Annotated in this window: 168 protein-coding genes and 12 pseudogenes (1 of these 180 cut by a window edge); 99 read left to right on the forward strand and 81 right to left on the reverse strand. The window is 55.6% G+C overall.

What is annotated here, in order from left to right; translation table 11 throughout:
• Positions 1 to 13 precede the first annotated feature (13 nt).
• From ACIPL2_RS08260 to ACIPL2_RS08330, 15 genes and pseudogenes are all read left to right on the forward strand, one after another.
• Positions 14 to 3,115, forward strand: a complete 3,102-nt coding sequence (locus ACIPL2_RS08260) for a C80 family cysteine peptidase (RefSeq protein WP_401354820.1) — start codon at positions 14 to 16, stop codon at positions 3,113 to 3,115.
• A gap of 595 nt (positions 3,116 to 3,710) precedes the next feature.
• Positions 3,711 to 3,821, forward strand: a pseudogene (locus tag ACIPL2_RS08265) (phage protein GemA/Gp16 family protein); the annotation flags it as partial.
• A 394-nt stretch (positions 3,822 to 4,215) separates the two neighbouring features.
• Entirely contained in the window at positions 4,216 to 6,570 is a 2,355-nt protein-coding gene (locus ACIPL2_RS08270) for a multiheme c-type cytochrome (RefSeq protein ID WP_401354822.1), read from the forward strand.
• 1,529 nt (positions 6,571 to 8,099) lie between these two features.
• Positions 8,100 to 10,016, forward strand: coding sequence for a hypothetical protein (locus ACIPL2_RS08275; protein WP_401354824.1), 1,917 nt, complete (start codon positions 8,100 to 8,102; stop codon positions 10,014 to 10,016).
• A gap of 1,346 nt (positions 10,017 to 11,362) precedes the next feature.
• On the forward strand, positions 11,363 to 11,656 hold the full coding sequence (locus tag ACIPL2_RS08280) for a hypothetical protein (protein ID WP_401354827.1): 294 nt from the start codon (positions 11,363 to 11,365) through the stop codon (positions 11,654 to 11,656).
• Positions 11,657 to 11,693: 37 nt separating this feature from the next.
• Complete coding sequence (locus ACIPL2_RS08285) at positions 11,694 to 12,743, forward strand: inverse autotransporter beta domain-containing protein (protein WP_401354829.1); 1,050 nt, start codon at positions 11,694 to 11,696, stop codon at positions 12,741 to 12,743.
• 276 nt (positions 12,744 to 13,019) lie between these two features.
• Positions 13,020 to 13,286, forward strand: coding sequence for an Ig-like domain-containing protein (locus tag ACIPL2_RS08290; RefSeq protein WP_401354832.1), 267 nt, complete (start codon positions 13,020 to 13,022; stop codon positions 13,284 to 13,286).
• Between the two features lie 51 nt (positions 13,287 to 13,337).
• Positions 13,338 to 14,171, forward strand: a complete 834-nt coding sequence (locus ACIPL2_RS08295; protein ID WP_401354834.1) for a hypothetical protein — start codon at positions 13,338 to 13,340, stop codon at positions 14,169 to 14,171.
• Between the two features lie 671 nt (positions 14,172 to 14,842).
• Positions 14,843 to 15,193 (forward strand): YgiW/YdeI family stress tolerance OB fold protein, encoded by a 351-nt coding sequence (locus tag ACIPL2_RS08300; RefSeq protein WP_401354836.1) that lies wholly within the window; start codon positions 14,843 to 14,845, stop codon positions 15,191 to 15,193.
• A gap of 29 nt (positions 15,194 to 15,222) precedes the next feature.
• Complete coding sequence (locus ACIPL2_RS08305; protein ID WP_401354838.1) at positions 15,223 to 15,441, forward strand: hypothetical protein; 219 nt, start codon at positions 15,223 to 15,225, stop codon at positions 15,439 to 15,441.
• Between the two features lie 358 nt (positions 15,442 to 15,799).
• A complete protein-coding gene (locus tag ACIPL2_RS08310; RefSeq protein ID WP_401354840.1) occupies positions 15,800 to 16,570 on the forward strand; it encodes a hypothetical protein in 771 nt (256 codons plus the stop codon).
• Between the two features lie 1,527 nt (positions 16,571 to 18,097).
• Entirely contained in the window at positions 18,098 to 18,757 is a 660-nt protein-coding gene (locus tag ACIPL2_RS08315) for a DUF1906 domain-containing protein (RefSeq protein WP_401354842.1), read from the forward strand.
• Between the two features lie 150 nt (positions 18,758 to 18,907).
• Positions 18,908 to 23,275, forward strand: a complete 4,368-nt coding sequence (locus ACIPL2_RS08320; RefSeq protein WP_401354844.1) for a hypothetical protein — start codon at positions 18,908 to 18,910, stop codon at positions 23,273 to 23,275.
• 1,089 nt (positions 23,276 to 24,364) lie between these two features.
• Entirely contained in the window at positions 24,365 to 30,403 is a 6,039-nt protein-coding gene (locus ACIPL2_RS08325) for an autotransporter domain-containing protein (protein ID WP_401354846.1), read from the forward strand.
• Positions 30,404 to 31,055: 652 nt separating this feature from the next.
• Positions 31,056 to 32,006, forward strand: a complete 951-nt coding sequence (locus ACIPL2_RS08330) for a hypothetical protein (protein WP_401354848.1) — start codon at positions 31,056 to 31,058, stop codon at positions 32,004 to 32,006.
• Here ACIPL2_RS08330 and ACIPL2_RS08335 read toward each other — a convergent pair.
• Positions 31,937 to 33,099 (reverse strand): IS3 family transposase gene (locus ACIPL2_RS08335; protein ID WP_401354850.1). Its coding sequence is split into 2 segments (ribosomal slippage): positions 31,937 to 32,844 and positions 32,844 to 33,099, totalling 1,164 coding nucleotides; the frame shifts between segments, so codons are not numbered across the junction. The two genes, ACIPL2_RS08330 and ACIPL2_RS08335, sit on opposite strands and share 70 nt — an antisense overlap.
• Positions 33,100 to 33,999: 900 nt before the next feature.
• On the opposite strand from ACIPL2_RS08335, the gene ACIPL2_RS08340 reads away from it, so the two are divergent.
• Positions 34,000 to 34,437, forward strand: coding sequence for a DUF3015 domain-containing protein (locus ACIPL2_RS08340; RefSeq protein WP_401355206.1), 438 nt, complete (start codon positions 34,000 to 34,002; stop codon positions 34,435 to 34,437).
• A gap of 130 nt (positions 34,438 to 34,567) precedes the next feature.
• Positions 34,568 to 36,345 (forward strand): annotated as a pseudogene (locus tag ACIPL2_RS08345) (DUF4105 domain-containing protein).
• Between the two features lie 413 nt (positions 36,346 to 36,758).
• On the opposite strand, the gene ACIPL2_RS08350 reads toward ACIPL2_RS08345, so the two are convergent.
• The 15 genes from ACIPL2_RS08350 to ACIPL2_RS08420 form a co-directional block, all read right to left on the reverse strand.
• Positions 36,759 to 37,889, reverse strand: a complete 1,131-nt coding sequence (locus ACIPL2_RS08350) for a hypothetical protein (RefSeq protein ID WP_401354852.1) — start codon at positions 37,887 to 37,889, stop codon at positions 36,759 to 36,761.
• 391 nt (positions 37,890 to 38,280) lie between these two features.
• Positions 38,281 to 38,859 (reverse strand): Pvc16 family protein, encoded by a 579-nt coding sequence (locus ACIPL2_RS08355; protein ID WP_401354854.1) that lies wholly within the window; start codon positions 38,857 to 38,859, stop codon positions 38,281 to 38,283.
• 14 nt (positions 38,860 to 38,873) lie between these two features.
• Complete coding sequence (locus ACIPL2_RS08360; RefSeq protein ID WP_401354856.1) at positions 38,874 to 40,979, reverse strand: ATP-binding protein; 2,106 nt, start codon at positions 40,977 to 40,979, stop codon at positions 38,874 to 38,876.
• A gap of 130 nt (positions 40,980 to 41,109) precedes the next feature.
• On the reverse strand, positions 41,110 to 42,624 hold the full coding sequence (locus ACIPL2_RS08365) for a contractile injection system tape measure protein (RefSeq protein WP_401354858.1): 1,515 nt from the start codon (positions 42,622 to 42,624) through the stop codon (positions 41,110 to 41,112).
• 128 nt (positions 42,625 to 42,752) lie between these two features.
• The gene (locus ACIPL2_RS08370) at positions 42,753 to 45,563 is read right to left on the reverse strand and encodes a hypothetical protein (RefSeq protein ID WP_401354860.1); all 2,811 of its coding nucleotides are present in this window, start codon (positions 45,561 to 45,563) and stop codon (positions 42,753 to 42,755) included.
• Positions 45,560 to 47,767 (reverse strand): hypothetical protein, encoded by a 2,208-nt coding sequence (locus ACIPL2_RS08375; protein WP_401354862.1) that lies wholly within the window; start codon positions 47,765 to 47,767, stop codon positions 45,560 to 45,562. Before ACIPL2_RS08375 ends, ACIPL2_RS08370 begins: the two co-directional genes overlap by 4 nt.
• 119 nt (positions 47,768 to 47,886) lie before the next feature.
• Complete coding sequence (locus ACIPL2_RS08380; RefSeq protein ID WP_401354863.1) at positions 47,887 to 48,315, reverse strand: hypothetical protein; 429 nt, start codon at positions 48,313 to 48,315, stop codon at positions 47,887 to 47,889.
• Positions 48,312 to 48,728, reverse strand: coding sequence for a GPW/gp25 family protein (locus ACIPL2_RS08385; protein ID WP_401354866.1), 417 nt, complete (start codon positions 48,726 to 48,728; stop codon positions 48,312 to 48,314). The genes ACIPL2_RS08380 and ACIPL2_RS08385 overlap by 4 nt, the downstream gene beginning before the upstream one ends.
• Before the next feature lie 29 nt (positions 48,729 to 48,757).
• On the reverse strand, positions 48,758 to 50,209 hold the full coding sequence (locus ACIPL2_RS08390) for a phage baseplate assembly protein V (RefSeq protein WP_401354868.1): 1,452 nt from the start codon (positions 50,207 to 50,209) through the stop codon (positions 48,758 to 48,760).
• 44 nt (positions 50,210 to 50,253) lie between these two features.
• Positions 50,254 to 50,967 carry a hypothetical protein gene (locus ACIPL2_RS08395; RefSeq protein WP_401354870.1) on the reverse strand — a complete coding sequence of 238 codons (714 nt, stop codon included), beginning with the start codon at positions 50,965 to 50,967 and terminating at the stop codon, positions 50,254 to 50,256.
• Positions 50,955 to 51,134: a DUF5908 family protein gene (locus ACIPL2_RS08400; protein WP_401354873.1), complete on the reverse strand. Its 180-nt coding sequence runs from the start codon at positions 51,132 to 51,134 to the stop codon at positions 50,955 to 50,957. Before ACIPL2_RS08400 ends, ACIPL2_RS08395 begins: the two co-directional genes overlap by 13 nt.
• Positions 51,131 to 51,592, reverse strand: coding sequence for a phage tail protein (locus ACIPL2_RS08405; protein WP_401354875.1), 462 nt, complete (start codon positions 51,590 to 51,592; stop codon positions 51,131 to 51,133). The genes ACIPL2_RS08400 and ACIPL2_RS08405 overlap by 4 nt, the downstream gene beginning before the upstream one ends.
• Before the next feature lie 19 nt (positions 51,593 to 51,611).
• Positions 51,612 to 52,796 carry a phage tail sheath family protein gene (locus tag ACIPL2_RS08410; RefSeq protein ID WP_401354878.1) on the reverse strand — a complete coding sequence of 395 codons (1,185 nt, stop codon included), beginning with the start codon at positions 52,794 to 52,796 and terminating at the stop codon, positions 51,612 to 51,614.
• Positions 52,797 to 52,862: 66 nt separating this feature from the next.
• On the reverse strand, positions 52,863 to 53,942 hold the full coding sequence (locus ACIPL2_RS08415; protein WP_401354881.1) for a phage tail sheath family protein: 1,080 nt from the start codon (positions 53,940 to 53,942) through the stop codon (positions 52,863 to 52,865).
• A gap of 48 nt (positions 53,943 to 53,990) precedes the next feature.
• Positions 53,991 to 54,440, reverse strand: coding sequence for a phage tail protein (locus ACIPL2_RS08420; RefSeq protein ID WP_401354884.1), 450 nt, complete (start codon positions 54,438 to 54,440; stop codon positions 53,991 to 53,993).
• Positions 54,441 to 55,802: 1,362 nt separating this feature from the next.
• On the opposite strand from ACIPL2_RS08420, the gene ACIPL2_RS08425 reads away from it, so the two are divergent.
• A complete protein-coding gene (locus tag ACIPL2_RS08425; RefSeq protein ID WP_401354886.1) occupies positions 55,803 to 56,780 on the forward strand; it encodes a hypothetical protein in 978 nt (325 codons plus the stop codon).
• 414 nt (positions 56,781 to 57,194) lie between these two features.
• Here the strand turns inward: ACIPL2_RS08425 and ACIPL2_RS08430 are convergent, their stop codons facing one another.
• The 7 genes from ACIPL2_RS08430 to ACIPL2_RS08460 all read right to left on the reverse strand — a co-directional run bounded on the left by ACIPL2_RS08430 (position 57,195) and on the right by ACIPL2_RS08460 (position 63,562).
• On the reverse strand, positions 57,195 to 58,139 hold the full coding sequence (locus tag ACIPL2_RS08430) for a spore coat protein U domain-containing protein (protein ID WP_401355208.1): 945 nt from the start codon (positions 58,137 to 58,139) through the stop codon (positions 57,195 to 57,197).
• 68 nt (positions 58,140 to 58,207) lie between these two features.
• Positions 58,208 to 60,565: a fimbria/pilus outer membrane usher protein gene (locus ACIPL2_RS08435; protein ID WP_401354889.1), complete on the reverse strand. Its 2,358-nt coding sequence runs from the start codon at positions 60,563 to 60,565 to the stop codon at positions 58,208 to 58,210.
• A gap of 41 nt (positions 60,566 to 60,606) precedes the next feature.
• Positions 60,607 to 61,386, reverse strand: coding sequence for a molecular chaperone (locus ACIPL2_RS08440; protein WP_401354891.1), 780 nt, complete (start codon positions 61,384 to 61,386; stop codon positions 60,607 to 60,609).
• 30 nt (positions 61,387 to 61,416) lie between these two features.
• Entirely contained in the window at positions 61,417 to 61,911 is a 495-nt protein-coding gene (locus tag ACIPL2_RS08445) for a spore coat U domain-containing protein (protein WP_401354893.1), read from the reverse strand.
• 3 nt (positions 61,912 to 61,914) lie between these two features.
• On the reverse strand, positions 61,915 to 62,451 hold the full coding sequence (locus ACIPL2_RS08450) for a spore coat U domain-containing protein (RefSeq protein ID WP_401354894.1): 537 nt from the start codon (positions 62,449 to 62,451) through the stop codon (positions 61,915 to 61,917).
• 20 nt (positions 62,452 to 62,471) lie between these two features.
• Complete coding sequence (locus ACIPL2_RS08455) at positions 62,472 to 62,981, reverse strand: spore coat U domain-containing protein (RefSeq protein WP_401354896.1); 510 nt, start codon at positions 62,979 to 62,981, stop codon at positions 62,472 to 62,474.
• An 80-nt stretch (positions 62,982 to 63,061) separates the two neighbouring features.
• Positions 63,062 to 63,562, reverse strand: a complete 501-nt coding sequence (locus ACIPL2_RS08460) for a spore coat U domain-containing protein (RefSeq protein ID WP_401355210.1) — start codon at positions 63,560 to 63,562, stop codon at positions 63,062 to 63,064.
• Positions 63,563 to 64,507: 945 nt separating this feature from the next.
• Between ACIPL2_RS08460 and ACIPL2_RS08465 the strand changes: the two genes are divergently transcribed.
• The 4 genes from ACIPL2_RS08465 to ACIPL2_RS08480 all read left to right on the forward strand — a co-directional run bounded on the left by ACIPL2_RS08465 (position 64,508) and on the right by ACIPL2_RS08480 (position 69,418).
• Complete coding sequence (locus tag ACIPL2_RS08465; protein WP_401354898.1) at positions 64,508 to 64,819, forward strand: (2Fe-2S)-binding protein; 312 nt, start codon at positions 64,508 to 64,510, stop codon at positions 64,817 to 64,819.
• Entirely contained in the window at positions 64,816 to 66,222 is a 1,407-nt protein-coding gene (gene hcnB, locus ACIPL2_RS08470; protein ID WP_401354900.1) for a cyanide-forming glycine dehydrogenase subunit HcnB, read from the forward strand. The genes ACIPL2_RS08465 and hcnB overlap by 4 nt, the downstream gene beginning before the upstream one ends.
• Positions 66,215 to 67,459 carry a cyanide-forming glycine dehydrogenase subunit HcnC gene (gene hcnC / locus ACIPL2_RS08475; RefSeq protein WP_401354903.1) on the forward strand — a complete coding sequence of 415 codons (1,245 nt, stop codon included), beginning with the start codon at positions 66,215 to 66,217 and terminating at the stop codon, positions 67,457 to 67,459. Before hcnB ends, hcnC begins: the two co-directional genes overlap by 8 nt.
• Positions 67,460 to 68,002: 543 nt before the next feature.
• Entirely contained in the window at positions 68,003 to 69,418 is a 1,416-nt protein-coding gene (locus tag ACIPL2_RS08480) for a TolC family outer membrane protein (protein ID WP_401354905.1), read from the forward strand.
• Between the two features lie 183 nt (positions 69,419 to 69,601).
• On the opposite strand, the pseudogene ACIPL2_RS08485 reads toward ACIPL2_RS08480, so the two are convergent.
• The 8 genes and pseudogenes from ACIPL2_RS08485 to ACIPL2_RS08520 form a co-directional block, all read right to left on the reverse strand.
• Positions 69,602 to 69,870: pseudogene (locus ACIPL2_RS08485) on the reverse strand (3-deoxy-D-manno-octulosonic acid transferase); the annotation flags it as partial.
• Positions 69,871 to 71,520: 1,650 nt separating this feature from the next.
• A complete protein-coding gene (locus tag ACIPL2_RS08490) occupies positions 71,521 to 71,829 on the reverse strand; it encodes a hypothetical protein (protein ID WP_401354907.1) in 309 nt (102 codons plus the stop codon).
• Positions 71,830 to 72,320: 491 nt separating this feature from the next.
• Positions 72,321 to 73,376: a hypothetical protein gene (locus tag ACIPL2_RS08495; RefSeq protein ID WP_401354910.1), complete on the reverse strand. Its 1,056-nt coding sequence runs from the start codon at positions 73,374 to 73,376 to the stop codon at positions 72,321 to 72,323.
• Positions 73,336 to 74,628, reverse strand: a complete 1,293-nt coding sequence (locus tag ACIPL2_RS08500) for a DEAD/DEAH box helicase (protein ID WP_401354912.1) — start codon at positions 74,626 to 74,628, stop codon at positions 73,336 to 73,338. The genes ACIPL2_RS08495 and ACIPL2_RS08500 overlap by 41 nt, the downstream gene beginning before the upstream one ends.
• 48 nt (positions 74,629 to 74,676) lie before the next feature.
• Positions 74,677 to 75,255, reverse strand: coding sequence for a DEAD/DEAH box helicase family protein (locus ACIPL2_RS08505; protein ID WP_401354915.1), 579 nt, complete (start codon positions 75,253 to 75,255; stop codon positions 74,677 to 74,679).
• Positions 75,256 to 75,759: 504 nt separating this feature from the next.
• Positions 75,760 to 76,560: a type VI secretion system ImpA family N-terminal domain-containing protein gene (locus ACIPL2_RS08510; protein ID WP_401355213.1), complete on the reverse strand. Its 801-nt coding sequence runs from the start codon at positions 76,558 to 76,560 to the stop codon at positions 75,760 to 75,762.
• Between the two features lie 85 nt (positions 76,561 to 76,645).
• The gene (locus ACIPL2_RS08515) at positions 76,646 to 76,978 is read right to left on the reverse strand and encodes a hypothetical protein (protein WP_401354917.1); all 333 of its coding nucleotides are present in this window, start codon (positions 76,976 to 76,978) and stop codon (positions 76,646 to 76,648) included.
• Between the two features lie 12 nt (positions 76,979 to 76,990).
• The gene (locus ACIPL2_RS08520) at positions 76,991 to 77,149 is read right to left on the reverse strand and encodes a hypothetical protein (protein WP_401354919.1); all 159 of its coding nucleotides are present in this window, start codon (positions 77,147 to 77,149) and stop codon (positions 76,991 to 76,993) included.
• A gap of 713 nt (positions 77,150 to 77,862) precedes the next feature.
• Here ACIPL2_RS08520 and ltrA point away from each other — a divergent pair.
• Together ltrA and ACIPL2_RS08530 are read left to right on the forward strand one after the other, a co-directional pair.
• Positions 77,863 to 79,283 (forward strand): annotated as a pseudogene (gene ltrA / locus ACIPL2_RS08525) (group II intron reverse transcriptase/maturase).
• A gap of 116 nt (positions 79,284 to 79,399) precedes the next feature.
• Positions 79,400 to 80,438 (forward strand): annotated as a pseudogene (locus ACIPL2_RS08530) (IS110 family transposase).
• Positions 80,439 to 80,798: 360 nt separating this feature from the next.
• Here ACIPL2_RS08530 and ACIPL2_RS08535 read toward each other — a convergent pair.
• On the reverse strand, positions 80,799 to 81,248 hold the full coding sequence (locus ACIPL2_RS08535) for a hypothetical protein (protein WP_401354921.1): 450 nt from the start codon (positions 81,246 to 81,248) through the stop codon (positions 80,799 to 80,801).
• A gap of 320 nt (positions 81,249 to 81,568) precedes the next feature.
• Here ACIPL2_RS08535 and ACIPL2_RS08540 point away from each other — a divergent pair, with 320 nt between their 5' ends.
• Positions 81,569 to 82,066 (forward strand): DUF1120 domain-containing protein, encoded by a 498-nt coding sequence (locus tag ACIPL2_RS08540; RefSeq protein ID WP_401354923.1) that lies wholly within the window; start codon positions 81,569 to 81,571, stop codon positions 82,064 to 82,066.
• 234 nt (positions 82,067 to 82,300) lie between these two features.
• Here the strand turns inward: ACIPL2_RS08540 and ACIPL2_RS08545 are convergent, their stop codons facing one another.
• The 5 genes and pseudogenes from ACIPL2_RS08545 to tnpA (ACIPL2_RS08565) all read right to left on the reverse strand — a co-directional run bounded on the left by ACIPL2_RS08545 (position 82,301) and on the right by tnpA (ACIPL2_RS08565) (position 86,173).
• Complete coding sequence (locus ACIPL2_RS08545) at positions 82,301 to 82,591, reverse strand: helix-turn-helix domain-containing protein (protein ID WP_401354926.1); 291 nt, start codon at positions 82,589 to 82,591, stop codon at positions 82,301 to 82,303.
• On the reverse strand, positions 82,591 to 82,905 hold the full coding sequence (locus ACIPL2_RS08550) for a hypothetical protein (RefSeq protein ID WP_401354929.1): 315 nt from the start codon (positions 82,903 to 82,905) through the stop codon (positions 82,591 to 82,593). Before ACIPL2_RS08550 ends, ACIPL2_RS08545 begins: the two co-directional genes overlap by 1 nt.
• 1,005 nt (positions 82,906 to 83,910) lie before the next feature.
• Positions 83,911 to 85,456 (reverse strand): annotated as a pseudogene (gene tnpC / locus ACIPL2_RS08555) (IS66 family transposase).
• A gap of 61 nt (positions 85,457 to 85,517) precedes the next feature.
• Positions 85,518 to 85,853, reverse strand: a complete 336-nt coding sequence (gene tnpB / locus ACIPL2_RS08560; protein ID WP_401354932.1) for an IS66 family insertion sequence element accessory protein TnpB — start codon at positions 85,851 to 85,853, stop codon at positions 85,518 to 85,520.
• Complete coding sequence (gene tnpA / locus ACIPL2_RS08565; RefSeq protein ID WP_401354935.1) at positions 85,850 to 86,173, reverse strand: IS66-like element accessory protein TnpA; 324 nt, start codon at positions 86,171 to 86,173, stop codon at positions 85,850 to 85,852. Before tnpA (ACIPL2_RS08565) ends, tnpB begins: the two co-directional genes overlap by 4 nt.
• Positions 86,174 to 86,272: 99 nt before the next feature.
• Here tnpA (ACIPL2_RS08565) and ACIPL2_RS08570 point away from each other — a divergent pair.
• A pseudogene (locus ACIPL2_RS08570) lies at positions 86,273 to 86,920 on the forward strand (IS3 family transposase); the annotation flags it as partial.
• Positions 86,921 to 86,992: 72 nt separating this feature from the next.
• Entirely contained in the window at positions 86,993 to 87,295 is a 303-nt protein-coding gene (gene tnpA, locus ACIPL2_RS08575) for an IS66-like element accessory protein TnpA (RefSeq protein ID WP_401354937.1), read from the forward strand.
• 573 nt (positions 87,296 to 87,868) lie between these two features.
• Here tnpA (ACIPL2_RS08575) and ACIPL2_RS08580 read toward each other — a convergent pair.
• Together ACIPL2_RS08580 and ACIPL2_RS08585 are read right to left on the reverse strand one after the other, a co-directional pair.
• A pseudogene (locus tag ACIPL2_RS08580) lies at positions 87,869 to 88,075 on the reverse strand (group II intron maturase-specific domain-containing protein); the annotation flags it as partial.
• A gap of 300 nt (positions 88,076 to 88,375) precedes the next feature.
• Positions 88,376 to 89,821 carry a RepB family plasmid replication initiator protein gene (locus ACIPL2_RS08585; protein ID WP_401354940.1) on the reverse strand — a complete coding sequence of 482 codons (1,446 nt, stop codon included), beginning with the start codon at positions 89,819 to 89,821 and terminating at the stop codon, positions 88,376 to 88,378.
• Positions 89,822 to 91,368: 1,547 nt separating this feature from the next.
• Here ACIPL2_RS08585 and ACIPL2_RS08590 point away from each other — a divergent pair.
• From ACIPL2_RS08590 to ACIPL2_RS08610, 5 genes and pseudogenes are all read left to right on the forward strand, one after another.
• A complete protein-coding gene (locus tag ACIPL2_RS08590; protein WP_401354943.1) occupies positions 91,369 to 91,710 on the forward strand; it encodes an IS3 family transposase in 342 nt (113 codons plus the stop codon).
• A 49-nt stretch (positions 91,711 to 91,759) separates the two neighbouring features.
• Entirely contained in the window at positions 91,760 to 91,987 is a 228-nt protein-coding gene (locus tag ACIPL2_RS08595) for a DDE-type integrase/transposase/recombinase (RefSeq protein WP_401355214.1), read from the forward strand.
• On the forward strand, positions 91,891 to 92,193 hold the full coding sequence (locus ACIPL2_RS08600) for an integrase core domain-containing protein (RefSeq protein ID WP_401354945.1): 303 nt from the start codon (positions 91,891 to 91,893) through the stop codon (positions 92,191 to 92,193). The genes ACIPL2_RS08595 and ACIPL2_RS08600 overlap by 97 nt, the downstream gene beginning before the upstream one ends.
• A gap of 295 nt (positions 92,194 to 92,488) precedes the next feature.
• A pseudogene (locus tag ACIPL2_RS08605) lies at positions 92,489 to 93,790 on the forward strand (IS4 family transposase).
• 2,220 nt (positions 93,791 to 96,010) lie between these two features.
• A complete protein-coding gene (locus tag ACIPL2_RS08610; protein ID WP_401354947.1) occupies positions 96,011 to 96,940 on the forward strand; it encodes a DUF4113 domain-containing protein in 930 nt (309 codons plus the stop codon).
• A gap of 149 nt (positions 96,941 to 97,089) precedes the next feature.
• On the opposite strand, the gene ACIPL2_RS08615 is transcribed toward ACIPL2_RS08610, so the two are convergent.
• Both ACIPL2_RS08615 and mobI read right to left on the reverse strand, forming a co-directional pair.
• Positions 97,090 to 97,344, reverse strand: a complete 255-nt coding sequence (locus ACIPL2_RS08615; protein ID WP_401354950.1) for a hypothetical protein — start codon at positions 97,342 to 97,344, stop codon at positions 97,090 to 97,092.
• A gap of 61 nt (positions 97,345 to 97,405) precedes the next feature.
• Positions 97,406 to 97,873 (reverse strand): conjugative transfer protein MobI(A/C), encoded by a 468-nt coding sequence (mobI, locus tag ACIPL2_RS08620; protein ID WP_050682272.1) that lies wholly within the window; start codon positions 97,871 to 97,873, stop codon positions 97,406 to 97,408.
• A gap of 585 nt (positions 97,874 to 98,458) precedes the next feature.
• Between mobI and ACIPL2_RS08625 the strand changes: the two genes are divergently transcribed.
• Together ACIPL2_RS08625 and ACIPL2_RS08630 are read left to right on the forward strand one after the other, a co-directional pair.
• Entirely contained in the window at positions 98,459 to 99,469 is a 1,011-nt protein-coding gene (locus ACIPL2_RS08625) for a hypothetical protein (RefSeq protein ID WP_401354953.1), read from the forward strand.
• Positions 99,470 to 99,479: 10 nt separating this feature from the next.
• A complete protein-coding gene (locus ACIPL2_RS08630; protein ID WP_401354955.1) occupies positions 99,480 to 99,980 on the forward strand; it encodes a hypothetical protein in 501 nt (166 codons plus the stop codon).
• Between the two features lie 34 nt (positions 99,981 to 100,014).
• On the opposite strand, the gene ACIPL2_RS08635 is transcribed toward ACIPL2_RS08630, so the two are convergent.
• The gene (locus ACIPL2_RS08635; RefSeq protein WP_050682275.1) at positions 100,015 to 100,710 is read right to left on the reverse strand and encodes a helix-turn-helix domain-containing protein; all 696 of its coding nucleotides are present in this window, start codon (positions 100,708 to 100,710) and stop codon (positions 100,015 to 100,017) included.
• Positions 100,711 to 101,158: 448 nt separating this feature from the next.
• Between ACIPL2_RS08635 and ACIPL2_RS08640 the strand changes: the two genes are divergently transcribed.
• From ACIPL2_RS08640 to trfA, 8 genes are all read left to right on the forward strand, one after another.
• Positions 101,159 to 101,716, forward strand: coding sequence for a transglycosylase SLT domain-containing protein (locus ACIPL2_RS08640; RefSeq protein ID WP_401354958.1), 558 nt, complete (start codon positions 101,159 to 101,161; stop codon positions 101,714 to 101,716).
• A gap of 2 nt (positions 101,717 to 101,718) precedes the next feature.
• Complete coding sequence (locus ACIPL2_RS08645) at positions 101,719 to 102,228, forward strand: hypothetical protein (RefSeq protein ID WP_401354960.1); 510 nt, start codon at positions 101,719 to 101,721, stop codon at positions 102,226 to 102,228.
• Positions 102,221 to 102,652, forward strand: a complete 432-nt coding sequence (locus tag ACIPL2_RS08650) for a hypothetical protein (RefSeq protein ID WP_401354963.1) — start codon at positions 102,221 to 102,223, stop codon at positions 102,650 to 102,652. Before ACIPL2_RS08645 ends, ACIPL2_RS08650 begins: the two co-directional genes overlap by 8 nt.
• A gap of 1 nt (position 102,653) precedes the next feature.
• Positions 102,654 to 103,427, forward strand: coding sequence for a FlhC family transcriptional regulator (locus ACIPL2_RS08655; protein ID WP_401354966.1), 774 nt, complete (start codon positions 102,654 to 102,656; stop codon positions 103,425 to 103,427).
• A gap of 1 nt (position 103,428) precedes the next feature.
• Complete coding sequence (locus ACIPL2_RS08660) at positions 103,429 to 104,664, forward strand: AAA family ATPase (protein WP_401354968.1); 1,236 nt, start codon at positions 103,429 to 103,431, stop codon at positions 104,662 to 104,664.
• A gap of 2,120 nt (positions 104,665 to 106,784) precedes the next feature.
• Entirely contained in the window at positions 106,785 to 107,591 is an 807-nt protein-coding gene (locus tag ACIPL2_RS08665; protein ID WP_401354970.1) for a ParA family protein, read from the forward strand.
• Positions 107,591 to 108,562 (forward strand): ParB/RepB/Spo0J family partition protein, encoded by a 972-nt coding sequence (locus ACIPL2_RS08670; RefSeq protein ID WP_401354972.1) that lies wholly within the window; start codon positions 107,591 to 107,593, stop codon positions 108,560 to 108,562. The genes ACIPL2_RS08665 and ACIPL2_RS08670 overlap by 1 nt, the downstream gene beginning before the upstream one ends.
• A gap of 11 nt (positions 108,563 to 108,573) precedes the next feature.
• Entirely contained in the window at positions 108,574 to 109,689 is a 1,116-nt protein-coding gene (gene trfA / locus ACIPL2_RS08675) for a plasmid replication initiator TrfA (RefSeq protein WP_401354975.1), read from the forward strand.
• A gap of 908 nt (positions 109,690 to 110,597) precedes the next feature.
• Here trfA and ACIPL2_RS08680 read toward each other — a convergent pair.
• Positions 110,598 to 111,083 carry a hypothetical protein gene (locus ACIPL2_RS08680; protein WP_401354977.1) on the reverse strand — a complete coding sequence of 162 codons (486 nt, stop codon included), beginning with the start codon at positions 111,081 to 111,083 and terminating at the stop codon, positions 110,598 to 110,600.
• Positions 111,076 to 112,002, reverse strand: coding sequence for a hypothetical protein (locus ACIPL2_RS08685; RefSeq protein ID WP_401354980.1), 927 nt, complete (start codon positions 112,000 to 112,002; stop codon positions 111,076 to 111,078). Before ACIPL2_RS08685 ends, ACIPL2_RS08680 begins: the two co-directional genes overlap by 8 nt.
• Before the next feature lie 854 nt (positions 112,003 to 112,856).
• Between ACIPL2_RS08685 and ACIPL2_RS08690 the strand changes: the two genes are divergently transcribed.
• The 27 genes from ACIPL2_RS08690 to ACIPL2_RS08820 all read left to right on the forward strand — a co-directional run bounded on the left by ACIPL2_RS08690 (position 112,857) and on the right by ACIPL2_RS08820 (position 149,092).
• Positions 112,857 to 113,831, forward strand: coding sequence for a replication terminus site-binding protein (locus tag ACIPL2_RS08690; RefSeq protein WP_401354983.1), 975 nt, complete (start codon positions 112,857 to 112,859; stop codon positions 113,829 to 113,831).
• Between the two features lie 59 nt (positions 113,832 to 113,890).
• The gene (locus tag ACIPL2_RS08695; RefSeq protein ID WP_401354986.1) at positions 113,891 to 114,643 is read left to right on the forward strand and encodes a hypothetical protein; all 753 of its coding nucleotides are present in this window, start codon (positions 113,891 to 113,893) and stop codon (positions 114,641 to 114,643) included.
• A gap of 432 nt (positions 114,644 to 115,075) precedes the next feature.
• On the forward strand, positions 115,076 to 115,384 hold the full coding sequence (locus tag ACIPL2_RS08700) for a hypothetical protein (protein ID WP_401354988.1): 309 nt from the start codon (positions 115,076 to 115,078) through the stop codon (positions 115,382 to 115,384).
• Positions 115,385 to 116,798: 1,414 nt separating this feature from the next.
• Positions 116,799 to 118,835: a Mu transposase C-terminal domain-containing protein gene (locus tag ACIPL2_RS08705; protein ID WP_401354991.1), complete on the forward strand. Its 2,037-nt coding sequence runs from the start codon at positions 116,799 to 116,801 to the stop codon at positions 118,833 to 118,835.
• Positions 118,832 to 119,557 carry an AAA family ATPase gene (locus tag ACIPL2_RS08710; protein WP_401354993.1) on the forward strand — a complete coding sequence of 242 codons (726 nt, stop codon included), beginning with the start codon at positions 118,832 to 118,834 and terminating at the stop codon, positions 119,555 to 119,557. The genes ACIPL2_RS08705 and ACIPL2_RS08710 overlap by 4 nt, the downstream gene beginning before the upstream one ends.
• Before the next feature lie 599 nt (positions 119,558 to 120,156).
• Positions 120,157 to 121,713, forward strand: a complete 1,557-nt coding sequence (gene tssA, locus ACIPL2_RS08715) for a type VI secretion system protein TssA (RefSeq protein WP_401354996.1) — start codon at positions 120,157 to 120,159, stop codon at positions 121,711 to 121,713.
• A gap of 32 nt (positions 121,714 to 121,745) precedes the next feature.
• Entirely contained in the window at positions 121,746 to 122,261 is a 516-nt protein-coding gene (gene tssB / locus ACIPL2_RS08720; protein WP_401354998.1) for a type VI secretion system contractile sheath small subunit, read from the forward strand.
• A gap of 26 nt (positions 122,262 to 122,287) precedes the next feature.
• On the forward strand, positions 122,288 to 123,793 hold the full coding sequence (gene tssC, locus ACIPL2_RS08725) for a type VI secretion system contractile sheath large subunit (protein ID WP_401355001.1): 1,506 nt from the start codon (positions 122,288 to 122,290) through the stop codon (positions 123,791 to 123,793).
• Positions 123,790 to 124,215: a type VI secretion system baseplate subunit TssE gene (gene tssE, locus ACIPL2_RS08730; RefSeq protein ID WP_401355003.1), complete on the forward strand. Its 426-nt coding sequence runs from the start codon at positions 123,790 to 123,792 to the stop codon at positions 124,213 to 124,215. The genes tssC and tssE overlap by 4 nt, the downstream gene beginning before the upstream one ends.
• Positions 124,205 to 125,992, forward strand: a complete 1,788-nt coding sequence (gene tssF / locus ACIPL2_RS08735; protein ID WP_401355005.1) for a type VI secretion system baseplate subunit TssF — start codon at positions 124,205 to 124,207, stop codon at positions 125,990 to 125,992. Before tssE ends, tssF begins: the two co-directional genes overlap by 11 nt.
• Complete coding sequence (tssG, locus tag ACIPL2_RS08740; protein ID WP_401355008.1) at positions 125,956 to 126,963, forward strand: type VI secretion system baseplate subunit TssG; 1,008 nt, start codon at positions 125,956 to 125,958, stop codon at positions 126,961 to 126,963. The genes tssF and tssG overlap by 37 nt, the downstream gene beginning before the upstream one ends.
• Positions 126,964 to 126,976: 13 nt before the next feature.
• Complete coding sequence (tssH, locus tag ACIPL2_RS08745) at positions 126,977 to 129,625, forward strand: type VI secretion system ATPase TssH (RefSeq protein ID WP_401355010.1); 2,649 nt, start codon at positions 126,977 to 126,979, stop codon at positions 129,623 to 129,625.
• A 124-nt stretch (positions 129,626 to 129,749) separates the two neighbouring features.
• Positions 129,750 to 129,890: a type VI secretion protein gene (locus tag ACIPL2_RS08750; RefSeq protein WP_401355013.1), complete on the forward strand. Its 141-nt coding sequence runs from the start codon at positions 129,750 to 129,752 to the stop codon at positions 129,888 to 129,890.
• 17 nt (positions 129,891 to 129,907) lie between these two features.
• Complete coding sequence (gene tagH / locus ACIPL2_RS08755; protein ID WP_401355015.1) at positions 129,908 to 131,101, forward strand: type VI secretion system-associated FHA domain protein TagH; 1,194 nt, start codon at positions 129,908 to 129,910, stop codon at positions 131,099 to 131,101.
• Positions 131,102 to 131,106: 5 nt separating this feature from the next.
• The gene (tssJ, locus tag ACIPL2_RS08760; protein WP_401355018.1) at positions 131,107 to 131,607 is read left to right on the forward strand and encodes a type VI secretion system lipoprotein TssJ; all 501 of its coding nucleotides are present in this window, start codon (positions 131,107 to 131,109) and stop codon (positions 131,605 to 131,607) included.
• A 2-nt stretch (positions 131,608 to 131,609) separates the two neighbouring features.
• Positions 131,610 to 132,941 (forward strand): type VI secretion system baseplate subunit TssK, encoded by a 1,332-nt coding sequence (gene tssK, locus ACIPL2_RS08765; protein WP_401355020.1) that lies wholly within the window; start codon positions 131,610 to 131,612, stop codon positions 132,939 to 132,941.
• A gap of 5 nt (positions 132,942 to 132,946) precedes the next feature.
• Positions 132,947 to 133,822, forward strand: coding sequence for a type IVB secretion system protein IcmH/DotU (icmH, locus tag ACIPL2_RS08770; protein WP_401355022.1), 876 nt, complete (start codon positions 132,947 to 132,949; stop codon positions 133,820 to 133,822).
• A 13-nt stretch (positions 133,823 to 133,835) separates the two neighbouring features.
• Positions 133,836 to 137,360, forward strand: coding sequence for a type VI secretion system membrane subunit TssM (tssM, locus tag ACIPL2_RS08775; RefSeq protein ID WP_401355025.1), 3,525 nt, complete (start codon positions 133,836 to 133,838; stop codon positions 137,358 to 137,360).
• Positions 137,360 to 138,088: a PP2C family protein-serine/threonine phosphatase gene (locus ACIPL2_RS08780; RefSeq protein ID WP_401355028.1), complete on the forward strand. Its 729-nt coding sequence runs from the start codon at positions 137,360 to 137,362 to the stop codon at positions 138,086 to 138,088. Before tssM ends, ACIPL2_RS08780 begins: the two co-directional genes overlap by 1 nt.
• On the forward strand, positions 138,085 to 139,119 hold the full coding sequence (locus ACIPL2_RS08785; RefSeq protein ID WP_401355030.1) for a serine/threonine-protein kinase: 1,035 nt from the start codon (positions 138,085 to 138,087) through the stop codon (positions 139,117 to 139,119). The genes ACIPL2_RS08780 and ACIPL2_RS08785 overlap by 4 nt, the downstream gene beginning before the upstream one ends.
• A gap of 301 nt (positions 139,120 to 139,420) precedes the next feature.
• On the forward strand, positions 139,421 to 139,933 hold the full coding sequence (locus ACIPL2_RS08790) for an Hcp family type VI secretion system effector (protein WP_401355032.1): 513 nt from the start codon (positions 139,421 to 139,423) through the stop codon (positions 139,931 to 139,933).
• A 140-nt stretch (positions 139,934 to 140,073) separates the two neighbouring features.
• Positions 140,074 to 142,017, forward strand: a complete 1,944-nt coding sequence (locus ACIPL2_RS08795; protein ID WP_401355034.1) for a type VI secretion system tip protein VgrG — start codon at positions 140,074 to 140,076, stop codon at positions 142,015 to 142,017.
• Between the two features lie 165 nt (positions 142,018 to 142,182).
• Positions 142,183 to 144,810: a chitinase gene (locus ACIPL2_RS08800; RefSeq protein ID WP_401355037.1), complete on the forward strand. Its 2,628-nt coding sequence runs from the start codon at positions 142,183 to 142,185 to the stop codon at positions 144,808 to 144,810.
• A 21-nt stretch (positions 144,811 to 144,831) separates the two neighbouring features.
• Positions 144,832 to 145,335 (forward strand): hypothetical protein, encoded by a 504-nt coding sequence (locus tag ACIPL2_RS08805; protein WP_401355040.1) that lies wholly within the window; start codon positions 144,832 to 144,834, stop codon positions 145,333 to 145,335.
• A gap of 972 nt (positions 145,336 to 146,307) precedes the next feature.
• Positions 146,308 to 146,607: a HigA family addiction module antitoxin gene (locus ACIPL2_RS08810; RefSeq protein WP_401355042.1), complete on the forward strand. Its 300-nt coding sequence runs from the start codon at positions 146,308 to 146,310 to the stop codon at positions 146,605 to 146,607.
• Positions 146,608 to 146,627: 20 nt separating this feature from the next.
• Entirely contained in the window at positions 146,628 to 148,349 is a 1,722-nt protein-coding gene (locus ACIPL2_RS08815) for an Eco57I restriction-modification methylase domain-containing protein (RefSeq protein WP_401355044.1), read from the forward strand.
• Between the two features lie 2 nt (positions 148,350 to 148,351).
• Entirely contained in the window at positions 148,352 to 149,092 is a 741-nt protein-coding gene (locus tag ACIPL2_RS08820; protein ID WP_401355046.1) for a PaeR7I family type II restriction endonuclease, read from the forward strand.
• A 418-nt stretch (positions 149,093 to 149,510) separates the two neighbouring features.
• Here ACIPL2_RS08820 and ACIPL2_RS08825 read toward each other — a convergent pair whose 3' ends face one another.
• The 17 genes from ACIPL2_RS08825 to ACIPL2_RS08905 all read right to left on the reverse strand — a co-directional run bounded on the left by ACIPL2_RS08825 (position 149,511) and on the right by ACIPL2_RS08905 (position 166,868).
• Complete coding sequence (locus ACIPL2_RS08825; protein ID WP_401355049.1) at positions 149,511 to 152,531, reverse strand: conjugal transfer protein TraG N-terminal domain-containing protein; 3,021 nt, start codon at positions 152,529 to 152,531, stop codon at positions 149,511 to 149,513.
• Positions 152,531 to 153,958: a conjugal transfer protein TraH gene (locus ACIPL2_RS08830; protein ID WP_401355052.1), complete on the reverse strand. Its 1,428-nt coding sequence runs from the start codon at positions 153,956 to 153,958 to the stop codon at positions 152,531 to 152,533. Before ACIPL2_RS08830 ends, ACIPL2_RS08825 begins: the two co-directional genes overlap by 1 nt.
• Positions 153,942 to 155,015, reverse strand: coding sequence for a conjugal transfer protein TraF (gene traF / locus ACIPL2_RS08835; protein ID WP_401355055.1), 1,074 nt, complete (start codon positions 155,013 to 155,015; stop codon positions 153,942 to 153,944). The genes ACIPL2_RS08830 and traF overlap by 17 nt, the downstream gene beginning before the upstream one ends.
• Before the next feature lies 1 nt (position 155,016).
• Positions 155,017 to 155,310 (reverse strand): hypothetical protein, encoded by a 294-nt coding sequence (locus ACIPL2_RS08840; RefSeq protein WP_401355058.1) that lies wholly within the window; start codon positions 155,308 to 155,310, stop codon positions 155,017 to 155,019.
• A 497-nt stretch (positions 155,311 to 155,807) separates the two neighbouring features.
• A complete protein-coding gene (locus tag ACIPL2_RS08845; RefSeq protein WP_401355060.1) occupies positions 155,808 to 156,800 on the reverse strand; it encodes a hypothetical protein in 993 nt (330 codons plus the stop codon).
• A 141-nt stretch (positions 156,801 to 156,941) separates the two neighbouring features.
• The gene (locus tag ACIPL2_RS08850; protein WP_401355063.1) at positions 156,942 to 157,346 is read right to left on the reverse strand and encodes a hypothetical protein; all 405 of its coding nucleotides are present in this window, start codon (positions 157,344 to 157,346) and stop codon (positions 156,942 to 156,944) included.
• A gap of 22 nt (positions 157,347 to 157,368) precedes the next feature.
• Complete coding sequence (locus tag ACIPL2_RS08855; RefSeq protein WP_401355065.1) at positions 157,369 to 158,094, reverse strand: hypothetical protein; 726 nt, start codon at positions 158,092 to 158,094, stop codon at positions 157,369 to 157,371.
• 115 nt (positions 158,095 to 158,209) lie between these two features.
• On the reverse strand, positions 158,210 to 158,506 hold the full coding sequence (locus tag ACIPL2_RS08860; protein WP_401355068.1) for a hypothetical protein: 297 nt from the start codon (positions 158,504 to 158,506) through the stop codon (positions 158,210 to 158,212).
• Complete coding sequence (locus ACIPL2_RS08865; protein WP_401355216.1) at positions 158,506 to 158,949, reverse strand: toprim domain-containing protein; 444 nt, start codon at positions 158,947 to 158,949, stop codon at positions 158,506 to 158,508. The genes ACIPL2_RS08860 and ACIPL2_RS08865 overlap by 1 nt, the downstream gene beginning before the upstream one ends.
• Entirely contained in the window at positions 158,837 to 159,595 is a 759-nt protein-coding gene (locus ACIPL2_RS08870) for a hypothetical protein (protein WP_401355228.1), read from the reverse strand. Before ACIPL2_RS08870 ends, ACIPL2_RS08865 begins: the two co-directional genes overlap by 113 nt.
• Entirely contained in the window at positions 159,592 to 160,140 is a 549-nt protein-coding gene (locus tag ACIPL2_RS08875) for an SIR2 family NAD-dependent protein deacylase (RefSeq protein ID WP_401355070.1), read from the reverse strand. Before ACIPL2_RS08875 ends, ACIPL2_RS08870 begins: the two co-directional genes overlap by 4 nt.
• Positions 160,141 to 160,927: 787 nt before the next feature.
• Positions 160,928 to 161,962, reverse strand: coding sequence for a ParB/RepB/Spo0J family partition protein (locus ACIPL2_RS08880; RefSeq protein WP_401355072.1), 1,035 nt, complete (start codon positions 161,960 to 161,962; stop codon positions 160,928 to 160,930).
• Complete coding sequence (locus tag ACIPL2_RS08885; RefSeq protein ID WP_401355074.1) at positions 161,959 to 163,080, reverse strand: ParA family protein; 1,122 nt, start codon at positions 163,078 to 163,080, stop codon at positions 161,959 to 161,961. The genes ACIPL2_RS08880 and ACIPL2_RS08885 overlap by 4 nt, the downstream gene beginning before the upstream one ends.
• Positions 163,081 to 163,247: 167 nt before the next feature.
• Positions 163,248 to 163,553 (reverse strand): hypothetical protein, encoded by a 306-nt coding sequence (locus ACIPL2_RS08890; protein WP_401355230.1) that lies wholly within the window; start codon positions 163,551 to 163,553, stop codon positions 163,248 to 163,250.
• Positions 163,453 to 163,818 (reverse strand): DUF3313 family protein, encoded by a 366-nt coding sequence (locus ACIPL2_RS08895; protein ID WP_401355077.1) that lies wholly within the window; start codon positions 163,816 to 163,818, stop codon positions 163,453 to 163,455. Before ACIPL2_RS08895 ends, ACIPL2_RS08890 begins: the two co-directional genes overlap by 101 nt.
• A 1,215-nt stretch (positions 163,819 to 165,033) precedes the next feature.
• Positions 165,034 to 166,182, reverse strand: coding sequence for a tyrosine-type recombinase/integrase (locus tag ACIPL2_RS08900; protein ID WP_401355080.1), 1,149 nt, complete (start codon positions 166,180 to 166,182; stop codon positions 165,034 to 165,036).
• Complete coding sequence (locus ACIPL2_RS08905) at positions 166,182 to 166,868, reverse strand: hypothetical protein (protein ID WP_401355083.1); 687 nt, start codon at positions 166,866 to 166,868, stop codon at positions 166,182 to 166,184. The genes ACIPL2_RS08900 and ACIPL2_RS08905 overlap by 1 nt, the downstream gene beginning before the upstream one ends.
• A gap of 248 nt (positions 166,869 to 167,116) precedes the next feature.
• On the opposite strand from ACIPL2_RS08905, the gene ACIPL2_RS08910 reads away from it, so the two are divergent.
• Complete coding sequence (locus ACIPL2_RS08910; protein WP_401355085.1) at positions 167,117 to 168,145, forward strand: DNA-binding protein; 1,029 nt, start codon at positions 167,117 to 167,119, stop codon at positions 168,143 to 168,145.
• 888 nt (positions 168,146 to 169,033) lie between these two features.
• Here ACIPL2_RS08910 and ACIPL2_RS08915 read toward each other — a convergent pair.
• The gene (locus ACIPL2_RS08915; RefSeq protein ID WP_401355087.1) at positions 169,034 to 169,387 is read right to left on the reverse strand and encodes a hypothetical protein; all 354 of its coding nucleotides are present in this window, start codon (positions 169,385 to 169,387) and stop codon (positions 169,034 to 169,036) included.
• Between the two features lie 1,215 nt (positions 169,388 to 170,602).
• Positions 170,603 to 171,250, reverse strand: coding sequence for a hypothetical protein (locus tag ACIPL2_RS08920; RefSeq protein WP_401355088.1), 648 nt, complete (start codon positions 171,248 to 171,250; stop codon positions 170,603 to 170,605).
• 476 nt (positions 171,251 to 171,726) lie between these two features.
• On the opposite strand from ACIPL2_RS08920, the gene ACIPL2_RS08925 reads away from it, so the two are divergent.
• The 6 genes from ACIPL2_RS08925 (at position 171,727) to ACIPL2_RS08950 (ending at position 181,733) form a co-directional block, all read left to right on the forward strand.
• Positions 171,727 to 172,932: a hypothetical protein gene (locus ACIPL2_RS08925; RefSeq protein ID WP_401355091.1), complete on the forward strand. Its 1,206-nt coding sequence runs from the start codon at positions 171,727 to 171,729 to the stop codon at positions 172,930 to 172,932.
• 683 nt (positions 172,933 to 173,615) lie between these two features.
• Positions 173,616 to 174,038, forward strand: coding sequence for a hypothetical protein (locus tag ACIPL2_RS08930; protein ID WP_401355093.1), 423 nt, complete (start codon positions 173,616 to 173,618; stop codon positions 174,036 to 174,038).
• Between the two features lie 1,004 nt (positions 174,039 to 175,042).
• Positions 175,043 to 175,357 (forward strand): YopT-type cysteine protease domain-containing protein, encoded by a 315-nt coding sequence (locus tag ACIPL2_RS08935; RefSeq protein ID WP_401355095.1) that lies wholly within the window; start codon positions 175,043 to 175,045, stop codon positions 175,355 to 175,357.
• A gap of 1,870 nt (positions 175,358 to 177,227) precedes the next feature.
• Positions 177,228 to 177,950, forward strand: coding sequence for a fimbria/pilus chaperone family protein (locus tag ACIPL2_RS08940; protein WP_401355098.1), 723 nt, complete (start codon positions 177,228 to 177,230; stop codon positions 177,948 to 177,950).
• A 48-nt stretch (positions 177,951 to 177,998) separates the two neighbouring features.
• Entirely contained in the window at positions 177,999 to 181,025 is a 3,027-nt protein-coding gene (locus ACIPL2_RS08945; RefSeq protein WP_401355100.1) for a fimbria/pilus outer membrane usher protein, read from the forward strand.
• 108 nt (positions 181,026 to 181,133) lie between these two features.
• Positions 181,134 to 181,733 (forward strand): hypothetical protein, encoded by a 600-nt coding sequence (locus tag ACIPL2_RS08950; protein ID WP_401355103.1) that lies wholly within the window; start codon positions 181,134 to 181,136, stop codon positions 181,731 to 181,733.
• Positions 181,734 to 182,222: 489 nt separating this feature from the next.
• Here ACIPL2_RS08950 and ACIPL2_RS08955 read toward each other — a convergent pair whose 3' ends face one another.
• Positions 182,223 to 182,471 carry a hypothetical protein gene (locus ACIPL2_RS08955; RefSeq protein ID WP_401355105.1) on the reverse strand — a complete coding sequence of 83 codons (249 nt, stop codon included), beginning with the start codon at positions 182,469 to 182,471 and terminating at the stop codon, positions 182,223 to 182,225.
• Here ACIPL2_RS08955 and ACIPL2_RS08960 point away from each other — a divergent pair.
• Positions 182,470 to 185,208: an inverse autotransporter beta domain-containing protein gene (locus ACIPL2_RS08960; RefSeq protein WP_401355108.1), complete on the forward strand. Its 2,739-nt coding sequence runs from the start codon at positions 182,470 to 182,472 to the stop codon at positions 185,206 to 185,208. The two genes, ACIPL2_RS08955 and ACIPL2_RS08960, sit on opposite strands and share 2 nt — an antisense overlap.
• Before the next feature lie 97 nt (positions 185,209 to 185,305).
• Complete coding sequence (locus ACIPL2_RS08965) at positions 185,306 to 186,328, forward strand: alkyl sulfatase dimerization domain-containing protein (protein WP_401355110.1); 1,023 nt, start codon at positions 185,306 to 185,308, stop codon at positions 186,326 to 186,328.
• Between the two features lie 335 nt (positions 186,329 to 186,663).
• On the opposite strand, the gene ACIPL2_RS08970 is transcribed toward ACIPL2_RS08965, so the two are convergent.
• Positions 186,664 to 186,846 carry a hypothetical protein gene (locus ACIPL2_RS08970; protein WP_401355112.1) on the reverse strand — a complete coding sequence of 61 codons (183 nt, stop codon included), beginning with the start codon at positions 186,844 to 186,846 and terminating at the stop codon, positions 186,664 to 186,666.
• Positions 186,847 to 187,289: 443 nt separating this feature from the next.
• Between ACIPL2_RS08970 and ACIPL2_RS08975 the strand changes: the two genes are divergently transcribed.
• The 3 genes from ACIPL2_RS08975 (at position 187,290) to ACIPL2_RS08985 (ending at position 190,812) form a co-directional block, all read left to right on the forward strand.
• The gene (locus ACIPL2_RS08975) at positions 187,290 to 189,239 is read left to right on the forward strand and encodes an LTA synthase family protein (RefSeq protein ID WP_401355115.1); all 1,950 of its coding nucleotides are present in this window, start codon (positions 187,290 to 187,292) and stop codon (positions 189,237 to 189,239) included.
• 200 nt (positions 189,240 to 189,439) lie between these two features.
• Positions 189,440 to 189,859, forward strand: coding sequence for a hypothetical protein (locus tag ACIPL2_RS08980; protein WP_401355118.1), 420 nt, complete (start codon positions 189,440 to 189,442; stop codon positions 189,857 to 189,859).
• A 548-nt stretch (positions 189,860 to 190,407) separates the two neighbouring features.
• Positions 190,408 to 190,812 (forward strand): hypothetical protein, encoded by a 405-nt coding sequence (locus ACIPL2_RS08985; RefSeq protein ID WP_401355121.1) that lies wholly within the window; start codon positions 190,408 to 190,410, stop codon positions 190,810 to 190,812.
• Between the two features lie 763 nt (positions 190,813 to 191,575).
• On the opposite strand, the gene ACIPL2_RS08990 is transcribed toward ACIPL2_RS08985, so the two are convergent.
• From ACIPL2_RS08990 to ACIPL2_RS09000, 3 genes are all read right to left on the reverse strand, one after another.
• Complete coding sequence (locus ACIPL2_RS08990) at positions 191,576 to 192,082, reverse strand: hypothetical protein (RefSeq protein WP_401355123.1); 507 nt, start codon at positions 192,080 to 192,082, stop codon at positions 191,576 to 191,578.
• 82 nt (positions 192,083 to 192,164) lie between these two features.
• Positions 192,165 to 192,980 (reverse strand): lipopolysaccharide biosynthesis protein, encoded by an 816-nt coding sequence (locus tag ACIPL2_RS08995; RefSeq protein WP_401355126.1) that lies wholly within the window; start codon positions 192,978 to 192,980, stop codon positions 192,165 to 192,167.
• A 1,302-nt stretch (positions 192,981 to 194,282) separates the two neighbouring features.
• On the reverse strand, positions 194,283 to 194,573 hold the full coding sequence (locus ACIPL2_RS09000) for a hypothetical protein (protein ID WP_401355129.1): 291 nt from the start codon (positions 194,571 to 194,573) through the stop codon (positions 194,283 to 194,285).
• Between the two features lie 424 nt (positions 194,574 to 194,997).
• Between ACIPL2_RS09000 and hdeA the strand changes: the two genes are divergently transcribed.
• Positions 194,998 to 195,306 (forward strand): acid-activated periplasmic chaperone HdeA, encoded by a 309-nt coding sequence (gene hdeA, locus ACIPL2_RS09005; RefSeq protein WP_401355132.1) that lies wholly within the window; start codon positions 194,998 to 195,000, stop codon positions 195,304 to 195,306.
• A gap of 599 nt (positions 195,307 to 195,905) precedes the next feature.
• Here hdeA and ACIPL2_RS09010 read toward each other — a convergent pair.
• The 4 genes from ACIPL2_RS09010 to ACIPL2_RS09025 form a co-directional block, all read right to left on the reverse strand.
• Complete coding sequence (locus tag ACIPL2_RS09010; protein ID WP_401355134.1) at positions 195,906 to 197,486, reverse strand: flavin-containing monooxygenase; 1,581 nt, start codon at positions 197,484 to 197,486, stop codon at positions 195,906 to 195,908.
• Positions 197,483 to 198,181, reverse strand: a complete 699-nt coding sequence (locus ACIPL2_RS09015) for a hypothetical protein (protein ID WP_401355137.1) — start codon at positions 198,179 to 198,181, stop codon at positions 197,483 to 197,485. The genes ACIPL2_RS09010 and ACIPL2_RS09015 overlap by 4 nt, the downstream gene beginning before the upstream one ends.
• A gap of 58 nt (positions 198,182 to 198,239) precedes the next feature.
• Positions 198,240 to 198,704, reverse strand: coding sequence for a hypothetical protein (locus tag ACIPL2_RS09020; RefSeq protein WP_401355140.1), 465 nt, complete (start codon positions 198,702 to 198,704; stop codon positions 198,240 to 198,242).
• A gap of 906 nt (positions 198,705 to 199,610) precedes the next feature.
• Entirely contained in the window at positions 199,611 to 200,303 is a 693-nt protein-coding gene (locus ACIPL2_RS09025; protein ID WP_401355143.1) for a DUF1120 domain-containing protein, read from the reverse strand.
• 766 nt (positions 200,304 to 201,069) lie between these two features.
• On the opposite strand from ACIPL2_RS09025, the gene ACIPL2_RS09030 reads away from it, so the two are divergent.
• Together ACIPL2_RS09030 and ACIPL2_RS09035 are read left to right on the forward strand one after the other, a co-directional pair.
• Positions 201,070 to 201,399, forward strand: a complete 330-nt coding sequence (locus ACIPL2_RS09030) for an addiction module antidote protein (protein WP_401355145.1) — start codon at positions 201,070 to 201,072, stop codon at positions 201,397 to 201,399.
• Between the two features lie 698 nt (positions 201,400 to 202,097).
• Positions 202,098 to 202,625, forward strand: coding sequence for a sn-glycerol-3-phosphate transporter (locus tag ACIPL2_RS09035; protein ID WP_401355147.1), 528 nt, complete (start codon positions 202,098 to 202,100; stop codon positions 202,623 to 202,625).
• Between the two features lie 223 nt (positions 202,626 to 202,848).
• Here the strand turns inward: ACIPL2_RS09035 and ACIPL2_RS09040 are convergent, their stop codons facing one another.
• Positions 202,849 to 203,253 (reverse strand): hypothetical protein, encoded by a 405-nt coding sequence (locus ACIPL2_RS09040; RefSeq protein WP_401355150.1) that lies wholly within the window; start codon positions 203,251 to 203,253, stop codon positions 202,849 to 202,851.
• Between the two features lie 349 nt (positions 203,254 to 203,602).
• Between ACIPL2_RS09040 and ACIPL2_RS09045 the strand changes: the two genes are divergently transcribed.
• Positions 203,603 to 204,298 carry a hypothetical protein gene (locus ACIPL2_RS09045; protein WP_401355152.1) on the forward strand — a complete coding sequence of 232 codons (696 nt, stop codon included), beginning with the start codon at positions 203,603 to 203,605 and terminating at the stop codon, positions 204,296 to 204,298.
• 3,529 nt (positions 204,299 to 207,827) lie between these two features.
• Here ACIPL2_RS09045 and ACIPL2_RS09050 read toward each other — a convergent pair.
• Positions 207,828 to 208,454 carry a DUF1120 domain-containing protein gene (locus tag ACIPL2_RS09050; RefSeq protein ID WP_401355155.1) on the reverse strand — a complete coding sequence of 209 codons (627 nt, stop codon included), beginning with the start codon at positions 208,452 to 208,454 and terminating at the stop codon, positions 207,828 to 207,830.
• Between the two features lie 820 nt (positions 208,455 to 209,274).
• Between ACIPL2_RS09050 and ACIPL2_RS09055 the strand changes: the two genes are divergently transcribed.
• Together ACIPL2_RS09055 and ACIPL2_RS09060 are read left to right on the forward strand one after the other, a co-directional pair.
• Positions 209,275 to 209,508 (forward strand): hypothetical protein, encoded by a 234-nt coding sequence (locus ACIPL2_RS09055; RefSeq protein ID WP_401355157.1) that lies wholly within the window; start codon positions 209,275 to 209,277, stop codon positions 209,506 to 209,508.
• A gap of 59 nt (positions 209,509 to 209,567) precedes the next feature.
• Positions 209,568 to 209,822 carry a hypothetical protein gene (locus tag ACIPL2_RS09060; RefSeq protein ID WP_401355159.1) on the forward strand — a complete coding sequence of 85 codons (255 nt, stop codon included), beginning with the start codon at positions 209,568 to 209,570 and terminating at the stop codon, positions 209,820 to 209,822.
• A gap of 384 nt (positions 209,823 to 210,206) precedes the next feature.
• Here the strand turns inward: ACIPL2_RS09060 and ACIPL2_RS09065 are convergent, their stop codons facing one another.
• Together ACIPL2_RS09065 and ACIPL2_RS09070 are read right to left on the reverse strand one after the other, a co-directional pair.
• Positions 210,207 to 210,557, reverse strand: coding sequence for a polymer-forming cytoskeletal protein (locus tag ACIPL2_RS09065; protein WP_401355162.1), 351 nt, complete (start codon positions 210,555 to 210,557; stop codon positions 210,207 to 210,209).
• Positions 210,554 to 211,474, reverse strand: coding sequence for a M23 family metallopeptidase (locus tag ACIPL2_RS09070; protein WP_401355164.1), 921 nt, complete (start codon positions 211,472 to 211,474; stop codon positions 210,554 to 210,556). The genes ACIPL2_RS09065 and ACIPL2_RS09070 overlap by 4 nt, the downstream gene beginning before the upstream one ends.
• An 861-nt stretch (positions 211,475 to 212,335) precedes the next feature.
• Here ACIPL2_RS09070 and ACIPL2_RS09075 point away from each other — a divergent pair.
• The 6 genes from ACIPL2_RS09075 to ACIPL2_RS09100 all read left to right on the forward strand — a co-directional run bounded on the left by ACIPL2_RS09075 (position 212,336) and on the right by ACIPL2_RS09100 (position 218,828).
• The gene (locus tag ACIPL2_RS09075) at positions 212,336 to 213,994 is read left to right on the forward strand and encodes an arylsulfatase (protein ID WP_401355167.1); all 1,659 of its coding nucleotides are present in this window, start codon (positions 212,336 to 212,338) and stop codon (positions 213,992 to 213,994) included.
• 100 nt (positions 213,995 to 214,094) lie between these two features.
• Entirely contained in the window at positions 214,095 to 214,769 is a 675-nt protein-coding gene (locus tag ACIPL2_RS09080; RefSeq protein WP_401355169.1) for a DUF3313 domain-containing protein, read from the forward strand.
• A 123-nt stretch (positions 214,770 to 214,892) separates the two neighbouring features.
• The gene (locus ACIPL2_RS09085) at positions 214,893 to 215,894 is read left to right on the forward strand and encodes an HAD family hydrolase (RefSeq protein WP_401355172.1); all 1,002 of its coding nucleotides are present in this window, start codon (positions 214,893 to 214,895) and stop codon (positions 215,892 to 215,894) included.
• A 144-nt stretch (positions 215,895 to 216,038) separates the two neighbouring features.
• Positions 216,039 to 216,824, forward strand: coding sequence for a transporter (locus tag ACIPL2_RS09090; RefSeq protein WP_401355218.1), 786 nt, complete (start codon positions 216,039 to 216,041; stop codon positions 216,822 to 216,824).
• A 45-nt stretch (positions 216,825 to 216,869) separates the two neighbouring features.
• The gene (locus tag ACIPL2_RS09095) at positions 216,870 to 218,144 is read left to right on the forward strand and encodes an OmpP1/FadL family transporter (RefSeq protein ID WP_401355175.1); all 1,275 of its coding nucleotides are present in this window, start codon (positions 216,870 to 216,872) and stop codon (positions 218,142 to 218,144) included.
• 228 nt (positions 218,145 to 218,372) lie between these two features.
• Entirely contained in the window at positions 218,373 to 218,828 is a 456-nt protein-coding gene (locus ACIPL2_RS09100) for a glycine zipper 2TM domain-containing protein (protein WP_401355220.1), read from the forward strand.
• A 624-nt stretch (positions 218,829 to 219,452) separates the two neighbouring features.
• Here the strand turns inward: ACIPL2_RS09100 and ACIPL2_RS09105 are convergent.
• Positions 219,453 to 219,737, reverse strand: a complete 285-nt coding sequence (locus ACIPL2_RS09105) for a hypothetical protein (RefSeq protein ID WP_401355178.1) — start codon at positions 219,735 to 219,737, stop codon at positions 219,453 to 219,455.
• Positions 219,737 to 220,138, reverse strand: coding sequence for a hypothetical protein (locus ACIPL2_RS09110; protein ID WP_401355181.1), 402 nt, complete (start codon positions 220,136 to 220,138; stop codon positions 219,737 to 219,739). Before ACIPL2_RS09110 ends, ACIPL2_RS09105 begins: the two co-directional genes overlap by 1 nt.
• Before the next feature lie 604 nt (positions 220,139 to 220,742).
• Here ACIPL2_RS09110 and ACIPL2_RS09115 point away from each other — a divergent pair.
• The 4 genes and pseudogenes from ACIPL2_RS09115 to ACIPL2_RS09130 all read left to right on the forward strand — a co-directional run.
• Positions 220,743 to 221,506 (forward strand): annotated as a pseudogene (locus ACIPL2_RS09115) (hypothetical protein).
• 28 nt (positions 221,507 to 221,534) lie between these two features.
• A complete protein-coding gene (locus tag ACIPL2_RS09120) occupies positions 221,535 to 221,972 on the forward strand; it encodes a hypothetical protein (protein WP_401355184.1) in 438 nt (145 codons plus the stop codon).
• Positions 221,973 to 222,066: 94 nt separating this feature from the next.
• On the forward strand, positions 222,067 to 222,732 hold the full coding sequence (locus tag ACIPL2_RS09125) for a response regulator transcription factor (protein ID WP_401355187.1): 666 nt from the start codon (positions 222,067 to 222,069) through the stop codon (positions 222,730 to 222,732).
• Positions 222,708 to 224,054 (forward strand): annotated as a pseudogene (locus ACIPL2_RS09130) (ATP-binding protein); the annotation flags it as partial. The gene ACIPL2_RS09125 and the pseudogene ACIPL2_RS09130, both read left to right, overlap by 25 nt.
• Before the next feature lie 20 nt (positions 224,055 to 224,074).
• Here ACIPL2_RS09130 and ACIPL2_RS09135 read toward each other — a convergent pair.
• Positions 224,075 to 224,996: pseudogene (locus ACIPL2_RS09135) on the reverse strand (FAD-binding oxidoreductase); the annotation flags it as partial.
• Positions 224,997 to 225,218: 222 nt separating this feature from the next.
• On the reverse strand, positions 225,219 to 226,193 hold the full coding sequence (locus ACIPL2_RS09140) for a tail fiber protein (protein WP_401355189.1): 975 nt from the start codon (positions 226,191 to 226,193) through the stop codon (positions 225,219 to 225,221).
• A gap of 840 nt (positions 226,194 to 227,033) precedes the next feature.
• On the opposite strand from ACIPL2_RS09140, the gene ACIPL2_RS09145 reads away from it, so the two are divergent.
• On the forward strand, positions 227,034 to 227,675 hold the full coding sequence (locus ACIPL2_RS09145; protein ID WP_401355191.1) for a DUF1120 domain-containing protein: 642 nt from the start codon (positions 227,034 to 227,036) through the stop codon (positions 227,673 to 227,675).
• 1,368 nt (positions 227,676 to 229,043) lie between these two features.
• On the opposite strand, the gene ACIPL2_RS09150 is transcribed toward ACIPL2_RS09145, so the two are convergent.
• Entirely contained in the window at positions 229,044 to 230,009 is a 966-nt protein-coding gene (locus ACIPL2_RS09150; protein ID WP_401355194.1) for a LysR family transcriptional regulator, read from the reverse strand.
• Positions 230,010 to 230,165: 156 nt separating this feature from the next.
• Here ACIPL2_RS09150 and ACIPL2_RS09155 point away from each other — a divergent pair, with 156 nt between their 5' ends.
• Positions 230,166 to 230,686: the start of an alkyl/aryl-sulfatase gene (locus ACIPL2_RS09155; protein WP_401355197.1), read on the forward strand. The gene runs 1,510 nt beyond the window's last position; the window shows 521 of its 2,031 coding nt (coding positions 1-521); its start codon is at positions 230,166 to 230,168; its stop codon lies beyond the right edge, outside the window.

Genomic DNA, 230,686 nt, shown 5'->3' on the forward strand with positions numbered 1-230,686 from the left:
TCTTAACACCGACATGGATAACCGTCTGGTGGTGACCCAGGACGAGAAGATCGCCGGCAACGACATCAAGCTGGGTATCCCGACCAAGATCCCGAGCAAGTCGGGTTCTGGCGCTAAACCACTCGCACAATCTTCGCCATTAGATCAGACCCAGTCGCCAGCCTTGCCGCCACCGCCCGTTCGGCCACCGGTTCCGCGTCGGGCTCCCACGGCAGCCTTGCCACCGATCGATAACACTGTCGTTGTGCCCAAGCCACCCACGGGGGGCGTCGTATCGGCGCCCAAAGCGCCTGGAACAATGGTTCCCGAAAAAGGTCCAGACTTACGGCCGCCGCAGTCCACACGCCCTCCTATTAATGAGGAGATAGCGGGTACGCCGCCAAAAACCATTACCTTAAAACCCAAGCCGCCAGCGGGGATCCCTGAGGAGGGCCTGGACAACCCGCCCGTCAGTAAACAGGCGTGGACAGTCGCGACGCGAGATGAATATAAACGGCCTACTTCGAGGACCAGCGCTGAACCTAGAGGTGGCGTTTTCACCGTCAACGAAGGATCGAAAGGGTCCACCACGGCTCCTGCCCCCGCGACGCCGGCGAGCGGTAATGACAAGACGGGCAAGTCGATCTACGACAGTCGTCAGGCGTCGGGCTCGGTCAGCCACGATGACTCAGCCGTCATCAACGAACCTGCGGCATCCGCAAGCGGACCAGGCGTCGGTAAAGCCCCTGTGGGCACGGAAGATGTGGTCATCGATTTCGACTCCAAGCCAGCGGCTGCTCCAACGGCCAAACATTTACCACCTCTGTTGGAAGAGGCGCCCCTTGTGGACAACAAGTACGACGCTCGCGTGATTGTAAAGCTGGAGTCGGACCCTGTGACGGACAAGGCAGTACAACGCCTATATGACAAGCATCCCGACAACAGCGTAATTGTCGAACGGAATGCTCAGGGTGAGCACTCATTATTTATCGCTGCTAGCGAGGGTGTTCCTGACTCACCCGTTTGGGACATGAGAACATGGACAAAACTACCTGTTAGTTCTGATGAGATACTCAAGCCATCACTACCTAAAGACAAAGGTCATGCGCTCAAGACGTCCCTGCCAGATGCCAAAGACGAACTAGAGTCGCGCGACCTTTACAAAGGGCCTGGCGACGTGGCAATAGAGGCCCCGAACAAATCTGGTTTAACGCAGGAAAATGGGACGCATCTGATAAAAAAATTCTCAGACTCTCCATTGAAAAGCTATTCCCCTTATCCAGAGGGAGTGACTAAACGAATCACCGACTTCAAATCAAACTCGACGAAACAACCAAAAAAATTACTTTATGTATATCAAGATGGAATAGGGAATGGTGGCGTAGAAAATGCCGACGTTGTTCGCAGTACAAAACGAATAATGATGATGGCTGACAAAGGTCACGACGTGTACTATGCCGGTGTAAAAAGCAATGAAGACATGATAAGCGCTTGGAACGACATCGGGATCAAGACACCATCGCTGGATGAAGTGATTTTTGATACTCATGGTGGTTTGAGTCCTTCGCAGAAATATACCCCGGCCATACAAATGTATCCAAAAAACCAATTTAATTTAACTTCTGTAGATTTGCTTGAAAACAAAACAGTGCCCACGGTTAAGTTTTACGGATGTTTTGGAGGCTTTAAGCACTGTGACAATTTTGCAACAAAAATGCTGACAAAGCTCCCAGGCGTAGATGAGGTTTTTGCATCTGATGGCGTTAGAATTGATAATCATCATGACTATCGATGGAGTAAGGTATATCCAAGCCATGCACTACTTAGTGAAACAAGTGAATTTCACAATATTAAAACGTGGACCAACGAAGGCAAATTGCGCTATAGCCGCACTCCGTCTGGCGATATTACGATTAACTCCGCTCATGACTTCACAGCCAAGCCAAAGTTGCGAGTTAACGCTCCTGAGCCCCTGCCGTCTGCGGGTAGCAAATACGATACGCGAGTCATCGTGAAGTTGGAGTCGGATCCGGTCACTGATCGGGCAGCACAACGTATTCATGATAAGCATCCGAGCAACAGTGTCATTATCGAGCGAAATGACCAAGGGCAACACATCGTAGTGGCCGGCGACCCCCAGCGCCTCGGAGGCACAACCAAAGTGGAACTGGTGGGGCATGGCGATACCGCTCCCTCCGGCGCCAAATCCCTAGGCGGGCTCGATGCGCACAAACTGGCCAACGAGGTCATGAAGGTCAGTGGAAAGGGAGGCCAAAATGCTGGCCTTGCGGTAGATGTGCGCAAGGTGACTGCGGTCGGTTGTGATACGGGAGTATGTACTGCAGATGGCCCGAGTTTAGTTGCTCGACTAGATGAATCAATCAAAGCGCTGGGAATTAAAACGGCTGGTCCAGTGAAAGGCTATAAAGGTCTGGTCGACGTAACGGAGGATGGTCACAAGAAACCTACGGATGAAGGTGGACTTGGGAAAACCCGGCTTGATGGGACAACTGCGCCGGTTAAAGAAGACATCTATGTCTACCTGGATAAGTTACCTACAACCGGCAGCGCCCCCAGTCCCATGTACGGTAATTTTTCAGGCTTGGTAAGAAAGCCTAGTTTATGGCATCCGAGCGCTGGCCCCGAAGAATTAAAGAAGCTAATGGGGGGCGGTGAATACAGCGGACGCCTCTTTTTGGTCGGGCATGGGCTTTCCGGGCGGGCTGTTATCGAATCTCCGATCGATGAGGATTATAAAATCGTGGGTGGCAAGGGGATGCTTAAAGTACTTGATGAGTCGATGCCCCCAGAATATGTCAAAAAGACCGAGTCGATTTATTGCTTGCAATGCAATTCGTCACTGAAAAAAAAGGGGCAGCCGAGCCTCATTGATAAAATCGCGGACCAACTGACCATTGAACCAGGTAATTGGGACGGGGTTAGCAATGTATATGGAAATAAATTCCTGACCCGCTATCAACCCTCCAGCTTGCTGCTCAATGCGCGAAAGCCGAATGGGGTATGGACGTCCAGGGGTGAAGTCAAAACGTTAGCCGAGTTAAGAGATGCCAAACTCTATGACCAGCGATCTCCGACTAAGCCCGCGGAGCCCACCCCACTGAATCCAGGCGTATAACCTAAACACAATAACTATTTATTTTTTCCGAAAGCCAGGTCTGCCTGGCTTTCGTTTAAATTACACAACCGCGTCATTGTCTCCATAACGCGTTCCTTTCAATCCGGTGGGTGCTTTCTACAGAAGGCGCTGAGCATTTGCCGGTCCGCGCCGTGCACCCTTTCCCATGCCCCCCTCTCCGCAGCGTGAGCGTCTGCCCAACAAGTCTATCTTAATGATCAGTGTCGGTCTGGAACCAGGATATCTACCTCGCAGATACCCCGTGCCGCGCGGATGGTCACAGGATGTAATTGGCCTTAAGTCACTCAACTCCCATGCGAGCCAGCCCTCCTCAAAATAACTTACACAGGCCGCACGGCGCAAAGCCCGTAACGAGTGATCGGGGCAACCACATTCAAGATGGTCAGGGGCGTTGGTACGGTGGCAGACATGGAATGGCCTTCGCCAGACAGGAGGTTTCGAAGAAAGCGCCGAAGCAGATCACTACATGGCCGCTTTGGCTCGCCGTGATACGCCCACCTGTCTGCAGGCCATCAACCCGAGCCCCCTTCCATGAGCCGTCTCGCCAACTCCACATCGCCAATCACCACTCGGCCTGGACGATGAGACCTACCGAGCCGTCCTCACCCGCGTCGCCGGCGAGCGCTCCGCCAAGGACCTATCACCGCGCCAGGTCGTCTCTGTCCTGGAAAAATTTGTCCGGTTAGCCTGAGTGCCAAAGATCGCGCCCAGGGTGTTCGCCGCTTAAGCATCATTCGTCATGAAGCCCTGGTTGACGTCGCCGGTAGAGAAGCCGCCATCATGCCCAAGCGCGGGCGAATGTTCAGTTATACATTCCCCGTTGTGATTCTGCATTGCAGACGGTGCGTGACTTTGAGTCAGCAAATTCAATAGAGTGACGTATGGCCACCCACCGTCTCGATCCAGCCAAAAATTATCAAAGCCTTAGAATTTATCCTGGGAATTCCTACACCGGATAGGCGTGTCATGATCAATAGGTGATTCGCTATCATATTTTTTGACAGTCGCCCGTTGTCCGACAAAGCTGGATCAAACGTGAACGAGCACCTGACGCCAACCATCCGGACTATGAATTCGCAATGCCAAAACATAAGAACAAGATGCCACTGCCGCCCGCTTCGCGCTCGACCTCGACCTCGATCAATCGCTATGTGTTTCCCGTCAGCGTTGGCGTGTTGCTCTTGGCTATCGCGGACATCGGCTGGTTTCTGTACAGCAGCAAACCTGCCAGCGCGACCTATGCGCCAAATACGCCGGTCACCGCGCCTATCAAACCGTCACAGGTAACGATAGCCCCGGCGACGATGGTCGATGAACAGAAATGCCAGGGCTGTCACAGCGAGCAAGTGAAAGACTGGCAAGGCTCGCATCACCAATTGGCGATGCAGGAAGCCAGCGCCGAAACGATGCTCGGTGATTTCACTAACGTCAGCGTCAAAGCCGAGAAAGAAACGATACGGTTTTTTCGCAGAAACGACGAGTTCTGGGTCAATACGCCCGGTCTTGATGGCAAAAACGCTGATTTCAAGGTGGCTTACACCTTCGGTATCGCGCCGTTGCAGCAATATCTGATTGAAGTCGGTAAAGGTCGCTTGCAAGCGCTGGGCGTCGCCTGGGATACCGAGAGGCACCGCTGGTTTCATCTGTATGCTGGCCAGGGAGTGAATTTCAAGAATCCGCTGCACTGGAGCAGACCGAACCAAAATGCCAATTTCATGTGCGTCGAGTGCCACACTACCGGTTACAAACGCAACTTTGATGCGCAAACAAATACTTTTACCAGCCATTGGAACCGCCTGGGTGTCGGCTGTCAGGCGTGCCATGGCCCCGCGTCCAATCACCTGGAATGGACGGCAAAAAAAGGCGACCTGAGGCATGCAGGTTTTGCCGTTGATCTCAGGGACAAAAACGCCACGGTCGAGATCGAGACGTGTGCTCGCTGTCACTCCCGTCGCGCACCACTGGGCGATGGCTTCACCGTCGGCAAACGGCTGATGGATGACTACCTACCCAGTGCCCTCACTCGGGAACTGTACGCGCTGGACGGCAAGATCAATGACGAAGTGTTCGAGCACGGCTCTTTTGCTCAGAGCAAAATGTTCGATAAGGGTGTGCGCTGTAGCAATTGCCACAATCCACACAGCAACGAACTCACGGTGCCTGCCAACGGAGTGTGTTTGCAATGCCACAACACCGCCGGCAAAACCGCGGTCGAAGGTGTCGATGGCAAAGGCCTGCAGGCGAAGCATTACGACGCCATTGAACACACCCGTCACGCAATGGGCCAGCCGGGTTCGCAATGCGTGGATTGCCACATGCCCGGAAAGTTCTACATGGGCAACGACTTCCGCCATGACCACAGCTTCAGCATTCCCAACCCTGAGCGAGCGAAAAGACTCGGCACTCCGGACGCCTGCCTGACCTGTCACCAGGATAAGGCAGGTGACAAAGTCACCGAGCAATTCAAGCTCTGGACCACAGCCACCACCCCTCAAGCGCCACGGTATGACGAAAGCCTGTGGCTGATCCGAAACGGACAGCCCGGCGCGGCACAAGCCTTGTACGAGCAACTGCAACGCAGCAACCTGCCGTCGATTCAGCGTGCCACCTTGCTGGCCGAATTAGCGCTGTACCCCAGCGAACAGGCATTGAAACTGGCGACGCGAGACCTATCCAACCCTGCGCCTCAGGTGCGTGAGAGCGCCGTCCGGGCGATCAGCGCGCTCCTGCCGCCACCGGAACGCGCTCCGCTGTTGGTGCCCTTGCTTAATGATCCGGTCAAGGTTGTGCGGATCGTTGCCGCCCGGGATCTGCTCAACGTCGCTCGCAATGGTCTGGGCAACGCTCAGGCTAACTGGGACGCCGCGATTGCCGAGTATGAAAGCGTGCAAAAAGACCTCGCCGAGCGCGCGGAAGCCAACCTCAACCTCGCCATGCTTTACCAGGCCAGCGGCCGCAGCGGCGAAGTCGAACCGCTGCTGCGCACGGCGCTCAAACATGACCCGGATTTCCACCCGGCCCTGGTGATGCTGGTGCAATGGTTGGAAGCGGGCGGACGGGGCCAGGAAGCTCAGATACTGCTCGCACAAAGTCTGAAAGAGCACCCGGAGGCCGCACTGTTGAAACATACCCAAGGCTTGTCGCTGGTGCGTGCGGGTAAAACGGCGCAGGCCATGCCGGCTCTGCGCAAAGCCGCGCAACTGGAACCCGAGAACGCCCAGTACGGCTACGTCCTTGCCGTGGCGCTCCACGACAGCGGCCAGGGCGAGGCAGCCTGTGTCGAATTGGAAAGGCTGTTGAAGGTGCAGCCCGCCAACCGCGATGCACGGCTGGCTTTGACTCAGTACCTCATCCAAGCCGGTCAGGAATCTAAGGCACAGGTGGTGCTGCAGGACTGGAAGAAAATGAACAAGGATGATCCGTCGCTGAAATGATCCGAAGCGCCAGGCCCTTGGCTCATTGGGGGATTACAAATTAAATTTTCGTTGCGCGTGGGTGTATTCGCTATCGCAAAGTCGCAGCAACCAATAGGCGACCGGTATGACCGACAATGCCCGCAAAGAGTTGAGTTGCAGCAGCATTGAGGACCATCACATCGATCATGAAGCTGATTAAACGGCTGACATGCCCACCACCAAGAAATGAGAATGGTGAAATGTCGGCGTTCAAAGTAGTTGTCGCCCGACGATCACTAAAGCGGAACAAAAACTGCGTGAAGAAGGCGTCAAACTCGGCGCAGCCGCATCATCGTAGTGTATGACCACGCCCAGTCAGCCGCAGCTTACATTAGCGCTCTTCTTTGAAGCCATGACATCGAAACGATTCAGTGGCGCAAGCTCAAAGGCATTGCCATCAACTACTGAAACGCAGTATGTGGTATGACCGTCTAATACACGGGCAGTGTCGTTTTATACCGAGATGAAAAATTCTCTGCGACAAGCCAATGGTACCCGCACTCCGAAAACCAAATATTATGCCATATGCGTAGTGAACAGTGTTTGTCGTATAGTGAGGCAGCGCTTTTGAAACGTCATATCGTCCGATAGCTACGCGCGAAGTGCACGGCCTGGGTAGAGCCATTGAAAGGGATGTCATGATAATGAAGACCAACCTTTGCTGCTCCGCAGTCACGTTCAGTCCACCCATGAAAATTCCATGGTGCGTGTATACTTATAAGAAATTTTTTTACTATAGCGAATACTTCTAAGTAATGTGCGGCGAACATGAAAATCTCCTCTAACCTAGTCTCACCAACAGGACAAATCATTAAACAATGATAGATTGGTAAAACTACTCGGTGCGAGCCAGCAATAAAAAATGAAACGACCACATTGCGAATGCGCGCGACCTCCTTCGTAGCACAATACATTGCTTATCCACTCAACTTAATTTTTTGCATAGATTGGAGTTGGCTATGATGCTCTTCGGCATTATCAGCGCCGCTCCATCGGGGTAACTGGTTTCCATTTCGACTCAGTGAGCTCTTTGGAAACGGCGCAGCAGACAGGCGGAGTCAACGCGGGCACAAGCGCCAGATCCATTGGGTATCCTCCAGGCGTAAGTATTTGGGGCGATCTGGAGGGCATCGAAAGTAATGCAAGCGCCGATAACGTGACCGTGATTGACTGCTGCAATGCCTGGTGCGTCGCGGTGTCCTCGGCCGGTTAATGTTCCGGGATGTATGTAGGAGCGAAGGCCGTTCTCTCGGACCAACAGCTGTACGACCCTTCCTTTCCAGCAGTATTGGAAGTCATGCAGCTCAGTTCCAGCAATACCTACGCGCGGTTATCAAATAATCCAGCCTTTCATAGCCAGTCAATGGCATCGGCATCGATGCTGATCTGGCTCAGACGGATAGCGAGGAAGGGCCGGCACAATGGTAGATACAGGCTGACAGATAACGAGCAAATCAATTCGCCAATTATCTTATTTACCACACACCCAAGAGCAAGGAGTTATTAGTATGGCCTATGAACCTACCCCATGCCTGCAAATTATTGGTCCACCGACCACCCTGACTGGATTAGCGATTTCAGTAACAGCCATCATCGGTAATAAATTAGTTGGGCTGTTGTTTGGTAACAACTGGATTCAAGAAAGTCCTGTTTCATTTTACTCGAATACGCCGCCTTCCGCTGCAGAGCTGAATGATGAGGTTTCTATTTTTTACCTGGGTACCGATGCTCAAGCTACAACGCCAGATATTCGTTACCTAACCTGCACCAATACAAGCAACGGACTCAGTTGGTCGGACGTTCAAATAATGACTGACTGCCAGTCGGTTACGGCGCCCAGCGCGGTTGCATTCAATGAGCAGATCTATGTTTTTTACCAAGGTCTCAACCTTGACGATATTGCGGAGTATAAGCCAGGGGGGCAACTCTATTACAGCTACCCTAACGCGGGGGCCTATTGGCAGGTTGGCGCAGACGGTCTTATGCAAGGAAATCCCAGCGCAGCTGTGCTCGATGGCGAAATCTATGTCTTGTATCAGACAGCATCGGGTTCCTTAGGTTTTGCGAATAGTTCATCAGTGCCCGGCGGGAGCTGGACTACGGGGATCTGGGCCAACATAATTACTGAATCATCACCCGGATCAGTAACCTTCACTGACTCATCCGGTAATGAGTGGCTCTACGTATTTTATCAAAACGATGGCAACTTCCTGAGCTATACCTCGTTGAGCTCCACAGGCGTAACCGCACCTGGCAAACCGATAGCGCCTGAAGGGCAATCGCTTCCGATGTCGTCGACACAGCCTTTTGCCGTGGTTGCCTACGGCAGTATGTACGTTTTCTACGAGCCTCCTATCGGCGGGCTTTGGTATACCAGTTCAACTGATGGAACCACTTGGAGCGTGCCCGTCGGCGTTGCTCCGACGTCGCTCTTTGGTTTTCCCGGCATCGCTACAGATGACAGTCAAATTTACTGCGCCATGAATTCTAATGGTGCCCTTTGGACTACTTCGTTGACTCCAGATAGCAGCGTGTTGGGTACATCAGGGCGAGGAATGACATCGGTGCCGAACATGAACTCTCCCTCTGACTTCCTCGGGATGTCGGCTAGCCCCGCCGCGTTGTATATCAATGATACGTTGATTAGCCTTTATTTGTCAGGGAACGACATGTTCGCCGTTTCGGGCAATGCCACGAATGGCTGGAACGGAAATGTTCTTGTGCTAAATGGCGGGGTCGCCTCGGGCTCCTCGCCGGGCGCTGTCGTGTTCAACGGGTTGCTTTATTGCTTCTATCAAGCCGCTGTAAATAATGAATTGTGGTATACAACTTCCGTGGATACAGGTACCACATGGTCGAATCCGATACAGGTTGACAATGTAGGGCTTTGGGCGGGGCCGTCAGCCGTGGCCAATGGCGAGATCTTGTATGTTTTCCATTCGTCTTCGAAAAACGACGGCGATCTATGGCTCTCAACCATGGACACCGCCGGAAGCTGGACTGCGGATACCAACGTCAGCAGCATCATGGCCCCCGATCAGACCTATACTTCGGATAACTCGCCCGCCGCCTTTGTTTTTGAGGATCAAATCTATGTTGCTTTGGTGCCAAAAAACAACGGCCAGATTGTCGTCGTCCCCTACCCCAACACTGACCCAGCGAGTTCTTATGCCGTGATAAACATTGGGCAAAATCCTGCGACCTCCGTTGGGGTGACTGTTTTCGCCGGAAGGATCTATATCTTCTACGGGGATGGTACCCACCTGTACTACGTGTCCTCTGCGGATCCATTGAACTCCGCCTCTTGGGGCAGCCCGGTGAATGTCTTCTTTCCATCGCCCCCGACCGTGGGGCCTTCGACCGTGCAGTCTATGAGCAACGATGCTTGGGGCTGCGGATTAACGGCCGCGGCAAACGGATTTTAGCGTGCCTGCCATGGTAATACTCTAACGACGGCACAATTGCGCCAAGCGAGACGTTGCGACAAACAGGCTTCGTCCTCAACTAGCCTACACAACCGCCAACTCAGGTTGGCGGTTGACAAACTTCAAGATGGGAAAACTGACATACACACGGACGTCTCTTCGGTTTGAAGATTGAAAACACCATTACTCATCGAAGCACTCAGTGCCAATATGTTAATCCTGAGTTCATGCGGGGTCGAAACTCAGACGAGCGTATAGCGGGTTGAGCGTTGCGCACCTACGCTTGCGGCTCCAGGCCTTGCGTGCACAACCATGCGATCACTGTATGACAGGATTGATCGCTGCATGACCCTATCTCGCCTGTTGCACTTACGTGAGGCGTCCCCTTTGCTGAAATTGCTCCCCCGCCGGGCCAGCCGCATGATCGGCCAACCGCGCGGCCAGCATGTTGAAGGCGATCAACTAACCAACCGACAGTTACCCTTCCATCACCAGGGCCCCCGGAGCCAGAGGGAGGGGACCGTTACCTGTTTCCGGGATGAGAACGGACAATTGCCTGGCACTTGATGCGACTACGGGCAAAGCTGCGAACGACCGCTGGCGGCACAGCGCGTAACAACAACCACTCGCACCTGCTGGCCGGTGATCACTCACCCTCAAATGCCAAACGCCTAATCCACAACAATGGCGCCCTATTGCAAGGCAAAGGGAGCACCTCCGCGTGATACCCTCACTAACGCTAAGGATGCCTGATCAAGGCCAACGATAAGTCGGGATCGAATGACCGTGCCTTAACCATCGATCGGGATCTGCTAACCCTTGGTCACGTCAAGATGGGTATCGGTCGGAGGTGGCGAGCGTTGAGTGTGCGGCCGAGCAAAGTCTTTTCTAAGACTTAAGAATGTTTTGGGTGTCCTGACCTAGGCCATTCACTGCAGAGGTGCTCAGTGCCAAATCGGTGCCAAAGACTCCGCCCCATCACGGTGGTTCTGCCGGCTAACCGCTGCGCGCGCGTCGCGGCGGGCGTCTTAGGCCTTTTCCTTGGCTGTCCTCGCCACTAAGCCGTGCCCTGAGGCCCCGCCCAGGCGCGCCTCAAATGCATTAATAATAATTTTTGATTGGTTTGAAAGTGCCTCCCTTCGCAAGCTCGCGGGCCATTTTCTCGGGTGCCTGTGACGCTGGCCGAAAGGCGCGATCAGTCGCTCGAGCACCGCTTGATAAAAAGAGGTCGTCCTTGAGCACGCGTTCCGAAGGGTCCCGTCACACCGCAAGCGAATCCAACGTTGGTCCCGTCCCCACTAAAACCGGCTTTGCGTGCCGGAACCAAAGCCAGTCGGTTGCGTCGGGTGACCGCTAGTCTGCTGCTGCCCTTATATGATTACGAAGTGCTGGCGGCCCCCTTCGTGATGGCCGCGCCAGCCGAGCAGGCCAGTCGCCTGACGCAGGAGCGGGTGTCGAGCTATCTGCTGTACACCCCGCAAGGCGGCGAGACCCTCGCCGAAGTCGCCCAACGTTTTGGCGTGCCAGAGGCGTCCTTGGCCGACCTGCAGGCGCGGGGCGCGAGCTATGGCTGGTCGGACCGGGTGTGGCTAGTGCCCAAGACCCTGAGCGGCGAGCGCTGCATTACCCGGGGTACGTGATCCGACAGCTCAAACCCGGGGAAAACCTGGCGTTTCGTTGGCCCTGCGCTACAACCGCTCGGAGCGTGAACTGGCGCGCTTCAACGGCCAGCTGATGAGCTCTGCCGCCGTCGCGCGATTGACCACCGGTGATCGCCTGGTGGCGCCTGCGCCGCTGGCCGGCGTCAGCGAGGCTGAAGACCCGGAGCTCGACACTCAGGTCGCGCAAACCTTGAGCGCCACGGCACAAAACCTCGACGCACAGTCCGGTAGAAGCACCGGCGACGCGCTGACGCAGATGGCCGCCAGTCGCGCAGGCAACGCCTTGTCGCAACAAGCCGAAGACCTGCTGGTACACTACGGGCGCGCCAAGATCGGGGTGAGCACCAACACCGAATCCCACGATGTCGACGTGGAGTTCGACTACCTGCACCCGCTGCTGGAACGCCCCGAAGACATCCTGTTCCTGCAGGTAGGTGGGCGCACCTTTGATTCGCGCAGCCTGGGCAACCTGGGCCTGGGGTATCGCCACCAGCTCAATGACAACCTGATGCTCGGCACCAACGCCTTCATCGACCAGGACCTGAGCCGTGATCATACCCGCGCTGGGGTCGGGCTTGAAGCCTGGACCAACGACGTGCGCCTGGCGGCCAACGCCTACGCGCCATTGAGTGACTGGAAACGCTCGGATGAACAGCAACTGAACAGCGACCCCGAGCACTTCGACCTGTACGAGCGGCCTGCCTCGGGCTGGGATGCGCGCGGTGAAATCCTGGTGCCGGGCGTGCCGCAACTGGCCGCCACCCTCAAGTACTTCCAGTGGTCCGGCGACGGCGTCGACGTGTTCGGCGGCGGCGAGCTGGAAAAAGACCCGAACGGTTATGCTGTGGGCCTGCGCTGGCAGTCGATCCCGCTGCTCGGCGTGAATGCCGAACACCAGCAGATCCAAGGCGGCGACAGCCAATGGCAGGTCGGTTTGAGCCTGAACTGGTGCTTCGACCTGAGCCTGTCGTCGCAACTGGACGCGCAACGCGCGATTGCCCTACAACCGCTGGCGTCGGAACGCAAGGACTTTGTCCAGCGTGAGTACAACGTGGTGCTCGACTAAAAGCAAAAGGCAAAACCGCAGACCCTGGCGTTCGCCTTTGGTGCCGCCGAACTGACGCTGCAAGCGCCCCCGCTCGGGGCGCCCAGCGCCTTGACCCGGCCAGCCCCCCCCTGCAAGGGGTCAGCCCCGGGGCGGTGGGGACCTACTGCCTGAGCAGCCCGGCCACCCGTTCGGTAGCGCCGTTCAGCATCGATGCCAACAGCGGCCTGATCACCGTACCCGCCGGGGGCCAGCACTCAGGCCCTGACGGTGACAGCCAGCTAAGCCCTCAATGGCGTGGCCCTGGCCAGTGCCTATTACGCCCTGCAGGTCAACGAAACGCTCGACGCCCAGGCACCCACCGCGCCCACGATGAGCGTCAGCGACCGCAACGCCAACAACCAGCCGGAAGCCTCCGGAACGACCGAAGCCGGTAACACGGTGTTGGTGACCTGGCCGGACAACAGCAGCAGCGTGGTGGCCGACGGCAGCGGGCAGTGGACCGTCGAGGCTTCCACCGTGCAGCCCAGCGGCCATGTGGTGGCAGTCAGCCAGGATGCTTAGGGTAACCGCAGTGCCCCGGACAGTGCGCCGTGGGCCAACGCCGATGCGCCGGTGGCCAGCAATGTGCAGATCAGCGGCGTGCCACAAGTGGGCCAGAGCCTGACCGGCAGTTATACCTACACCGATGGGCAGGACGATGCCGAAGGGGCCAGCCAGCTGCAATGGTTGCGTGACGGCGTGGCCATCGCCGGCGCCAACCAGACCACCTACACCCCGGTGGTCGCCGACGAGGGGCATCAGGTGAGTTTCGCCGTTACCCCGGTGGCGGCGACTGGCAGCGAAGCCGTCGGCATCCGGGTACCGTCCGCCGCGCAGAGCATTGCGCCACAGCCTGGCGACGCGCCCGTGACCGTAGCCCCGACCGGCACCAGCGAGATTCGGGTGGTGGGTCAGACCTTGAACGCCAGCTACCGCTACAGCGATGCCGACGGTGATCTGGAGGGTGCCAGCACGCAACAATGGACACGCAACGGCGTGCCCATCGCCGGCGCAACAAGTGAGACCTACAACCTGGTCGACAGCGACAATCACCAACCCCTGCAGTTCTCGGTGACCCCCGTGGCCCAGACCGGGACACCGAAAAGCGGCGCGCCTGCGACGTCAGCGGTGTTGCAGGTGGTGGGCAATACTGAGGGTTTCCTCACCCCGGACACCACGCTGCGTATCTGGACCGAAGCGGACAGTTTTTGTCGCAACCAAGGCCAGCGTTTGCCGACGGTGGCCGAGCTGCAGCAGCTTTATCTGACTGCAACCACGGCGCCCGCGATTGGCCAAAGCAATGGCAATGCGGGAAACTATGATTTATATAACGTGCATGGATGGCCGATAGCCATGGTTCCGTTTACGTGGTCCTCTGAGCAAGACGTGGCCGTAGATATGATTTGAGGTTTAGGGCAGGACGTACCAGCTGGCTATGATTTGGTGGCTACTACCTGTACTCAATGATCGTCGTTGTCGACGGCTAGGGCCGGCCCCGGGCGGTATGAACACGCTGTCTATATAAAGTGAAAGGTACTTCGAGCGATTCACCGTCAGGGTGAGTCGCCCTTTCAGCCGATCCGCGACGAGTCTGCAGACCGCAGGCTCGTCGATGTTGGGGCCTAATTCAATTCGTGTTCCTTATTCGTCAGCGTAGCTATGGCTCAATAGAAGTTCAGGCTCTCACTGAGCTGCCCTCTCCTTTCCCCAGATTGGCCCTCTAAGCTTTCCCGATTACAACTCGGAGCGTCGGACTAACTGTGGAAACCTTTTAGGAAACCATGGCTCTGGATACTTGCACGGTGCGCACTTTCTGGTGTACCCGCTTGCGCCAAAATAGACGCTGGGTCAACCGTGGGAGTGTGTAATTTGTATAGAGAACAATTCCTGATCCGCAGGGCGTATTGACAGAGTGGCATAAGATAGGCGAACCGCAATACGCGGCACAGTCGTGTTTGAGAATCAATCCCTTTAATTATTAAAAGGAGCGGATGTTAGAAACCGGGCGAGAAATTAAGTAATGGTTAATCTTCATCGACTATTGTCGCGCTTCAATTTTCTAATGTTGGATCTGGTTCATGAAACGCAGTTTGCTTGCCGCTCTGTCTATCACCGTTTTTTCTTCCACTGCTTTTGCCGCAGGTGGCTACACCGGCCCAAGCGCCACCGTACCCATTGTGACTACCGCAGCGGCGAACCAAGCGAGTGATGATACAAGGGTAGTCCTCGAGGGGACTATCGTGAAGCGCCTGAAAAAAGACCAGTTCGAATTCAAGGATTCTACCGGGACTATCACAGTAGAAATCAAGAAAAAGCTTTGGCCAGAAGTGGCGATTTCAGACGTTACAAAAGTTCGGCTGACCGGTGAAATCGATCGTGATTGGTTTGATCGAAAGGTTGACGTCAAACAGATTGAATTGACTAATTAATTTCTTCAGCCACTCTTAGAGCCGACAACATGAACAATCGTAATATTGCCTTTGTATCCCTGCTCATCCTTTTTGGTTGCAATGCCTACGCTTCTGACGGTGCAGAGCGCCTTCAACAACGAATGATGGATAATAATCAGGCCGTTATTGTCAGCCAGCAGAAAGTGGAGGACGAAAATAAAGCGTTGGCTGGCACTCAGTGCCAGGACGATTGCAACAGTACTACGACACTGTCTCGCAAGGGCTGACCGTTTGCCACCAATGGGCTGATGGGCTAGCCCATTGGTGGCATTTACAAAGTGACCGCAAGTATATCGTAGCAACAAGGTAGCCGAACGTTCCACCAGTAATAACCTTCTAGTGTAGCGCCTGGGATGCCCACCTTATGTCCGCTTAACTAGTGCCGACGCTGACAATTTCGATGGGTGCCTTCTGCTGCGCCAATCAACTCAATGTAACTTTACGACGATCGATGCCACAAAATACGTTTTGCTTAAGGAAACGGCGTGGTTGTGAGTTTTTCCAGTATTCACGACCTTAGGGGGCATTCTCAAATCGTCGTGACGCTATACAAGTAGGACGATTACGTAACCCCCGGTAATGAGAATGAATAAATTTCCACAGATAACGCTGATTTTCTGGATCATGAAAATCTGCGCCACGACATTAGGCGAAACGGCCGCAGACCTGCTGTCCATGACGCTGGATCTCGGTTACGCCATGAGTTCGCTGTTACTCATTTATCTGTTCCTGGCCTCCTTATTTGGTCAGATTTCCACTATTCAATATCACCCAGCGCTTTACTGGTTAATGATTCTCTCCACCAGTACGGCAGCCACCACCCTGTCGGATTTTATGGACCGCACGTTGGGCCTCGGTTACGCAATGGGCTCGGCGATTCTAATGGTCTTGCTGCTGGCGATCTTTTCAGCTTGGCACTTGAGTGAGAAATCACTTTCAGTAAGCCGCATAAACACGCTCAGGGGCGAACTTTTTTTTTGGTTTGCGATTTTGTTGTCCAACACGCTAGGCACCACCTTAGGGGACTTCCTGGCGGCCGATTCAGGGTTTGGTTTCATCGGGGGAGCGCTACTGACCGGCGCAGCAATTGCGCTTGTTATAGCGCTACATTACACGACCCGGCTGTCGTCAGTGATGTTGTTCTGGATCGCGTTCTTATTGACCCAGCCTTTTGGTGCCACGCTGGGCGATGTGTTGACGAAGTCGCATGAAAAAGGTGGTTTAGACTTCGGGGCGGTTGGCTCGTCGTTAATCCTGCTCGCGGTGCTACTGGTATTGGTTCTGGTTGCCACGGTACACAGCCGCAAGCCTACTAAACTTTACAGCGAACGACAGAGCTCTGAGAGGTTACGCTGATTTCAGACTCCAGGTCTCCTTCAGTTGCTGGGCTCGGAATCCACTTGTTTGCGGTGTCGTGGGTATCTGAGGCGCCGGAAAAGATGTCGTGTGCCGCTGTGACGTGTGGCGGTGTGCAATGTTTGCAGTTCCATCACGTCACCAAGAGTATGACGTCGCAATCCAATGAAGTCTGGATCCCAGTAACGACTGGCCTCTGGCCGTCACCGGTGGAAAATTAAGGGTTTCCTTACTTTTCCACCCACACCCACCGTTTAATCTATGAGGGCGGGGCAAAGGCCACGCGGCAGCACCCTGAACACTTCATCGTATCTCACGTTAATCACTCACTACGTTGTTGACTTCGCTCAGGGCGCGGCAGCGCCTTTGTAGTGCTTTGGCCAAAAAGGAAAATTTATGTCCACCCTTGCAATGCCTATCGGTGTAATCGTTCTGACGGCTTGGGGAATGTATAGCGCCGTTGCCCTATTTGATTTCATTAAACAAAAGTAGACTGACCAATCGTAATTTCAATCGCATCACCGGTCGCCTCTCTGCCCAGCGGCCCCACCCTGCAGCACACCTCCAGGCAACCTCCCCTACTTCGAGCATGGTCTGACGGAATAAACTTACGCGCTTTACGTCAGAAGCAACCTTAACGACATCCAGGATTGTTACGTACCCCATTGTGTACCAGCGGTTGTTGCCCACCAGTCAGGCACTCGATCGACGGTGTGCTTCGGTAGACAAGCACCAATACCGCGATAACCGAGTGCCCGCCGTGCGGCAACCGGGGTGCGCCCGCGAGAAAGGCTCGCTACCCCAGGAGCGCAATCGGCTGAGGCCTGTTTCGCGACTGACCAGGCGGCTAACAATCCGAGCTCTTCAGGGGGGCCCCTCCCCCGCTCCCTTGTTTGCCACGCTGTTTGCCCGCCTGCGCTACTACCCAAAAGGGTCTTCATTCCAAAGTCCACTGAATGACTAGTGTAAGCCCGGTGCATATCTGAATCACCGGCCTTCGCGGTGCTTAAGGGGGCGCGCGCGCCGACCAACAACGCTCCCTTTCTTGAGCCGCCAACCAGCGCTGGTTTCCGGCAACTCCGCGTTGAGTGAGTCAGCAAATGACAGGCAGCAAGGCGGTGGCAGGAGCGCTGATTCATGACGGCAGTCGATCCCACAAAACCGCGCGAAAGGTTATCTCCGCCCTCGTTAGAGCAGCCAAGGCGCAACTAAACAATATCCATCGCAGTGACAGGCCTATCCCCGCCCCTCCCCTTTTTTGAAGCGTCAGAAAATCGAAAAGACTGGGGCCTCTCAATATAACAAAAGGATTTATTAGATGCTTCCAAACGATATTAACGATTAGTGGCAACCACTATTAAAACCATCTAGGTTAGAGGTTGCAGGAAATTAACAATAAAACCAACGACGAATTGATTGCCTTGGGCGAATAAATAAAAACCGACAACAACACCCTAGATGTCGTCTATGAGTGCGTGTTTAATCTTACTTTTGGCGCGAATTTTATCCATTTACCGGAGTTTGCCAATGTCGCTTCATGGTTCCGTCCGCTCCGCCCCATCGGGTGCAAAGGGCTTCGATTCAGATACCGTACTTTCCTTACAAGTCGCTCAGCAATTCGCCAATCAGCGTTACGACTTTTGCATACGCTATTTATCGCTGGGCGCCGGTCAAGCCCCCGGCGATTTGTCGACGCAAGAAGCGAACAATATTCTCTCCACAGGGCTCGCGCTAATGCCGGTACAACATGTCCGAGCCTCAGGTTGGCAGCCCAACACCGCGTTGGGCCAGGAAGATGGCAGTCATGCCGTCATGAATACACAAGCCATTGGGTTTCCCGCCAAAGTCAATGTTTGGTGTGACTTGGAAGGTGTCAGCGGTGCCGCCACGGTGGATGACGTGGCGAATTACTGCAACGCCTGGTATAGCGCCGTGTCCTCGGCAGGTTATCTCCCCGGACTATACGTAGGAAGTGAGGCGGGGCTCACCAGCCAACAGCTGTATGACCTGTCGTTTCAGCACTATTGGCAATCGTGCAGCACTGTCCCTGTCGTGGCGGTACGAGGTTATCAAATGGTCCAGACTTTTGTGGCCGACCCCGTGAATGGGATCGGCATCGACGATGATCTTACCCAAACCGATAGTGAAGGAGGGCAAGCGCAATGGTTGATCCGCAAGCGTAGTTGATAATGTCCTAATACCTACTTAATAACTTAATCCCCTTAACTACTGGAGGCACGCTGAAAGACTGCATCCCGCGATACATGTGGAAAATGTCCGGCCAATATAGAATGTATTGACAGCCCATGTATAAATCAATCGCTGGCTGTAAGCGGGATGCGCGCATACAAGATGGCTTCTACAGGATCTGAACTTGCTAATGAAGGTAAAACCACTCTGGCTGCTATGGGCGTGGCGCTCGCCATCACCACCGGAGACCCGGTAAGAATTGTCCGAAGTGTCGGTGGACTGATAGGCCAGATATGGGCTGATGTAAACCTTGGCATGTACTGGACACCCTATGTTGAAGTCCCGGGCTTAGGTGACGTCTATTCACTTCCCGCGCTTGTTCAAACCGGTGATACGCTGTGCATGTTTTACCAAGGCTCTGATAGTACGTTATACATGGGCTATGAAACGACCATTCCCAGTATCGTCTATCCGCCACAGGTGTTGCCTGGCTCAGTAGCCCTCAACACAACGACCGGCCCTACAGCGGTGATGTTTAATGGCAGTTTGTATGTGTTTTATGGGGGCACGAGTGGCGATGGATTCATGCAGCTTTTTTACAACGTCTTCGATGGAACGTCGTGGGGGCCCGCAACGCTGGTGGTGAATCATGCGGCCTTGGTCAGTGGCACGATGGCTGCGCCGATTGCCCTCACCGACCCCATCACCAATCAACAGACCCTCTATCTGATTTACGTGTCGCCGGGGGTCGAGGCGAACACCTATCAATTGGGGTATTCCTGGTCGCCCACTGGCACGGCCAACACATGGACAACGGCCAATGGTGCGCTGCCCATTTCCAACTACGCAGTGGGTTCGTCACCTTCAGTCGTGTCATGCGCGTGGACCAGTGCGTATGAGGGAGAAGGCTCAACTCAAAATTACGCCAATATCTTCTTCGGCTCCCTCCTGCCTGATGCGGGCGCTGCTTGCCCTGCATTTTATGCCGCTCTTTTGGGCTTTGACAGCAGTGGGCTCCCTGGGATAGTACCGTACTCGAGTTTTGATGATTACATAGTGCCCAATACCAGCATGTCGGGTTCTCCGTTTGCCGTGATATGCACGCCTGACAGCACCACCAACCTGATGACCACCGTGGTGCATCAGGGGGGGCAACAGAATGGCCAGATCTGGTACAACTGGATCAACAGTGAAAATGAATGGAATGGCGATACGCAAGTGCCGAATGCCGTGACCAGTCCCAGCGGCTCACCCACCGCCGCCGTGTTTGCCCCTGAGGCCTTTTTCGATCAGATGGCCGAGGCGTCGGATCTGTATTTTTGTTTTCCCGATCAGGCTGGGAATGCCTTGTTGGTCGGGAGTGTGAGTCAGTTTAACACCGGTGAGGCTCCGTCTCAGGCGGTCAACTGTCCCGCCGGGTCCACCCTTGCGGGGAATTTTTTGCTGCCGGTGTCTTTCAGTGACACCCAGACGCCACAGCCTTGGGTGTTTTACCAGGTCGTTAATCCACCCAGCACCGACGTCGCGACAGCGTCCACGACGCCACCCTCGACGTTGTATTATTCGGTGTTCACCGAAACGGGGTGGGTGCAAAATGTGGTGCCCACCACCTTGGCCGCGTCAACCATTGCCCCCACCGGCTCGCCGACCAGCGCCGTGGCTAGTACCAATGTGCCCTGCCTAGTCAGCCGAACAACGGCGGATCAGTTGGCCTTCAGCTATTACAGCCAGTTTTATAACGCCTGGTCGTCGCCCATCCCGATCCCGGGCCTGGCCAGTGACGAAGGATCACCTTCTCTTGTCACCTTCAACAATCTTCTCTACTTGTTGTACATCCAGCTGGGCAGCATCTGGTGCTGTACCTCATCCAACGGCGGGCTTAACTGGAGCGCCAGCACGGCCGTGCCCAGCGAAAGCACCACCACGGGCCTGACTTCCCTTGTTTTTGGCGATGCACTGTATGTATTGTCCAGTGCCAACGAAGACACGTCGGGTATGTCCCAGCTGTGGTGTACCTGTTTATCGGGAGCTCCTGCACAATGGGGCAGCCCGACTCAGGTGGTCCCTGCGGGGTGCTCCGCCAGTGTTGGCATTCTGTCAGGGGCACCGGCGGCCTGCACCTATACCGACAATCAAGGCACTGAGCTACTCACAATTTTTTATGCCGGAGCGGGCAGTGCGAATAACTGGCCACTGGCGGGCTGCACCCTAATGGCCAGCGGCGCGTGGACCCAGTTTTCCATGCCGGACGTCCTCATCGCCGCCCCTCCGTCCACTTACAGTACTGGCGATACTCTTAACATTTTTTACCAAGCGGCCGCTTCCCCCGGTCAACTCAGTTATCTGGTCTACGATGGTTTTACTTGGGCGGCGACTGGAACGCTACCGGTTACAGGCATGACCGGCAGCACTGCGAATATCAGGCTGCAACCCTCAGGCAATGTGGGCCCCTCGCTGTTTCTTTTCTACAACAGCAGCAATGCCAGCGGTAGCGAGACCAGCTATTGTCAGTGCACCTTTCCTGTGCGGATGGAGAAGGTTGAGGCCGTGTCGCCGGCGATGGGAATGTCAGGTGCGCCCACTGCCACGGTGCTCAATGACACGATATGGGTGTTTTATCAACCCGACCCTGGTGATGGGGGAGTGAGTTACCAGTACTGCAGCGCCCCTCTCGCGCCGACGCTGGCTGACCCGCAACCATCCTGGACACCCTCTTGGACGGAGCCCGCGGTTATCCCTATCCCGATGGCCCCAGGCTATTCAGACTATTCGAATAATCCGTCCGCCGTGACATTCAACTCCAGTGTGTATGTTTTTAACTTTGGGTTCGACGGACTGACCTGCAGTTCATTCGCCGAAAACGCCAGCACGTGGAACATCGTTACGATCGAGATTGACGGCGTCCCGATCTACAATCCGCAAACAAGCGACGGAATTGGCTATTCCACATCGGCAGTCGTCTGCAATGGCGCCCTCTATGTGTTCTACCCAACCCCCACAGACCCGGGACCATTCGCGGGCCCGCCGCAATATCTGAATTGGATCACCAGTACCGATGGAGTCAACTGGAGCGCTTGCCCATCTCCCTACATTTCAACCCTGAGCGACTGCGTCCCAGCCATCGTCTTAAACGACGTTATTTATTTATTCTATCAAGCGGAAAATGGTGGCTTTTACTATACGCCGTTTAGCGCGACCGAAGCGGCACTGCCGATTGAGATCGGCTTACTGGAAATGAGCAGCGGCCCTTGCATTGTACCGTTCAATGATTGTCTTTGGGCGCTCACTCAAGGCGGTAGCATCGATAATAAAATCCTAGGTAAAGCGCAGGATTTGGCGGACGTTACGGCAGTCACTAACGGCAATCAACAGGTTTGGTATGCCATCAATGCGAGTCCATCGGGCAGTTTGTGGTCATGGAACACCTTGCTGGCCGACACCGTAATTGACGCTTCGACCATTCCCGCCGGGACCGTATACCCGCCCGAAGAATTGGCCAGCAGTGAACCAAGCGTCAGTGCTTTGTACGCGTTTTATCAAAATAACGGTCAGATCAGTTACAAGCAGACAACGGGCGGGTATCAAAACTGGACTGCAGCTCAAACACTTAACGAGGCTGGAATGACGGCGGACACGGCTTACGCGTCATGCAGTCCCTCGGCAGTGTGCTTCCCCCTCAGCGCGGCGGCCGAGTTATGGCTGTTCTTCCAAGGGGCCAATAACTCCGGTTTGTTGTGGTACACCAAGTATTCCACTGCCGTGGGCTGGAGCGCCCCTTTGCAAATAGTGCCGACTGGCTGCACGTCAAGCACGGCTATCATGGCGCAATCGCCGTCGGCCGTAGTGTACCCGTTGCCTGAATACGCCAGCGCTTCCGTTCCCTCTCAACTCTACGTTTTTTATGGCGTGTCAGCAGGCGATGCTTGCCCAGGTCAGGCGCTACTGCGTTATAGCGTTTCTGCGGACGGGTATGCATGGTCACAAACGGAAGTTACTGTCAGCTACTTCTGGCCAGCGCAACCTCAGGTCCCTTTACCCGCGCAAACCATGGAGGGATTTCTCCAGCAAACGTCCCCCAGCGCGGTGGTGTTCAACAATACGTTGTATGTGTTTTATACGTCCGGTTATGGGCCATGCGTAATTACAGGCACCGGGGCCGATACCAACAGCTACTTCGCGTATAGCACTTTTGATGGGAGTAACTGGTCTGCAATAAATTTCCCCGACATCAATGGTGGGCAACCCGACAGTGGTTATATGTACTTTATTTCCACGTGTGTCCTCAATGGCGTGTTGTTTGCTTACTTCCAGAATAATCTGGACCCTACCGCCATTTGGTCTACGCATACGTTCGATGGACGCACCTGGACAACGGCGGCGCCAGTGGTGCAGTCGCAGCTGATCACGAGTGGGACCGCCATGCAGGTGTCACAAACCGCCAACTCGATTTACGGAGGTATGCTCGGGGGCACCGCCGAATATGGGGACGTCCCCATTAAATTGTCATTGTCGTAGCAAACAATGACACCAGCCTTGGCAAAGTGACGAGTCATCGGTCACTTTGCCAAGGCGCACGTCGCCTATCTTCGAGGCTATCCCCCAAACACGTTGGAAAAGCTTCCAAGGGCCAAAGAGCTCGCTCAGGAACGCGTCAAGACCCGCATGTAGGCATTGCCATTCATGGCTGGCGCCTCCGCGGCCGGCCGTGTAGGCGGCTGCGCCAGGGTGAAAAGGTAACCGTGATGACAGAGCTAAGTCGACGAAGCCAGGCGCTCCACTCTTTCTGACCCGCTCGCCATGTTGGGAAACTGGGAAGCGAGCGGCGGTTATCGTCCGACTTGAGTCTGGGATAGTTTTTCCCTCTGGCCTGGCTGAATGCCAATCGAAGGCTCTTCCCTACCCCTTTTCTCAGGCCTGTGAAGAGTGTGGTGGGCCGTACCGAGTCGCCGGCACGCCTTGCAAACCGATCCCTCACCCCCGCCGGCCTTATGTCGCTTTCCCGAATCAGTCTCAGCCCCCTTCTGTGACCGATTTACCGGACAGAATGGCAGCGTCCCAATAGTGTATTGCTTCTGCTCTTCGCGGCTATTTCGATGCCAACATTAACCGCATTGAACGCGCCACTCAGATCTCGCCTCTTCAAGGATTTCAGTTACCTCGGTAGTGGTTTGCCTTGTAGGCACGCGCACTAAGCGTAATGAGGCTCTGGGTTAACCCCTGCTCCAAAGTTTATGGTTTCTGGCCTTGACCTTTTGCGTTTCCCAGCAACACTCCTATTGACTTCTGGTGACCGCCTGTTGGTAAAAAGCCGTAAACGTGCTGACCGTTCTTGGCACCAGTACCGGCGATAGGTCGGCCAATTAGAGGTAGAAGTGGCGCGTTGTACGTTTAGCCATGAAGTCGTCGAAGGCCCATCCAGCGCACCGTGACTGGATTACCCCGCGCTCGTCAAACGAGGGGGTTGGCTTCGACGCCCGCATGCTCCCCTGCACTGATCTACGCACCATCGCCTTTTCATACTTTTGCACCAGTGCTTTGGCTAGGGCGCGCCTGCCTGTACGGCAGCATCTCCTTGGCTTCAGTGCATCCAAAAGGAGACTGACGATGAACCATATTTTTCGTACGATTTGGTGTCAGGCCAAAGCAATGTGGGTCGCGGTCGCCGAAGTAGGCGTCAGCGGTAAGGGGGGGCAAGCCGTTCGGTGCGCCAAGACGCCACACGCAACGGGCACCGGGTGCCTGGCTAGTTACGGGCGGCCGCTGGTGGCGTTGCTGTTGGCCAGTCACCTGAGCTCGGTGGGGGCGGCCAACCTGTACTGGGACCCTAATGGCACGGGCACGGGCGTGGGCGGCGGAGCCGGCAATACCTGGCACCCCACTAACGTCTTCTGGAACAGTGATCCGGTGGGCGGTATCGCTGGCGCCCTGTCGGGTTGGACGGATAACAATTTCGATACGGCCGTCTTCGCCGGCGCCGGGGTCAATCTGGTGGTGGGCGCACCGGTTACGGTCGGCGGCTTGAGATTCGAGACGGGTGGCTACACCCTTAACCTCCTTACCGCTGGCACCAACCCCATCACCTTGGGTGGCCCGGTCACCCCGACCATTCATGTCCAGACAGGCACTGCCACCATTATCGCGCCCTTGGCCGGTAGCGACGGCTTCATCAAGACCGGCGCGGGTACGCTGACCTTGGCCGGTAGCGGCACAAATCTGACGGGCGCCGTCAATGTGCTCAACGGCGTTCTCAAAGCCGGATCGGTCACCGGTCTCCAAGGCATGGCCGTGGTCCTGGCCAATACGGCCAGTGTTACGCTGGACCTCACCGGTCTATCGACTCACCTAGGCTCGCTGGCCGGTGCAGGCACCTCAGGCGGTAATTTGATTCTGGGCAATGCCACGCTCCATGTAGGCGAAAATAACAGCGACAGCAATTACGCGGGGGCCATTAGTGGCACCGCTGTTATTAACAAGGAAGGCTCGGGCACCATGCTCTTGAGCGGTATCAGCAGTTTCAGCGGCGACATCCGGCCCAACGCGGGCATTCTGCGCGCCGGGGCCGCTAACCTCTTCATCAACGCCAAACTTGGTGGTGGTATCAACGGCATTTTTGAGCTGAACAGTTTTAACCAGACCGTCCAGGGCCTAGCCAATGCGGGCATCGTCGACCTGGGCACCGCCACCCTAACCCTCAACTACACCGGCGTACCCGTCGCCGTGTCGAACGGTGTCCTGCGCGGCGCAGGCAACTTCGTCAAGACCGGCAGCGGGGTGCAGCGCCTAACCGACTCAAACACCTACACCGGCACCACCACCCTTAATGGCGGAACATTGCGCGCGGCCCGGTCCGACCGCAGCAATTTCTCCCCCCAATCGGCGTTCATCCTCGCCAATACGGCGGGAGTGACCCTTGACCTCGGCAATACGCGGCAGGCCATCGGCTCGCTGGCCGGCGGCGGCAGCAACGGCGGGCTCGTCACGCTGGGTACGGGCACGCTGACGACCGGCAATGACAACACCAGCACCACCTTCGCCGGCGTAATCAGCGGTACCGGCTTCACCGGAGGCCTGACCAAGGTCGGCAGCGGCGTGCAGACGCTCAGCGGCGCGAATACTTATACCGGCGCCACCACTATCAATGGTGGCACCCTACGCGCCGGGGCAATGGCCGGCAGCCAGGCTTTCGGGGTCAACTCGGCGGTGATCCTGGGCGATGTGGCCGGTGCCACCCTGGATCTCAATGGGTTCAACCAGTCCATCGGCTCGCTGGCGGGCGGCGGCAGCAGTGGCGGCAGCGTGACCCTGGGGGGCGGTCTTCTCACCACCGGTAGCAATAACGCCAGCACCACGTACGGTGGCACGCTCAATGGCAGCGGCAGCCTGCTTAAGACGGGCAGCGGTACCCAGACCCTGAGCGGGACGGGCAGCATTGACAACACGAACCTGGCGGCGGGTGGCTTGTCGGTGTCCGGTCAGCTCGACAGCAATGCCGTCGCCCTGAGCGATGACACGGTACTGACGGTGGACGGTATTGTGCAGCGCAGTGGTGCCAGCCAGACCCTCTTGACCGGTAGCGCGGGAACCAACAGCATCGTGGTCGGCACCAACGGTACCCTGCGCACGACAGGGAATTTGGGTGATGGCACCGACCTGCTGGATGTACTGGGCACCCTCGACACCAGCGGCGGCGAACTGTCACTGGGCCAGGGGGATGACACACTGATCCTCCATGACGACACCCATATTCTCGGCATCGTGGACGCCGGCAACGGCAGGGACACGCTCAACACCCATCTGCTAGGCGAAGCCACGGCTGGCGCTCTGCAAGGATTCGAAACCCTGAGCAAGACGGGCGCTGGGGTGCTCAACTTCATTGGCCCGGATGACAGCGACTTCACTACCGTCAATGTCCTTGAAGGACGGGTGCATGTGCAGAACGGCGCTACTGTCGACCCCGTCAGCACCACCGTCGCCTCAGGGGCCCGGCTCAGCGTCGATGGCACCTATCTGGGCACCTTGGACAACGATACGTTCACCGTCGATGGCACCGTAGATGGCACGGGCTTGATCGCATTACAGGGGGGGGATGACGTGCTCACCCTGCACGACCACTCGGACATTGCCGCCCTGGTCAACGCCATCGATGGCGGCGGCCATTCGCTGGGCGATACGGTGGTGCTGGACTCGGCCGAAAACATGGTGGCTGACCTTGGCAAGACGGTCAATTTCGAAACTTTACGCAAGCAAGGCGCGGGCACGGCGATCGCCGGGGGCGCCGCCAATTTTTCCGACGTCCAACTCGAGAACGGCGCCCTGGATGTCACCGGGCAGTTAACGGCCAGGACCCTCCACCTGAATGACGGCACGGACCTGACGGTCCAAGGGACATTGGAGGCCGCCGGTTCGACAGCGGCGCTGCTGACAGGCACGGCTGGGGAGAATGCCGTCAGCGTCGGCGCAGGGGGGCTGTTGCGCGCCACCGGTGACTTGGGCAGCGGCAACGACACCTTGGATGTCGCCGGTACCCTGGATGCCAGTGGCGGCACGCTATCCCTGGGCGATGGCGACGATACGCTGGTGGTGCATGAGGGCACCACGATTCTAGGTACCATCGATGGGGGGACCGGCCTTGATACCCGCGCATACGACATCAACGGCAACGTCAATATCGGCGCCCTCACCGGTTTCGAAGGCCTGGGCAAACGCGGCGCCGGCACGCTGCACCTGACGGGCCCCACCTCTGAATTGGCCAATGTGCTGGTGGAAGGCGGCACGCTGGATGTCGGGATCGGCTCGACGGTCATGGCCCAGCAGGCCACTGCGCTCAACGCACAAGTGCTGGCTGGCGGTACCTTGAATGTCGACGGCACTTGGGCCGGCAGCGTCCTCGCAGATACCTTCGACCTGGCCGGGCGCGTCACCGGCAGCGCCACGATCATCTTGGGTGATGGCGACGATACCCTGACCTTACACGATGGTGCCGACCTCAGCGGCTTGCTCGCTCAAATGGATGGCGGTGGACACATCCTGGGCGACACGGTGAGGCTGGACAACGCGGCGCCCATGAACCTTGCCGCTGACGGTAAACTGATCAACTTCGAAAAGCTGCTCAAGGATAACAACGGCACGGCCACCCTGCTCGGTTCACACGCCTATGCCGGTGGCACCACCCTGGGTAACGGGGTACTCACTGTCGAGGACTCGCTGACGACACCCGCCATCGACATGAACAACAGCTCCGGCACGACCACCTTGAATGTCAACGGCCTGGTCGAGGCGGCCGGGGCGGTCCCACTGTTGCTGACCGGTTCGACAAGCAGTAATGTGGTCACTGTGGGGCCTGGGGCCGTGCTGCGTGCGAACGCCAACCTGGGCGGCGGCAACGATACGCTCGATGTGGCAGGTACCCTTGATGTGGGGAGCGGTGGCTTTGCGCTCGAAGAGGGCGACGACACCCTTGTCCTGCATGATGGCACCCAGATCCTTGGCAGCATCAATGGCGGGGGCGGTGTCGATACGCGTGCCTATGATCTGGCTGGCGTGGCCAGCGTCGACTCGCTGGTCCAGTTCGAGGGCTTGACCAAGCGGGGGGTGGGTACCCTGAACCTGACCGGGCCGGCGACGTCCGAACTGGTCGGTGTGGTAGTGGAAAATGGCGTACTCAACATCGCCGCCGGCGCTCAGGTCATCGCCCAGCCGGGCAGCCCGCTGGACACCGAGGTGCGCACTGGCGCGACGCTGAATGTGGACGGTCACTATGGCTGCGGTAGCGGTGACGACAGCCTGAGCCTGGCAGGACGCTTGAGCGGCCGCGGAAGCGTTGATCTGTGTGCCGGCAACGACACGCTCACCCTGCACGACGCAGCGGACATCAACGGCTTCAGTGGGACCATCGACGGCGGTGCGCAGGCAACAGCCGGCGACACCCTGGTGCTGGACAACGCTCAGTCGCGCAGTTTTGCCGCGGCCAACCTGAGTGGCTTCGAAGTGCTGCACAAAATCAATAGCGGTACCGCGACCCTGACCGGCAATCAAACCTATGCCTTGCGCACGTTGGTCGATGCCGGCCGCCTGAACATCGCCGGCACCTTGACTTCGGCGAACCTGACCATCGCCGGCCCCGCGGCCTTGGTCGGCTCCGGGCAGATAATCGGGAATGTGCTGAACCAGGGGCGAATTGCCCCCGGCAACAGTATCGGCACCCTGCACGTCACCGGCGACGTCACGTTCGCCGCTGGCTCGACCTACGGCGCCGAGATCGCACCGGGCGGGGCAGCCGACCTGTTAGCGGTAACCGGGGCGGTGGACATTCAAGGCGGCACGGTGGACGTGACCTCCGCAGCCGGCAGTTATGACCCTGGCGAGCGCTGGATCATTATCTCGGCGAGCAATGGGGTGACCGGCACCTTCGCCGGTTCGGTCTTCAGCACGCCGTTCCTCAATCTTGACATCGGCTACGACCCCAACAGCGTTTTTCTTGAAGCTGAGCGCAATGACAACCCCTTCAGCCAGGTGGCGCAGACCAGCAACCAGATGGGAGTGTCCAGTGGCTTGGACTCCATGACCCCGAACTCGCCATTGCCCCAGGCCGTGGCCGGCCTGGCCAGCGCCGCGCAGGCTCAGCAAACCTATAATTTGCTCTCCGGCGAAATCCATTCGACACTGTACGGCGTCCTGCTGCAAGACAGTCGTTTCGTGCGTGAGGCAACCTTGCGCCGTGGTTGCAACGCCCAGGATGAGCGTCATGAGAAGCTACAAGGCAAGCCGCTTGATCTCAGCAGTTGTACCCCCCTGGCGGAGCATCATGACGGGGACTTGACGTTGTGGACCCAGGTATTCGAAACGCGGGGTACGCTCGATGGTCATGACTATGGCGACGTGGCCCATAGCGACAGGCAGATCAACGGCATGTTCCTCGGTGCAGACGTGGCGGTCGGGGAAGATTGGCGGGCCGGCCTGGTCAGCGGCTATGAGCGCACCAGTCTCAATGTGGATCAACGCCAGTCCTCGGCGCAGATCGATACCTACCATCTCGGACTGTATGCCAATGGTCCGCTCAGCATCTTCGAGGCTAGGACCGGGGTGGTGCACAGCTGGAGCCAAGTGGATAGCAAGCGCAATCTGGTCCTGGAGGACGCCAGTCAAGACCTTAAGGCTGATTATGATGTCGACACGACCCAGGTATTTTCAGAGCTGTCCCTGCGTGAACGTTTGGGGTCTGTAGAACTGGAGCCATTCGCCAATCTGACGTGGGTCTATCAGCAGGGTGAAGCGATCGACGAAAAAGGTGGCTATGCCGCTCTGCACAGTCAAAATGAAACCCAGGATCTGGGCTACTCCACGCTCGGAGTCCGGGGAGCGACCAAAATTGCCCAGACCCAGCAGGCCACGTACCTGGTGACAGGCTCAGTGGGTTGGCAGCGGCTGCTCAATGGCTACACACCCCAGCGCAGCCAGCAGTTTGCGGGCAGTTCCTATTTCGACATCGAAGGCGCGCCGCTGGCACGTGACTCGGTGCCGATCGAGGCTGGGGTGGCCGTTAAACTGAAGGATAGCGGGGTGTTGAGCGTTAGCTATCATGGTCAATTCAGCGACGCCGCCGAAGACCATGGGGCCAGTGTCTCGTTGTCTGTCGCATTTTAGGACAGATGCGATGAAGCCCTGGCGCGACTACCTAAGCCTTGCTGCTATAGGGGAGCGGTGCGCGCGCAGGGCAATGGCCCGCGACGAAAGCGTTGAGGTGAAATAGTTCAACCTTGGCACTCGCCAAGCTGGACGGCCATGGATCGAATGGCCTCATAGAATCGCGTCGTCACGAAACTAATTTGACCATTGATCGGACACGACTTGGAGTTGATGCCTGACGACTAAAATCCAAAAAAATTCTTGGATAAATAATCCGAATGGAGAGTTTATGCCTATCTATCAATCCATACCGAAATCGTCAGATGGGAATAAGCGTAACGCTGTTACGTCCCGATCAACTGGACCTCCGCTGACACTACGCGGCAAGGCTAAACAAGCGTGAACGTCAGAGCACGAGGTGAACGCAGGATCATTGGGTGCTCAGGATCACATGGATGAAGTCGTCGTCGGTGAAACACCTGCGGCCTCGGTGCTACTGCAGAGTGTATCCCGTGAACGTGCCCCCATAAAGCTCCCGCGTCATTAAGCACGCCCAGGTACAGCGCCCATGAAGCGGGGACATTAATGGCGCGTATTGATGCTCAAAAAAGCGTGGCCGGAATGATGAACAATATTCGGTACACCCATAAATTCCGATCCGGCAGGGTTTATGGGACTTTTAGCGACCGACAGGTTTTTGGCAACGGTTGAGCCAAATGTGAATTGGCGGTTGGATCTGGACTCCAGGTATGCCTGCGGCGTGACTTACATTATGAAGCAGGATTTCTTCCGGAAATACGCAGATTATTATCTCGATGATATGTATGCCAAAGGATACACTTTCGATATTCTAAAAAATAAACTGTCCAAAATCAATAAAAAAGCCCTTGAGACGCCAGAGGCTAAGGAGGCGAAAAGCTGGGAAGAATACCTGTTGCTTTTAACCAAAATGTCGGACTTTAGGAATTTCCAAGTGTCTGGTGGCGGATTGAAAGTGACGGGGATTACACCCGGAGCTGATTGGACGCCAGCCCAGAAAAACACATTAAAAGAGAATTCCAGGATCAGTTCGGTTAATCCTCAACTTCGTATTCCCTGGCAAGCCGATGCGGGGAGGCCTGCTCAGAAAATTTTGGCCAGTGATATCGATTTGGTACTAATGACCCCCGAAGCTTACGCTTCAATAAAAACTATGAATCTTGTCAAACTGTTTGAAGGCTTTTCCACCAAGACGCAGCGCGATGCTCATAAGCGTCACCTGGGGCTCAAATATGAAGTGTCGTCTGCCCTGAAAAAATTCAACGAATGGGATAAGGGCGGAAAGATAAAAGTCCTCGAGAGTACTAGAGGCTTGCAGCAGTACTCTCATGCCGCCGGTAGAGAGGGCAAGCGTAAGCTAAAAGGACTACAGAGTCTAAAAGAGTCGGCAAAGCAAGGATTAGAATTCCATCAGGATTTTCACTTCCCGGCGCCGGAAATAATTCGCCAAGCGCCTATTCCCTACCGGTTTTCCTGGCAATGCAACAGGAGTACTTTAAACACCTGTAGTGGTCAACTAATCCCGGACACGACGTTAAGTTTTTCTTCAGCCCGAGCTGGCACCAGTCCACCGTTGAATTGATGGGGTCGAATCCAGTTGTATCGATGCATCAAAAAATGGCTGATATCGCGCCGTGCTTCTTGAGCAGTTCTGTAGCCCAAGGTCGGTATCCATTCAGTTTTCAAGCTGCGGAACACGCGCTCCATCGGCGCGTTGTCCCAGCAATTCCCCCGACGACTCATACTCTGACGCATGCGATAACGCCACAGCCGCTGTCGGAATAAACGGCTCGCATACTGCGACCCTTGATCCGAGTGAAACAGCAGTCCTTGAGGTTTTCCTCGCTGCTCGTAAGCCATATCCAGCGCCTTGATAACCAGATCGGCGTCCGGCTTTTCCGACAACGCCCAGCCCACCACCCGGCGCGCACAAAGATCCAGCACGACCGCCAGGTAATGCCATTTCCCCTGAGCCCAAATGTAGGTGATGTCGCCGCACCACACCTGGTTGGGTGCTGGGACATCGAACTCGCGGTTCAAGGTATTCGGGATATCCAACCGTTCAACCGTCGCTCGTTTATAGGAATGTGATCCGGGCTGTTTACTGACGAGGTCAAGCTCGCGTATCAGGCTGCGCACTTTAAATCGACCGAGCTGCTCACCGTCGTCACGCATCAGCGACAGGATGCTGCGGCTACCCGCAGCATTGCGACTTTGCGAGAACAGCTCGCTCACTCGGCTGCGCAACCGAAGCCGTTCGACATCAGGCGTGCGGCGCCGAAGGCGCTGGGCGTAGTAGCACGAACGGGGGACTTCAAACACCTTGCACAGCCAATCAGTCGGCTCATGGACGCTCAGCTGATTGATCAGCGCGTACGCTCGTGATCTTCCGACATCAAGAGCGCGGTAGCCTTTTTTAATATCGATTTTTCCCGTTCAAGGCGGGCGATCCTGGCTTCCAGCTCCTGGATTTTCTGCTGTTCTGGGGTCAGCACTTTGCTCTGTGGAGTGACGCCTTGGCGCTCCTGCTGAACCTGATCGACCCAGCGGCGCAGGGCTGACTCGCCGACGCCGAGTGAACGACTGGCTTCGATGTAGCTGTAGTTTTGCTTGAGCGCGAGGTCGGCAGCCTCGCGTTTGAATTCAGCAGAAAAGGAACGGCGTTGTTTGGTCATCTGACACCTCGATCTGGCGAGCATTCTCGCCTAAATGGGTGTCCGGTTTCATTAGACCACTGCACACCTCATCCGGACTGGTGTAGGACAAGGTGTCTTGACCAGCGAGGAATTTAACGCCGCCTATAAGGGAGAGTGAAATGCAAGGCTGCTCGGGTGCTATCTCTACCTAGGCGTGCCCAGATGTTGATCGACAGAGATGTGGCCCGACAGTCCTCGTTGGGGCCTGTGGTGGCGTCAGCCGAAGAGGACAGCAGGATCACTGTCTATATCCGCTAATGGTCTCAGTAACGGCGCACGGCTTCGGCGTCATACCTTGTCGGCCAGCAGCCATCGACGGCGTTTGCAAAGACTGCCACGCAGGTTTGGGATGCAAACCTCATCCAGCAGCGGCTGGGCATAGGCACCATCGCTGGCCTGCCCGCCTGACAGTGGGAAATGCCAAGGCACGAGCGTGGATCTTGATCGTCAGGCCGCTTCGGCTGCGTCCGAGCGCGTGGTCTTGCGGTTAGGCAGGACGGGACTATTTTCCGAATCCGTTTGAGCATGACATCCAGAATGTGGACGTTTCCGCTCAATCTGGATCCTCCGCAATGCCCAATCCTATCGCGAAGGGCGTGGCCTGCTTCGTCTCAGTCCATTTCTGTGTTGTAAGGGTTGGTACAGCTCCTAGGTGCATCCGGTTATGATTTCTCTCAACCCTTGATCGGATGTGCGAGGTTTTTACAACCTTTAGGGAATTACTTACAGATGTCTTTGCAAGGGGCTCTAGATAATCGCTCCTCCAAGCCGGGTTGCTTTTGGTACGGTAAATGGCCCGCCGCCTCATCGATTAACAGAGAGACTATTTTGAAGAAGATTTTTGTCGGTGCGTTTTTCACTGCTGTATCCATCAATGCCATGGCTCAGGCGCCAGGCGGTCCAGATTGCGGTTGGGGCAACTTGATGTTCGAAGGTCAGCGTGGCACGCCCGTTCACCTTCTGGCCTCCACCACCAACGGCACCTCCGGCAATGCGACCTTCGGTATGACCTCCGGCACCAACGGTTGCTCGACCAATGCCTCGCTGACCTATGGAGGCAAATCCTGGCTGGCCATGAATGGCATGATGGACGAGCTGTCCGAAGACATGGCCAAAGGTCAGGGCGAAGCGCTGACCACTTACGCCGTGGTACTAGGCTTGGCGCCGGAAGATCGTGCGCATTTCGCCGCCGTGACTCATGAGCACTTCCAGCAGATCTTCAGCAAGGCTGACGTGACCGCCGACGATGTGCATACCAACACCCTTGCCGTTCTGAAAAACGACCCTCGTCTGGCCAAGTACGCCACTCCGGCATAAGTTCGACCCACCCCGTTTCTTTCGGGAAGCGGGTTTGATTATTTGGGCCTGCTCCTCATGGAGAATGCCATTCACGCGTAACCGGCATCCGCCGCGCCGGCTCGTTGTCGTTCCGTTTAAGTTACCCACCATGCTCAAGCGTCTTGCCTGGCAGGCGCTCTGCGTCTGCGCCCCGCACTCCGCTGCGCCTCACATCGATTTTCAATGTTTGCAGCAACTGGCCCATGACCCTTTCTGGATTTCCCTGGGCCATTACGAAACCGCCAAGCTCGGCGGTTGGCGCAGCTATATCAGCGACAAAAAATTCTTCCTCGCCGTCGATGGCAATGAACACCCGGACCATGAATTGGCGGCCACCGTACAAGCGCTGTACACCCCGGCTAGTGCCGGCCAACAGCATGCCCAAATGCGTTTATCCGGCCCGTACCCGCTGGCTGAAAGCGCGACTTGACCTGAGCGATCTGCCGACGCTGGACTGTGCTGAATTCAAGCAGTGGTTCAAGGACGTCTCGCCCCATAGCGCGGTGATGATTTTCCCGGCCACGTATCTGAACAGCCCGTCGTCGATGTTCGGCCATACCCTGTTGCGCATCGACCAGGCTGACGTTTCAGCCGACAAGACGTCACTGCTCGGTTACGCGATCAACTTCGGTGCCGACATCGAAGGCTCGGACAACAGCATCCTCTACGCCTGGATAGGCTTGATCGGCAGCTATTTGGGGCTGTTCGCGCCGGTGCCCTACCAGGAAAAACTCTCAGAGTATCGCCGCCTGGAAAACCGCGACCTGTGGGAATACCGGCTGAACCTGACCCAGGAAGAAACCGCACGCATGGTCGAACACGTGTGGGAGCTGAAACAGGTCCAGTTCGACTATTTCTTCTTTGACGAAAACTGCTCCTATCGCCTGCTGGAACTGCTGCAAGTGGCCCGCCCGAGCCTGCGCCTGACCGAACAATTCCCGCTGACCGCCATCCCCACCGACACCGTGAAAGCGGTGAAAGAGGTCGGGCTGGTGGAGTCGATTCAGTACCGCCCATCTCGCGAACGCGAATTGTCGGCCCGCGTCAAACCGTTACGCGATGAGGAACGAGGCTGGGTGCTCAAGGTCAGCGCCGACCAGGAGCAGCTGCAAACCCCGGCCTTCAAGGCGCTACCTCGCGAGCGCCAGGCGCTGATCATCAATGCGGCTTACCGACTGGAGCGTTACCGCGCCAACGGTCAGGAGCGCGACCCACAACGGGCGCAGCGTTCTTTCGAGCAGCTGCGCGCGATTAATCAGAACCCACCGCCGGAGCTGAATATCGCGCGCCCCGGCCTGTCTGCGGACGGCCATGAATCCCGCACCTGGCAGGCCGGTATCGGCACTCTTCGGCGCGCAGATCGAAATCCTGCAGCTAAAACTGCGGCAATACGAAGGCAGTGACTGGCAGGTGCAACAACTGGACCTGGCAACCATCCGCTCGCTTACACCGCGCAATGAGTTGCTGCACCCACTGTCGTGGCAGGGCACCGGTGGCCTGGAACGCGTACCGGGCAAACATGACGACGAAACGCTGGTCAGCCACGTCAACGGCGGTGCTGGTGGCGCTTGGCAACTGGGCGATGATCTGCTCGGTTTTGCGCTGGGCACCGTGCGGGTGGAGCACAACAACGACCTCGCCGAATTCATTTCTCCAGCGGCGGGTTTCAACACGGGGTTGTTGTGGAAAAACCCGCTGAGCAATTTGAGCCTGGAGACCAAAGGTGACTATTTCGCCCATGGCGAAGTACGCCATAGGGTGAGTCTGAATCAGCACTGGGAGTTGTCGCGCAACCTGGGTTTGCGCCTGACTGCCCAGCGCGAATTCAGACATTGGGCCACATCCGAGAATGAAGTGATGCTGGAGCTGAATTTCTATCACGACTAGGCTACGAATCCTGTTCGCCGTACATAGCCCTGCTCGGCCATACCAAGGGTCGGGTGGTAATCGGTACAAGCCGCGTGATTGCTGTAATTAATGGCAACAGTTAGCCAAAACACAAGCGATATTGAGCTCGCGACCCTGATCGAAACGAAGGCTTCAATTGAATGCTCGGTTGGCTGAAGATCGATACAGGCGACCACTCATTAGCCCACAGCTTAGGCGCATGGGTCTCACTGGCTTGCACTTATAGTGAGTGCGATACTGCTTTTCGTACAGAACCTAATGGCTGCTGGCCGCACCAACCCCAATAGAACGGGTCGACAAAAAAGAAAAAATCCAGTCAGGTCGCGGAAAAATGGATGGCACGAAGGAAACTGCAACTTCTAATGCCACCGACAACATCGATGCGCAAAAAATCAAGTAGCCCCAGGTTTTGTTGAACGTTTGGGCGAGGTCGCTAACGGTGCTTCAGACGTGGGTTGGGGCTGCGTCAACTCGATGGGTAAATTCTCAAAGCGTATTCCGTTGTAGGATTTATTAAGGATATGAATAACATTTTCGAGTGGATAGTTAGGGGTGACAGCATAGACTCGCGTAGTGACTGTGGTAGACCAATCGATGGTTCGCTTAACCTCATCATCGACACTGATCTGGTCAGAGGCTTTACCAGGAAAACCCAATAAAGCGCCAATATCCCAAATCCTGGCATCACCTACTTGTTGAGGTTGGCCCGACTTTACCAACCCGTACTTACCATCGTTTCCAAGCCCGATTTTCAAGACGACGGCGCACAGATGATTCTCCAGTGCGATACCTCGATGCCAGTGCTGCTCATTGGCATAGTTATACTTGGCGGATTTGGCCAGTTTGTCGGGTGACAATTCATCGAGCGATGTGCCGCCAGTTTTTCCGACATCTTTGTTGTATGACTTGAATAATCCAGTTTTCGCGGAGTTGTTGACGGGCGGGTATTTAGGCCACCCAGCTTTTTTCACACGATTTTGTAATTCTATGTAGTTGTCAACCGCTTGATGATCACTGGTGGCGGCACTCGGGGCAATCAACATCACGATAGGCTGTTGGCCTCCTACTAGATTGGGCCTGAAGGCGGCTCTGGTTAGTCCCTTCATGCCCCCCGCCTTTTCGATACTCAAGACCCTGGTGAAAATGGGGTTGATATGACTCTTTTGGACGTCATTTTTTGGGCTCTTTCCCGCGCCGATCAGGGAGCCCGCTAACAATACTTTATTCACGCCCACGCTCTGGGTGAGCGCCTCAGCCGGAAGCTCATGGGTAAACACATACGGAAATGTTGTCTTGGCGCTGGGAGGCGCTTCCTGCTTGGGAAGCAGGCAGGCGGAAGCGCTTTCTATCGAATCAACGCCTTCATTGGCTTGCTCTTGATAGGCGCCGTCACCCATCTCCGGCTCGAAAGTCAGCAGCTGGCTGGCATCGTTTAATCGCTCCTGCGGGAGGTCCGTAAGTTGAGGGGCGGTATGTCGGCGAGCGTCTTTGGGCGCTTTTTTTACGGGCTGGTAGGTTGGCATTGGCTTGCTCTAGATGGCGATAGTGTTGTTCATAAGCCTTTATCCGGGAGTGTAGCCGTCGAGTACACGCTCTCAACTATATCGGATGCACGGTGTACGGCTTACGAGCCAAATTTGATCGACTTGCAGACCTGGATTATCGATTTAATAGCTTTGCCCGCAACTCGGCTCATTAGGCCCCGCCGGACTTGGGGTCCAGAGCGTTTTGTTCAGCGTTCATCCAATAACCGCCATAACGCTTGGCTGGCCACCCCCAAGTTCTGCAAGTGAACTTGCGACTCGTCGCGTATCGGCATTACACCACCCTGGCGTGTCGAGGCCCCGGGGCGCGCGCCGGCACGCCTAAGCGCCGGACGGGTCGATGACGGGGCCGCCTACCTGGCGCCGTCAATTATATCTGCTGCACCACCGCGCCGGTCTCCTGGACCGGAGCAATGAGTTCATTTTTATTGGTTAACGCCACGGGCACGGTGACGGCGTAGTTAAGCAGTAACCGAGGTTTATTGCCCAAGGACTGCCAGAAACTGCCCAAGCTGAACAGGCTCTCATCTTTGGGGGGGATCACCCGGGTGTAGGCACCGGGAATACTGGGCAATTGCCGATTATTGATCAAGGCATTCAAGACCTGATTCATGACGAGCATGGTCTGATTGTCCGGTGCCCCGCTGGGGCTGTCATTACTGACCGCCTGGCTGCTGTCCCAGTAGGTAATCAGATAATTGCAGCACACATTCACCTTGGCCGGTTGCAGCACACCACCGATGTACGCCCTGGACTCCGCCATTTTCAGCTCCAGGTCTTCATAAATGTCATATAGAAAAACACTGATGACGGGGCTGGGCGGCAAATTTTCCGGATCGGGCAAATCGAAGCGAACGGCAACGTCAGGGTACAGGTAATTCGTTAAAGCCGTTTGCAAGGCTTTATTGATTTCAATCACGATCATATTGGATTCAATCGGTGCAGGCATGGAGCATCTCCAATCTAGGGGGCCACTCGGCCGATCTTGGCCAGCTCTCGTTTCAACGCTCGATCGATATGCTCAAAGCGCACCTGCTGCGTGTGCTCTTCGGCGGCGAGCCAGGTGGCCAGCAATGCGATGTTTCGGATATTGGCGCCCGTTAACTCCGTACGCATGGCCAGTTGTTTGAAGTTGACGTCGTCGGCAAGCTCGATGCTTTCAGGCCAGATACGTTGCCACAGGCGCTCTCGCTGTGGAACATCAGGAAAAGTAAACCGGGTGATAAAGGTAAAACGCCGGCTAAAAGCGTCGTCTAGATGACTGCGGTTGTTCGTGGCCAGGATGACCAAACCGGGATACCGTTCTAATCGCTGTAACAGATAGGACACCTCAATATTGGCATGCCGGTCCTTGGCATCCTTGACGGCACTGCGCTTGCCAAACAGAGCGTCTGCTTCATCAAAAAACAGCACCCCGGCGTCCATTTCTGCGCGATCAAAAATCTGCGACAGGTTCTTTTCGGTTTCCCCGATGTATTTACTCACGACCGTGGCGAGATCGATTTGGATCAGGTCCACCCCCAGTTGCCCGGCAATCACCTCGGCGGCCATGGTTTTACCGGTTCCGGAATCACCGTAAAAGAGCGCGCTGATGCCTGTCCCATACCCGATTTTGGCGGCGAAGCCCATCTGCAGCACGTGCCGACGGTGTTTGGTGGCGATCAATATTTCCGTCAACTGTTGGGCCAACTCGTCGCCGACGACCAGATCAGCGAACGTCCGTTTCGGCTCACTGCGCCGGGCCAAGGTGCCGAAATTTTGTTGGGCGCGTAGACGAAAGGCTTTGACCAGGTCGTGGCCACTCAGCGGCGCCTGCGGATCGCGCAGCCGACGATAATGCTCTGCCTCTTTCAGCAGTTGGGGCAGTGTTTGCTCGGTGAAATGTTGCCGCTCGCAGAAGGTCCTGACGTCGAGGTCCGTCACTGCGGGACTCAGGTACGCGCGCAGCAGGGTTTCCTTTTCCGCCGTCGTTGGCACTGGCATGTCCATGACCACTTGCTCGAGATGGGGAAGCCAGACCAGGGGCTCCTGGAACTCACACTCACAGACCACCAGCAGGCCCGGTTGATTCAGCAATTGCGCAAATAGGGTCAAGAGGTTCTGACGCTCCTCGAGCAAACTGGTCAGCGCGCGTACCAATAAGCAGGCGCCGTGCATGCGAACTTCACGCAAGACCTGCGTGAGCACAAACTGCGCATCCTTGTCATTCTCGGGCAAGCGCTCCATATCCAGTTGCAAGGTGTCACGCCCCTGCGCGGTGACTGCCGTGGTGATGGCCCAGGCCCGGCCACTGCCTGGCATGCCACGCAACATCATCACCGGAGCCCTGGCCTCCCCCGGCGCAGTCGAGAAGGCCGCCACCGCGGCTAAAATCGCCGCAGGGCACACCCTCAAGGGGGAAGCCGCCGGCGATAGCCACTGCGCACACCCCATCAGGAGGTCAGGCAAATGTCGCTGTCCGGTCAAATAGTGGTACACCGCAAGATCGGTTTGGACCAAGGTTTGGTACCAACTTTCCCCTTGCTGTTCGCCTTTTTTGCCCACGCTGAGCAACTGACATCTGATCAGCGGTGACGCGGGTAAAAAACGCGTTTCCTGGACAATTTTCTCCATGGGCGAAGAGCAGAATAAGGTTAACGCCAACTCAAAGCTGAGCCATTTCTTTTGCGGGGTGCCATGCAGGGCCGCAAACAAAACGAAATAACGACTGTCAAAATAGGGCAGCAATCCCAACAGCAGCACATCCTTTTCAAACGCGCTTAACGCAAAGCGAGTCGCCAACTGATCGAGTAAATAACAAGACTCAGCCGGCGCTGCGCAGAGGGACTCTTCTTCCCACGGGGTATTTAGACACCAATGTGGCAAGCCACGCGGTGCGGCCATGCGGGCGGTGAGTTCCTCGGCGCTCAGAATAAAGGTGTCCAGCGCAGGATGATTTTGTTGTTGCATCAACTGCACGCCCCACGCCTGCAACAATAAATCGATGCGCTCCAGCTGACGAAAAAGCTGTTTGATCTCGTCGCTAGCCCCATGCATGGCCTCGTCGAGAGGCTCCGCCAATTGATTCATGCGTTAGCATCCTTATCCCATCGTGGTGATCACCGCCGCCCACATCACGCAGACAAGCCAGGGTTGGTCCCTGTCACACTCATTTACCGCCAATTAGCTCGCTTCATCGCCGTTCAAACGTCGCCGCCGGCTAAGCGTCAGGCGGTCTGCACCACTGAATATCCAGCGGTTTGAGCAACCAGGGCAGCATCAACATTTCGGTCGGCCACGGCCAATCCTTTAACAGCACGTCATACATTTGCGGCAGAATATACAAACTGAAGTCGCCCTGGCGGGGGACCAACCAGGCCGGTCGCTGTAAATACAGTTGGCGAATATCGCTCAAGCTGAAGTGTTTCCAAGCGGGCAAGCGTTCGGGCAATTGCGCTAACCACGCGTGCATCACCGCATGGGCCTGTACGTCGGGTAGCGGCCCTTCCAATGGGGTCTCCAAGGGTAACCCGCACAGCAATTTATTGAGCGGCATGCGCCATTGCGCATATTGGCCATCGGCCCAAATCAGTTCATCGAGCCAATAGGCCGCGTTCATTCGCGCCTGGGCATGAATAAATGTCGAATTATCGGTCAGGCCCAGCCGTTCAAACAATCCTGGTAACAGCGGCCACAGCAGGGCAATGCCGCCGTTGTTGATCTGAAGCGGCTCCTGGCTCACCGCACGCGTGGGCTGCGCACTTCCCTGAAGCGGCCCCTCGCTCACCGCATGCTCGTGTTGCGCACTCCCCCGCCCCGGGCTTGGATCACCCGGCGAAGACGCCCTGGATGCCTGGCTGATAGCGCTGTGATTGAGCCGCACGGCCAAGGACTGGTACACCGTGGGGATCAATAGCTGCCGGAGTATCCGCCGTACCACGGGCTGTTGCCACAGCATCTGCAACCGGGCTGCCCACGCCCCACGCACTGGGCCCTCTTCGCCAAACAGCCCCCCCAGCAGTTGGGCGTGTGAGGCATTACCCTCCACCACTAATACGGGCGCCGCTCGCGGCTCGACCGGCAGGGGGCTTTGCGGATGGCGCTGAAAATAGCGCAAGGCGCACAGTTGTAGCGTCCCGAGCGTCGCGGGGCCCGTGAGGCTGCGAACTTCAGCCAGGCACCGGCATAATTGCAGGAGACTGGCCGGCGCCAGCAGGTGGTACAGGCGCGACACGCTGGCGGGGTTCAGGCTGTGGTGGGCCAGCGCGGCCACACTGTGATGCGCGGGCCTCGACTCATCAGCGAGTAACCAGGTATTCAATGTCGCGCGGGCGGATGGAGGCGCATTTTCAGGCCAGTCCCCGTCGCTTAAATAACGGCTGAGCAGCGTTAAAGGGTCAGAGGGGGGATCGAGTTTGGGGCGCGGCGTGCTCAACCGCTGGGCCTGCGCGCCATAATTTAACAGGCATTCGGTCAACCGTTGTTCCAAACGTTGGCAGAATGCCTTCTCAAATCCGAGCGTCGGCAGCTCACCCAAATCGACCGTGAGCGGTCCGCTGATCTGTAAATCTCCGCCGGCCTGCTGGGCCTTGTCCAGCACGCGGGCGATCAGCGTGCGCAGCTGACGATGAAACAGGCGGCTGCAGGCTTCGCTCAGGCGCTGGCCATCGTGTGGTGGAACGTCTAAACATATCCGTAAGCGATCCAGCCGATGGGCTGCTAATGATTTGGACATCAACCACTTCCTTGAACCTTGGCCAGGGCCTCATGGTGCAACTCAACCGACGGGACGCGGGTCTTTTCTGACCCACCGGCCATGCCGATCCTGCGCCGTTCGCCCCCATTGCGATACGATGATCGACGTCAGTCGGAGTCCGCGGCATCCGGTGGCACCCAAAACAGTTCGTCGTCGACGATGACTGAACTGTTCCATTGATCTTCGTTCACCCCCACCACATCGGTCCGTTGAGCCACGGTGGCGACGTGCATGGCACCGATACCCGTCAACGAAGAAGGAATGCAGCCCAAGGTCAGCATGCGCATCAAGCTGTAGGATGCATCTCCCAACGGCGCGCCGCTGTTTTGCCAGGTGTTGTAGGTGTAAGCAAAGTTCTTGAACTGATCGTCCGGCAACCAATGCATCATCATGGAAATGTAGGAGGGAAACTCCTCTAGGATGGTGTCCTTCATCCAGGCATTGGTGGCATAAATGTCGCTGGTGAATTGGTTCAACTGGTCTCGATTAAAGACCACGCTGACGATAAACGAAAAACGGTCCCTGGACGCGTGGCTGGCACTGTCGAAATACCAAATATACCCTTGGGCCAGATCCGCAGCCGGGAAGTCGTGCTCGCCTAATTTTTCTACCACCAGGGTACTGGCGATGTTATCCGCCGCGACGATTTTCACCTGCAGTTCCGTCGTCACGCTCGTGGGCGCGACGGCCAAATCGGGGGTGGGCAGGGATTTTTCAATGGTCAGAATGTCCCCCACGTGGACCATGGCCGGATAAGGACTCTGGGGCGAGGAGGTCAACCGTCTCTGGTCGAGAGACAGGCCACTCTGATCGTCGTCGTAGACTAGCGGGTAAGTCATGTCCTCCAGCCAGACTTGACAGTTTTGCCATTGCACCGTGTTGGCCGGATCCAAAATATCGGTCAATTTACTTTGCAATTCCGCGTTGATCGCCATGTTTAAGGAGAACGCATGGGCGCTGACCTGAACGATCATCAGGGCACGAATGGTGTGCGCGACGCCATCGGGTTGGGTCAGAATCAAATTGACCAATTGCCCAACTTTTAACGGGGCGTGACTGCCGCGCCGCATCGTCACCTTTAAATAGTTACCGTCGACGGTTAACCGCTTCGGCACTTGCGCGTCATTATAACTGGGGTCCGGATAGACCGGCAGCAGCCCTCGATGTTCAACAACGTAAAAAGGCAATTTGTCCAAGGGCGCGTCTTCATTGAAAATTTCCGCGCCCCCAATGCCGAGGCGGGCAGCAATACGCTGTTGCAAGGCGGATACTTTATCAATCCGAATATTGGCGCGCTGGTAGGTCAGGGTCGCAATCTTCGAGAGGTACCCCTGTTGCGAATTCATAAAGTGCTGCGCCGAGACTGTGAAGGTCCGTGGCGCCACTTGGCTGTTGAAATATCCCAGCAAGTAATTGATATAAGCGAGCTCTTTGTCAATGTCCGTGCTCTGCGCCTGCAAGTACTGCTTGATGGCGGGCGCGCACTCTCTAAAGATCACATCGCTGATGCTGAAGTCAGAGAACGGCCATTGCTCGCCCCACACAACATCATTGATCGCCCGATTGAACGCCAGCAAATTGGGCAGCAACTCCAGTTGCTTACACGCATTGGCGAGCAGTTGCTCCAAGGGTAGAAGATATTGATGCAGCTGTACCTGCGCCGGCGTTGCTGGCAGCTGCAACAGGCCATAGCAGGGAGGCAGTTTGTCCGTGACCGGATGATAAGCGGCGGGGTTACGCCAACGTCCATAAGGCAACGTGACCGGGGCATTGAAGACCTTGGGCGCGACCGTCAGGTGCGCGGCAATCGCGGCGGCGCTGGCGGTGCAGTCAATCCCGTTGGCGAGGAGCCGCACCGCGGTGTCATCGGCCAAGACGCCAATCGGGTCTTTGCCCCACAGGCGCGGATAACCACCGCCCATGGTGGCGGTCCATACCCACGGATTGTCCGGGGTACTCTGCTCGCTGCCCAATGACCGTACGCTTTTGACCCCGTCAATGGCTAACAGCGCATTGACCAGGCGCGCCAGATTGAGGGAGACCGGTTGCAGGTATTCGAGCACGGGCGGCAGTTGTGGAATCCATCCATTGAGCAAATACGGACCTTGGTAGATGTCCTCATTGCTCCAGCCTTGTTCCTGGAGGTCTTCGGTTGAGTGGCGCAAAATGGGCGGTGTAATGTACTGCTCGGTGACCGTATAGATGTTCGCTAAAATAGCCGCCACCGAGGTGCTGGCATCGACGTTATCTTGCAGCTCGATAACCATGTTGACCGTCACATCGTTGGGCACCAACCAGATGATCCGGCTGACCGCTTCTCCCAGGTTGCGGTGGTCACGCAAGTAGGCATCCAGCACCGCCTGCGCCGCAAACTTGTTCGCCTCCGTTTCGCGCGCGGCCTGTAAATAGAGAAAACAATTGCCGAGCAGGGAGATTTCAATGGACGCGTCATCCATGGGTTCCACAAAGCTGTACACGCGCTGATCCACGTTATACCAATAGTGATAACGGGCCTCTTCCGGTTCACGCGTCACATACACGTTGTCAAAACAGAAAAAATCGCGGATACCGTCAGTCCATGTCAGGTCCAACAAGGCGCGGCGATAGTCTTCTACCGAAATCGGCCCACAGGTCAATGCCCGCTGCGGACCAAAGGTAATCGGGAAGATACCGTCGTCAGTCTGCTCCTGAGGGGCCGGCGTGAGTAAGTCGCTGAGCGGAAGCGAGGTCCGATAGGCCACATCCGAGGCGTTGTAGCAAAGGGCCTGCAGGAGCGTAATCCCGGGATCGTGCTCGTCCGTATTGCTCCACGTCAGGCCAGAGTATTGTTGAATGGCCCGCTTGGCCTGAAGCAGCAACGTCTCAAACTCGATGAATCCCTTAACGTTTGGAAACAGCGCCTCTTCAATATTTTTCATGACCGGTCCCCTGCTCGCTGCGTATCGTCTGCCCACGCCAGAGCCCCCACCAGGATCAGCACTTCGTCATCGGCCCCCTGGATGCTCTGCCGACGACCGTTCAGGGTCAGGCTGACCACATAATCGACGTAAGGCTGTTGTTGGATCTGTGCGACCACATCGTAATAATCCAGGCGATTGGCCAGGTTCACATTCGTCGCCAGCTCCTGCGCCCACGGCATGAAGTGTTGTTCCAGCGCCAGATGCAGTTCCCGATAACCGTAATCGGGATTCATCCAAGGATGAAACTTCACCTCATAGGCGATCTGAACATCGACGTAGATCGGGTTGTCGACGACGATCTGTTGCCACGGGGAGGCCAGCTGTTCGAGATAGGCCGCCATGTCCTCCAATCGCGCCGTATTTAACCGAGGGCGCAAGGCATCGGTGTTGTCTTTTTCGGCGTTCGCCGGGATGACGATCAGTTTTTGCTGCCGCTGCGCCGGGACCATGGTCTGCTTGACACTGGCCGGGGTCGCCACGTCGAAGACGGCCCGGAATTTGGTCTTGAGCATCGCCACCATATCTTGCCAAGTGAGCGCCCGGTTGCGGTGGACCAGGCGCTGCGCTGAGCGCTCAAAAAACGCGGAGGTCGTTTCACGGGCGCGACCGTCCCAGGAGTCCCAGGGCTGGAGCGTATTGGACAGTCCGGAAATAGCGGTCAGTGGCTGGCTAATACTGTGGGCGGGTAATGGTTCAGACAGGGTGCTGGGATCCAGTGCGGCCGGATTTTGCAGGGTGGCCGTCATCCCATTGACCACCAATCCGGTGACGAAGGGATAGTCCGACACCCCTGAAACGGATACCCCGGAATTGTCCATCAGCCCTCGTAACCAACACCGCCCAGCCGGCATACTGGAGGCGGTCGTGCTGGCATCCTGGGGTAGCGTGGCGGACCATAAGCCGCTGCGAAATAATCCGGCGGTCTCATCGATGACAGAGGCATCCAGTGTGGCCCATTGATTGTTCGAATTGAGGTATTGCCAAATAATCGTCAGCGCTTTCGCTCCCGACACCTTCCAAAAAAGCGACACCGTTTGTTGGGACTGGAGCGCGGCAAGCCCTACGTACAATTGCGCCTGCGCCAGCGATGGCGCCTCGGTACTGTAGCCAAACGGGGTTAACAGGTACTGTTGCGGATCGTCCACCACCGTGGTTGCGTTAATCGTCACTTGGCGAATCACCGGTAACGCGCTTTGCCCGGGGAGATCAGGACATGCCAAGCGGATGACCGGAGCGTCCAGGGTTAATCCATCCAACCCCACCGGGGCGCTAATGGCCCCCACGTCCGCGGGCGCTAACGAAAACAGCAGCGTCTGGGCGGAGGCGCCAGGGCCAATCAGTTGCAACGGCAACCAATGGTCACCGCTGCTCACCTGCGCGGTGCTGACTTGCGCGGCGTTAATGCTCTGGGAAAATAGGATTTCAAATTGTCCCGCGTCGGGCGCTTCCAGCAACGAGGAGGTCACCAGGCGACCACGCAGGACCGTTTGATCTTGATCGCTTTCGCTGAACAAGCGCAGACCGCTGGTTGGCCAAGGGTGTTGCGACTTTTCGTAAGCAATAAACGAGGTGGCGACGCCTTCGGCCCGTGGCCTCCAGCACCACCGCAAATCAGTCCATTGGCATTGGTTGGCCAAGAGGTCATTGTCGAGTGCATATTGGATCTTGGTGCCTTGAGGGTCCTGTCCCGCCGAAAAAAGGGTTCCGCCTGGAATCAACAGCTCAGTCAGTTTTGGGGACAGCACAAACGACAGGGCCACCTTTGCCGGTTCGGCGGGACGCTCAGCTAACCCCAACAACTTGCGGTAATACAGTTCTCGATGCGCATGCGGCAGGCAATTCAATAAGGCGCGTGGCGTCTGCAACACTTCCAAAAAGGCCAGCAGCAAGGCTTGTTGCGGCCACAACGTGCCGCCGGCCAGTGCTCGGTGCTGGTAGATTTGCGCCAGTTTTGCGGGATTTTCTTTGGCCGTAAAATAAATGTGTTCCCAAGTCAGCGCTGCGCTGGGAGGCGCTTGGCTAAAGTCAGGCGCATAGGGAATTAACTGGGTGTATTGCTCGATAAACTGCAAGTTTTCCAGGATCGTGCGGTTGTCTAACTGAAACCCCTGGGCAGCCATCAGCCCCGACAGAAAGTTTTCTACTGTGGATGTATTTGTCATTGATTACTCTATCCTGATCGGCCGCTGACGGACTCGCCTTAATGGACTGCCCCGGGACCGCCTGCACGCACCTGACGTTCCCCTTCCCCTGATGTCGATGTCCCGTCGGCTGGCGGGCGCTATGCACTGCCAGCCGTGACAAACCGTTGGGCGCAGACAAACTCTCCTGTGCCCTGACTCGGTGCCGTTGAGTCAAACGTGGTCGGTACCCCGGGCATCGATGCAGGCGATTGCGGGGTAAAAAGAGCGTCGAAGGCCGTGCCTTGCGTGATCAGCGCGGTCCCATTGGTACAAGCGGCCGCTTGCTGATCGGGCTTTAATTGACTAATGGTTACGGTGCCCGTCCCTGGGGTGGGGAAGGCCGAGGTGGTGTAGGTGGCCTTAATCTGGACGTGGCCTTCATCGCCCACGACGCAGACCTGTTCATTGGCCACCGTCACGCCTCCGCTGCCTGCAATCACTGCGGGCTCAATGATCGTGACGTGGCGCATGCCGAACAGCGGTTCAAACTTGAGTTCGTCGCCGTTGATCACCACCAGTGAGATCATGCCATCACGCTCCGGCCGTTACCGATATCCAGTCGGGTAATCAGTTTTTGCGCGATGTCACTACCACGTAAGCGATAGACCACCTGCACGAGCAGCGTGCTGAGGGCCTCGCTTGATTGCTCAATGGTGATGGAAGTCACTTGCGCGCGGCTTTCGAAGTTGAGCACGCTGTCATAAATCTGCGATTCTATTTCTGTTGTCAGCCCCGCATTGATATTGGCGAACATAAAGGTGTTCAGGTCACACCCATAGTTTTCACGCATGATCCGCTCTCCTGGCAGGGTGCTGAAGAGGATGATCAGGCTCTGTCGAACGTCTTCTGACCCCGCCACCATGGCCACGCCGGTTTCCGGCGAAAACACCGGTGGAAACGCCCAGCCGCGACCATAAACTTTTTCCAGAACATCGTTCATGCGTCTCTCCACAACCATCCACGTGACCCTTACTTAGTCACCAATTTAATTTCGTCAGCTTTAACTTCCACACTTGCTTTGGCGCAAAGGGCGGCAGACGTGGATTGAGTATCAAATTGAAACAGCAAATCCATGTCGTTGAAGGCCATCCCCTTGACCTTGTTTTCTTTACTGACGTTGACCAAGGGTGGGTTTTGGGGGTTGTACATGGAGCCCAGGAGCACCGGAAAGCAGGGATCGTGGTCAAAAAAGCCGACCACCACTTCATCCCCGGGGTTGGGGTAAAAATAAAAGCCGCCATCGCTGCTGGCATACGGCATCGCCAGTCGCACCCAAACGGTATTATTGTCGTCCCCCAGCACCGGCAGGGAGACGCGTAAGCGATTGAGGTCATTGGGGTCGGTCTTAAATTCAGCGACGACCCCCACCTGCAAGCCGCTGGGCGTCGCCAGCGGGGTCAGCTCACCGCTGCCGTCCTTCATGCCCAGAGCAATGACCGTCTTCCAGGAGGTTTTATCCACGCTGTGTGAAACGGCCGTAATAATTCCGGCACCGTCAAAGCCCTGGCCAAATTGCGCCAGGGCCAATGTTTGACCGAGCTTGTAGCTCACCGAACCGCGGACTTGAAACTCGCCCAGCACACTGGTGTCGTGCAGGTGTTGCAAGGTGCTCTGGGCCAACGCCTCGAGCTTTTCCTGGCTGATTGACGCACTGCTGCCGATCACCCAGGGGGCCTTGGTCAGGGGCTTTTGACGGGCCGGATTAAGTGCGTCCTGGCCCAATGCTTGCGCAGTGGCCATGGCGACGATGAGCTCCTGCTTGGCAATATCCCACGCTGTTAGCGAAAGTTTTTCCGGTTGATAGCGATCGCTAAAACGCCAACTGGCCTCAAAAATGGAGGATTGCCCCTCGGTTCCCGTCTCCCGGTTGACCTCGGTGCTCTTCAGCGTGTGATCCGGCGTGCCCGCTAAGGTGGGGGTTACGATCTTTACGTCTTCAAACTCAGGCAACAACCATGCCCCACTCTCATCGACCAAGCGACGCACATACAACCAATCCGAACAACGAAACTGAATGAGTTGTTCCTGAACGGTTTTCATGTCGGCCTGGTTGGTGCAGCTCAGCTGCTGTTCAGCTAACAAGCCGCTGATAATGGCTTGCGCACTCTGATTACTAAACACCTGCGAACGGCACGTGCTCGCCAGCCGCGCCAGGGGGTGTTTGATCACCAGCTCCAACTGCGCACTGGTTTTCAGTAAGCTCAGGCGCTGCTCGACGATGATGCCCTTGAACAACAGGTCCCACTGCCCTTGGCGGTCGATCATGATCGAAATAGGATTGCCGGGTTTGCACAGGGCAATCTCGGCGTCACACCGACTCAACGTTTCCAAGGCGTTTCCTTCGGTCGACAAAAGCAAGCGGGCCGTGGGAATAGCATTGACGCGTTGCGTGGTGGAACACCATATCGGCTGCAGGGTCATTAAGGCTCGTGAGTCAATGCCGGCGTTTAACTGAAGTGACGGCATCAGCTCGTCCCCCCCGCGAGCGGCGCCACCAGGGTTTGCCCTGGTTTGATGTCATCGAAATTGTCGAGGTCGTTACTCCACGCCAAATCCAGGTAATTGATACCGCCGACTAACGAGGTGCTGGCCGTCGCCGCGACCAGGGCTAAATTGGCGGGACCGGCAGGGACAGAAATAACCAGCCCCGGCGGTGACAGCAAGCTCTGCTCCGCTTCTTGTTTAGCAATGCTTTCATCGGCCTGGATGGTCAGCTTGGCGGTGGCGTGCAGGGGCGTGCCATCTCGATCAAACAAGCTGTAATGGAAGGACAACGCCGTCATCCGCCCGGCGAAGTAGCCATTGCGCGCCCAGCGCATGTTGCCCCACTGGACCTTCAGAAAGCGCGGCTCTCCGCGACTGGGATCAACGGTGTAACACAGTTGGCGCAGCGCGGTCAGTTCGTCCTCGAGCGAGCCCCCCACACTGAACATGCGGTCGTCATAAACAAGCTCCAACCCCAGGTCGCCGGGCTCGGTTTTTGAATAATTGTTACTTTGCGCAGTGTCATTGATAAAGTCATTGGCGCTGTATTGGGTGGCATAACTCAGCTGCAGGGAGTCCGGATTGAATTTGGCCCCGATCATGCCGACGACTTTGGTCAAATTGCGGTCGGCATACGCCGTAATGGTCAGCTTAACCAACCCTTGGCTTAATAGCGTGGAGGTCACTGGTTCCACCCCCGCTCTTCACGCAATTTCTCCAGGACCCGTTGCGTAATGGTCTCAATCCAGCGTGCCTCGTCGACTTTTTCCTGGGCAAGGCTACGCGGCGCTGGGTGGGCTTTAGTGGGTTCGGGAGCGGCAATTTTGGCCTGGATCACCAATTCTCTGATTTCGATGGTCATGCCCTAATCCCCCGCCAACGCATGTTCTGATACTTCAGCTCCAGGGTATTGACCATGATACTGCTGGCATTGGCGTCCAGGTTGGCTGTTTGCCAACGCACCGGCAACGCATTGCTGATGGTCCAGCTGCAGACAGGCAATCCCAGGTGGTTCAGGAGCAAAATCACCACGTCGGCGTAGGCGATCTGTTGGCCCTGCATGATTTTCTCAAACGCCATGGTTAACGGCGTGACCGTTATCACGCCGCGTTCCAGGGTCAAGGAGCCATGGCTGATTTTTTCTGCAAAATAAAGGTTTCTGACGTTCTCTCCACCTTCGCTGTGTTGCGTGACGTTCAGCTCGCGAGACAGTCCCGAAACGCTTTGAAAGGCAATGTCCAAGGGGCTGGGGAAAAGCCCGTTAAAAATGAACGTGGTGATAAACCGCGAGGTGGGTATGGGTTGGAATAAAGGTTCCATGGCACATTTCCTTCCTTGCTCAGAGGCTTCGATCGCCGGACAGGTCAAACTGCAAACTGAGCTCAATAAATTCAGCGGGGTAAAGCGGGGCGACGCGAACGTTCAGGATCATGATCCCGGCACGGACATCGTCCTCGGTCATGGTTTCATCTAGCCCCAAGTGAACGCTGAACGCCTGCTCCTCTTGCGCACCGAACAGGCCGCCTTCCACCCAGAGCAGGTTCAGCCAGTTGGACACTTGCCCTTTCACCTTGTACCAGGTGATTTCGTTGTTGCGCTCAAAGACAAACATCCTGGCCAACCGGCTGGCGTTTGTCTCGATATAGGACAACAAACGCCGGACCTGGACATAGCAGGCCGGGCTATTGAGTTCAGGAGAGAGGGTCCGACATCCCCAGATCCGCACGCCTCTTCCCGGAAAGCTACGGATAAGATTGACGCCAGCATTGCTGTTGACGGACTGATCATGAAGCGCCAGAGGGGGCTGCGTCGTGTCGATGACTTTGGACAGCACGACATTGGCTGGCGCGGTCCACACGCCTGCGGCCTTGTCCACTCGCTCGATCGCTGCGGCGACAGCCGCTGAGGGCGGTATGACAACCGGTCGGTCATTGTCGCGATATTCGCTGACTAACCGAGGCCAGTACGCCGCCCCCCATCCGCGATGGGTGCCGACAAAGGTATTCAAGCAATTATTCACATTGGCGCCCAAGTCAGGGGTTTCCAGCAGCGCGAATAATCCGCTTCGGCACTGACACAGGTTCAAGAGCAATTGCCACGCCTCATGCCACAAAGACGGCGAGTCGTCAGGCAACAACACCGTATCGGGAAACGCAATTAACGTGATCAAGGGTTGGCCGGCGATGGCATTGGCAATAAGCGGGTCCCCCAATGCCGTCACTATTTGTGCCCCCGTGCGGTTGGCGTAGCGGCCCAAGGACAACACAAATCCGCCGCTGCCCTCATTATCAAAATAATGCTTCATGCAGTAGTAAAGAACCCCCTCGCTGAACGGTTCATTCACCACGCGCGACGCGCCGCCAAAGATGTTCTGGTATTCAGAAAAATCATTGACGGCCTGTAAGGTCGAGGTCGGCCCCTTTTCGGTATAACCGATGAAGAGGGGTACCGCGCTGCGGGTTTCTGCGCGTGTGATGGACAGGGTTGTTTCACTGACCACGACGCCCGGCTGCGGGGTTGGCATGATGCACTTCTCACAGTGTTTAGAGGGGATAGCCCTGGGCGTGGCGCCGTCTGGTGAACGGTTCGGTTATTGAGCCATGTCTTGGGTGAATTGCAGAATAATAAACTCCGCAGGACGCACCGCCGCCATCCCGACCTTGACAATCATCATGCCTTGGTTGATGTCGTCCTGGGTCATGGTGACGTCCTTGCCGACCTGGACGAAATACGCTTCTTCGGCCCGAGCACCGGCCAAGGCGCCTTGTTGCCACAGCTTATTCAGGTAGTTTTCGATCGACCCTCGTGCTTCTGCCCAGGTGGGCTGACTGTTGGGTTCGAACATGGCCGGCTTCATCGCCATTTTGATATCGCGCTCGGCACTGTCGAAGAGCCGGCGCACCGGGACATAACGCCATTGATCCGAGTCCAGGCGGGTGCGGGCGCCCCATACGGTGGTGCCGCCTTTGTTAAACACCCGAATCATGTTGAGGGCGTCGCCCTTGGTGTACTGACCCTGAAGGTCATCGGTCACCGCGAATTGAGGCACCAACCCTCCGTTTATCGTGACATTCGCCGGCGCTTTCCACACCCCTCGCGTGAGGTCCACCCGGCAATAGACGCCGGCCATGACCGCGCTGGGCGGAATGGCTTGCGTCGTCCAGTTAGCGAGCAGCCAGGGATAATAGATGGCGGCGAATTCCGAGACCAAGGAGGAGACCGGGGCCGAACCAGTTGCCTGACTAAGATCCGTGGTCGGACCATCCACGATCGCAAACAGGCATCTTCCCGTGCCACACAACATCCCCACCGGCGAGGTGATGTCCTGTCCGGCGGCCACCAGGGTGGTGGCGTCAATTAACTTGGGGACCTCTGCCACCCAGTCGGGCGTCGGAATCAGGTAGCAATAGCCGCCGCCATTTTCGAAGTAGGTGCGCATGCAGACATCTAGAATGTCATCGGGGTCAAACGGCACCGGGACTGCGGAAGCCACGGTGGTTTTTTTATTCAGATAATCCATCCACGAGGAAATGCGCGTGGTTTTTACAAAGTAGGGGTTGGCGGTGTCAACAGCGAACACCGGGACGGAAGTTGCACTCGCTGACACGGACAACGACAAGCCATTCAGCTCTTCGATGTACACGCCGGGATACGATACAGTGACTGGCATGATGCTCCTCACCCAAAGGTCGATTTCAACAATGAACGCGATTACACATCAGTACATCTGATAGGTGACCCGGTCGGCGGTCAGGGTAAGTTCCTGAATAGACACCTCGTTGCTGTTGGCATCCAAGGTCGGCGAGGATAGAGAGGTCGGGAAGGCATCTGCCACGTTCCACGTGAACAGGTATTCATCGCCCTGTTCATTGGTGAGGCTGATCATGATGTCTTTTTTGACCACCTTGTTTAGCGAGATGGTGCTGATCCACTCATACAGACCATTGGACCCACGAAATAAGCCTTTGCGCAGGGTGATGGTCACTTTCTCCCTCAACCCCGGCATTTTGAAATAGTTGCCGACGCCATCACGGTATTCCATTTCCCCATATTTAATGTCCAATCCCGTCACGTTGCTGAAGGGGATTTTCTCATCGTCAATGGAGACCACGAATCGATAGGAGGGGATGGGGTATTCAAAATCAATTTGCTCGGGAGTAAGAGCCATGCTTGTTTCCTCGACGCCGGGTTAAGCGGAATAATTGTTACAGGAGTGTTGTAGGAAAACTCGAAACGTCAAGTCGCTCATCACCCGTTGGCAATATAATCAAAGGGTAGCGGATACCGGCGTGCGGAGGAAAAGATTTCTGAACATTTTTAGCCAAAGCCAAATAGTGGAACTATCAGCCATGTAGCGTCGATAGAAAAAGCAAGGAAAGCGTTGTTAAGGCAACCCAAGAGCATAAGATAATTCCGACAGACCTGGTGTACGACTTCCCGTGATTGGCCCATTAGGATACTTTCTGCTAAATTTAGCCACCCCCCGGGAATACGCCCCACAGGAAATAATAAGCAGGTCACCTCTAGATCCATTAAAAGCCGTACGCCTGCCTCGGTTTTCCCGACCCAAGGACACCTTCTTATTACTGGATGACTTTTTCAATACCGGAGGCAGAAATAAACGCGGACCATTTAGAATGTCAGTGAGGGCGCCGATGAAAAGCATTACGCCATCGACAATAAGTACTTCTCAGGACCGCGGTCGCCGGTACTCTCATCGACAAAGAGGGCGCATCACCACCCGAGCACGGCGGGCTTTCGAAAACCCGTGACGCGTAAGCCGGAAAGAGCGCGAGCATGATCACCGGCAGTCAGGGCGCTCGAATGGGTCTGTTCTCACGAGGGGTTTCACGGCTCTTGTGAGCTCCCGTTGGGGCGTGACCTGGCCCCCCCTTTGCTTAATACAAATAAAAATGGACTATTTTCAATGGCCTGGATAAACGCCTAACGTACTGTTGCAAAGTTTGCAGTAAACAATCTTGACCGAGCCCCCCCGTATTTCTCTTCTGACGTCTCGCACAGTATCAGTTGCTGGCCTGCAGCGTGTGCAACTTGACACGAAGTCCTCCCTGACAGTTGAACGGTTGATGATGCGCACGGCACTGACGGCGTTGCTATAGGGCGTATGTTCTTTAGCCATTCAAGGGCGCTCCTCGTGTAGGGGTGGCGTAAAAATAGGCAGTCTATCGCGAAGCCCATTTCTGGGTACATCATGAGCGCTGAGAATTTAGGTCGCTCCCTTCATCCGCCTAACATAGGACCTGTGTATCTTTTTAAGTATTCCCCTACATACATTGAAGTGGGCGCCCGCCATGCATGCGGACATCTAATTCCGTCATATTGCCTTGAAGAAGATATCGGGGTGCGTGAGCGTAGGCTTGCGAGCGCTCCAGAGCGCGCGCAAACTTGAAGTTGATCCGTCTCAACTGATTCCTGGAGGTGTTCTCCCTGCGCGCGGTGAGGGATAATGCTTAAGCTTAAGTTTTGCTCGGGTGTTTAAGTAGTTAGGATCGTCCATAAAGGTAGCACAATGTATAAATATACCACCCCCAGGACACGTCGTGAGGAGCGCGTGCAATCAACTACCGTGGAGGAGGACCTCACCAGCAATTTACAGTTCGCCCTCCTGGCTAAACTCCCACTTGACGTCACTCCAAGCACGTCTGCATTACAGAACGCGATGTCGTCAAATGAGGCGAAAGCAGCAAGTACACAACAGGGGGATAGGGCGTTGGTCCGCCAGTCGCAACTTCTCCGGCAATCTTCGATTCGCTTGGGAAGCCATGAAGAAACATTTGCGGAAGCCTACAGCTATGATTCTTCACACTTTATGAATAACTTCTTAAGGTATGGTCAGGAAAAGACCTATGCGAAGGGTTATTTTTCACCCGAAGCGAATATTCCGCTCGACAGTCTGTCACGCGTGGAACAGTTTGTAGGTATTGTTAACCGGCTGCCTGCCACAGGTAACGTTACCCTTTACCGAGGGGGCTGCGGTGCTCGGGGTACGTCGGGAGAGGCATTTCGTATTGGCCCTGTAAAGGTGGGTGATATTTTATGTAACACTGACTTCGCATCTTTTACCGAAAACCCTCACACGGCCAAAGAATTTTCGTCATCTGTTATAGGTGTCGAACATCACTTTGATAGCACTTCTGTGATTTTTGTTTTAGAACATCACAAAAGTGCGAAGATTTTTGCCCCGCTGTCCATACGCAGTAAAGCCCCCTACTCTGAGGCCGAATCACTGGTTGCTCCAGGGAAGTTTTTCAAGATCATGTCGATCACGGAGAACAACGTCACGCTGTCTGGAAAATATCAAAAGTACATGGAGATATTATTAAATGAAGTGGATCAAATAAAGCCGGTCGTCAGCACTGAAACGCTGTCATCCGCACTAGAGTTTCCACCAGAGGTCTATGATCTTAGAACCGGGGAGCGAATTGACGTGGAGGTGTGGAGTTCACGGCTAGGTGCTGCTGCGGACCAATCTATTGCATGGAGTTGATTCTGTCCTTCAGTTCATCCCCACTATTGCGGCCATCGGTCTTGAACGCCGGCGGGGTCAGCGTCGGGTGCAAGGAGCAAGCCACCGCTTGATTGACGGCTTTACTTACCAAGCGGCGAACCGTAGCGATAGCCTGACGGCTATCCGTTGATCATTTAGGTCGGCCTTGCGTCAGCACGGCGTGGTTCAGCCCCAGCGGACTTCATGGTCGGTCGCACTGGTACGGCTGGGCAGGCATGGTGTGCTCCCAAGGGAGCAGCCATCCCCATGGCATCCACGACCGTCACGCCTTGCATGTTCTTGGCCGATCATCTCTGACCAGGGGCGAGCTCGAGAGGCATAGCGCGATAACACCTTAGGGCTGGCTCGATCCTTCGGCGCTTTGCGTGAGACCGTGGGGGAGCCGTGGCTCGCTCAAAATCCCACCTCCAGCACCACACTGTCCAGGTAGGTTCCCGCTGGTGGCGTGTTTTGGTCCGGATAGATCTTGGCGTTATAGTTAAACGTCTGGCTACCGTTCCCCAGGCCTCGGCCTGGGTTGAGGTCGGCCGTGGGGCTGGCGCGTCGTGCGCCGCTGACATTTCCCCAGCGGCTGCTGCCCGCGCCTTTGAAAATATCGTACGCCAGATACTGACCGGCGAAGAGCATGCGACGACGCCCGCCGGCATTGGTTGCATGCTGCCCATCATCCAGGCCAACGCTGTAGAGGCTGCCTTTGGTACACGTCAGCGTGATGGTTTGACTAGTGACCGCGCCAAAGGCGCTCACCACGGGGGCGCTGCCAAAATTGATATTGGGGGCGCTGATCAAACAATCGTTGGTCACATTCAGGTTCACCACCAGGCTGGTGGTGCCGCTGTTGATATCGCGCCCCAAACAAACGCCCAGCACACCGATGCCTGAGCAATAGTTCCAGTCCCAGTGGATGTTCAGTGTCTCGGTATAGAGTCCGGCGGCGACGTTGCTGCCGACAAGGGTTCGCAGATAGAGGGGGATGGCTGTGGCAACGGTCGGGTTGCCCAGCAAGCCCAAGACATCCAGAAGCGAATTGCGGGCAAAATCAAAGCCGACACCACGGGTAATGGGGTAACTGGAACTGTTGTTGGCGTACAGCGTATAACCGATCACATCCCCGGTGGGCCCGACCATGCCGGCAGTGGCCGACGTCACAGTGGCGTAAAAATGGTCATTGCTGGCCAGCACGCTCAGCAATGACCCGGTGCATTGTAAACCGGCATGCACCGTGGAGCTGAATTGGCTGGTCGTGCGCACGGCGATCGAGCTGACCAGGCCAAAACTGGCGGGCGTGGTGCTGCCCACCGAGCAGAGGGCAGATGCCGAAGCCGAGCAGAACATCATCAACAAGCCTGCCCAGAGGGCTGACCCGGCATTCCGACGGCGCATGGCCGACCTCCCTATGTTCAGGGTTATTGACACACCAGGGGACCGATGAAGGCCACCTGCGTCTGCTGCAGGTCGAGCGGGAACTGCGCTTGACAGGTGCGCGCATCGGCCAAGGTGACGCGGACGGTGTTGTACGCTTGCAACTGGTCGAGGTACACCAGCCCGTCCCAGCCGACAATCGCCTGTGCGCCACTTTGTTCGTGAAGCACGCGGCTTCCCAGCGGCAAAACTCGTTGTTGAGCGTCCACCAGCACCACGCTGGCCGCAAAGATGCGATTGAGCGGGAACGTCAAGAGATAACCACTGTTACGGCGCACCGCGATCCGTTGCTCGACAATCGGGCTTTGCACACTGGTCGGCAGGTTAAGCGGATCGATTTCGTATTTGCCTCGGTAATAGCCGCTGCTCCAAGGCACCAGCAGATGCCCATGGTCATCGGTCTGGCCGATCAACTGATTCTCGTAACGCACCGGAATATCCGCAAAGCCGCCGGTGCTCACGACGACGAAGGCATCGTCAATCCGATTGGCGGCAAACACCTGCTGATCCATCCAGACCAGGGCTCCGCTCGCATCGGCCCAGCGTGTGGACGCGTCGTCGCGACCATACACACCGGCCTGCAACTGCACCGATTGCAAACGCCAGGTCAGGTCGGCCTGCCGATAATCGGCGCCATCGCCGCGAGCGACGCCCACGTTGAACCCCAGGCCGCCTTCGCTGGGGACCGCGTGGCTGTAATTGAGTTGTTGCTGATTGTCGCCCTGATTGCTGCGCACATTGCTCATACTCAAACTGCCGTGCTGGTCAAACGCAAGCACCAACTGGGCCTGGAGCGCCCAACTCCGGTCGCTCAGGTCGCGCGAGGCCGACAGGTAAACGCTGGTGCTGCGCCACAACGATTTACTCCAGGTCAGGTTGAGCAAGCGGGTACGCGAGGTGTCGGCGGCCAAAACCTTGAAATAGCCCAGACCGAGGCTGCCCCAGTGTTCGAGATTAAGGTTGAGCAGTATCTGTTCACTGGACTGGCTGAGGCTTGAGGCACTGTCGAGCACCGCCAGATCGACATAACGGTGGCGTCGCTCCTGGCGTTGATAGGACAGGGTGTAACGCGCCGTGCTGTATTGATAGCCGAGGCCAAGTTGCTGCCCCTGCTCATCCTCCCAACGGCTTTGGCTGAGTGAGGCGTTGAGGACCCCTGCGTTTCCCAGTTGCAGACTGCTGCCCACACCCCCTTGCAGGAAGGCGTCGGCCGCCTCGAGATGGCTTTCCAGGGTCAACGTATCACTCAATCCGTACCGCAGGCTGTTGGCGGTCACCAGAGAATGGTAGGCGAAATCACGAATGGCGTAGTCGCGGCGCAGGCTGCCGATGGCAACTGAATAATCGCTCAAGCCCTTCTGCAACAACGTACTGGTGACATAAAACGGCATGGTGGTGGACACCTGGCGTCCTAACGCATCGGTGGTGAGCACCTCCGCTTCACCGGCGCCGTTAATGAACGGGATGCTGGTGACGGTGTACGGGCCTGGTTGCAAGTCGGCGCTGCTGGTCTTGTAACCGTTGATAAACAGGTCCATCGAAGACGGTACGGCAACTTCTCCGGCAAACTGGGGCAGCGGGTAGGTCACCAGGTCCGGGCGTACACTGAAATCGCGTGAAACCTGCAGGCCGCCCAGGCGTACGGAACTGTTCCAGGGCAAGGCGCCACTGACCAGATCCCCCACTTCATAAGTCAGTAAACGATCGTCATCCGAATAACGCCAGGTGGTGTCGTACCGTCGATAACCGGTTCCCAGCAGACTGTTGGCCGGCCCTGATAGGGTACGCCGAAATTGTCCGGTATTGGCCAGGGTCCCCCAGCTGTCAAACAGGCGAAGCTCGCTCCAGGCGGCGACATAGCGTGCATCGACGTCGGCGTCATTCAGGTACAGGTCATAGTTCACCAGTGCGCCGAAACTGCTCAAGGCCGGTGTGCGCGCATACAGGTCGCGCTGACCGAGCCGTTGGGTCGGCAACCAATCGGGCGGAACGGTCAATAACAACCGTTGGCCCAGTGGGTCATATTCAGTGTGCAGTCCGGCCAGAGTGGTCAAATCGACCTCGGCAGGGACCGCGGGCAATTTCAAGCCGGCGCTGCGCAAAACCGCAGCCGCCACCCAATAATGGCCTTCCCTCTGCTCAACCGCCACCGCACCTCCATTGCTCACTTGATTGATCACCAACTCCAGGTACAGCGGCGAATCAGCCACCGCTTCCATCGCGCTGGGCGCAGGCGGCAAGCCTGCGGCCAGGAGGTCATGGGCCCATAACAGGTAGCAGCACAAAGCAATAACGCCTTTCAGCCTGTGCCTGGTCCCGGTGCTTGGGGTCGTGACGTCCATGGCTGGGGCACATCCTCGTGATTGGATGACAGCTTTTCTGCTCAGTGCATGGGTGCCAGATTCTGCACGGCGGCAGCACCATTGACCCGCCCCTGAAGTGTTGCCCTCGGGGCGATACCTGAGGGCAACGGCCATTGCATGCGGCTGCCTGGCAACACGTAACCGAGCAGGCCTTCAGCCAGCGGAAAAGTCTGGCCCTCGTGCTGAAAGGCCATGTCCGTCAAGCGCGCGTGCACAGCCCCTTGATTGCGGATCTCGACATAGGCGCGATGGTCGATCAGCACCTGGCGCCAACTTAACGCCACCGCGGCTGGCCCAGAGGGCGCGGCCACGGTTTTTCCCTGCAGGCCGGCGCCGTAGGCAAAAAGCGGGATCGAATAGCGCATCTGAAGGTGTATGGCGGCGTCCGCTTTGTCTGCCTGGTCGGCGGCGATGGGCAGCGCCGAAGGGATTTCATCAATGATGACGCGGTAGGCCCATTCTTCGCCTGGCGGTAGGTCCCGCGTGCGGGTGAGTCGCACCAGTTGTTTCTGGCCTGGCTGAATCATGGCCATCGGTGGACTGCCGATGATGTCATGTTGCGTCTGGTATTGGTCCGCAAGGTCGTGCTGGTTCCAGGCAAACACCCGCACTTGCAGGTTGGCCGTCTCATTGCCGCGATTTTCCAGCCACAGCGCGCTGGCCTGCTGCTCGGACTCCAGTACCGGATCAATCGGCCATAACAGGATAGAGCTGGCCGCTTCAGCGGTGGCATCGGCCAACCACAGCATGGCGAATACGGTGCAACGGGCGACACTCAAACACCCTGTGGGTGAACGCATAAATGCTCCTGAGTCTGAAGGCTCGATGGGCTACCACGACAGCTGCACAAGCAGCACGTCCCTGTAAATGCCGACGGGTTGATCGCCGGGTAATTGCACCTGGGCATAAATGGGGAGGCGAATGTTGTTCGCATCGCTGTAGGTCACAGCCACGCTTTGGCCAATGCCCAAGGTTTGACTGAGTCCAACGTCACGAAACAGCTGATAGCTCACTCGGTTCGCGCTGGTGCCGAGCTGCAGATGTCGCCCACTGGTGTTGTGCTGCCCGCCATCGACCAACAGGGTGAGCGTCACACCCGAGGTACATTGCAATTGCAAGCCCCCGCTCAGCGCGATGTTCACGGTGTCGGTGGTCACGGCCGGGTGGCTGCCGAAGTCCAGGGTGCCGTAATGGCTGACGCCGCCACTGACCAGGCAGCCAGGCGTGACATTCGCGCTGACCTGAAAGCTCTGGCTGGTCACTGCCAACAGCGGCCGGCTAATCGCCCATAAGAGCGCCAAGGCGATGAGCGGCCGGACGTGCATCGCTTAGAAACTCAGCTCTACCGCTACCGTATCGGAGTACGTGCCTGCTGGCAGGCCGGGTTTACCCAAGGCTTTGCCGTAAAGATTGACGGTCTGCACCACGCCTGTACTGGGCAACAGCGCGATGACGTCGTCAATCGCCACCAGTTGAGCGTGTCCTGTGTCTTTGTACAGGTCATACGGCACAAACTGCCCCCCGCCATTGGCCAAGGCTCGGCTGCCGCCGGCCGATGCGCCATCATGGCTACCGCCGCGGATTTTCAGCGCCGGGGTGGTGCCAGCAGAACAGAGAATGCTCAACGCACCGCCGCCACTGCCCAGTACCTGTCCTTGGGCCTCGGTGAATAGGCTGTCAGTCGTGCCAAAATCCAGCGAGCCAAAGTTCAGTCCGCTGCCGCCACTTGCCCCGTTGACCAGGCAACTGCTGGTGAGGATCAAGCTGGCGTCAATCTGGCCAGTGACGGTGGTCAGCGCATTCGCACTGCCCGCCAAGGCCAGGGCCAGTGCTGATGCGCTGATTCGAGCTACAAGTACCTGCATGATGACGCTCCTGCTGTGGTTTACCAATCCAGCGTCACGGTCAAGGTATCGCTATAAATACCGGACGCCAGCGCATGACTATTGCTCGTCAGCCACCCATAAATGGGAATCAGAAGGCTGGACCGACCGAGAAGCGAATACGGGTGTGGCTGGTTAATGCGGTAGCTTTCAGTATTCGCCGGGTCGAGAAACAGTTGATAAGGGAGCGTCTGGCGGCCGTTGCTTAATCGCCGCGTGCTGCCGTCGCCATGTAGGCCCGCATCGATCGCCACGCGGATATCGGCGACCGACGAGGAGCACGCCACCGCGAGCCGGCCCATCACGGTGGCGTTGACCGAAGCCTTGAGCGCAGAGGTCCAGGTTGGGCCGCGGTCCCCAAAGTCGAGCCTGGGCCCCTCCCCCTGCAGCTCACCGAAAGCGGACGGCCTACCGCTGGTAACGACGCAGCCATCAAACAGGGTCAACCGGGCATAAATCTGACCGTTGCTGACGGCATGGGCATCGGCTGCCACCCACAGCAGCACCAGCACGAGCGCATGTGCCCGGACGTCCTGCGCGGCACGCGGCTCCTTGGCCGTGAAGGGATGGACGCACGTCCTGGCGCCTTGGATTACCAACTTAGGGTCACTTTCAACACGTCGCTGTAATGGCCCACGTGCGGAATGTCGGCCAATCGGTCAATGCGCGCATACAGCGGTAAGGCCGCGACCCCCGAATCGGCCACACGCCCACCGAACGGAACGTTGACTGACAAGGGACGGTGTCGGGCTGCATCCTGATAGATACGGTAGGGAATGGACTGCGCGGGCGCTACCGTGGTGGCCAAATAACGAACGTCGCCGACACCCCCATGCTGGCCGCCATCCACTTGCACCTGATAAAGGGTGTCTGGATTACAGACCAAGTGCGGCACACGGGACGTGTCCAGCTCGGCACTCAGGGGCCCGTTGAGCGGGTCCAAACGACTGGTGGCGCCAAAATCGAGCGCCCCCGCCTGTTCGATCCTCCTGGTGTCGCGTTGCTCAATCATTTGGCAACCTCGCTGCACATTGAGGTGCACCTGCACCTGAAATTCAGCCGCCTGCACCAAGGTGCCGGAGGTCAGCATCATGGCCACCGTCAGGTTGAGTCGGTTGAGCACGCGTCTGCGATCTCCCGAGAACCCCGTATTGGAAGAAATTGACGTTGGCTCCCCCCACTGAACGCCCTGTTCCATCTGCATCCGCCTGGTGTTGTACCGGCCAAACCACTTGGTCAATGCCCTGCACCTGTTGGGATCAACATGGCATTGATGGCCACTGTCGCAACCGGCGATTTTCTTCATTTCGCGTAGGGAATTACTTCATTCGATATACTCTCCGTAAATCTACGTAGAAGCAGGCGCCAGAACTTTCCAGAACGGATGGGCGCGTGGTTTTGCCGACGAGCTTTACCGCTCCGTCAAGCGCCATTGACCCAGTACTGACCCCGGCATTGAATGCCGTTTTTTATATCGATACTGAGGGCGTAGAGAACACGTCGTTCGTTTCCCGCCGCGCCATCCCGGTGTATTACAGGTGGGCCACCACTGCCAGATAAGTCCCGGCGCCCTAAGTACGGGAGCGCTGTTAGTGTTGATCTGGGGCAATAGTAGGCGAGCCGCTGAAGATAACAAGCGGATTGGTCCGAGGACATGTGCAGCGCCTTCACACCCCCGGCTATTCAGGGCCTAATTAAATGTGTGTTGCATGCAGGGGCGTAGGATGCTCGCCGCAAGTTTGTAGGATAACCCTCGATTTGTTTAAATTCTGAAACAACTCCCTGCGCGATATGGGCCGCAGAGACATGCCGGCCTGCTGGATATTATTCCCAGTTTCGATATATGGTAAGTAGGTCTCTACATCGGCTACCCGCTGTTAAGAACTCCTAAGTGAAAGAGAGCTCGGGTCGTACTAACGTATTTGAAAAATAACCCGCTCAGTTGCTCTCTTTTTTTACGTATCAGATGGACTTGGAGCATGTATTGCAGCGACGTCGCTGCGGAGCATTACCCGAAATTATAAGGATCAATACTGCAATGCCACGTATAAAAAGAACATTTGATATCCAGTCATTTACTGCAGACCTCTGCCTGCACATCAACGGTCAATCGGTCCGTGCGGCTTCTGGTGAAACCGTCCTCACGGTTATTCAATCTCTTGGCCTGCGCCAAGTGGCTCGAAATGATCATGATCAAATTAGCGGCGCCTATTGCGGCATGGGGGTATGCCAGTGCTGTCTGGTGAAAATCAATGGCCGCCACAAGAGGCGCGCCTGTCAAACCCTGGTGCGCGAAGGCATGTCGGTGCAAACCCTGGTCAATCGCATGGCCGAGCAGGAGCGGGTATGAGTCGACAACCGGTGATTGTCGGCGGGGGGCCCGCGGGTATGGCGGCAGCCATTGAACTGGCCCGCCATGGGGTACGTACGACACTGTTCGAAGAAGCGTCACGGCTGGGTGGGGTTGTCTATCGGGGGCCGCTGCGCGAGGGTGTGCAGCTGGACTACCTGGGGCCGCGTTATTGGCAAGCGCTGACCCACTTGCACGAAGAGTTTCAGGACTATTCGGCGCTGATAGAGGTGCGCCTGAATCATCGTGTGATCGGTGCGCAAGGTAGCCGTTTGTTGGTGTTGGATGGCGAAGAGCGTTTGCAGGAGTTCGAATACCCACAACTGGTGCTGGCAGCGGGTTGCCACGAGCGTAGCGTGCCGTTTCCCGGCTGGACGTTGCCCGGCGTCATGTTATTGGGCGGCTTGCAGCTACAAATCAAAAGCGGGGTGGTTAGGCCGCAAGGGCCGGTAGTGATTGCCGGGACGGGGCCCTTGTTACCGCTCGTGGCGTGTCAATTGCACGCCTGCGGCGTAACGGTCGCCGGGGTATTCGAGGCGTGTGCGTTCGGAAAAATCGCTAAGGAAAGTCTGGCGCTGTTGAACAAGCCGCAATTGTTCCTCGACGGCTTGAGCATGCTCGCTTTTCTTAAAATGCATGGCATACCGGTACGCTACGGTTGGGGGGTCGTGGCGGCGCAGGGCGACGGCGAGTTGAGCTCGGTCACTGTGGCGCCTTATAGCCGCACTTGGGTCGCGGATCGGGACCGCGCCCTGCAGATTCCTGCACAAACCCTCGCGGTCGGCTACGGCTTCATCCCGCGCACTCAACTCAGTCAGCAAATGGGCTTGAACCACGAGTTCAGCGACGACGGTTACTTGCGGGCCGTAACCAATATCTGGCAGCAAAGCAGCGAGCCACACGTCCATCTGGTGGGTGACATGGGGGGGATTCGTGGCGGTGAAGCAGCGATGCTGGCGGGAAAAATTGCGGCGGTGTCGATCATGTTACAGCGTGATGTATTGGACTCAGAACTGGCGCTCAAGCAGCGCAGTTACTATCTGTCCAAACTCAACCCGATCGTACGTTTTCGCGCCGCCGTGGATCGATACACTGAGCGTGGCGCCGGGCAGACGGCACTGCCTGCCGCTGGCACAGTCATTTGCCGCTGCGAACACACCACCCGTGGCGACATCGACAGGGCGCTTGAGCAAGGCGTTCAAGACCTTGCCAGCCTGAAAATGCGCACCCGGATCAGCATGGGCGATTGTCAGGGACGGATGTGCATCGGCTACTGCACTGACCGTTTGCGCGAAGCCACCGGGCGCCAGGACGTGGGCTGGTTGCGCCCGCGCTTTCCGATCGATCCGCTGCCCTTTTCAGCGTTCCAGTCAGTCGACACCGAAGGTGCATGCCATGAATAAGTTTTATGATGTCATCATTGCAGGTGGCGGCGTGATTGGAGCGTCCTGCGCCTACCAGTTATCCAAACGCAAACACCTCAAGGTCGCACTGATCGATTCCAAGCGCCCAGGCAACGCGACCCGTGCGTCGGCAGGTGGCCTGTGGGCGATCGGCGAGTCGGTGGGATTGGGCTGTGGGGTGATTTTCTTTCGGATGATGTCCGCCCATCGCAAACGCGAAGCCCAGGGCTCGGCGGTGGCTGTGGATGCCAGTACCCCGCACATTCTGCCTCAGGCGTTTTTTGAGTTCGCCTTGCAGTCCAACGCCATGTACCCGGCCCTGCACCAGGAACTCCTCGAGAAACACGGCATGGATTTCAAGTTCGAGCAGACCGGTCTTAAATTTGTGATCTATGACGATGAGGACCGCCTTTACGCCGAACACATCGTGGCCTGTATCCCGCATCTGGCCGATCAGATTCGGTGGCTCGATCAAGCGACATTACGCAAAGCCGAACCGAATGTCAGTCACGAGGCCCAAGGCGCACTGGAGTTTCTCTGCGACCATCAAGTCAGTCCGTTTCGGCTAGCCGATGCCTACACTGAAGGCGCGCGGCAGAACGGCGTAGACATGTATTTTAACACCAACATTACCGACGTTTTGCATAACGGGCCGCAGGTCAGCGGTGTACAGACCGCCGAAGCCGGGGTGTTTCACTGCAAAACGCTGATCAACGCGGCGGGTGCTTGGGCGGCGGACTTGAGTGAGATGGCCACTGGGAAGCGGATTCCGGTAAACCCGGTAAAAGGGCAAATCTTGCTGACGGAGCGTGTGCCGAAGATGCTGCAGGGCTGTTTGACCACCAGCGATTGTTACGTGGCGCAAAAGGACAATGGCGAGATTTTGATTGGTAGCACCACGGAAGATAAAGGTTTCGACGTCACCACCACCTATCCGGAAATAGCAGGCTTGGTGCAAGGCGCAGTGCGTTGTATTCCGCAATTGGCCGATGTGAACCTTAAACGCACTTGGGCGGGGTTGCGTCCCGGATCTCCCGATGAGTTGCCCATTCTAGGGGCCATGACGGGGATAGGGGGGTACCTCAACGCGTGTGGGCACTTTCGCACGGGGATTCTGACATCGGCGATTACCGGGGTGTTGCTAGATAAATTGGTTAACCACGAACCCTTGCCGCTGGATATTACGCCGTTTTTGGCGGATCGGTTCCACATCGGCGAGTCGAGGAAACTGGCTTAAGCAATGACCGGGTCATCACTCATGACACGCTATCCTGCTCCCACGCTATTGAATTTACGTTTAATTTGGGGGGCAGGATGGCTTCAGGCGTTTGAGTTTTTTGTCACTTTCAAACCTAAAAAAACGCCATCTGAAGTACAGGATGCGAGCTATTCAGGCGGAGCCAAACCCCAGATTTCAGAATGAGTAAACAAGCGCCACTGAGACGTGGAACTGTTTATGTAAGCCTTTGAGGCTATGCGGGGTTATCCGAAAATCTACTGCCAGAGGCCGGGCAGCGGATTTTTTATGTCTGTTCAACACACCCTGCTTGACTCGCTTATTTAATTTCTCGACCTGACCCTTTTACCCCAACAGTCCTCGTGCATCACTAGCGTCGGCGAGGGATCAGTCGCGCCAGGGGTGTGGGGGTGGCGTGCAGGATTGCCACCCGAATCCACAACAATATCCGCTTTGCCACACCGCGCCTTGACGCTGTCATGGCCGCGCCATACCTTGGCGCCAGAGTTATTTTCATCTATTAAAATGCTAGGAATCACCTCAATGCTGCGCAAACTCTCACTGGCTGTTGCCGTGTATTGTGCGTCCACGTCAATGGCCTGGGCAGCCGAAGCGCCCTTATCGACCAAAACCGATCTGGTCAGCGTCTATCAGGCAGCGGCGGACAACAACGCCGACCTGGCCGCCGCCGTCGCCCAATATGGCGCCCAGAAAGAAGTCGTGCCACAGGCCCGCGCCGGGCTGCTGCCCAACCTGTCCGGTGGCGCCAACGTCAGCAGCGTGCGTACGGCGATCGATCAGCCGTCGGCCACGGCCAACCGCCATGCGCACTCTTACCAGGCGACGCTGGCGCAGCCGCTGTTGCGGGCCGATCGCTGGTTCCAGTTCCAGGCCGCCCAGGATGTAAACGAACAGGCCGCCCTGCAACTCTCAGCCACCGAGCAGAACCTGATTCTGCAAACCGCCGACAGCTACTTCAACGTGCTGCGCAGCCAGGACAACCTGGCCTCGACCAAGGCTGAGGAAGCCGCGTTCAAGCGTCAACTGGATCAGTCCAACGAACGCTTCGACGTAGGCCTCTCGGACAAGACCGACGTCCTGAACTCACAAGCCAGTTACGACACCGCCCACGCCAACCGCATCGTCGCGCAGCGCCAGGTCGATGACGCCTTCGAGGCTTTGGTAAGCCTGACCAACCGCCGCTACAACTCGATCCAGGGCATCAGTCACCACTTGCCAATCCTGCCGCCAGCGCCGAACGATGCCAAAGCCTGGGTCGATACCGCAGCCAAGCAGAACCTCAATCTGCTCGCCAGCAACTACGCGGTCAGCGCCGCCGAGCAAACCCTCAAGCAGCGCAAGGCCGGCCATGCGCCGACCGTGGATGCCGTAGCCAAATACGAGAAAGGCGATAATGATGCGCTGGGTTTCAGCAACCCGAGTGCCATTGGCCAAGCTTACGGGGGCAACGTTGAGCAGACGTCGGTGGGACTGCAATTGAACATCCCGATCTACAGCGGCGGCCTGATCGATTCTCAGGTACGCCAGTCGTACGCGCAACTGGACCAGATCGAACAGCAACGCGAATCGCTGCTTCGGCAAATCGTGGAAAACACCCGCGATCTGCACCGCGCGGTGAATACCGACGTCGAGCAGGTGCAGGCGCGCAAGCAGTCGATCATCTCCAACCAGAGCGCGGTGGAAGCGACCGAAGTCGGTTACCAGGTAGGGACGCGAAACATCGTCGACGTGCTGGATGCGCAGCGCTCGCTCTACACGTCGGTACGCGACTACAACAACACCCGCTACGACTACATCCTCGACAACCTGCGCTTGAAGCAGGCGGCCGGCACGTTGAATCCGGGGGATTTGCAGGATCTGGCCCGTTGGCTTAATCCCAACTACAACCCGGACAAGGACTTCCTGCCGCCGGATCTGGCGAAGGCTGCGGCTGAGTAACTCAAAGTCCGACCGTGCCAGTAAAAGTAAAAACTACGCAAGCAGGCACGCTTCCACAGTGTTTTGAGTGTGGGAGCGAACCTGCTCTCGAATGAATACAACCCGATGTAACGTCAATCTACCGCCCTAAACCCATCCTGCCACCGCGGTAACGTGCCCGGGTTGGTGCACCTGTTTGCAAACATCCTGCGGCAGGCCGAATAAACGCGGCGCCACCAGCGCCAATCCTTCGGCATCTCCACTTCCGCAACAACCCGGACTACGCAATTGCGCGACAATTTCGAGGAAGTTGAACAGGCGTAGGGCGCTCAACACCGTTTGGCCTGGGCCGTCGGCTCCAGCAAGTTATGCCAGCCGTTGGGCACCAAGCTGCCGCCCAAAACCGCACTGTCGGTTAAAGTATCGAGAAACAGCAGCTCGCCCATGATGTCACCCAGCAATACCGATGAGTTCAGTGACGAGAGTGTTGCTGATGGTCAAGATTATCTTCACTACATCATCCAATAGATGACTAACGAAACCGCAGAGATCCAGAGGATCGCTATTGCAATTGATAGGCCTACAAGCTGCTTATCCATGGCCGACGCTGCGCGGATGGAGTCCACATGATGGACCTCGCTCTACCTGCCAACAAGCGTCCTGCCCGCTGCTGGCGAACTTAAATTAGTTTAGCGCTGAGGACGCCAGGTTATGAACACCCGCGCACCTCTGATCTCGGCCTTACCCTGGTCTGGTTGGTCGCGATGTAAAAGATCGCCAGTTTAATTTGCAACACTTTCTCCGACTTTTTGATCGGAGGTTGCCCGACACGGGTCCTCGCCGCGGACGCTATGAACATTCTGCGTGACAATGGATCAGCACTACCTAATTGGGGGCGGCTGGTGTCGCATTACGCGGGATGGTGATGAGGGTAATCGCCCTGGGTAACGCGGCTCCGTAAGTGATTACTGAGTGGCTGGTGCGAGCCAGTATTGCCAGTGCTGCCAGAGGCACTTCAGGACCTGAGTTTATTCAACGCATCAGTGGCAATCAGCGATTCGCCCGAGCGGTAGACCGGCCAAAACATAAACCCGCAACGGTAGCGCATCGGTTAATGGGCATCTTTCCCGGGTGTAACCTCGAGCCAATCACCCGCTGAACAATTCACATCGGAGATTTGGGTGTTGGCCAAATTTATTCTGCCCACGACCTGGTCAACCCACACCATGCGATCCGCCAACAATCCAACTGCTACGACAGCAGCCAGGCCGATCTTCACGACCGTGGCAACGTTCGATTTTTTTCCACTGTAACCATGGGCATTCCATTTTTCTGCGTATGAACCATGAGTCCCGGAGCGCCAGCATTGATAGTTAATCCTGAGCAAATTCAGGTCGCGATTCTACATTGCTTCAGGCACCGGAGTGAGCATCAGCATGCTGCACGCTGATAGGTAGAGCTCGTCGCTTACCGCTCCCGCGTGCAAACCCTTTTTGGGAAATGGGAACTGAGCAAATTTTCCGCCGCTGTGTGTGAGTGAATTACGTGCCCGACGCAGCACTAACCCGGCGTCCTTTTACCGTTTCCACTGCAAGTAATGAGTGATGCTGTTGCAGCGTGCCAGGAGCCTCGAGCAAAATGCGCTTCGCTATGTGTGGTCACCGCTGGGGGCTCGAGGGCGATATATGGCTCATCAGCTCTCATCGATTTCGCCAGCAGTAGGAGTGTATGCAGGCTCAAACCGGCCACTTTCACCGGCGAACACGTACTTTGAACAGAAGCATTCATCATGCGACTGATCACAGATCAAGCAAGGGGATTGCAGAGCTCGATCATTTGATCGATCGCCGTTGATGGGTCAAAGGGATCGTACGTATCAAGGTACGACGAGCTCTCCGCAACGATGTATTCGCCGCTAGCGAAACTCACAACGTCGTCTGTGCCATCAAATTCCCAGTTCGACAAGGCTCTCAGGGCGGGCAAGAACACCACACGACAGTAGTCGAATCGGTACTCCTCAAGATGACACAACACGCGCCCCTCCTCCATCAAACTCTGAAAGGATATTTGCCCATAGCGCTCACCCAGACCTTTGTACCGTGCCGGGTCTATTCGAATGTGTTTTACGCGTTGTTTATTCCGTCGATCAGTTCCATTTTCCGATTGCGATATGCCCTAGGAACAGAGAGTTTTTCATCGAAGGCTGCGACTAGATCCTTTCGAGTCTCTTTTATCCCATCTGCCGATCGCACCGCCTGCAAGTAATCAACGCTGTGAGCCAAAATCAGGTTTGCACCGTACGCCTGGTGGAGCGAGATCGCGTTTTTCCGGACCTTCGCCGCTAAATCGTTCTTTGCAGGCTCAAGGATGTACTTTATGAAATGTTCGAAATCCTCACACGCCCGGTCAAGAGCCGAGTTTTCTTCTGTCATAGGCTGAATCTCAACTCTGTGGGTGTGTTCGGACGGCCGATGGCGGAATACGCAACTGAGCGCGATATGCATATCAGCCAATGTCGATGTTCAACTCATTCACATGTGGGTTTTCTATGCCTTCAGTCCACTTCCCCGCGGACGATTTGTAGACTTCATCAGAAAAGCACCCGTGACTGTGTAAGTCACCCTCTTGATCGCGGTGTTCATCTTTGGGCCGGGGTGTCAAAAAACAGCTCATCCCTCGGCGTCAGGCTTGTTGCTCCCCCGGAGTCAGGATGTTACGTCCTGATGACCAATGGTTTGTAAGAGTTTGACCTGACGCTTTGGACTGGTAGAGAGCGGCCAGAAGCGGTCATCGAGTACCTTGGAAATTTAGGACGTTTCAGGCTGCCACAAGCTTGTGATGGAAAAAGCAAAGCCGATATCGGAGGCGTGGATCACAGCATGACATCAGCGGAATCAGCTGCAATTCCGCTGGTGCAAGTCAATTAAGGGCTAACAATGACCTTGAGGTCCGAGCCCGAGATGCTCTTGATGTATGAGTAGCTCGTTCCCAAGACGGCCAACTGCTCCTTCGACACCTTCTTTGCTGATATCGCGGGTTGGAAGATCACAATTTCGAAGATCAGCTCATGGTCGTGGCATTTGTTGCGCAGTATCTCCAGCTGCTGAGGCGTGCCTTTCAGAATTCTGTCGAAGTCCTTCAGCAGTGATTGCTGGTAGCGATCCATCAGTCGGTTGAAGAACTTTTCGCCCGTGTACAGCCATTTCACCGATCTCGACGCCTGACCGCAAACCTCGTAGACGTCGGCGACGCGCGCCCCAGGCGCGGCCATGCCATCCGTCATAGGGCAGAATTTGCAGTGGTAAAAGTCGACGTAGATGACGTCCTTGTTTTCCCGAATTGCCACCAGATCAGCAATTTCGCCTTTGTCGTCATCATTGAAGACGATGGAGTAGTCATCAGCAATCTTGTCAAAGGTGAAGCCTTGTACTGAGTCCTTACGTCGCTCTGCACGCATGGACTCCTGATGGATTTTCGTCGTTCCCCAATCCCAGGGTTCGAGCAAGCCGGCAGGCAGTTTTACATCCATGCTGTTGAGCGAGTACTGACTGTAGTTGCCTTGCACCATGGAACCGTCGACCTTGAGCAATACAAGCGGCTCTGCATCCAGGTAGGAGTCCAGTGGCATTTCGTGGGGGTAAAGGATCTTCACACCTGGGCAGGAGGTCTTGTATCCGTCCTCCAACAACTTGATAGCGATGGTGGCGACGCTCTTCGCCATCGTCACCCGCGACAAGGACGGGATCTCCAGCGTCCGCGCGCCACTGTACTCAGGCTTACCAAGCTCGACGTCGAGAAGATTGAAAGTCTCTCCCTGAAAATATAGCGAGATCCTTTGCCCCTTTTCGATCGCGATCGACACAGGCCGGTCAACGTAGAACAGGCCTTCTGGCCATCTGTCCTTGATTTGGTCAACACGCATGACATTTTTAAGTACGTCAGCAGGGTCGATGGTGTTGTCGTTGAGTTTGACCGACATGCGCTTGCATCCACTCGACCCAGTAGTTCATTGGAGAGGAGTTCATCTCCCAAATCTTGCCCTTGTGCGAGCAGCCCACAGTGGTTCGTTCTCCATCCTCAAAACCGGTGGCGAAGATGTTGGACTTTGTCGCATTGCCTTTCTCGATGTCGCTAATCACCTGGTTGATATCGCGCCCCACGTGCATCGTGAATCGCAGGTCTTTCCGGGCGCGGGACAGGCCAACGTTCTGCAGCTTCATCAGCTTGATGTCGTGGAGCGCACGGAAGGTCGGCTCACCATTGATGCGACGAGGGTCTTTGGCTACCAGGTTGAGAAAGCGAGTTGCTTGGGTATCGTCACCTGAGGTGTGAATGAACAGGGTTTTCTGCGCCTTGTTATAGAAAGCAATGTACAGATTCCAATTGGTATCGACGATTTCTTCGGTCTGAGCCCACCCAACCATAGTCTCTCGCCGAGTCACGGCAATGACGGTATCGGCCTGATCATTGATCGAGATGTACTGCAGTGTTTCCCTGCGTCCATCCAGACCCTGCGCACGCTGTGGTGTCCAGTCTTTAGAGGAGACGTGATACGCCACGGCGCTGATTTTGGGGTTCGGGTTCAGCCCAAAAATCACTTGGGCATCGTCACCGTCAGCAAACTGCTCGTTGAAGTCCGCCCTCTCAATTTCCCGACCTACCTTTTGCTCGCTCACGTTGCGAATGACTGCACCCCAGTCAGCACTCTCCTTGTAGAGTTCTGCCATCTGGTGGTCGGTTTTCTGGTTAGCGATGTTCGCCACGAACTTGGCATCACCAAGGGCGGCATCAACCCTCGTCAACCGACCAATGAACTGGAGCGTCACCGCGGGGCTTTGATGTTGATCATGAATTGCGGCGATTTTGAGCTCAGGCAGATCGAAGCCTTCCCCAAGCATGTCGACGCAGACGATGATCCGGTGCTTCTTCTCGACGATCTCCGCCATCACTCTGGCTTGGTTCGGCACCTTGCTGTGAATCAGGACTGGCGTTAGGTCGGCGTGCTGCTTGTAAATCTCAAACAGGTCTGTCGCCCGCTTGTGCGACTTGGCCCGCACCATCATCAAATGGTTGTACCCAGCCTTGAGGTCAGCCTGCAGCAGCTCAACAGCCTTGTCTGCGATGGCCTGGTCGGACAGCTTGAGGTTGTATTCTCGTACCGGATGGAACTCGATGCCTTTGAAATAGCCATCAAGCTGCGCATCCCGGAGCGGGTAGTTGTAGATGATCATGCCGGCCAGAGCCAGACCATCCTCCCGGAATGCGTCGCTGTGAACTGACTACAAGGTTTGCCGCTGAAGGCGGTTTTGATTCGGTTCCAACTCGCTGCCACCCACATGGTGAGCCTCATCGATCATCAGGTGGCTGCACATGTTCACCAGCGCCCCCAAGGCGGCGTCTTCGAATAGCAGCAGGGCCTGGGGAGTGGCCACAATGATGTTGTCAGTAGCAAGTTCTGCAACCTGCGCCTCAGACAGCTTCGAATCAATGGCTGCAACAATGGGGTTGCGCGCCGTGTCCGATACCGCCCCCACGGTGCGGAGAGTCTTCATCTCCGTGCACTTGCCCACCAACTGCGTCCTGAGGGCGTCCGAGGGAACCAGGATCAAGGTTCTGGCCATCCTCGCAGCGATGATCAGCGCGAGCATGGTGTCGGTCTTCCCTGTGCCGGTCGGCATGACCACTGTGCCGGTGGAAGCGGGATCAACCACCAGGTGCCCCAAGGTCGCATAAAGCGCAGCCAGTTGCGGCTTGCGCTGCCCGGGTGCGTTCGTCTTGGGATCGTCGAGAGTGAAATTGAAGAGATGGTTTTGCCAGCTCTGGTTCACATCCAAATGCGTTATGACTACATCGTCCATGGCGATTACCTGGAGGCAGAAAAGATTTCTGGAGGGGGCGATATGGTGGCACGCCCCCTATTGCTTGTATGACCTTAAACACTTAGACATAAGGACAAAACCAGTCGAGCTCCGCGCAGGATTGCCGACCTGTCGTGCCCGCTTTTGGCCGTTCTCCGCCAGTAATCATCACGAAGCATGCTGGTCAAGCCCGGTGCAGACGGCTGGTTAGTTCGAGTGCAAAATAATCGGACAAGTCGGTGCAACGATCCAAAACATTTTTACAGCACGCCTACTTTAATGGGCTTTTGAAGGGGGGGCCAACAAGCCTCCGGTCGCGGCACCAGCTGAATATCCATACGTCGGTTGCTCGCTCTCCCTGCCGCACCCTGGACGGCAAAACAGTTGTCGGAGATGTCGCTCATGCGCTGCATCCAGTTGCGCACGGCCAAGGCGCGTGTAGGAGAGTTGCAGGTTCTGTTCGGTGTCGCCAGTGGAGTCGGTGTGCCCTACGATTACGATCAGCTAGCCCGGTTGAGCCTTGATGTTGACCAAGGCGTTGATCAGCACGTTGGTCGAGTCTGGCTCGAGTTCGGCGCTGCCGGCGCCGAACAGAGACAGGCTGTCCAGGCGCACCGCGTCGTTTGCGGCCTGTTGCGATTGGTGGTGTCCTGCCATTTGACTCCTCCACCAAACCCCGCACACCAGGGCGATAGTAACGGTCAGCGCCAATAGCCACAGGACGATATAGTTCTTGCGGGTTTGCCAAGCCGCAGGTGGCACTTCCGGCATCGGGTGGGCGGGCAGAATGACCACCGGCATCACGAAGGCCGGTTCCGGGACTCTCGTAGAGATCGGCAACAGTTCACCGAAAAAAGCATTGTGCTCCAGGCGCAGCATCAGGCTGCTCACCTGATGGCGCAGCGGCTGTAAGGTGACCAGACGCACTTGTCCCTGACGTTGCAACTGAGTGACTAATCGCTCCAACTCACGACTCAGGTGTTCAAGGACGGGCAATGTTTGGGTCGTGATCCGCAGGTGGCGCAGCAACGACTGCCATTGGGTAAACAGCCAGGCCAGAATCTCCAAGCGCCCCGAGACCATCGGCGGCCACACGGTTGACCATTCGCTACACAGCGACTCGATCAGCGTCACCCCTTGCGCCATGCCCTCTAGGCCATGGCGTTGGCTGCACGCCAGTGCAAAGGCGGCCGTTTGCAGCTCGGCACCGTTGTGGTGGAACAACGTCAGGCACAACTGCTCGACCTTGGCCCAGTCGACGTCCGGGCACGCCGGATGACTCAGTTTGGCCAGTTCGTCACGCAGCTCGGTAAATGTCCGAAGCCGCGCGGGTCGCCGCCGACCCGGATTCGCATTTCAAATAACGCCGTCATCCAGCTCCCTTACAGGTTTACGGCTTGGACAGGTAGTGCTGCCGTTTCAGGTGACGCACCAACACTTTCCCCTTGGGCGCCAGGGTCGTGCCGAAGCTCACCCGTTCGCCCCCTTTCAGTTGCGCGTCGAGGGCGTACTCCAAATAACCCGGATGGGGCAAGCGGTGGATGGCCACGTCCATCCAGGCAATCGCCCGAGGCATCACCGCCGTGCCATCGGCGCGGGTCAGCTCGATGTCAATCGGGTGCACGTCGCCAACGATGGTGTCCATCGGCTTCAAACCTTCACGGTGGCGACGAATGCGCGGTACCCGCGTGTCGAAAAACAACCGGGCGTCCTTATCGTGCATAGCCAGCAACGCTTAGCGGCGGTAGGCCTCAACGTAACTGCGGGTTAATTGACACTGCGCCAAGGTGACGTCCATCCAGCCTGCCGCCTGCGACAGGTGGAACAGCACCGCACTCCCCTGTTCGGCCATCGAGCGATATCCCGGCGCACCGGCGGCCCATAAGGAACGCACGTGTTCGGTCAGTCGCTCGGCGATTTGGGCTTGGGTCTCACAAGATAACGGGCAGGCAGGTCAACGTGAAAACGCAGCATGAGAGCATTCGTTACGACTCCAAAACGGAGAGCCCCGGGGAGTGAAATCAGCCCTCCAGTTTCGCCTAGTTTCGTTTCAGCTCGGCTAGTCTCACTTTATCCCGCTTAAACCCACTTCAATGCCAGCCATTTCGGGTTTATCTACAACCAGATTCGGGAATACGAAGATCCCATCCAAGGGCGCCCTGAAGCGCCCTTTTTTTCATGTGCGCCAGGCATGGCGCGTTGCGCGTAAGCGTAACCAGCTTGGCTGTGGTGGCCACGCTGGTGACTTGGAGGTGCAAGTCCTCTACAGACCCGGCAAGGGGAAGTGTTAGCCAGAGGCAAGGGTGTCGCGGGTGACTGCGAATCTGAAGGAAGCCCGAGGCAAAATGCTGGCCTGACGAACAGCAAGCGGATAGCGGCGGCGCAGCGGGGTAAGACGGCCATAATCGTCAAAGCCCGATACTTGCACGGAACGCTGTGACGTAGATCCGACAGGCATAAGCAGGAAGGTCGCGCGAATTACCCTGGGAGATCTGCACGTTTGCCACTGTGCTACCGAGCGCCGCGAGGCGACGGGATGAGCATGCAGAAGTCAGCCGAAGCCGTAGTAAGTGACGAATAACCCCGTCACCAAGGGCCGAACAGGTTATGCCGCCAGTAGGCGTCAAAGTCTCGTTGAATACCGTAATGCAGAAATTTCTCCAAGAGAAGACTGTTACTCCGAGTCCCGGACAGTATCCGAGGATGACGGCTGACAGCGCACAGGTATCGGCGGCGTCTGTGACGTGGACGAACGCGGAGCCGGACACGCTGATGGAGCGGGTGCTTGCACCGGCCAACCTTAGGCGTGCGTATCAACGCGTAGTCAGCAACAAGGGCGCACCGGGTGCCGATGGCATGACGGTCGACGAATTGGCAGGCTACGTTAAACAGTATTGGCCGATCCTCAAGACTCGGCTGCTGGCTGGCGAGTATCACCCGCAAGGTGTGCGCGCCGTCAACATCCCCAAACCCAAAGGCGGTACAAGGCAGTTGGGCATTCCCTGCGTCGTGGACCGCCTGATCCAGCAGGCTTTGCTGCAACAGCTCACGCCGATCTTCGATCCTCTGTTTTCGGACTACAGCTACGGTTTTCGTCCGGGCAGAAGCGCTCATCAAGCCATCGAAACCGCTCGCGGCCATGTGGCGGCGGGCCACCGCTGGTGCGTGGAACTCGATCTGGAGAAGTTCTTTGACCGGGTCAACCACGATGTACTGATGGCTTATGTGTCGCGTCAAATCGAAGACAAGCGTGTGCTCACGCTGATCCGCCGTTACCTCGAGGCCGGGAACAATGGCAGGTGGGCTCGTCAGCCGACGGCAGGAAGGGACGCCGCAAGGCGGCCCGCTCTCGCCGTTGCTGTCGAACATCCTGCTCAACGAACTCGACCGTGAACTGGAACGGCGGGGTCATCGCTTTGTGCGCTATGCCGACGATGCGAACATCTATGTGCGTAGCCAACGGGCAGGTGCACGGGTGATGGCTGGCGTTGAGCGCTTCCTGAAACAGCGCCTGAAACTGACGCTGAAACGGGAAAAGAGCCGAGTCGCCGGGTCGTGGATATGTGATTACTTGGGCTATGGAATGAGCTGGCATCGGCAGCCAAAGTTGCGAGTGGCGACTGAGCCTGCGTCGCTTGCGCGACCGACTCAGAGACCTGCTGCGCGGAGCGCGGGGCCGCAAGATGGCGAATGTCATCGAGCGGATAAACCCAGTGCTGCGTGGCTGGGCAGGCTACTTCAAGCTAAGTCCAAGCAAACGGCCACTTGAGAAAATTGACGGCTGGGTGCGTCGCAAGCTTCGCTGTGCCGTCTGGCGTCAATGGAAGCAGCCCTCAACGAGGGCGAGTAACCTGATGCGTCTGGGGCTTAGCGAAGCACGCGCCTGCAAATCAGCTTTCAATGGCCGCGGCCCATGGTGGAGCTCAGGGGCATCTCATATGAATCAGGCGTTGACAAAGAAGCTATGGGATCAACTTGGACTAGTCTCGGTACTGGATACGATAAACCGGCTTAACCGCATAGCTTGAACCGCCGTATACGGATCCGTACGTACGGTGGTAATGGAATGGACGCCCCCTGTCCTGACGGCATCAATGTGCCAAAGTGAAAGTGTTAATAGCACTTAACGGAAGGGAGCGTCCCCATGAAGCTTACGACTGTTGGTATCGACTTAGCAAAAAACGTATTTCAAGTGCACGGCGTCGATGAACGAGGCCAGCCAGTACTGAGGAAGCAGCTTAAACGTGACCAGGTTGCTTCCTTCTTTGCAGTATTGGCGCCGTGCTTGATCGATATGGAGGCTTGCGGCAGTGCCCATCACTGGGCAAGAAAACTGCAGGGATTTGGACATACGGTAAAATTGGTGGCTCCACAATTTGTTAAGCCTTATGTGAAAACGAACAAGAACGATGTTGCCGATGCAGAAGCGATTTGTGAGGCGGTAGCTCGACCCAACATGCGCTTCGTGCCGATCAAGACGACAGAGCAGCAAGGGGTTTTGGCCATGCATCGTGCGCGTCAGGGTTTTGTTAAGGCGCGTACCGCGCAAGCGAACTCGATACGAGGGTTGCTCGGTGAGTTTGGCATTGTCATCGCGCAAGGGATCAGGCATATCACCGAGCGCTTGCCGGGCATTCTGGAGGATGGCGAGAACGGTCTACCCGGAGCATTTCGGCAATTGATACAGCGTCTGGGTGATCATCTGAAGGAGCTGGACCGACAGGTATGTCAACTTGAACGGGAAATTCAACAGTGGCATCGCGGAAACGAAGACAGTTGTCGGCTTGCGCAGATACCAGGCGTTGGACCGATCACAGCGAGCGCCCTGGTGGCATCGGTAGGTGATGCAAAGAGCTTCGCCAACGGTCGGCAGATGGCAGCATGGTTGGGGTTGGTACCGCGACAGCATTCGAGCGGAGGCAAGTCCACGCTGTTGGGAATTAGCAAGCGGGGTGACTGCTATTTGCGCACCTTGATGGTTCATGGTGCACGAGCTGTGGTTCGCTACGCCGAGAGTAAAACTGATCCCTCGGCGGATTGGTTGAAAGGTTTGTTGGCGCGCCGCAACACGAATGTGGCAGTCATCGCACAGGCAAACAAAAATGCCAGGATTGCCTGGGGCGCTGTTGGCCTATGACCGCAGATTCCGACCCGGCTACACCCCTGACGTCGCAGGGGTGTAGCCGGGTCGGTGGAGTCAGGTGATGAGGCGCTGAGGCGTTAGAAGGAGTTCTTCCAAGGTTGCCCAGGCAATCATGACGTGATGGCAAGACAGGTCGGACCGGGATCGGGTAACTCTGCCCTCTCACAGGCGCTTCGAGCGCGTGGTGGTGATAAGAGCCCGATCAGCGAATTCCATCAGGGACAGAGGCAGAGCCTCACATAAAGTCCGGATGTATGGCTGCAATCTCAACCCCGTCTGTGTTGTCACGAATTGAAAGCTCGGCAAACTGGGGGCGTCCATGTATGTGAGAGGACGGCGGATGTAAATCCGCCTCCTACTCGATCAGAGTTCGCAACTAGGCAAAGACGCATAGCCTGAACTAACGGGTTGCCTTAGCGATGTCACCGCAGAAAAGATCAACGTTGCCATCTTCTGGAGCGCTACGTACTACGACCGAGTAATGGTCGGATAATAACTCTGGCATGGCGATCGACGCGCTTCTTTCAAAGGTAAAACCGTTGACCCCGCCAACACTTTGAGTATTGACCTTATCGTTCATCGCGAAGGCAATCGGTCCAGGCTGCTGGCAACTGCCTTTATTAATAAAGGAGTAAATGCGCAATGGCAACGTCGTACTGGTCGGCACGCCGCTGATATAAAAGTCGAAGTCGGTTTGATTACCTACGCCAGTCAAAGTGGTGGTGCCGATATGTCCAGGGTTTTTGTGGGTAGCTGCTAAAGGAACATATAGAGAGTGGCTTGATGAACTGGTACAACCGAACAACGTTGCAGCCATGAGTAGTATTGTGAGGGGAATACCAAGCTTCATAGACATCTCCAAGAATGGAAAATCGGTATGGTGGAATACTGGGTATAGCTCAATAGAGCTGCTAAGCATAGAAAGGACCAGTCATGACACACCTCTCTCTTGGTTGATAAATTGGCCATTGTTGCAAGAGCGATGCCTTCAGGACAAACGCCCCCGAATTTAAGTATTCCCCTACATAAATCGCTAAACTAATATGTTGTTTTTCGCAAATAGCCCCAAAAAAAGAATCTATTTGTATGGGCAAAGGAAAAAGCACATGAATATTAAATCAATTATATTTCTACTTGTCGCAGTAATAATTAAAAAGTCCTGCTGGGAGTGTGGCGGACCTTAGCGTAACACGCTCAATACCGGTAGCGTCGTGCTCTCCCACCTTTGGTAATGGCGGCAGTTTCAATTTCGGGATAATTCAGTCCACCGGGACCGCCATTCTGCTTCCTGCGCAGGCGTCGACATTTAACATCACTTGCAGCTCGTCTGCTACAATGGTATTTAATATCACATCCAATAGATTTGGCACAGCTGTCAATAGCAGCGAATTTGGTTGGGGCGTAGACTCTTCTCAAAACCCGATTGGTTCATATCGTATTGAGTTCGATGCAAATGCCCTGCTAGACGGAGCTTTAGGCTTGACGCTTAGCGGTAACGGTACTTCCTGGCAGAGTTATCCAGGTACAGCGAATACACTTCCTCCGAATAGCCAAAATCTTATTAGATTTCAAAGAGGGTACGAACCTCGAAACGGCGTTCCTCAGTCCTTCACTCCATGTCGGTCTCCATTCGAGTATTACCCTCTATACAACCAGTACAAAATTTAGATAGGACTCAAATCATAAATCTAGATGGCTCCGCAACTTTCGAAATATTCTACTTGTAAGACATACTATTCAACCTACTAGGGAAACGCTGAAAAAGGTTTCCAGATGTTGGCGAAAAACCAAGGCTCCCCCCGAGCTTCCCATATCTATCCCAATAGAATTAAAAAAAGAAGTGCTAAGCACTTCCCGAGACGGTTGTTTGATTAATGCCGTCTGAATAATATTCCTATGCGATCATTGTTTTAATGCAGCCAAAACATGATCAGGATCGTTATGTATAGCTCGTAACAATGCTCTTGCTGGTCCTTCAGGCTCACGGCGCCCTTGCTCCCAGTTACGGAGAGTCCCAACTGCCACATCGATCGTCTTGGCGAATCGAGCCTGTGTAAGCCCCGTGGCCTGTCGGATCTTTTTTACCTGCACAGCGTCAACGTGGAATTCACGCGACGGCTGACGCTCACCACGATCAATCTCGTCCATCTGAGTCATGCTTTCTACAAGACGGTTGAAGAGATTCTTTTCCATCACTGCCACCCTTTGTTGAGTTCGCGAAGCACTTTTTTCTCAGCCTCTGAAAGGTCGTCCTGAATCCCCTTCTGGTAGATAAGGATTAGCCGGACTTGGTAGGACGAGACAACGTGGTAGTAGATCACTCGAACTCCGCCTCGCTTGCCCTTGCCGTTTGCGCCCCAGCGGACCTTCCTAAGACCTCCCGTTCCCTGGATGACATCACCCGTGTCGGGATTTTCGGCCAATGCATTCTGGAACTCCCGGTATTCCTCATCACTGAGGAGGTCGGCAACGTCCTCGGTAAATACCGGGGTCTCGATAAAGATCATGCCATCCCTTATATGCGTCATTGGCGTAGTCCGACTATAGCCCTGCACTCTCACACAGGCAATGGATAACCTTTGAAAAACTCAGGTGAACTGACGGGCAACAGACCTCGGCAGGACAACTCACGCGCCAAAGAAAGCGCGAACAGGAACGCACCGTTCCCCCTCCCGCCGACGGGCTTTGCATCTAAAAGTTGCGTAAAAAATCGTGTGATGAAAACAACCCTCCAGCCCAGGCTGGCTGCGGGCCTTGGCGGGTTAAAGCGTTTTTCTCAGTTGGAAGCGTTATTCAGTTTTTGGAAAAGAAGCTGCACACAGCTCACCAGGTGGAGCGCAGACAGCGAAAAGAGAAGAGCCCGGACTAGAGCTGTGGAAAATAGGAAAACGTGGGTAACTGGGGACTTTCCAAATCTGCATACCAATATGTTGAAGTACAATTTGTGAAATCAGGACAGACGTAATGGCAAGGCTGTAGCCCTTGCGGTTTGGAGGGCTACAGGCTTTTCACAGGGAGGATTAGTAATTTCATTGTGTTTCGCGGAAGAACGATCGCCGAAATGATGTTCGTTTCCATGGTGTGGAAGGGATCATGACCTTTCCCGAGGCTCGAAAATCAAACATCTGATTGTCCTGCCAAAAAGCGCACTACGTAAATTTCCCTTGTTCGATAAGTCTAGTAGAGCGGCTTTGTTTCAGGTGAGCTTCTAAATCGGCGTCATACACATTTGATCCACTGTATTTGTCCAGTCGTGTATGTAAATCATCTGTAAGCGACCGGGCAACTCACCTTCCTGATGCCATCGCTTGGAGGCGATGGTGTCCACCTAAATTTGACCTGACCCCGGAAAGTTGGACATCAACATCGGGGGATGTCATGAAGAAGTACACAGAGCAGACGAAATTGTCGGTTGTTGAAGATTACTGCTCGGGGAGCGCAGGCCACAGAGAGGTCGCGCATCGCCATGGGGTAGATGCTTCGTATGCGTCCGGGCATCACATCTTGCGTGATTAAACCGGCTGCCACTTATGCGGAAGCAACTGCTCGATTTCACTCGCCCGCTGCGTCGGCAGGCGCGTGAGAACATCCTTTAGATAGGCGTACGGGTCATGACCATTCAGCCGCGCAGACTGGATCAAGCTCATGATCGCTGCCGCCCGTTTTCCGCTACGTAGCGACCCCGCGAAGAGCCAGTTTTTGCGTCCAAGAGCCCACGGCCGGATCTGGTTCTCCGCCCAGTTGTTGTCAATGGGTACGGCCCCGTCATTGAGGTAGCGCGACAGCGCTGCCCAGCGTTTGAGGCTGAAATCGAGTGCTCTGCTGATAGCCGAACCTTCGGGTACAAGATCACGCTGGGCGATCATCCAGGCATGCAGCCTATCCATCACCGGTACGGCTTTTTCTTGCCGTATTCGGCACCGTAAATCCGGCTCCACATCGCGCACTTCGCTCTCGATTTCATACAGCAACTGGATGTAGCGCAGGGCCTGCTCGGCGATCTGGCTTTTGTTAGTGGCGTGTAATTCAAAGAACTTGCGCCGGGCATGGGCCATGCAGCCGATCTCGGTCACGCCGAGTTCGAAGCTGGCCTTGTAACCGCCAAAACCGTCGCAGACCAAACTACCTTTCCAGTCTTGCAGGAAGTTGCGAGCATGCTCACCGGCGCGGCTGGGGCTGAAGTCGTAGACGACAGCGGCTGTTTCGCAGAACTGGCTGGTGGCGTACGCCCAAACATAAGAACGGTGGGTTTTCTTCGAGCCCGGAGCGAGCATTTGCACCGGTGTTTCATCCGCGTGCACGACCTGCTGCCCGATCACAACGTCACGCAGGGCATCGACCAGGGGCTGCAATTGCACACCCGTCATGCCAACCCATTGCGCCAACGTCGAGCGTGGAATCGCCAAGCCGGCACGACCGAAAATCGATTCCTCGGTAAAGCGGCAGATGATCAGCAAACTTCGCGATCATGACGTGGGCAAGTAACCCGGCAGTCGGGATGCCTTTGTCGATGACCTGCGCCGGTACGGGTGCCTGGATCAGCGTTTCGCAGTCATCGCAAACCCACTTGCCACGTACATGGCGTTCAACGGTAAACACGCCGGGCATATAGTCCAGCTTTTCGCTGACATCTTCACCGATGCGCTTGAGTGCGCAGCCGCATGGGCAGTGGGTGTTGTCCGGTTCGTGATGGATCAACGTGCGTGGGAATTCTGCCGGCAAGGCGGTGCGCTTGGGCTTTTGCTTTTTCTCGGTCGCCACTGGCGCTATTTGCAAGGCCTGAAGCTCGGCTTCAATCGCCGCGATATCAGTATCGATCAGGTCATCAAGCAGGCTGGCCTGCTCAGGATTCATCTGCTCGCTACGCTTGGCAAACTTCAAACGCTTGAGTTGTGCGATCTCGTGGGTCAGCTTCTCGATCACCGTTTGATCGCGGTTGATCTTCTTGCCCATGGTTTCAACCGTCTTGCCCATGGTCTCGACTTGCGATAGCAGCTGCGCAGCGAATGCACGCAGTTGGTCGGGAGTCATTTGATCGAGATTGGGCGAGGAAGTCATGCCGTGGATTTTACCAAAGCAGACCACTGACGACAGCCAGCCAAGACGCTAATTACAGCTTTTAAAGCAGCGTAATTGCACCACCAGCGCCAACACGTTGCCAAGGTAGACCGAGCACCAAGGCCTGAAGTTGTTCGGTATCCAACTGTATTTCGCTGCCTTGTCGAAGGCTTGGCCAGTGAAACTTGCCCTGGTTCAAGCGACGTGCGGCCAGCCAAACCCCTATCCCATCGTGTACCAGCACTTTCATGCGATTGGCCCGGCGATTGGCAAACAGATAAGCGCAGTGCGGCTTCGCCGCACCGAACACCGCGATCACCCTAGCCAGAGCCGTTTCAGTGCCGGCGCGCATGTCCATCGGCTCGGTGGCGAGCCAGATGGCGTCGATGCGGATCATCGCAACAGGTCTCGAAGGAAAGCGGCGCAGGCAGCAGCACTATCGGTTGGCCAGTTCACTTTGACGGTGCCGCGCGGGTGCAGAATCTCAACGCTGATATTAGATGAAGACAGGTGCGCCGTCGTTTGCATAGGCAATGGGATGAATGCAGGTTGAAGCGCCGTGCTTTTCTGCGCTTGCACCCGAATCCATTTGTGGACGAGGTTTGCGTTGAGGCTATGGGTGAGGGCGATGCTGGCAATCGAAGCGCCGGGCTGGGCACACTCTTGAATGACCTGGGCCTTGAAGGATTTGGAATAAGAACGACGTGTTGGCTGCATGACATACCCGCTTAAAAGGCTAGAACCGGTGCCCACTTAAATTTAAGTGCACACCATGTCCTGGCGTTGCGGGGTTGGGTAGATGACTTGGCCGGACGCATACGGCGAGCGGGCCATCTCGTGAACCACAAGACTGTTCAGCGCCTCATGGGCGAGCTTCAGTTGAAAAGCCGTGTGCGCATAAAGAAATACCGCGCCTATAGAGGCGAAGAGGGTCAGGTAGCGCGGAACCTGCTGAAGCGGAAGTTCGATGCCAAACGACCGAATCAGAAATGGGTAACCGATGTGACGGAGTTTCGGGTCGGCGGGCAGAAGCTTTACCTCTCACCGATACTTGACCCCTACAACGGCGAAATCATCGCCTTCAAGACCGCCAGGCGCCCGCTGTTCGACATGGTCGGTGCGATGCTACGACAAGCTTTTGAGCGGCTGCGGCCGCGCGATAAACCGATCTTGCACTCCGACCAGGGATGGCAATACCGGATGCCTATTTACCGGCGCGTGCTGAACGAGCGCGCAGTAAAGCCAAGCATGTCCCGCAAAGGAAATTGCTATGACAATGCGGCTATGGAAAGCTTTTTTGGTACGTTGAAATCCGAGTTCTTTTACCTGAACAAATTCAACAATCTCGATGAGCTTGAAGCGGGGCTCGGGGAATACATACACTATTACAATCATTCGCGAATCAGGCTGAAACTAAGTGGCCCGAGCCCTGTGGAATACAGGACTCAAGCACGGCGGGCATAGAAGGCGTCCAACTTTTCGGGGTCAGATCAATTTAAGTGGACACCCTTTTTAGCCCTTTTTAAGCGGACGCCCATGCTCCAAGAGCGCCGTTCCTATTCCGAGTCCTTCAAGGCCCAGGTCATTGCCGAGTGCGCCCAGTCTGACACCTCAATTGCCAATGTCGCCTTGACCCACAACCTCAATGCAAACCTTGTCCATAAATGGATTCGGGTGCATGCGCAGAAAAACCGGGCACTGCAAACTGCCTTTATTCCGGTCAAGGCATTGTCTTCGATAGCGGCCCCTCAAGCTCTTCCGGCCACGATTCGAATCGAAGTGCCTCATTCAAAAGGTGTAGTCGTGGTGAGTTATCGCCGCTATCGAAGCCGAACTTGAGGCGCTGCAACCGACAACTGTCGAATGGTTCGCTACGTTCATGGGGTTACTCCTACTCTGCGGTTGACTTGACGAACGACACAGATCGCTCAATGGGGTTGTTCGGTACATCGTTTCGGGTGGCCCGGACTCATCGGCGCCGGGACCGCCCGGCGGTGTTGAAATGTGCCATCATTAGTGGCGGACCTTTAACACCGCTGCGGCCCATGAATTCAGGGGAGTTGCCGTTCCCCAGATGTGCCATCGTTAGTGCTCGATGGTTCGGATGGCACAATTGATCAAGTTGGCGCTGTTTTTGCTCCCTCACCAATGGCGAATCATTACTCCAGAAATAGAGGTTTCCGGCTTCGCCAGAAATTTGCGTAATCCGGTTCCGCAAGATTGCGTATCCAGGGAATTGTGCTTACTCGTCCACTGACCTTCATCACGACCGATGTAAATTGGCCGTAGTTGTCTGAAAGAATTTTGACCTTGGCTCCGGACAACACCCCTTTGGTCTCGTAACGCCGCTCGTAAACCACTGCATCACCCAACACCGCGTCAAACCAATCCCCGTCCATTCCCTTTACCAAGATTCGTATGGGATGCACCGGCATTCCACCACGGGCCCTGCCCATTGGACGCAGATCTGCGAGCGCGTCCTTCGTCGATCTCCAAGCCCATCAGATTATGCGCCCTCGTTGATGGCTGCTTCCATTGGCGCCAGAGGATGCAGCGAAGTTTGTGACGCACCCAGCCGTCCAATTACTCAAGGGGTCGCTTGCTCTGACTGAGCTTGAAGTTATCCTCGGTGCTGGCAACGTTGCTTCAACTCTAGAGCAAGTTCGAGGGCAAAGGCCACGGTGTGCAGAACGAAAAATGGTTCTCGTTGGAAAACCAGCAGGCAAAGTGTTCTTATTGGAGAATGCTATATGGCCTCGAGGTCGTTACCGATCGGACCAGGTGATTGCTATTCGGTTATCACGTTGGTGATGGAGCAAATGTTGAAAAAATGCCCCGTTCCTCACTGCTGAATCGCTGCTGGTCCTGATCAAACGAAGCGGCCTAATGGCATCCTCGCAGGGTTGAACCCCTCAACTTTTATGCTTGGCCACTGGCATTCGCGGATAGCAGGAATTGCAACAGCTGGTCTGATGTCGGGGCTTCCTTGAAGCGATCTTCAAAAATGATCGCCACTAGGCAATTCAGTACCATTGGGCTCAAGCCCTTCGACTTGTATTGCTTGTAAGCCAGATCGTCTTTCTTCAGCTGCGGCTCGTACATCGCCAACAGCAATTGCTGCTCTTCCGAGCTCTGCGTATTGATCTCGTCACGAATCGTTGTGCGCTGTGCAGCACCCCATTGTTCGAGAAGGACATTCATTTGATTCGCCGGTGCAGTCTGTGTAGCAGCTGCAAGCTTTTTGGCGCTCTTTGGCGGTTTCGGTGCAGAAGCTGGGCCATCCGCCGGTTTCTGCTTGCTTGGCGCCTTAGCATAGTTGTTGGTTACAGCTGCTTTGAAGTAAGCAGCTGGACTGGCGACAGAATCCTTTTTCTTCATCTGCGCTTCTGTGTAGTCCGCTTGTGCCAGCAGGTACTCCTCATCGTGACTCATTCCCAGCTCTTCGATATCCTTGGCACTCAAGGACAGAGCTCTCAGCCGCTTAGAAACCTCAGCACCTACGATCTCTGGCGCTGGCGATAGCCCAAGCTCAGGTTGCATCAGGGGCTCAAGTTTGAACCATAGCTTGTCGTACTTGCGGCTATTTTTAGTCATGACGACTTCGATTTTGAAACGCCCTTCAATACTGTTGACCTGGTCGACTGCACGGCCAAGCATCTTATTGAAGTCTCGGAATTCCTCATGCGGGGTTGCTGAACCTGATAGCAGGACGCTCCAGGCGGTCCAATGCTCGCGAAAGGTTTCTTTCTGAGAGAACCCGTAGTACCGGGATACGAGCTCGTGTAGAGAGAGCGCGGAGTAGCTTGTGAAGTGATACTGCATTCGCAGATCAATCAGATTGAAAATTGTCGGATCGAGTAGCCGGCGTTTTAATTCGGCGGGGAATGAGTAGCGGATTGTCTGATTGTCGTCGAGGATGTAGGCCTCAGCGATCAAGTTTGCGACGCCCCACCCGCTTTTCCGACCTGGGCTTTCGCCTTTGTAATCGAACTCCACCTGTACTTGGGTCATACCCTTCAGGACTTTTTTCAGGTGGTCCCTGCTGTTCGAGGTCGTATGACCAACGTGTTCCTCAACCAACTTGATTGGGATATCGTGGACCATCTCAGTGTCGGGTCTCTGTTGGGCGAACTGAGTTAGTGTGTTGTACAGCTTGCGTTGCAGGAATGTGAAATCACTGGTCGTTGAAACGTTTCGCATCGCCAGGGCTTCTACAGCTTTCTTCAGCTCAACAGCTTTTGAGGTCTCAATCTCCCTGACCACAAGAATTTTCGGAGCACGCTTACGCTTCGTGGGAGTTTGATTCCCACGAGTTGGCGCATCAGGTGTCCGTTTTGTTCGTGGTCGTGCTGAGGAGGTGTCCATCTAAAATGTGCCATTGGGTGACTGTGGTGGCACATTATCCGAACGTTTGCGATAGGGTCAATCTTTTCTCGGTGCCATCTTCAGGGTCGAATTGTTCCATGGTTAGTGTTCAGCTTGAACAGTCGCTTTTTCGCTTTTGCTTCTCGCCTAGTTAATCCAAAAAAACTAACAACAGCTTGTTTCTGTTTTTACTGCTTTTTAGAAGCTTTGTTAGTAGATCCCGCAAAGCCGCGGTTTATAAGGCTTCTATCGCTTTTTGTGTGCCATTGTTAGGCCCTATAGTGCCAGCGCTAGTGCCATTTGTGCCATCATTAGAGCACTGCTGTGCCAGGCTTAGTGAAATGCGCCTCCATTAGGGCGTTCATGTGCCATCGTTAGATCCATCATTGGATTGTGCTGCGCTTAGTGAAATTACTCACTAAGAATGGCACATTACCTGTAATCCTCGTATTTAAAGGCGTCCAACGAATTGGGATGAGATGTTTTTCATATGTGCCTATCTAAACGTGGCACATCACAACCCTAAGTATGGAACTGTTGGAAGTCATTTTTGGCGTTTTACTTCAGCGATGCTCTAGCGGTGGCACATTTGGGTTTTGCTAAGTGGATCAAGGGGCTATGAGAGTCGACAGCCCACTAATGACGGCACATTTAGGATGCTCATCGTCCCTTAGTCTCTGCAGCCCCTTCCGCTTCCCCTGACAAGGGCTTGTATCAACGGTTCCCATGCGACCTGGATCGCTCAGATCAACAACCATTTTCACGGTGAAAAGCGTCTGTAATCGTATCTGGCTATAACCCCCGAACGCTGGCACATTTCAGAAAAGAACACTAAGTTCAGGCTCTAACGATGGCACATTTTCGGATGGGGGGAGGTTGTATGTTCTTAACGATGGCACATTTACCTGTATAGCCCCGTGTTTTAGGGCTTTAGTCAATTTTCATGATTGTGCCGATGCTCGAATGTAGGTGAACTAACCGTGGCACATTTGAAGCCGACGACTCCGCCGGAGATTGTGAAAACGCGCTCGCATCAGCCTGAGCAGGGTGGACAGCCAACTGTGCCACGGCCAAGACCTTTCCCCTGGGGGTGTACCGTTCGCCTGGCACGCTCGCGCAACCGCATGAACGCAGGCAGATGGTGCCGGCGTGAAGGGTTCGGCAAAATATTGGACGTGGCCTAGTCGTAGAATTCACCTGGTTGTGGCTCAATGTTTTTGGACCATGCTGTAGGAGTATCGACCTAAGAACGCATTGTGGGATTCGGGTTGTTAATGCTGAAGAAAAGGCGGAAGCCATACGCCTAGTTGTGGAAATGAATTGCTCCATCCCTCAAGCCTGTCAGCACACGGGGGTGGGTCCGACAGCTCTGCGTCGATGATCCTGCATTGGCGTCGGGTGCACGCTGGCATTTTGAAGCCCACCCGACCGCAATTTCAGGAGTTAATTGAGTCTTTGCAGGCGAAATTGGCTTTGCTCGAGGCCGAGAACCACGTTTTAAAAAAGCAATTGCCCTCTCATCTGAAGGTTCTGTTCAGCCGAACCAAATGATTGATGGCGTTAGAGGGGCCCTGTCGATTCGGCACGCGTGCTCAGTCCTGGGCGTGGCTCGCAGTAGCTTTTACGCGAAGCGTAAACCGACTCTGCCTCCTGCCATCGACAAAGATCTGGAGTTGAGAATTCGGGCGTTGCATAAAGAACATCGTGACGCTCTGGGTGCTCGCGGATTGTCCAAGGAGCTGAAAATTGCTGGAGTTTTTATCGGGCGCCATCGAATGCGCTCCTTGATAAAGACTCTCAATCTCGCCACGTCGACTAACTTATGTGCACTATCGTCGCGCCACCAAGCCTGGAGTTACGGCACCGAACATACTCGATCGTCGCTTTAATCCGGTCCGGCCGGACACGCTCTGGGCAGGCGATATCACCTACATCAAAGTGAGGAATAGCTGGTTGTATCTGGCTGTCGTGATGGATCAGTTCTCACGCAGAATTGTTGGATGGGCCTGTTCCAGAACCGCTGACACGGCCCTATCGATCAAAGCGCTTAAGTTAGCCGTTGAGTTTCGATGCCTGAGTTGTTGTTCCGCTCAGACCAGGGGTGTCAGTACACCTCTGACCGATTTGCCGCATGCTTGGCCGAAAGCCGGATCGTGCATAGCGTGAGCCGTCGCGGTAATTGCTGGGACAACGCGGTGGTCGAGCGCTATTTCAGAACTTTAAAGCATGACTGGATGCCGGAAAACGGCTACCAAAATCATTTCGAGGCGGAGAAGGATGTGATCGATTTTGTGTCGCACTACAACCATCGCCGTTGCCACTCCGCCTCGAATAACCTGCCACCAGCGCTCTTCGAGCAGCAGGTGGCTTAAAAACTCCTACAGAGTGGTCCAAAAAAACTGGACCTCTACACTTCACGTCATTGGGGGGATGGCATGTACGTCATCCCATGATCAGCGTAACTAAGTGAGCATTGCTTTGGTTTGCCGTGGTGTATGGTTTGTTGACGGTGATGCGCTCCTTGCCAGCTATATATAGAAGCAGCGCATGCTTGGAATCTATTCAAAAAAAAACCCGCTCAGTAGCGTAATGCTGTTCACTTAAGTATTTGAGTCCAAGCCGGGCTTCATCGAAAATCCGATACCAGCCTTCTGGCATCGGATTTTTTTGTTTGTTCAACAGGACCTGCTCGACCTCGGCGACTTATTCAACTCCTGCGACCTGAGCACTTTCACCCAAAACATTCCCATAAAGTGGGTCGCGTCTGCGCTGGATCTTTCCAGTCAGGCGACCATTCCGCCGACGTCGCCTGCCCGCAGATCAAGTGCTTTGGCTGGTGCTTGGCGTGGCGTTGTTTCGTGATGAGCCGGTTCACGAGGTGACCAGACATCTGAACATCTGCGCCAAGTCCTGGCCTGCGACCACCTGTTGGTCCGCAGTGGTGTAACCGAGGCGCGCAAGCGACTCGGCGCCGGTCCCGTTGAGTGGTTGTTCCGCTAGACCGGCACCCAATGGGGCGCGGAGCGCTATGACGGTGATGCCTGGCATGATCTGCAAGTGTTCGCGGTGGATGGAGCACTCTTGCGTACCCCGGATACGCCCGAGCTTCGAGACCACTTTGGATCGGGAAACACTTCAAGCGACCGCCAGACACCGTTTCCGATGTTGCGCTTGGTGGCGCTGATAAATGCGTTCGCACGTGATCCTGGATGCTCAATTGTGCCCTACCGACGGAGTGAAATGCGCTTGGCCGACGAGCTTTTGCAGCAAATTCCAGACCACTCGGTGACGCTGTTCGACAAAGGGTTCTGGGGCGCCGAGCTGCTGTCGAGCCTGGGCAATGCAGGCACCAACCGTCATTGGCTGATCCCGGCAAAAAAAGGACTGGTCTGTGAGGAAGTGGCGCGTTACAGCCAGTACGACCGCTTGGTGCGTATGAAAGTCTCACCGCAGGCCAGAAAGCGAATCCTGGCTCTTCCATCGTACTGGGAAGTACGCGAAGTCAGCTATGAAATTCAAGGCAAAGTGAAGACCGTCATGACGTCATTGCCGGCCAAGACCTACAACACCAACGCCGTCGCCAGGCTTTATCAGGAGCGTTGGGAGATCGAGTTGGGTTTCAGGGGCATCAAGAGTTCGATGCAACAGAATGCAATGACCTTACGCAGCAAAAAATTTGAGCTGATCTATCAGGAAGTATGCGGGCTTTTGCTGGCTTACAACGTGATACGTCGAGAGGCCAGTCAGGCGGCAGTAGCGTTTGGCCGAGTGCCCTCGGACATCCGTTTTAAACCCGCTTGTCACTACATCTCCGTGCAACTGATTGTGATGGCGGCGGCCAACCCGATCTCGGCCACAGAGAGACGATTGACAGCGTTAAGAGCAGGGATCGAGGGACTGTTTCTGGATCACCGTCCAAGATCTTCGAGGCCAAAGGACGGTGAAAACTTTCCTTTTCGCTCTCTTTGAACAGGCTGGCATTGATGCCACCAATTGAGAGTGAGTAAAACTTCTTCCGAATTGGCCTTTTTCTTCAACCTGACGGCAACCTCGAGTTTAAGCCTTTGTTTAGCATGAACTCAACATACCCGCTCATCAGCGGGGCTCGGTCGGAGGAGCGATCGGCATTTTCGAAAATGGTTCCATAGCCTTCAGCGAGTACCAGTGCGATGGAAGTCATGTGCTTTCCGAGGTATCTAGGGTTAGCTTAAATTGAGCCTGTGGGTGTAACTCGGTATGAATCACACGATCTTGTATGAATGATAACGAGTACGTATATGCGCTCTGTATTAAATAACTTGTCACCGTTTGCATTATGCCTGCCCCCCGTGCGAGCCGTCGCTAGCGCGAAAATAAGTGCGGTTAGCGGTTTTCACAGTGAAATCTGCATCGCATGAGCTTCGGTTGCAGGCTCAGGTACTCTGATTTCACAGTGAAAACCCATAGCGCCCTCTCGAAGGCTTGCTACTTTTTAACATAACATAGGTTCTGCACCCCCAGCCTTTTGCATATAGCAGATTTTCACGATGAAAACCTGTCCTATGCAAGCTTCGCCTCTGTCTTTAGATTCTGACCTCGAAAACTTCTGGTCTGCGCCTGCCTACGAAATCTGCTGGCCCACGCCTGTATGCCACGTCGCTATGACGTCGCCGGCGGCCAGAGTCCGAGTGAGTGGTGCACACCTTCGCGGCTAAAAAGCTGTTATCTGCTCGCCTCGCATCAGACTCCTATCCGCATGTTTCTATAAAGGCTCCGTCCGAAGGTCTGATAACGTAATCCTGGCTCAGCCGGTCAAATCCTCGGAAGGTCATAGGGCATCCGGACGGCGGTCTACGGCCGAAGTAAAGCATGCCTCGGTAAGATTTCACAGTGAAAATCTTGTAATCAAGCAGGTAACCGGTCAGCAGGACGTTATGGTCGGCGGCGCCTGTGTATCGTTGATGACATGCATAATTTCAATGGTCAGTAATTTCACTGTGAAATCGAGAGCTGGCGGAATCTGGTTGAGCTTAAGTGCTAATGCGACCCAGGTCTGTTTTCACGGTGAAAAATGGGAGCCATGATTTTCATTGTAAAAACTCGGTGGAAACAACGTTGACGCTTTAGCGAAAATGAGAAACAGGTTTTCACAGTGAGGAGTATTTGAGTCATAGTTTTTCACCGTGAAAACGAGAGATACAGGCCAATGGCTGTGGAAAAGACAATTTCCCATACCTGGCAAAGTAATACTGTGTCTTAATAAGTAAAGATTCAGTCGTTTAATCAAAGTTTGGGCGCATTTACAGTTTTAAAGTAGGGGTTGGAACACTCCCCTGAAGTTCAAAGCTAAAGGGGCCCTAGTGTCGAGGGTATAGTCCAGAGGCATGGACATGGTGATGCACCGGCGTCAGTTAGAGTAGTAGAGACCCGAACGAGGTTGAGATATTGCTTTAGTACTTTTCTGGGTTCATGAGCTGGCATAAATGCCGTGTTTCGTTGGCGTGGCTTCTTGCCCGATACAAGTCGCCTGCTAGGGCTTCAATAGTTCGCTCTGCGACTGGATCCGCGAACGATTTCTCTGCAAGTTGCATGACGCTAGAATAACGTCCAAGCTGCAAGAAGTACAAGATCCTGAAACGATTCATCAATGTAGGCGTCGGTTACTAGCTTTATTCCACTTGACGTCGTGGCAAGCAGGACTCTGCATGAACATCGGTATGTACCGCCCCTTGCTCTCGGGACCAGCGCCAGGATGCTGTACAGCTTGTCCACTACCCCCCGAATCCCGGTAGCGTGCGGTAGGAGTTCCCGCCCCACAGAAGAACACCACGCATCCCTCCTCGTGTGCCTAAGAGCATACTTGTCAAACGGTGAGCGGCTGGAAAGGGTCGACTTCTCCTGGTAAGCGCCAACCGGTTTGCTGGTCAAATCCCATGCAGACGACTGGTCAGGTCGAATGCAAATGAGTGGGCAATGGCACTGCAAACGGATGGTCAGGTTGAGTGCAATTATCCATATAGCTCTAAGGAGGATCGAGCGGAGGTTTACGGGTAGCTAGCATGGACGTAGCTCTAATATCCCAGTGTTGAATGGAGGTTTTCTATGGACATATGGGATCCACGCGATCGCCCATTTTCATAGGCTCAGATTGATGTCCATGGCTTGACACCTTTCCTTTACATCGACGAGTGCTTCCTTCATGGCCACGGCATGTCAGACCAGCAATTACATCAGTTGGCAATTCAGGCGAGGGAACGGGTGCTCGCGTGGACCGGTCTGGGTACCGGTGCCGGGATTGGCCCTACACCGACCCTGGCGAAACTTGGCTCCTACGGGGCCAAGCGGGTGTTGAAAACCGGCCTGTGCAACTTGATGTCTCCGATCGACAGAGAGCAGTTACTTGCGTTGACGCCCGTCGGTGAGGTTTGGGGGATTGGGCCTTCCTTAAGCGCCCGTCTGGCCACAATGGGAGTAAGCACAGCCGCTCAATTTGCGAGAGTGCCACGACACGTTATTGAGCGTGAGTTCCCGGTGACAGTCCTTCGTACGCAACTGGAGTTGAATGGCATCTGCGCGGTTGACCTGCAGGGCAACGATGGCCCCCGCGAGATGATCAACGTGAGTAGATCCTTCGGATCGCGAATAGAGACGCTGGATGCTCTGACTGCCGCTCTGGTGGAGTTCGCCTCAATGGCAGCCGGCAGACTCCGAAAACAAGGGTCTGCTGCCTCAGCTATCCGGGTGTATGCGCGCACCAGTCCTTTTGAAACTAAGTCAGCCCCGTATGCCAAGACGGTAACTGTCCCATTTGCACAGCCTGCGTCTGACGCCCGAGTATTCGCCAGCGCTGCCTCACAATCTGCGCGCAGTATATTCAAGCCAGGTATTCGGTTTTCCAAGGCAGGTGTTCTGCTGATGGGCATACAGCCGGCCGACGCAATGAGCCAACAGGACCTGTTCGGTTACGACAACACGTCGCAAGACCGGTTGATGTCCACTCTTGACGAGATCAACTCCCGATTTGGTCGTGGAACAGTACAACTTGCCAGAACGATCGACTTGGCCCGATCACGGGCCAGGCCGGACAGCCTAAGCCCTGCGTATTCCTGTCGATTAGCAGATCTGAAAGTCGTTTTCTGATCCCACTTCTGCACCGTCAGGTCCGGCCTCACTGTTAGCAGCGCTGCTGCTATCCCTGTCCATTTTCTTCGCCTCTGATTCAGCGTTCCTTCCCGCAAGAGCTATGGACCAGTTGCAAATGCTGGCGATCCAACCGCAGCTTCTTATCACTACCCTCCCACGCGCGCTGAATATCCCTGGAAATCTTGACCTGCGCCGGCATCATCGGAAAGAAACCGTTCTCCAAGCAGTCGAGCGCTGACGCTTGGGCCTGACTCCTTCAGAAATTCGTAGGGGCGCTGCAGAAACTCAGAGAGGGTCACATCGATCAGGCTGGCAAGTCTTGCCTTGCAGTAGATGTCGGCCCAAAGGTCCAGCTCTACCTTATCAATGGTGATCAAGGTCTCGTGAGGCGTATTGCTCATGGTCAATCCTGCTCGTTAATTGGATATCCCGACTCTATACCCTCTCGCCAATGTGCAACCCTCATTCAATCGGAGGATTAGCATTCACCCGACGCTGTAGCTCCAATAGCGTCTTCCGGGCCTTCATGTTCGACACGAGACTTTCTCGGATGATTGCGAATTTGGGCTCATAGGTGTGAAACAGTTGCTGTAACCAGTAGTCCGCTTTCTTCACAACCGCGTCCTCTCTGTAGCTGTGTCCCTTACCTTTTGGAATCGCCGTCGTTCTCTGTTTCTTCTTACCCCCAGGCAAGTCGACAAAGCTCACTCGCTTCCAAATGATCGACACAGACTCCTGCTTATTCACCTTCACCTGCACTGTCCGGTAGAGGATTTTCCCCTCTCGTTTTGCGTCCGCAAAGAATGCGTCCCTAAGCTCGATTGCCTGATCCCTCAACATGAAGTGAATAGTGTCGAGCTCGCGAATCATCTCGAGGTACTTGGCGCTCAGCTTGCCACGCACTGAAGGGTGCTCTATCGGATCAATCATTACCCTACCCTTATAATGGGAATACAGAAATCTAGATTCCCCCTAGAAAAGCGAACTGTTCCGAAGGGGCAAAAATTCATGGCCCAATTGCCAATTTCGGCAAAACTCTACACGAATGCGAAATTCCCTTATAGGGGGAATCTAGCCCTGCTTTTGGGCTGAAAGTTATGGCAGGAATGTAGTACGACAGAATCCCTTATAGGGGAATCTACCTTCCTAGATTACTTTTCTTGTCATATGTACTCGGATTGATGGCTGCATTTCCCCTATAAGGGAATTTATCGATAATTAAGCTCCATATCGCTGCGGAGTCGCTCGGAAGCGCAAAGCACCATTTTCGCGGCCTTTGCCGGGACTGAAAATTGGGTCGAATTGGGGGGTCGCATATTGGAAATCGATGGCAGGATTTGAGCGTGAAGTGCGTTTGTCGTCCGATTGTGCTGCGAAGAAAGTTCGAGCAAAGGGACGGCACCACTGAAGACAGAATCTCCATTCCGCCAGCTGGTTTCGATTGTCGATCGATTGTCGACCGAATGAAACAGCTTCGGACCAATAGAAAACCCAAGCGAGAGCTTAAGGAGCAACATGGCCAGCAAAAACAAACCCACCGGCGACTTCGTTGTAGGTCTGGACATCGGATATTCGAACGTGAAGATGGCGTACGGTCATGCCGATCAGGATCAACCTGGCCTGATGGTTCGACCTGCCCAAGCGGCACCTGTGACCAGCCTCAATGGCAACATTGACCTGAAGGATGGAGAGCACTACGTCTATTTGAACAACGAACAGTGGGTCGGCTTCGTGAACCCGGGCCGCTCGGGAGTTAAACGTGAACTCCACGCCGACTATCCATCGACCGATACCTATCGCGCCCTCTTCAATGCGTCGATCAGCGAAGTGTGCGCAGACGGCCGCTCTGTAATTGACCACCTGATCACCGGCCTGCCCGTGAAACAAGCTCGTAATGTGGAGCTGGTCGAGCGGTTAACTGCACAACTGACAGGTACCCACCAGGTATCCCCCAAACGCGAGATCACTGTGAAGAAGGTCACGGTGCTCCCTCAACCTGTCGGCACCCTGAACTACATCTACGCAACCCATCCAAACCCAGAAATCCTTGAGGAGTCAGTCCTTCTCGTGCTCGACCCTGGGTTCTTCTCTGTTGACTGGGTTGTCTTTCGCCGGGGTGATATTGTCCGCGATTCATCGGACTCCTCCATGGAGGCCATGAGTGCCCTTCTGGATGCAATCAACGTAGAAATCGCCAAAGATTTTGGGGGCAATGGACCTGGCCGCGACAAGATTGAAATCGCGATGCAGAACGGTCGCAACCACGTCTTTCTGTTTGGTGACGAAGTCGATCTGGGCCCATTCATCGAGCAGGCGTCCAACATCGTGGCACCCAAAGCCCTCCTGAACATGAAGCAGCAGATGCGCTTCCTGGACGGGGAAGCAGTCGATTTCGTGCTGCTTGGGGGTGGTGGAGGCAACTGCTACAAATCTGCAGCTCAACAGGTTTTCCCCCGCGCCAAGACGTTAACCTCGGACCGACCAGTAATCTCGAATGCCTTCGGGTATTGGCTGAACCACGGTTAAGGAAATGAACATGGGCAAGTTAGACGACGACACTCTGAAAATGCTGGTCAAGCTGACATCGGAGTCAAAGCTTCTCTATAAGGATCTAGAGAGCACGCCCAAAATGCGTCGAGCCAGGCGTCTTCTCTACCTTGCTCAGCTCGGCCTGATGACAGAGAAAACGCTTGAGGGGGAACAATCCACAGGCGTAAGGATGCCAATGCCGGCCCCCGTGCCTGGCAATGAGGTGAAGGCAGCTAATGCGCAGGATGAGGTACCTAAGGATGCAGTACACAGCGGGGTGGAAGTGGGAGATGCGGTTACAGCTGTTACGCCTCCTCCCCTGCCGATCGAAAAGCCCACGAAGGACCAATTGAATGGCAACCGGGAGCAGCCAAATCAGCCAACTGCGGTTGGACGAGCCCAGGTCGATGAGGTCGTATCGGCAGTAGTGAGTCCGGCCCCTGAAACTAGCCCACCGGCCCAACTGCTGAACCGAAATAGGCCTGCTTTCAAATCGTCACTCGCCTGAAAATACAAAGCCCGCTCATCAGCGGGCTTTTATTTTAAAGTGCACTTAACGACATTCTACAAACAACCTTGGCAATCACCCGTGTATCTGCGTTTTTAGGAAAACCTGTCTCAGGGTCAATTGGAACAGTGGTACCCAGGATATTGGGATTTGTCGACGTCAAGGCAAAACCAGTGATAACTGGAGAGACTTGGCGGAGGACTACGGAATCTCGGATAGAAATCAGATAAACACCCTCGTGAAGTGTTTTCTGGGAAATATCGACAAGAATGATGTCATTTCGGGAAACGACAGATTTTAAAGCATCGGTATTCACTAGCACTGCCCTGGTGCTTTCCGGCGTTAATCCGTACTCACTCAAAAGCCTGAGAGGCATCGGCAAGGTCCGAAGCACTGATTCGACGACTATCGCAGGGGGCTCCTTAACCAGGATGCCTAAGGTGAAAGCCAATTGTTCAGGACTTTGAACCATCAAAGAAACTGAGTCGTCAACTTTCGTGGTATCGGATCCAGTTGCTAGGTACTCAACTGTGGTTTCAAGGACACGGGCCAACTGGACAAGACGCTCACGTGTGCACGAGGTTCCCTTGTACAGCATATTCTTGACCGTAGACTCAGATTCTTCCAATAGCTGAGCCAACTTCGTTGCGGAAATTTCTCGAACCTTCATCAGCTCAGTCACGCGTGTGACAAAAGCTGGATGACTGGTCGCTTCAGCGGCGTACTGCATGTAGTGCGATCCTCGGCTCTTCCACCTTGGTTTCTGTTCAATTGCGACCATCGCGCTACCCTCAGCGAAACCTCACCGGGCAGCTTATAGGCGTTAATTTTGACGTCGTTTATACCGAGTCAATTTACACCCATTCATTGGTGTAAATCAAAACCTTGAAATGTGACCCTTTTAGAGTAGATAAATGAGCTAACAGTGTAGATGTTGGTAATATCACTTTGAGGTCAAAATAGTGTCAACAACATGGCATTGAGCCACTTTTTGCCGCATTTTGAAAGAAATCCAGTCAAAATTGTGACAATGTGGATACCGCTCGTCTGATAGACGCAATAAATCTACACTGTAGAAGGGTCATATTGTGGTGAACCACCTTGAAACATCCTGAACCATGGGTAGAATGCGCCCCGAACGAAAGACCATTTATGCACTAGGACAGGGTCATATTTCGATGGATTGCACACTCAAACTCATACTGACGGCGGCAGTTGCCATAGCGCTGCAACCGCTCTCGTCAGCGGCATTCAGCCTGAAAGGGACAGTGTGGGAGGAAGAATCTAATCGAGCCTGCAAGGTCGACCCCAAACTTCTCTATGCGATCGCCCTCGTCGAGTCGAAAAACTACGATGGCCCTTTGGTCAAGCCGAACCCTTATGCGCTAAACATCGACAACAAGCCCTATCACCCCTCCACCAAGGCAAAGGCAGCTGATCAGCTCAATAAGGCCCTGACCAAAACGAGAACAATCGCAGTAGGTGCCATGCAGGTGAGCATGCGGTGGAACGGACATCGTGTTTCAAATGCCGCGAATCTGCTTGATCTCAATACGAACGTGCGTGTTGGCACGCAGATATTTTGCGAGTTCATCAAAGAATTCAAAGGCGATTTAGCTCTTGCCATAGGCCGGTACCACACGCCAAACCCAGATCTTGAGCAAGTGGCACGTGATTATGGGGTAAATGTTCTGCGCGTTTGGCGCCGACTCATTGTTCTCGAGCAGGAGGGGTGATCATGATGGATTCATTCGCGTTGAACCTTGCACTCCGAGTTGCTCAGGATTGGGCGACAAACAATGATCCAGCCTATGGCCGGTATTTCGACCTGGCTCCTGTAGATCGGCAATGGCTTGTCCAAGCCACGGAAAGCGATTTGGCCGAACTTGCATCGCTCCCATCCTCAATTCTACTGGTCAACATCGGTACGTTGAGTGAAGAAAACTTCACTGGATTTCAAACCCCCTCCCCTACCGTCTCAACCATCAGCCAGCTCCTCGGCGCGATTGCAGATGATCTTCGCATTAGGGGGCGCGTAGCGATGATTGATTGGGGCATCACCTGCGCGGACAAGGCTAACTGGCTTGCAACAAGCAAAATGAAAGATCGAGTCCGGCTTGCTGCGCAGGGGCGAGTAACATTCGCCGCTCGAACCTCCTTTAGCAAAATCATCGTTGGCGCACCTGATAGCACCGTACGCATTGCCAACCTGATGCGGATACTCTCCGGAGGGCGTCGTGGTGAGTAAGCAACGACAAGCCATACAGTTGCTCAAAGCTGGACTGAGTCCAATTCTGGTCAACATTCAAACCGGGCTTTCTGCAGAGCAAATCCTGTTACCAGCTGACGTTAAGGCAAAAGTGCGCAGCCTGGTCGCTTCGAACATTCCCTCGCTGAATGACATTTTGAGCGTCCCTAACAGAGCGTCTGATGCCGCAGCACTTCTGCTTCTCTACACCGCTTTGGCAGACCGTGCCGAGCTCCAGGTCGACATCGATAAGCTTGTTGCCGCGTATGAGGACTACCTCCGCGAATACCGGCTTGTTCAACGGACTGGACTCCCCTCCCCTCTTTCACTGGATGAGGCCTGGGTTCTCGCAAGAGAACTTCGCAGCTCAGACCAGATAACACTCTTAAACAAAATAATATCTAGCGTCGTAAAGGGGCATTGAAATGGACGAATCACTTGCCAGTGTCTTGGTTAAAGCCGGTTTCCGATCGGCGATCATCCGGCTGCATACCGGCCTGACCCGGAAACAGGTGACTAGCCTGCGGAAAAAATTGGGGGTCTGTGGCCCCTCCGAATCCGGCCCCCTGCCCAACGCAGAAAGCCTTCTGGTCAAACGCGCGGTTTCTCTGGAAGCCAGCCTATTCATGCTGGCGTATTTAATTACTGCCGAGAAACCACGTGAAGCGGTTGATATCTATGCGGTAATGGCTGCCCACACTCAGTACCTTGATAGCCACTCAGCGTTGCGCGGTGGCAATCTGGACCTTGAGAACATCCTGGAGCTCGATGACGCGTGGCTGATTGCACGTGATTACCGGAGCCAGGAGGTCACCATGCGATCCTGCGACACTTGTCACATCGAGTTTGTAGCGAGCATCAATCATCGGCGTCATGCATGCCCACTGTGCGAAGGTGTCCAGGTACGTGACCCATTCCATTGTGACGTTGCAGACCGCGCTGTATCGGCCCGTAGCGTTGGCGAGCTCATTGAGGTTTCGGTGAAGGTCAGTCAATGGGAGAACTGGGGGTACAAGTCCGAAGAAATCAGGGGCGAGTTTTCTCTTTCTGAGGGTGAGTTAGTCGCCTGTAGGAAACTGCTTTCCCTCTCAGATGATGAAATCCAACGTCTTTGCTTGAAATTTCAAACCGGCGATCGATTGGTTAAATACCTGATCAAGGCGACTGCAGCACGTGGCCACGGCCTGCAGGCGGCTTAACATGCATGCGCCTACGGAAGAACAGGCGGCCTTTCGGAAAGCATCTGTAGCCTTATTGGAGGCATCTCGAGGAATAATTAAATCAACGGCCGGAGCGGGTTGCGGCAAGACCACAGCATTAAAGGGCGCAGTCGAGGATTGCAATCGAGCCGGCGCAAGCCGGCTTTTAGTTTTATCGTATACCAAGCAACTTGTATCGGAGGTGCAAGGTCTCTTTGGAAATCTCGCTGTCGTCCGAACCTTCAACAGCTTGGCTCTAGAGGCTGTCGGAGCCCGCTCAGAAGGACGTACCATTGGGCAGCTCTACCCTTCCCACGTCCTACAAGCGTTTGATCTACATAAGAAAAAGTTACCGATAGATGCTCAAGCCTTTGCCAAGGTCATCATTGGCACAGTCAGTAAATTTTGCTCGAGTGCCGAATCAACATTATCAGCTGCTCATGTTCCAGCCTGGGTACGAGAACCGGTAGTAGCCGATCTTGCCGTGCGCTACGCAACAGTACTATTCGACGCCTTGCGCGTAACGTCGAGAACCAGGCTACCCCTCCCGCACGATCTGTATGTCAAAGATTGGCACCTGCAAGGATGTCCAGGCCTTGCACATTTCGACCAATTGTTCCTCGATGAGGCTCAGGACGCATCAGATGTCATGCTCTCCTGCCTGGCGTTCGCCAAGCGTGCGTCCTACGTTGGGGATGCCGGACAACAGATCTTTGCTTTTCGCGGCTCCCAGGACGCTATGTTAAAGGTTCCAGGCCGTGAGTTCCCTCTAACTTTATCCTTTCGGTTTGGCCCTCAAATTGCCGACTTGGCGAACCGTATACTGGAGTGCAAATCGACCCCTCCCCCTATCAAGCTCCGTGGGCTCGCTGGGAAATCCTCAAGGGTTGGGCCTATAGCTGCTAACGATGAGCACACACGCATCTTTCGCACAAATACAGCGCTGATACGAGATGCAATAACGCTAAGGGATCTCGGCGAGTCATTTTCAATCGTCGGCGATACCGGAGATATTCGTAACAGAACTGAATCCGTTTTTGCATTGATGAGAAACTCGCCCAGAGAAGCAAAACACTCAGCGCTCTCCTCCTTTAAGACCCACGACGAACTCGCTGAATGGGCTTCAGACCATCCAGATTCAGAAACAGCTCAGATCTACTTTCTCGCACGAGATTACGAGTTACGGGAGGATGATCTCGTGCGTGTGTTGGCTGGCCACCTTTATACAGTGCATTAATCTCGTTATTCCCCCTGCAGTTTCCCTTCATCGATGCGCGCGGTTTCGAGTGTCGACTTTTATAAATGAGTTAGTCTTGAACTGATCTCCCCTCGCGGAATCAACTCCCCCCCTACTCAACTCAGATGCACCGGAGCGGCGATAATCGCTCCAACCCAATCGTGAGATTTGCCGACGTCTATGAACTGGCCAGCCCACTCGGGCACCGTGCTGAAACCATTGCCGGCATCGAACTGTTTCATTCCCACTGTGGGAATGAGCAAGGGACGGAACCCGCACCTATCCATAAAGTGGGCGCCGCGAAGCAATCCATTCCAATTATGGCAATTATCGCCGTCTATGAGTCGACCCGCCACGACGTAGCCCTCTGGAACCAAGGGCCGGCATCGCACCGTGCTTATTCCCACGGTGGGAATAAGCACGGTGCGGAACTCGAGTTAATCCAGAACCAGGGCGTCGCGGGACGATCCATTCCAATCGAGGCATGCCGCCGTCTACGAGCCGGCCACCCCACTCGGGCACAGTTCTGAGCCGAGGCCCGGCATCGAACCGTTTGTCCCACGGTGGGAATAAGCACGGTGTGGAATCCGCGCCATCCAGAAACTGGGCGCCGCGGGACGATGCATTTCACGAGGCAAGCCGCCGTGTACGAGCCGGCCAGCCCACTCGGGCACCGTTCTGGAACCGAGGCCGGCATCGAACCGTTTCATTCCCACGGTGGGAATAAGCACGGTGCGGAACTCGAGTCAATCCAGAACCAGGCCGCCGCGGGGCGATACATTCCAATCAAGGCATGCCGCCGTCTACGAGCCGGCCAGCCGACTCGGGCACCGTTCTGGCGCCCAGGCCCGGCATCGACCGTTTCACCCCACGGTGGGAATTAGCACGCTGCGGAACTCGAGTCAATCCAGAACCAGGCCGCCGCGGGGCGATACATTCCAATCGAGGCATGCCGCCGTCTACGAGCCGGCCAGCCGACTCGGCACCGTTCTGGAGCCCAGGCCCGGCATCGAACCGTTTCATCCCACGATGGTAATAAGCACGGTACGGAACCCGCACCAATTCAGAAACTGGGTGCCCGGGGGCGATCCATTCCATTCCCAGGTGGGAATAAGCACCATCGCGGAGTAGCCCAACGCATGAACCCAATTGCAAGATCGTGAAAGGGCGGGTGACCACAGCATTCCCACGGTGGGAGGTAGCACGATCCGGGACCCGCACCTATCCAGAAACTGGGCGCCGCGAGGCGATCCATTCCAACCGTGGCAATTGCCGCCGGCGCCGGCGTCGAACCGTTTCATTCCCACCGAGGGAATAAGCACCACCGCGGAGTAGCCCAACGCGCGCACCCAGTTGCGAGATCGTGAAGGGCGGTTTTCCACAGCATTCCCACGGTGGGAATGAGCACGATGCGGGACCCGACCTATCAAGAAACTGGGCGCCGCGAGGCGATCCATTCCAACCGTGGTAATTGCCTCCGACGCCGGCGTCGAACCGTTTCATTCCCACCGTGGGAATAAGCACCATCGCGGAGCAGCCCAATGAATGAGAACGCAATTGCGAGATCGTGACACGGCGGGTTGCCCACAGCATCTTCAGAGCTGGAAAGAGGGTGCTGGGAACCGCCAACCAGATAGCAAATGAAAGGGCGCTCGCCCTACATTTTCACAGTAGCAGTGAGCAATGGTCGGTACCGTCCATCGCACAAACCAGCGAATACCATCCAATGTAAATACGCCACCCCGGTCCATTATCAAGCGTTGGAAGCATCCGAAGGTGGCGATATAGCAGGGATTAAGACCTATAAACGAGAGAGCCCAAGTGAATCAAGGCCTTGATAGGCACCACGCCATTCCCACCGTGGGAATGGACGAGGAATTCTTGCAAACCAAGGCCAGCAAATACGATTAGGTTAGGCAAAGAAGCGGGGGAGAGGAGGGTGAATAAGGCTGGGCGAATGGGAGATGTGGTCTAAGATCATGTCACTGCAGACCTTCTTTAAAAACGATACAGCAAAATAAATAGCGTTTTCCAAGAATTTAAGCGTCGTGATGTTGCATAATGCCTCTCACGATGTATGAACAGGTAGCAAACCTGGAATCTTTCATTAGGAGTTGAAAATGGCAGAACGTGTCGTTAATACAAAGATCATTGCCATTGCTAACCACAAAGGCGGTGTAACCAAGACAACCACGTCGATAAACCTTGCGGACCACCTCGCTCAGCTCAACGGGTCCAATAACGTCGTACTCATCGACATGGATCCGCAAGCCAACGCATCGAAGCATATTGGCCCAGAGCATCCAGCAAAGGTCACACACAATCTCGCTGAACTGTTATTGAACCCATCTGCCAGCCTTAACGCGTTTATCTTTGAGACCACACAAATTGAAGGCGTGAGCCTGATATATGGCTCTCTTAACCTCGAAACTGTTCCTGACATTATCAAACAGGAAGACCCTAGACCCAACGAAGTTCTAAAGGCACGTATTGCCCCATTGATGGGTGTGGCCGACTACATTATTTTGGATTGCCCACCTAATCTTGGGCTTCTGACTATGAATGCACTCGCTGCCGCAACGCACTACATTATTCCTGTAGAGTCGGGCGCAGCGTATGGTCTTTACGGACTCGCTGACCTCCAGGAAAGAATCAATAGAATTAAGAAAATCAATCCAGATCTAAGCTTTCTTGGTGCACTGTTGGTTAAGCACGATTCGCGACTGACGCTATGTCAGGAGAATGAACGAGATGCGATTGAGATGTTCGGAACTGTTGTCCCAGTAAAGATTTCTCAAACAAGTAAAGTGAATCAGTCGATCGCGATAAGCAGAAGTTTACGAATGCTTGATCGCAACAACAAAGTTACGAAGCAATATGGGGAACTTGCTGTCTATGTTGCCGAAACAACAGGGGGCTCTAGATAATGAGCGCACAAAGCGAAACCACAAGTAAATCCAACCGGAAGACAGGAAAGGCGGCAGACGACAAAGGTGCTAAACCGAGCCGTCCAGGGCTTTCCGCGCTACTTGCAGGATCCCTGACTCAAACCTTCGCGAACCACAAACAGATTATTGAAGATACCGGTGTTTCTGATACGGAATACTGGTCTGCGCGCCCCATAGACATATCGATAGTTGACCCCAACCCCTATCAGCCGCGGAAAGACTTCGAGGGTATTGATGAGCTGGTCAGCCTGATAGATGAGCAAGGCTTATTGGTTCCAATCGAAGTTCGAGCGAAGGGCAACCGTTATGAACTCGTATCTGGAGAGCGTAGGGTAAGAGCTCATAAGATTTTGGGTAAGACCCGGATCTTGGCCCACGTGGTCAATATCACTGACCAAGAAAGTTCGGCTAGAGCGCTCGTAGAAAACTTTGGTCGCAAGGACTTAAGTGACTACGAAAAATCACGAGCAATAATCCGGCACAAAAAGGAGTTTGGAAGCGTCAGTTCCACGCACCAGGAATTTGGACTGACACAAACCACGTACTATCGAATGATGGCATTCGAAAGTCTTCCGGTGGCGGTGAATACTCTTCTGGATAAAAAGCCCTCACTGATCACGGCTGCAAGTGCAGAGAAAACTGTAAAGTTTATTAAGGAGAAAGTTGAGTCCGGAACTTCACAAGAAGCTTTGGAAAAGGCCCTTATCTCAATCATACAGGCAGCACTTAGCACCGGTACGCCGATAAAGAATCTTGCTCGGTCGCTGGAGAAGAAGTTTCCGCAAGCCACGCAAACGACGGCAGGTATCGAGCTTAGAAGCGGTGAGGTTAAGCTCGGGCATGCGAAGAAAAGCAAAAACTTCTACGAGTTGAAACTGGTTCGCTCGCAGTTCTCAGACGAGCAGCTTGAAAAACTTGAAGAGTTTCTGAAAAGCCTTAAATCGGCATAGGGGGTCCGAGTGTGAACGACACCAAATCGGAACAGCCCAGAAATGGTGATCTCTTCGCCACTCAGGGCGGTGCAGAGGGGGAGGGTGGTACACCTCAATCTAAGCCAGGTCATGGCATTAAAGCAGCAAGAGAGCGGGCTGAAGCAGCTCAGGCCGCCGCACTCCTCAGAGATGATCCGCAAAGCGCACAAGAGCAGGGGACGGGTGACACGACCAACGAATCAGGTAAAGCCGCACAAACTCAGGCCGAAACCCAAAAGCCAGCAGCGGCCCCTGCCACGCGACGAGGCGATGGCCTAAAGGCCGCACAACAACGAGCCAAGGAAGCCAAGGAGAACGCGGAAAAACGATTAGGCAAATGGGCAGAGGAACTTCGAGAAGCTCCAAATGAAGCGCTTCGATGCGCACTGTTTACTGCTCGGAATCGCAACGTTCAACGTGATCAACTGAAATCAGTTGAAATTTCCAGCTACGGCAATTCCCGAGTGATCTATACGGGGGAGGAGCTACGCCAGGACGACTTGGACGTTTGGCTGCAAGTGCTTCATCTGGCACGGCTTCAGGAACTTGGGACGCCTATTCGTTTCAGCCCAGCTCAGATGAAAAAGGACCTTCAGTGGCCATACGGGGTAAAACACACCGTCCGGCTGATGACGATCCTGACCAGATTGAAAACAACTGGGGTTCAGTTTCACTCAGAACGCCTTGGCCGCGGTGTAGTTCTCTCGCTTGTCAGAAAGTTTGAATACAGTGATGACTTTGACGTCGCCGGCAAACGCGCTGATAACGAATGGATCGTAGAGCTAGAACCTGAGATCGCCACCTTGTTTGGTGGAGGCTTTTATAGCACCAGGATTGAATGGGAGCAGCGAATGGCATTGCCCGGAAACCTTGCCAAATGGCTGCATGGTTTCTATGCCTCGCACAGTGAGCCATATGCACTGAACGTTGATACCCTGATAAAGCACGCCGGATCGCGCGTCTCAACACAAGGCAAAGCAAGGCAAATGGTCAAAGAAGCCTTGAACGAACTCGTCGCCGTAGGCTTCTTAAAAGAGGCTAGTTGTGACAGATCAGGCAAGGTGACTGTCGTGAGAAACAAGGCAAATACCAAGACCCCCGCTTAGGGGGTTTTTTGTGTCTGTAGATTGAGCAGTAACCCTCTCCCTGAGCGCAGATGCAGGAGGGGAGGGAAACGTATTAATGCGGTCACAGGACCACTGATAACCAAAACAAGAGGGCTGGCAACCAGTAAGCAGCGTCGACAAAGAATGCCGGCATCGCGGTTGATATTGGATCAATCCGCACACCCAGGGCAGATTTCCACGGAAGAAAACAGCCATAACCCTAAATCCTACCGAACCGGCTAATGCTGACTTAGGGGTAAAGAGGGCCTGAGCAGCACCTGATTAAGAGGTAGATAAAGAAAAAGGGAGCGGAGCAGAAACTCACCAAGGAGTAAAAAACGGAAAAAAGGGTCAAAACCCCGCTCAGAACGTCTTTACGAAAAATGAATGAAATGCTCTGCAAGCCCTTGAAATAGGCCTTAGTGGCGCTTTGGAAACCCTTCAATTGGGACAGATTGGCCCCTCTGGACGGGAAGGAAGGCTTAGCATGGTGAACTTTTTTACCCCTAAATCAGGTGCCGTCATATTTCGGATCGAGTTACCCTCAACGTGGCATTAGAGATATAAATATCTTTATATATCAATGACTTAAGCAGAGCGGCAGAATCAAAGAAAAAAGATACCCCATAGTCAGGCGGGATTACTCCATAGTCAGATAAACGCAGCAACAAAGATAATCCTTATACATCAGTGACTTATGAGGCTTATTTAAAGCTAAATAAAGGGTAAATGGTCGACTTACCTCATAGTGAGGTACGTTTACCTCATGGTGAGGTAGCTTTACCTCATAGTCAGGTAAAAAAACCTCATGGTGAGGTATTTGGTATTAGACGAAAAGCCATACAGATCAAGGGCTTCAGGCCCATTTCTCAGACCCTTAACCGCTTCTAACAGGTTTCTAACCGCTCTTAACCAGGATCAGGAACTTTTGCTTTGTAATGATAAAAGCGGGCAGCAGTAGCGCGAAGCATTGAGAGGCAGGTACCGGGGTCAAGACCGACCTGCGCGGAAAGCACCCGCATTGTCAAACAGCCCAATTCGAAGACCTTGTCAGGGGTAATTGGCACCAGGACCGATCGGCGAGGCGCCTGCATCTTCAACAGAAGAACCCCTTTGTCAAGCTGGTTCTGCAAAGTCATAGATTTGGATCTGCTTTTACCATGGTTCGAAGCTTCAAACGTAGGTACCAAGCCCATTACCGCGCAGAGGAACAAGGTGGTTTCTCTGGGTGTGACCTGAAAAATCAGCTTGTTGCCCCAATCAAATTCGGCGCCGGCTTTGTTGGCGCCGTCGATACTCAGGACTGTCTCACCGCCTGCGTTTGTGGCCATCTCAAATTTGAGAGCACAGGACGTCGCGTAAACGTTAAAGCCTTGGTAGCTAACCTCATTCATGGGAACCACCGGGACCTGCTGTGGAGAGCAGGCCTCCAACTCGATCATTCAATTGAGCCAGTTGCCCCTTGTACGCATTGGCCTCAGCCTCACTTTGGCTAACCCTGGTAGCCGCAGTACCTACTTCAAGCCGTAACCTGGTTATTAACTCGACATCCACATCACGATCGCGTTGAAGCTGCAGCATCTGTCCGTTAACCATGGCCTCACGCTCCCTCGACGCTTGAGCATCCCTTCGCGCATCGAGCAACGCCGCGTCGTGTTGCTTCGCTTTCTCCACTAAGCCGGCTACACGTTCCTCCAACTTTAGAACTTCATCCCGAGTGTGACCCAACACCGTTTTCTCATCTTCAAGCGACTCATGAAGAGAGGAGGCCTGCTCTTGGGCCTCTTGAAGCTGGCTGTTCAACACATCAAGGGCAGAAGAATCTTTCCGAGCCTGATCCTCCATTCTCGCTAGGGCAGTGCGCATCTGGTCAGAGTTGTCCCGTTCAACAACAAGTTGATTTTCAAGATCCTGGTTTGTCTGCTCGAGACGATCAATCAACAAATCCGCATCAAGCAAAGCATTGCGCTGTTGTTCAACCGAGGCTTTCAAGGAATCAATTTCCTCTAGAGCGGCGGACTGAGCCGCTTCGTTCAGCACTACTGCCAATTCCTGCAGCAGCTGGTTGACCGAGGCTTCTTGCCGTTTCACGTAGCTGGAAATCAATGCTTGTGCGCGGGCTGGAATGCTTATGGACCCAGCAGCAGACGAGCCGTTCAGCTCTACGTGTTCTGTCCAGATCCGGATCAGCCTATCGGCCCGGCCACTACCAATAGCGTTACGTAACGAATAGCCATTCACCGCGCGACCAGCCGCGAGAATGGAATTGCCAGCGTCGACGATGTCTTGAGTTGAGATCGGGGATTCGCGCACAGCGGGACACCTTGCAAGGAATGTTAAGTTGATTGTAACTAGTAACAAACAAACAAACAAACAAGCAAACAAGCAAACAAACAAACAAACAAACAATCAATCATTGCGACCTTACCGATTCGTACCCCACACCCGCTGCAGTTGATATGGGCGACCGAAGAAGCGCCGCATCACCAGCTTTCACCGGGCTGGTCCGAGCACTGATCGCCTGAGCGAGAACGGTGGCCACAATCCAGCAGGACCGATTAGCGGCCTTCAACGAACGGCGGCCGAGAATTCCGACCACCAGGTTGTCTCTAGTAGCGGATCGATCTCGAATAAGTGGCAGGGAAGAGGTACAGGAACGATCTGGAATTAGCAGAAGGGAAGCCACTGTTTACGCCCAAGATCGGCGTTGGTAATGGCCGGCGGCAACGTCACCACGAACTCTGCAATACGCAGCCCGCGGCCCGGCCGAGAGCGGCTTCCATAAGCGGACTCGACTCTTCAAAACACAAAAACAATAGGTCGACAATAAGGCGACAAACAAGCGATTTTATACCACCCCTGCACATGCTTTCCGGACCATTCCGCGACCTTCCTGACCCTCCACCTAAACGCGAAGCTCTCTGCGTACCTCTGTGGAGCTCCGCTGAGCCTTGAACCTCAAAAGCAGGGGCAGGGCGCGCCCCCTATCCTGATCGGCCCGCGCGTAGCGCGATGGAAGGTAAGAGGAAGGTAAAGGGAAGGGAGATGGAGGTGAGGGTAAGTCGGCGGTGAGGTGGTGGGAGTGGGATGCGGTAGAAGGGGTGGGCTTGTAAATAGAGAAACCCGTGCAGGGGTGGTATAATGAGGCATCTTGTATGGGGGGTCCTATGTACGAACGAATTCAGTCCGCCTACCAAACACTGACCGCTGTCATTGCGGCATTCAACCGAACGTGGCCAACACTAGTGGTCGACGGCGTGGTGTATGTCCTGCCGTTGCTGAACGAGCAGAAAACGCCCGACATCTTGCTGGTAGAGAAGGTTACTGGTGCTGATGCCATAAAGTTGGCCATCGATGCGATCGGGACTTTCGAACGGGATATAGGACAGGCCCCGGGCACGGTCATGCGCTTGCCTGGCTATTTCACGGTGGCCACCTCGGTGCTCGAGCAGGTACTCGCGATCAACGCCTGCAAACAGAACCTGGTCGACGCCATAGAGCTGGTGCGCGTAGAACAGAACCTGACGCCGGAGATGCGGCCGCGGATTATGCGGCGGGCCCTGGGAGCGAGCTTCAATACCAACCAGCTGAAACGATCCGTACACGCGTTCGACGGAGCTCCACGGCAAATTACGTTCACGTGGGCTGGTCACTCACCCGGCAATGAGCGAGTGACTGTCAGCAAGATCCGCGCTCAGCTCGTGGCCAAGGCAGAAATCCGCGCCGGCGCCGAGGACATTCCCGTGGAGCAAACCCCGGAGTATTTCGACCTCAACTCGATTGTTCATCTCTCAGACCCCGACATCCTTATCAAACACAAGATGGTCGCTCCCCACCCACGCTGCATGCTGTGGTTTTCCGAAAGCAGCCGATGGGACGCAATGATTAAAGCCAATCTTCCGGTGTTTTTGCTGGCCAGCGAGCGAGCACCAACGATCAAGCCGCTGAAGTCATTCGACCGCAACGCAAGGCGTGCCAAGCGACAGGACGAAAAGGCGCGTCAGGAGGTTCTGCAGGGGCGAGACATGTACTTACCTACCGCCAAGAGCAAGCCTGTCCAGGAGAAGGACGTTGATCGGAGTCCGGTGGAGAATGTCGCATCCACCTATCGCTTGGCCGGGCAGACTTACTCAAGCCAGTGACAGGGGTTGCATCTACAGCAGGTGCGGTAGGATGTATTCAGTCGAAAGGAGAATTCGCAATGAAGATGATCATTGAGTCAGAAGTCAAACGTGCTGAAGCACTGGTTGAGCGCTACATGGGCCTGCCACCAGAAACGATCGATCTGTTCAGCTTCAACGTGGATGCATTGCGCAAGGCTCCTGCCGACTTTGGACGCGCTATCAGCGCATTGCGCCAGGTAGCTGGCAAAAGCAGCCCTTCGCAAGCTGATGCAGCCTACGCCGTGAACGTGGTTGATCTGATTGCAGAACTGGCGCAGCGGCCACAACTGCCTGCACCCATCCAGAAACTGTGGGCGGTGGAGGAGGGCATTCGTACTGCTGGTGGACTGTGGACGCTCAAGCACCTGGTGACGATCGCACTGGCGTTCGCCGGCGTGCTGGTAGGTAGCACTAAAGTCATGACCTTGGGCTACGAGATGTTTGCCTATGTCGCCTTGGCCTTGATCGTTGCCTCGGGGGCATTGCACCTGACACACAGCAGTAACGCCGGCACGAGGGTTCCTGTCTACACGATTGGTGCTCTGGTAGCCTTCTGTGTGCTGAACACTCTGTTCGCACCTAATGTCGGGTTTCTTGTTCTGCTTGCAGGCGCAATCGCCTTCATGGCTGGGTCGTTTCTAAGTCTGTTCGATAGCAAAAACGGTCCTACCGGTGGCGAGTTGTATCCCGAGGAATACCAACCAGTGGAAGGATTACGTGCAGAAGAATTCAACTACTACAAGGTGACGACTGGCAACGATATGAGCGAGCCAATTGACAGATTGTCTTGACCAAAAAAACCGGTGGTGTGGATCAAATTATTTCGGAATATCAGGAGGAAGATATTCCGGAATATGGCGGTTGAAAGTGGAATGAGTCGCAATGAGCCGGAACTAGGTGCAATGAGATGTGAGCTGAGTCTATGCGAGTTGAAGTGGGTCTATCCGGGCTGGCATGGGATGAAGCGGAATGACTTCACGCCTAGCATTTCAACGGCGCCAATCAACTCACAGAAATGTACCCCTTGAATTGTCATCGTACCGACTGGGCATTACAGTGATTGTTTGAGTGCTCACCACCGCGACAAGGTTTCATGCACTCTAATCAGTATCAGGGCTTTACCAGGTACAGTCGCCGTTTGTGCTGATCATCCTGAGTTCGATCTGCGTCCCGGTGTTCCGCTCGCGTGGCCAAGTGGCCCAGATTTTGACGATGAATTAAACATGGCAAGAATTGATTGCATCACTGCCGGCGGTGACAACTTCCAGGCATTCCTCGACATGCTCACCTGGCCGGAGTTGGGCGCAGATTATTTGAAGCGTTCAGATGATGCTTACAACGCGATTGTCACGGGCAGCGATGGTCAGTTAGAGCTATTCGACGATTACGCGGTGCATCCGTTCGCCGACGGTCGCAAGTCCAAACTGATCGGCAACAGAGGTCTTACCTCGAATGCATCTCGCCGTTATCAGCAGATGATTCAGAATTGGCCACAATATGGTGACCTGCTGAAGCTGATTTTGGTCCGGTGAGCCAGGGTCGTTTGGCCATACAGCACATAAAGGAGTGCCGGGCATAGCCCGATGTGGTGGCCGGCAATTTTGCCGATGCACTGGTCAAGTGCCGGAACATCTGGGCCAGTCTACCGGGGGGCTGGCTATGGTCAACGTGAGCACGACTCCGACGAGCGAACGGCATACTTCATCGCCGTCGACGGACAATTAGTTTAACCGCCGCGTTAAATCTCCAAAAAAACCCGTATCCTTTTCGGATACGGGCTAAACCGTGCCTTACCTAATGAGAAAGACGGCCATATAACCAGTATGGCCAGTACAACGAGAGAGGGAGGAAGAACGTTGTGCTGTTGTCTTTCGGCGCTGATTTAATCCGTCCTGGCAAGGCCCTGCAAGTAGGTAAAACCCTCATTTGATAAACGATGAAAAACGCAGGCGAAAAAATGCCCGCACCCCTGGAGCAGAGGAATGCGGGCCAAAACCTACTGGGAAAATCAAAGTCGACGCACTTGCCGCTGTAGTGTGTGCCTGCCCATGTGCATGTACGCCGACTTGCAATGCAAATTAAAACTGATTCCGGAAGCCGGGCAAGTAGGGAAATCCCTCTACAGCAAAGGGGGGTTCTGGATCAAAAATGCCTGCGCAAAAGCGCCGCATCCTTCACTGCGCGTCAAAAGACGACGATGGTTGAATTGTGTCCCCCATTGTGATGCATGTTCAAGCTTTCTGGATTCGTCTAAATCGTATCGACTCCAGAGTTCGCTTGACACCGACCGGCCAATAAAATGGTGGGAATACAGTGAGCTTGTCGCTCCTGATGCGCTGATTTCATCTAAAATAGTGCGTTACACTTAATCTAGCGTGACGTCCATTTTGCGTCACGCACGAAAAACTGGTGAGATTAAATCGCGCTGCCTGGAGCGCCTGAAATAATTGCTCTGCCAATTTTTTTTCGACGGCTCAGACTTGCTCTGACCCGAAGGCCGCGTTAAATTGCGCCGTCGCTGTAAATCCAGCGAACTGGAATTGACGTTCTGGAATAATGGTCGGTACAAATACCGCAAAAAGCGGTTTTTTTGTGTCCGCAACGCGGCGCCCCTAATGGACGGGTCGTGTGTGGGCTTCCTCGGAAGCACCGGTTCCCATTACCGGCACGTCAACCCACACGGCTTCGTCCACCCTAATTGACGTTAGGAGACGGAGAATAAAACCGCATAAATGGGAACCCTTCATGCCTGCATTATCGGCCTCCGTTTCTTCGTCCGAAACTTTTTCAGCATCATTCACGACAGTGTGCTGTGCTTCAACTCTATGGCTTGACGCTGCCGCCTTCGCCTCATTGCTCAACTTGTCAATCCACTACGCCCATCAGATACTGACCCAGTCAGGCACTGGCCAACCGTGGCGCGGTCATACCTTGCACGTGCGTTTGATGCCCGACCGTGATGCGCAGAGTACTCCCCAGTACGAAGTTCGCGCCGACAGCCTGCCCCCTGAGCTTTGCCGCCAGTGGTTTGAAGCCTGTCCCTTGCCCGTGCCGCCCTCACTGCCTGTTTCGCGTCACCTGTCTTTGCCCGATGCGCCCCATCCGCAGGATCGCCAAGCCAACAAACACCTCGACCTGGCTCTGTGGAAATGGCGACTGATCCAACCGGCGTTGGCCTACCCGAAACACTCCAACGCCCGTGGCGAACAGTTACGTATATTGTCGGGCGGCGACCATCAGACGCCGGACGGTCGCCGTCGTCGGGTCAGCCTCGACAGTCTCTACCATTGGGTCGCCCATTATGAAGGAGCCGGACTTACTGCGCTGATGCGCCGCCCGCGACGGGACGCAGGACACCGAGTCGTCGGCATCACCCGCCGCTGGTACAACTCCTGCCCCTTGTCGGTCGAAGCGCAACAGCTGATCGCCGAACAACTGGCCGAACAGGTGCGCTCTCTATGGGCAGCTGGCGCGCCGGGCTATCGCACCGTGGCAGAACTCGGCAGCGCCGCTCTGTACGACTTGTCCCTGCAAGCGGGCTGGCAGGAGGTGACGCTGGAGCAGTGCCAATTGAGCCGCAGCTACGTAGAGCATTATCGTCGTTATGCACTGGTGGCGATGCACGACAAGGATGCGCGCCAATTCTTCGACCGCATGGTGCCGCGCGTTCGCCGTCACCGGGACGGCCTTAAGCCGATGGATATCATTGTTGGCGATGTTCACCCCATCGACATCCGGTTGACCCGCGCCGACGGCTCGGCGGTCATGCCTCGGGCCATTGCCTGGATGGACGTGGCCACCCAGCGCCTGCACGTCACCTTGATCCAGCTGGAAAAAGGCGAAGGCGTCAAACAAATCCATGTCGCCCAGTCGTTCGCCGCCATGTGCAGTGCCTGGGGCTTGCCGCGTCAGCTGTACCTGGACAACGGCGCCGAATACGGCTGGCAGGACATGATGAGTGGTTTTGCCCAGCTCAACCGCCTGACCGGCACAACGTTGGACACCCGCTTGAATGACGCGTCATACCCGGCGGTGGTGCGCGCGCGCCCGTACAACGCCCAGGCCAAACCCATCGAGGGGCTGTTTGCCCTGCTCGAGCAACAGGTGCTGAGCATGCTACCCGGCTGGATTGGCGGTAACCGCATGCGGCAGAAGACGCATAACGTCGGACGCGAGCCGCACCCCTATCCGGGGGACTGGGCCGCATTTCACCAATCGTTCGATCGGGCCCTGGCCTATTACCATGCTCGTGCCCAGCCTTTCAGTCGCAGCCTCAAGGGCCAAAGTCCGAATCAGGCACTGAGCGCGGCCATTGCGGGCGGCTGGAGCGGCGCGCCGCAGGTTGATCCGCTGGCGTTGCGCGTGGCCTTTTCCTGCGAAGAGACCCGTTTGATTCAGGGCGGCGGTTACGTCAACTGGAACGGTAAGACTTACTATGACGATAAGCTGGTGGCACACAACGGCAAGCGCCTGCGCATCCGCTTTGCCAAGTGGGATGAGCGTTACCTGTTTGTCTTCGATGAGCATAACCAGCTGATTTGCGCCGCCGAAGAGGCGCAGCATTTCGCCTTCTTTGGCCCGGACGGTCCCCGTATCCAAGCGCAGCGCCACCAACTGATGAAACGGCATATCCATGATTTGCGCGGCAACACCGTGCGCCTGGACTTGGAACAGGCCATGCAGCGGCGCACCGAACTAGTAGAGCCCGCCCCGAACATACCGCAAGGCCCGCGCATCGAACTAACGCCAAGCATGTCCAGCATGTTGCAGGCGCTTAAGGCGCATCAAGCCCGAGCGCTGCCCGTTCGCGCAGGCCATCACTCGACCGTCACCTCGCAATGGCTCACGCCGCCCAATGCCTTGTTAAGTGCGCAGGGAGACTCCGACTCGGACGATGAGCTGGAGTGGCTGGATTCAACAAACGTTCTGGAGTCATTTTCCCCGTTATCGTCTGTCTCCAGCGTAGAGGGGGATGAACAATGAGCACGCTGATCGAAACCCAAGCGGTGCAGCAAGCGTTGGCCTTGGCCCAGACCTTGTTGAGTACCGACAGTAACCGCGTCGGTAAGATCGACGGCAAACCCGGCACGGGCAAAAGCACCATCGCCCATTATCTGGTGGCGCAATTGGGCGCGGTACGGGTCTGCGCCTATCAGGGCATGTCGACGAAAACGCTGATGATTGATTTATGCGCCGCGTTGGGGCTGGACGTCACCGGAGGCACCGCCGCCACGCAAATTGCCCGCCTACGGCCACGCGTCAACAACCGGCTGGTCATCATCGATGAAGCCAACCACCTGAAGTGGCCGCAACTGGAAGGCCTGCGCTTTCTCGCCGATGAAGCCGGGATGGCCTTGCTGCTGATGGGCACCGACCTCATGAACCGGCAGTTTCGCACGCCGCAGACCGGGGTGTACCTGGCCCAACTGGCCTCACGCATCGGCGCCAAGACCTTGCACCTGACGCGCATGCGCCGCATCGACGAGGGACAAGCCTATGTGTTGCAGCCATTGTTCGGCAAAGTCGACCGGGCCACGGCCAAACGCTTTATGCAGGTCAGTCAGGGTTATTGGCGCGACAGTGTGGAGCTGGCCCGTGCCTGTCAGCGGTTGATGGCGCCGAATGGGCTGAGTCAATTGACGACGGAAATTGTCGACACCGCCGCACTGTGGATGGCGGAGGGACGTAAAGGCGATGCGCTCTAGTAGGCGGAAGGTACGAGCTCCAAGGTTCGCTGAAACAGATACCGGGGCAGCTGTGCTGCCCTTTGTAAAAATGCCCTAGCTGTTCTGCTTTGAAGTAACGGGCGAGTCGACGGATACAGTTTTGCAACGAGCTGTAGCCGCATTGCGTCAGCTTTCGATACCCGGCCGGGTCTGGCCGATTGCCCTCAACCTCGTTTGCCTCGCACACATACATCTTCGCAGTTCTGAATGCGTGCAACTTGATCAAGCCAACCTCATGCCGTTTTTTGATCTTCCTGAGTCGCAGTAGGTAATTTTTCCTTGAGTGTTCCGCTCGGTAAAAAGACCGGCTCGGCCCTCAAAACCTACTGAGCTCTGAAGCAGGATACACATCGTATTTTGCGTTAAAAATCTTGATGTATATTAAAATTGGATAGCTACCTCTGCCCTTTTGAACGACTCCATGGTCTGCGATGCCGGTGGGCGGCGACCTACCGCTGCCGGTCCCGTCGTTAAATATTTTTGATTTGTTTTGATTCGATTAATCCAGATCTGCGCTGGAATACTAAGGGGGGTTAATAGCTTCGGCTCTCTATTTCAATCTACGTCGAAGGCCCTGGATGTCCTACGCGGATACGCTCTATAAGCATTACCTCGATCTTGCTAAATGTGCTGTTCTTACGGAAAGCTTTGCGGGTGAAGACAGTCGCTTTTCGAACGAAATCGAGGCGTTAGAGCAAGAGTTGGCCAAAGCGTCGTCCATGCACCAACGTGGACCCATCGATTGGTTCAAAATTCGCGAAGACAGTGAAGCGGTACTGCGCACCCAATCCAAGAATCTACGGGTTGCTGCGTGGCTGACCTGGGCTCTGTACGAGTGTGAATCCTTTCAGGGTTTGCTGGCCGGTCTTGGTCTGCTGCATTACTTGTGCGAGAGCCATTGGGCCGAAATTCATCCAGCCAAAGCCAGAACCCGCGCCGCCGCCATCAGCTGGCTGGTGCCGCGCCTTGAGCAGGTGCTGAACGAAAACATCGCGATCAAAGAGCAGCTGCCGCTGTTCCGCCGTCTGGTGGAACATCTGGAAGGCCTCGATGCCGCCTGCACCGAGCACCTGGGCGACGACGCGCCGCTGCTGCTGCCGATCTCCCGTCGCCTGAAAACCATGGTCCAGCGCGCCGCCGACAACCAACCGGAACCCGGTGTGGTCGGTGCCGCCGTGGCGCAGGTCAAACAAGCCGCGACTCAGTTGTTCACCCCCGGCGCCCCGATCGATAACGAAAAAGAAGCCCACAAGGCGTTGCGCGCGCAGCAGGAAAACGCCCGCCCGTTGTGCGCCTGGTGGCTCAAACAGAAAGCCACCGACATGCGTGCCTTGCGCCTCAATCGCACGCTGCTGTGGTTACCGATCGACGCCGTCCCCGAACGCAATGCCGAACACATCACCGTTTTGCGCGGCTTGCCGGCTGACAAGCTCAAGGCCTATCAGGACCGATACGACCAGGCCAAATATGCCGACTTGCTGGTGGAGCTGGAGGCGAGCCTGGCGAAGGCGCCGTTCTGGTTCGATGGCCAGCGCATGGTCTGGGAATGCCTCCAGTGCCTGAATGCCGAGATGGCGATGCGCGAAGTGGAAATCCACTTCGCGCTTTTGATTCAGCGCCTGCCCGGCATCATCGAATTGCGTTTCCATGACGGCGCCCCGTTCGCTGATCCGGCCACTCGCGCCTGGATCAGCGCTAACGTCATGCCGCACCTGCAAACCGCCAGTGCGCCACGCAAGGTCGAAGTCGCCGACACCCAGCCAGCCTGGGAAGTGGCGCTGGAAGAAGTCCTGCCGATTTTGCGCAAGGACGGCCTCAAGGCCGCGGTGCAAATTCTCAAGCAGGGTTTGCAAAGCGCCCACGGTGGACGCGTCCGATTCTTCTGGCAGTTCGCCCTGGCGCGGCTGTGTTTCATGGCCAAGAAATACGAACTGGCCAAGACCCAACTCGAAACACTCGACCAAACATTACAGGACTCAGGCCTGAACGCCTGGGAGCCCGATCTTGCGCTGGAAGTGCTGCATTTACTGCATAGCTGCTGCGAGTTGTTGCCGCAGAACCATGCCGTACGTGAACGCAAGGAAGAGATTTATCGCAGGCTGTGCCACCTCGATCTCGAAGTGGTACTCGAATAGGCCCCAGGGCCACAACCGCAAGGAGAAAAGCCATGGCCAAAGAAGGCTCGGTAGCCCCCAAGGAACGCATCAACGTCACGTTCAAACCTGCCACCGGTGGTGCCCAGGAAGAGATCGAACTGCCGTTGAAACTACTGGCAATCGGTGACTACACCCACCGCAAGGACGAACGCAAAGTCGAAGATCGCAAGCCGATCAGCATCGACAAGATGACGTTTGACGAAGTGCTGGCCAAGCAAGAGCTGAGCCTGACACTGAGCGTGCCGAACCGTCTTCAGGAAGAAAGCGACACTGAAGAACTGGCCGTGAAACTGCGCGTCAACTCGATGAAGGACTTCAACCCGGCCTCGCTGGTCGAGCAAGTGCCTGAGCTGAAAAAACTGATGGAACTGCGCGACGCGCTGGTGGCCCTCAAAGGCCCGCTGGGTAACGCGCCTGCGTTCCGCAAAGCCATCGAAGGCGTTCTCGCCGACGACGAATCCCGCGGTCGCGTACTGGGTGAGCTGGGCCTGAACGCCGCAGCCCAGGACGCCCCCCAGAACGTCTGAGCCACCATCAGCCAAGGAAGCCAACAATGAGCACTAGCGCAGCACAGCAAAAGAGCAAAGAGAACGGCGAATACAGCATTCTCAACAGCATCATCGCCGAAACCCGCCTGACGCCGGACGACGAAGCCTACGACATCGCCAAGCGCGGTGTGTCGGCTTTCATCGAAGAGCTGCTCAAGCCGCAAAACAACGGTGAGCCGGTCAAGAAGGCCATGGTTGACCGCATGATCGCCGAGATCGATGCCAAGCTCAGCCGCCAGATGGACGAAATCCTGCACCACCCTGACTTCCAGTCCCTGGAATCGTCGTGGCGTGGTCTGCAGTTGCTGGTCGACCGCACCAACTTCCGCGAAAACATCAAGATCGAAATCCTCAACGTCTCCAAAGAAGACCTGCTGGACGATTTCGACGATTCGCCGGAAGTGATGCAATCGGGTCTGTACAAGCACATCTACACCGCTGAATACGGCCAGTTCGGTGGTCAGCCGGTGGGCGCGATCATCGCCAACTACTTCATGTCCCCAAGCTCGCCGGACGTGAAACTGATGCAGTACGTGTCCAGCGTTGCCTGCATGTCCCACGCGCCGTTCATTGCTGCGGCCGGCCCGAAATTCTTCGGCCTGGAAAGCTTCACCGGCCTGCCGGACCTGAAGGATCTGAAAGATCACTTCGAAGGCCCGCAATTCGCCAAATGGCAGAGCTTCCGCCAGTCGGAAGACTCCCGTTACGTTGGCCTGACCGTGCCGCGTTTCCTGCTGCGTAACCCGTACGACCCGGAAGAAAACCCGGTCAAGTCGTTCGAGTACAAAGAAACCGTCGCCAACAGCCACGAGCACTACCTGTGGGGCAACACGGCCTACGCGTTCGGCACCAAGCTGACCGACAGCTTCGCCAAATTCCGCTGGTGCCCGAACATCATCGGCCCGCAGAGCGGTGGCGCGGTTGAAGACTTGCCGTTGCACCATTTCGAAAGCATGGGCGAAATCGAAACCAAGATTCCTACCGAGGTATTGGTTAGCGACCGTCGTGAATACGAACTGGCCGAGGAAGGCTTCATCTCCCTGACCATGCGCAAAGGCTCCGACAACGCGGCGTTCTTCTCCGCGAGCTCGGTGCAGAAGACGAAGTTCTTCGGCATCAGCGCTGAAGGCAAGGCTGCGGAGCTGAACTACAAGCTCGGCACTCAACTGCCGTACATGATGATCGTCAACCGCCTGGCTCACTACTTGAAAGTGCTGCAGCGCGAGCAACTCGGTTCGTGGAAAGAACGTACCGACCTCGAGCTGGAACTGAACAAGTGGATCCGCCAGTACGTGGCTGACCAGGAAAACCCGAGCGCCGAAGTCCGTGGTCGTCGTCCACTGCGCGCTGCCCAGATCATCGTCAGTGATGTTGAAGGCGAGCCTGGCTGGTACCGCGTCAGCCTGAACGTGCGCCCGCACTTCAAGTACATGGGTGCCGATTTCACCCTGTCACTGGTGGGCAAGCTGGACAAAGAGCCTACGTACGACGGATATAAAAAACGCCCATGATCGGATACGGCAGCCTTTTCGAACGCCTGGGTGGCGAGGCGGACAAACGCGCCGGCTGGAGCCGCGAAGTTTGCGCCACGGCGTCGGTGGCTGCCCATCTGGCCAAGATGCTCAGCACCCGTGCGGGCAGCGTGCAGACGCTGCCCGCTTACGGGCTACCCGATCTCAATGACATGCGCCTGAGCCTGCACGACTCTTTGAGTCAGGCTCGCCTGGCCATCGAAAGCTTCATCGAAGCCTACGAACCGCGCCTGAGCAACGTGCGTGTCATTTCCCTGCCGCGTGATGACGATCAGCTGCGCCTGTCCTTCAGCATCGAAGGCCTGCTGGAAGTTGATGGTTTCAAACGCCAGGTCAGTTTCGCCGCGTGCCTGGATGGCAGCGGCCAAGTCAAGGTCAACCAGGGAAACCATGGCTTTTAATCACTACTACCAAAACGAACTCACCGCGCTTCGCGAGCTCGGTCGTCGATTCGCCGAGCGTAGCCCGGCGTTGGCGCCTTTCCTCGGTCAGGCTGGGCGGGATCCGGACGTGGAGCGGTTGCTGGAGGGGTTTGCGTTCCTCACCGGGCGCCTGCGTCAGAAGCTCGATGACGAATTGCCGGAACTCAGCCATTCCCTGATGCACCTGCTGTGGCCCAACTACATGCGACCGTTGCCGGCGTTCAGCATTTTGCAGTTCGACCCGTTGAAGCGTTCGGGTCCGGCGCTGAGGGTTGACCGCGATACGCCGGTCGAGAGCAAGCCAATCGATGACGTGCGTTGCCGCTTTCGCACCTGCTACCCGACCGACGTATTGCCGCTGGATCTGGCCGCGCTGAATTACTCGGTGAAGGGCGACGGTTCGCTGTTGAGCCTGCGGCTGAAGATGAGTGCCGACGGTCACCTCGGCGAGCTGGAACTGAGTCGTCTGCGCCTGCACTTCGCCGGCGAGCGCTACATCAGCCAGATGCTGTACCTCAGCCTTTTGCGCAATCTGGACGGCATCGAACTGATCCCGCTGGATGGCGCCGGCCAGCCGATCGATGGCGTCAGCGGCAAACCGATGGCGTTCAAGATGCCCGGCGACCGAGTGCAGCCGGTGGGTTTTGCCGAAGAAGAAGCGTTGATCCCGTATCCGCTGAACACCTTCCGTGGCTACCGCTACCTGCAGGAATATTTCGCCTTCCAGGACAAGTTCCTGTTCGTCGATATCAACGGTCTGGACCTGCTCAAGGCCTTGCCGGAAGACACGCTCAAGCAGATGCGCGGCCTCGAATTGCGCTTCGACATTCGCAAGAGCGGCATCCAGCGCCTGCGTCCGACGCTGGACAACGTGAAGCTCTACTGCACGCCGATCGTGAACCTGTTCAAGCACGATGCATTGCCGATCCGCCTCGACGGCAAGCAGGACGAATACTTGCTGCTGCCAGCCGAATACGATCTGGAAAACTGCGGTGTGTTCTCGGTGGAAACCGTCACCGGCTGGAAGCCCGGCGGCCTTGGCTATCAGGAATACGTGCCGTTCGAATCGTTCGAGCACGACCTGAGTTTCGACGTGCCCACCAGCCGTCCGCACTACAGCATTCGCCAGCGTTCGTCCTCGTTGCACGACGGCCTTGACACTTACCTGAGCTTCGGCATCCGTCACACCGAAGCCCACGAAACCCTGTCGATCGAGCTGATGTGCACCAACCAGAATTTGCCGCGCAAGCTCAAGCTCGGTGACATCAGCCAGGCCTGCGAAGAAACGCCGGAGTTTTTGAGTTTCCGCAACATCACTCCGGCCACGCCGAGTTACGCGCCGCCGCTGAACCGTGACTTCCTCTGGAAGCTGATCAGCAACATGTCGCTCAACTACCTGTCCCTGGCTGACGTCAATGCGTTGAAGGTGATTCTCGAAACCTACGACTTGCCGCGCTACTACGACCAACACGCTGAAAAAGTCAGCAAACGCCTGCTGGGCGGGCTCAAGTCGATCAAGCACCAGCACGTCGATCGACTGCACCGAGGGTTGCCGGTACGCGGGTTGCGCACCGAGCTGACCATCGACCCGGAAGGGTATATCGGCGAGGGCGACCTGTTCGTTTTCGCCTCGGTTCTTAACGAGTTTTTCGCGCTTTACGCCAGTCTCAATTCGTACCACGAGCTGCGGGTAAAAAGCACACAGGGAGAGGTGTACCAATGGACACCACGTATGGGCCTTCAGCCGCTTCTTTAAGCGGACTGACCCGAGGAATACGCGAGTACTCGCTGTTTCAGGCCGTGCTGCTGGTGGTTGACCGGCTGCGCGAGGCCCACCCGCACCTGAGCCAGGACGATCTGTATGACCAGCTCGAATTCCAGGCCAACCCGAGCCTGGGCTTCCCGGGCAGTGACGTCGATCGCGTGGAGTTTTTCCACGAGCACGGGCACATGCGCGCGCGCCTGCGTTTCAACCTGATCGGCCTGGTCGGCTCCGGTTCGCCGCTGCCGGCGTTCTACGGTGAACAAGCCCTGGGCGACAGCGAGGACGGCAACCCGACCCGCAACTTCCTCGACCTGTTCCACCATCGCCTGCAACGGCTGATGCTGCCGATCTGGCGCAAGTACCGCTACCGCGCCAGTTTCGAGAGCGGCGCCCTCGACCCGTTCTCGGCGCAACTGTTTGCCTTGATCGGCCTCGGTGGCGAAGAGATCCGCAAGGCCCAGGAACTGAACTGGAAACGCCTGCTGCCGTACCTCGGTTTGCTCAGCTTGCGGGCGCACTCGGCGGCGCTGATCGAAGCGGTGCTGCGTTACTACTTCAAGCATGCCGAACTGACCATCGAGCAGTGCATCGAGCGCCGCGTGGAAATTCTCGACGAGCAGCGCAATCGTTTGGGCCGCGCCAACAGCCTGCTCGGCGAAGACCTGGTGCTGGGCGAACACGTGCGCGATCGCAGCGGCAAATTCCGCATCCACATCCGCGAGCTCGACTGGCAACGCTTCCACGAATTTCTGCCGATCGGTTTCGGCTACCAGCCGCTGTGCGCGCTGGTGCGGTTCACCCTGCGTGACCCGCTTGATTACGACATTCGCCTGGTGTTGCGCCAGGAAGAAATCCGCGAGCTGCGCATCGGTGAGCAAAACGCCTGTCGCCTGGGATGGACCAGTTGGCTGGGCCGCGAAAAAGCGGACGGCGTGGTGACCCTGGGCAGCAAAATTCATTAAGGACAGATGACCAATGATCAACGTAGACCTGCAACAACTTATCCAGGCGCTGGACGCCGAAACCCGTCGTGATCTGGAAAGTTCGGCCGAGCGTTGCGTCGCCCGTGGCGGCAGCAAAATCCTCGTCGAAGACTTGCTGCTCGGCCTGCTGGAGCGTCCGCAAGGCCTGCTCGCACGCGCGCTGCAAGACGCCGAAGTGGATGCCGGCGAACTGAGCGCCGCGTTGCAATCGCGGGTCGAGCACAGCGCCTCGCGCAACCCGGTGTTCGCCCCGGAACTGGTGCAGTGGCTGCAAGACGCGTTGCTGGTCGCCAACCTTGAACTGGGCCGGAGCCAGGTCGAGCAGGCCGCGTTGATCCTCGCGCTGCTGCGCAACCCGATGCGCTACGCCGGCAGCCGCTACCAGTCGTTGCTGGCCAAGCTGAACATCGAGCGCCTGAAAGAATTCGCCCTGTCGCAGAAAGAGCAACCGGCCACCGGCAAACCGGCCGTTCCCGGCGAATCGCTGCTGGAGCGCTTCACGCATAACCTCACTCAACAGGCTCGCGACGGCAAACTCGACCCGGTGCTGTGCCGCGATGGCGCGATTCGCCAGATGGTCGACATCCTCGCCCGTCGCCGCAAGAACAACCCGATCGTGGTTGGTGAAGCCGGGGTTGGTAAGACTGCGATCGTCGAAGGCCTGGCCTCGCGCATTGCCGCCGGTGAAGTGCCGCAAGTCTTGAAAGGCGTGGAGCTGCTGTCGCTGGACATGGGCTTGCTGCAAGCGGGCGCCAGCGTCAAAGGCGAATTCGAACGTCGCCTCAAAGGCGTGATCGACGAAGTCAAAGCCTCGCCGAAACCGATCATCCTGTTCATCGACGAAGCCCACACGCTGATCGGCGCGGGCGGCAATGCCGGCGGATCCGATGCGGCCAACCTGCTCAAGCCAGCCCTGGCCCGAGGCGAGTTACGCACCATCGCTGCCACTACTTGGGCGGAATACAAAAAATACTTCGAGAAAGACCCGGCCCTGGCCCGTCGCTTCCAGCCGGTGCAACTGCACGAACCGACCGTCAGCGAAGCGGTGACCATCCTCCGTGGTCTGGCTCAGGTCTACGAGAAGAGCCACGGCATCTACCTCCGGGATGACGCGGTGGTTGCGGCGGCCGAGTTGTCTGCCCGCTACCTCGCAGGCCGTCAGCTGCCGGACAAAGCCGTCGACGTCCTCGACACCGCGTGCGCCCGCGTACGCATCAGCCTCGCCGCCGCCCCAGAAAGCCTTGAGCGCCTGCGTGGCGAGCTGGCCGAAGGTGGCCGTCAGCGCCAGGCCCTGCGGCGTGATGCCGAGGCTGGTTTGCTGATCGATCACGAAGCGCTGGACGCGTTGGAAGATCGACTGGCTACTGCCGAAGAGGAAAGGGTTGCGCTGGAAACCCTGTGGACCGAACAGAAAGAACTGGCCGAGCGCCTGCTGGATCTGCGTCAGCAACTGGCCAAGGCGCGCGAAGTTGCCGCCGCCGAGCCAATCGTCACGGTTGAAGAAGACGCCGAAGGCACCGTGATCGAAACGCTGCCGGTGGACGAAGCGCACAGCGTCGAAACCCTGGAAGCCGCACTCAACGACACGCACAAAGCGCTGACCGAGCTTCAGGTCAAAGAACGTCTGGTGAGCTTCGAAGTCTGCCCACGTCTGGTCGCCGAAGTGATCAGCGCCTGGACCGGCGTGCCATTGGCGCAACTGGCCCGTGAACACAACGCCAAGGTCGCCAGCTTCGCCACCGACCTGCGCACGCGCATTCGTGGCCAGGAACAAGCCGTTCACGCGCTGGACCGCTCGATGCGCGCCACCGCTGCCGACCTGAACAAACCTGACGCACCGGTCGGCGTGTTCCTGCTGGTCGGCCCGAGCGGCGTCGGCAAGACCGAAACCGCGCTGGCCCTCGCTGACTTGCTGTATGGCGGTGATCGTTTCCTCACCACCATCAACATGTCCGAGTTCCAAGAGAAGCACACCGTGTCGCGCCTGATCGGTGCGCCACCGGGCTACGTCGGTTACGGCGAAGGCGGCATGCTCACCGAAGCCGTGCGCCAGAAACCGTACTCGGTCGTGTTGCTGGATGAGGTCGAAAAAGCCGACCCGGACGTGCTGAACCTGTTCTACCAAATCTTCGACAAAGGCGTGGCCAACGACGGCGAAGGGCGCGAGATCGACTTCCGCAACACGTTGATCCTGATGACCTCGAACCTGGGCAGCGACCGCATCAGCGAGCTCTGCGAAAGCGGCGCACGCCCATCGGCCGAAGTCCTCGAAGAAACCATTCGCCCGGTACTCAGCAAGCACTTCAAACCGGCGCTGCTGGCGCGGATGCGCGTGGTGCCTTACTACCCGGTCGGTGGCCCGGTGCTGCGCGAGTTGATCGAGATCAAACTCGGTCGTCTGGGCGAACGCCTGAACCGTCGTCAGCTGGATTTCACGTATTCCCAGGACCTCGTCGACCATTTGGCCGAACGCTGCACCCAAAGCGACAGCGGCGCGCGGTTGATCGACCATTTGCTCGACCTGCACGTACTGCCGCTGGTGGCCGACCGCTTGCTCGACGCGATGGCCAGCGGTGAAAGCCTCAAGCGGGTCAACGCGACGCTCGACGGCGACGGCGGCGTGATCTGCAAATTCGCCTGAAGCTTATCCCCGCGACGTCGATGGCGAGGTAACACACCGTCGATGTTCCCGGTTCCCGACTTTCGTTCCTCGGAGCGCACCCAACAGGGGCTGCGTCTTGCTTGGTTTTACTGGAGACCTTTTGATGTCTGTCCGTCACTGGCACGCCTTCCTGCTGGCCCTCGTCGTTCTACTCTGCCTCGGCGGCTGTAGCGGTAACTACAAATATAACGACAACCTCTATCGCCCATTGGGTGATCCGCAGGCGGTCAGTCGCGGTAAGTGACCCCAAGGAGTATCACCATGGAACTGGTTTTCGAAATATTGAACACCAAGCAATTCGTGCCCCCGGAGTTGTGCCTGAAGACCTTCAAGCAGACTGGCGGCCTGATTGGCCGGGGCGAGGATTGCGACTGGATCATCCCGGACCGTAAACGTCACTTGTCCAACCATCACGCCTCGATCAGCTACCGCGATGGCACGTTTTTCCTGACCGATACCAGCAGCAACGGTATCCAGGACAACGCAAGCGGCGCACGCCTGCGCAAGGGCGAAGCGATGCGCATCGAACATGGCAGTCTTTATGTGTTGGGTGATTTCGAGATCCGCGCACGGCTGGTCCGTGATCCGGCGACCTTCAACGCCGACATCGGCCGTCCGCAGCCTGCGGGCAGCATCATTCCCGACGACGCCTTTCTGGAGCTCGACCCGCTGAACACGCTCGATCAGCAGGAGCGTGCGTATTCGGAAATCGACGAACTGATTTCTCCCGGCACTGCCCTCGAGGACAGCGGTCGGCGCGCCGACTACGCACGCATCGACATGGAAAACCTGACGGTCCCGCAGCTGATCGACGCCCCGGCGGCGGCGCCTGTCCCGGCGCCGAAAGTGCTGGAGCGGCAGAGCGAAGGATTCTGGGAACACTTTGGCGCCGCGCTGGGTGTCGACCTCAAAGGCCTCGACCACGACGCTCGCGAAGCCATGGCGCTCAAGGCCGCGTGCCTGCTCAAGCAAAGCATCGGCGGTGTGCAGCAAAGCCTGCGCACCCGCAGCGAGCTGAAACACGAACTGCGTCTGGCGCAGACCACGGTGCAAGGCACTCAGAGAAATCCGTTGAAATTCGCTGTCGATGCCGGTGAAGCACTGGGCATTTTATTGCAGCCGAACAAGTCGAGCCAGTTGCCGGCCGAGCAGGCCATCTCCCGCGCCTTCCGTGATTTGCAGGCGCATCAGGTGGCGCTGTTGACCGCCAGCCGAGCCGCCGTGCGCGGCACGCTGGAGCATTTCTCGCCGCAGCAATTGACGTTGCGTTTCGAGCGCGACAACACGTCGTTGCTGGCCACTTCTGGCAGCCGCTGGCGAGCGTATGGCCGTTATCACCATGCCCTGCGTCAAGACGATGACTGGAGCGAACGCCTGATGGCCCGGGACTTTGCTCAGGCGTACGAAGAACAGATTAGGCTGATTGCCACCCTTCACACCGACCACCAAGGATGATGCGCATGTCTCGCTGCTCGACCGCTTTTTTCAAAACACTGACAGCGTTCGCGGTGCTGGTGCTGCTGGCCGGTTGCTCGTCGTTGTCGCCGTATTCCCACGTCACCAAGGTCAACCTCAAGCTCACCGCCGGTGACCAGTTGAACCCGGACCTCAACGGGCGGCCTTCGCCGATCGTCGTGCGTCTGTTTGAGCTCAAGCACCCGGTGACGTTTGAGAACGCCGATTTCTTCAGTCTGTACGAGCACGCCAAGGAATCGCTGGCACCAGACCTGGTGGCCAGCGAGGAGCTGGAGCTGCGCCCGGATGAGACCGTCGAGCTCAAGCTCAGTGTGCAAGAGGGCAGCCGCTACGTTGGCATTCTGGCGGCCTATCGCGATCTACCGGAAACCAAGTGGCGTTACACGGTGCAGGTCACCCCGGTGGAAGTCACCGAGGCCGACCTGACTCTCGATCAGGCGGGCATTCGCATTAGCTACGACACGCTCGCCAAGGCGGATGACTGATCATGAATTTGCATAAAGTCATTTGGCAGGAAGGCATGCTGCTGCGCCCGCAACATTTCCAACACAATGATCGTTACTACGACCACCAGATGAAGACCCGCACGCAACTGTTAGGCAGCTACACCTGGGGTTTCCTCGATCTGGACTTCGATGTGCAGTACCTCAACATGGGCAAACTGGTGATCCGCCGGGCCTCGGGGGTTCTGCCAGACGGCAGCTTGTTCGAACTCGGCGGCAACACCGAACCGTTGGTGCTGGACGTGCCGCCTGAAACCGGCAACACACCGATCTATCTGGCACTGCCGCTGGTGACCGAGAACCACATCGAGGCGCGCCGTCCCGAACAATCTGACGTGCTGGCGCGTTACACCGTGTACGAAGCGCAAGTGGCCGACTCCAATACCGGCGACGATTGCATCAGTCAGGTCAGCTGCGGCCGCCCAGACTTCAAACTGTTGCTCGGCGAGCGGCAGAGCGACCAGGCCTACGTGAAGCTGAAGGTTTGCCAAGTGCTCGGCACCACGCCCGCCGGCGTGATCAGCCTAGACCCTGATTTCGTGCCGGCCTACCTTCAGGCGCATGCCTCCAGCTACCTGCTGTCTTGCCTGAAAGAAGTGATCAGCCTACTCGGTCACCGTGGCGACACCATCGCCGAGCGCATCCGCTCCACCGGCAAGGTCGGTGGAGCGGAAGTCGGCGACTTCATGATGTTGCAATTGATCAACCGCACCGAATTGTTGCTGCGTCACTACCTTGGCCTACAACAGGTTCACCCGGAAGAGTTGTACCGCACGCTGCTGACCATGCTCGGCGATCTCGCGACCTTTTCCAACGACAGCAAACGCCCGCGCCTGGACAGTCGTTACCAACACAGCGATCAGGGCGCGAGCTTTCGCAAGCTGATGGATGCGATCCGTCAGGTATTGTCAATGGTGCTCGAGCAGCACGCCATTGAACTGGTCCTGCAAGCGCGTCAATACGGGATCACCGTTGCGCCGTTGCACGATCACACACTGCTTGGCTCGGCCTCGTTTGTGCTCGCGGCCAGTGCCGACTGCGACTCTGAAGAGTTGCGCCACCGCTTGCCGACTCACCTCAAGGTCGGCCCGGTGGAGCGCATCCGCGAGCTGGTCAACCTGCAACTGCCGGGCATCAAGGTCAAAGCATTGCCGGTGGCGCCGCGGCAGATCGCGTTCCACTCCAACAAAACCTATTTCATCCTCGAACTCAGCTCCGAAGACCTGGCACACCTCGAGCGCTCCGGCGGCTTCGCGTTCCACGTGTCCGGAGAATTCGCCGAGCTTGAACTGAAATTCTGGGCCATCAGGAACTGACCGACATGATCAAGGACATGAAACACCATCAGGACGATAAAACCGTCTTGCTCGACCGCCAGGGCCACGGCCCGGCGGCGAGTCCGCTGACCGATTTCGCCGCGCCACCGCGGTTTGAACAATTGGAAGAACGGATGATCTACGCCGCGCGCCTGCGGCCGGCGCAAACGTTCAACATCAGCCTCAATGCTCTAGTGGCCGCAGCATCCGAGTTGTTGTCGGACGTAGTGCGGCTCAAACACAGCGACGCTCACGACGACCTGCATGCGCTCAAACAAAGCCTGTCGAGCGAACTGAACCTATTTGAGGCGCGGGCACTGCACAACGGGGTCGAAAGCAGCCAGGTGATGGCCGCGCGTTACGTGCTCTGCACGGTGGTTGACGAAGCCGTGGTGACAACGCCGTGGGGCAACGACAGCGAGTGGTCGCAGATGAGCTTGCTCAGTAGCTTCCACAACGAAACATTCGGCGGCGAGAAGTTCTTCGGATTGCTGGATCGCCTGAGCAAAAACCCGGCCAAGCACCTGCCGATGCTGGAATTGATGTACCTGTGTCTGGCGCTTGGTTTCGAGGGCAAGTACCGCGTGCAAACGCGCGGCATGCTCGAACTTGAAGGCATTCGCGACGCCTTGTATCGGCAAATTCGTCAGCTGCACGGCGACGTGCCGCGCGAGTTGTCGCCACATTGGGAAGGCCTGAACGATCAGCGCCGTAGCCTGGTGCGCATCGTACCGGCGTGGATGGTGGTGCTGTTCACCGTGGTCTGCCTGGTGGTGATGTACTCGGGCTTCGCCTGGGTCTTGGGCGAACAACGCGAGACCGTTCTGCAACCTTATCAGCCGCTTGATCCGGCCGCGGTCCAGCCGCAGTCGAAGCTGTAAACAGGGGCGTGTGATGAAAGAGTTTTTCAAGAAAGTCGGTGCGTTCTTGCGTCAGACCTGGGTCTGGACCTTGCTGCTGGTGCTGTTCGTCGCGCTGCTGGTGTGGTTTGTCGGGCCGTTGTTAGCGGTCGATGACTACAAGTTCTGGGAAGGTTCGACCTCCCGCCTGCTGACCATCAGTGCGCTGTGCCTGATCTGGGGCCTGACCATGGTCTTCGTCAGTTGGCGCGCCGGTCTGCGCAAGAAAGCCATCGAAGACAGCGAAGACGGCCAGGAGCGCATCCGCCGGGAAGAGCAGATCGACCAAGAGCGCAAAGAGCTTCGCGCACGCTTCAAGAAGGCGTTGCGCACGCTAAAGACCTCGAGTCTCTATCGCGGGCGCAGCGAACGCTGGCGCAGTGATTTGCCGTGGTACTTGCTGATCGGTCCACAAAGCAGCGGTAAGACCAGTTTGCTGGACTTCTCGGGCCTTGAGTTTCCGATCAACAAGGTTGACCGCAAACTGACCCGTGACACCCAGGGCACGCGTCATTGCGACTGGTACTTCGCCGACCACGGTGTGCTGATCGACACCGCCGGGCGTTACCTGACCCAGACTGACAAGGAAGTGGACGGCAACGCCTGGCACACCTTGCTCGAGCTGCTGGGCAAGCGTCGTCGCAACCGGCCGTTGAACGGTGTGCTGGTGACCATTCCCGTGGAGACGCTGCTTGGCGAGACCGAGAAGGGTTTGGAGGTCGTAGCCCGTCAGGTGCGTACGCGCCTGCAGGATGTGCATCAGAAACTGCACGTCGATGTGCCGATCTATCTGGTACTGAGCAAGGCGGACACGCTGCTCGGTTTCGACGAGTTCTTCGACCAACTGACCCGCGAAGAAAGCGATCAGGTGCTCGGCACCAGTTTTCGCAGAGCACAGAGCGGCGCCGATGTGACCGTGCTGCGCGCCGAGTTCGAGGAACTGCTGCGTCGCCTGAACAGCCAGGTGATCATGCGCATACACCAGGAGCGCGACACTCAGCGCCGTGGCCGCATCCTCGATTTCCCGCATCAACTGGGGCAGATCGGCGAGCGCTTGTGCCTGTTCGTCGACATGGCGTTCACCGGCAACCGCTATCAGCGCGTCAGTCAGTTGCGCGGTTTCTACCTGACCAGCGCACCGCACCTAACCGAGGAAATGGACCCGGACGCCGCCATCGGCGCGACCTCGGAGTTCAAATCTGGCGTACTGCCGACCCTGCGCAGTGGTCGCTCGCGGTTCATCCACCACCTGTTCAGCCGGGTGATTTTCCCCGAAGCCGATCTGGCCGGTCTGGACAAGCGCGAACGCCGCCGCATCCAGTGGGGCCAACGTGCGTTGTACGTCGGCGCATTGGCAGCCCTCGCGCTGTTCGGCATGCTGTGGGCGGGCGGTTTCTCCGCCAACTATAAGCGATTGGAAAACCTGCACAACTTGGCGACCCACTGGATGCAACAGCGCGTGGCCCTGACCGCGCGTGATGATTCAACGGCGGTGCTCAAGGTTCTCGACACGAGTTACGCGGCGACCCAGGTGTTCCCGAAAAAAGGCGACGTGTCGTACTACGAGCGCAGCGGGCTGTACCAAGGTGAAGACGTCAATCCGCTAGTCAAGGACGCCTACGAGCGCGAGCTGGAAGCGCAACTGCTGCCGAAGGTCGCAACGCTGCTGGAAGGCCAAATCCACGCCAACATGAACGATCGCCAGCGACTGTTCAACAGCTTACGTGCGTACTTGATGCTGAACATGAGTGATCGGCGCGATAGCGCGTGGCTGAAGGATTGGGTTGCCACTGACTGGTCCCAGCGTTACACCGGCAACACGGCGGTGCAGAACGGTTTGAACACGCATTTCGAGCGTTTGCTCCAGCAGCCATTTATCTACCCGCTGAATGATCAACTGGTGGCGCAGGCACGTCAGGTACTGCGCAGCGAGTCGCTGGCGAACGTGGTTTACCGGATGCTGCGCGAGCAGGCTCGCAACCTGCCGCAATACCGCTTGAGCCAACACCTCGGCCCACAAGGCGCGCTGTTCGTCGGCACCGATTACGTGATCCCGGGCTTCTACACCCAAAAGGGCCATCAGCAATATTTTTCAATACAGGGCGCGGCGCTGGTCACCGACATCCTGCAGGACAACTGGGTGCTGGGCGAAGGCGCGGGCATCAGCGGCATGGACTTGCGTCGCTTGATGGTCGAGCTGGAGCAATTGTATTTCCGCGACTACGCCAACTTCTGGGGCGAAGCGATCGGCCAGATCGCGCTGGCGACCGTTAGGAATTTTGACGAGGACGCCGACCAACTGGCGGGCCTGACCTCAGCTAACTCGCCAGTTGTGCAGCTGTTAGTGGCGATACGTGAAAATACCCGCTTCCCGTTGCCTACTGACAGTGCGCAAAACGCAGCCGATGCTGCCGGAAAACTAGTTGATTCGGGCGGAGCGCTGGGCAAACTCACCGCCGTTGTAGCAGACCAAGCGTCTGGTGCCCTGGTGAAAAGCGTTCCGGATACCGCCAGGAACGCCATGCAACGCCGCTTTGAACCGTTGCATCGTTTGCTGGATGAAAACAACGGCCCGGCCGCTGATTTGACCTCTGCGTTAAATGCACTTAACGACCTGCAACTGCAGATGGCTAGCCTGGCCCGCTCCAGTGCGCCGGAGCAGGCGGCATTGGAATGGGCTAAGACCCGTATGGGCGGGCAGCGTGATGCGCTGAGCAGCTTGCGTATAGCATCGGTTCGTCTGCCGCGGCCGGTCAGCGTGTGGTTCAACGTACTGGCTGACGATACTTGGTGCCTGGTGCTGAACGATGCCTACCAGTACCTCAATCAGCGTTATCAGAGCGAGCTGTACAGCTTCTACGGCAAGGCGATCAACAAGCGTTACCCGTTCAGCGCCCACAGCACCAGCGATGTGGCGATCAGCGACTTCCGCGAGTTCTTCAAAGCGCAGGGCATCGCCGATCGCTTCTTCGATAACTACATGCGTCCGTTCGTCAGTGGTGATCCTGGCAACTATCGGCTGCGCAGTCTCGACGGTCACAGTCTGCCGATTTCCAAGGTTTACCTCGACCAAATGGCCGCGGCGCAAGTGATTCGCCAGAGCTTCTTCTCGATCAACCCGGCCGAGCCGCAAGTGCAGTTCAAGCTGGAGCCGTACACCCTTGATCCGGCGGTCAGCCGTTCCGAGTTCAAATTCGGCGACAAGACCCTCGAATACCGCCACGGTCCGATCGTGCCGGTGGCGTTCAAGTGGCCGACCGATGCTGAAGACGGTCGCACCAGCCTGGTCATGGACCACATCGCTGGCCGCCCGATCGGCATTGAGAAAAACACCGGTCCATGGTCGCTGTTCCGCTTGTTCGATCTGATGCAGACCGAGTACCTGAGCGGTCGCGACGTACTGGTTCTGAAGGCTGACGTGGGCGGCCTGCGCGCCAACTACCTGCTGTCGAGCCAGCGCACGCCGAACCCGTTCGACATGGGCGTGCTGCGCACCTTTCGTATGCCGGTGCAGCTCTGATGCAGGTTGCCAGTCCCTGGCGCAGCGCTGCGCGTACCGACGCCGGCAAGGTGCGGGCGCGCAACGAGGATGCGTTTCTTGACTGCCCACAGCAGGGGCTGTGGGTGGTTGCGGACGGCATGGGCGGTCATCAGGGGGGCGATATTGCCAGCAAGTTGATCGTCGCCAGCCTGGCGGAATTGCCGGTGCAGGATGACTTCGACGAACGACTCAAAGGCATCCGCCAGTGTTTGCACTGGCTGAACCGCCGCTTGGGTCAAGAGTTGACTGTCACTGCCGGGCGCCACGACAGCATCATGGGCAGCACCGTCGTGGCGCTGCTGGTGGACGGTAATCGCGCGGCCTGCATCTGGGCCGGCGACAGCCGCTGCTACCTGTGGCGCAACAAGCGCTTGTATCAGTTGTCAAGGGACCATTCGTTGCAACAGCAACTGATCGACGAGCAACACATGAGCGTCAAGGACGCGCGCGCACATCCAGCTGCTCATGCGCTGACCCGCGCAATCGGAGCCGCCGAGCAACTGAAGTTGGACGTGCTTGAGATCCAAGTGTATCCGAGTGATGTTTTTCTGTTGTGCAGCGACGGTTTGTACCAAGGGCTCAGCAGCGATGCCTTGGGCAATGCCTTGAGCCTGACCGCGCCGCACGTCGCGCTGGAGCATCTGTTCGACGGCGCGCTGCGTGGCTCGGCCCGGGACAACCTGACTGCCGTGGTGATCCGCCAATGACCCAACTCATGCCGCCGATCGACGACCTGCTGGTGAGCGAAGAGCAAGCCAATAACCTGACTTACTTTGCGTTCGCAACGCCGCTAAACGGAAAGCCGCGTACCGCAGAGCCTGTGCAGGTGCCAACCAGAGCCAGCATCGGAGAACTGCCCGACGTGCTCGCAGGCCGTTACCGCATCGAGCGTCTGCTCGGCGCCGGTGGCATGGGTGCGGTCTACCGCGCACGAGACTTGCTGAGCGAACAGTTCGGCGATCCCGACCCTTACATCGCGCTGAAAATCCTCAGCGAAGAATTTGCCGAATCGCCGGACGCCAGCGCCTTGCTCTACAGCGAGTTCGCCCTGACCCGACGCCTGCGCCACGACAACGTGCTGCGCCCGCACACCTTTGAAGTCGACACCGACTGCCAGCGTGCCTTCATCACCATGGAACTCATGCGTGGGCTGACCCTGGACAAATTACTCTGTGAGCGGCCCTTGGGCCTGCCATGGAAAGAACTGCGCGACATCGTGCTGCCGCTGCTCGACGCACTGGCCCACGCCCACGCGCGCGGCGTGCTGCACGGCGACATGAAACCGAGCAACGTGATGCTCAGCGAAGAAGGCGTGCGCCTGTTCGACTTCGGTCTGGGCCAGGCCGAAGAAGGCATCCTGCCCGGCCTGCCGCACCTGAGCCGCGAGCGTTTCAACGCCTGGACCCCGGGCTATGCCGCCCCGGAACTGCTCGAAGGCCAGCCGCTGTCGGCGAGCGCCGATGTCTACGGCGTGGCGTGCGTGCTTTACGAATTGGCCAGCGGCAAACACCCGTTCCGCCGCTTGCCCTCGACCGAGGCCCGCGACGCCCGACTTGACCGCGAGCTGCACGCCCCGCGCAATCTACCGAAACACTGCTGGCCAGCCCTGCGCACGGCGCTGGCATTCGATGCGGCCGATCGCACGATCACCGCCGCACAACTGCGTAGCGCCATGGGCACCACGTCGACCTGGCGGCAACGCTCGGCATTCCGACGTAGCAACACATTCTGGTACTAGCACGACCGTTGTGGAGGAAACCTCGACGAGCGGGCTCCTCATTTTCTACGATCATGGCAGCAGCGCTTTTTGACCATTTTTGACGGTTATTAATTGTCTTTAATTTTTGAATCTCGCTAGGGTTCTGCGGGGTTATTTTGCGGGTTGGCGGCCTAGTGCGGGTGGAGGATCGCCCTGTATTTGGCCCAAGCGCTAAACGATTAGTAAGTGATTATAAAAAACTGGATATACAGCGGCCTTCACCAAGATCCGGAAGGCAATTGCGCATTCTGGCCTCAATTTTTTAACAAGGAGAGTCTCCATGGCAACACCTGCCTACATGTCCATCACCGGTACCAAACAAGGTCTGATCACCGCCGGCGCGTTCACCGCTGATTCGGTTGGCAATACGTATCAGGAAGGGCATGAAGACCAAGTCATGGTTCAGGGATTTAGCCACGACGTGAGCATTCCACGCGACGCACACTCAGGCCAACCCACCGGTCAACGCGTCCACAAGCCAGTCAAGATCACCAAAGTTTTTGACAAAGCGTCTCCACTGTTGTTAACCGCGCTAACCACGGGCGAGCGCCTGACCGAGGTCACCATTCAGTGGTACCGCACCTCCGCCGCTGGCACTCAAGAGCACTATTTCACCACCAAGCTGGAAGACGCCATTATCGTCGACATCAAAGATTACATGCTTAACTGCCAAGACCCGTCGAATGCACATTTCACGCACCTGCAGGACGTAGCATTCACTTTCCGCAAAATCACCTGGACGCACGAGGTATGCGGTACTTCGGGTTCCGATGATTGGCGTGCCCCCGTCTGACCCTAACTCTCGTTCGATTGAGTTAAGCCATCAGCCAAGTGCACTTGGCCGATGGCGTTTGCATCACTACATTTTCTTGCGTGCGCTGCGTGCCCTCATTGGGTCGGAACGCATTTGTGCATTGCATACAGGGAGTAAGGATGTTCTTGCCGGCCAATACTGCTCAGTTCACGTTGCATATCCCCACCCTTCACCACGATTTCAAGGTGCTGGCCTTCGATGGCATCGAGGCAATTAGTCAGCTGTACGCCATTCGAGTAGAGCTCGTCAGCGAGAACCCTAACGTGAACCTGGAAAGTCTGCTCGGCCAGCCCGCCTTTCTACAGTTTGGTTTAAATGGCGAAGGCATCCATGGCCACATTGAGGATATGAGCGTAGGTGATTCGGGTCGACGTGCTACCCGTTATCAGTTAAGCCTAGTTCCGGTCCTTTATTACCTGCAGTTCAGTTACAACCAGCGAATCTTTCAGAAGCAGACGGTACCGGCCATCATCTCGCAGGTCCTCGCTGGTCACGGCATTCAGACCGATGTGTATAGTTTCAACGTCCGTAGCAGCCCCGAGCGGGAATACTGCACGCAATTCGGGGAAAGCGATTTCGAGTTTGTCCAGAGACTCTGTGCTGAAGACGGGATTGCCTGGCACCATCAACACTCGGCTAACGATTATCAGTTGGTGTTCACCGACGATCAAACCTTTTTCCCCCTACTCGGCGACACGCCGTATCGACAAGCCGAAGGGACCGTCCCCGATCATCCGGTGGTCAAGCGCTTCAAGCAACGTTTCAGCAGCCGAACCAACCGGGCCACGCTCCGCGATTACGACTTTGAGCGCCCCAGCCTGGTGCTGGAAGGCCAGTTCACTGCCGAATCTAATCCCGCGCTTGAGGATTACCGCTACGGTCGCCCGATGACGGGGTTGGATCGCGCCAAGGCCCTGGCCAAGCAAGCGCTGGAGCGCCACCGCAGCGACTACCAGTTGATTGAGGGTGAGAGTGACCAAGCGATGCTGCGCAGCGGGCATCTATTCAACCTGACCGAGCATCCGCGTCAAGCGTGTAACGATCTATGGTTGTTGCTCAGCGTGCATCACGCTGGGAAACAACCGCAAGCATTAGAAGAGGCCTATGCGGACGACGTCCCGTCAGAGGATGGCTTTAGCCAAGGCTACCGCAACAGCTTCACGGCGATTCCATGGAATGTGTTCTATCGTCCGCCGCTGCTCAGGCGTAAACCGATCCTGGTCAGTCAAACTGCGCACGTGACCGGGCCGACGGGTGAAGAGATTTTTTGCGACGAGTATGGCCGGGTGAAAGTCCAGTTTCATTGGGATCGCACCGGGCGCACCAGCGATAAAAGCAGTTGCTGGGTGCGGGTCGCGTCTAACTGGGCTGGAAATAATTTCGGGGCAGTGACCATCCCGCGCGTGGGCATGGAAGTCGTTGTGATCTTCAACGAAGGTGACCCCGACCAGCCGCTGATTACCGGTTGCGTGCCGAACAAAATCACGCCCGTGCCACACCTGTTACCGGCGAACAAAACCCAAACGGTGCTGCGTAGCCAGAGTTCACCGGCCAGCGGCGGCTACAGCGAACTCATGATTGAAGACCGTGCCGGGCAAGAGAAAATCTTCCTGCGTGCCGAACGGGACATGGAACAACTGATTCGTAACGACAACGAGACCACCATTGGTAACGACCTCCGCCAGCAGATCACCCGCAATAGCTATAACGTTATTGGCGGCGAGGAAGAGCACCACACCACCGGACTGCGCAACACAGTGCTGGGCGCCGATGACCGTACCAGTGTGATGGGTAGCAGTTACACCCACACCGGCGTGACCCACGTTATCCAGGCAGGTGATCAGGTGCATATCCAATCCGGAGCCAACGTAATTTTGGACGCCGGCGCCACGTTGACCCTCAAGGGAGGGGGGCAGCACCTTGTACTAAATCCCGATGGAATTTTCAGCAGCGTAAAAATCGATTTGGGTGGTGAACCGATACTAGGTGTCCCGGCTCTCGGGGAACTACTGGATGAAATAAAGCCAAGCTTGCCCCCTGCTTCTTTTCGGTTCTCCGGTTAACCCCTCTTCATCTGGGTTAAAAGGACAACGAACTTGAATGTTTCAATTGGCGTGTCGCGAACCGAAGGGACGTCGGTGCCTAAAAGATCATTTCGCCTCGAGGCGCCGCGCACATAAACCCAGCGTGTACGTCCCCCAGTTCCTGCAATACGGAAGATTTTATTAATGATCAAGTTTCACTACCCATTCAGAAAACCCGACAAAACGCCGTTTACGGATGTTAACGAACTTTACCAAATTCTCGAAAAAGAAACGTCGGGTCATTACCTGCTGGGGGCTCACAATTTCTGGCATGGCGGAATTCACATCACGGACCTAAGCGCGCCACAATGTGTGCGGGATGATGCGCTGTGTTGCATCGCCGATGGGGAGGTCGTGGCGTACAGACTCAATGACGAATACGGGGAAGCGACCTTTGGGGATGGTGAGACGGCCAAAAAGCTGAAGTATTCCAACTCGTTCTGCCTGGTGCGTCATGAGTACCAATCAGCGCCCAACCCGGAAGAAGGGGTCAACCAGGGCAAGCAGAACAGCCTGACGTTTTACAGCCTGTACATGCACTTATTGCCCTACAACCACTACCGGTTATCCCCCGAGGAGCAACCGAAACCTAAGGTAACCATGAATGTGGGTGACTTTTACGCCTACGACGTCGCCCCCGCAGCAGGACCCAAGCCTCCTGCTTGCGGAAAGCTCTGCAGCGGCACCAAACTGGAGATTCTGGATAGGGCCGAGAACGCCAGTGTAACTTATGCCAAAGGCAAGATTATTGCCGGCAGTGTGAAGGACGGAGTGAGCAAAACCCGTGACGTCGGAGCTGAAGTCTGGTTCGCTTACCTAGACAATGGTGCTCCGTACCGGAACACGGCCGGCAATAAGATTTGGACAGCCGACGTCCTACCTGAGCGGGCGAGACCCAATTATTGGCACGGCAGGGTCAGAGCCACGGCGACTCAAAAGTTACCGCTGTATCAGGATCCGGTGAATCCAGCCGATGGGCAGCCTGCGGGCGCGCAAATAGGAAGCAGGGTGTTGTGCGAAAGCAGCGTAGTTGAATTCGATAGCCGGAAGGTTCTGACCTTGATGATTGGGAATCAGCCGCGACGAATGGCTGTATGTACGCTGGTCAGCGGTGGGTGCTGGGGACCCGAGTCGGTTCCTCCGACGTTTTGGACGATTGTTGAGAATGAGCGTCCGAACAAATTTGTTCAGTGGGAGACGGTAACACCAACAAATTTTAATGACGTCGTCTCCACCAGTGTCCGTATCAAGGCGGGCGATCCGATTGGTTACCTGGGTTACATCGAGAACATCAAAAATGAACAAGGTGAGATAGAAAGCAACCATCAGGTGCACCTCGAGCTTTTTACCACTGACACCGACGTTAAAAGTTTCTTGCAGAACTCAGCGGGCTTAAAAACCGGCAAACAGTACCTGCATTTGCCTAGCGCAACGGTGCTCAAGAGAAAAGCACCGGCCACGGAGTCGCTAAGTCTGACCAAAAAGCATGTTATTGACCTCAGCGCTGCTCCGGTCATCCTGGACGGCGGGGAGGATTGCTACGAAGTAAGCGTGGTTGAAAATGGTCAGTCAGTCTCCGGGGTGCTAAAGAAAAGTGATGCCGAAATCATCACCCAGCACGATTGGGAAAAACTCGGCTTCCAGATTGTCGAGGAGAGCAACGCCATGGCAGATGGCTTTCTCGACCCGGATGACATGCCGCAGTTCTTTAGGGAACTCTTTGCAAAAATCGATACCAACGGCAATCGCATCGTTGAACCGGACGAACTCAAGGTGGCACTGATGAACCCGGCCACGCGTGACCAGTGGTCGAGGCTGGTTGCTCATCATCCGACCGAGTGGAAAGAAAGAGCCGATTCGCCCAAGTGGAGCAGACTGGATCAGTTGCTGGCGACCATTCCGAAAACACTAAAGCATGAAAAAGAAAGGATCGATAACTTCGTGTTCTGGGACCAACTGGCAGGACGAGCTCAAATGGCGTCGAGCTTAATTTGGCATTTTCACCCAGTTGAATTTATCAGGAATATGAAGGCTAAGGGCACTTTTGAGTTCACATTGGAAATGATGAGGAAAATTTATCCTTCTGTAGGTCCCTCCAAATACTCAGATCTTCAGGCCATTGCTGATGAGCTTAATACGCATACTGAATTTTATAAATTAAATACGCCATTACGCAGAAGCCACTATTTTGCTCAAGTCATGCAAGAAACAGGAGCATCCTTAACCGTTGAAGAGGTATTTGTTTGGAAGGCATCTTCCCTTATTAGCAGTTTTTCATATTTTGCGGCCCATCCTGCAGCAGCTCGCGCGCATGGTTACGAAACTACAAAACCAATAAAGGCGGACGGTACAACCATAAATCAACGCGATTACGAGGCCGTAGCGAACAGTGCTTATGGCGGGCGAGTAGAACTTGGGAATGGAAACTACGCTAGCGGTGATGGTTGGAAATATAGAGGGCGCGGGCTTAAGCAGCTAACTGGAAGAGCTAACTATCGTAGTTTTACTGAATGGTCTCGTCGTAACGCTAGCGAATGGCCAAATGAAGAATATGATTTCGAAGCGACGCCTGATCTACTATTGCAAATGAAGTACGCCGTTCGCTCAGCAGGGTATTTCTGGGTCTCGAATCGCTTGCATCTCAAAGCCGATATTGGGGCTACTGATACGGCAGTCGATGCAATTACGGATGTCGTAAATCTACGGACGAACAGTCGTGCCGCCCGAAAAGAAAATTTCAAAAAAATATGGGATCAGGGAATTTTTAATTAAGCTTTAGTCGAGGTGTTGTGCATGAATAAAAATAGCAGGATTCAATGTATTATATTTTCGTTAGCAAGTTTTTCCATTGCTGGAAATGTATACGGAAGTGATGAGACTGATATCGTTTTGTGTTCTTCTACTGAAGAGATTTATTTTAGCTGCCCTCTTCCTCAAGGCAAAATAGTTTCTGTTTGCGGACATAAAAACAACAAGCCGAGCGAAGGTTATGTTCAGTACAGATATGGAACTCCTGAAAAAATAGAGATGATTTACCCCCAAAGTAAGATTCCACCTAAAGATCGGTTTTTTATAGTTGAGGCATCGGAAGGGAGCGTAAATAAGGATATTATAAAATTTCACAATGGGCGCTATACCTATATAATTGCGCAAGCATTCGTTAGTTATTTAACGGTATTGAAAGATGGGAAGCTAATATCAAGAAAATCTTGTGGCGAGGGTGGGAAAGCTTTTTTAAGCCGATCCGCTCGTATAGGTATTGAAACAATTCCAAAAAGCGATGAAGACTTTCGCTAAAACAAGCAAGTATGAAGTCCCGATAGTTTATATCGGGAATCACACTTAGGCTGGGAAGGTAATTAATATAAAGTATGCTCAGGGGCGTCATACTGCTGATTCTAATATGCAGTGTCGACAGAATTGCCCTCAAATATTCTTGCCGGGATGAATATTTCGCTGCTTGGACAATTGGCCACTTTGAGGTTTTTAACTAAGCGTCCTCGCGCCGTGAAGGCGCTTTATGTATTGAAGTGCTTGCTGATTATTTTTCGGCCCTCGCGCCACTAAAGCGAGGGCGATGATTTGATTGAAGATAGTGCGCCATAACCAAACCCAGTAGCTCTATTGACTTATGCTAATGCTTCTCCTTAGTGCTAGCCAATTGCGTGCAGTAATTGCTCACGCACATTGCGACTTTGTTCGTCCCTCTTCTAAGCAATCAGGTATATTCCTTTACCACCTGATTTTTTAGATCACAAGTTACCAATTATACGTTTCTCTTTGCTATCATCGTTGCTCACCCGGTCTCCGCACTTGTATTCAACGGCCATCAAACGTCCATCCTTAAGCGGATTACGAAGTCATTATACAAACTCTGGTTCGCTGTCGGCATCCAGTACTGAGTCGCGTGCAAGAGGTTACGCACCCAAAAATCGACTTCTTCCAAAAGGTCAATTGCTTTCGCGCAATCAAACTCCTCCGTCACAACACCTTTTGGCGTCTTCTACGGCAATATACCCGGGATGGGTAATAGTGCTCTTGAACCAATACGGACCCTGATAGTACGAAGTAGCTGGATGGACACATACCATTGTCCGCCGTGGGCGTTTTAGGCTTGTGGCGAATTTATCGCGAATCCGCCCGGCTCATAGGTCAGCCTTTCAGGAGTATGGCAAGTCATCTGGGCTGGTCTGCTTTCGGGCTCTGAGCACATTGACAAGTGTCGCTTGACGCTTGACCATTGCGCGTCCTGGGGATGGGGGAATCGCGATGTCCGTCAATGAGCAACATCCTGGCGTGCTGGTGCGGCAAGAGTGTCTTGAACGCAGCGGCCTGTCCGTGACCGCCGGGGCTGAATTCCTGGGAGTTAGCCGACAGGCGCTCTCCAATTTATTAACGGGTAAATCCGGAATTTCTCCAGAGATGGCCATTCGGCTTGATCTGGTGTTTGGTGGCAGTGCCGAAACATGGCTCCAGCGCCAATTAAAATTCGACCTGGCCGAAGCAAGGAAACGCACCGCCGCCATTAAAGTTCGGCCCCTTAACGTACAACCGAATGTTCATATTTAATTCAGATACTTCAAGGTCCCATGACAACATCTCTTAACCTCCATCAGATTTCACTCCCCGACCTCTGTCCTGTTACGGCAGCCGTCCATGAACTGGCGACCACGGGTGGTGTGGAAGCACGAGGGGCTATTTTTACCCGCAGAAAGGTTGTCGAGTTCATCCTGGACCTTGGCGGTTACAGCAGCGACCAGCCATTGCACCGCCTTCGCTTGCTTGAACCGTCCTTTGGCGGTGGCGACTTTTTGCTGCCGGCAATCGAGCGTCTGCTGCAAGTCTGGCAATCCAGCGATGGCAATGGCGATGCGCTCGGTTCCTTAGGTGCGTGCATTCGGGCTGTCGAGCTGCACCAGGAAACTTTCGTCCAGACCAAGGCTCTGGTGATCCAGTCGTTGAAAGATTCGGGGATTCCCAGCAAAGACGCTTTGGCGCTCGCTGACTGCTGGCTCATCCAAGGCGATTTCCTGCTGGCCGAGATTCCGGGGCAATTCGATTTTGTCGTAGGCAATCCGCCCTATGTGCGGCAAGAGCTGATCCCTGACGTGCTGATGGCCGAATACCGCTCCCGGTACAAAACGATTTATGACCGGGCTGACCTCTACATTCCCTTTATCGAACGGTCGCTTAACCACCTCACGAAGGGCGGCAATCTGGGCTTCATCTGCGCAGACCGCTGGATGAAAAACCGTTATGGCGGACCGCTTCGCCATATGGTTGCCGCTGGCTTCCACTTGAAAGCCTATATCGATATGACCAACACGCAGGCGTTCCATACCGATGTCATCGCCTACCCAGCGATTACCGTGATCTCCCGGCAAAAATCCGGACCGACGCGGATCGTGCACAGCCCCTCGCTGGACCGTCCGCACCTGAAAAAGCTTGCAGCCCTTTTCGCTGAGAGGACCCTGCCGAAAGACGAGGACTCCATACGCGAGATCGCCTGCGTCACGTCAGGCGATGAACCCTGGATTCTGGAGTCCTCGGATCAGCTGAATCTGGTTCGTCGTCTTGAAACTGTGTTCCCGACTATCGAAGAGGCAGGGTGCAAAGTTGGTATCGGTGTGGCCACTGGCGCGGATAAGGTTTACATCGCGCCCTTCGATGCGCTTGATGTCGAGCCGGACCGCAAGCTGCCGCTCGCGATGACCCGCGACATCGTCAGCGGGCATATTGAGTGGCGCGGCTACGGGGTCATCAACCCCTTCCAGGATGAAGGCGGGCTGGTCGATCTCGAAAAATATCCGCGCTTGCGGCGCTACCTGGAGACCCACAAAGAAGTCATCTCCAACCGGCACTGCGCCAAAAGCCAGCCGTCCAACTGGTATCGCACCATTGACCGCATTACGCCTTCGCTAGCGCAAAAGCCGAAGCTGTTGATTCCGGATATCAAGGGCGATGCCCATATCGTCTATGACGAAGGTACGCTGTACCCCCATCACAATCTGTACTTTATCCTCTCGGACGATTGGGACCTCAAGTCCCTTCAGGCGGTGCTGCTTTCCGGCATAGCGAGACTTTTTGTATCTGTCTACTCGACCAAAATGCGTGGCGGATATTTGCGCTTCCAGGCGCAATATCTACGTCGTATCAGGGTTCCGCTCTGGAAGGACGTTTCTGAAGCCTTGAGGAAAGAGCTTTCCGAAGCTGCCGGGAAGCACGATATCCCGGCCTGTAACCGCGCTGTTTTTAAACTATATGGACTCACTCCCGAGGAGTGCGCCGCCCTTGGTGGAAATGGAGAATAATTGTGCCGCTAGACCTTGTTGATTATGAGAGCAAGACTCCTGACGCTATAAAAGCCTTCTGGCAGAGCAGGGACGACGCCAGGAAAAAGCAAATAGAATCCGGCAAAGCGGATCAAGGCGAGCGCGCCGGTGTAACCGGCGGCAAGAATATGGACGGCTTTACCGATCTCATCACGGAGATCGTAAAGAAAAACGGCCTGGCTCACGCACAGATTCATCAGCAAAAGGCTGCTCTGACGCTTCCTGGCTACTTCAGGCCCACCAAGCTCTGGGACATTATCGTCATGCACAAGGGCCAGCTGATTGCCGCCATTGAGCTCAAGAGCCAGGTGGGTCCGTCTTTCGGGAACAATTTCAACAACAGAACGGAAGAGGCCATCGGCACAGCACACTGCCTGTGGACTGCCTACCGTGAAGGCGCGTTCGGCAAGCAACCCCGGCCTTTCATTGGCTGGCTGATGGTGGTCGAAGATGCCCCAGGCTCGCGGACACCCGTTCGTGACAGGTCGCCTCACTTCCCGACGTTCAAGGAGTTTAATGGTGCATCCTATTTGAGCCGGTACGACATTTTGTGCCAGCGGCTCATGCAGGAGCAGCTCTATTCTGCTGCCTCTCTGATCGCCTCGCCGCGTGACGCTGTGGGCTCAGGAGTGCACGGGTCTCTTTCCGATTTGACCAGCCTCAAAACCTTTGTTACCAGTCTTGCAGGACATGTCGCCACCGTGGCGGCGCAGCTGGAATAATCCAAACTACCGACCGCAATCCAAATCGGTGCAAGATTGTGTAAAGTGATTACAAGCTTTGTCTCTGCGTGCTTGTTCACGATACGCGATTCCTTCCGGACTGACTTGCCTGCGCCAGCTGACTAACATTGCTTTGTTGACGCCCACACCGGGGGAAAATGAACTATTTTTGACCCTTTTTTACACAATTCTTATCCCATTATTGCCCATTTTTATCCATTTCTCACACCAGGATTCCCCAATTTTCTGAGGGGTTGGAACTTTTTACAAAGCCTCCAATTCAAACGGAGGCGCCGTCCTTTCGGGATTTAGCTCTGTCCCTAGATTCGGAAAATTGCCCCATCCCCCCCACCGGCTTTAAAAGCCGGTTTTTTTTCGTAACGAGGGTTCAATTTACTGCCGCGGAACTGAGGACATGTCAGCGACCGACATTATCTCGCTGATTCAGCGTCAGAATGTCTGCAAGGTGCCCACCAGATCCATTGTCGTGTAGCCCTGCCTCAACCAGCTGCTTATACATTCCATCGGACAAGTCCTTATCCATATGATTGGCAGCAGCATAACTGTCCCAACGTTCCCTTGAATTATCAGTTAGGCCACCAACTCTTGCTGTTGCAAATACATCTGCCTGGGCCTCATTCAGACCCAGTTGTTCACCTTCGTGCATGTACTCCTCACGTGTCGCGCGGGTGCCCAAAGCCGCTCCGACGCCATTGGAGGCCGCAGCGAGTATGCCAAACGAGGACTCACCTCGATCGTTGAGTTCGGTCGCCGAACCGCGGATACGATCAGCTGCTCTATCCGCTGCAGGATCCAATGCCTTTTTCGCGTAAACCTCAGAGTCGTTTTGCGCAATCCCATCATTGTGAGCATGTTTAGCTGCGATATTTTGGTGAGCATCCGCAACGGCAGCTGTCTTCTCCGTGTTAAACCGAGAGTCAAATGCTCCTGTGTCAACCATGTGGCCTGCGTTGCTTGTCTCCGCCTCCAGATTGCCAACCGCCGGTGAACGCAAATTCGCATTCTTGTCATAGTCGACGGTGGCTCCAGTCAAAGCCTCGAAATCATGGTGTTTGGCCAGGGTGTACAACGCTGCAGCTGTATTCGCACGGTTGGGATCCAGCATTGTTTGACTGAACATCTGCTGGTTCTCCTGAAACTCTTGGCCGTACTTGTTCATGGCGTCACCGACAACGGCCCGATCCCGGCCTTCGTTGATAACCTTGCCCGTCAACGAATCAAGCTTCATGTCCTCAGAGTACCCATAGGTATTCGCCAAGCCGCTAACCTTCTGATAGGCCATCTGATCGTTGATGGTTTTCTGGGCCGATTGCGAAAGGCTATCCTGGTCAGCTTTCGAAAGGCTCGAGCGGTCAGCGCTCTGGAAATTCTTGGCCAGCGTAGTGCCATCGGTTTTTTGAAGTGCGCTTTTGACAGTCTCTCCAAGGCCAGACGATTTGACCGCAGACAGCGTATCCGCATAGGCCTGGGAATCAGACCGCGTTGACTGATCAGTACTTGAGGCTGTTGCCCCAGCACTCAGCCCAACGCCTCCGTTGATACCTGCTTTAACACCTGCAGGACCTCCATCAACGCCTGCAGCTGCAGTGGCACCAAGCTTGCCATCGACGCCACCGCTCAGCGCAGTGCTCGCGATAGCCGCATCGATGTTGCTAGCGCTGTACCCTTGAGATCTGAGCGAATCGTACTTCGCCTGGAAACTCGCGCTTTTATCCAAGCCGAGTGATGTTTGAAGCGAATGCCCAATATCCGCAGCTTCACCGATTGTCTTCGAGTTATCGAGCGATCTGCCCATCGTGCTCGTGAATTGCTTAGAAAAGGCCTGAGAGGAGCCCTCTGAGGTCGCCCTTGAACTTTGAACGGATTCGCTCAGCATGGACCCGACTGAAATGTTGCCACGCTGATTTTCCGATCCGTTGATGCGTACGCCCTTGTCGAAGTCGCCAGTTGCGTAGGGCGTAGTCTGCAATCCAGCTGCAGGGGTTACGACATCAGGGCTGGCAATTTTCTCGTTAATTTGGTCAGAGCCACTCATCCGTCCTGCGATCCCAGAGGCAGCAATCGCTGTACCGGAGACCAGGAACAAACATATTGCTGGGATGGAGGAGGCCATTAACCCCGCGACACCAATAGCCTGTTCAAGAGCAGGCCCCATCTGCTTGAGCATCTCGAACGACACCCCAGTTCCGCCAACGTCGAACGACGACGTCTGGAGAATGGACTCCATAGCACTCGCCGTGGACGAGACCGTGTAAAGGTTCACAATTGCCAATGCCGGCATCCAGAGCATCATCCAGGCCAGCAACATCAAATATTTGCTGATCAGGCCAATACCAAAACCGCCCATGGTAATGAGGAACGCCATCAGCGGAGTGATGGCATAAATGAGGCCTTCAAAGAAGGTCATGAATGGCCGAACATACTTCGTAAATTGCGTTCCTTCGGCTGCCCACTGGGTGTTTTGCTGAGCCATGGCCTGGCCCATCATGACGCCATACGAGCCCTGCAGATCCTCTACTGCTTTTTGACCAGGTGCTTGAAGAAATATTGGATAGAGAACCGAGGCCATTGTGTAAGCCCGGGCGTCGGTCGCTGACATATTCAGCGCGTACAGCGAATCACCAATGCGAGAGGTCACCGCATCTGGATCGACAGTCTTTCCTGGACGCTTGAAACCCGCAGTTGCGATCTCGGACATGACGTTATCAGTTGCTGAGTCCGTTAGGTTAACAAGCGCTGTATGTGCGTCAGAACAATTGAGCGTTCTACCCCCAACTGGACCATCGAAAATCTGCGTGTAATAAACGCTGCTGCTAAACCGTGCAGCGCCCATTGGGTCGTTCGCCCGGTATAGGTCGGCATAATCTTGGAGATCAGTGCCAAGCATGGGCAGCGTGCATTCACGGAAATAATTAGACCACGAGTTAACCAGGTTTTTATTGGGGCCCAATCCATTGGTGAACGATGGAATAGACATCAAATTACCAGTCACTGAGCGAACTTTCATCAGGGTTTCAATCGGGTCCGCAAAACCGTACTTTGTCATCGCAGGTGTTGAGAACGCCTGCTCAAAGAGATTTGTAAGATTATAACCAATATTTGAGATGATCGACCCAACAGCTAGGGGACCTAGCGGGACGTTATCAACCACCGCAACATCGCCGTCATACACGTCCTCAATGATCGCCCGCCCAGAAGGGCCGTACATGGCCATGTACAACACCAGGCAAAAAAGCAGTTTTTGGAATGGAATTGCGGTGTTATTGAAAACTGCTTGAAAGCCCAAGATAAGGGCTCCGATCGCAAACCCGATTTTGGCCAGAGACTCAATATCACCGGTGCCGCAGATCATGGCAACTGAGTTCAAAACCTCCTCGAGGTAAACTGCAGAGCCAACAGAATAAATTGTGAACTCCATCAGTTTGGCCTCACAGGATTAGCGCCCATCGTGGCGATAAAATTGGGTGGCGGCATGATCTGCATGCGCACCTGATAGTCCTTGGCCATATCATTTTCATTGCCATATTTTGACAGCAGTGATTGGTGCTCTGAGGTGAGACGAGAGCGAGATTCAGACAGGAAGTCCTTACTTGTTTCACCTAGCTGGTCAACCATTTTTCCTTTTTTAAGAACTTCTGAGGCTACGTTGATATACGACTCAGCAAGGGAGTGGGCGCCCTCAAGAGCAAGCATTTTGGAGTGCGCGCTAACGAATCCCTTAGCCATGTACTCACTATGTTGGGCAAGCCGCTGAATCATCGCGGAAAATCCTGTTTTTTGTAGCGCCCCAATAATCGCTACTTCATCAGAATTGAACGGACCGGCGTTGTTGGCCCACTTAAACACAATGCCTGGGGAGCTCGCATTACCATTAAAAAGCTTCAATATTTTTTCGGCCAAACCATCAAATGCTATTTGCTGAGTTTTAATAGTCATGCAAGCATCTTCGTCGCTGGAGCAATCGTAAATTGGCACAGTGTCTGTTTTTTTGCCCTCAACTATGTCCTGCAAAGTAATTGACGTAGGACCATAGAACTTGGTTGTAGGGACTTTTCCTTTTCCATCATCGGCATTCTCGAGTGCGGTGATGAGTACAGTTCCCGTCAAGGACATAATCATCTCATCAGTTTGGCGAGATCCGTACTGGAAGAATCCCCTGGCATTATTTTGTGCCATAGCGCACCAGATGACGTTGCCAATGTCCTCACAGGATTTTGCTAACCCAGCGTCACTTTGCTGCTCCTTTGGAGACTTCGAGGTCAGGCTACCGGGCATGATCGAGGAAAAGGCATCGCCGATACCCCCAGTCACGTTGATATTGGCCGCTCTCATCGTTTCTTTAGATGTGAAGGAACTGAAGGCGTCTGTGACCAGGCCCTGGGCAAGTTGGCATGAATTGGACATCAGGCTATTAATGTCCTGCATAACCTCTTGAAGGTTCTGGATGACGTTGTGGACAGTTGGCCCCATAGCGTTCAATGCCAGTTTAAACGCGTAGCCAGAGGCAACGCCGACAGCGTTAGACGCGACCGATCGCAACGCTTGAACGAATTGTTGGGCGTTAATGAATGAGAATGAACCTGCGAACATGTCAATCCCGCCACAGCCAGCCTGGAAGGAGGGCGGTCGAAAGTTGACGATTGGCGTGTTGGATATTTTGTTTCTAACTCGCAATGAACCGCCAGTAATAACACCACGCGTCGCTGTTTCATACGCTCCCGGTTCTGTGCTATTCGACATCGAATCGAACATGGAATCCAGTTGCGACTGAATGTCAGCATATGCTCCCGACGGAGCTATACCGATAGCCAAAGCCAGAATCATTGATTTACTGTTCAATCGCATTAGGGGTCTCCACGTCAATAGCCTTTCTTGCCAACTTGGCTTTCATACTTTGCACGAATCTTTGAGGGTCATTGAGAAGTTCCTCATCAATTCCGTCCGAGTCATCAATCGACAGAAGTCCGTTGTCGAAAAACGGCTGCGTGCTCGCAAATGTTTTATGGTCGATAATCCCAGCGTCTCGCGTGGCCATCAGAATTCGATTGAACAGCACGTCGAGCGTAATGGCGCCGTATCCCACGATTGCTGTGCCTTGAGGGGGCATGGCCAAGGCGAGGGCAGGGGTCTGAAAGATCTCAAGTTTCTTGGCCTGGCCATCGTCCACCCGATAGTCCGGAAACGCGTTGTTATCCAACGGCCCGCCATCAAGCGAAACTGGAATGATGTTTATGCCAGTCGAAGTTGTGAGCGATTGCAGGACGTTTGCCTGTTCGGCACACAGCATGCAGTTTGATTTGAAGAAAAAGAAAACCCCAACCCTGTCAGCCAGGCTGCGAAGTACCTTGTCTTTGTTGGCCGTCACTTCGCGATTCATTGCATTTGCTGCATATGTCGCGACTGGACGCCGGCTATCTTCGTCGAGGAAAGGATCCTTCATGATTGCGCGCGACGAGGCCTCGGAGAACCGCGACGCTTTGTCCATCATTACGCGTTGAAGGTAGTAATAGGCCTGAACGTTCGCATCGGTCGGGTTGTCGATGGCTCGGTCACGGTACTTCGGCAGGTTCTTCTTGATCCAGGCAACACTGAACACCTCTGGACCTTTTGGGGCCGGAGGTTCGACTTTTTCTTCCGGAGGCGCCGGCTGGGGAGGAGGCGCCGGCTGGGGAGGAGGGGGCGGTGGCGGAGGCGGAGGCGGGGGAGGAGGCGGCAACTCCTTCTTCGGCTCCTCTTCTTCCTTAGGTGGGTCCTTGTACCAGAACCACCCTTCGGCCTTTCCCTTGTAATAGCTGCTGCCGCCGGCGGCGGGCAGGGAAGATTCTTCTGGCCTCTCACTTGCGTTTACGACGTGTGTAAGCGCAGCTATCACCGCAGCGCTTAAAAGTATTGTGGGCCTCACGTCAAACCCCCTTATCAAGGAAGCTTGCGACGGCCTCAGTACGGTATACCCAGAACCGACCAGACTTTTTACGAGCAGGGTAAATCGCCTTGACCCACCCCAGGTGCTGATAGTCGGCTGCACCAATTTTTTTCCGGAAGTAGGTCACTGAGTAGTTCAACTCAGCTGCTACCTGGACAACGGACATATGATCGCCGTACATACGCATAAGACGCTGTAGGGTGGACTCGTTCTTTTTCTTGCTGCCAGCTGCAGCAGATGACTGTTGGCCACGACCTTGCGAGATCTGAAGCATCTCCACTCCACACATTGAAATCTGATGTTTCAATGCTAGGGAATGAGATCTACGAATAGCGGCCAATTGGGCCCAATCCGGGGGGCAGTAATTACAGCGGGCAAAGCCGAGGAGCGGTATTTGGTTGCTGCAGGTTCTACAACCATTGAGGTCCTAGGACGCAGAGCTCGACTTAATAAGGAGCCCGGACCAAAAGCACATTACACGACGACTTCTTGACCCATCCGGCAAGATCAAAAACACGCCGGTGTCGCAATCCAAAAACCAGATGAGACAGTTCCCGGCGGCGGGGACCACGTGTCCTATCGCAATTTTTAAAATGGTGCCATCCTAATAATTAGGCTGCTATCTAATTTAACATAATGTACGTTATACGTAATCGCGATAAGAAGGCACGAAGGTATTCCACGTGGAAATAACACAGCTAAAAATCAGACAACCGCATTTAAAAACTAGAGTCCCCGTAAAGGCCCATAACGCAGCTCATTGCCACGCCTTCAAGCGCGGTACCAAGTTGGCCGCGGCCGGCCACCTCCTTCCCATCGAGCGGCGAGCTCATCAGGAGTCATGAACCAAGTCTTTTGGGCGCTAGGAATGTCGCTTATGCGAGTGAGGAAGCCGTTGTCCTCAGTCACGACCAAGGCCGGCAGCATCAAAAACCGATAGAAATCAAAATCAATTCCATCATTTCGATTGTTGTGCGAGGCGGGAGAATAGGCCCGCTTAGATTTTCGTGTCCTTACCCATTGCCGATAGAGGTACCTTATTTGAAGATCACATCTCGCGCTCATTGAGACACCTGCGACTTTACGATCTGCATCAAGGGCGGCTAAGGCATCTTCAAGTACTTTGCCTTCTAATTCCTTCAAATTATTTAGTGCTAGAAGCTTCTGTTGAAATTCACGCAACAAATTACTTAAGGCCAGGGCATGAACACCGCTATGACTTTGTAGTTCAGTTATGCGCCTCTTTACTGCTGCAATTTCAAGAGCAAAATGATTATCAAATTTTTGAAAGTGCGCAGCCCACTCTTCTCGCTCCTCCTGGAGTATTTTCTCCACTCTTGATAGATACTGAGCGACTTTAGGTTCTAATTGAACTTTACAAAGTTTCTGCCATCCGTCCTTTGAAAGCTGCCTTACTTCGACAGCGCACCACGGCTCCTTACCGTTAATCCCAAGCATCCCTAAGATGTCCTTCTTCCCAAGGATTATAGGATAATCGGGGTCTATAAAGGTCTCAAGGCCCTGAATCATGCGGCTGAAACAACCATCACTCATTCCGCCCACAGGCTTTGTAATCTGGTTCAAGAGCTCCGCAAATGCCCCATCCGCGAGTGCAAACGTGTACTCACCAGAAAGAGCCATATTGCAAAATGTACCAAGCCAGTCCGGCCATGTGGTGGATTCCCCTAGTTTACGGGCGACATTCGTATCGAGGACAACTATGCACTTTTCTAACGGAATAATGTGACGCTGACTATATTTCATTTTTAAGAAGGGCCTTTCGAGCATTTCTGTAAATTATAAAAGTTACTCAAAGCTGCTGCCCTTTAACTGACCCGACGATCAAAACACAACGCCGATCAAAATAATAACTCGAACAAATCTCTATTTAGTACAGTTATTATTTTACAGCTCCAGCAGGTCTAGAATTTCCGATCCCAGAATTTGAAGTCCAGTTTCCATGCTCGTGAACTCATCAATCCGTCCGATGAAGGTAGCGTGGTTGTTATCGAGCCCATTTTTTGCACCAATCAGTCCAACCGTCAGCGGCAGACCACGCTCGTCGAAAGACACCTGGCACCGAATCAGCCGGTAAACCTCACCGTCGCGCGCGCATTGAAGGTAAGCCCCTTCCCCGAACCCGGCCTCTCCGAAGATCTGGTATGAGATTCCTTGCATGATATGGGGTCTTGAGACCAGGAAGCTAACGACGTCATCCCGGGAAAGATTCTTTGCTTGCTCCCACCCTTCTGGATCTACTGATCTCAACAGCGCCAGAAGCTCAGCTCTCAACCGCTCCACGTACGCCATTACCCTCTCCATCGCGAGCTCATTACTCGACTCGCTGAAAAACCGTCATAGCAATAAGGCCCTTCCCGTCAGCGGTCGGTCGAGTGGTTATATGCCAGCCCGACGCAGTGCCTAGATTTCTCACACCCTTTTGCTGCTCACCATACCGGCGAACCTTGTCTTTCTCCTGCTTCGCAGTCAGCACTTTTACCCTATCCGCCTCCCGAACAATCCGTGTCAGCCTGGAAAAAACGTTGTCGAGCTTACACTCGCCCTTCGTTTCATCCAGATACTCGATAACGGCATGGTACGTGAGGTAGATGCGACCAAAGGTAGGATTATCGACGAAAGGTTGTGGCGGTGGCTCCCCGTCCCATCTCACGCAGATGCCTGGATGCTCCTCCAACACCCACGCCTCCCCTTTCTCGACCGAGATGTTGTCCAAGCCGAGGAGTTGTGTCCGGAGAGCGTACGCGTATTGGTAGAGCTCTTCTTTTGAGCTGGTCACAAGCAGGAGACGCTTAACAGCGCCACGGGAAACCACGAGCTTCAAATTACGTGAGGTTCGATTTGACCCAGCGAGCTCCAGCCAGATCAGGCAGCACCAGGCGCCGTACAGTTCTACGAAGTCCAGGGCATTTGGCCCGAGGTCTTTTGAGACATGTACATCCACAGTGCGGAAAAAACGATCATCGCCATTGAACTTAACCTGGTACAGGCCTGGCGTATCGGTTGCTGAGGTGCTGAGCTTGACCACTTTGAATGTCATTATTCGGATCTCGATTGCGATGCTTGAAGACTCGCACGTCTTACTGGAATGCAAGCGGACGATTCTACCCGACTCCTGATCGATCTCATGGCCATAAAAAAAAGGGCCAGCTAAATTAGCCGGCCCTTTTGGTTTCTTGCATGCGGTCGCTAGCGACAATCTTTTCGAGAATGTCGGCAGCCTCCATTATGTATGGCCCTTCAAAGATGACGTTAAGTCCATCTTGAAGGGCCTTTGCATGGGCCATGATGTACCGACGCGACGCCGGTACCCGGTACCGGCTTACCAACAGCAATCGGTAATCCCCTGCGCTCCCACTAAAACCGCTGGGCGGTGAGAATGGGTCGAGGGCATTGGCGCCTGGCGAGGTGACAACACGCACTGGGTCATACAGATAAGAGGTGACGCTCATCAAGCCGCCCTCCTCATCTGTGGAAACCCCATACATCCAAGCTGCACCAGCACATCATTCCAGTCGACCGACTTTTCGCCTTCCTGCAGCGGCAATGACGGAGTCAATATCTGAGCTTGGATACCCTTCTCCCAGAGACGCTTTTTCAGGTTCATGCCCGCCTCTTCGCCGCGGCCGGAATGGTCCTTGTCGATCCAGATCCTGACGCGTTTAGTGCGAGGGCCAGGCTCGAACCCCTCCAACAGCGTTGCATTCACCAGCGAGTGAACCTGCACTGCGAAGTTGGTACCGGTTTCTATAGCCCAAGCTGTTTCCAGCCCCTCACAAACGTCAATTTCCTCCTTGTCCCAGGCCCCAACGAAAATGCCACCGCCAGTAACCAGCTTGTCGGTAGGATACCCATCCAACCAAATCCCTGAGTCGTTGTTGCTCTTGGCCTTCAAACTCGTCGGAGGAGCCGTACGGCGCACGCAACGACACACGTGGCGACAGTAAATCCCTGAGCTCCAGACGCAGGGACGATGTAAGCCCATCACGATTGAATCGGTTTCGCCAACGGTATAAATCGAGGGCCCGCGGACCGACTTTGACGCGGCCACCGAGCAGCAGCCGCCATAGAGTACGCATCAGAGGCCCGGGCACCGCATTGGGAGCACCGGCTCGCATGCGGGCCAGTTCGTCGGTTTTACCTTCGCGCTCGAGTGTGGCCACCTGTTCTAAGCTGTGCTCGATCCCTGAGGCAAAATTGACGTGCAAACGGCCGCCCCAATTGATGATCCAAAGCAACAGTGCAGGATCATTCAGGTGGCGAGTCAGCCACCGCGCCAAATGCCCCATCATCGCATCCCACTGACCGCTGAAGCCGTCGCTTTCTACCCCGCTCATGAAGGGCGCCAGCGGGTAAGGCAAGGGCCTACGCATCAAGCTGAAGGCAAGCTTTTTATCCAAGCGGGTATTCGGAGGAACGCCATACCGGGCCAGGTCGATATGGCCGAAGCGGGCCTCACTCAACGGCGTTAGCCAATCCAGCGAAGGCACCGGCTCCAGATCGGCAAAACGCTTGGCAGGTAGGCCGTGTCGGTCACTCAACGCCCAAAGCAGGCGCCCACGAAATCATCCTCCTTGGTACTTGCCAGAGGGCGAGCAATCGCGCTTTCAACAACGATGCGCTCCTTGCCGCGTACGCCGTCGCGGTAAGTTTCCGCCCATGCCTGCAGGGTCTTGTGCAGGTACGCATGACGGCGGTGTTCCTTATAGAGTATTGGCGTGACGTTCTTGGCCTCCCACTCGTTGGCGCGATCTTCCTCCCCGCCTTGAGAGTAACTGCCAAACGCGAACATCTCCGGGGACGATTCACCGAGCAAGCGGTCGGCAGCGAGAGCATCCATGATGTAACGAAGAGCAGGGTCGGTGATGCTATAACTCACGAAACAGACGGTGTAATTGCGGAACAGCTCGCTGACTAAACGTGACGCCCATCGTTCAGTGAGGTAGGCCAGGCCAAAATCACCGCTGGAAATCACCAGCCGATCCAGTTCACCCGCAGTGGGCGCTTCGCTCAGCAGGCCATGTAGATACACCAGCTCCCAGCGGTTTTTTGGCACGGGTAGCAGAGGTGCTTGGTAGGGATGCACTGGAAGGGGCGCCGCGGATATCACCTCTTCGAATAAACGGTCGAATGGTCGTGATCAACCGCATGCGCCCATCGCGAGTCCTGCCCAACGTTCAACAGGGCTTGGTGAGTGGCGGTGGCTTTGGGCGAGCTGAGGTCTGGATTAAGAATGTCAGCCATTGTCCGCCGAACTCTCTCGCGCCCGACGTCCGCCTCCAGCAGCGCAATGGCGGTGTCATACTGCTGGGATTTGATTGCCGCTTGCTGCACCGCACTCTGTAGCCGTGAACAAGGCTATTGCGGTAGTCGTTCAAATCTTCCGCAGCGTTCGTAGCGACTTTCAGCACGGCATTGCGTTTGTCGCTGAGCTTGGGGTTCCCACCACCAAGCATCTTGAATTGGTAGTCAGACTTCGGCTTTTCGGCAAAAAGGACGTCTTCCTGCCACATCAGTTTCTGAGAGTGCCCAGAGTGTACGCTCAAGCGTTGTCTCGAAGAGACCAAATGCAAACACGTACAAGCGAGTTTGAATATCGAGCGATTCCGCGGGGTAGTGGTGCATACGGCTTATCCAGTCGTCTTGGCTTTATGGCGATCACGATATCGGCTGCACAGCAAATAACGCACGCAAATTTTAGGGCTAGACCGCTGACACTTGGCGTTGGCGCCCATACGCCGCCGGTGGAAAGGGGCGTGTGAGGTAAACAATGTTGCTCGACAGGTATGTGGCTGAAAGGGGGACCGCCGGATAGGCTTCCGATCGAAACACGCCACCGTCTCCAGTGGCGATTTCTGATTGTGGAGCTGTTGCTACGAAGGGTCTTTGAGCATCTCTTCCAAGTACTTCAGGACCTCTTCTGGATTGACTCCTTTTGGTGGTGTCAGGATCACTTTACGCCCGTCTATTCGAGCATCCAACTGGGTTCGCTCCTTGTAGGCAATGTGCTTGGGGGGCGATTGAGTGTGGGGATGCTCCTTCTTGCGGACTTCGCTTTTGGCCCAGTTGATAGAGCTGTCCTGCGAGGAGCCATCGCGAATCCGCGACGCGGCAGCAATGACCGCTTCGGTATGGCCTTGGTCAGACAGCGCGACTAGGTCAGCCACGACCCTATTACCGATGAGCTCCGGATTTTCCTCAAGCATTCCAATGACTGGCGCCGGCAGCTTGAAGTACGCCAAGCACCGGCTGATGGTAGCCATGCTGCGACCAACACGGCGGGACAGCTCAGTCTGGTTCTGAACGATTTTGTCTTCGAGCAACTGCTTGTAACTGACGCCACGTTCAAAATCGGTGAGGTCTTCACGTGCGTCGTTGTCCGCAACGGATAGTACAGCGGCTTCTTCATCAGAGAGGTAACGGACAAGGGCGTAGATGGTATGTTTGCGCAACAACTCATGCGCCAGGAAGCGACGTTCGCCGGCAATCAGCTCATAGTTCCCATCTGGCAGAGGTCGAACAACGATTGCGTTGTTGAGTCCGCCGTTGTCTTCGATGGTGTTAGCGAGTAGGGCAAGTTTCTCCTGGTCAAACACTCGGCGGGGCTGGTACTTCCCCTTGCGAATCTTGGACATTGGAAGAAACATCACTTCACCTGGAAGCTTCTCCACGGCCAACTCGACATCCGCAAGGCCTGGCTCAACGTGACGTGGTGCGAATACTAACGCACCGTTCGGATGTGACGGAGTTTCAGCTGCTGGATCATCAGATAGGCCCATCTGCCGAAGAACCTCTTCCATCGGTTTCAGATGCGCCTCAGGCATGATTTTGGGGACAGAGACGCCCTGTATGCTACTGCCCTCAGCCGCGATAACCGTGGGGTTGCCGATAGGACTGGTTCTCCTCATTTGGATTTCTCCAGCACAGACTTAGCGCGATCCATCACTTCGCCGAAGACCTTACGGAAGGCGCCGAGGGAATTTTCGGTACCTTGTTTCCATAGCACCAGTGGAACTCCATCCTCCAAACTCTTCGAATAGTCCTCGGAATGGATCAACTGTTGCTCGGTCACCTTACCCGGGAACAGCGAAGAAAGCCTGGCCAAGTTAGCTTGAATGCGCGGACGGTTCCGGATGTACATTGTAGGGATCGCGATGATTTCGGGCGCCCGTCCAAAGTCCGCGCTCATGTCATTAATCTTAAAAGCCAGGCGCGACAGGGCACGGAACGAAAATTTGTCCATGCGAATTGGGCACAACAGGAAATCCGCCGCTGCGAGGCTGTTACGCGAAAGCATGGTGCCAGATGGTGCGTTGTCCATGATGATCACGTCATAGCTGGATAGATCGCAGTGCAGGATCTTGCCTTGGCGAGCGCGCTCAATGAATAAGGAATAGCGAAAGTCGGCGCCCTGCGCATTGCGAAGGACCACGTCCATGTCGTCAAGCGAATCGAAAGCGGGAATCAGGTGGGGACCATCCTCGCCAAAAGGCTTCTTGATCACTTGATCCAGATCCATCGGCGGGAAGGTCGACCCTAGACGCATCAGGTTACCCAAATGACCTTCAACTGCACGGTCAACTGGTAGCCCCAGTTCGGCAAGCTCTTCAGTCGTCTGGTCTGGGTCATAGCCCAACATGCTGGAAACGTCTGCTTGGGGATCGTTGTCGATAATCAGCGTTTTATACCCGGCCAACGCAGACAAAACTCCCGTGTTGCATGTGGTCGTGGTTTTTGCCGTGCCGCCTTTTTGTACGTAGGTGCTGATGGTGATTTGGCGCCCCAGGCCTTTGGTATTGCCATTCTGGCGGCGGATTGCAGCGATACGAAACATATCCATCAGTGAGTAACTACGAACACCCACGGGGCCCCGAATACGATCGATTGTGAGGTCGTTATCCTTCTCGATTGCCTTGAGGGTTTGTGTGCTGATCTGCAAGCTTTCGGCCACGAATTTTGGGCTGAATCGCAAAGCAGTGAAGTCGGTGAACGTATATTGATCGAGTTGTTCAGTAGCTGCATTCATGTGCGGCACCAGCGAGTTGAATTAAGAATGAGGCCATTCTGTATTGGATGTATCGGCTAATACAAGACAAAATGAGGTTATACCTACATAGAGATCATCTTTATGACTGTAACGTCATATAGGAAAAAGGCAAATAACTAATGCATATCATATAAATAGCTTAAAAATTAGCGAGCACCTAATGCAATACGTCTACGATTGCCTCTCGGGCAATAGCTGATCGCTCCCCTGCGCGGCAGGACAGCCATAACAAGCGGGCAGCCATAAGATGAGCAGACTGTACCGTCTGGCATCTGCGGAGCCGCCTCATACACATACCGATCGGCTCTGACCGCCGTCGCCAGAGCCTTGAACACCGAGACCGTACAGCCTTTATCCGAAACACTGAGCGAGCTCATCGTCGCCAAGACGCGGTTGACCTGATCGTCGATCTGCTGAGCCCGTGCATGGAGGTCGAGGACCAGTTCGCCCATGCCGCGCGTCAATGCGATCGGTGGCCTTGGGCGGCGGGTAGATGTCCAGGTAGTCAAACACCACCGTTGAATGCCGGTGCGGATTAAAGCCTGGTGCGACCCAGCGCAGGACAGGTAGCCCGGAGGGCGATTGGGCAGGTTTGAGTTCACGGTAGCTGTCGAAGTATTCGGAAAATTGAGTGTTCGGTGTGACTGTGGACACGCAACCGGATAGCAGGACACTGCCCATAACCATAACAGCGCACACCTTGCGGAACAGGTTCATTCAGGCGTCCTTGATTACGATTGTTATGCAGCGATTAAGCAGATGCCAGGTGGTTTTTTGCCGGCTGCAACCCTCAGCCATCAGGCCATGCCTGCTGCAGGTCTTGGCCGGGGACGCCCTGATTGGTCGTACTGAAAGGGGGCGGACAGGCTGCGTGCCCGCACAGGCGGTGCTTGAGACCGCGATACGGAGGACGCACAAATCCATCGCCAACGACGACCCCAGGACCACCGGATGTAGCGCCATTGAACCGCAGGCCTTGACCAGTCGCTGTAGGGAAATCCTGAAAGTCTGGCGCCTCCAAGGCTTATCGGCACCGGTGTGACCAACTCCGGCGCGGCCTGAGCGCTGAGGCAATGGCTCGCGGAATGACTCACCAGGTTTTTGCTCATTGTCCGATCAGCCCATCCATCACTGGCCGTCGGGCTCGCGGCGTCGAAACGGCGGTCACGGAGCAGGGGGGACATGGCGAAAGTGGCACCATCGAGTGCCCAACTCGTTCAGGGTTGGATAGTTAAGGATGAGAAATCATACCGTGCGTATGCGGAATTTCGCGGAAGCAAATAGTTGTCAGCGGTTCTACCAAGTCAAGCGCTGAAAGCAAGTGGCGCGAAGAAGCAAACCACAAGGCAAACGAATAGGAAAAGCCGAGCAGTCGTTACACACAAGCTCCCCGTGCGGATTGCAGTACCAAAGCGCGGGTTTCGCGCGTGTTCACCCGGAGCGCAGAGTATGAAAGTTTCAACGAATGGCTGCACGACAACGACGATGAGCATTACGAAGCGTTATGAGAAGAGTTTGTGAGGCCGGCGGACAACCCGCAGCTTCTTGGAATGGCTGAGGCCAAGTACGAGGTCGAGGTCGAGGTCGAGGTCGAGGTCGAGGTTGTCCAAGTTAAGCCCCAAAGCTGCGCAGTCGGATGCGCCGAATATTTCCAAATGCGTCTGCGAACACCACCGACGATACCACCGGTGTAGCACCGCCAGCAAAGCTAACTGAGCCGCTGTCGGTTGGAGGGCGGTGGACTGAATTTGCTGAATAACTCCATGAAAAGTTAGCATGCGCTCCTAAGGGGCGCAGGGATTGCTTGACGAATTCAAGGGGCTTGGAAAAGCCAGCCACGATGTAGATGGAAAACTGGCATTTGGTTGGCGTAGAAATCCGAAAATTCTTGGTTGCCCATAAAGCGTGCCGTGTACCAAAGCAATAACTGAGCTACTTAAGTCGCGGCGTGCTCAACGTCTGCACAACACCGGCATGCAATTCGTCGTCTTCTGTGTGCAGGTAACGGCTGGTGGTTTCCATCTTGCTGTGGCCAGCTAAGGACTTGATCATCACCAGGTCGCCAGTGGCTTTGGCTAGATGGCTAAAGCAGGAATGACGGAGCCAGTGGGTGGTTGCATCCGCCAGCCTATCGGCCAATTCAACTTGCTCGCGCTGAATGGCCAGGCCTGCCGCCCGGGTCATGATCTCGATGATGGCCTTGAGCACGGTGCTAGTGTGCGCCCGCTTGAGTTTCGAGTTGGCGGCCAGAAGGAGGGGGGTTGGGTCTTTCGATGGGATGTCCCGCGGCAAACCGAAGGCCTCTCTATATAGTTGCAAGTCCCGATACAACTCGTCAGAAATTGGCACGTCGCGGACCTTGTTACGTTTGCCGAGGACAGTCAGCCACCAGGTCCCGCTGGCCGAGCGATGGATGCTACTCATATTGGACGTGGTGCCTTCGAAGGTGCGCACACCGGTCAGGTAAAACAAGCTAAGCATAAAATGATCCCGCGCTCGCTTACGCTGACTCTTGATCAGGCTGATCGCGTCAAAGGCAAAGGCAATGCCTTCTTCTGGCAGCATGCGCTTGATCGTAGGATCGTGCGGCGCTTCTGGTTTGCGCACCAATGCGACGGGATTCCCTTTGAGCCTCCCACCTTTGACCATCCATGTGTACATGCTGCCAATTTGAACCAGGGCATAGCGCTGCGAGCTCAAGCTTAGGGGGCCGGCGAATGGTCGCCACTGCTCATGATGACGTGGATACTTAGTTTCACTGACCCACACTTCACGGGGCTGGGGATCCGCTAGGAAAGCGGCATAGTCGCTTACGTCCATGACGTTGATCTGTGACAGCTGCTTGGCGCGGGTGTGCAGCGCCCACAAGATGAAGCGTTCTACCTCCTTGCGCATGACCCGGCGAGTCTTGGGATTGGTTGCGGTGGTTGCCAGCCAGATGGCTGCCGCCTCTATGTCGCTATTGGCCTGGATCAGGTCGGGAGCTTCACCTGGTTCCACCATCGCGTAGGCGTCGAGCAAGGCGATCTCGTTGTTGGCCTGAAAATCTAGGCGGGTGGGCAAGCCTGTTCGTGAGCTCATCATAGATCCCGCATTTTTCCGTTGGACACTAGCCAATCGTCAATCTGATCCGGCGCAATCCAACGTCGATCACCAGTCGCTGACTCACATTGGTACTCTTCCTGGGCTCCTCCGGCGGGGTCGACGCCGACCCGGGTAGCGGTTACGACCAAAATGGCATGCTCGCGGGCAAAGCCATCGATCTCCTGCACGACGACGAGCTCTGAACCCCGCGACAGATAGCTTTGGTAACGAAAGCCGTCGACGCCCGGTTTGAACGCATCATCCTCTTCCTCTTCCTCTTCCTCTTCCTCGTCGTTGCCATGCTCCCACTTGAACGGTGGATCCGGTTGCACCGCGGCGCCGGCGGCCTCAGCGGCTGCCGATTGGACCGGTTCGTCAGCGGGCCGGCCTTTGCGCTGTCGGGGTTTCGGCGGAATGATGGAAAGCCTAGCCGCTGTCACACACGACCGCTCGAAGGCGCTCAGTGCCGGCAGCGAGCGCAATAAGTCATCCCATTTCAGATCACGGTCTTCATCCGCGGTAATCCGGCTCAAGTGCTCCGGCCGGATTGACCACCGACAAGCGACATCGGCCATACGCCAGCCGCGCTGTTCAATGAACGCTTTGAAGGCTTCCCGAGAAAGCTTCGGAGGGCGCAAGAAGGGTGAACCCTTTTCTATTTTGCGTAATTTGGCTTGATCCACAACGCAAGTCTTTTTAATTAAAAACTCGATTCTAAAGGGTTTTATCAGAACGACAACGGGTTCTTGCTAGAAACCAGCTACTGCCAAACCATCCCCCTTGCACTCCGCCCAATAAAAAGTCGTGATAACAAACAGTATTCACGAATATTGTACATAATAATACAAAATATATCGTTTTTAGTACGGAAGATCTTACTCTTATTTTATTGTATTATTGCAAAATTCCCTATTTCATTAGTCGAGAAGCCATGCTCACTCAGTCCCCTAGCACACAACTAAAAAGCACTCGCCAATGGGTGCATGATTACGCGGCACGGTTGCTCGCGAATGGTGAAGAAGTCCGGCAGACAGCCATTCGGGAGCTGATATCGGCTGAACACGGCGTCACCGCATCTCCCAATCTGGTCAACGATGAGATCAAGAAGTTCTGGGTGAAGGCTGGTCCACTCATGAGTAAGCGACTGCGCCGGCCCGGCATTCCAGATGAGGTCTGCACGAGCTTCGATAAAATCTGGGACGTCGCCTTGGATGCTGCCGCCGCGGGGCATGAAATTGAGCGCAAGCAGCTTCAGGCTCATGCAGACGGCGCAGTGGCAGCGATGAAAACTGCTCAAGCGAATGAACAGGCCGCCATTGAGCGATTCGACGGTCAGACCCGCGAAATTGAAGGGATACGGGTCGACAAGCTCAGTCTCACTGAGCTGCTTCAGGCCAATGAGGCTGAGCGCAAAGGGTTGGCAGCGGAGCTGAGGGACCTGACTGAGAAAGCAGCGGCTCAGCATGCGCTCAATATGCAGGAACAACAGCGCCTCCAAGGGCTCGTGGATAGACTGCAACAGCAGTTCACTGAGCTTAGGGCGAGCTCCCAGCGGGAACTGACCACCCTGGCCGAAAGCCACCAAGTTGAACTGGTCAAGATACAAGACTTCTTGATGAGAGAAACGGCCAGGGTACGTGATGAAGAGAAGACCAAAACCGACAAGCTGACCAAAGAGCTTGAGCGGGAACGGAATGAGAAGGATCAGCTGCGGCAATTGCGATCGAAAGCCAGCGATGATGCGTCGCAGCTCCGCGGGAGGCTGGAAGCCACGGATCGCAATCTGGAGAAGCTGGAACAGCGTTACGCCCAACTCAGCGAAAAGAATGACAAGTTGGAAACAGCCCTGCTCGAAAGCGTCAGAGCCAAAGTGAGTGCGCCTGAGCAGAAGGAAGAAAAACCACTGGCGCCCCTGCCAACGAATGAAGAGGCGCCTTTTTTGGAGGTGAAAAATTTGTAGATTCGCGCCTTGATCTGTGTATTTATACAGTTTTACGTTGCGTAGGCTGAACATTTAACCCAAGAGAAATGATCATGAATGCAACTCGCAACGACTTCGACCTTCCGCACGACTAGCAAGCGAACGAATTGATCGACACCCTTAAGAGCCGCAACCCTGAAAGAGGTTGTGTTTTTTTGGTCGCCTCGGGAAGGCGGGTCGCACACCGATGGCGCGGCTGCAAACTTTCCGCTCTCGGCTTTGGTTGAATTGGCCAGGGCAGACGTAAGGCCTGAATACAAGGTTTCTGATGGGGCTTTTTTGAAAGTGGGCGGTGGGAATCGCAGTTACTCAGATGTGAAGCGGGTGCTCGACCGTTCTAAAAACTTGTCTTACGCAAAATTGGTATTGCGGTGTTGCCGTTTACCTCTCACCTGGTCCCGGCAGACGCAGTACTTCTGATGAGAACCTGGCCAACGACCAATTCAATCCCGAAACTAGGGCGACCTTCTTCAAAGCGCGAGGAGATGGCATGATCGAATGGCCAGCAACTGACCGTAATTTCCCTAGTCTGCCAGGGCAGGGAAATACGGTCGGAGTGATCTCTTCCTACGCTGCTGATTACCCCCTACCTTCAACAATTGGAATTCCAATCATTGGTACCCCGGTTTTGGGGTAAGAGTGGGCAGCTTCTCGGCCTTGATCAGGGCTCTGAGGTCCAGATCAGCGTCAAACGCAACAATGTCCGCCTCCAGCAAATAATCGAATCCATCCCTACTCCGCACACAGGTATCACCTGATTTGTGATGGCCTCGCGAATGAGGGTCATGTGGTTCAAAACTGACTTCTTCTTTTTGCAACGCCGCGGCCTCTGCTGGCGGGCTGAGTTGACGCCTAGATGACTGTGCATCAGGATCGGGTATCGCTACAGCTATTGGTGCGGGCGGTGGGTGTGATTTCGGGGGGCAATTCATCCGGCACGATTTGCTGTTCAGTCTGTATCTCCGGTAACGGCGTTGTTTGCGCTTCGATCATGGGCACTGGTTGAGGGCTGGCCACCTCCTCGCCAAAGTCGGCAAACGCATCTCCGAGGTCGCCTTCTTCAGAAGACTCACCCACAAACGCCATGAATTCGTCATTGTCGTTATCGGCGGATACTTGCTCAAGCAGCCCCGCCATTTCCAGTTGCAGCTCGTCCGGCTCCAACTCCTCTTCTTCGGCCGGCACTTCAACCAGCTCAGATGGGGGTTGGCTGATCTCCATCGTGGTGGGGGCGTCGTTTGCACAAGGCGCAATGCCGGTTTCTGGCGGTCCTGGTGCTGGGGGGCTGCCTCTACGGATTGATTAATCAGCGTAGTCGGCTGGTCCAGGGCAACATCCGGTATGGCTGAATTTCCCTCTTCGGTTGGTGTCATCTCTCCGGTGAAAGGGCCAGAGCCTGTATTCGCCTATGACTGCACATTGGAGGTGGTCTGTGGCTACGGGTTTTGAGCCGTGTCTTGTGGTGCTGAAACCAGGCCTTCGATTGTTTGCCGGCTATGTTCGCCTTGGCGGCGATCACGCAAAGGACCAGGGTTGAGCGCCCTTCCCGCGCGCGCCCCAGTCATTGACGCGCGGCGTCTGGGGCGGTTAATGGAGTCCGCGGGAGCGTTGATCGCTCGTGGCGCCAGCTTGGTGGTCAACAGTAAGCTAATTTCAGCGCGGTTGGGGTTTTGGACGCCCTGCTTCGTCGCCACCCCTTTCAGGGCATGTAAAGACGGTGGTTTTAAAATGAGGTTTTATTTCGGCTAAATGCATAGCTGGGTCGGCCTTGACCCGTGTGGCCGGTGCAAGGATAGGTAAGGTTAAGACGCCGCACGCGGCAGACGCGACTGTTCAATTTGAACATTGACGGGAATCAAACTTAAGTGAGGTGGGCTAATCGCCTGGTTGATCTGGCAGTTCCAGCAGCGCTGGGAGCCGCCAAGCCATTCCAGAAAACGCGACCGGGCTCAGCGCCCCCCCCATCATTCACAAGGCGTCACGTCGGAGGACGGTGTTCTTTCGCTGGAAGGAGGAACCAGGATGGCCACCACGCAAGCGCAATGGAGGGAGGCATTCGTTCTGCTCAATCAGTTCGAGCGGCAGTTGATTGAACCGAGAGAATTTTGCTGGACTTACTTCACGACCCAGACCTCAGGTGGCGGGGCTCAGTCAGCAGCTTAGCCGGGAGCGCGAACGTCTGGTGTATGCCGCATGATTGCCCGACGTAAAAATATCGATCCTGCAGATTTTATCGAAAACAGCCCTTTGAACCGTATTGTGTACGGTGAAGTGCAACCCTGTTCTAGTGAGATGCCCGGCAAACGCCCAGGAACCCGGAACATAATGAGGGGCGGTAATCTAGGAAAAAGCGGCCGCCACCTGATGTGGGGGAACGTGCGCATCGGTTGCATTTGCGTCGAGCCGTCAGAACTCCGCTCCCCTTATAACGGCTGTCTACATATAGATTAATTCGAAAGTGACCGAACCATTAACAGTGATGGCGGTGCTCAGATCAAGATTGTCGCGTGCTGCAATGACAGGACGAACGGCAAGCGGTACCGACATATCGGTAATCGGGGGAAGCGGAGTGTTGGCCGCTGAGGGCGCACCAAATCCATAGATCGCCGTTGAGGCGGCATAGCTATTTATAATCGAGTTGTTGGTGCTCCCGTTTTGCCAGGAAACGCCATTGTTTTGCGTATATTTCAGTTGTCCTGATCCACCATCGACGACCGCTTGTGCGTCTTTCGCGACTATTTGAAAGGAGCCGATTGGATTACCAGCGCTATCGGTGCTCAAGGAGTAACTTCCCGTTGGAAGAGTCGGCAGTTCATTGTCAATCGTTTTGAAGCCCACAACCGTGGGCCCACTACAGCCTATGGCCATGATTTGTGTCGTCGTCTCGGGGAGCGTGGTGGTAGTCGTCTTGTTTAAGTCACCCTGAGAAATCGAACCCAAAGCGAATGTACCATTCGTGCCCCCTGCCCAGCTAATCGAACAGGAGGGGGGTAAAATCTGGCCTATCACACTGATATCCGCCGTGACCGCCGCAAAGCCTGCGGGTGATAGGAGGACTAACGGAAAGAGCAGTTCTTTCTTCATGACAATTCCACCTCGAAGGCAACGTTTTTTTGCGTCTGGTCATTAGAATTCCAGTGTCAATTATTTTCTGTAGGGTAATGCTGAAAATTTAATGGCGCCGCCTACGTCAGACTGGCGCTGCAAGCCTAAGGAAAGCGGGGGCGGTGCGAGCCAAAGGCGGTTGACCATCCCACACTTGACCGCCCAATAGGCGGACAACCATGCTAAGGATTGCCCTGCCCCTTAGGGTGTGCCTCGTTTGGATACTCGCTGCTCGCCAGTCCGTGGGTGCAGTGTCAAGCCCGATCACCCTGATAGGCGACGCTGTTCTGCAAATGTCCGCCCGTTCCTATCGAGCCTGACCACCATGTTGGTTTGTTCACACGAACATCATCCCCCCATCAGCGTTCTTGTTGCTGTGCAACCGGGATTTCGTGAAAAATCCCAAATGGTTATGCTGATGAGTGGCACCACCAATTAAGAGCCGATCTTTAATCATGCTGCACACTTATGACAAGCGTAAAAATTTACGTCAAGAAACCAAAGTCTACCCAGCAAACGAAAACGACAGCTCTACCGAGCAAGAGGAGACTGTTTATGCTGCCACCAACTTGCCAAAGTACTTCGAAGGGGTTAAAAATATGATGATAACCGCTCGAGTAATGGGTGAGTGCGGATTTGATCCGGAAATAGAAACGGAACTACTGTCAGAAAAACTACTCTCGCTATCAGCCCATGACCGAGCGGAGCTGGCCCAATTTGACGATGTGTTCGACGTGGCGACGCCGTATGAATTTAAGGACTTGGCAAAAAATAGTAGCGGTGGGAATGATCATTATGCCTACGACAAAAAACGTTCGCTCCTAATGGGCAGAGCGCTGACCAAGGTGTTTGGTGATAAGACTCTATCTTTCCATGCACCTTCCGTTAAGGTGGGTGACTTATCAGTAAAACCCCTCGCGTCAAATGAGTATGAAGCTGGAGTGCCTTTTTTATTAAGTTGCAAGCCAAACTTTTGTGATTTTGTTGGAGGGTTTGGCGGTAATTATCCAGCCTCTGAATACATGACAAACAAAGCAATATCAATGAAAATATACCACAAGGAAAAATACGTAGGCCATTTTAACCTTTGGGAGACCGCTGAGTGTGATTTCATTATTGGCACGATTGCCGTGCCGAGAAACACTAAAATAGTGGATTACGAAAAAAAACAAAGAGCCCTTTTAAATAAGTTCTCCATTGACCTGCTGAACCGCAACCCGGGAGCGCATACGGTGTATATAGGGTTGGGCGGAGCCAACATGGCCACTATAGACCCAAAAGCATTCGGTTTTTCGGATGATCCCAATAGCGGCTATGAACTGGTAAAAAAAATACGGCATGAAGACAACTTGAATGACCCTGCGTTGCGTGAAGACGTTAAAAGGTTCAAGGAGCTGTCACGCTTTGAGATCGCCGGAGGCATAAAATTAGCTGAAAACCATCCAGAACTTCACGATGAGTATTACATGGGCATGGCCGCTGATGAGAGAAAAGATTTTAAGAATGCCGTGGTTTATGCGACCTCCGATAAATTAGAAGAACTATTGCCATCGATCGACGAAGCGAGTGTCAAGGCAGCAAAAAATGCGAAAAAAAATTCAAGTATACAAGCTGCTTTATCTGCAAAAGCGGAACGAGCGGCCAGATGGCAGAAAAAATGAGTATCTTCCGCGGCAGGAGGGGTAGTGGCCGTAACCTGATGCAACGTCTTCGGTACAGGGTTGCCCTTATGTCCGATAGCACTCGGCCTTGAAGAACGCGTCATTGGCCCTTTCGGTTTGGCCCAAGGCGGTTGCTACAAAGCGCTCGACTGATGGCCAGCGCGCTCGACCGTACGAAATCGACGCGGCGGTATGCGCCCCCCCTTCGCTTAGCAAATCGGCGTTTCGCTGACCTTGTCTAATAATTTAATATTGAGAGTATTACAGAAGGATGAAATGAAGAAGCTCTCGCAACTGCGCCACAAAACGGTGGAAGGCCTGATTATGATCATCCAGTACGTTAGACGCTGAAAGCAGCCTGCTGGATAGCGCCCCGGAAATGACGGAGGAAAGCGAATTATCGGTAGATGACCCGACAATTAATTACATGCCGCGTCAACCCTATGCGAGGAGTACTCTAGGCGGGCTAAACACGCCAGCCTTGTTGGACGTGTCTGGTGTTCAAGCTACTAAGCTCCGCTCATTGAAACCGGCGGTTCTGGTTCGGTTGAAAATAACGTCAGTGGTAGAGTTAAGCAAGAGCATAGCGCTCATGGCTTAGCTATCGGGCTGACTAGTGAGCAAAGTGTCGAGTCGGAGAATGACAACAGATCGACACGCGAACCACTGAAATAGTACACATGATGAACAGCTCAATTTTATCTGAGTACCGAAGGCCAATCCAGGGCAGCTGGCCTGTTCTAATACTTGCTCCGGTTATACGCCTGCTGAAGGGGCAGCGATATTATTTCTGCATTGCGACGATGCTGAAATATTTGCATAAAGAAAGAAAATTTTCCCCAGAGACACTGGCGAGACAATCACCAAAACTACCAGGCTATGATGAAACGGCCACCACCGCATTTATACTGGTCGCTTGTAGGGTGGGGAATGGCGGCCACCATTCTGTCGCGCAACGACTTGCTGAGACAATACGGCGCCCGGTCGTAGCTAGCTCGGGCATGGTGAATGCTGATGCGAATGAAGATAAAACCATCCTGACGGCAATTTCGAGCGATGAGCGCTGTGTTATGTTTCATCCGCTCCCTTGCCATCGATTTTTATAATGTACTTTTTCCTTTTGGGGGGCTGAAGTACCCAGCGATTTTTGATGCCCTCACAGCTTAAGGGAAACACTCATAAGTCGGACCGATTTTAGGTGGGCCATCACCAGGGCTAGGCTTGGCTCCTCCAAGTTCCCTGATGTTTTACGCACATTCAGTTTTGTGGGATGCAGCCTCCTCCTCCTGCTGAGAGTTGATGCATCCGCGAAAAGGGCGAATCTTGGACACGTGCGGCGCCTGACGTTCCCAAGCTGAGTGGGCATTAGAAGAGCGGTGCGAGCGTGCATTCTCCATTTGTAGTCACGGATTACAAGAGGAGCTCCCCTTGCCCATGCTCTGCACAATGCCAGGGCGCTCGGCAAGCAAACCCTGGGCGGAAGGTTTAGCCAGCGACTCCAGGAACCACTGAGAATCGATTTCGAGTCCTTGCGTTTTGGACAATACCGGTGAATGTCGGCATTACATCAGCGTTGTTGTCGGACGAAAATTAAAGCCGATCACTGGAGAGTGCTTTGTCTTCTGCTACGCTAAGCTTGATCTATTTCATATTGCGGAGCAGTTGTAAAAACTGCGGACTCACAACTTGGAAAGCCGGCACCTGCTATTCTGATGCCATCATCAGAGGTGCTGTATGTATAAACATGAAAATTCTAACGTAAGAAAGGAGAGCCAAGAAACTTTGCAATCAAGCGGGGGGAGGTTGATATTAGCTACGATATTAAGTCCAACCTTGACGACTCCCACTTCGCGCCGCTTACCGAATGCCGCAAGTCCCCCCGAAAACTTCATCATGTGTGGACGATGATCGTTACAGTGAAAAATTCGGACGTATCCAGGTTAATGCAAACAGTCGAGATAACCAAGAACGTTTACGAGGCTATGGCGTCAGAACAGCTGCCACTGACAGCGGTATCTGCATGGCCATGTCAGCAAAATACCTTCTTAAAAATGCATAGAAAAAAGACTTCTTTTCTTGGCTTGCTGACTCATCGTCAAAGTGGGAAGTGGTGTCCTCATATCTGGATAGCGATTATTTTGCACTGACTCCGAAAGAGGCCCAGGGCCGTATTCAGGATGAATTAAAACTCCATCTTAATCATGTTGACACACTGAACCTGAAACCAGACGATCTTTGCTCCCAGGGACTGGCGGATGCGATGAGCATGGTAGCCAACGACGACGAAGTCGGCTTTAACATGTGCTGCCTGTATAAGTCTTCCGGGCCGGCACATGGCATCGCCTGCATTAAGAAGCAGGACTGCATAAAATTTATGGACCCTAACTTTGGCGAGGTGTCATTCAACTTCTCTACCGAATTCTAGAACTGGATGAGCATTGTTTTGATAAGCACTACTCTTGGTTCTCTAGGCTGAGCGTCAACCTGTACGAGTCCCCCACCAGTATTGATAATCAGGCAAGTGGCTAGAGAAACCGCCAAGGAGTTCAAGGGGGGTGACCTGGCGCGTAACCCAGACGGCGTTTATGTTCAAAAAAGGGCGCCCTGGAGCAGGGGGCCCCCCTGTTCGGGCGGCAAGACGATCTGCTGGGAGCCAACGAGGCGCGATCAACACCTCAGAGGGTTGTTGGTGACGTGCGCCAGAGTTCACATGCTAACGCTGAAATATCAGCACGGCGCGCTGGCCGATGGGCTGCGCTCAATGCTCTGTCGTCGCCACTCAAACGGGGCGACCTGTGCCTAGGCCACAAACTGGCACGAATCGCCCTGGGCGATAGCGGCCCACCATGCATAATTTGAAGCAGGGCCAGACGTTTTGACGGCTGACCCTCCTGTTGTGGTGTACCACGAACGATTCTTCAAATGGGTGGGTAAGTCAGAGCAATGCCCGCTGACAAAACGCTGAGACGCACCGCAGCCCTGGAACGGGCAAATTACCCATGACTCGCTGGCTGTACTCTTGGGAGGTTGAACCCGGCTTTTGACCAGCGCCAGAGCCAGGACACCGCGTGGTATGGGCGCCAGCTTGATCGTGACGAGCACGAACATCATCAACCTCATCGGCGTTCTGGTTTTGCGTTTCCCGGGATTTGGTGAAAAACCACTTACCCAGGATCGAACGCGGTCGCGATTAACCCGGCTGGCATAAACGAGGCCTGGTAGCGTGGATCTGCCACCCGCTGAAAAAAATACCGATCACTCTCGGAACAGAGGGCCGCACTGATCATCCACACGATTGCAAGGCATCTCAATTGTGGCGGAACGCGCAAGGCGAGACGCGGCGAGTATCGCCAAGCCACGCGCTTAAATCGCAGTGGGCTGGAAGGTTTACGAGGCTTAATCGTCTCTCCATAGATCTCAGGAAAGTGCGATTGCACCATGGCGCGCGCCACGCGGCTCATCAGCTGTGTATCACTTTGGCGAAGACAAGTTTCCAGTTGAATCGCCAACTCCTCAGCGGTGATGGACGGGGCTCCTCGGGATATTTTTATTGTTCGATTCATCGTAGCTTCCTTGTGAGTATGTCCTGTTGCCCCCCACGTCCTCATAGAAACTTTACTTAGCCAAATCAACAAGGACGTGCGTCTCAAAAATAGACGTCATTCGTCAGTTTTTCCCTACGCTGATAAAATTAATACCCTACAAAGTTGTCTTCTCCTCTCGGCCAACCGGCGCGCCTGATCTGTTCGGCTGGATCGTCGCTCGATGCCTAGCGCCGCGGGAGCGGCGCCTCAAACGGTTGAGCGGTCTGATGGCCTTTGAAGTCAAAGGCCATCAGGCCGCTAAGCTACTAATCTGTCGTCAAAGCCCTCAATTCGAGAGGATGGCGCATCGGCTTTCGGTTACGCCTGCGTCAAAATCCCCCAAGGCTTTCTGCGTGTCTTCAGTGCCTGCACAGGTCGGTCGGTTGCTCAACCGGCAGCCGCTGGGGGTGAGGATCGCTTCGCTGGCCGCCCCCATCCATTCAGCATTCCCCAAAAGAGGGAAAACCTTACGCAACCTGAGGCGCAGCGGCAATGAATGGATAAGGACAGACCCTGATGATTAAGCCAGCACTGCTCGGACGAACAAGGCCACGCCAGCGTGACAACGGGGCAAGTCAAACGGGAATGGGGTCTGGAACCTTACGCCTGCCAATTGAATGACAAATACGTCTGCACGGTAAAGCCCATCGGGCATTGCCTCATCGACATCAATATCAGGGTGTTTCTTTTTTTCATGTGAGGACTTCTATTATGGCGATGGGTGCCAACCATAAAACCGGTGCAGCGTGTGCAGTACTCATGTTTGGTTTGTTATTTGCTGGCCCCTCGTTTTCCTCGGGTATGAAGCCTGCCTCTTCCGTCGTGTTGATTAGCGAAGACCAAGGCGAAGCCACCATGAATGTGACCAACACCGATAAACACGCCGCCTTGCTGTATACCTCACTGGAGACCATTCCTGAAGACCCTGAGCTGTTGCTCGTGGTGTCGCCCCCCGTCGCTCGCGTCGAAGCCGGGGAAAGCCAGGCCGTGCGGTTTATTCTGCAAAATAAACAGCCGTTCGCCGTGCAGCGGTTGATGCGGGTGACCTTTGAAGGCATTCCCACGGTGCAATATAAAGTGCCTAACAGTGTGGGGGTCACCTTTCGGCAGAACTTGCCCGTCATTATTTCACCGAAAGGTTTAAAAATAGAGGCGGCGCCGTGGAAGTTTTTAAAGTGGTCCTTGTGCGGTGACACGTTACACGTCACTAACGACAGTCCCTATGTCGTGCGCTTGGCCCTTTCCGGCTCCCTGCAGCCGGTGGCCGAAGAGATCAAGTTTAGCAAGGCTTATATCCTGCCCAATACGCGTCATGAATTTCAACTGGGCCATATGATTAGCAACGCGACGTCCATGCGCATTCACCCCGCCAGTGTCTACGGGTATGCCTTAAATCAGTTCGACACACCGTTGAGTTCTTGCACATCGAAGTAAGCCACCGTCCCTGTGGTATCCATTAACCCACTGTGATGGACTACTTTTATGCGCGTTACGCGGTTGTTCCATCCGATAGTTCCTGGATTGTTTATTCCGCTGATGTTGGCCAGTTCATTGGCCGTAGGCGAGCCGATATCAGCCGCTGATCCTGATCGCTCCGTTGAAGGCACGCCCCAGGGCGAACTTGCGGCGTCAGCGTTGCCCGCGTTGTCGGCGGCTACCGCGGTCCTGCCCAGGGAGGCGACGGACCCGCCGAGCGCCGACAGTGAGGCGTCTTCCACTGCCCAGCCGACCGCACCCCTTACGGCCGTGACGCGAATCCCTGGCCTAACCGGGGTATCCGCCGCGACCGCGATGACCACCAGTGCGGTGGTATCGGTGCCGGTGGCTCCGCTGGACTCCATTGAGGTCACATCCACCGCGCCTTCCGCGTCAGGGGCGACCGTGTCCCCTGCGGGGGTACCCGCCACGGCGCTCGCGCAGCGGTCAAAAAATGAATCGGCTGGGCAAACGTCCGATACCGGTGTGGTGTTTGACATCGACACGCTGATTAGCCGCGGGATCGACCCTAAGCTGGCGGCCATGTTTAACGACAGAGCCCGCTTTTTGCCGGGTCTGCACAAAGTCACCTTGTTTGTGAACGGTGATAATCTGGGCTCGGTACCAGTCCATTTTGATACGCAGGGCCAGCTGTGCTTTGACCGGCGCCTCGCGGATAAGGCAGGGTTGCTCCTTCCCATAGACCGCCCGCCGACTCTTCCCAGTGCTGGTGACCGCCAAGGACAGACGGCGGCAGGTCAGATGGCCGACGCTGAAGCGGCGCTTATGGCCTCGCTGGACACCGCCTTAAAAGCGTCCACGGGCGCGTTTTCGACCTGGGCTGACATTCCGGGGAATACGGCGGTGAGCAGTATTGACCTTTCCGAAGCCAGCCCCTGTTTCGATTTTATGGCGCTATATCCACAAACCGATGTGGACTTGCGACCGAACAAGGAAGAAGTACGTCTAGCCGTTCCATCGAACGCCCTCAAGCCATTTGAGCAAGATTTTTCGGGCTACAGTTCCGGCGGTATGGCCGCGATCCTCAACTACGACGCCCTCAAAACCCAATCGCAGTTTTCGGGCACCACTAGCGACTTTACGTCGGTCAATACCGAGCTCGGATTGAATTTGGGCGACTGGAGCGTGCGAAGCCGCCAAACCTTCACCGATCAAAATGGCAAGCGCAATACCGATCAGCTGTACACCTACGCCGAGCACAGTTTTGTGCCCTTCAAGTCGGTGCTGCAAGTCGGCCAGCTCAATCTGTTCAATGCGGTGTTGCCCGGCGCGTCCATCACCGGCGTGCAAGTTGTGCCTGACAGCGCGTTGCGCGCTCAAGCGTCAGGTGGGATCACCATCGACGGAATCGCTAACACCCCGCAAGCGAGGGTGGAAGTCAAGCAAGATGGTATCCTGATTTATTCCACGGTGGTTCCCGCCGGCCCCTTTCAACTGACCAACGTGCCCCTGCTGCGGGGTAACGCCAATGTCGATGTCACGGTGTTTGAGTCGGATAACTCGCGAAACACGTTCAGCTTGCCCGCCGCGTCGTTACACCAGGTTGAACTGACCACAAATGGATTATCGGTAGCGGTCGGCAAGGTGCGCAACATCAATGACACCTCTGGACTCGAGGAGCCGATGGTGGTGTCGGCGGGTGACGACTGGTTGATCAGCGCAAGCGACAAGCTCTCTGCTGGCGTCATGGTCGCACAGGACTATAACGCCATTGGTGCAATAGCCGATCATGTGCTCAGCCAGGATACCCGCTTGAGCTTGAGCACGACCGTATCGCAGGCGCAAGCATTGGGCAAAAGCGGCGTGGAAGGCAGCTTGATGCTCAGTTCGCGCTTGACCGAAAGATTCTCGGTCAATGGCTCCGTGACGCGCCAAACGTCTGGCTATCGCGCCCTGATGGACTCGGTGCAATCCACCCAGGAGCAGGAAGACTTTGCCGGCGATGAACGGACCCAGTTCAACGTCGGCGCGAGCTGGAGTTCGCCAACCTACGGGGGCTTCGGCATGAATTTTATGCAGTCGCTCAATCACGATAATGCGTGGGACCGCACCATGTCGTTATCGTGGGGCAACACCATCGCCGGCGTTTCCATCAATGCCAGTGTGCAACATGATATCAGCGGAGATATTCCCAATTCGGCTTACTTGAGTTTCACCATTCCCTTGGGATCAAGTCGCAGCCTGCGCACCTATGCCAGTCGTACCAGCGCCGAGCAGCAGCAGGTGGGAACCACCTATAACGAGACGGTCAACGACATGCTCAATTACAGCCTGACAATGGGCCAGCAGTTGGGGAGCGGCAGTGATCGGGACGTGACATTGGGAGGCAACGTATCCGCACTGCCGTACTACGCACAGGTCAGTGCCGGCTATACCGACAACGGTGCCCACAGCAGCAACTATAACGTGGGTGGCAGTGGCGCCCTCGTGCTGCATGCCACTGGTTTGACTGCTTCGCCGTATCAGATTCAAGACACCTTCGGGATCGTTTCGGTTGGCGACGCGGCGGGCGTCAAACTGATCAGTAGCAACGGTCCGGTCTGGACCGACAGCAGCGGCCAAGCGGTGTTAGCCCGGCTTCCGGCGTTCAGTGACAGCCAGGTTGAGGTCGTGAGTTATACCCTGCCGCGCAATGCCGATATAGATAACGGTTACAAACGTATTGCGGCAGGTCGAGGCTCGGTGAATTACCTGAAGTTTGATGTCTCCAAGGTGCGGCGCGTACTGCTGACGGTGACCGACAGTGACGGTAAGCCATTACCCAAAGGCGCGGCGGTGTTTGATAGCGCTGAACAATTTGTGACGGTGGTATTGGACGAAGGCAAAATTTATCTGAACGACATCAGCCAAGGTGACTTGCACGTAAGCCTTCGGGGCGGCGGGGATTGTCACGTGACCTTCCATGTGGAGGCACAAGGTAACACCGAGGGCTTATTCGAGCAGGTCCCGGCCGTGTGCCTCGCGCAAGGCCGCGCTACCCCTACGTCCAAAGTCACGCCCCCTGGTCCCTAGATGCCGATGAACAGCCCAGAAACACGAGCGACTGAGGTCAGTCGCTTGGTGAGCGTTAGCGGAAAAAGGTGCTCGAGGGGTAAGGCGAAATGCCACCTTGGGCATCCATTGCCTGATGAATCCAATGGAGTATTTAACGTGCAATGTCGATCGCTGTTCGCGCTGAATTTAATGGTTCTGGTGTGCTCGCTGCCGCCGGCATTCGCCGCGGAGTGTCAGTTACAAAGCAGTCAGTCGGTGCAAAACTTCGGCCACTTCAACCCGTATGAGTTAGCGGCGGCCTCCGAATCAGGCCGCGCATCGGTAGGCCAGCGTTTCATTCAGTTGAACGTCACATGTCCGGCTCCCACCCGCATGGCCATCCTGTTTCGAGGTACAGCCGCCGACCCGGACACCTTTAAAATGGGCGAGGATGGAACCTTTAATTTAATCGCCAAGGATGCCTTGGTAGACGGGCGGCCAGTAAACCTTGGCCGCGTGCTCAGCGGCGCAGCGATGGCGGATCATGGCGCTGGCAGCGTGAAAATGGCACCTGGATACTACGTGGTACCGTTGGCCCAGAATGGCACTCGTCTGGAGGGCCAGGCCTTCTCGGTGCGGGTCGAAATCAATGCTTACTTAAAAAGTGATCGGTTGAAAATTCGAGACGTCACGCCCTTTCAGGGGCAGGCGTTCTTTGAGCTGGATACCGGTGTGGCGGTTCCTTAGTGTTGTGAGTGTTGCAAACCGACGGCCTGCTTGACGACACCAACCAGAGCCGAATGCTTCATCTTGGAAGGCGGGCAAGGCCGTGTCCCTTCATACGCTCGTCCCTTTTGTTAAGCCAACTCAAATAGCCCCGAGCGCCGTGTACAGTCGATCGCAAACTGGCGTTTAGCTGAAAAAGAGCCACGACGCCGAGATGCTTTGGCGCTGTTGCGACCTCGCCCTGTAGGCGATCGCTTTGGACACTTTCATGGGATTGCGTCGACTAAAATCCGTCGCCCCTTGGCCGTGAAGTCTTGAGCTGGTTATCAGGTCTGAGGCGTGTGTAACGGCGTCCAGGGCCAACTATTTACACGTGCGCTGACTGTCGCCATTTTCCCCGGCAGCGCCAACCCTTGATTCACCGCGAATCTGAGCCCTGGCACTCCGGGACGCGGACCCTTAATCGCGCCCAACCCCATGGCCTTCATGCCGGCCTTTTCACAACGTAAATCATTTAAAAATCAAGCACTTGATATTTAAAAATACTTTTTGATTATCTCTTTTCGCCCTCGACTCCTTACAGTGCGCCCCCTGCTTTAATCGTGCGCGCCGCCTGAGCTGGGCGTCGACTTCGCCTTGCTGACACCGCACCTGAGCCATCCGTCGCGGTTTGGCGCGGCGCTCGCTCGCCAGCTGCGCGCCCATGGTGCCGTTCACCTCCCGTTTAGCGACCTTAGATTCATACCAAGGAATATGCATGCGCGTCAGCGACCTCAATCCCTTTCCTCTGTCGGGCAGGCCCAGTGCCACTCGAGTGTCACACGGCGAAAGGCCCGCCGATTGGGCGCGGCGTCAACGTTTGCGCTCGCTGACCGCCAGCGTTCTGCTAGCGTTCTATGGGTATGAGCTGCTGGCGGTGCCTCTGGCGATGGCGGCGCAGCTTGAGCGCCCACCGACCAGCAACACGGCCGTCGCGCCGGACGCAGTGTATCTGCTGTACATCCCGCAGGGAGAGGACCTGGCCGCCGTGGCGCGACGCTTTGACGTGGACGCGTCGAGCCTGTCGCGCTTGCGCCAGCAGATGGTTAGCGCCGGGTGGTCGGAGCAGGTTTGGTTGGTGCCCAAAGCGGCGACCGGCGAAGCCGCCTTGTACCCCGGGTATGTGCTGCACACCCTGCAACCGCGCGAGAGCCTGGCGCAGTTGGCCCTGCGCAGCAATCGCTCCGAACGCGAGCTGACCCGGCTCAATACTCAGGTGCTGGGCACGCTGGCGCACCTCAAGCCCGGCGGGCAAGTGGTGTTGCCAGCACCGTTGGCGCCCACTGCGGGAACTGACTCCTTGGCCGACAGCGAAGCACAGGCCTTCGAACAGCGTCTGGCGCAGAATGTCTCACAGGCGGCACAAAGTTACGGCGCGGCCCAAGACCAGGGTGCCGGCGTCGGCGGTGTGCTCGCCAAGCAAGCCGCCGGGCAAGCCAGTGGCTCGTTGTCCCAAGGCGCCGAAGACCTGCTCGGTCGCCACGGCCGGGCCAAGGTCGGGGTGCGCATCAACAGCGAGACGGAGAACGTTGAGCTCGAGTTCGATTACCTCCACCCGTGGCTGGAAGATTCGCAGAGCATTCTGTTCTCCCAGCTGGGTGGACGGCGCTTCGACGAACGCTATATTGGCAACCTCGGCCTGGGCTACCGCCAGCAGCTTACCCCCGACCTCATGCTGGGCAGTAACGTCTTTCTCGACCAGGACTTCAGCCGTGACCACAACCGCGCCGGTCTCGGTGTCGAGGCCTGGACCAATGGCGCGCGGCTGGCCGCCAACGCCTATGTGCCGCTGAGCGACTGGAAACGCTCGCACGAGAAACACCTCAACAGCGATCCGGAACGCTTTGACCTATACGAGCGGGCGGCCAAAGGTTGGGACGCACGCGGCGAGGCGTTGATTCCCGGTGTGCCACAACTGGCCGCCACCGCCCGCTACTTCCAGTGGTACGGCGAGGGCGTCGACGTGTTCGGCGGCGGGCAGCTGGAAAAAGCCCCCCGGGGTTATGGGCTGGGCTTGCGTTGGCAGCCGATTCCGCTGCTCGGTTTCACCGCCGAGCATCAGAAGATCCAGCATGGCGACATCTCCTGGGAAGTGGGGTTGAGCCTCAACTGGAGCTTCGATCGGGAACTGGCCCATCAGCTCAACGCCAGCGACAGCTCGGCGTTGCGGCCACTGGCGCAGGCGCGTCAGGACTTTGTCCAGCGCGACTACAACGTGGTGCTCGACTACAAGCAAAAAGAAAAACCCATGGACACGCCATTTGTCTTCGCCAGCAACGAGTTGGTCCTGCAAGCCCCGCCGCTCGGCGCGCCTGCGGCGCTGACCGAGAACAGCCCGGCGCTGCAAGGCGTGCGAGCCGGTGCCGTGATCAGCTACAGCCTGGCCAGTTCGGCCCGCAGCGCCAGCGCCGCGGTGAGCATCGATGCCGACAGCGGGGTGATCACCGTCCCGCCCGGCGCCAGCACCCAGAGCTTGACCTCGACCGCCACGCAAACCCTCAATGGGGTGGTCGTGGGTAGCGCCCATTACGCCCTGCAAATTCAGCAAACCCCCGACACTAACGCGCCGGCGGCACCCACCCTGACGGTGACCGACAGCAACCAGGACAACAAGCCGGAAGCGGCCGGGCAGACTGAAGCTAGCAACACGGTGCGGGTAACTTGGCCGGATGCGAGCAGCAGCGCGGTGGTGGCCGATGGCACGGGGCACTGGACGGTGGAAGCGTCGGCAACGCAACTCAGCGGCACGGTCAGCGCGGTCGCCATTGATGTTTTCGACAATACCGGCCCGGCGGCCACAGCGCCTTGGGACCTGCCTGGCGCGGCACCGGTCGCCAGCGCGGTAAGCCTCAGCGGCAGTCCGATTGTTGGCCAGGTGCTGACCAGCAGCTACAGCTACAGCGATGCCGACGGGGATCAGGAAGGAGCTAGTACAATCCAGTGGCTGCGCGCCGGCGCGCCAATTGCCGGGGCGACATCCAATAACTACCGTTTGGTGAGCGCCGACATGGGCAACAACGTGAGCGTGAGTATCACCCCGGTGGCGCAGAGTGGCGCGCCACGAGCCGGGCTGGTGGTACCGTCAAGCGTTGTATCGGTGGTGGGCGATACGGACAATTACCTGCAGCCGGACACGGCGATGCGAACTTGGGAGGAGGCCGGCAGCTACTGCCAGAGCCTCGGCGGGCGCCTGCCGTCCCAGGCTGAATTGGAGCATTTATTTATCGACGCCACTACGGCCGATACCGCCAATGGATCACAATACAACGAAGACATGTGTTCGCTGCATAACTGGCCGCTCGGAAATGGGAGATGTGGAGGGGGCACCCAAAATTATTTCACCAATGCCCCCCCAAACTTCTCCAACCAAAATCGTGTCATTAACATGACCACAGGAACCTGGAGTGACAACTGGACGTCCAGTGGTTATAAAGCTCAGGTTGCGTGCACCCGTTGACGGTTTATCAGGCCGACATGCCCACCCCGTTGCGTAGCCCCTGTGGCGGATAGCGATCGTCGGTACTGTCCATAACATTTACACCCTGCGCGGTGCTTTGGTACGTGATCCACTGGTCTGGTCGAAGAACATCAATAACGCCTTGTATCGCTATGGGCAGCAGGCCGATGTCATGTTCGCCGCCCACAGTTGGCCACGTTGGGGCAATGAGCGGATTCAGGACGTCATGCGTGCGCAACGCGATGCCTACGCCAACCTGAACAATGCCGTACTGCACGCCGCTAATCAGGGCGTCACCATCAATGAGATTCAAAACGTCTACAAATTGCCCGAAAGCCTGAAAAACAATTGGGCGACCCATAGCTACCACGGTTCGGAAGAGCACAACAGCCGTGCCGTGATCAACCGCTACCTGGGTTACTGGGATGCCAACCCGGCGACGCTGATGCCGCTGTCTCCGAAAGATTCGGCACCGCTGTACGTGGAAATGATGGGTGGCGCAGACAAGATCATGGCCAAGGGCAAATCCTTGTTCGATCAAGGCAAATACCGCGAAGCTTACGAAATTCTGAATAAGCTGGTGTATGCCGAACCCAAAAACAGCGAGGCCAAAGATCTGCTGGCGGACGTTTATGAGCAGGTCGGCTATCAGAAGGAAAGTGCCGGCGTGCGCAACAGTTTCCTTGCGGCGGCGTATGAGTTACGCCACGGCATGCCAAAGGGTATACCGCCAAAAACCACCGGCCCCGACATGATCCGCGCCATGAGTACCGAGTTGTGGTTGGAGTACCTTGGCATCGCCCTGGACGGCAGCAAAGTTGCGGATCAACATTTCGTCTTGAATCTCAAGACGCCCGACAACGGCGAACAGTTTGTGGTGGAGTTGAGCAACTCGACACTGACCACGATCAAGGGGCAACAGGCGAAAGATGCCAACCTCACGATCACCCTTGATCGCTCTGATCTGGAAGGCGTGATGGCCAGGAAAACCGGTTTTGATCAACTTATTGCAGCCGGCAAAGCCACCTTCGAAGGCGATCGTAAACCCTTCGAACTGTTGATGGCGGCGATTACCTCGTTTACCCCGACCTTTGAACTACTACCGGGCACCCATCAGTAATCTAAAAGAGTGGCGCTTGATTCGCCGAGGGGAAGCGCCGGATCGTCTGGACCAATCGCCAGGACCAGCGGTTTTGGCCATACCACCGTAAGGCCCAGGCGCTGAGCCCTCACACGCCGTCTTCCTGGCCTCCAGCAGTGCGGGCGAGCACTTTAGCCATTGCGTGACCGCCATGGGGAAAGGGGTCCCGCTGGGACCTCACACCCACCTAACGTCAGTGAGGGACAGTAATGTCTTCGTCGGCTTCAAGCGGGCTGAGGCTGGTTACGGCCTCGATAAGGTGGCGTCGACTGACCGCAAGATCAGTGGCCATGCTCGTCGAGGCGACCTGAATTTTATTCGCGACGTCGACGGCGTAACCCGCTCTCCCAGGTGCTCAGCTCCTCAGCGGTGGCGTCCAAGATCAACTGAGACTTATTGAGCAGCTTGAGCATAATGACGATGCGGGCCCGGTTGTCCATCGCATTCTCCGTCTTTCCGGCAAGGCTGGCAGCGCAGGCGTCATTGGCAGGCGCCACGAAGCGCTTCTGACTCGGTTGGCGATGCACCAGTGACTGGCATGGCTGTTCCACGCGCTATTGCTGACGCTCTGTGCTACCGAGCCCCCTATTAAAATACTCGCCATTCATTCAAGCCGAAAGATGCGCCGGCCCCCGCGCGTCCTCGGTTACCTCAGCCCTTGAAAACGAAACCGGTTGCTGAGTCGCTGTTTAGACGGCGTCCATCGGACTGGCCGTGCAGGCGTGATCTTCGCAACCCCAATGCAGTCCAAGGGCGCAGTGGTCGACGCATTCGCGCTTTTTGGGGTATTTCCCTACAGTCGCGTGCCGAACGCCTCACGTCTAATACGCGCTGTTCTGAGCATCGCTCGTGGGTCGCTTTCACGCCTTCGTCCCGCCGCGCTGGCGGATGACGACCATAAGCCGGGGCCAGTCGTTTCACATCACATAAGGAAAAGACCGTGGACCATATCAAGACGGCGCCAATGCGCTTTTTGTTGCTGATAAGCGGCGCTTGGCTGATCATTTTTTTCGCCACTCGCGGGCTGCTGATCCTTACCCATGGGCATGCGTTCGATAGCGCATTCCTCCCGGTCTTCGGTATTGGTTTCCTTTATGACCTGGGCTTTATCGCCTACGCGGCGCTGCCGATGGGGCTTTACCTGGTGCTGTGCCCGCCAGCCCTGTGGCGTCGTAGGGGTCACCGTTGGTTTCTGCAGGCGCTGCTGGGCGTCAGTCTGTTCGCGATGTTGTTCACCTCAGTCGCCGAGTGGCTATTCTGGGATGAGTTCGGGGTGCGCTTCAATTTCATCGCCGTCGACTACCTGGTGTATTCCGACGAGGTGTTGAATAACCTGCTTGAGTCGTACCCAATCGGCACGCTGCTGAGCATGGTCGCGATGGTGACCGTGGCCTTGGGTATCGCTTTGCGCCAGCCTTTCATCGCGGCCGTACAAGCACCGTTGCCATCGTTGCGCGGGCGTCTTTTGACTGCGCTGGGGCTGCTGGTCGTTGCCGGTGCCAGCACGCAACTGCTCAGCCAGGACGCCCCCCGTGCCCGGGGCGGCAATGCCTATCAAAACGAACTGGCGAGCAATGGCCCGTATCAATTTTTCGCGGCGTTCCGCAATAACGAACTGGATTATCCGCAGTTCTACAGCACGCTGCCGGCAGCGGTCGTTGCGCAACAGATTCGCGCCGAATTGAGTGAGCCCAATGCTCGGTTTATCGGCGAGGACCCGCAGGATATCCGCCGGGCAATCGATAATCCCGGCGTCGAGCGTAAGCCCAACATCATTCTGGTCACCATCGAAAGTTTGAGCGCCAAATACATGGGCAGCAACGGTGACGAACGTAACCTGACGCCGAATCTTGATGCCCTGCGCAACCAAAGCCTGTACTTCAACAATTTCTACGCCACCGGCACTCGCACGGATCGCGGTCTGGAAGCCATCACCTTGGCGATCCCGCCAACACCGGGGCGTTCGATCGTTAAGCGGGTGGGACGCGAGAGCGGTTTTGCCAGCCTGGGGCAGCAACTTACCGCCGTGGGGTACGACAGCGTGTTCGTTTACGGCGGACGCGGTTACTTTGATAATATGAATGCCTTCTTCAGCGGCAACGGTTATCGCGTAGTCGATCAGAGCAGCGTCGACGAATCGCAGATTCACTTCAAAAATGCCTGGGGCATGGCGGATGAGGACCTCTACCAACAAACGCTGAACCTGGCCGACGCCGACTACGCTAAGCAGCAACCGTTTCTGCTGCAAGTAATGACCACGTCCAACCATCGCCCTTACACCTATCCCGACAACCGGATCGACATCAAATCCGGCAGCGGCCGCGACGGCGCGGTGAAATATACCGATTACGCCGTTGGGCAATTTCTGGCGCAGGCACGTAAAAAACCTTGGTTCGACCATACCATCTTCGTTTTCGTCGCCGACCATACGGCCGGTAGCGCCGGCAAAGAAGATTTGCCGATCAGCAACTATCAGATTCCCTTGTTCATCTACGCACCGGCGTTGATCGAGGCCCGGGAAACGGCACAACTGGCCAGCCAGATCGACCTCGCACCGACGCTGCTGGGACTGCTGAATCTGGATTATGTGTCGACATTTTTCGGTCGTAACCTGCTGCAGGATAATCAGCTGCCGCTGCGAGTGGTGGTGGGCAACTATCAGCATTTGGGCTTGTTCGACGGCCTGGACCTGGCGATCCTCAGTCCCCGCCGGGCGCTGCGGCGTCACGATGACGCGTTGACCGAGAGTCGCGAGTCACCGGCCACTGCCAGCGATCCGTTGATCGGCCGCGCGATTACCTATTACCAAATCGCCAGTTATGGTTTCAAGCAACAGCTGCTGGGCTGGCGCGGGTCCAAGGCAGGCGTTGAGCAGGTCAGCGAGCGATAAACGTGTCGGGGTGGGTGACGGACTGTTTGGGCGTGCTCGCAAGCGTCACGCGGCAGCCTCGACGCTCCTGCCCTGGAGCGCGCTCGCGGGAGAGAAATGGATGCGGCCGTGGCGTTCAACCACGGGTCAGGTTGTCGGTGTGCGCGCCGCGGGAGCATCCCTCAGCTTTCCTACAATAATGGCTCAAGGAGGCCGTACAGATGGATTATCAACAGGAGTGGTCGGCACTCTTTAAAAAACACATGGACATTCTTCATCGAGCTTCGCACAGCCTCGACATCAATTTCGAATTCAGTGCCGCGCTACTGGCGCTGGGCCCTTACAAGCTGAAATGCTTTGCCCAGCGCCTTGGCAACGATCTGCTGGCGCCGTGGGAGCCGTTGAAGCCGCTTGAGGCCCTGCAACTCTATCTGATCAACAAGCACCACTGGACGCTCAATTATGCGCGTACGTTTCGGCACGAAAAGGATTATCTGCTGTTGCTTCGCGAGGAGATTGCTCACCTCAAGCTGGATCGATTGGAAGCTTATCCTGTGCGTTTGCAGGTGAAAAATCACGAACAGCGCGTGGCCTTTGCCGTGCATTTTGCCGAGCGTGATCCGCAGCCGCACATTGCCTAACCGTCAGACGGGGTGATGGCAGTTGGGAAGGAAAACGGGTATCGGTTGATCAGGTCGTCGGGAGTCAGGCGCTATCACTGACCGTTCAGGCGCATTCGCCACTCGGCGAGGCTCTGCCGGGCCCGTTGCACTGAGGCCGGATCGGACCGCGTGGGCTGAGTGGTGATGCGCCGGCGGATGTGTTGGCTGGTTGTTCGAAACGCGCAAGACCTGGGCCTTGGGCCATGTGACCGTCGCACTCAAAATAGTGCGGGCCAAGAGGCCCACGGCCGGCTCGAAGAGACAGGGCCGATGTCCTGTGAACGCTTGCGTACAGAAATTTGCCTTTCGACCAGTAACGCGGCTATTGAACCACAGGCGAGGAGTCGGCAGACCGCGTGAGCAGCGGCGCCGCAAGTTGCTTCGGAGTCCCGTGCGATAGCCAGACGTTGCGGTGTCGCGCGGCACCGCCAGCCGGCCGGGGGTGCAAAAGAAGGGTTTCCCGATACCGGATTGCGTGTCCCCCGTGATTTGATGAGTATCCACCACGTCAGCCCGGGATATTGCCAATGAACTACCGTTCAGTGTGGGCCAATCTTATTAACAAGCATCAATACCGTCTGGATAAGGATCCCAGTTTGCGGCGCGACGGTGTTTACCCCAAGGCCGCGCAACTGGCCCTGGGTGAATACAAACTTTTTTGCTTTGCCGAACGCCTTCGTGGCCAGCACTCGATCTGGGAGCAAGACAAGCCCCTACCCTACCGGGAATTGCTCAATCTGTACTTGGTAAATAAGCACCATTGGACGCTGGCGGCTGTTCGTTTACACAAAGGCAGTGACATCTTCCTCCTCCTTCGCGATGAGCTGGATCAAATATTGCTGACGGATGAAGAGGCGACTCCTGTTCGACAGATGACGGAGACCTGCTTTTCCTGGCAGGTGTTTGAGCTGCATTTCCAGGCACCCGACTAGCCAGGGATGGCCACCTGCTGTGGGCCTTTGTACCGCAGTGGCTGACACGCTTATCGATTAGCGTGGCCTGGCACGTCGGGGCCCTTAGCGTGTACCGGTGTCGCCCTCATGATCTCGTCCAGGCCTGGAACAGTTCCATGGCCATGTACAGATCGGCTGAGACGATCCACAGCGTCGAACCTAGGGAAGTATGTCCATTTGAATAGGCACAGAAGCCAATGGCAGTGACGACAATCCCGCCCCAGCAATAGGCATGTTCAAGCATCGGGCACCCCCCTGGTAGATGACGGCCAAACGGCTCCACCGTATTGACCTCCTGATGTTGCAGCGACTCACAATGCCGATCGAGGTCGTGCCGAAGCTGTACTGTGCCAAAAACACGGCCGCGCCGTACGCAAGGCGGTTTTTACCCCCCCTTGCCGGCTGAGACCCACACTTCGGGCCTGGTAAGGGGCGGCTAACCTCGTGCGCGCGCCGAAGGCAAGGGACTCATATCCAGATCCAAACGAATCCGAGCATGGCTGAGACCGTCAGGAAAATGCCCGTCCACAACAGCGGCCTTAACGCCTCTTTCAAGTTGTTATCCAGTTCCTGGTCCATTGCTCGCACTCTGAGAGGGCTCACCACAATTTGGCGGATTATTAGCTGCCCACATGATCAGGCAGGGCCTTGCAGGAAACATGCGTGGCGGCCATCCCCTTCTCGGCACGGCTCATAACACTCGGCGTCATCCCCTGCGGGTAAAAGCGACCGGTCGAGCTTTTTAGAAATGCAGCACGTCTTTGGAGGTGGCGCTGAATCTCAGGGTCTGGTCCGCGTACGTTGGCAGATTGCGTTTTAACTGAGCGCTCATCTCGGTTAACAATTTTATGGTGTCGGGAACGTCGACGGGGGCCGTTGGGGTGGCGGTAAGGTCGATCTTGTCCGTCGTCAATTCAAAGGTATTTTCGCTGCCGGTCCATCTGACCCCAAACTTTCCTCTGACCCTTAATTCTTTGCGCCAGGTGATTTGATGGCCCTCGTCGTTAAGCGATGCTTGCAAGATGTCGATGATCTCTTCGGCGCTCCCCGAATAGATTTCCTGACTGCCCACCAAAATTTGAATGTCTGAGAACGCGCTCTGTTCGGAGATTTCACCCAGTTTTTTGAAGCCGCCCTCATGGTAAGCGGTTGCGAAATTCATCTCCTTCTTATCGAAGGCACCAAACAGGTACAGCACAGTTGCGCAAATGATCAAGGCGATGGTGAGCTGGGGGATCTGTTGTTTCATGGATGACGCGTCCTTTTTATGCGCGTGAAAACCTGCCGAGCGTTGTCGTTCTAGTTGGCTGAAAGCCATGAGCGATAGTGCTCTAGATTGTAGCGATATCTTTGTAAGGGATAATATCATTCGGAATTCGTGAACTTTTGGACAAGTTGTAGACCTTGAAGTCTTTGCCAACGATTTTTTTTGCCATAAAACGCAGGGAGGGCAAAATCCTGGAGTGGAGGTGTCGCTGGATGTCGCAGGGCGAAATTAATGAATTACTATCCTCGTAAAAACGCCCCGATTGCTGGTCAAGGTCAACGCCCACCAAGTACACCTCGTTAAAGCCGAGGTGGTAGCAAAGTTGAAGGGCCACGTACGCGACGGTTCTCGCGTCGAAAAAGCCGGCATGCAGATTCTTGCTAAACCCCAGAGAATTTTTTCGCGCGCTTAACAGCGAGTGATATCGGACCAGGTCCTTATCACGGAACACATAGTTTCGAAGCGATGATTTTCCTGGTTTGGAGAGAAAATATAGTTCCCCTCTCGTTTGCAGCTTCTCAAGCTCGACATGCTCCTGCCATAACGCGGCCCGTTGACTCAGGCGCATGGCCATGTTGAACAGCGCCGGCTGTTGAGTGGAAAAATTCTTGTCCGAACACACATAAAAGTACGGACGAACTGCCGTACTCGTAAAGGCGGAAATGGCGCCATTCATGGTAATCATGGGAATGTGCGAAAAATGGTCGACGGGGAAATTTTTAGCCGAGGGACCCGAGGCAATGATAAAAATGGGACCGCTTCCGATATTTCGGCAATCGTCAAAGTTGTGTACGTTTAGCCTGTCTAAGTGACGTGCGGCGATACGCTCTCCCAAACACTGTTCCTCACCAATTGCATCACCACTGTCGACCAGAAACATATAGGTACTCCCTTTTCTATGCTCATGAAAAATAAGCCGAACAAGCAGTCTTTGCGCATAAGAACGGTATTTGTTTTTTCAATTCGCCCAAGCTAATACGTGCCTATATATCTCCAATTCTGTATTGATTGTTCATGCGTTTTAGCATGGGGTCTGTAGGGGAATCCTTCAAGCGATCAAATCGGGTCCTTCATACCGAGGGCGTTCAGCGGCGGTGCGGAAGCGCCGGCGGTTGCGCTTCTTTCCTTCTGCCCTAACGGTCTATCGACCGATGTATCAAGCGCAAGCCGCTCATTAGCGCTCTCGATGCCAACCAGCACAGCCTGTCGGGAGGTATGACGCGGGTCGGCCAGAGGGCCGCTTGCCACGCCGCAGTGAAAAGGCAAACAGCCGCAGTCCACCGGCAGACCTCGACAGCAGTTCGGGGGGGGGGCGTGAGTCGAATCCGGCATGCCGCCCATGGGCGGCCAGGAAGGACGCTCGGTGAGTCGCTGATAGGCGGCGCACAGGGGGGGAGCGGCAGCGCCGTGATAACGAGTCTGCCGCCATCAGCCTTCCGGCTTTTTCCCGCCACGGAGGGCGTGACGTCGACCCGCTATTGATCCGGCAGGGCCAGCGATTGGTTGCCAATGAAGCCCGGGCACCATGGATGATGCCGACGGTTGTTTCCGGCCGGCTTGACCCGCGGCATTTATGCGACGATTTGGCGCGCCTTATCGTGCTTGTCAACGCCGACAAAATAATTCCCCGGTCTCCTCCACTTACGCTGCAGGCCAAAGCTGGCGCCAAAGCGACGCGGGGTGGTCGCGTCGCGCTTGGGAAAGCAGCTCGTCATCCGTAAAAAGCCCAGTTGCAAGGCCATCGCCATGCGATAGAAGGGACGATGTACATCAATGAATGTTCGCTCTTCGAGCGACAGCGAGAAAAAGACTGATACGTCAGGAGAGGATAAATGGGTCGAAAAACACACACCGGCCCAAATAACTCAGCTGCCGCTGTTCCACTATGTCGATGTCCATGTTCGTAGGTCCATGACGCCCTGCGCTCGCCCGAACGCAAGTCAATGCTTATGGCTTGGCCAAAATGGTCTGGTCATCGGCCACGCTTTATCACTCAGCGGCGCGCACACGTTGCTGTAAGCGGACCGTGCGTCAGCTCATTCAGCTCAGAGCATAGTGCGACTCTCTTATGCGACGCAGATGCTGATTCAATCATCGAGTTGCCTCCCACCGGAGAGCCGCGCGCGCGATGCAATCAGCCCGGGTTATCGTGTTAGAAGCAGGCGTGGCCTGTGCGGCGGCTTCACTGACCCTCCGGGTGTTTCGCCACCGGCGACTCCGTCGCAGCCTGAAATAGTTCGATCAACCAACCCCAGGTCCGAACATCATCAGTGTCGAAAAAAGTCCGCAACTGTATTTTCGTTCGCTCAAATTGTTCGCGCTCCTGCCCTCCGATCTCGTTCATCGCGCAGGACGCTTCAAGATGACGAAACTCTTCAATCATCAATTGTTTGATTAACGCCATTTCACTTGTTGGCAGCGGGATGCGAGAGTGTCGGCGTAGCTCGGTGAGTGCTTGGATCAATAAACTCATACCCATCTCACTAAAATGCCCAGCTGTTGTGGGCGTTAGTCCGCTCGCCCAAAGGCGTGAAGGCTTCTGCGCCTGATGGTGTGTGACGCCGCCAGTGCGTCGAGTGGTGCCTGGGCGAAAGTTGCTGCTGATGCCACGCTTGCATTGAATAAACGTAATGCTCTTACTATTCAAGACCATTAAACAGGGCTTACTTAACTTGCCCATGTTCCTTAAATCTACCGGCGCTGTCTGTAGGGAAAACCGCAAAGTGGTAGAGGGTTGCCGCCTGTTTAAAACGCCGAGCGTGCGGGTCGGAGCTTATATAAATTCGCCGCGGCAAACGGCGCGCAAAAGTTAATATTAACCTATAGTAAATCCCGTGAGCGCCTGACACCGGCGTCGCACTTTTATAATGCTCACTCCCCACTCTCGAGGTTATACAATGCAAGCCAAGCGAGCGATTATTGCTGCTCTAGCCATTCTGATCAGTTCAAGTGTTTTGGCGGCCAAAGCACCCAAGACACCTGTAGACAAGTGGACGTGTTCAGACTTCCTGGAAATGGATGAAGAGTACCGGCCCAGTGCGGTCTTTTTTGTTGAGGGTTTTACCAAGTCAGGGATACCTGTGGATGCCGTCATGGACGTCGATGGCACGCTCACGACAACCCCGCGAGTGGTCCAAGCGTGCACGGAAAACCCACAGGCTTCTTTCGTCAACACCATCAAGTCGGCGAAGGACAAAAAACCCTAAGGCCGTGATTCCGGCTTGAAGAGACTGAGTGGTCCGTTCGATGCGGACAGGTGTTTTCTTCAGGCCGCTTCGGTTTTTGGGTCAAAGCGCACCGCCTATTTTTTGCCCGCTCATTGACCCCGTTTCCACGTGTGGGGCGGCGGCCTCGCATGCGCTATTGGCTTACAAGCGGGCAGGCGGAAAAGGCTGGATTAGCCCTACACCCTAGGTCGCTCCACTGGCTGGCTTTAAGCGTCGCAAGGGCGGCGGGCAATGCCCTGGCCAACGGCGCAGGATCAATGCTGGGCGGGCTTACGAAGAGCGCTAATGCGCAGTGAAGAGCGGATCGAAGAGCGTGAAGTCCGGCGCGAGGGGCAAGGAGGGAGACAGATTGGCAGTACTGCATGCAGCATCATCCCCATGAAGCGCCTCCGTTCACGGCGCTCTGCCAACTGTCTCTGGCAAGCATTAAATAACAAACGCTGGTGTGTTTATGTAGGGTAATCCTTCAATCATCGCCGCTTAGAGACCCGAAAGAGTCAGTGACCTGACACGCCCCGAGTGATGCGGCATAAAAACGCCTGTCATTTACGATCGCGCCTAAGGGATAAAACCGTTATTCAGCGAATGATCTTGAAGCGCTTAAAACCTAGCAAGGACAGCACTCGACAGGACAGATACGTGAACGCCTCGATGAGCAGAACAATGGCCGGCATCGTGGGTAACCGCTTAATAATTGGTTTGACGTGACCGGGTTTGGCACCAGGACCGTACAGGCGAAACATCCCAGGGCATAAGAATGAGAAATTTATCTTAAACCAGAGTCGCGGATCAAATATCAACAACGGCCATTGCTTGGGCATGACGCCGATCGCTTTGGCCAAGCTGTGCATGTAGGAATAGTAGTCGATAATGTGTCCAACTCGTGGGAAGTCAACCGGGAACTGATGCCGCGCGCAAGCCTGCTGCTGTATAATTGAACCGTGCATCGCCTCCTTGTTGGGCAGGGTCATGCCGCCGTTGAGGAACAGGGCAAGCAGTCTGCTTTGCAACTCAGCCAGCACGGGTACCGCACCTACCGCCGGACGCACATAGCCTATAAAGGCCAAATGTTTTTCGTGACCGGGTAAAAAGATATAGCGATAGAGCGCATTCGGCGAGAGAACTTGATCCCTTATCTCTTGCGGTAGAAAGGCATGATTTTGTTTATAGCCGGTGCAGCACACAATGACATCGGCGGGCACCGAGGTGCCGTCACTGAAGTGAACGGCATTGGCGCTGAGCTCAACAATTTCAGGCTTTAATGTGGCCGAGCCGTTTAGAACCGCCCGGATGAAACTGCAGTTTTTGGTGGTGATCCGGCGAAAGGGGCCCAGGTGACGTGTCGCTGGCCAGTGGCTGTTTAATCGATCTATTTGCGCTTGAATTTCTTTATCGGTCTCGGAGCGAATCGCCGACAATTCAAATTTTCGTTTTAATTTAAAAAGACATGACAATCGGCTGCTGTCGATGGTTTTGGGCAAGCAATGGTAAATTTTGGAAGTGTCAATATCGGTAGGCCGTCCATCATGATACCGAGGGATAAAGTATCCTGGCCAGCGTCGCACTGACACTGTGGTACTGCGAGCATACGCAGTGGCGCAATAGCTCAGGTCTGAGGCGGTTTCCCCGAGCCCTAAAAATACGACATTCACGTTTGCAAAATCGGCCGGATCGTGCACTTCACTGCTATGGATAATCTTACCCGAAAAATCCGCCTGGTTAGGCAGTGAGGGAAGATTGGCCTGTCCATTAGCGCTGCAGCACAGGACTAGGTAGTCAAACTCCAGTACGTTTTCACCGGTCGGGGCCAGCACATTCACCTGCCACTTGCCCTCGATGAGGCGTGCGGACTGAACCAGGCTGTTATATTGAATGAGCTCGGTAATGCCATTGGCCTCTGCATAGCGTTTTAGGTACGACACGTACTGCTCAGCCGACCACATCTGTAAATCATCGACTGCTTCTTCCGCAAGAAAATCGCTGAAACCCACCAGCAAAGGGTTGTTGACCATGGTTAGCCCTTTATAGGCGCTGGAAAATAGCCCTCCCAAGGCTCTGGATTTTTCGAGGACCGTGATGGTCGACAACGGATTGTGTTCTTTGATTTCTTTCGCCGCACATAGGCCTGAAGGGCCGGCGCCAATAACGCCTATGTTCATGATTGTTGGGCCTCGGGTGGATGGCCCGACAAGTGTCCAATGAAGACTTTGAAATCGTCGAAATGCGCGTTGACTATCCACAGTGCCAAGGTCAACGTCTGCGGGTCCAGCTCGACCTCTTGAAAAATTGACAAATTGATGGCGTTATCTACCTCACTGTCAATATGGCCCTCACCAAAATAGTTTAATTTTGCACCGGTGGCCGATTCAAATAGCGCGCGGACAGGGCGTGTATGCGTGAGAAAAGTCTTTACGGTGGCTTCACAGGACTCCATTGCGGTTAGTTTCAACAGGGGTGAACTGCCGCAGCGTTGAGCCCTGTGCAGCACCCAATAGATATAGTCACGAATCGGCCGTCCTGGTTGCGACCATAGGATAGTCATTGCATCTTTATAGCTTTTAACGTCGTCGCTCACGCCGAGGGCGTTCAAGTCGGTTACCAGCATCTCCCAGTGGGTCGCATCAACAGCGGCATGGGCGTTGATGGCGCGTTCAAGATCGTTCGCGGGGTCCGGATAGAGGTTGTACATCAAATTTATATCTCGGAAGGTCATCGTCAAATGCACAAACAACGGCCCCCAGCCCTTTAACGTCTGAACGGCTTCAGCACTTGAAAGATCGCTTATCATTAAGAACGCTTCATGCGACCGAAGGTTCTCAGTCTGGCGATCTATTTCCGCGAATACTCTGCGCATAGCAAAACTCCTAAATGGGCACTCATTATGTCCGTGATGGTTTACGTGCAAACAGGGACTACAGCAGGTTGCGCACGACAATGGTCGAGCTGATGGCAATCCACAGCGTGTTAAACACTAACAGCGTGGGCAGCATTTTTCGCATGCTTACCCAGATCAGGAGCGATGAGGTGAGAAGCGTCAAAAAATGGAGTTCCCATATTTCCTTGCCAAGTACCAAACCGGGAATAATGACTAAGGCTTTGGCCATCCAGGCCAAAAACTCGATAGCGTTATAGTCTGTCCAATAGCCTTGTTGAAACCACGAACTCATGCATTGGATAATCCGCCGCCAGCCGACGATGGAATATAAGACCGCGATGATGGAGAGGAAGAGCGCCATTACAATTAGTTCGATACTCATTGCTGTGGTTTTCTCAAAAAATAAGAGGGTCGGTGCGACAGCGCAATCAGGAAAAATCAAGCGACCCCAGGGGAATGGCCGAACTGGCGCTGCTGTTTTAGACCGGGTAGAGCTCAGCATCGTGGGCTCGTCAATGGCGCTATTCGAGCGCCGCGCGGTTTAATGTTTTGGAGTGTTCTTGATAAAGCGGTGTAGGAATAATCTTAGGTCGACCACCCCTACACAGAAATTTTAATGGCCGTAATCATTATGTTTCGCAGCTTTACTGGAAATTTTTTCAGTAATCGCTGCCGAATTTTATTATAGTTGCGCTCCCTTTAATTAATAAACCTGACTCTGGAGCAAAGCAACCCTGCAGTTGTTACAGCATATTTTCAAAGGTCCAAGATCATTAGTTTCTGTAAGCCAACGTCAGAAATTACAACTGGACATGCCCTCCCTCAACGGCAGCAACAACCCGATCATCAAACGATACGAACTCGGGGTGACGAAGTTCTCGTTAGTCATTGTCAGAAAAGTCGATATTAAGGAACTACGACGATTAATGCTGGGCCGCTGCGGTACCCAACTATCGGCGCTTAATACCATGGGTGCTGTTGCGCGGCGCAACGCTGTTGGTTATCGCGATGGGCAGTGTTACGGATTTTTCTGGCGAAAATGCCCCCTTTTCGTGAACGTACGGCTTGACTGATGGTCAGCGTAAGCGGGGGTAAAGCGTCGCTATTCAACTAACGCCCCTTTCACCGCCCAGACGTCGCGGTTGCGGTGGGTCGATAGAGGCTTGCATGGATGGCGCTTGTGGAGGATAACGGGGAATTGCCGCGCGCACGGTCGTTTAAATGAGGTTACTGGCGCCCACACTGGGGGAGGATGAGTGTGAGGGCGTTGCTTTGCCAGCAACCTCCAGCCTATTAGAACGTAAGGCGTCGTGAGTTTCTGTCAGGAAATCCTTACTGTTCGTAGGCCCCTGTGCAGGTCTGATCGCCGAACGCTTGATGGCCAGCGGCTGTTTTAGCCGGATCCCCATTAAAGGTAAATCACTTCCAAGGTCATCAGGCCATTGAGTGGAATGGCGTTGCTGGTATTCAGGTTGGCGGTGGGGATGATGCCGGCCGAAAGGGTCAGGCCCTGGCTCACGGTCGCCACCGGCGTGGGGGCTGCGGCGGCTGCCACGGGCGTCCAAGACATACGCCAGGTGCTGGTATTGAGCAACTGACCGGCAGTCGAGTCGACCCAGGTGATGCCGGCATCAGAGCTGACGATCATCTTACCAGCCGCCCCATCCACGCTCAGGTCAGTGCTTTTGGCCGTTACGATATAGGCGCCAATATTGGTGGACGCCCCATCCTGGCCTAGGCCAAAGAGTTGGGCGCTCGAGGTGCCGGCGGGTAGACCGCCTGTGAGCGCGACGGGATTTACTGACGAGGCTCGGTTATCCAATAGCTTGACCGCAAACTGCGCCGGTGCGTCACAGATCACCGTCATGGTTTTTATCGGGTCGGATCCGCCCATGCTCGGGGTAATGGGGGTCGCACTGGTGCTGCTGAGTGCGGAGAAAGGAATCGTATTGTAGTCAACTTCCGCCCCCCCAAGCAGATTGATATCACAGGCCACGGGAACCAGTTGGCCAATAAGGGTGAGGTCGACTGTTTGAGCCGCTTGAGGGGCGGCAGAAAAAAGGCCACAAAAAGCTGCGACGAGGGTGAGGCCGGTTTTCATTTGTTTGCTCCAAGGGCTCTAGATGGAAAAGTTACACGCGCTCACATGCGCAGCCATGGGTCCGTGACCTTGGCCTATTAGAAATATCGGATCTTCATGGGGGCGCAGCCTTGCCTCATGGCGATGAGTGGACCTCCAATAATCCATTGGGGACAAATGAATGTCGGCTTGGAAGGATGCCGAATTCTCCTCGTATCTTAGGCGCATTTAATGCCAGTGCTGGGCAGGCGACTGTAGGGAAATGCCGCAAACCACGCGAGTCCGTTCGACGGCCATCGATCGGGACGTCGCTCGGAGCGTATAGCCGGGCCTCCTACTTCGAGCCGTTCCACCGCCCTGTCGTCGCTCAGACTTCCAGGCCTCGATTCGACAGAATGTTTTGAGCGCGGCAACAGTGCTTCGCTAATCCGTCGCCGTTGTTTGTTCGAGCGAAATGTTTTACCGCGCTTGGCGCTACCCTAGCGCCACGAGAAAGAAGGAATACCCTACAGACGAAAAATAGCCAGACGTTGAAATTGCTATACGACGCCTGTTATCGAACGGTAGGTCCGGGCAGTGTTTAACCCGACCAAATGAGGATATCCGATGTCGGTGAAAGGCCTGCGTGCCGCCGTCGTACTGCGGGTAAATAAAGCCAGCATGCGGGTGCTGTAGCAAAATGCTGAAGAGTTGATTGGATGCATTGAGTTTTGATTGATGGACTACATTGGAAATGCGCGCAAGGCCCGAATTTAAAGGCATTAGACGCGCTCCTTAGGAGGTCGCTATGAATCAAATACAAGGAATTGGGGAAGTGGACGTCGATCCATTCGCCGGGTCCATTACGGACGAAGAGCTGGCGATACATTTGCAAAACTGCCTTCGCCCTAGCGGTCCAGACCTTTTGGAAGGTGCGCTGGGTCACATTGCCCGATACAAAGATTTAACGCAGCTCACACGGGCCTCCGGCAACCGGCGCACCAGTCTTTTGCGCATGCTGTCAATCCATGCCGATACGAGTTTTTCTGATGTGTTTACGGTGACATGCGCCCTGGGCTTTCGGATGCATTTTGAAGCTATTTCCATGCTGAGGGATCGAGCCAGTGACCATCGATAAGGGAATGGCGGCTGGCAGCCAGGCCGCACCGCAATCGCAGATGGCGTCTGACCGCAATGGCGCTCTTTCATCTACTTCCGGTGTGTTATCGGAACTGGACTGGTTGGACGCCAGCCACGCGCTCGCCCTGCTCAATGCGATGACTCGAAAGCGACGTGTAGGACCAGCACCAAAGCCGTTGACCCGTTGGTGAGGCTCTGCCCTGCGAAGGAATGGGGTAATCCACTCAATACTACTCTTGCATGTTCTGGGGCGGTGCGACGTTTCCATCGGCGTCGCACCGCCAAGCTCACCGTTTTGGGCAACCGCGGAAGTAAGCGGTGTCTGCCATTGTCCAGTTTTTCGGCACCACCTGGCGAGACCAATTATGCGAATCCAGTCAGTAGCTAAGGGGATGAACGCGTGGGTCGCCTGATCCTCGTTTCCTCCGACCTTCATCGACGGCCAATGGATCACAATATGGATTTGTGCGGTAAAGAACGCACTGGGCAAATGCAGAGCTCTAGACAGGGAGGCACGTGAGGGACGGTTGATAAATAATGTCGAAATTTGATGATTATTGTTTTTGGGCAGCGCCTGCAATCTGCTAAAAGTTTGGAAGCGACGCTAGTAGCCGTCCTCAATATCTCCATTACGGGCCCACCTCTGGAATCTCTTTTTAAGCGTGGGTGCTGGATGCATGCAGAGTGGTTCGAAAAATGTCTAATATTTACCGACGACGAGTCTGGGGCCTATTGCTGTGCGTGTTATCCGCGCCGACATTCGCGCAGGACCCACAACAACAACAACAACAACAACAACAACAACAACAACAACAACAACAACCGAGCAAGGGCTTTTGGTTCCTGCAAACCAGCCTTTACACCCGACATTATTCGCCTGACCCCGATCACAATAACACCCAGGAATTAGTGGGTGTGGAACGCAACGAAGTCTCAGGTCGACTGTTTGGTGCGTCGACGTTCAAGAATTCTTTCAGTCAGCGTTCGTTCTACTTGTATGCGGGAAAGCGTTACGACAGTGACACCTATCCGGTGTACCTGAAATTAAGCGGTGGGTTGATCCAAGGGTACCACGGTGACTACAAGGACAAGATTCCGCTAAACCGTTTTGGGGTCGCCCCAGCGATCATTCCATCGTTGGGGGCGCATTTCGGCCCGGTGGCCGCCGAGCTGGTGTTGCTGGGCACCAGTGCGGCCATGATCACCGCAGGCATCCGTCTCTAGCGATCGTTATAGCCGTGCCATGAGGCAATAACCCAACCTCCGGTCCTTGGCCGATGAACAAGGCCTGCTGGGGTGTCAGCGACGTTACTCGGTGACAGCGTCTGCGGGGAGTTGAGCCTGGCCTGGCCTACCTTCTCCAAAGTCAAGCTCCCCTCATCTGCAGTGCCGCGCTCAGTCCTGGCTTAGACCTGGACGGCTAGGGCCGATTCACCACTGACCTTGCTCAAAAATAATCCAGCGTCAGCACCATGTTTTCGCGCGCGACCTTCGGTTTCGGCAAGGCGATGAGGGTGTCTGATCGGAGCACCTGGTTTTTCAAATAACGCTGAGTATTCGTTGAGGTCCCTAACGAGGCGTGAACTGAGGTGCGGCACTCGAATAAGTGAATGGGTAACTCTGGTCTTCGCACATCCACCCGCAGCGCTGCCGGCGTAATCTGACACGACGGATCTGTCACGATGCCTTCAAAACGAATGGATGCATTGGTCGGTTCGAGCGCATGAGTGAGCGGGCTAAGCAAGAACAGGCAAGCACAAAAATATCCATATTTCATCTGGGTAAACCTCGCCGGGCAAATGGCTTGGCCAGAAAGGCCAGGCACATTCACCATAACGGCGGGACTGGTCATTTCTTGAAGTAAATTCCTACAGCACACCGCTGCAGGTCCATTGGCTCACCTGGCGCTTTCGCGTGGATCAGATGGCGAGGGAGCGGCAGGTGCTCAGTGCGCTCAGTGCTGAAGGCTTGCCAGGCAAGACGGTATGGCTCCACCGTGGCGTAGGTGGCGCGTTGTTGTTCGCAGGGAGAACGCAGCCAAGCGCATTCTGCATCCTGTCGGCGTTCGCCCCCCTCAGCTACTCCTTCCCCGTTGCCTCAAATCGGGAAAACCCTACAGACACAATTGCATGCAAAACTGCAAATTGAGGGCTCTCGCGTTCGCAGTTCCGCGTCCGCCCACATGAGCGTAGGGGATATCAATGCAATTTAAACTACTCAGCACCGTGGTGGCTTGCCTGTTGCTCGCCGCCTGCTCAGACCCCAAGGACTATAAACTTTCAATGACTGGCGATTGGAAACAAGACTCGCAGCTTCAAGGAAATATTCAACAATTAACCGAGCCGGATAGAAAGCTGATCGGCGAGTATTTGATGCGGGCTGAAACGGCTCGTGCAGCAGGGGCAGCGGTGCCGGATTCCGTCAGCATCGGCCAGGCGCTTGAATACCAAGCGCAATGGAATCGTCAGCAAGAAGAACAGGAGGCCGCCGCCTTGAACAAACAGCAGACCGATGCCGCCAACGCCAAGTTGCTCGAGGAAATGCAGACCGCGCTCTCGCCAGCCGTAGACTCGTTTGAATATGCTGAAGAAAAAAAACTGGGTCATTTCAACATCGGAATGTCGTTCACCAACAATAGCAACACAAAAATTGTCGGCATTAGCGGTGACATCCTTATCCGCGACCAAGCCGGTACGGAGCTGAAACAATCCTTTGTTTCGACCGAGACCGCCGTGTCGCCCGGCGAGGTCCTTGCTCAAGTCTGGCGCCTGGATTACAACGCACAGTTAGAGGGTGACAAGGTCTTGAAGGGGGCCGATGCGTCTAAGCTCGTGTTTGGGTGGCAGCCCCGCACGTATCGCTTTGCTGATGGCCGAGAAGTAACGCTGGGTAACTAAGCCGCGGCCCGCGGTGGCATAAGGGGGGGCGGCGCGAACGTCCGCCGCAAAAATCAGCGCAGAGTCAAACGTGAAAACCCAGGCGCGACCCGCCCTATCGCCAGCGTCAGTGGAGGGGATTGAGTATTGCCGCCTCACGCTCCCGACGCGGGCCCAATGGCAGCCCCACGTCGAGCCCCCTTATGGCGCTAACCGGTCGGCAGGCGGAGGCCATCGCCGATGTCGCCACCCTGCCGGGAGGACGGGCGGCGGGTTCTGCCTGCTGTTCGCTTGTCCTGCCGATCACGATGCAAGCGAACGGTGGCCGCTGAGCACTCCACGCGCATGAGCAGGTTGTGGTTGGCTTGTCTGTCGCCCGAGGTCTTGATCGGGAGAAGCCATCCGGCACTGAAGGTTCGACCTTTTCCACCGTGCGGGTGTCCCGAGTGTCAAGCCATGTGCAAGCGCGCGTACCGCTGCGCGAAAGCCCTCGTCCCAAGCCTTTCCCCACCTGTCAATCAATGCCGGATGTGGCATCGCAGTGCACGGTATTTGGGGGCGCGTTGAAATATCGTTCCAGCTTTTTGGTGCCACATCTGGCCTATCTCAAAACTGGCCTGGCTCTTTTTCAACATCCAGGTGAAAGTCATCGGTCCTTAGCATCGGAGACCTTACCTGCGCCCACGCTGGAGTTCCGTGCGGTACTTTCGAGGGTCACTGACAAACGCCCTCCCGGAAGCGCCAGAGGTCGCACGCAAATTGAGCGCTTCCCTTTGTTAAGCCGTCATTTTTTTCATATGTTTTAACCCTCGGGTGCCGACACACCGTTCAAGCGGGGCCCGAGGGGTTGGCCAATCTATTGCTCGAAGTTAGGATCTAACTCCTGATCTGGTGTCCCGTTCTTTGTGCCAGCCAAACAACCGCAGATCAGCTCCATACACTGCGGCCGGGACACAGGGGAAACGTGAAGCACCTGGCAAGCCCGACCGCGGGTTCAATGACTTAGGCGACCTCTTGTTCGCCCATCTTCTCACGATCTCTTTTCCGTTGGCGGCGTCATGCGTCGCGAGCGGAGCAGCGAACCCGTTGCCTTCTCATCTGCAGGAGCGCTTGGGAGCAGTTTTTTGATGCCGCTGACATCGGCCGACACCTAGCCCAACCGAAGGCCAACGAGCGCCTGGATGAGGAGGCGTCGCTGGCGTCTGTGCAGATGTTCTGTGTTCCGGTCGTGGCGCTCGAAGTGTCGGTGGGCGTATCACGGGTAGATTGGTAGGAGGATGCCGCTCACGCGTCCTAGTTAGTCAGCCAGTGTTCGAGTTATGAACCGGACCTGTTCGAACCAAACGAACCAAACCCAGAGCATTTGCACCCGCGCGATTGAGCTCCTGGCAATGTCGGCAGTAGAGGGCTGTTGCACTGAGCGTTTTGCACCCGGGTCCACCGTTGCGTTGATTTGTAGGTCTCTACTCCGGCGTGGTGCCGACGAGAGCACACGCGGGTCAAGGACGGTGGGGTCATGTAGGCAAGCGACAGGCGGCGGGCCCGGTGAGGTATCGCCCCAGCGTTGCCTGACCACGATTCGCTAACAGGAGGTCAAAGGTATATCAAAGTGAGCGTGGCCAAGCCCAATCTCTCTCCTTCCTTCGAACACGGGCGCTTGTGCCCTGGGATTTTTTGTTCAGAAACATCCCTCAGCTGTTGAGGGAATTACCGACATACACCCCCCTTATCAAGAACTTAATCGCCACTGGGTGGACAGCAGCACGGTGTTCATCTCCTACACTGTGTTGATCATATGTACTGTCTACATCAGGCCAATACTTAGCCCGCCCCGGTCAAACGGAGCGGGCTTTTTTCTGAACGATTTGCTACCAAGCTACCAATCGTCCACCGGCGGCGATGAAGTAAGCACATTACCTCACACCATTGCCCTGGTGGTATGGAGGGTGCCCTTCTTGGCGTTTTGTCGGCTTCCTCTTTTTCGAATGATGCCTGCTCCCATCCGCAGATGAAAAAATGGCATTTAATATTTGCTGCAGTTGGTTGCGGACCTATGTGCAGCCATTATCAACACTGCGCATTTTTCCGGTAATACCGATCCAGCTCTGTTATCGACAAAAACCTAATCGCTGCGAGGGTCTCGCTAGCACAGCTGACATTTCCAGTGGCCGTTTGAAGATTCAAGAGCCGTCATATTATTGGTTAATATCCCAACCATTGATAGCGCCTAGGCTGACAACGCCACCGTTCCCAAGCGAAACAGCGCAAGCCGGCGGCGGTATGGTCCCGTTACACCGATGTTCACCGTGGTCGATGCTGAAGCGAATCGGCCCCCCGAGATTGCTAGAACAAAGGCATTAAATAGTGTGCATACATCATTGCTACCTTTTGATAGGTTTTGTCAGCTAGAATTTACGATCAAAGTTGGCGTAAATCCACCTACGAAATTTGCCGTAAGAAACACCTTGTTTCGGATTCTCCTGCGGCCTTCTAGCGCCAAAGCCGTCCGCCGGTATAGTGCGCGAGTCGCTCCCACTGCTCACCCCTGTTCCAGAGGCAGGCCTAAGTCCTTCGGATTCGGCAGCACCTCGATGACGTAGCCGGCTATCAAAAGTTTTCAGGTTTCCCCTACAGAAAATTTCGTTAACCTATCGTTTAATCGCATCTAGAGACGGGCTGGAAGAGTTACTTGTGGGTGGCAGCTCACGCGTGGAAGGCTTTTAGCGTGGAACTTCCAGCCTGTCTCGCTCCTTACCAAGTGTTACATTGCCTCACACCATTGCCCTAGTGGTGTGAGGATTTTTTCCCCTCCTTGGCGTTCTGCCATATCAAACTTCACTCGACCCGCGCTGCTCGCCTTCCACTCCGCTTTTGGCGTTGGTATACCCTGCAAACGTTTTGCCCGATATGCGAGGAGAGTTCGTTCGTGGCTGGGATAATGGTCGCGGAGTCGAATCCTTTACGAGGCTTGTTGAGCTCGCAAGCGGGAATGCATGGAAACCAACTTCATGGCTTGCCGCCGTTTCCCGCCATATCGTAACCGGGCGAGACGTATTCTGGTAGGACATAGCCACCCACCACTTTCAATGGTTGGCTCGTCATACGAACACCGTGAAAACGCTGGCCAGGTTCGGCAGGCGATCGGATGTCGACAAAGCGTGGGGACGTGTCTCGGATACGGGAGAGTGATGGGGATGCAGTCTCCCGAGTCCCACAAGTCAGCTAGTGTACGAGGCGCGAGCCAGCCAGATCGAACAAGGGCGAGAGCATTTTCGCCCGCCGGGGGGCGGTGAAATCCGCGTTCACGGGAATTTCGTCCGCATTGACGTCAAGTGGGGGCGATTTGAGCTCCTGGCAACGCCGGCAGTAGAATTATCTCGAACTGAGCGTTTTTGCACCCGGTCAACTGTTGCGTTGACTTGAACTACCCCGGCTTGATGCCGACGAGCCACACGTGCTGGCCAATGACGGTGGATCACGCAAGCGAGCGTCAGACGGCGGGCGCAGTGAGCTAACGCCCGGCGTTGCCTGGCGACTCAATAACATGAAGTCAAAGATATACCAACGTGAGCGTGGCCAAGCCATCAATCTGTATCTGAGCACTGGTATCCAGCGTTGAGTATGGAGCAATAGCCGGGGCAAGTCTCATCGTGCCACTCATCGTGCTGAAAGGCCCGGGAGCGGACGCCGATATTTTACTGAATGAGACAATGTAGTTGGGTTGAGTCCCTAGGTAGTTAGGATAGGGGCTGGCCCATGTGGTCCCATTATTAGCGCTGGTGGCAACAAAACCGGCCGCACCGTCGAGGATAATGCTGCTGGGGACCACTTCATACTCATACCAACCTATTTTATTGCCCGCATTGTCAAGGCCCAACCCGAAACGCACATCCTTAACAAAAGAGGCAGTTCCAGTCCGGTTGTCAGTCGCGGAGATACCCGCCAAGGTCGGACCCGCACATACAATCGTGAGCGGCGTGTTCTGGTCAGGCAATCGAGTTTCGACTGTCCGGCTCAACGTGCCTAAGGAGATAGCGCCTAAACTGAAGTCAGTTACCCCCGTGGCAATACTGCACGAAGGCGGCTCAATGGTGCCGGTCACGGTCATATCTATCGACATGGCGGCCATGGCGGTCTGGGTAGTCAAAAGGATCAGCAGCACTGACAGTTTTTTCATGGCGGTCGACCTCGAAGTTAGAACAAATTCGGTACGTATTAATCATCTCCGATGTCAGTCACATGGGCCTCATGGGGGACCGAAGTCACGTTACCAGCCATTACCCGACCCAAGGCTTTATTGTCTTTCACTGTCCGGCTGCTGGACACCACTCACGCACCTGGTGCACGTCGCTGTGCGAGGCATGGTCAGGGACCAATTATCTGACATAGGCTGATTAAATTCCCGACACGCCAGGTTGGCTGTAGGCGAATCCTTAAATTAATCGGCCAAGGACTTGCGAGCGATCGATCGATCGACGGTGTGTGCAACAACTTATTTTTATCGACTCTCTTCTCGCGCCCAGGGCGAGTTTTTTGTTCCTGCGGACGCTACGCATCAGCCGGGCGATCCAGCGCTGTGCCTGATGATGGGTGATCTCTACAGGGGGCAGCCGCCAAGGTCGGCGAGCCTTGCCCGGGTGATTGCCACCGCAAACCAACGTCGGTCTGCCTCGGGCCAGCACATCAGCAAGTGACGGCGCTCGGGCAGAATTTCCCTACGGCACAATCCGGGAATGCTGACAGAGCGGCGGCGGCTGCCCTCACTACCATCCGACGTATCTCGCAAATGAATCTAGCCTCAAAACGTATCGGCGCGGTGGAACGGAAGATTGAACAGGCAGTGTTGCGCTCGTGGGTAATGCCGTGATGTGTCCTAGGCTCTGATTTGATCCCTTGGATCGTGTGAGCATGATGTCCTTTAAATGTGCAGACTGTGAACCGAGAGAGGCCGCGTCATTCGATCCCAGTCCTGCTGTCATGAAAAAAAGAGCCTGCCCATGACCACGGTGCCCCTGATCATTCCCCGACAGATCGACAGCCTGGCTGACGCTTTGGACGCTTGGCTGCCCTGCCCTTACCCGCGCCTGGCGCTAGTGCAATGGTTGGAGGCGTATATGGCCTCATGGGCCCTCAACGACCAGGCCGTCACGGTCAGTGAGGGGAGCGCACAATCGATGCTCCATGAACACTACCGCGAGTGGGTTGAGGTGTTCGATGAGTCTCAACGCTGACGTGTTTTATCTTTTGGGTGACTCATGCTGGATTACCTTTCCCCCTGCCGGAGGACGTCATGAATAAATTGACCCTAATCGCCGACCTGCTGATTTTGCAGAGTCGAAACCAGTGGGCCTTAGCCGCCGCCATCGCCGAATTGAACCAGTGGGTGGCGCAACGCGGGTCTGTGGAAGTGGCCAACAGTGTGCAGGAGGCTTTGGCCATGTTGGATGAATCGCTGCTGCCGCTGAGTCGGGGCGTGGCCCTGTTGATTGAAGAGGCTGAACGTGACGCCGGCCTGATGGAGGCTGACAGCGGCCTGCCCAGCTGACGATGCCGACGCTCTTGGCGCCGTTGATCGGGCTGGTTCAAGAACCCGCACCGCTTATGGACTAAGCGGTCGAACACCAGAACGGCGCCAGCACGCCACGGATGCCCCGCTGCGACGGCCGCCGGTATCCGCGCAAGCCGCCCCCTGCAACCATCTGATAGTCCCTGTGCTACTGGCGATTCCTTAGCCAGGGACCGTTCTCGATCCACTTTGGCCGCCGCCGTCCATCACCTTCAGCTTGAGGCGCGCACTGAGCGCCACCTGTCCCTGTGGGCGAGCCCTGGGCTTCCTCTTTTTTCTGCTGAGGGACGCTCAGGCACGCCAAAGCCCTGAGCAAGACCCCGGCGTCTGCATCAGCGGGCTGCTGACCCACGGTAGCGGCGCTTAAGAGTTGTCGCTTTCCAGCAGCACCGCTTGGCTCACCTCAGGCAAGGGGGCCGTGCTCTTCTCCTGGGTTTTCGCGGTCGCTGAAGAGGCGCCGGAGAAAAAGCCGCCACGCTCGATAATCAGTTGCTCGGCTTGAATGGTCCCCTGTATCCGGCCGCCGGCCAAAATTTCCACGACCTCGGCGTAGACATCGCCTTCCAACATGCCCGACACCACCAGCTCGCGGCCTCTCACGGTGCCGCGAACAGCTCCGGAAACGCCAATGGAAATGCTGTTTTGGCAGGCCACTTTGCCCTCCACAAAACCGGCGACCAATATATTGCCTGTCACACACAGCTCGCCCTTCACTGAACAACCTTCGGCGAGAATGGTAAGCTGGCTATTTGAGACCATTGACTTTGTTTTTTTAAAGACGCCCAAGGGACCCCCTTTTCTTCAGTAAAAATGGCTATAAAGTTGGCATTTGACCAGCGGACAAAATTGAGCGGATCAAGGTTTTTCCCCCAATACAGAACTTCATAATGCAAGTGGGGGCCGGTGCTGCGCCCCGAATTTCCGCTCTGCCCGAGCAAGGCGCCTTTGGCGACGTGATCACCTGACTTCACCGACAGGTGACTCAGATGAGCATAGCGGCTGGAAAACCCCAGACCGTGTTGAACGACAATCTGTTGACCGTAGCCACGGCTATTTTTCTTGGCTTCACCGACAACGCCGCTGGCTGTCGCATAAACGGGTGTACCGGTTTTTGTCCCGAAATCGATACCACGATGAGTACGTAGGCGATGCAAAATAGGGTGCATGCGTTTACCAAAGTAGGAGCTGATCCGGGTCGCCTTTTTAAGGGGCGAGCCATTGGGTATCAAATTGAGCATGAGCGTTCGCTCTCCCGCCTGGCGAGGTGTTGGGGGCACGGGAGGGGCGAGGACGCTTACAGGCCGAGGCGCGGGAACGTTGTTTTCTACGGCCTCGATTCGCGGCAATCGCATCGGCTCAATCGGATTCGCAGCGATGGCCAGTTCAACTTGCGGGGGCGTTGTGGCGCCGCTTTTCTCCTGCTGCGCTAACGGAGCGTTATGCAGGGCCGATAGCTGGGCCTTGGCCTCGGTTAACGATGATAAGGTCGATACGAGGGCGGCGCCCATCACCGCGATCACGCCCACCAGTCCGACGCAAACGGCGCCAAACGCGATTTTGGCTTTTAACGAAATGACAATATCTCGTGAGCCACCAAGGGTTGAAAAGGTAACAACCAGTTCATGTTTCATCGTGCCCGACAGCCTCTGTAAAAACGAGAGCTGACCTGGTCAGTAAGAATTGAACTCTCACACAGATCGCCACGTGTATGTAAGTTGGCGCCCGGCTCGTAACCTGGTATCACGCGAGATCGGGTCCACCGCGGAAAAGCCTTCCGGGCTGAGCCTGGGAAGGGGCGGTTGCGGGCCTGGCAAAGGCCAACATGTTTGCGCATCCGGTTGGTACAGCCGTCAAAGGTGCTAATGCGCGACACCTTCGCGCTTGTCAGGTCGCGTCCGGGGGATGGATCGTCGGCGACGCACGTCATTGAAGACGCAAGGTTGATAGGGCTGATTATCGCCGTCCTGGCGCGAAAAACGGGTCGTCGAATCCTTCAGAGTGCGTAGGGAAATACCGCCTTTGGCGTGTCGAGAGTTCGGAGCAGGCACCACCGCCGTGACCAAGGCCTAGCAGCCGTCGCCCCCAGGGTCTCTGCGACTCCACATCCTGGAACCGCCCCGTCACAGCACAGCACAGACTCCGCCGGTTGCGGCGATCCGCCAGCACCGTGCGGGCATTTTCAGCGCCTCCTCTCACGGCCGAAAGTGTGCCGCCATCCGTTGAGCCGGTGTTGATCGCAACGGTATGTCCTCGCGAGCGCCCGGTTTTTATTTCTGCAGGTCTCTTGGCGTCACCGACTACGGCGCGCGTTGCGCATGGCGATGGACTGTCTTCCCGTCAACGCCGCGCGTGCAACATTCAGGATTTACCTACAGCGCTCGCTCCCTGCGCATGCCTAGGCTAATAACGCGGTGGTCAATGCACCAAGGGTCAATGTTGATGTGCACTCATCACTCGGTTGCCAACACCATGAAACAATGAGGAACCCTGGTATGGAATCGTTATCGGATCGCTTTAAGCTTTCTATCGTGTTTGCTGCACTTTTATCATTGACTGGATTGGCTCAGGCATCGCAGACGGAAAAGACGAACATCCTGTTCATCGTCTCCGATGACACCGGCTATGGCGATCTCGGCCCTTACGGCGGAGGCGTCGGTCGAGGTATGCCCACCCCCAGCATCGATCAGCTGGCCGCAGACGGGGTCACGTTTTACTCCTTTTATGCCCAGCCCAGCTGCACGCCAGGCCGCGCGGCCATGCAAACCGGGCGCATTCCCAATCGTAGCGGCATGACCACCGTGGCTTTCCAGGGGCAAGGCGGCGGCTTGCCGGCCGCCGAGTGGACGCTCGGTTCCGTGCTGAAAACCGGCGGCTATGACACCTACTTCACCGGCAAATGGCATTTGGGCGAAGCCGACTATGCGCTGCCCAATGCCCAAGGGTACGACGTGATGAAATACGTCGGCCTGTACCACCTCAATGCCTACACCTATGCCGACCCGGAATGGTTCCCGGACATGGATCCGGAAACTCGCACGATGTTTCAAAAGGTCACCAAGGGTGCACTTTCGGGCAAGGCGGGTGAAAAACCGATCGAAGAGTTCAAGATTAATGGCCAGTACGTGGACAAGCCGGTGATCGATGGCAAACCTGGTGTGGTGGGCATTCCCTTCTTTGACAACTATGTTGAAAAAGCCGCCTTGGAATTTCTCGACACGGCAGCCAAATCGGACAAACCGTTTTTCATCAACGTCAACTTCATGAAGGTGCACCAGCCCAACTTGCCGGCACCGGAGTTCGTGCACAAATCGATCTCCAAATCCAAATATGCCGATTCGGTGGTCGAACTGGACACGCGCATTGGCCGCATCATGCAAAAGCTAAAGGCGCTGGGTTTGGATAAAAACACCTTGGTGGTCTACACCACGGATAATGGGGCTTGGCAGGACGTTTATCCGGACGCGGGTTACACACCGTTCCGCGGCACCAAGGGCACCGTGCGTGAAGGTGGCAATCGCGTACCGGCGATCGCCGTCTGGCCGAGCAAAATCAAACCCAATACGAAAAACCATGAAATCCTCGGCGGCCTGGATCTGATGGCAACGTTCGCTTCCGTGGCGGGCGTGAAACTGCCTGAAAAAGATCGTGAAGGTCAGCCGACTATTTTCGACAGCTACGACATGACCCCGGTGCTCACCGGCCGAGGCCCTTCGCCTCGTAAAGAGTGGTTCTATTTTACCGAAAACGAACTGTCGCCGGGGGCGGCCCGCGTCGGCAACTTCAAGGCGGTGTTCAACCTGCGGGGGGACGATGGTGCGCACACCGGGGGGTTGGCGGTGGACAGCAACCTGGGGTGGAAAGGTGCGGAAAAATACGTGGCCACGGTGCCGCAAGTTTTTGATTTGCTGCAAGATCCTCAAGAACGATATGACATCTTTATGACCAACTTTACCGAGCACACCTGGACCATGGTGCCGATCACCAACGCCATCATGAAACTGATGAAAACCTACGTGGACTATCCACCACGCAAACTGCAAAGCATGGGGTATGACGGCCCCATCACGCTGTCGCAGTACCAGAAGTTTCAATCGGTGCGCGAGCTTCTGAAAAAGGACGGCATTACCTTGCCGATACCATCCGGCAACTGATCAATCCCGAACAACGGCAGCCTCGCTGAGGCTGCCCTTTCGCGACTTGACGTGAGCGAGTCTCCATTAATACGTGAAGTACTCATTGCCGGAGCATCAAATGAAGATTGTCCATCAATGGTTTGTCGGTGCGGCGTTAAGCAGCCTGCTGCTCGCAGGCTGCACTTCCAAGGTGACCGAAAGAGATCAGTTTTCAGGTTTCCTAACTAACTATGACGATTTACAGCAGGTGAAATCGGCCAGCGGCCACCCCGCGCTGCGCTGGGTCTCGCCTGATTTTAAGCCTTCAGGTTATGACACCGTGGTGTTCGACCGTCTGCAGATCTTTTTGGCGATCAAGCCGACTGAGCGGGTCAACCTGCAGACGCTGCAACAGATTCAGTCGTTCAGCAGCGACAGCGTGAAAGAGGTGCTCAAGCAGACCTATCGCGTCGTGCCCACCGCTCAATCGGTGCCAAGCGGTGCAAAGGCGATGGTCATGCGCACGGCCATGACCGGCGTGGCGGCGACCAATGAAGGCATGCGCTGGTATGAAGTGGTACCGATCGCCGCCGTGGTCGGTGCCACAGAAGCCGTCACCGGTTACCGCGATCAAAACACTGAACTGTATGTTGAAGTGGAATTTATAGATCTCGCCACGGGCAAGCCATTGGCCAAGGTGGTGCGTAAGGTTTTTGGTACTCCCCTGAAAAATAATACCCAGCAGGTCAGTGTCGATGACTTCAAGGCCGCCATCAGCGAGACGGTGCGCGACCTGAAAACCTTTCTGAAGTAACACCGGATGCTTAGCGCGTTGGCCAGCCTCCACGGTTACGGCTGGCCGGCGTTCAGCGCGGACAACAACGCGGTGGATGATTCATGGTCCACGTGGCTCACGTGTTTTGAGGGATGAAAAATAATGAACCAAAGTGTATTAACTCGTCCGTTCCTGCGTTGGCTCTGGTTGGTCTTGTGCTGGCCGTTGCTGGTGCAGGCGGCCGAGCCTCTGCCCTCCTGGCAAGACGGCCCGTCTCGGCGCGCGATCGTTGAGTTCGTCCGGACGGTCACGGCCAAGGGCTCCAAAGGCTATGTGGCCCCCGCCGCGCGTATCGCCGTGTTCGATAACGATGGAACATTATGGAGCGAACAGCCGCTGTATTTTCAAATGCTGTTTGCCTTGGCCGAAGTCAAGCGGTTGGCACCCCAGCATCCGGAGTGGACAACCCAGCAACCGTTCAAGGCCGTGTTGGAAAACGACATACAGACCTTGGCCGGCAGCGGTAATGAGGGGTGGTTGAAAATCGTTTATGCCACCCATACCGGTATCAGCACTCAGGCGTTTTTGACCAACGTGCGCTCCTGGATGGCCAAAGCGGTACATCCAAAAACCCATAAACCGTACACGGAAATGGTCTACCAACCCATGTTGGAGTTGCTCGCCTATCTGCGAGCAAACGGCTTTAAAACCTACATCGTCTCCGGGGGCGAAGTGGAGTTTATGCGCGCCTGGGCAGAAAAGGTGTATGGCATTCCCCCCGAACAGGTGATCGGCACCACATTCTTCGGTGAATACCAATATAACAAGGGCAAGCCGGTGGTCATGCGCCTGCCCAAACTTGCTCAAAACGACGATGGTCCCGGCAAGCCGGTCAGTATTGATGCGGTAATTGGCCGTCGTCCGATTTTTGCATTTGGTAACTCGGACGGCGATCAGCAGATGTTGCAATGGACCGCCGCAGGCACCGGTAAGCGCTTTATGGGCTTGGTGCATCATACCGATGCCCAGCGTGAATGGGCTTACGACCGCGATTCGAAGGTGGGCAAGCTTGACAAGGCCTTGGACCAAGCGCTGGCCGAGCACTGGACGGTCGTGGATATGGCTAAGGAGTGGCGCCACATTTTCCCCGCGGATACGCAGTGAATGCCATGCGGCGCGCCATTATCCGGAGCCGACGCGGCGTTGAGCAATGGCGCGGGCGCCGCGTGGCTCAGACCTACCCGGCCCCTACTATCCCCCTCGGGAAGAGAGCTGCTAATGGACAGAGGTTATTCATGTGTGCCGCTGATGGTGCTGGCAATCAGTTGGTCCCCGGTCGGGCTGTCAGCTGACAGCCAAGCCGAACTGGCCAAGCAAGCGCTTAATCCCATTGCCGCCCTCTACAGTGTGCCCATTCAATACAACTGGAACCAAAAGCTGGGTCTTGGCGGTGACGGCGAGCAAAGCGTGACGAATCTCCAACCGGTTTTGCCCTTTAGCCTCAACGACGACTGGAATCTGATTTCCCGCACTATTTTACCGATCATCGATCAGCATGGCCTGGTCCCGGGCGGGTCGGGCGACTCATTCGGGATAGGGGATGTCACCCAAAGCTTGTTCTTTTCACCCAAACAGCCGACGGCGAGCGGCTGGATTTGGGGGGCTGGACCGGCCATGTTGCTTGCCACCGGCGGTGATGAGCGGCTGAGCGCTGAACAATGGGCGGCGGGGCCCACCGTGGTCGCTCTCAAACAGAGCAATGGCTGGACCCGCGGGGTGCTCGCCAACCACCTCTGGACGTTGGATGACAGCCCGCCGGATAACAAGCGCAAGATCAATCAGACGTTTGCTCAACCGTTCTTCAGCTACACCACCCAGACCTACACCACTTACGGCATCAATACCGAATCCACATACGATTGGCAGGCCCGTGAATGGTCAATTCCCATCAATCTGTTCGTAAGCCAGTTGTTCAAGGTGGGCCGCCACCCCATGAGCCTGCAGGCGGGGCCTCGGTACTGGGTCGAGAGTCCGCGAGATGGCGCCCAAGGCTGGGGATTTCGAATGGCGTTGACCCTGTTGTTCCCCAAGTAACTCTTATTAATGCACCCCTGTTTTATTGAAAACGGAATTTGTCCTATGCACACCAGAACCCTAATATTGCTTGTCCTCACTTGGCTCGCGCTAGGCTCTTCGCCCGTTTGGGCCGGCGGTATCCTGCTGTACGAAATCGGCACCGATAACGCCGGCCTAGCTAATGCCGGCGCTGCGGCCCGTGCCCAAGGCCCGTCAACCATTGCCACTAACCCGGCCGGCATGAGTTACCTACCCGGCACGCAGATCTCCGGCGGTTTGCAGGTGGTCTACGGTGATCTGACCTTTGATCGCGGCTCGGGCAGCAATGTGCCCGGCAGCGGCAGCGGCAGTGGCAACGCCCTCGACCCGCTGCCTAGCGGCAGTTTTTTCATCAGCCATGAGCTTGACGATCACTGGAGCGTGGGCTTCGGGACGTACGGCGACTTTGGCCTGGCGGTCAATTATGACAACGACTGGTCCGGACGCTATTTTGCGCAGAACTCCAGTTTGCTTGGTCTGTCGCTGGTGCCCAGTGTGGCCTATCGGTTTAACGAACAATGGTCGGTGGGCCTGGGCGTCAAGGCCATGTATGGCATGTTGCAGGCGCAGACCGCCATTGATCGCTCCCCTTTGGGCAACACCGATCGCGCTGATGGCCAATACAAGTACCAAGACGGCACTTGGGGTTATGGCGCCAACGTCGGGGTGATCTATGCGCCGCAACCCGGCACGCGCATTGGCTTGGCTTACACCAGCCAAATCGACCTGGATTTCGAAGACCGGCTCAACGTCAAGGGTGAGGGGCCGGTGCTCGATCAGCTCAACAATACCCAGACTGAACTCGACATGAAGGTGCCACAAACGCTGACCTTGAGCCTGTTCCAGCAACTGAACCGGCAATGGGCGTTGTTGGCCTCGGCCAACTGGCAGGACTGGTCGGAATTTGGCGATATTGCCGTGGCGGTCGATACCAGCGCGTTAGGTTCACGGTCAACGACCGTGGACGCCGGTTTCAAGGACACTTGGCACCTGTCCCTCGGTGCGCAATACCAGGCCACCGAGCAATGGTTATGGAATGTCGGCATGGCCTACGATAGCAGCGCCGTGTCCGACAGCAACCGTAGCGTCATTGTGCCGATGGGCGAATCGTGGCGTCTGGCGACAGGTGCCACTTATGCTCTGAACCAGGATACGGCGGTCAACGTTAGCTGGTCCTTGGTCTGGCTAGGCGATCTTCCGGTGGAACAGCGCCAAACACTATCGGGCAACCAAATCTCCGGTCAATTCGACAAAGCGTGGATTCAAAGCCTGGGCACCCACTTGACGTGGAAATTTTAAAGAGTCGCAGGGCACGATGCTCTATCCCGTGACGCCATGATGACCGGCCCCCCCGTCAGGGCGCATCAGCGCGACACTGGAGGGCCGGTGCCTGGCGCAACGGCTCATCGATCAAGTTCATCCCGTCATATGTGACAAGGTCCACTGTGCCGCCGTAATAGCAAAAGCGATGCAGGGATGCAGGCAAATCCGCATGACCACTGACTCTCAAGCATGAGGTGCACCATGATGAAAACGATCCTGTCTTGGCTAATGATCACTGCATTGACGGTTGTCACGGCTTGTTCCACCGTTGGGTCAACCGATGGCGGTGCGGGGGAAATCCAAATTCGTTCAGGGAAGATCGAGCAAATAACGCTGACCCGAATGCAGACCAATCATGACAGTGGGGTCGGTGCAGTGCTCGGTGGCCTTGGCGGATTGGGGATTGGTAGCCTGATCGGGCGTGGCACCGGACGCGATGTCGCCATGGTCGCCGGCGCAGTTGCTGGCGCTGCGGGCGGCAACTATGTCGAGAAGAAAAAGTACGACCAGCCGCAGGAGGCTCAACAGATCATCGTAAGAGTGACCAATGGCGTGCTGGTTTCGGTTACTCAGCCGATCAATCCGGCGCTGAGTAAGGGCATGAAGGTGTATATCGAAGGCACAGGCAACGATGCCCGGGTTCTACCACAAGGAGGATGAGCGTTTTTTCGTCGTCCGAAGTCGGCCGTTTCAGCTTTAAACCCCATCCGGCGCAGGGTCCCATCGCGGTGGGAAATCAACTTCTGCGCTCTCCTATGCCGGTGTCTGTACGAGCAACAAAGGGCGCCAGATCCTGGATCTCCACGACTGGGCGTCCGGTGTTGTACGCACGGATGAATGCGTTCCGCGGGGGTTCTCGAATTGCTCGCGCGCTGAGCGGCGATACAATCCCGACAACGGCCATCGCGGTCAGCCATGATCACCGGCGACCAGCGGCCTCGCCTTGGGTCCGAGCGTATGTTGAGGGCTCGGAGAAAACTTCGATGGGAATGAATAGTCGACTGAACCACTCCCGCTACGACACCGAGGCGCTGTTGGAAGGGGAGCCCCTGCGCCACAGACGGCAAGGATGTGCAGTAACCTGATGTTACCGATCAGATCGGGATCAGTCAGCACTGCGCGATGGGGGCTTTGAGGATGCTGACCATGAACCACCCGGTCTTCCTGGTTGCGTAGCCTGGTTCAGGTCACATTCAGTGGCGACATCGCCCTCGGTGACCTGGGGTTAAAAACTTCCATATCAGTCCCATCGGCGCTTCACATATCACTGAGTGGCGCACAAGCTTATTGCCAGAGATGATGGCGAATGGTTTTCATCACGCACTCAAGTTCTGGTGCTTGCAGCTCGGCCAGAGCGATTTGCATGGCTAGAAGCTTTCGCTGGTGGCGCCGTTTTGCATGCCGCTGGCTTTCGTTGAGCTCGACCTTATACGCACAGACGTCCATTTCTTCAAAAATGACCCGCCAGACGGCCAGGCCGCTAGGATCTTTCGCGAGGGTCGCAAACCATTGTTGCCAATAGGCGGGTTGCTCGTTGCACGAACGCGCAATTGAGTGATTGATCGTCATTAGTCGTTCCTCAATTCCATCAGGGTTGAGTCGGTTACGATCTGCATGAGCTGGCGCAGTACGTCATTGCGAAAAGGGGCCAGTTCGTCGCCAGCCAAGGACCCCAGCGCGCGCTGCATGGCGGTCAATTTACGGACCTGTCGCTCGAGGGCGTGACGCATCGTTTCATCGTTACGGATGTAACGGGCTTTCACTTCATGTTCAAGGAGGCCATCCAAACTCATCTTTAACAGCACAGGGGGCCCCTGTTGGAGTTGTTGGAAGTATTCCAACCAATATTCTGCTCGCTCCTCATAAGGCCGGCCGCCCCCGCGCCGTAGGCTCATGTTCCGCGATGGCGCTTGCGGCAAGGGGAATGCTCGAATATTTTTTAGCGGAGGACTGGCGGTAAGTGTTTGCATCATATGACTCCAGCAGCAGAGAGACTCTGAAACAGGCCTTGGAGGTCCCATTGCCATTCCAAAGTAAAACCGTCCGGCCCGCTGCAAATCGGTGGGTGGCTCAAGATTCCTATGGACAGTCTAAGAGTCAGGACAGCGGCGAGCTGTAAGGAATTACTGAAGATGCGAGCCGGTTTGCCGTCGGCGGGATGGTCAGAGGCCAGGATTGTTGGAGGCGAACCGGGGTAAGGGAAAACACACCCTCCGAGCAAAGCCGATAGGCGATTGTGTCCGCGTATTTTGATCTGCCCCAGAGATGTCGGACACCAACATTGGGGGGCAGGCGCCTTAGCGCCGCTGCTTGACACGCTGACGGCGTGTGAGAGCGCCCATTGCGCGACGCAGTTTCTTCGAACTGCGCACGACCAACATGAGCGTGCTCACCGAACAGACCCTGGCATTGCGACGGGCTGCCGAATAAAACTGATGGAAATGCGCCGGCTGCGCAAACGTAAAGACCGGTGGCCTGCTCCGCCAATTTGCCTCCCCTCAGGCTCAGCTAAGTTTCGTTGCATATCTTCTCGCTCGCGCACATCTCGCGCTGCTCAGGAGAGGCAACCTGCCTATGAAATCCGTAATAGCCGGCTGGCTCAACAAAGTACCCGAAGTGACGCTGTCATTATGGGTGATCAAGGTCTTGTCAACGACCGTGGGTGAAACTGGCGCTGACTTTCTTGCTGTCGAGGCCGGCTTGGGCGCGGGCCTGACCAGTATCGGCATGGCGGTTTTACTGGCTATCGCGATGTACTACCAATTGCGCACCAAAGCCTATACGCCATGGATTTACTGGTTGACCGTCGTATTGGTGAGCATCGTCGGGACACAAATCACCGACATTTTGACCGACGTACTGGACGTCAGTCTGTACACCAGCACAGCTGTATTTTCCGCCTTGCTGGCGATTAACTTCCTGGTCTGGTACCGGACCGAACACAACATATCGATCCGGGAGATTGTCACGCCGCAACGAGAGTTGTTTTATTGGGCCACGGTGCTCTGCACCTTTGCCCTCGGTACCGCAGCCGGTGACCTGGCTACCGAAGCCTTAGGCCTGGGTTTCACCCTCGGTACCGTCATCTTCGGTGCACTGATCGCTGCCACCCTGGTGGCCCGGCGCATGGGCTGCTATAGCGTGCTGACGTTCTGGATCGCCTACATCCTGACCCGCCCGTTCGGCGCCTCCCTCGGCGACTTGCTGACCCAGGCCAAAACCTACGGGGGTCTCGGAATGGGCGCCACCTGGACCAGCGCCATCTTCCTCTGCGTGATTGTGCTTCTGGTGACAGTTGCACAAATAGCGTCGGCAATCGCAAAACCGTCAGTCAGTAAACGCCCAAAAGTCATTTAAGGAATCGTCATGCGCCAGATTCAAAACATCTTTCGCCACGCCGCCATCGTCTCATCCATTTTTTTGCTTGGTGTCGCCGCCGGTTGCTCGAAACCTGCCGATAAGCCCACTGCGGGTACGGCCTCAAGCTCGGAGAGCACTCAAACCCAGTCGGGTTCAAGATTGGGAGATCTGTCCGAGTTCCGCAACATAGCCGCCGATGTTGCCGTGCTCGTCGACAAAAATGATCTGCCCGGCGCGAAAGCCCGTATCAAGGATCTGGAAACCGCTTGGGACTCGGCCGAAGCTGGGATCAAACCTCGCGACGCCAAAGACTGGCATGTCGTGGACAAGGCGATCGACCGAGCACTCGATGCCTTGCGCGCCAGTAACCCGCAACAGAACGACTGCAAGGCGATGATGGATGAGCTATTGAAGGCCTTCGATTCGATGAGGGGCAAATCCTGATCCCGAAGGTGATCCCGCAGCGGACAAACATTTGTACAAATGCTTCAATACTCGCGCGACGGTCATGACGGTCGCGCCTTTTCCGGAGCGGCAAATGCGGATATTGCTGGTTGAAGACGATCCGATGATCGGTGATGCCATCCTGGGCGCCCTGAACGATGCGAGTTATGCCACTGACTGGGTGAAAAACGGTCTTATCGCTCTTGCAACGCTGGACACCCAATACTATGACCTGGTGCTACTGGATCTTGGGTTGCCCGGGAAGGATGGACTGGATGTACTCGACATCATTCGCGGGCGCAACAACCCGGTGCCACTGCTGATCATCACTGCACGGGACGACTTGGGTGATCGCCTGCGCGGCCTTGACGGCGGCGCGGACGACTACCTGCTCAAACCGTTCGAAATGGCGGAGCTGCTGGCCCGTATACGAGCCGTGCTTCGCCGTAAAGGTGGCGCTGCCCTGTCTGTGCAGGACAATGGCGTAGTAACGCTGGACTTGATCTCCAAACAAGCCACCACCTTGGACAATCGCGACATCCAATTGTCCAGTCGTGAGTTCGCCCTGCTTCAGCCATTGATGATTCGGCCAGGCGCCATTCTGTCGCGCAGTGAACTCGAAGACCGCATCTATGGTTGGGGCAATGAAGTGGAAAGCAACGTGGTGGAATTTTTGATTCACGCCCTGCGACGCAAGCTAGGCAGCCATGTCATCAAGAACGTCAGGGGGATGGGATGGATGGTTTCAAAAAGCGTTTGAGGGACTCGGTACAACTACGCCTGTCCATGACGCTATCGCTGGCCATCCTGATCGTTGCGGCGCTGGTTGGGATTTTTGCGTTTGACTCTGCGTTCGACGAGGCTTACGAAATGCAGGACGATACCTTGCGTCAGGTGGCCGTCCTGTTTGATCGGCAGCAGATGTCCCTACACTATCCCGCATCCCAGGAAGTCGATGGCGACAATGATGAATCCAGGGTCATCGTGCAATACTTGGCCGATGGCACTAAAGCAATCGGCAACGATGGCGCCCTGATACCACTGCCCTTCCCCACCACACTTGCCGATGGCCTCTGGACGCTGAATGTCACCGGCGAAGACTTTCGTGTGCTGGTCAGAACCACAGCCCGCGGTGAACGCATCGTCGTCGCTCAAGAAACCGGCGTCCGCGACAAGGAAGCCCGCGAGAGCGCTTGGCGAAGTTTGCTGCCGTTTCTCATTCTGTTTCCAGTGCTATTGCTGGTGGTGGGCGACCTGGTGCGCAAACTGTTCCGTCCCATTGCCGCCCTTTCGGCTGACATCAATCGACGTGATGAACAGGCGCTGCACCCTATCGACGAACGCCATTTGCCGACCGAAATTCGGCCTTTCGTCCTGGCTATCAATCGCTTGCTCGCGCGTGTTGCGCAGTCCATGGAAAACCAGCGTCGCTTCGTCGCCGACGCTGCCCACGAACTGCGCTCGCCCATGACGGCCCTTTCCCTGCAAGCTGAACGGCTGGCCGCCACTGAGATGCCGGGGCCAGCCCGTGAGCGCCTGTTGCCGTTGTCCCGGGGAATAGAGCGCGGTAGAAAACTGATCGATCAACTGCTGACCCTTGCTGCCGCACAATCGAGCTCCAATCGACCACAGACTGCCGTTTCAGTCCATGAAATCTATCGACGTGTATTGGAGGATTTATTAACGCTGGCAGAACGTAAACGCATCGATATTGGCGTTGAAAGTATCGAGGATGTACATGTCACCATCAACGAAATGGACCTGCTAATCCTGGTCAAGAATCTGGTGGACAATGCGATCCGTTACATGTCCCATGGCGGACGGATCGACCTTTCGGTCGAGCTGGCGCAAGAGACTGCAATCCTGCAGGTGAAGGACTCAGGCCCGGGCATCTCGGCAGAGGAACAATCGCGAGTGTTTGATCCGTTTTATCGATGCCTGGGAACTAATGAAGCAGGCTCCGGGTTGGGCTTGTCGATCGTCAAAGCGATAGCCGATCGTACGGGAGCTCGCGTTCGATTGAGTTACTCGGACGATATGAAAAAAAGCGGACTATGTGTCACGGTATCGTTGACATCAGGCAAGCATCGACTCGCCGCTGACCCTGCCGTGCTCGCCCCCCACAGCAGCCCACCGGAATACCGGGTGCATTCGGCTGCGGCAACGGAAATCGGTTTGACCAGTTACGAACATGCCATACACCAGTTTCGGCGGCACAGCGGTGTCTTCAACGAATGGCTGCGGGCGAATCTCGCCGTCTATGTTGCAGACCAACCGAACGCTTGCGCATGGTGTAGACACGGCTCACGGCTTCGGCATTGGCCTGTATGTAACCGAGCGCTCGATGGTCTTATTGGCCTGCAGATCCGCCACGAACGCTGCCACGCGCGTGCTCACTGCTTCCACGTCGTCGCCGCTGATGGCGTCGCGCAGCGCCTCCATAAAGCGGCCGTAACGCACTTTGACTGCACTGACTACTTGGGATCGGCAGCACGCTGAGGTTGGATTCAACGATGTAGCCCAACGAACTTTCCGCGCCGCACAGCACGCTGTGAGGTTGGAACGCCCGTGCTCATCGCGCAGGTGCGCCAGGTCATAACCGCTTAGGCACCGAATGCGTCTGGGGAACACCGCTTCGATCAGGTCCGCTTGGGTTTCCTGCATGTGCCGCGCCACCCGGTACACCTCGCCGATTCGGCCGGAATGCGTGCACGCGACGTCCAGCTCGCGTCGGGCAGCGGCTGGCTGTGCAGGCGCTCACCGCCAAGCAGTACTGTGCAGTTCGAGCGCGAAAACAATCCGTGAGGCTTGAACTCGGCATTGAGCTGGTCCTTGTCCACGCCCGCCTGCACGCGCACCCAGCGCTCGGCGACGCTGATTTCGAGTATGCTGTTCATGTGCCGCGACAGGTCGACCACGATGCCATCGGTCAATGACAGGCCGTTGGTGCCGGTGCCACCGCCGCGCGGGGGTCAGTTTGACCTCGTGAAAGCGTGTTTCGGCCATCACGGTTGCAATGCGCGACTTGAAGAAGCTTCCCCCTGCGAGGGGGTTGACTCCAACGCTTCAGCGGTCGCCGAGGGATGCCTGACATTGCAAGGAAATCTGTCGATCATTGATCGGCAGAAATCTTGGGCCATTGGCGACAATTCGAAACAAATGGTTGCAGGGGAAACCTCATCCAAGAACCCTCGCAGGAGAAAGGTCAAAAGACGTGCAATTCAGAAAATTATCGGCGCAGCCAGGTCATAACTTGATAATAAATGCAAGAATATAATAAGGCGGCACGATATTGACGTTATGCGAATGTGCAGCCTGGGAAGCCGTATTGGCGTGGCTGTGGGGCGCATTAGAACCCGCTGAGCTCGTGTTGGGCGTGGCGGCGTTCACCGTAATTGTAGATGTATGCGCCATACAACCTTTGGTTCCCACGCCCGTTATTCCATATTCACAAATTTCATTGGCCCAGTTATACGCATAGTTATCAAGGCGCACACCGCCATTATGGTAATGTTGCGGCATCATCGCCACGGTCAAGACCGTCGCCGCGTTGTTCATGGTAATCGGGGGCGTCGTCGAGCTAACAGTCGGATAAAATTGTTTGTTGTTCAGCGGCGTCAATTGCTGCATGGCGCCATTTGGATTGCCGCACTCGGTGGGGGTTCCGCCAAGAATAAAACGATTCGTCAGATTCGGTGTTCCCTGGCTGCCATCGCAAAACGCCCAGCCAGCGGGAGCTACCTGACCACTGAACATCATAATCATGCCGGTCACCAGCATCTGTGTATCAGCGATACGTACGCCTGTGGCGTCGACCGCCATCCCCGCCCCCGGCACTACCGCCAATCTGGCATCCTGATCCAGTAGCAAACCCGCCCCGGTCCCACCAGGCTGTGTGGGATTTAACCCCACGGCATTACGACCGCAATCGGCCACATCAATCAAATCCGCGAAATCTGTTTGCAAAGGGATTTTCTGGGCGCTGAACTTTTCCTTTAGGCTGACAGTTGTCGGGCCCACAGAGTTTCCCTGCGCGAAGGTGGTGTTTTGACGGGTGGTTGAGCTAACCTCTGTAGGAATAATTGCCTTACCGATCGAAGTATCGTCAGAAATGGTAGTGGCCGTGGTTTCTAAAAGTGCTGGAGTCTCCGCGTTCACGGCTGACGCAGCTTTTGCCAGGGCATTTTTATCGGTACGCTCCGGCACCTTTTTCTTAGTCATCATTACATCCTACAAGGTAAAGTTACTGACGCTGTTCAACTGCCAATCCGATAAGCTCGATGCTCCCCCTATCGGCGCTGCGATGATGTTCGCTGCACCAGGGGGAAGCCTCTTCTTCAGAGTGATGTGGCTAGCCTTGGAATTATACAAGCACATCACACCGTTTGTTCGCGGGTAGGCGGCCTGATTTTTGACTTGTAGCGTCAGCTTAGGCTTACTCTGCTGTTTTTCAATTAATGAACGTTGAAATCGGTTTAATTATAATGGGCATTGGCAAGCGGTTTAATGTCGGCTAGAGTTCTCTGTTTTTATTTGCGTCAGCGCGCTGGGCGTTACTCCCAACAGTTTCGCAGTGAGGGTATCAGCCAATGGCTTGGCCGGGCGACAATCAAACTGCCGACGCCGTTGCATCAACGCATCGACCAACGGCGAGTGCCTTTCACCGGCACGGTCACCGCCAATGGAGAGAACGCCCGGCTTCAGCGGCGCGCGGCGTCATTGGTACAGGGCGATTTGCCGATCTTGAGCGCGCCGACCAAATTTGTAATTTGACGGCAGACCGGCCGGTGCGGTCGCATCCGGCATTGAATTAGCTCAACAATAGTGTGTTTGACGCACCTAGTTAAGCGGACTGTTACGCAGGGCGCGTCATTCGGGGTGGCCAGAGGCAAGAGCGCTAATCAACAAGCCCGCGCGCCCTCGCCAAGTGTTGGCTGATTTTAATTTTAAGCATTCCCTTACAGAAACATCCCTTGAAATGCCGCTTAATTGATCATGCAACAGTTATTAAGCCCGTCGCGTGACAATAGGTGCATTCACTTATATTTTTGGGAGCGAGGCATGAAAAGATTACTAGTCGCATTGCCACTGTGCTTTGCAACGGTCGCCGCTGTAGCGGCCACCTCCGCAACGTTAAGCGTTACCGGCCAGATCTTACCACCTTCCTGCGATATTGCCGTGTCAGGGACTGGCCAGTTTGATTTTGGCGAGGTGATGCTCAATCCCACCGGCGCCACCAATGTGAATCCACGCCTATCGCAAACGCTGAGCATTAACTGCGATAATCCATCGTATACCGGTTTCACAGTAACCGATAATCACGCCTCCAGCGTGCCGGCGTCAGTGAGTAACGCGCAGCGATTTGGACTGGGTACGGACAGCGCTAATAATCCCATTGGCTTCTACAACATACTTTTTCAGAACATTGTTGCCGACGCTGGCACGGGGCTGATCAAGAGTTCGGTGAATACCAGTGCCGCGACCTGGGCAGATGCCTCGACGGCGTTTATCGATGCTTATGCCTTATCGTTAAAAACTTATGCCTTTGATTCGGCGACGACTCCGACCACAGCGCCAAGAGCGGTGACCAATGCCTCGGTGGGGCTTGACCTCGGCGTGCAAATTCAGCCGCGTAATACCTTGGATACCAATAGCGATATAGTACTGGATGGGTCAGCGACTATCGAATTGATTTACCTGTGATGCCCCGGCCGAATGGACACACTCGGTAGAGTTGGACTGCGAGCAAGTGAGCGTGATGCAACCACTACTTCGGCAACCGGTTATGCCTATGGCCAAGTTCTGTATTGCACAAGCGCGAGTACGTCCCAGGTCCGCTGACCAACGCTGCTGAGCCGCAAAAAGGCATGCGAGCATGAGATCGCGACCTGCCCAAATCCGATGGGAGCGTGTCAGGTTTAACATGTGCTCTATACGCAACTTCAGCTGTCGCTCGGATGATGATGCACCAATAAAAGCGCCGGCTAGCGGCTTGCCACCGCGCCCGCGCTACTGGCTCCCTGAGGGGAACGGTCTCTAGCCACTAAAACGTTAGTGCATGCTGCGTGTGTGTCTGAGCCAGTCCGCCAAAAACGGCAGTATCCATTTCAGCCAGTTCGGACCGATAGCCTAAACACATGACCACTTGACTGATTTCCTGGCCCGAGCTTGGGTGAGATGGTCTTGGGCGATGGCTGTCGGCGTAATGTCCGTAGTGCCTCCAGATGCACCGACAACCATTCAAATCACGGATTGTTCGGCTTGGCTTACGCAAAAAACGCGACCGCGCAGACTGAACGACTCCCCTAGCGATCGACTGGTCCTGACACTCGGTGTCGGCACCGCAACGACGAAGCCGATAAATTATTGCAATGCTTCAGCATTTTTGGAATGACTTTACCACACTGCCATAAGTAGCTCCCTGGAGCTCGTAACGTCCATGCGTCATGCGCATACCGGGATACAGCTTGGATTCCCATAGGCCCGACGGCATGCCTGGGCACCGGGAACCCGCATATCTAACAGTGGCATGGCTGGCGAAGTGGCCATTTGATATGGCCATTAAATCAACGGTTGCCTCGGCAGACCCTTTGGGCAATTCGGAAAAACCATTTTTTATATAGAACGGCACCATGGCCGCTACCGGCTCTACATCGTATTCAAGGTTAATGTCGCCTATCGACCAACCAATGCAATTATAACCGTCGTAGCTACCAGGATCCGTAATATAGGCGTTCTCGCGCTTTAGGTTAGGGAACGATTGCGAATAGTCATCCCATTCGGAGTCATTGATGGACCGAGGAAAGAGCGCTTTGCTTGCGACCGTTTTCTTTGCAGCTTTGGTAACTGCTTTATGAGCTTTAGGTATACGTACCTCCATAGGACGTTGAGATAAATACCCCCGAGAGGGGTGCCGCGAATCTGCTCATGCGACCGCGTTTCACCTAGCACGTAGAGTACTTCGGTTCGAATAACTGCTATCCGACGCCAGTTCACCTCCAATTTCACGGTGTAGGCCGGCAAACCTTCCGGAGCGTGGAGCTGCGAGGGGACTAAGGGCGTTTTACCGTATCACTGTTCTAGGTCCATCAAATTGACCAACTGGCGTTCACGCTGCCCAATGTGGTCTTCCATCGCCCGCACTTCCTGCATGTACAAGTGGACCGCAGGCGGCAACGAGCGCTCCTTAAGGTGGATGAAGCCATAATGGGTCCGCAGGACCGGATCCTGGAGGGGTAATGCGACGATATCACCGGCCATCAGCTCCCGCTCAAAGATCGACAAGCACCCCAATGCCAAGGCATTGCTGTTCTCGACAAACGCCATCATTTGCATCGGAACGTTGACCTCGATCGCCGGCACAAAATCCCCATTCTCCGCATCGAAAACGCCGGTACAGCCCATGTTAACCGGAAGCAAATGCGTGGCCAGACGCAGCGGAATACGCGACGCCACCCACGGGTAATCAAGTGTTTGCGCCAAACTCAACGACAGGCACTGTGCAAGTAGTGGATGCCCCGGGCGACAAAATAGCCGACCGGCATGTTCTCCCAGCAGCTCGCAGGCGAACTCTTCTCTGCCGCGTAAATGGCTGATCTCGGCGATCCCCAAGTCAACCTCTCCGGCGGCGACTTGCTGTGCCACCTCGGCCCATCCGGCCACATGCGCAGTAATTTTAATGTGTGGATGGCAGGCATGCAGCCGGGCGAGGCTGGCAAAGCCGATGGTGATGCTGGGATAAGGGCCGAGCGCGACCTTGAGTGAGCCGCTCCCCCCTTGCGCGAGCAAGGCAAGGTCGCGCCGCAGGTCTTCTTCGGCCATCAACAGGCGCTGGCTTTTTTCCCGAAGCAGCACACCAAACGCGGTCAATCGGATGCCCTCCCGACCCCGGTGGAACAATATGACCCCAAGTTCGCGCTCCAGTAACTGGAGGCTTTTACTCAGCGCGGGTTGAGAAACGCCCAAGGCTTTTGCGGCCCGACCAAAGTGGGCATGTTCAATCAACGCCAGAAATTGACGGAGGCGCCGTGGCGTCATCTCATAACCTTTATGTTATCTATATGTTGGGATTTAGAATTTCTCGTTATAAAATGAGTATGTTAATAATCTGTTGGTCGGTCAAGCGGCCCTTGGTTTCCGAGTGCACAAACGGTTGGCTGACGGCTCTAACAGAATTTTGGCAAAGGAAAACTCATGTTTAGCAAGACCCTCAAGATAGCTTTGATAATGACCTTCGGCAGTGGCCTTTGCCCTGCTGTTTTCGCTGCCGGCGCCATCGCCACCAGTGGTGACCCGGTCTCGACACCGGATGCGCATTTCGACAGCAAAGGCAAAGCGCCCTCGTCCTATACCATCGAACAGCAAAATGCGCTGCGCCAGTCCTTGCCGTTTGCCGATCAAAGAGACCTGGCAGAGGCCAAAAAGGGCTTTATCGCGGCTCCGCCCTATAAACAGATCATGGCGGATGCCGGGAACGTCGCCTGGAACATGGGCAGCTATGATTTTCTCCTCGACGGTAAAGATTACAACAGCATCAACCCGTCGCTTCAGCGCCAGGCCGTTCTCAATATGGCGTATGGTCTGTATGAGGTGGTGCCCGACAAGATCTACCAAGTCCGCGGTTTTGACCTGGCGAATATCACGTTTATCAAGGGCGAAACGGGCTGGATCGTTTTCGATACCCTGACGTCCAGAGAAACGGCCAAGGCCGCCTT

It is taken from the genome of Pseudomonas sp. NPDC086251, from assembly GCF_044746405.1.
Classification (GTDB): Bacteria; Pseudomonadota; Gammaproteobacteria; order Pseudomonadales; family Pseudomonadaceae; genus Aquipseudomonas.

Excerpts from the sequence above, each read along its gene's own strand:
- ACIPL2_RS08260 (WP_401354820.1), top strand. The coding sequence starts at position 14 with ATGGATAACCGTCTGGTGGTGACCCAGGACGAGAAGATCGCCGGCAAC.
- ACIPL2_RS08270 (WP_401354822.1), top strand. The coding sequence starts at position 4,216 with ATGCCAAAACATAAGAACAAGATGCCACTGCCGCCCGCTTCGCGCTCG.
- ACIPL2_RS08275 (WP_401354824.1), top strand. The coding sequence starts at position 8,100 with ATGGCCTATGAACCTACCCCATGCCTGCAAATTATTGGTCCACCGACC.
- ACIPL2_RS08300 (WP_401354836.1), top strand. The coding sequence starts at position 14,843 with ATGAAACGCAGTTTGCTTGCCGCTCTGTCTATCACCGTTTTTTCTTCC.
- ACIPL2_RS08305 (WP_401354838.1), top strand. The coding sequence starts at position 15,223 with ATGAACAATCGTAATATTGCCTTTGTATCCCTGCTCATCCTTTTTGGT.
- ACIPL2_RS08310 (WP_401354840.1), top strand. The coding sequence starts at position 15,800 with ATGAATAAATTTCCACAGATAACGCTGATTTTCTGGATCATGAAAATC.
- ACIPL2_RS08315 (WP_401354842.1), top strand. The coding sequence starts at position 18,098 with ATGTCGCTTCATGGTTCCGTCCGCTCCGCCCCATCGGGTGCAAAGGGC.
- ACIPL2_RS08320 (WP_401354844.1), top strand. The coding sequence starts at position 18,908 with ATGCGCGCATACAAGATGGCTTCTACAGGATCTGAACTTGCTAATGAA.
- ACIPL2_RS08325 (WP_401354846.1), top strand. The coding sequence starts at position 24,365 with ATGAACCATATTTTTCGTACGATTTGGTGTCAGGCCAAAGCAATGTGG.
- ACIPL2_RS08330 (WP_401354848.1), top strand. The coding sequence starts at position 31,056 with ATGGGACTTTTAGCGACCGACAGGTTTTTGGCAACGGTTGAGCCAAAT.
- ACIPL2_RS08340 (WP_401355206.1), top strand. The coding sequence starts at position 34,000 with ATGGCTCAGGCGCCAGGCGGTCCAGATTGCGGTTGGGGCAACTTGATG.
- ACIPL2_RS08350 (WP_401354852.1), bottom strand. The coding sequence starts at position 37,889 with ATGCCAACCTACCAGCCCGTAAAAAAAGCGCCCAAAGACGCTCGCCGA.
- ACIPL2_RS08355 (WP_401354854.1), bottom strand. The coding sequence starts at position 38,859 with ATGCCTGCACCGATTGAATCCAATATGATCGTGATTGAAATCAATAAA.
- ACIPL2_RS08360 (WP_401354856.1), bottom strand. The coding sequence starts at position 40,979 with ATGAATCAATTGGCGGAGCCTCTCGACGAGGCCATGCATGGGGCTAGC.
- ACIPL2_RS08365 (WP_401354858.1), bottom strand. The coding sequence starts at position 42,624 with ATGTCCAAATCATTAGCAGCCCATCGGCTGGATCGCTTACGGATATGT.
- ACIPL2_RS08370 (WP_401354860.1), bottom strand. The coding sequence starts at position 45,563 with ATGAAAAATATTGAAGAGGCGCTGTTTCCAAACGTTAAGGGATTCATC.
- ACIPL2_RS08375 (WP_401354862.1), bottom strand. The coding sequence starts at position 47,767 with ATGACAAATACATCCACAGTAGAAAACTTTCTGTCGGGGCTGATGGCT.
- ACIPL2_RS08380 (WP_401354863.1), bottom strand. The coding sequence starts at position 48,315 with ATGATCTCACTGGTGGTGATCAACGGCGACGAACTCAAGTTTGAACCG.
- ACIPL2_RS08385 (WP_401354866.1), bottom strand. The coding sequence starts at position 48,728 with ATGAACGATGTTCTGGAAAAAGTTTATGGTCGCGGCTGGGCGTTTCCA.
- ACIPL2_RS08390 (WP_401354868.1), bottom strand. The coding sequence starts at position 50,209 with ATGACCCTGCAGCCGATATGGTGTTCCACCACGCAACGCGTCAATGCT.
- ACIPL2_RS08400 (WP_401354873.1), bottom strand. The coding sequence starts at position 51,134 with ATGACCATCGAAATCAGAGAATTGGTGATCCAGGCCAAAATTGCCGCT.
- ACIPL2_RS08405 (WP_401354875.1), bottom strand. The coding sequence starts at position 51,592 with ATGGAACCTTTATTCCAACCCATACCCACCTCGCGGTTTATCACCACG.
- ACIPL2_RS08410 (WP_401354878.1), bottom strand. The coding sequence starts at position 52,796 with ATGCCAACCCCGCAGCCGGGCGTCGTGGTCAGTGAAACAACCCTGTCC.
- ACIPL2_RS08415 (WP_401354881.1), bottom strand. The coding sequence starts at position 53,942 with ATGCCAGTCACTGTATCGTATCCCGGCGTGTACATCGAAGAGCTGAAT.
- ACIPL2_RS08420 (WP_401354884.1), bottom strand. The coding sequence starts at position 54,440 with ATGGCTCTTACTCCCGAGCAAATTGATTTTGAATACCCCATCCCCTCC.
- ACIPL2_RS08425 (WP_401354886.1), top strand. The coding sequence starts at position 55,803 with ATGTATAAATATACCACCCCCAGGACACGTCGTGAGGAGCGCGTGCAA.
- ACIPL2_RS08430 (WP_401355208.1), bottom strand. The coding sequence starts at position 58,139 with ATGATGTTCTGCTCGGCTTCGGCATCTGCCCTCTGCTCGGTGGGCAGC.
- ACIPL2_RS08435 (WP_401354889.1), bottom strand. The coding sequence starts at position 60,565 with ATGGACGTCACGACCCCAAGCACCGGGACCAGGCACAGGCTGAAAGGC.
- ACIPL2_RS08440 (WP_401354891.1), bottom strand. The coding sequence starts at position 61,386 with ATGCGTTCACCCACAGGGTGTTTGAGTGTCGCCCGTTGCACCGTATTC.
- ACIPL2_RS08445 (WP_401354893.1), bottom strand. The coding sequence starts at position 61,911 with ATGCACGTCCGGCCGCTCATCGCCTTGGCGCTCTTATGGGCGATTAGC.
- ACIPL2_RS08450 (WP_401354894.1), bottom strand. The coding sequence starts at position 62,451 with ATGCAGGTACTTGTAGCTCGAATCAGCGCATCAGCACTGGCCCTGGCC.
- ACIPL2_RS08460 (WP_401355210.1), bottom strand. The coding sequence starts at position 63,562 with ATGATGCTGACCTCCGGCACCTTGGTGCAGGCGGCTGAATTTCAGGTG.
- ACIPL2_RS08465 (WP_401354898.1), top strand. The coding sequence starts at position 64,508 with ATGCCACGTATAAAAAGAACATTTGATATCCAGTCATTTACTGCAGAC.
- hcnB (WP_401354900.1), top strand. The coding sequence starts at position 64,816 with ATGAGTCGACAACCGGTGATTGTCGGCGGGGGGCCCGCGGGTATGGCG.
- hcnC (WP_401354903.1), top strand. The coding sequence starts at position 66,215 with ATGAATAAGTTTTATGATGTCATCATTGCAGGTGGCGGCGTGATTGGA.
- ACIPL2_RS08480 (WP_401354905.1), top strand. The coding sequence starts at position 68,003 with ATGCTGCGCAAACTCTCACTGGCTGTTGCCGTGTATTGTGCGTCCACG.
- ACIPL2_RS08490 (WP_401354907.1), bottom strand. The coding sequence starts at position 71,829 with ATGACAGAAGAAAACTCGGCTCTTGACCGGGCGTGTGAGGATTTCGAA.
- ACIPL2_RS08495 (WP_401354910.1), bottom strand. The coding sequence starts at position 73,376 with ATGTCGGTCAAACTCAACGACAACACCATCGACCCTGCTGACGTACTT.
- ACIPL2_RS08500 (WP_401354912.1), bottom strand. The coding sequence starts at position 74,628 with ATGATCATCTACAACTACCCGCTCCGGGATGCGCAGCTTGATGGCTAT.
- ACIPL2_RS08505 (WP_401354915.1), bottom strand. The coding sequence starts at position 75,255 with ATGGACGATGTAGTCATAACGCATTTGGATGTGAACCAGAGCTGGCAA.
- ACIPL2_RS08515 (WP_401354917.1), bottom strand. The coding sequence starts at position 76,978 with ATGCACGATAAGGACGCCCGGTTGTTTTTCGACACGCGGGTACCGCGC.
- ACIPL2_RS08535 (WP_401354921.1), bottom strand. The coding sequence starts at position 81,248 with ATGAAGCTTGGTATTCCCCTCACAATACTACTCATGGCTGCAACGTTG.
- ACIPL2_RS08545 (WP_401354926.1), bottom strand. The coding sequence starts at position 82,591 with ATGGAAAAGAATCTCTTCAACCGTCTTGTAGAAAGCATGACTCAGATG.
- ACIPL2_RS08550 (WP_401354929.1), bottom strand. The coding sequence starts at position 82,905 with ATGATCTTTATCGAGACCCCGGTATTTACCGAGGACGTTGCCGACCTC.
- tnpB (WP_401354932.1), bottom strand. The coding sequence starts at position 85,853 with ATGATCCGCATCGACGCCATCTGGCTCGCCACCGAGCCGATGGACATG.
- tnpA (WP_401354935.1), bottom strand. The coding sequence starts at position 86,173 with ATGCAGCCAACACGTCGTTCTTATTCCAAATCCTTCAAGGCCCAGGTC.
- tnpA (WP_401354937.1), top strand. The coding sequence starts at position 86,993 with ATGCTCCAAGAGCGCCGTTCCTATTCCGAGTCCTTCAAGGCCCAGGTC.
- ACIPL2_RS08585 (WP_401354940.1), bottom strand. The coding sequence starts at position 89,821 with ATGGACACCTCCTCAGCACGACCACGAACAAAACGGACACCTGATGCG.
- ACIPL2_RS08590 (WP_401354943.1), top strand. The coding sequence starts at position 91,369 with ATGATTGATGGCGTTAGAGGGGCCCTGTCGATTCGGCACGCGTGCTCA.
- ACIPL2_RS08600 (WP_401354945.1), top strand. The coding sequence starts at position 91,891 with ATGCCTGAGTTGTTGTTCCGCTCAGACCAGGGGTGTCAGTACACCTCT.
- ACIPL2_RS08610 (WP_401354947.1), top strand. The coding sequence starts at position 96,011 with ATGTCAGACCAGCAATTACATCAGTTGGCAATTCAGGCGAGGGAACGG.
- ACIPL2_RS08615 (WP_401354950.1), bottom strand. The coding sequence starts at position 97,344 with ATGAGCAATACGCCTCACGAGACCTTGATCACCATTGATAAGGTAGAG.
- mobI (WP_050682272.1), bottom strand. The coding sequence starts at position 97,873 with ATGATTGATCCGATAGAGCACCCTTCAGTGCGTGGCAAGCTGAGCGCC.
- ACIPL2_RS08625 (WP_401354953.1), top strand. The coding sequence starts at position 98,459 with ATGGCCAGCAAAAACAAACCCACCGGCGACTTCGTTGTAGGTCTGGAC.
- ACIPL2_RS08630 (WP_401354955.1), top strand. The coding sequence starts at position 99,480 with ATGGGCAAGTTAGACGACGACACTCTGAAAATGCTGGTCAAGCTGACA.
- ACIPL2_RS08635 (WP_050682275.1), bottom strand. The coding sequence starts at position 100,710 with ATGCAGTACGCCGCTGAAGCGACCAGTCATCCAGCTTTTGTCACACGC.
- ACIPL2_RS08640 (WP_401354958.1), top strand. The coding sequence starts at position 101,159 with ATGGATTGCACACTCAAACTCATACTGACGGCGGCAGTTGCCATAGCG.
- ACIPL2_RS08645 (WP_401354960.1), top strand. The coding sequence starts at position 101,719 with ATGATGGATTCATTCGCGTTGAACCTTGCACTCCGAGTTGCTCAGGAT.
- ACIPL2_RS08655 (WP_401354966.1), top strand. The coding sequence starts at position 102,654 with ATGGACGAATCACTTGCCAGTGTCTTGGTTAAAGCCGGTTTCCGATCG.
- ACIPL2_RS08660 (WP_401354968.1), top strand. The coding sequence starts at position 103,429 with ATGCATGCGCCTACGGAAGAACAGGCGGCCTTTCGGAAAGCATCTGTA.
- ACIPL2_RS08665 (WP_401354970.1), top strand. The coding sequence starts at position 106,785 with ATGGCAGAACGTGTCGTTAATACAAAGATCATTGCCATTGCTAACCAC.
- ACIPL2_RS08670 (WP_401354972.1), top strand. The coding sequence starts at position 107,591 with ATGAGCGCACAAAGCGAAACCACAAGTAAATCCAACCGGAAGACAGGA.
- ACIPL2_RS08680 (WP_401354977.1), bottom strand. The coding sequence starts at position 111,083 with ATGAATGAGGTTAGCTACCAAGGCTTTAACGTTTACGCGACGTCCTGT.
- ACIPL2_RS08690 (WP_401354983.1), top strand. The coding sequence starts at position 112,857 with ATGTACGAACGAATTCAGTCCGCCTACCAAACACTGACCGCTGTCATT.
- ACIPL2_RS08695 (WP_401354986.1), top strand. The coding sequence starts at position 113,891 with ATGAAGATGATCATTGAGTCAGAAGTCAAACGTGCTGAAGCACTGGTT.
- ACIPL2_RS08700 (WP_401354988.1), top strand. The coding sequence starts at position 115,076 with ATGGCAAGAATTGATTGCATCACTGCCGGCGGTGACAACTTCCAGGCA.
- ACIPL2_RS08705 (WP_401354991.1), top strand. The coding sequence starts at position 116,799 with ATGCCCGACCGTGATGCGCAGAGTACTCCCCAGTACGAAGTTCGCGCC.
- ACIPL2_RS08710 (WP_401354993.1), top strand. The coding sequence starts at position 118,832 with ATGAGCACGCTGATCGAAACCCAAGCGGTGCAGCAAGCGTTGGCCTTG.
- tssA (WP_401354996.1), top strand. The coding sequence starts at position 120,157 with ATGTCCTACGCGGATACGCTCTATAAGCATTACCTCGATCTTGCTAAA.
- tssB (WP_401354998.1), top strand. The coding sequence starts at position 121,746 with ATGGCCAAAGAAGGCTCGGTAGCCCCCAAGGAACGCATCAACGTCACG.
- tssC (WP_401355001.1), top strand. The coding sequence starts at position 122,288 with ATGAGCACTAGCGCAGCACAGCAAAAGAGCAAAGAGAACGGCGAATAC.
- tssE (WP_401355003.1), top strand. The coding sequence starts at position 123,790 with ATGATCGGATACGGCAGCCTTTTCGAACGCCTGGGTGGCGAGGCGGAC.
- tssF (WP_401355005.1), top strand. The coding sequence starts at position 124,205 with ATGGCTTTTAATCACTACTACCAAAACGAACTCACCGCGCTTCGCGAG.
- tssG (WP_401355008.1), top strand. The coding sequence starts at position 125,956 with ATGGACACCACGTATGGGCCTTCAGCCGCTTCTTTAAGCGGACTGACC.
- tssH (WP_401355010.1), top strand. The coding sequence starts at position 126,977 with ATGATCAACGTAGACCTGCAACAACTTATCCAGGCGCTGGACGCCGAA.
- ACIPL2_RS08750 (WP_401355013.1), top strand. The coding sequence starts at position 129,750 with ATGTCTGTCCGTCACTGGCACGCCTTCCTGCTGGCCCTCGTCGTTCTA.
- tagH (WP_401355015.1), top strand. The coding sequence starts at position 129,908 with ATGGAACTGGTTTTCGAAATATTGAACACCAAGCAATTCGTGCCCCCG.
- tssJ (WP_401355018.1), top strand. The coding sequence starts at position 131,107 with ATGTCTCGCTGCTCGACCGCTTTTTTCAAAACACTGACAGCGTTCGCG.
- tssK (WP_401355020.1), top strand. The coding sequence starts at position 131,610 with ATGAATTTGCATAAAGTCATTTGGCAGGAAGGCATGCTGCTGCGCCCG.
- icmH (WP_401355022.1), top strand. The coding sequence starts at position 132,947 with ATGATCAAGGACATGAAACACCATCAGGACGATAAAACCGTCTTGCTC.
- tssM (WP_401355025.1), top strand. The coding sequence starts at position 133,836 with ATGAAAGAGTTTTTCAAGAAAGTCGGTGCGTTCTTGCGTCAGACCTGG.
- ACIPL2_RS08780 (WP_401355028.1), top strand. The coding sequence starts at position 137,360 with ATGCAGGTTGCCAGTCCCTGGCGCAGCGCTGCGCGTACCGACGCCGGC.
- ACIPL2_RS08785 (WP_401355030.1), top strand. The coding sequence starts at position 138,085 with ATGACCCAACTCATGCCGCCGATCGACGACCTGCTGGTGAGCGAAGAG.
- ACIPL2_RS08790 (WP_401355032.1), top strand. The coding sequence starts at position 139,421 with ATGGCAACACCTGCCTACATGTCCATCACCGGTACCAAACAAGGTCTG.
- ACIPL2_RS08795 (WP_401355034.1), top strand. The coding sequence starts at position 140,074 with ATGTTCTTGCCGGCCAATACTGCTCAGTTCACGTTGCATATCCCCACC.
- ACIPL2_RS08800 (WP_401355037.1), top strand. The coding sequence starts at position 142,183 with ATGATCAAGTTTCACTACCCATTCAGAAAACCCGACAAAACGCCGTTT.
- ACIPL2_RS08805 (WP_401355040.1), top strand. The coding sequence starts at position 144,832 with ATGAATAAAAATAGCAGGATTCAATGTATTATATTTTCGTTAGCAAGT.
- ACIPL2_RS08810 (WP_401355042.1), top strand. The coding sequence starts at position 146,308 with ATGTCCGTCAATGAGCAACATCCTGGCGTGCTGGTGCGGCAAGAGTGT.
- ACIPL2_RS08815 (WP_401355044.1), top strand. The coding sequence starts at position 146,628 with ATGACAACATCTCTTAACCTCCATCAGATTTCACTCCCCGACCTCTGT.
- ACIPL2_RS08825 (WP_401355049.1), bottom strand. The coding sequence starts at position 152,531 with ATGGAGTTCACAATTTATTCTGTTGGCTCTGCAGTTTACCTCGAGGAG.
- ACIPL2_RS08830 (WP_401355052.1), bottom strand. The coding sequence starts at position 153,958 with ATGCGATTGAACAGTAAATCAATGATTCTGGCTTTGGCTATCGGTATA.
- ACIPL2_RS08840 (WP_401355058.1), bottom strand. The coding sequence starts at position 155,310 with ATGCTTCAGATCTCGCAAGGTCGTGGCCAACAGTCATCTGCTGCAGCT.
- ACIPL2_RS08845 (WP_401355060.1), bottom strand. The coding sequence starts at position 156,800 with ATGAAATATAGTCAGCGTCACATTATTCCGTTAGAAAAGTGCATAGTT.
- ACIPL2_RS08850 (WP_401355063.1), bottom strand. The coding sequence starts at position 157,346 with ATGGCGTACGTGGAGCGGTTGAGAGCTGAGCTTCTGGCGCTGTTGAGA.
- ACIPL2_RS08855 (WP_401355065.1), bottom strand. The coding sequence starts at position 158,094 with ATGACATTCAAAGTGGTCAAGCTCAGCACCTCAGCAACCGATACGCCA.
- ACIPL2_RS08860 (WP_401355068.1), bottom strand. The coding sequence starts at position 158,506 with ATGAGCGTCACCTCTTATCTGTATGACCCAGTGCGTGTTGTCACCTCG.
- ACIPL2_RS08880 (WP_401355072.1), bottom strand. The coding sequence starts at position 161,962 with ATGAGGAGAACCAGTCCTATCGGCAACCCCACGGTTATCGCGGCTGAG.
- ACIPL2_RS08885 (WP_401355074.1), bottom strand. The coding sequence starts at position 163,080 with ATGAATGCAGCTACTGAACAACTCGATCAATATACGTTCACCGACTTC.
- ACIPL2_RS08890 (WP_401355230.1), bottom strand. The coding sequence starts at position 163,553 with ATGGGCGAACTGGTCCTCGACCTCCATGCACGGGCTCAGCAGATCGAC.
- ACIPL2_RS08895 (WP_401355077.1), bottom strand. The coding sequence starts at position 163,818 with ATGAACCTGTTCCGCAAGGTGTGCGCTGTTATGGTTATGGGCAGTGTC.
- ACIPL2_RS08900 (WP_401355080.1), bottom strand. The coding sequence starts at position 166,182 with ATGAGCTCACGAACAGGCTTGCCCACCCGCCTAGATTTTCAGGCCAAC.
- ACIPL2_RS08910 (WP_401355085.1), top strand. The coding sequence starts at position 167,117 with ATGCTCACTCAGTCCCCTAGCACACAACTAAAAAGCACTCGCCAATGG.
- ACIPL2_RS08915 (WP_401355087.1), bottom strand. The coding sequence starts at position 169,387 with ATGGAGATCAGCCAACCCCCATCTGAGCTGGTTGAAGTGCCGGCCGAA.
- ACIPL2_RS08920 (WP_401355088.1), bottom strand. The coding sequence starts at position 171,250 with ATGAAGAAAGAACTGCTCTTTCCGTTAGTCCTCCTATCACCCGCAGGC.
- ACIPL2_RS08925 (WP_401355091.1), top strand. The coding sequence starts at position 171,727 with ATGCTGCACACTTATGACAAGCGTAAAAATTTACGTCAAGAAACCAAA.
- ACIPL2_RS08930 (WP_401355093.1), top strand. The coding sequence starts at position 173,616 with ATGAACAGCTCAATTTTATCTGAGTACCGAAGGCCAATCCAGGGCAGC.
- ACIPL2_RS08940 (WP_401355098.1), top strand. The coding sequence starts at position 177,228 with ATGGCGATGGGTGCCAACCATAAAACCGGTGCAGCGTGTGCAGTACTC.
- ACIPL2_RS08945 (WP_401355100.1), top strand. The coding sequence starts at position 177,999 with ATGCGCGTTACGCGGTTGTTCCATCCGATAGTTCCTGGATTGTTTATT.
- ACIPL2_RS08960 (WP_401355108.1), top strand. The coding sequence starts at position 182,470 with ATGCGCGTCAGCGACCTCAATCCCTTTCCTCTGTCGGGCAGGCCCAGT.
- ACIPL2_RS08955 (WP_401355105.1), bottom strand. The coding sequence starts at position 182,471 with ATGCATATTCCTTGGTATGAATCTAAGGTCGCTAAACGGGAGGTGAAC.
- ACIPL2_RS08980 (WP_401355118.1), top strand. The coding sequence starts at position 189,440 with ATGGATTATCAACAGGAGTGGTCGGCACTCTTTAAAAAACACATGGAC.
- ACIPL2_RS08985 (WP_401355121.1), top strand. The coding sequence starts at position 190,408 with ATGAACTACCGTTCAGTGTGGGCCAATCTTATTAACAAGCATCAATAC.
- ACIPL2_RS08990 (WP_401355123.1), bottom strand. The coding sequence starts at position 192,082 with ATGAAACAACAGATCCCCCAGCTCACCATCGCCTTGATCATTTGCGCA.
- ACIPL2_RS08995 (WP_401355126.1), bottom strand. The coding sequence starts at position 192,980 with ATGTTTCTGGTCGACAGTGGTGATGCAATTGGTGAGGAACAGTGTTTG.
- ACIPL2_RS09000 (WP_401355129.1), bottom strand. The coding sequence starts at position 194,573 with ATGAGTTTATTGATCCAAGCACTCACCGAGCTACGCCGACACTCTCGC.
- hdeA (WP_401355132.1), top strand. The coding sequence starts at position 194,998 with ATGCAAGCCAAGCGAGCGATTATTGCTGCTCTAGCCATTCTGATCAGT.
- ACIPL2_RS09010 (WP_401355134.1), bottom strand. The coding sequence starts at position 197,486 with ATGAACATAGGCGTTATTGGCGCCGGCCCTTCAGGCCTATGTGCGGCG.
- ACIPL2_RS09015 (WP_401355137.1), bottom strand. The coding sequence starts at position 198,181 with ATGCGCAGAGTATTCGCGGAAATAGATCGCCAGACTGAGAACCTTCGG.
- ACIPL2_RS09020 (WP_401355140.1), bottom strand. The coding sequence starts at position 198,704 with ATGCTGAGCTCTACCCGGTCTAAAACAGCAGCGCCAGTTCGGCCATTC.
- ACIPL2_RS09025 (WP_401355143.1), bottom strand. The coding sequence starts at position 200,303 with ATGAAAACCGGCCTCACCCTCGTCGCAGCTTTTTGTGGCCTTTTTTCT.
- ACIPL2_RS09030 (WP_401355145.1), top strand. The coding sequence starts at position 201,070 with ATGAATCAAATACAAGGAATTGGGGAAGTGGACGTCGATCCATTCGCC.
- ACIPL2_RS09035 (WP_401355147.1), top strand. The coding sequence starts at position 202,098 with ATGTCTAATATTTACCGACGACGAGTCTGGGGCCTATTGCTGTGCGTG.
- ACIPL2_RS09040 (WP_401355150.1), bottom strand. The coding sequence starts at position 203,253 with ATGACCAGTCCCGCCGTTATGGTGAATGTGCCTGGCCTTTCTGGCCAA.
- ACIPL2_RS09045 (WP_401355152.1), top strand. The coding sequence starts at position 203,603 with ATGCAATTTAAACTACTCAGCACCGTGGTGGCTTGCCTGTTGCTCGCC.
- ACIPL2_RS09050 (WP_401355155.1), bottom strand. The coding sequence starts at position 208,454 with ATGAAAAAACTGTCAGTGCTGCTGATCCTTTTGACTACCCAGACCGCC.
- ACIPL2_RS09055 (WP_401355157.1), top strand. The coding sequence starts at position 209,275 with ATGACCACGGTGCCCCTGATCATTCCCCGACAGATCGACAGCCTGGCT.
- ACIPL2_RS09060 (WP_401355159.1), top strand. The coding sequence starts at position 209,568 with ATGAATAAATTGACCCTAATCGCCGACCTGCTGATTTTGCAGAGTCGA.
- ACIPL2_RS09070 (WP_401355164.1), bottom strand. The coding sequence starts at position 211,474 with ATGAAACATGAACTGGTTGTTACCTTTTCAACCCTTGGTGGCTCACGA.
- ACIPL2_RS09075 (WP_401355167.1), top strand. The coding sequence starts at position 212,336 with ATGGAATCGTTATCGGATCGCTTTAAGCTTTCTATCGTGTTTGCTGCA.
- ACIPL2_RS09080 (WP_401355169.1), top strand. The coding sequence starts at position 214,095 with ATGAAGATTGTCCATCAATGGTTTGTCGGTGCGGCGTTAAGCAGCCTG.
- ACIPL2_RS09085 (WP_401355172.1), top strand. The coding sequence starts at position 214,893 with ATGAACCAAAGTGTATTAACTCGTCCGTTCCTGCGTTGGCTCTGGTTG.
- ACIPL2_RS09090 (WP_401355218.1), top strand. The coding sequence starts at position 216,039 with ATGGTGCTGGCAATCAGTTGGTCCCCGGTCGGGCTGTCAGCTGACAGC.
- ACIPL2_RS09095 (WP_401355175.1), top strand. The coding sequence starts at position 216,870 with ATGCACACCAGAACCCTAATATTGCTTGTCCTCACTTGGCTCGCGCTA.
- ACIPL2_RS09100 (WP_401355220.1), top strand. The coding sequence starts at position 218,373 with ATGAAAACGATCCTGTCTTGGCTAATGATCACTGCATTGACGGTTGTC.
- ACIPL2_RS09105 (WP_401355178.1), bottom strand. The coding sequence starts at position 219,737 with ATGACGATCAATCACTCAATTGCGCGTTCGTGCAACGAGCAACCCGCC.
- ACIPL2_RS09110 (WP_401355181.1), bottom strand. The coding sequence starts at position 220,138 with ATGCAAACACTTACCGCCAGTCCTCCGCTAAAAAATATTCGAGCATTC.
- ACIPL2_RS09120 (WP_401355184.1), top strand. The coding sequence starts at position 221,535 with ATGCGCCAGATTCAAAACATCTTTCGCCACGCCGCCATCGTCTCATCC.
- ACIPL2_RS09125 (WP_401355187.1), top strand. The coding sequence starts at position 222,067 with ATGCGGATATTGCTGGTTGAAGACGATCCGATGATCGGTGATGCCATC.
- ACIPL2_RS09140 (WP_401355189.1), bottom strand. The coding sequence starts at position 226,193 with ATGACTAAGAAAAAGGTGCCGGAGCGTACCGATAAAAATGCCCTGGCA.
- ACIPL2_RS09145 (WP_401355191.1), top strand. The coding sequence starts at position 227,034 with ATGAAAAGATTACTAGTCGCATTGCCACTGTGCTTTGCAACGGTCGCC.
- ACIPL2_RS09150 (WP_401355194.1), bottom strand. The coding sequence starts at position 230,009 with ATGACGCCACGGCGCCTCCGTCAATTTCTGGCGTTGATTGAACATGCC.